The organism is Rhizobium sp. GW821-FHT14E12 (assembly GCF_058803745.1).
This window is the reverse complement of the sequence record NZ_JBXAPH010000007.1, coordinates 1-230022: the sequence shown is the minus strand read 5'-3', so window position 1 is coordinate 230022 and position 230022 is coordinate 1. Positions and strand designations below refer to the sequence as shown.

213 protein-coding genes and 3 pseudogenes (1 of these 216 only partly in view) are annotated in these 230022 nt (G+C 57.5%); 108 read left to right on the top strand and 108 right to left on the bottom strand.

Features of this window, described 5'->3' with window-relative positions:
* The 5 genes in view from AC1RO0_RS23700 to AC1RO0_RS23680 are tightly spaced (at most 40 nt apart) and all read right to left on the bottom strand, a layout consistent with a single transcriptional unit that may run on beyond the window.
* On the bottom strand, positions 1 to 111 hold the beginning of the coding sequence (locus tag AC1RO0_RS23700) for an amino acid ABC transporter permease (protein WP_498595065.1). It extends 570 nt beyond the left edge of the window; only the first 111 of its 681 coding nucleotides appear in the window; it begins with the start codon at positions 109 to 111; its stop codon lies off the left edge, out of view.
* Between the two features lie 15 nt (positions 112 to 126).
* Positions 127 to 804, bottom strand: a complete 678-nt coding sequence (locus AC1RO0_RS23695) for an amino acid ABC transporter permease (protein WP_498595064.1) — start codon at positions 802 to 804, stop codon at positions 127 to 129.
* Complete coding sequence (locus AC1RO0_RS23690) at positions 801 to 1727, bottom strand: NAD(P)-dependent oxidoreductase (protein ID WP_498595063.1); 927 nt, start codon at positions 1725 to 1727, stop codon at positions 801 to 803. Before AC1RO0_RS23690 ends, AC1RO0_RS23695 begins: the two co-directional genes overlap by 4 nt.
* A 40-nt stretch (positions 1728 to 1767) precedes the next feature.
* A complete protein-coding gene (gene rpiB / locus AC1RO0_RS23685; RefSeq protein WP_047639416.1) occupies positions 1768 to 2214 on the bottom strand; it encodes a ribose 5-phosphate isomerase B in 447 nt (148 codons plus the stop codon).
* On the bottom strand, positions 2211 to 3008 hold the full coding sequence (locus tag AC1RO0_RS23680; protein WP_498595062.1) for a FadR/GntR family transcriptional regulator: 798 nt from the start codon (positions 3006 to 3008) through the stop codon (positions 2211 to 2213). Before AC1RO0_RS23680 ends, rpiB begins: the two co-directional genes overlap by 4 nt.
* A 1262-nt stretch (positions 3009 to 4270) precedes the next feature.
* Here AC1RO0_RS23680 and AC1RO0_RS23675 point away from each other — a divergent pair.
* The 5 genes from AC1RO0_RS23675 to AC1RO0_RS23655 all read left to right on the top strand — a co-directional run bounded on the left by AC1RO0_RS23675 (position 4271) and on the right by AC1RO0_RS23655 (position 12405).
* Positions 4271 to 4417, top strand: a complete 147-nt coding sequence (locus tag AC1RO0_RS23675; protein WP_072379007.1) for a DUF1127 domain-containing protein — start codon at positions 4271 to 4273, stop codon at positions 4415 to 4417.
* A gap of 769 nt (positions 4418 to 5186) precedes the next feature.
* Positions 5187 to 5369 (top strand): hypothetical protein, encoded by a 183-nt coding sequence (locus AC1RO0_RS23670; RefSeq protein ID WP_034482454.1) that lies wholly within the window; start codon positions 5187 to 5189, stop codon positions 5367 to 5369.
* A 172-nt stretch (positions 5370 to 5541) separates the two neighbouring features.
* Complete coding sequence (locus AC1RO0_RS23665; protein WP_498595061.1) at positions 5542 to 6477, top strand: DUF3991 and toprim domain-containing protein; 936 nt, start codon at positions 5542 to 5544, stop codon at positions 6475 to 6477.
* Positions 6478 to 6608: 131 nt separating this feature from the next.
* Entirely contained in the window at positions 6609 to 7214 is a 606-nt protein-coding gene (locus tag AC1RO0_RS23660; protein WP_498595060.1) for a DUF1419 domain-containing protein, read from the top strand.
* A 100-nt stretch (positions 7215 to 7314) separates the two neighbouring features.
* A complete protein-coding gene (locus AC1RO0_RS23655; protein ID WP_498595059.1) occupies positions 7315 to 12405 on the top strand; it encodes a helicase-like domain-containing protein in 5091 nt (1696 codons plus the stop codon).
* Positions 12406 to 12434: 29 nt separating this feature from the next.
* Here the strand turns inward: AC1RO0_RS23655 and AC1RO0_RS23650 are convergent, their stop codons facing one another.
* The gene (locus AC1RO0_RS23650) at positions 12435 to 12668 is read right to left on the bottom strand and encodes a BrnA antitoxin family protein (protein ID WP_034482458.1); all 234 of its coding nucleotides are present in this window, start codon (positions 12666 to 12668) and stop codon (positions 12435 to 12437) included.
* 567 nt (positions 12669 to 13235) lie between these two features.
* Between AC1RO0_RS23650 and AC1RO0_RS23645 the strand changes: the two genes are divergently transcribed.
* From AC1RO0_RS23645 to AC1RO0_RS23620, 6 genes are all read left to right on the top strand, one after another.
* Positions 13236 to 14942, top strand: coding sequence for a ParB N-terminal domain-containing protein (locus AC1RO0_RS23645; protein ID WP_498595058.1), 1707 nt, complete (start codon positions 13236 to 13238; stop codon positions 14940 to 14942).
* 263 nt (positions 14943 to 15205) lie between these two features.
* The gene (locus tag AC1RO0_RS23640; protein WP_498595057.1) at positions 15206 to 15466 is read left to right on the top strand and encodes a type II toxin-antitoxin system prevent-host-death family antitoxin; all 261 of its coding nucleotides are present in this window, start codon (positions 15206 to 15208) and stop codon (positions 15464 to 15466) included.
* The gene (locus AC1RO0_RS23635) at positions 15463 to 15885 is read left to right on the top strand and encodes a hypothetical protein (protein ID WP_047639421.1); all 423 of its coding nucleotides are present in this window, start codon (positions 15463 to 15465) and stop codon (positions 15883 to 15885) included. Before AC1RO0_RS23640 ends, AC1RO0_RS23635 begins: the two co-directional genes overlap by 4 nt.
* A gap of 568 nt (positions 15886 to 16453) precedes the next feature.
* Positions 16454 to 17038 carry a hypothetical protein gene (locus AC1RO0_RS23630; RefSeq protein WP_034482462.1) on the top strand — a complete coding sequence of 195 codons (585 nt, stop codon included), beginning with the start codon at positions 16454 to 16456 and terminating at the stop codon, positions 17036 to 17038.
* A gap of 298 nt (positions 17039 to 17336) precedes the next feature.
* Positions 17337 to 18272 carry an ArdC family protein gene (locus AC1RO0_RS23625; protein ID WP_498595056.1) on the top strand — a complete coding sequence of 312 codons (936 nt, stop codon included), beginning with the start codon at positions 17337 to 17339 and terminating at the stop codon, positions 18270 to 18272.
* Positions 18273 to 18875: 603 nt separating this feature from the next.
* Positions 18876 to 19184 (top strand): DUF736 domain-containing protein, encoded by a 309-nt coding sequence (locus AC1RO0_RS23620; protein ID WP_034482464.1) that lies wholly within the window; start codon positions 18876 to 18878, stop codon positions 19182 to 19184.
* Positions 19185 to 19230: 46 nt separating this feature from the next.
* Here the strand turns inward: AC1RO0_RS23620 and AC1RO0_RS23615 are convergent, their stop codons facing one another.
* From AC1RO0_RS23615 to traC, 5 genes are all read right to left on the bottom strand, one after another.
* Complete coding sequence (locus AC1RO0_RS23615) at positions 19231 to 19509, bottom strand: HU family DNA-binding protein (RefSeq protein WP_047639255.1); 279 nt, start codon at positions 19507 to 19509, stop codon at positions 19231 to 19233.
* 38 nt (positions 19510 to 19547) lie between these two features.
* Positions 19548 to 19859 (bottom strand): WGR domain-containing protein, encoded by a 312-nt coding sequence (locus AC1RO0_RS23610; RefSeq protein ID WP_052224207.1) that lies wholly within the window; start codon positions 19857 to 19859, stop codon positions 19548 to 19550.
* A 166-nt stretch (positions 19860 to 20025) separates the two neighbouring features.
* Entirely contained in the window at positions 20026 to 21948 is a 1923-nt protein-coding gene (traG, locus tag AC1RO0_RS23605) for a Ti-type conjugative transfer system protein TraG (RefSeq protein ID WP_047639424.1), read from the bottom strand.
* A complete protein-coding gene (traD, locus tag AC1RO0_RS23600; protein WP_047639425.1) occupies positions 21935 to 22150 on the bottom strand; it encodes a type IV conjugative transfer system coupling protein TraD in 216 nt (71 codons plus the stop codon). The genes traG and traD overlap by 14 nt, the downstream gene beginning before the upstream one ends.
* Positions 22151 to 22154: 4 nt before the next feature.
* The gene (traC, locus tag AC1RO0_RS23595) at positions 22155 to 22418 is read right to left on the bottom strand and encodes a conjugal transfer protein TraC (RefSeq protein WP_081999553.1); all 264 of its coding nucleotides are present in this window, start codon (positions 22416 to 22418) and stop codon (positions 22155 to 22157) included.
* 253 nt (positions 22419 to 22671) lie between these two features.
* Here traC and traA point away from each other — a divergent pair, with 253 nt between their 5' ends.
* The 8 genes from traA (at position 22672) to AC1RO0_RS23555 (ending at position 32518) form a co-directional block, all read left to right on the top strand.
* On the top strand, positions 22672 to 25974 hold the full coding sequence (traA, locus tag AC1RO0_RS23590; RefSeq protein WP_047639256.1) for a Ti-type conjugative transfer relaxase TraA: 3303 nt from the start codon (positions 22672 to 22674) through the stop codon (positions 25972 to 25974).
* Complete coding sequence (gene traF / locus AC1RO0_RS23585) at positions 25971 to 26501, top strand: conjugative transfer signal peptidase TraF (protein WP_047639257.1); 531 nt, start codon at positions 25971 to 25973, stop codon at positions 26499 to 26501. Before traA ends, traF begins: the two co-directional genes overlap by 4 nt.
* On the top strand, positions 26422 to 27669 hold the full coding sequence (locus tag AC1RO0_RS23580; RefSeq protein WP_081999554.1) for a conjugal transfer protein TraB: 1248 nt from the start codon (positions 26422 to 26424) through the stop codon (positions 27667 to 27669). The genes traF and AC1RO0_RS23580 overlap by 80 nt, the downstream gene beginning before the upstream one ends.
* A 5-nt stretch (positions 27670 to 27674) precedes the next feature.
* A complete protein-coding gene (locus AC1RO0_RS23575; protein ID WP_047639258.1) occupies positions 27675 to 28292 on the top strand; it encodes a TraH family protein in 618 nt (205 codons plus the stop codon).
* 68 nt (positions 28293 to 28360) lie between these two features.
* Positions 28361 to 29161: a LuxR family transcriptional regulator gene (locus tag AC1RO0_RS23570; protein ID WP_498595055.1), complete on the top strand. Its 801-nt coding sequence runs from the start codon at positions 28361 to 28363 to the stop codon at positions 29159 to 29161.
* Between the two features lie 236 nt (positions 29162 to 29397).
* On the top strand, positions 29398 to 30447 hold the full coding sequence (locus AC1RO0_RS23565; RefSeq protein WP_498595054.1) for a class I SAM-dependent methyltransferase: 1050 nt from the start codon (positions 29398 to 29400) through the stop codon (positions 30445 to 30447).
* Between the two features lie 31 nt (positions 30448 to 30478).
* A complete protein-coding gene (locus AC1RO0_RS23560; RefSeq protein ID WP_498595053.1) occupies positions 30479 to 31882 on the top strand; it encodes a hypothetical protein in 1404 nt (467 codons plus the stop codon).
* Positions 31883 to 32011: 129 nt separating this feature from the next.
* A complete protein-coding gene (locus AC1RO0_RS23555; protein ID WP_498595052.1) occupies positions 32012 to 32518 on the top strand; it encodes a GNAT family N-acetyltransferase in 507 nt (168 codons plus the stop codon).
* 141 nt (positions 32519 to 32659) lie between these two features.
* On the opposite strand, the gene AC1RO0_RS23550 is transcribed toward AC1RO0_RS23555, so the two are convergent.
* The 5 genes from AC1RO0_RS23550 to AC1RO0_RS23530 all read right to left on the bottom strand — a co-directional run bounded on the left by AC1RO0_RS23550 (position 32660) and on the right by AC1RO0_RS23530 (position 35616).
* Positions 32660 to 32968 (bottom strand): helix-turn-helix transcriptional regulator, encoded by a 309-nt coding sequence (locus AC1RO0_RS23550; RefSeq protein ID WP_037197787.1) that lies wholly within the window; start codon positions 32966 to 32968, stop codon positions 32660 to 32662.
* A 21-nt stretch (positions 32969 to 32989) separates the two neighbouring features.
* Positions 32990 to 33844: a type II toxin-antitoxin system HipA family toxin gene (locus AC1RO0_RS23545; RefSeq protein ID WP_498595051.1), complete on the bottom strand. Its 855-nt coding sequence runs from the start codon at positions 33842 to 33844 to the stop codon at positions 32990 to 32992.
* A 710-nt stretch (positions 33845 to 34554) separates the two neighbouring features.
* Positions 34555 to 34959: a type II toxin-antitoxin system VapC family toxin gene (locus tag AC1RO0_RS23540; protein ID WP_498595050.1), complete on the bottom strand. Its 405-nt coding sequence runs from the start codon at positions 34957 to 34959 to the stop codon at positions 34555 to 34557.
* A complete protein-coding gene (locus AC1RO0_RS23535) occupies positions 34956 to 35225 on the bottom strand; it encodes an antitoxin (RefSeq protein WP_498595049.1) in 270 nt (89 codons plus the stop codon). The genes AC1RO0_RS23540 and AC1RO0_RS23535 overlap by 4 nt, the downstream gene beginning before the upstream one ends.
* Before the next feature lie 145 nt (positions 35226 to 35370).
* A complete protein-coding gene (locus tag AC1RO0_RS23530; protein WP_246964946.1) occupies positions 35371 to 35616 on the bottom strand; it encodes a helix-turn-helix domain-containing protein in 246 nt (81 codons plus the stop codon).
* Positions 35617 to 35739: 123 nt separating this feature from the next.
* Between AC1RO0_RS23530 and AC1RO0_RS23525 the strand changes: the two genes are divergently transcribed.
* The 7 genes from AC1RO0_RS23525 to pepT all read left to right on the top strand — a co-directional run bounded on the left by AC1RO0_RS23525 (position 35740) and on the right by pepT (position 44242).
* Positions 35740 to 36279 carry a hypothetical protein gene (locus tag AC1RO0_RS23525; RefSeq protein WP_498595048.1) on the top strand — a complete coding sequence of 180 codons (540 nt, stop codon included), beginning with the start codon at positions 35740 to 35742 and terminating at the stop codon, positions 36277 to 36279.
* Positions 36280 to 36438: 159 nt separating this feature from the next.
* Positions 36439 to 38031 carry an ABC transporter substrate-binding protein gene (locus tag AC1RO0_RS23520; RefSeq protein WP_498595047.1) on the top strand — a complete coding sequence of 531 codons (1593 nt, stop codon included), beginning with the start codon at positions 36439 to 36441 and terminating at the stop codon, positions 38029 to 38031.
* 6 nt (positions 38032 to 38037) lie between these two features.
* Entirely contained in the window at positions 38038 to 39015 is a 978-nt protein-coding gene (locus AC1RO0_RS23515; RefSeq protein ID WP_498595046.1) for an ABC transporter permease, read from the top strand.
* A gap of 11 nt (positions 39016 to 39026) precedes the next feature.
* The gene (locus tag AC1RO0_RS23510) at positions 39027 to 39902 is read left to right on the top strand and encodes an ABC transporter permease (RefSeq protein ID WP_498595045.1); all 876 of its coding nucleotides are present in this window, start codon (positions 39027 to 39029) and stop codon (positions 39900 to 39902) included.
* Entirely contained in the window at positions 39899 to 41575 is a 1677-nt protein-coding gene (locus AC1RO0_RS23505) for a dipeptide ABC transporter ATP-binding protein (RefSeq protein WP_498595044.1), read from the top strand. The genes AC1RO0_RS23510 and AC1RO0_RS23505 overlap by 4 nt, the downstream gene beginning before the upstream one ends.
* 92 nt (positions 41576 to 41667) lie before the next feature.
* On the top strand, positions 41668 to 42903 hold the full coding sequence (locus AC1RO0_RS23500) for a CapA family protein (RefSeq protein ID WP_498595043.1): 1236 nt from the start codon (positions 41668 to 41670) through the stop codon (positions 42901 to 42903).
* A gap of 91 nt (positions 42904 to 42994) precedes the next feature.
* Positions 42995 to 44242: a peptidase T gene (gene pepT / locus AC1RO0_RS23495; protein WP_498595109.1), complete on the top strand. Its 1248-nt coding sequence runs from the start codon at positions 42995 to 42997 to the stop codon at positions 44240 to 44242.
* Between the two features lie 79 nt (positions 44243 to 44321).
* On the opposite strand, the gene AC1RO0_RS23490 is transcribed toward pepT, so the two are convergent.
* Positions 44322 to 44588: a helix-turn-helix domain-containing protein gene (locus tag AC1RO0_RS23490; RefSeq protein ID WP_498595042.1), complete on the bottom strand. Its 267-nt coding sequence runs from the start codon at positions 44586 to 44588 to the stop codon at positions 44322 to 44324.
* 266 nt (positions 44589 to 44854) lie between these two features.
* Between AC1RO0_RS23490 and AC1RO0_RS23485 the strand changes: the two genes are divergently transcribed.
* Positions 44855 to 45175 (top strand): transcriptional repressor TraM, encoded by a 321-nt coding sequence (locus tag AC1RO0_RS23485; RefSeq protein WP_047639433.1) that lies wholly within the window; start codon positions 44855 to 44857, stop codon positions 45173 to 45175.
* Positions 45176 to 45188: 13 nt separating this feature from the next.
* Here the strand turns inward: AC1RO0_RS23485 and traR are convergent, their stop codons facing one another.
* The gene (gene traR / locus AC1RO0_RS23480) at positions 45189 to 45893 is read right to left on the bottom strand and encodes an autoinducer-binding transcriptional regulator TraR (protein WP_047639269.1); all 705 of its coding nucleotides are present in this window, start codon (positions 45891 to 45893) and stop codon (positions 45189 to 45191) included.
* Between the two features lie 529 nt (positions 45894 to 46422).
* Between traR and AC1RO0_RS23475 the strand changes: the two genes are divergently transcribed.
* The 5 genes from AC1RO0_RS23475 to AC1RO0_RS23455 all read left to right on the top strand — a co-directional run bounded on the left by AC1RO0_RS23475 (position 46423) and on the right by AC1RO0_RS23455 (position 50456).
* On the top strand, positions 46423 to 46611 hold the full coding sequence (locus tag AC1RO0_RS23475) for a hypothetical protein (RefSeq protein ID WP_047639270.1): 189 nt from the start codon (positions 46423 to 46425) through the stop codon (positions 46609 to 46611).
* Between the two features lie 64 nt (positions 46612 to 46675).
* Complete coding sequence (locus AC1RO0_RS23470) at positions 46676 to 47662, top strand: aldo/keto reductase (protein WP_047639271.1); 987 nt, start codon at positions 46676 to 46678, stop codon at positions 47660 to 47662.
* Between the two features lie 49 nt (positions 47663 to 47711).
* The gene (locus tag AC1RO0_RS23465; RefSeq protein ID WP_052224210.1) at positions 47712 to 48950 is read left to right on the top strand and encodes a multidrug effflux MFS transporter; all 1239 of its coding nucleotides are present in this window, start codon (positions 47712 to 47714) and stop codon (positions 48948 to 48950) included.
* A 63-nt stretch (positions 48951 to 49013) separates the two neighbouring features.
* Positions 49014 to 49928 (top strand): LysR family transcriptional regulator, encoded by a 915-nt coding sequence (locus tag AC1RO0_RS23460; protein ID WP_047639273.1) that lies wholly within the window; start codon positions 49014 to 49016, stop codon positions 49926 to 49928.
* A 9-nt stretch (positions 49929 to 49937) separates the two neighbouring features.
* A complete protein-coding gene (locus AC1RO0_RS23455) occupies positions 49938 to 50456 on the top strand; it encodes a GNAT family N-acetyltransferase (protein ID WP_047639275.1) in 519 nt (172 codons plus the stop codon).
* Positions 50457 to 50787: 331 nt separating this feature from the next.
* Here the strand turns inward: AC1RO0_RS23455 and AC1RO0_RS23450 are convergent, their stop codons facing one another.
* From AC1RO0_RS23450 to AC1RO0_RS23405, 10 genes are all read right to left on the bottom strand, one after another.
* Entirely contained in the window at positions 50788 to 52152 is a 1365-nt protein-coding gene (locus AC1RO0_RS23450; RefSeq protein ID WP_498595041.1) for an LLM class flavin-dependent oxidoreductase, read from the bottom strand.
* 517 nt (positions 52153 to 52669) lie between these two features.
* Positions 52670 to 53272: an ANTAR domain-containing protein gene (locus AC1RO0_RS23445; RefSeq protein ID WP_197070332.1), complete on the bottom strand. Its 603-nt coding sequence runs from the start codon at positions 53270 to 53272 to the stop codon at positions 52670 to 52672.
* A gap of 4 nt (positions 53273 to 53276) precedes the next feature.
* A complete protein-coding gene (locus AC1RO0_RS23440; RefSeq protein WP_047639277.1) occupies positions 53277 to 54401 on the bottom strand; it encodes a transporter substrate-binding domain-containing protein in 1125 nt (374 codons plus the stop codon).
* Between the two features lie 3 nt (positions 54402 to 54404).
* Positions 54405 to 55763, bottom strand: coding sequence for an amidase (locus AC1RO0_RS23435; protein WP_047639278.1), 1359 nt, complete (start codon positions 55761 to 55763; stop codon positions 54405 to 54407).
* Complete coding sequence (locus AC1RO0_RS23430) at positions 55753 to 55878, bottom strand: hypothetical protein (protein WP_498595040.1); 126 nt, start codon at positions 55876 to 55878, stop codon at positions 55753 to 55755. The genes AC1RO0_RS23435 and AC1RO0_RS23430 overlap by 11 nt, the downstream gene beginning before the upstream one ends.
* Before the next feature lie 27 nt (positions 55879 to 55905).
* Positions 55906 to 56604 carry an ABC transporter ATP-binding protein gene (locus tag AC1RO0_RS23425; protein WP_047639279.1) on the bottom strand — a complete coding sequence of 233 codons (699 nt, stop codon included), beginning with the start codon at positions 56602 to 56604 and terminating at the stop codon, positions 55906 to 55908.
* Positions 56597 to 58444, bottom strand: a complete 1848-nt coding sequence (locus AC1RO0_RS23420; RefSeq protein ID WP_197070333.1) for an ABC transporter permease subunit — start codon at positions 58442 to 58444, stop codon at positions 56597 to 56599. The genes AC1RO0_RS23425 and AC1RO0_RS23420 overlap by 8 nt, the downstream gene beginning before the upstream one ends.
* A complete protein-coding gene (locus tag AC1RO0_RS23415; RefSeq protein WP_047639280.1) occupies positions 58426 to 59292 on the bottom strand; it encodes an ABC transporter permease subunit in 867 nt (288 codons plus the stop codon). The genes AC1RO0_RS23420 and AC1RO0_RS23415 overlap by 19 nt, the downstream gene beginning before the upstream one ends.
* A gap of 54 nt (positions 59293 to 59346) precedes the next feature.
* On the bottom strand, positions 59347 to 60561 hold the full coding sequence (locus AC1RO0_RS23410) for an urea ABC transporter substrate-binding protein (protein ID WP_052224211.1): 1215 nt from the start codon (positions 60559 to 60561) through the stop codon (positions 59347 to 59349).
* Positions 60562 to 61165: 604 nt separating this feature from the next.
* Entirely contained in the window at positions 61166 to 62221 is a 1056-nt protein-coding gene (locus AC1RO0_RS23405; RefSeq protein WP_047639282.1) for an NAD(P)-dependent alcohol dehydrogenase, read from the bottom strand.
* Between the two features lie 201 nt (positions 62222 to 62422).
* Here AC1RO0_RS23405 and AC1RO0_RS23400 point away from each other — a divergent pair, with 201 nt between their 5' ends.
* A complete protein-coding gene (locus AC1RO0_RS23400; RefSeq protein WP_047639283.1) occupies positions 62423 to 63331 on the top strand; it encodes a LysR family transcriptional regulator in 909 nt (302 codons plus the stop codon).
* Positions 63332 to 63484: 153 nt separating this feature from the next.
* Here the strand turns inward: AC1RO0_RS23400 and AC1RO0_RS23395 are convergent, their stop codons facing one another.
* Positions 63485 to 64369, bottom strand: a complete 885-nt coding sequence (locus AC1RO0_RS23395; RefSeq protein WP_047639284.1) for a LysR family transcriptional regulator — start codon at positions 64367 to 64369, stop codon at positions 63485 to 63487.
* A gap of 156 nt (positions 64370 to 64525) precedes the next feature.
* Between AC1RO0_RS23395 and AC1RO0_RS23390 the strand changes: the two genes are divergently transcribed.
* From AC1RO0_RS23390 to AC1RO0_RS23340, 11 genes are all read left to right on the top strand, one after another.
* Entirely contained in the window at positions 64526 to 65353 is an 828-nt protein-coding gene (locus AC1RO0_RS23390; RefSeq protein ID WP_047639285.1) for an SDR family oxidoreductase, read from the top strand.
* 144 nt (positions 65354 to 65497) lie between these two features.
* Positions 65498 to 65881, top strand: a complete 384-nt coding sequence (locus AC1RO0_RS23385; RefSeq protein WP_047639286.1) for a nuclear transport factor 2 family protein — start codon at positions 65498 to 65500, stop codon at positions 65879 to 65881.
* A gap of 82 nt (positions 65882 to 65963) precedes the next feature.
* On the top strand, positions 65964 to 66950 hold the full coding sequence (locus tag AC1RO0_RS23380; RefSeq protein WP_047639436.1) for an aldo/keto reductase: 987 nt from the start codon (positions 65964 to 65966) through the stop codon (positions 66948 to 66950).
* 12 nt (positions 66951 to 66962) lie between these two features.
* Positions 66963 to 67556, top strand: a complete 594-nt coding sequence (locus AC1RO0_RS23375; RefSeq protein WP_047639287.1) for an NAD(P)H-binding protein — start codon at positions 66963 to 66965, stop codon at positions 67554 to 67556.
* A 116-nt stretch (positions 67557 to 67672) separates the two neighbouring features.
* Positions 67673 to 69160, top strand: a complete 1488-nt coding sequence (locus AC1RO0_RS23370; protein ID WP_498595108.1) for a cation:proton antiporter — start codon at positions 67673 to 67675, stop codon at positions 69158 to 69160.
* A 315-nt stretch (positions 69161 to 69475) separates the two neighbouring features.
* Entirely contained in the window at positions 69476 to 70267 is a 792-nt protein-coding gene (locus AC1RO0_RS23365) for an SDR family oxidoreductase (RefSeq protein WP_081999557.1), read from the top strand.
* Positions 70268 to 70290: 23 nt separating this feature from the next.
* Complete coding sequence (locus tag AC1RO0_RS23360; protein ID WP_047639438.1) at positions 70291 to 71118, top strand: SDR family oxidoreductase; 828 nt, start codon at positions 70291 to 70293, stop codon at positions 71116 to 71118.
* Between the two features lie 40 nt (positions 71119 to 71158).
* Entirely contained in the window at positions 71159 to 72175 is a 1017-nt protein-coding gene (locus AC1RO0_RS23355; protein ID WP_047639289.1) for a zinc-dependent alcohol dehydrogenase family protein, read from the top strand.
* Positions 72176 to 72240: 65 nt separating this feature from the next.
* The gene (locus AC1RO0_RS23350; RefSeq protein WP_498595039.1) at positions 72241 to 73437 is read left to right on the top strand and encodes a (R)-mandelonitrile lyase; all 1197 of its coding nucleotides are present in this window, start codon (positions 72241 to 72243) and stop codon (positions 73435 to 73437) included.
* 306 nt (positions 73438 to 73743) lie between these two features.
* Positions 73744 to 74730, top strand: a complete 987-nt coding sequence (locus tag AC1RO0_RS23345) for an aldo/keto reductase (protein ID WP_047639291.1) — start codon at positions 73744 to 73746, stop codon at positions 74728 to 74730.
* A gap of 289 nt (positions 74731 to 75019) precedes the next feature.
* Entirely contained in the window at positions 75020 to 75448 is a 429-nt protein-coding gene (locus AC1RO0_RS23340) for a hypothetical protein (protein ID WP_156151501.1), read from the top strand.
* A 1232-nt stretch (positions 75449 to 76680) separates the two neighbouring features.
* Here AC1RO0_RS23340 and AC1RO0_RS23335 read toward each other — a convergent pair.
* Complete coding sequence (locus tag AC1RO0_RS23335) at positions 76681 to 77865, bottom strand: FAS1-like dehydratase domain-containing protein (protein WP_047639439.1); 1185 nt, start codon at positions 77863 to 77865, stop codon at positions 76681 to 76683.
* 453 nt (positions 77866 to 78318) lie between these two features.
* Here AC1RO0_RS23335 and AC1RO0_RS23330 point away from each other — a divergent pair, with 453 nt between their 5' ends.
* Positions 78319 to 79479, top strand: coding sequence for an iron-containing alcohol dehydrogenase (locus tag AC1RO0_RS23330; RefSeq protein ID WP_047639293.1), 1161 nt, complete (start codon positions 78319 to 78321; stop codon positions 79477 to 79479).
* The gene (locus AC1RO0_RS23325; RefSeq protein WP_047639294.1) at positions 79479 to 79946 is read left to right on the top strand and encodes an acyl-CoA thioesterase; all 468 of its coding nucleotides are present in this window, start codon (positions 79479 to 79481) and stop codon (positions 79944 to 79946) included. The genes AC1RO0_RS23330 and AC1RO0_RS23325 overlap by 1 nt, the downstream gene beginning before the upstream one ends.
* Positions 79947 to 80080: 134 nt before the next feature.
* On the opposite strand, the gene AC1RO0_RS23320 is transcribed toward AC1RO0_RS23325, so the two are convergent.
* From AC1RO0_RS23320 to AC1RO0_RS23290, 7 genes are all read right to left on the bottom strand, one after another.
* Complete coding sequence (locus AC1RO0_RS23320) at positions 80081 to 81211, bottom strand: electron transfer flavoprotein-ubiquinone oxidoreductase (protein ID WP_498595107.1); 1131 nt, start codon at positions 81209 to 81211, stop codon at positions 80081 to 80083.
* Positions 81212 to 81293: 82 nt separating this feature from the next.
* The gene (locus tag AC1RO0_RS23315) at positions 81294 to 81710 is read right to left on the bottom strand and encodes an NAD(P)/FAD-dependent oxidoreductase (protein ID WP_498595038.1); all 417 of its coding nucleotides are present in this window, start codon (positions 81708 to 81710) and stop codon (positions 81294 to 81296) included.
* 62 nt (positions 81711 to 81772) lie between these two features.
* Positions 81773 to 82174 carry a methylmalonyl-CoA epimerase gene (gene mce, locus AC1RO0_RS23310; RefSeq protein ID WP_047639295.1) on the bottom strand — a complete coding sequence of 134 codons (402 nt, stop codon included), beginning with the start codon at positions 82172 to 82174 and terminating at the stop codon, positions 81773 to 81775.
* 204 nt (positions 82175 to 82378) lie between these two features.
* Positions 82379 to 82933: a DUF2889 domain-containing protein gene (locus AC1RO0_RS23305; protein WP_081999576.1), complete on the bottom strand. Its 555-nt coding sequence runs from the start codon at positions 82931 to 82933 to the stop codon at positions 82379 to 82381.
* 99 nt (positions 82934 to 83032) lie between these two features.
* Positions 83033 to 84028 carry an NAD(P)-dependent alcohol dehydrogenase gene (locus AC1RO0_RS23300; RefSeq protein WP_498595037.1) on the bottom strand — a complete coding sequence of 332 codons (996 nt, stop codon included), beginning with the start codon at positions 84026 to 84028 and terminating at the stop codon, positions 83033 to 83035.
* Between the two features lie 160 nt (positions 84029 to 84188).
* Positions 84189 to 85358: an iron-containing alcohol dehydrogenase family protein gene (locus AC1RO0_RS23295; protein WP_047639298.1), complete on the bottom strand. Its 1170-nt coding sequence runs from the start codon at positions 85356 to 85358 to the stop codon at positions 84189 to 84191.
* A gap of 15 nt (positions 85359 to 85373) precedes the next feature.
* Positions 85374 to 86954, bottom strand: coding sequence for a class I adenylate-forming enzyme family protein (locus AC1RO0_RS23290; RefSeq protein WP_047639299.1), 1581 nt, complete (start codon positions 86952 to 86954; stop codon positions 85374 to 85376).
* A 407-nt stretch (positions 86955 to 87361) separates the two neighbouring features.
* Between AC1RO0_RS23290 and AC1RO0_RS23285 the strand changes: the two genes are divergently transcribed.
* Both AC1RO0_RS23285 and AC1RO0_RS23280 read left to right on the top strand, forming a co-directional pair.
* Positions 87362 to 88594, top strand: coding sequence for a 3-hydroxyacyl-CoA dehydrogenase (locus AC1RO0_RS23285; protein WP_052224213.1), 1233 nt, complete (start codon positions 87362 to 87364; stop codon positions 88592 to 88594).
* A 1-nt stretch (position 88595) separates the two neighbouring features.
* Entirely contained in the window at positions 88596 to 89780 is a 1185-nt protein-coding gene (locus tag AC1RO0_RS23280) for an acetyl-CoA C-acyltransferase (protein ID WP_047639300.1), read from the top strand.
* A 96-nt stretch (positions 89781 to 89876) separates the two neighbouring features.
* Here AC1RO0_RS23280 and AC1RO0_RS23275 read toward each other — a convergent pair whose 3' ends face one another.
* Together AC1RO0_RS23275 and AC1RO0_RS23270 are read right to left on the bottom strand one after the other, a co-directional pair.
* Positions 89877 to 90614 (bottom strand): substrate-binding domain-containing protein, encoded by a 738-nt coding sequence (locus AC1RO0_RS23275; RefSeq protein ID WP_498595106.1) that lies wholly within the window; start codon positions 90612 to 90614, stop codon positions 89877 to 89879.
* A 15-nt stretch (positions 90615 to 90629) separates the two neighbouring features.
* Positions 90630 to 90809 (bottom strand): annotated as a pseudogene (locus tag AC1RO0_RS23270) (LysR family transcriptional regulator); the annotation flags it as partial.
* A gap of 247 nt (positions 90810 to 91056) precedes the next feature.
* On the opposite strand from AC1RO0_RS23270, the gene AC1RO0_RS23265 reads away from it, so the two are divergent.
* Both AC1RO0_RS23265 and AC1RO0_RS23260 read left to right on the top strand, forming a co-directional pair.
* Positions 91057 to 91839 (top strand): enoyl-CoA hydratase-related protein, encoded by a 783-nt coding sequence (locus tag AC1RO0_RS23265; protein ID WP_047639302.1) that lies wholly within the window; start codon positions 91057 to 91059, stop codon positions 91837 to 91839.
* Positions 91840 to 92035: 196 nt separating this feature from the next.
* Positions 92036 to 93133, top strand: a complete 1098-nt coding sequence (locus AC1RO0_RS23260) for an amidohydrolase family protein (protein WP_197070334.1) — start codon at positions 92036 to 92038, stop codon at positions 93131 to 93133.
* A 63-nt stretch (positions 93134 to 93196) separates the two neighbouring features.
* Here the strand turns inward: AC1RO0_RS23260 and AC1RO0_RS23255 are convergent, their stop codons facing one another.
* The gene (locus AC1RO0_RS23255; RefSeq protein WP_047639303.1) at positions 93197 to 94951 is read right to left on the bottom strand and encodes an acyl-CoA dehydrogenase; all 1755 of its coding nucleotides are present in this window, start codon (positions 94949 to 94951) and stop codon (positions 93197 to 93199) included.
* 224 nt (positions 94952 to 95175) lie between these two features.
* On the opposite strand from AC1RO0_RS23255, the gene AC1RO0_RS23250 reads away from it, so the two are divergent.
* Positions 95176 to 96678: an aldehyde dehydrogenase family protein gene (locus AC1RO0_RS23250; protein WP_047639442.1), complete on the top strand. Its 1503-nt coding sequence runs from the start codon at positions 95176 to 95178 to the stop codon at positions 96676 to 96678.
* A 104-nt stretch (positions 96679 to 96782) separates the two neighbouring features.
* Here the strand turns inward: AC1RO0_RS23250 and AC1RO0_RS23245 are convergent, their stop codons facing one another.
* The 4 genes from AC1RO0_RS23245 to AC1RO0_RS23230 form a co-directional block, all read right to left on the bottom strand.
* Positions 96783 to 98198, bottom strand: a complete 1416-nt coding sequence (locus tag AC1RO0_RS23245; RefSeq protein WP_047639304.1) for an aldehyde dehydrogenase family protein — start codon at positions 98196 to 98198, stop codon at positions 96783 to 96785.
* Between the two features lie 174 nt (positions 98199 to 98372).
* Positions 98373 to 99203 (bottom strand): IclR family transcriptional regulator domain-containing protein, encoded by an 831-nt coding sequence (locus AC1RO0_RS23240; protein ID WP_081999558.1) that lies wholly within the window; start codon positions 99201 to 99203, stop codon positions 98373 to 98375.
* The gene (locus AC1RO0_RS23235) at positions 99203 to 99421 is read right to left on the bottom strand and encodes a hypothetical protein (protein ID WP_047639305.1); all 219 of its coding nucleotides are present in this window, start codon (positions 99419 to 99421) and stop codon (positions 99203 to 99205) included. The genes AC1RO0_RS23240 and AC1RO0_RS23235 overlap by 1 nt, the downstream gene beginning before the upstream one ends.
* 406 nt (positions 99422 to 99827) lie before the next feature.
* Positions 99828 to 101183: an MmgE/PrpD family protein gene (locus tag AC1RO0_RS23230; RefSeq protein ID WP_498595036.1), complete on the bottom strand. Its 1356-nt coding sequence runs from the start codon at positions 101181 to 101183 to the stop codon at positions 99828 to 99830.
* Positions 101184 to 101553: 370 nt separating this feature from the next.
* Here AC1RO0_RS23230 and AC1RO0_RS23225 point away from each other — a divergent pair, with 370 nt between their 5' ends.
* Positions 101554 to 102426: an ABC transporter ATP-binding protein gene (locus AC1RO0_RS23225; RefSeq protein ID WP_197070335.1), complete on the top strand. Its 873-nt coding sequence runs from the start codon at positions 101554 to 101556 to the stop codon at positions 102424 to 102426.
* On the top strand, positions 102423 to 103268 hold the full coding sequence (locus AC1RO0_RS23220) for an ABC transporter permease (protein ID WP_498595035.1): 846 nt from the start codon (positions 102423 to 102425) through the stop codon (positions 103266 to 103268). The genes AC1RO0_RS23225 and AC1RO0_RS23220 overlap by 4 nt, the downstream gene beginning before the upstream one ends.
* 208 nt (positions 103269 to 103476) lie before the next feature.
* On the opposite strand, the gene AC1RO0_RS23215 is transcribed toward AC1RO0_RS23220, so the two are convergent.
* Positions 103477 to 104220 (bottom strand): FCD domain-containing protein, encoded by a 744-nt coding sequence (locus AC1RO0_RS23215; protein ID WP_047640981.1) that lies wholly within the window; start codon positions 104218 to 104220, stop codon positions 103477 to 103479.
* A 266-nt stretch (positions 104221 to 104486) separates the two neighbouring features.
* On the opposite strand from AC1RO0_RS23215, the gene AC1RO0_RS23210 reads away from it, so the two are divergent.
* The gene (locus AC1RO0_RS23210; RefSeq protein WP_498595034.1) at positions 104487 to 105323 is read left to right on the top strand and encodes an IclR family transcriptional regulator; all 837 of its coding nucleotides are present in this window, start codon (positions 104487 to 104489) and stop codon (positions 105321 to 105323) included.
* Between the two features lie 106 nt (positions 105324 to 105429).
* On the opposite strand, the gene AC1RO0_RS23205 is transcribed toward AC1RO0_RS23210, so the two are convergent.
* The 5 genes from AC1RO0_RS23205 to AC1RO0_RS23185 all read right to left on the bottom strand — a co-directional run bounded on the left by AC1RO0_RS23205 (position 105430) and on the right by AC1RO0_RS23185 (position 109706).
* On the bottom strand, positions 105430 to 106362 hold the full coding sequence (locus AC1RO0_RS23205) for an electron transfer flavoprotein subunit alpha/FixB family protein (protein ID WP_047640970.1): 933 nt from the start codon (positions 106360 to 106362) through the stop codon (positions 105430 to 105432).
* A gap of 24 nt (positions 106363 to 106386) precedes the next feature.
* Complete coding sequence (locus AC1RO0_RS23200; RefSeq protein WP_047640971.1) at positions 106387 to 107136, bottom strand: electron transfer flavoprotein subunit beta/FixA family protein; 750 nt, start codon at positions 107134 to 107136, stop codon at positions 106387 to 106389.
* A gap of 152 nt (positions 107137 to 107288) precedes the next feature.
* A complete protein-coding gene (locus AC1RO0_RS23195) occupies positions 107289 to 107795 on the bottom strand; it encodes a UPF0262 family protein (protein WP_052224425.1) in 507 nt (168 codons plus the stop codon).
* A 41-nt stretch (positions 107796 to 107836) separates the two neighbouring features.
* The gene (locus AC1RO0_RS23190) at positions 107837 to 108016 is read right to left on the bottom strand and encodes a hypothetical protein (protein WP_081999687.1); all 180 of its coding nucleotides are present in this window, start codon (positions 108014 to 108016) and stop codon (positions 107837 to 107839) included.
* A 103-nt stretch (positions 108017 to 108119) separates the two neighbouring features.
* Positions 108120 to 109706, bottom strand: coding sequence for an isocitrate lyase (locus AC1RO0_RS23185; protein ID WP_047640972.1), 1587 nt, complete (start codon positions 109704 to 109706; stop codon positions 108120 to 108122).
* Positions 109707 to 109832: 126 nt separating this feature from the next.
* Here AC1RO0_RS23185 and AC1RO0_RS23180 point away from each other — a divergent pair, with 126 nt between their 5' ends.
* The 3 genes from AC1RO0_RS23180 to AC1RO0_RS23170 all read left to right on the top strand — a co-directional run bounded on the left by AC1RO0_RS23180 (position 109833) and on the right by AC1RO0_RS23170 (position 113762).
* Positions 109833 to 111236: a helix-turn-helix transcriptional regulator gene (locus tag AC1RO0_RS23180; RefSeq protein ID WP_047640973.1), complete on the top strand. Its 1404-nt coding sequence runs from the start codon at positions 109833 to 109835 to the stop codon at positions 111234 to 111236.
* A gap of 179 nt (positions 111237 to 111415) precedes the next feature.
* The gene (locus tag AC1RO0_RS23175; RefSeq protein ID WP_081999688.1) at positions 111416 to 112432 is read left to right on the top strand and encodes an ABC transporter substrate-binding protein; all 1017 of its coding nucleotides are present in this window, start codon (positions 111416 to 111418) and stop codon (positions 112430 to 112432) included.
* Positions 112433 to 112745: 313 nt separating this feature from the next.
* The gene (locus tag AC1RO0_RS23170) at positions 112746 to 113762 is read left to right on the top strand and encodes an ABC transporter substrate-binding protein (protein WP_047640975.1); all 1017 of its coding nucleotides are present in this window, start codon (positions 112746 to 112748) and stop codon (positions 113760 to 113762) included.
* Between the two features lie 84 nt (positions 113763 to 113846).
* On the opposite strand, the gene AC1RO0_RS23165 is transcribed toward AC1RO0_RS23170, so the two are convergent.
* From AC1RO0_RS23165 to AC1RO0_RS23145, 5 genes are all read right to left on the bottom strand, one after another.
* Positions 113847 to 114308, bottom strand: coding sequence for a carboxymuconolactone decarboxylase family protein (locus AC1RO0_RS23165; protein ID WP_498595033.1), 462 nt, complete (start codon positions 114306 to 114308; stop codon positions 113847 to 113849).
* 408 nt (positions 114309 to 114716) lie between these two features.
* Entirely contained in the window at positions 114717 to 115736 is a 1020-nt protein-coding gene (locus tag AC1RO0_RS23160) for an alpha/beta hydrolase (protein WP_047640977.1), read from the bottom strand.
* Complete coding sequence (locus AC1RO0_RS23155) at positions 115733 to 116662, bottom strand: NAD(P)-dependent oxidoreductase (RefSeq protein ID WP_047640984.1); 930 nt, start codon at positions 116660 to 116662, stop codon at positions 115733 to 115735. Before AC1RO0_RS23155 ends, AC1RO0_RS23160 begins: the two co-directional genes overlap by 4 nt.
* Before the next feature lie 21 nt (positions 116663 to 116683).
* Entirely contained in the window at positions 116684 to 117079 is a 396-nt protein-coding gene (locus AC1RO0_RS23150) for a (R)-mandelonitrile lyase (protein WP_047640978.1), read from the bottom strand.
* Between the two features lie 253 nt (positions 117080 to 117332).
* Complete coding sequence (locus AC1RO0_RS23145; protein ID WP_047640985.1) at positions 117333 to 118259, bottom strand: NAD(P)-dependent oxidoreductase; 927 nt, start codon at positions 118257 to 118259, stop codon at positions 117333 to 117335.
* 222 nt (positions 118260 to 118481) lie between these two features.
* Between AC1RO0_RS23145 and AC1RO0_RS23140 the strand changes: the two genes are divergently transcribed.
* The 6 genes from AC1RO0_RS23140 to AC1RO0_RS23115 all read left to right on the top strand — a co-directional run bounded on the left by AC1RO0_RS23140 (position 118482) and on the right by AC1RO0_RS23115 (position 126097).
* On the top strand, positions 118482 to 120098 hold the full coding sequence (locus tag AC1RO0_RS23140) for an MFS transporter (protein WP_047640979.1): 1617 nt from the start codon (positions 118482 to 118484) through the stop codon (positions 120096 to 120098).
* Positions 120099 to 120219: 121 nt separating this feature from the next.
* Complete coding sequence (locus AC1RO0_RS23135) at positions 120220 to 121236, top strand: ABC transporter substrate-binding protein (protein WP_081999686.1); 1017 nt, start codon at positions 120220 to 120222, stop codon at positions 121234 to 121236.
* Positions 121214 to 122035, top strand: a complete 822-nt coding sequence (locus AC1RO0_RS23130; protein ID WP_156151513.1) for an ABC transporter ATP-binding protein — start codon at positions 121214 to 121216, stop codon at positions 122033 to 122035. Before AC1RO0_RS23135 ends, AC1RO0_RS23130 begins: the two co-directional genes overlap by 23 nt.
* On the top strand, positions 122032 to 122874 hold the full coding sequence (locus tag AC1RO0_RS23125; RefSeq protein ID WP_052224216.1) for an ABC transporter permease: 843 nt from the start codon (positions 122032 to 122034) through the stop codon (positions 122872 to 122874). Before AC1RO0_RS23130 ends, AC1RO0_RS23125 begins: the two co-directional genes overlap by 4 nt.
* A gap of 25 nt (positions 122875 to 122899) precedes the next feature.
* On the top strand, positions 122900 to 124441 hold the full coding sequence (locus AC1RO0_RS23120; protein ID WP_052224217.1) for a carboxylesterase family protein: 1542 nt from the start codon (positions 122900 to 122902) through the stop codon (positions 124439 to 124441).
* A 72-nt stretch (positions 124442 to 124513) separates the two neighbouring features.
* Positions 124514 to 126097, top strand: a complete 1584-nt coding sequence (locus AC1RO0_RS23115; protein WP_498595032.1) for a carboxylesterase/lipase family protein — start codon at positions 124514 to 124516, stop codon at positions 126095 to 126097.
* 5 nt (positions 126098 to 126102) lie between these two features.
* Here AC1RO0_RS23115 and AC1RO0_RS23110 read toward each other — a convergent pair whose 3' ends face one another.
* The 6 genes from AC1RO0_RS23110 to AC1RO0_RS23085 all read right to left on the bottom strand — a co-directional run bounded on the left by AC1RO0_RS23110 (position 126103) and on the right by AC1RO0_RS23085 (position 132155).
* Complete coding sequence (locus AC1RO0_RS23110; protein WP_047639449.1) at positions 126103 to 127233, bottom strand: zinc-binding dehydrogenase; 1131 nt, start codon at positions 127231 to 127233, stop codon at positions 126103 to 126105.
* Between the two features lie 57 nt (positions 127234 to 127290).
* Positions 127291 to 127707 carry a PaaI family thioesterase gene (locus tag AC1RO0_RS23105; protein WP_156151504.1) on the bottom strand — a complete coding sequence of 139 codons (417 nt, stop codon included), beginning with the start codon at positions 127705 to 127707 and terminating at the stop codon, positions 127291 to 127293.
* Positions 127708 to 127821: 114 nt separating this feature from the next.
* Positions 127822 to 128625, bottom strand: a complete 804-nt coding sequence (locus tag AC1RO0_RS23100; RefSeq protein WP_047639451.1) for an enoyl-CoA hydratase-related protein — start codon at positions 128623 to 128625, stop codon at positions 127822 to 127824.
* A gap of 132 nt (positions 128626 to 128757) precedes the next feature.
* Entirely contained in the window at positions 128758 to 130101 is a 1344-nt protein-coding gene (locus AC1RO0_RS23095; RefSeq protein WP_052224220.1) for an MmgE/PrpD family protein, read from the bottom strand.
* A 104-nt stretch (positions 130102 to 130205) separates the two neighbouring features.
* On the bottom strand, positions 130206 to 131438 hold the full coding sequence (locus tag AC1RO0_RS23090) for a CoA transferase (RefSeq protein ID WP_052224221.1): 1233 nt from the start codon (positions 131436 to 131438) through the stop codon (positions 130206 to 130208).
* Positions 131439 to 131570: 132 nt separating this feature from the next.
* Positions 131571 to 132155, bottom strand: a complete 585-nt coding sequence (locus AC1RO0_RS23085; protein ID WP_498595031.1) for an SRPBCC domain-containing protein — start codon at positions 132153 to 132155, stop codon at positions 131571 to 131573.
* A 296-nt stretch (positions 132156 to 132451) separates the two neighbouring features.
* On the opposite strand from AC1RO0_RS23085, the gene AC1RO0_RS23080 reads away from it, so the two are divergent.
* Both AC1RO0_RS23080 and AC1RO0_RS23075 read left to right on the top strand, forming a co-directional pair.
* On the top strand, positions 132452 to 133594 hold the full coding sequence (locus tag AC1RO0_RS23080) for an FAS1-like dehydratase domain-containing protein (protein WP_081999578.1): 1143 nt from the start codon (positions 132452 to 132454) through the stop codon (positions 133592 to 133594).
* A 307-nt stretch (positions 133595 to 133901) separates the two neighbouring features.
* Complete coding sequence (locus AC1RO0_RS23075; protein WP_156151505.1) at positions 133902 to 135002, top strand: SMP-30/gluconolactonase/LRE family protein; 1101 nt, start codon at positions 133902 to 133904, stop codon at positions 135000 to 135002.
* On the opposite strand, the pseudogene AC1RO0_RS23070 reads toward AC1RO0_RS23075, so the two are convergent.
* Positions 134953 to 135147, bottom strand: a pseudogene (locus AC1RO0_RS23070) (hypothetical protein); the annotation flags it as partial. The gene AC1RO0_RS23075 and the pseudogene AC1RO0_RS23070 overlap by 50 nt on opposite strands.
* A gap of 473 nt (positions 135148 to 135620) precedes the next feature.
* Here AC1RO0_RS23070 and AC1RO0_RS23065 point away from each other — a divergent pair.
* The 8 genes from AC1RO0_RS23065 to AC1RO0_RS23030 all read left to right on the top strand — a co-directional run bounded on the left by AC1RO0_RS23065 (position 135621) and on the right by AC1RO0_RS23030 (position 142452).
* Positions 135621 to 136643, top strand: a complete 1023-nt coding sequence (locus tag AC1RO0_RS23065; protein ID WP_498595105.1) for an alpha/beta hydrolase — start codon at positions 135621 to 135623, stop codon at positions 136641 to 136643.
* Positions 136644 to 136801: 158 nt separating this feature from the next.
* On the top strand, positions 136802 to 137827 hold the full coding sequence (locus AC1RO0_RS23060) for an alpha/beta hydrolase (protein ID WP_498595030.1): 1026 nt from the start codon (positions 136802 to 136804) through the stop codon (positions 137825 to 137827).
* Between the two features lie 73 nt (positions 137828 to 137900).
* Positions 137901 to 138338 (top strand): carboxymuconolactone decarboxylase family protein, encoded by a 438-nt coding sequence (locus AC1RO0_RS23055; RefSeq protein ID WP_047639311.1) that lies wholly within the window; start codon positions 137901 to 137903, stop codon positions 138336 to 138338.
* Positions 138339 to 138346: 8 nt separating this feature from the next.
* Positions 138347 to 138817, top strand: a complete 471-nt coding sequence (locus tag AC1RO0_RS23050) for a (R)-mandelonitrile lyase (protein ID WP_047639312.1) — start codon at positions 138347 to 138349, stop codon at positions 138815 to 138817.
* An 89-nt stretch (positions 138818 to 138906) separates the two neighbouring features.
* Positions 138907 to 139392 carry a cytochrome P460 family protein gene (locus AC1RO0_RS23045; protein ID WP_052224222.1) on the top strand — a complete coding sequence of 162 codons (486 nt, stop codon included), beginning with the start codon at positions 138907 to 138909 and terminating at the stop codon, positions 139390 to 139392.
* Between the two features lie 17 nt (positions 139393 to 139409).
* Positions 139410 to 140129 carry a DUF4405 domain-containing protein gene (locus AC1RO0_RS23040; RefSeq protein WP_498595029.1) on the top strand — a complete coding sequence of 240 codons (720 nt, stop codon included), beginning with the start codon at positions 139410 to 139412 and terminating at the stop codon, positions 140127 to 140129.
* Between the two features lie 54 nt (positions 140130 to 140183).
* Complete coding sequence (locus AC1RO0_RS23035; RefSeq protein WP_498595028.1) at positions 140184 to 141854, top strand: carboxylesterase/lipase family protein; 1671 nt, start codon at positions 140184 to 140186, stop codon at positions 141852 to 141854.
* 166 nt (positions 141855 to 142020) lie between these two features.
* The gene (locus tag AC1RO0_RS23030; RefSeq protein ID WP_081999562.1) at positions 142021 to 142452 is read left to right on the top strand and encodes an MBL fold metallo-hydrolase; all 432 of its coding nucleotides are present in this window, start codon (positions 142021 to 142023) and stop codon (positions 142450 to 142452) included.
* A 22-nt stretch (positions 142453 to 142474) separates the two neighbouring features.
* On the opposite strand, the gene AC1RO0_RS23025 is transcribed toward AC1RO0_RS23030, so the two are convergent.
* Positions 142475 to 143371 carry a LysR family transcriptional regulator gene (locus tag AC1RO0_RS23025; RefSeq protein ID WP_047639315.1) on the bottom strand — a complete coding sequence of 299 codons (897 nt, stop codon included), beginning with the start codon at positions 143369 to 143371 and terminating at the stop codon, positions 142475 to 142477.
* A gap of 329 nt (positions 143372 to 143700) precedes the next feature.
* Here AC1RO0_RS23025 and AC1RO0_RS23020 point away from each other — a divergent pair, with 329 nt between their 5' ends.
* The 8 genes from AC1RO0_RS23020 to AC1RO0_RS22985 all read left to right on the top strand — a co-directional run bounded on the left by AC1RO0_RS23020 (position 143701) and on the right by AC1RO0_RS22985 (position 151426).
* A complete protein-coding gene (locus tag AC1RO0_RS23020) occupies positions 143701 to 144690 on the top strand; it encodes an aldo/keto reductase (protein WP_498595027.1) in 990 nt (329 codons plus the stop codon).
* Between the two features lie 47 nt (positions 144691 to 144737).
* Positions 144738 to 145574: an oxidoreductase gene (locus tag AC1RO0_RS23015; protein ID WP_047639316.1), complete on the top strand. Its 837-nt coding sequence runs from the start codon at positions 144738 to 144740 to the stop codon at positions 145572 to 145574.
* A gap of 159 nt (positions 145575 to 145733) precedes the next feature.
* Positions 145734 to 147056 (top strand): adenylate/guanylate cyclase domain-containing protein, encoded by a 1323-nt coding sequence (locus AC1RO0_RS23010; protein ID WP_047639317.1) that lies wholly within the window; start codon positions 145734 to 145736, stop codon positions 147054 to 147056.
* Positions 147057 to 147239: 183 nt separating this feature from the next.
* Positions 147240 to 148235 carry an aldo/keto reductase gene (locus tag AC1RO0_RS23005; RefSeq protein WP_047639318.1) on the top strand — a complete coding sequence of 332 codons (996 nt, stop codon included), beginning with the start codon at positions 147240 to 147242 and terminating at the stop codon, positions 148233 to 148235.
* A 44-nt stretch (positions 148236 to 148279) separates the two neighbouring features.
* Positions 148280 to 149167 (top strand): FAD:protein FMN transferase, encoded by an 888-nt coding sequence (locus tag AC1RO0_RS23000; RefSeq protein ID WP_047639457.1) that lies wholly within the window; start codon positions 148280 to 148282, stop codon positions 149165 to 149167.
* A gap of 12 nt (positions 149168 to 149179) precedes the next feature.
* On the top strand, positions 149180 to 149596 hold the full coding sequence (locus AC1RO0_RS22995; RefSeq protein WP_197070337.1) for a hypothetical protein: 417 nt from the start codon (positions 149180 to 149182) through the stop codon (positions 149594 to 149596).
* Between the two features lie 3 nt (positions 149597 to 149599).
* Entirely contained in the window at positions 149600 to 150649 is a 1050-nt protein-coding gene (locus AC1RO0_RS22990; RefSeq protein WP_047639319.1) for a prolyl oligopeptidase family serine peptidase, read from the top strand.
* 15 nt (positions 150650 to 150664) lie between these two features.
* Positions 150665 to 151426 (top strand): SDR family oxidoreductase, encoded by a 762-nt coding sequence (locus AC1RO0_RS22985; protein WP_047639320.1) that lies wholly within the window; start codon positions 150665 to 150667, stop codon positions 151424 to 151426.
* A gap of 200 nt (positions 151427 to 151626) precedes the next feature.
* Here the strand turns inward: AC1RO0_RS22985 and gloA2 are convergent, their stop codons facing one another.
* Positions 151627 to 152274, bottom strand: coding sequence for an SMU1112c/YaeR family gloxylase I-like metalloprotein (gene gloA2 / locus AC1RO0_RS22980; RefSeq protein ID WP_156151506.1), 648 nt, complete (start codon positions 152272 to 152274; stop codon positions 151627 to 151629).
* Positions 152180 to 152776: a DeoR/GlpR family DNA-binding transcription regulator gene (locus AC1RO0_RS22975; RefSeq protein ID WP_498595026.1), complete on the bottom strand. Its 597-nt coding sequence runs from the start codon at positions 152774 to 152776 to the stop codon at positions 152180 to 152182. Before AC1RO0_RS22975 ends, gloA2 begins: the two co-directional genes overlap by 95 nt.
* A gap of 167 nt (positions 152777 to 152943) precedes the next feature.
* Here AC1RO0_RS22975 and AC1RO0_RS22970 point away from each other — a divergent pair, with 167 nt between their 5' ends.
* The 5 genes from AC1RO0_RS22970 to AC1RO0_RS22950 all read left to right on the top strand — a co-directional run bounded on the left by AC1RO0_RS22970 (position 152944) and on the right by AC1RO0_RS22950 (position 158287).
* Positions 152944 to 154194 carry an ABC transporter substrate-binding protein gene (locus tag AC1RO0_RS22970; RefSeq protein ID WP_156151507.1) on the top strand — a complete coding sequence of 417 codons (1251 nt, stop codon included), beginning with the start codon at positions 152944 to 152946 and terminating at the stop codon, positions 154192 to 154194.
* 187 nt (positions 154195 to 154381) lie between these two features.
* The gene (locus AC1RO0_RS22965) at positions 154382 to 155206 is read left to right on the top strand and encodes a carbohydrate ABC transporter permease (protein ID WP_498595104.1); all 825 of its coding nucleotides are present in this window, start codon (positions 154382 to 154384) and stop codon (positions 155204 to 155206) included.
* Positions 155199 to 156089 (top strand): carbohydrate ABC transporter permease, encoded by an 891-nt coding sequence (locus tag AC1RO0_RS22960; RefSeq protein ID WP_047639323.1) that lies wholly within the window; start codon positions 155199 to 155201, stop codon positions 156087 to 156089. Before AC1RO0_RS22965 ends, AC1RO0_RS22960 begins: the two co-directional genes overlap by 8 nt.
* Positions 156090 to 156092: 3 nt before the next feature.
* Positions 156093 to 157211 (top strand): sn-glycerol-3-phosphate ABC transporter ATP-binding protein UgpC, encoded by a 1119-nt coding sequence (locus AC1RO0_RS22955; RefSeq protein ID WP_047639324.1) that lies wholly within the window; start codon positions 156093 to 156095, stop codon positions 157209 to 157211.
* Positions 157212 to 157249: 38 nt separating this feature from the next.
* Positions 157250 to 158287, top strand: coding sequence for an oxidoreductase (locus tag AC1RO0_RS22950; RefSeq protein WP_498595103.1), 1038 nt, complete (start codon positions 157250 to 157252; stop codon positions 158285 to 158287).
* A 260-nt stretch (positions 158288 to 158547) separates the two neighbouring features.
* Here the strand turns inward: AC1RO0_RS22950 and AC1RO0_RS22945 are convergent, their stop codons facing one another.
* Complete coding sequence (locus AC1RO0_RS22945) at positions 158548 to 159870, bottom strand: LLM class flavin-dependent oxidoreductase (protein ID WP_047639325.1); 1323 nt, start codon at positions 159868 to 159870, stop codon at positions 158548 to 158550.
* A 135-nt stretch (positions 159871 to 160005) separates the two neighbouring features.
* On the bottom strand, positions 160006 to 160920 hold the full coding sequence (locus tag AC1RO0_RS22940; protein ID WP_498595025.1) for a LysR family transcriptional regulator: 915 nt from the start codon (positions 160918 to 160920) through the stop codon (positions 160006 to 160008).
* 437 nt (positions 160921 to 161357) lie between these two features.
* Between AC1RO0_RS22940 and AC1RO0_RS22935 the strand changes: the two genes are divergently transcribed.
* Together AC1RO0_RS22935 and AC1RO0_RS22930 are read left to right on the top strand one after the other, a co-directional pair.
* Entirely contained in the window at positions 161358 to 163316 is a 1959-nt protein-coding gene (locus AC1RO0_RS22935) for an acetoacetate--CoA ligase (protein WP_498595024.1), read from the top strand.
* Positions 163317 to 163466: 150 nt separating this feature from the next.
* The gene (locus AC1RO0_RS22930; protein ID WP_047639328.1) at positions 163467 to 164207 is read left to right on the top strand and encodes an alpha/beta fold hydrolase; all 741 of its coding nucleotides are present in this window, start codon (positions 163467 to 163469) and stop codon (positions 164205 to 164207) included.
* A gap of 377 nt (positions 164208 to 164584) precedes the next feature.
* On the opposite strand, the gene AC1RO0_RS22925 is transcribed toward AC1RO0_RS22930, so the two are convergent.
* The 23 genes from AC1RO0_RS22925 to AC1RO0_RS22815 form a co-directional block, all read right to left on the bottom strand.
* On the bottom strand, positions 164585 to 166210 hold the full coding sequence (locus AC1RO0_RS22925) for a carboxylesterase family protein (protein WP_052224224.1): 1626 nt from the start codon (positions 166208 to 166210) through the stop codon (positions 164585 to 164587).
* A gap of 180 nt (positions 166211 to 166390) precedes the next feature.
* Positions 166391 to 167407, bottom strand: coding sequence for a DMT family transporter (locus AC1RO0_RS22920; RefSeq protein ID WP_052224225.1), 1017 nt, complete (start codon positions 167405 to 167407; stop codon positions 166391 to 166393).
* 159 nt (positions 167408 to 167566) lie between these two features.
* The gene (locus AC1RO0_RS22915; protein ID WP_047639329.1) at positions 167567 to 168655 is read right to left on the bottom strand and encodes an ABC transporter ATP-binding protein; all 1089 of its coding nucleotides are present in this window, start codon (positions 168653 to 168655) and stop codon (positions 167567 to 167569) included.
* A gap of 44 nt (positions 168656 to 168699) precedes the next feature.
* Positions 168700 to 169497, bottom strand: coding sequence for an ABC transporter permease (locus AC1RO0_RS22910; protein WP_047639330.1), 798 nt, complete (start codon positions 169495 to 169497; stop codon positions 168700 to 168702).
* Between the two features lie 19 nt (positions 169498 to 169516).
* Positions 169517 to 170488, bottom strand: a complete 972-nt coding sequence (locus tag AC1RO0_RS22905) for an ABC transporter permease (RefSeq protein ID WP_498595023.1) — start codon at positions 170486 to 170488, stop codon at positions 169517 to 169519.
* Positions 170473 to 171525 (bottom strand): ABC transporter substrate-binding protein, encoded by a 1053-nt coding sequence (locus AC1RO0_RS22900; RefSeq protein ID WP_081999564.1) that lies wholly within the window; start codon positions 171523 to 171525, stop codon positions 170473 to 170475. Before AC1RO0_RS22900 ends, AC1RO0_RS22905 begins: the two co-directional genes overlap by 16 nt.
* A 74-nt stretch (positions 171526 to 171599) precedes the next feature.
* Positions 171600 to 172907: an LLM class flavin-dependent oxidoreductase gene (locus tag AC1RO0_RS22895; protein ID WP_047639332.1), complete on the bottom strand. Its 1308-nt coding sequence runs from the start codon at positions 172905 to 172907 to the stop codon at positions 171600 to 171602.
* Positions 172908 to 173182: 275 nt separating this feature from the next.
* Positions 173183 to 175549 (bottom strand): xanthine dehydrogenase family protein molybdopterin-binding subunit, encoded by a 2367-nt coding sequence (locus tag AC1RO0_RS22890; protein ID WP_047639333.1) that lies wholly within the window; start codon positions 175547 to 175549, stop codon positions 173183 to 173185.
* 120 nt (positions 175550 to 175669) lie between these two features.
* Positions 175670 to 176437, bottom strand: a complete 768-nt coding sequence (locus AC1RO0_RS22885; RefSeq protein WP_047639334.1) for a GntR family transcriptional regulator — start codon at positions 176435 to 176437, stop codon at positions 175670 to 175672.
* 112 nt (positions 176438 to 176549) lie between these two features.
* Positions 176550 to 177431, bottom strand: coding sequence for a transporter substrate-binding domain-containing protein (locus AC1RO0_RS22880; RefSeq protein WP_047639335.1), 882 nt, complete (start codon positions 177429 to 177431; stop codon positions 176550 to 176552).
* Positions 177432 to 177642: 211 nt separating this feature from the next.
* Entirely contained in the window at positions 177643 to 178392 is a 750-nt protein-coding gene (locus AC1RO0_RS22875) for a GntR family transcriptional regulator (protein ID WP_047639336.1), read from the bottom strand.
* A gap of 149 nt (positions 178393 to 178541) precedes the next feature.
* On the bottom strand, positions 178542 to 179258 hold the full coding sequence (locus AC1RO0_RS22870; protein WP_047639337.1) for a branched-chain amino acid ABC transporter ATP-binding protein: 717 nt from the start codon (positions 179256 to 179258) through the stop codon (positions 178542 to 178544).
* Positions 179255 to 180007 (bottom strand): ABC transporter ATP-binding protein, encoded by a 753-nt coding sequence (locus AC1RO0_RS22865; protein WP_047639338.1) that lies wholly within the window; start codon positions 180005 to 180007, stop codon positions 179255 to 179257. Before AC1RO0_RS22865 ends, AC1RO0_RS22870 begins: the two co-directional genes overlap by 4 nt.
* A gap of 1 nt (position 180008) precedes the next feature.
* On the bottom strand, positions 180009 to 181919 hold the full coding sequence (locus AC1RO0_RS22860) for an ABC transporter permease (RefSeq protein ID WP_052224227.1): 1911 nt from the start codon (positions 181917 to 181919) through the stop codon (positions 180009 to 180011).
* 27 nt (positions 181920 to 181946) lie between these two features.
* A complete protein-coding gene (locus AC1RO0_RS22855; RefSeq protein ID WP_047639339.1) occupies positions 181947 to 183158 on the bottom strand; it encodes an ABC transporter substrate-binding protein in 1212 nt (403 codons plus the stop codon).
* 90 nt (positions 183159 to 183248) lie between these two features.
* On the bottom strand, positions 183249 to 183737 hold the full coding sequence (locus AC1RO0_RS22850; protein ID WP_081999566.1) for a (2Fe-2S)-binding protein: 489 nt from the start codon (positions 183735 to 183737) through the stop codon (positions 183249 to 183251).
* Positions 183734 to 184609, bottom strand: a complete 876-nt coding sequence (locus AC1RO0_RS22845) for an FAD binding domain-containing protein (protein ID WP_498595022.1) — start codon at positions 184607 to 184609, stop codon at positions 183734 to 183736. The genes AC1RO0_RS22850 and AC1RO0_RS22845 overlap by 4 nt, the downstream gene beginning before the upstream one ends.
* Complete coding sequence (locus AC1RO0_RS22840) at positions 184590 to 185630, bottom strand: alpha/beta fold hydrolase (protein WP_052224229.1); 1041 nt, start codon at positions 185628 to 185630, stop codon at positions 184590 to 184592. The genes AC1RO0_RS22845 and AC1RO0_RS22840 overlap by 20 nt, the downstream gene beginning before the upstream one ends.
* 16 nt (positions 185631 to 185646) lie before the next feature.
* Positions 185647 to 186849, bottom strand: a complete 1203-nt coding sequence (locus tag AC1RO0_RS22835; RefSeq protein WP_047639467.1) for an FAD-dependent monooxygenase — start codon at positions 186847 to 186849, stop codon at positions 185647 to 185649.
* A gap of 30 nt (positions 186850 to 186879) precedes the next feature.
* Positions 186880 to 187536 (bottom strand): isochorismatase family protein, encoded by a 657-nt coding sequence (locus AC1RO0_RS22830; RefSeq protein WP_047639342.1) that lies wholly within the window; start codon positions 187534 to 187536, stop codon positions 186880 to 186882.
* Between the two features lie 21 nt (positions 187537 to 187557).
* Positions 187558 to 188628 (bottom strand): 2,5-dihydroxypyridine 5,6-dioxygenase NicX family protein, encoded by a 1071-nt coding sequence (locus tag AC1RO0_RS22825; protein ID WP_047639343.1) that lies wholly within the window; start codon positions 188626 to 188628, stop codon positions 187558 to 187560.
* 296 nt (positions 188629 to 188924) lie between these two features.
* Entirely contained in the window at positions 188925 to 189860 is a 936-nt protein-coding gene (locus tag AC1RO0_RS22820; protein ID WP_047639344.1) for an XdhC family protein, read from the bottom strand.
* Between the two features lie 86 nt (positions 189861 to 189946).
* Positions 189947 to 190399 carry an SRPBCC family protein gene (locus AC1RO0_RS22815; RefSeq protein ID WP_047639345.1) on the bottom strand — a complete coding sequence of 151 codons (453 nt, stop codon included), beginning with the start codon at positions 190397 to 190399 and terminating at the stop codon, positions 189947 to 189949.
* A 423-nt stretch (positions 190400 to 190822) separates the two neighbouring features.
* Between AC1RO0_RS22815 and AC1RO0_RS22810 the strand changes: the two genes are divergently transcribed.
* The 10 genes from AC1RO0_RS22810 to AC1RO0_RS22765 all read left to right on the top strand — a co-directional run bounded on the left by AC1RO0_RS22810 (position 190823) and on the right by AC1RO0_RS22765 (position 201290).
* Positions 190823 to 191713 carry an amino acid ABC transporter permease gene (locus AC1RO0_RS22810; RefSeq protein ID WP_498595021.1) on the top strand — a complete coding sequence of 297 codons (891 nt, stop codon included), beginning with the start codon at positions 190823 to 190825 and terminating at the stop codon, positions 191711 to 191713.
* Between the two features lies 1 nt (position 191714).
* Positions 191715 to 192539, top strand: a complete 825-nt coding sequence (locus tag AC1RO0_RS22805) for an amino acid ABC transporter ATP-binding protein (RefSeq protein ID WP_052224230.1) — start codon at positions 191715 to 191717, stop codon at positions 192537 to 192539.
* A 99-nt stretch (positions 192540 to 192638) separates the two neighbouring features.
* Positions 192639 to 193961 (top strand): LLM class flavin-dependent oxidoreductase, encoded by a 1323-nt coding sequence (locus AC1RO0_RS22800; RefSeq protein ID WP_047639347.1) that lies wholly within the window; start codon positions 192639 to 192641, stop codon positions 193959 to 193961.
* 319 nt (positions 193962 to 194280) lie between these two features.
* The gene (locus AC1RO0_RS22795) at positions 194281 to 194820 is read left to right on the top strand and encodes a flavin reductase family protein (protein ID WP_498595020.1); all 540 of its coding nucleotides are present in this window, start codon (positions 194281 to 194283) and stop codon (positions 194818 to 194820) included.
* Positions 194821 to 194968: 148 nt separating this feature from the next.
* Positions 194969 to 195829 (top strand): isocitrate lyase/PEP mutase family protein, encoded by an 861-nt coding sequence (locus AC1RO0_RS22790; RefSeq protein WP_498595019.1) that lies wholly within the window; start codon positions 194969 to 194971, stop codon positions 195827 to 195829.
* Positions 195826 to 197262, top strand: a complete 1437-nt coding sequence (gene leuC, locus AC1RO0_RS22785; protein ID WP_498595018.1) for a 3-isopropylmalate dehydratase large subunit — start codon at positions 195826 to 195828, stop codon at positions 197260 to 197262. Before AC1RO0_RS22790 ends, leuC begins: the two co-directional genes overlap by 4 nt.
* On the top strand, positions 197255 to 197872 hold the full coding sequence (gene leuD, locus AC1RO0_RS22780; protein ID WP_052224232.1) for a 3-isopropylmalate dehydratase small subunit: 618 nt from the start codon (positions 197255 to 197257) through the stop codon (positions 197870 to 197872). Before leuC ends, leuD begins: the two co-directional genes overlap by 8 nt.
* A gap of 1157 nt (positions 197873 to 199029) precedes the next feature.
* Positions 199030 to 200046, top strand: coding sequence for an ABC transporter substrate-binding protein (locus tag AC1RO0_RS22775; RefSeq protein WP_197070340.1), 1017 nt, complete (start codon positions 199030 to 199032; stop codon positions 200044 to 200046).
* A 53-nt stretch (positions 200047 to 200099) separates the two neighbouring features.
* Positions 200100 to 200996 carry an N-acyl homoserine lactonase family protein gene (locus AC1RO0_RS22770; RefSeq protein ID WP_052224233.1) on the top strand — a complete coding sequence of 299 codons (897 nt, stop codon included), beginning with the start codon at positions 200100 to 200102 and terminating at the stop codon, positions 200994 to 200996.
* Between the two features lie 99 nt (positions 200997 to 201095).
* Positions 201096 to 201290 (top strand): DDE-type integrase/transposase/recombinase, encoded by a 195-nt coding sequence (locus AC1RO0_RS22765; RefSeq protein WP_047639351.1) that lies wholly within the window; start codon positions 201096 to 201098, stop codon positions 201288 to 201290.
* Between the two features lie 104 nt (positions 201291 to 201394).
* Here the strand turns inward: AC1RO0_RS22765 and AC1RO0_RS22760 are convergent, their stop codons facing one another.
* From AC1RO0_RS22760 to AC1RO0_RS22745, 4 genes are all read right to left on the bottom strand, one after another.
* Complete coding sequence (locus tag AC1RO0_RS22760; RefSeq protein WP_047639352.1) at positions 201395 to 201844, bottom strand: RbsD/FucU domain-containing protein; 450 nt, start codon at positions 201842 to 201844, stop codon at positions 201395 to 201397.
* A 50-nt stretch (positions 201845 to 201894) separates the two neighbouring features.
* Positions 201895 to 202899 carry an ABC transporter permease gene (locus tag AC1RO0_RS22755; RefSeq protein ID WP_498595017.1) on the bottom strand — a complete coding sequence of 335 codons (1005 nt, stop codon included), beginning with the start codon at positions 202897 to 202899 and terminating at the stop codon, positions 201895 to 201897.
* Positions 202890 to 205445, bottom strand: a complete 2556-nt coding sequence (locus AC1RO0_RS22750; protein ID WP_498595016.1) for an ATP-binding cassette domain-containing protein — start codon at positions 205443 to 205445, stop codon at positions 202890 to 202892. Before AC1RO0_RS22750 ends, AC1RO0_RS22755 begins: the two co-directional genes overlap by 10 nt.
* Positions 205446 to 205525: 80 nt before the next feature.
* A complete protein-coding gene (locus AC1RO0_RS22745) occupies positions 205526 to 206524 on the bottom strand; it encodes an ABC transporter substrate-binding protein (protein ID WP_498595015.1) in 999 nt (332 codons plus the stop codon).
* 817 nt (positions 206525 to 207341) lie between these two features.
* Between AC1RO0_RS22745 and AC1RO0_RS22740 the strand changes: the two genes are divergently transcribed.
* Positions 207342 to 208115 carry a DeoR/GlpR family DNA-binding transcription regulator gene (locus AC1RO0_RS22740; RefSeq protein WP_052224235.1) on the top strand — a complete coding sequence of 258 codons (774 nt, stop codon included), beginning with the start codon at positions 207342 to 207344 and terminating at the stop codon, positions 208113 to 208115.
* A 359-nt stretch (positions 208116 to 208474) separates the two neighbouring features.
* Here AC1RO0_RS22740 and AC1RO0_RS22735 read toward each other — a convergent pair whose 3' ends face one another.
* The 9 genes from AC1RO0_RS22735 to AC1RO0_RS22695 all read right to left on the bottom strand — a co-directional run bounded on the left by AC1RO0_RS22735 (position 208475) and on the right by AC1RO0_RS22695 (position 214602).
* Positions 208475 to 209059, bottom strand: a complete 585-nt coding sequence (locus AC1RO0_RS22735; RefSeq protein WP_498595014.1) for a hypothetical protein — start codon at positions 209057 to 209059, stop codon at positions 208475 to 208477.
* Positions 209060 to 209091: 32 nt separating this feature from the next.
* A complete protein-coding gene (locus AC1RO0_RS22730) occupies positions 209092 to 209661 on the bottom strand; it encodes a hypothetical protein (protein ID WP_498595013.1) in 570 nt (189 codons plus the stop codon).
* 143 nt (positions 209662 to 209804) lie between these two features.
* Positions 209805 to 210245: a SyrB-like regulator gene (locus tag AC1RO0_RS22725; protein ID WP_047639358.1), complete on the bottom strand. Its 441-nt coding sequence runs from the start codon at positions 210243 to 210245 to the stop codon at positions 209805 to 209807.
* A gap of 270 nt (positions 210246 to 210515) precedes the next feature.
* Positions 210516 to 210779: a type II toxin-antitoxin system RelE/ParE family toxin gene (locus AC1RO0_RS22720; RefSeq protein WP_047639359.1), complete on the bottom strand. Its 264-nt coding sequence runs from the start codon at positions 210777 to 210779 to the stop codon at positions 210516 to 210518.
* On the bottom strand, positions 210776 to 211027 hold the full coding sequence (locus AC1RO0_RS22715; RefSeq protein ID WP_047639360.1) for a CopG family ribbon-helix-helix protein: 252 nt from the start codon (positions 211025 to 211027) through the stop codon (positions 210776 to 210778). Before AC1RO0_RS22715 ends, AC1RO0_RS22720 begins: the two co-directional genes overlap by 4 nt.
* A gap of 305 nt (positions 211028 to 211332) precedes the next feature.
* Complete coding sequence (locus AC1RO0_RS22710; protein WP_047639361.1) at positions 211333 to 212229, bottom strand: formylglycine-generating enzyme family protein; 897 nt, start codon at positions 212227 to 212229, stop codon at positions 211333 to 211335.
* A 46-nt stretch (positions 212230 to 212275) separates the two neighbouring features.
* Positions 212276 to 213325: an NAD(P)-dependent alcohol dehydrogenase gene (locus tag AC1RO0_RS22705; RefSeq protein ID WP_047639362.1), complete on the bottom strand. Its 1050-nt coding sequence runs from the start codon at positions 213323 to 213325 to the stop codon at positions 212276 to 212278.
* Between the two features lie 165 nt (positions 213326 to 213490).
* The gene (locus tag AC1RO0_RS22700) at positions 213491 to 213778 is read right to left on the bottom strand and encodes a PQQ-dependent sugar dehydrogenase (protein ID WP_047639363.1); all 288 of its coding nucleotides are present in this window, start codon (positions 213776 to 213778) and stop codon (positions 213491 to 213493) included.
* Positions 213779 to 214137: 359 nt separating this feature from the next.
* Positions 214138 to 214602 carry a nuclear transport factor 2 family protein gene (locus tag AC1RO0_RS22695; protein WP_047639364.1) on the bottom strand — a complete coding sequence of 155 codons (465 nt, stop codon included), beginning with the start codon at positions 214600 to 214602 and terminating at the stop codon, positions 214138 to 214140.
* 958 nt (positions 214603 to 215560) lie between these two features.
* Between AC1RO0_RS22695 and AC1RO0_RS22690 the strand changes: the two genes are divergently transcribed.
* Positions 215561 to 216430, top strand: a complete 870-nt coding sequence (locus tag AC1RO0_RS22690; RefSeq protein ID WP_047639474.1) for an aldo/keto reductase — start codon at positions 215561 to 215563, stop codon at positions 216428 to 216430.
* A gap of 10 nt (positions 216431 to 216440) precedes the next feature.
* Here AC1RO0_RS22690 and AC1RO0_RS22685 read toward each other — a convergent pair whose 3' ends face one another.
* Complete coding sequence (locus AC1RO0_RS22685) at positions 216441 to 217334, bottom strand: LysR family transcriptional regulator (RefSeq protein WP_047639365.1); 894 nt, start codon at positions 217332 to 217334, stop codon at positions 216441 to 216443.
* Positions 217335 to 217480: 146 nt separating this feature from the next.
* Here AC1RO0_RS22685 and AC1RO0_RS22680 point away from each other — a divergent pair, with 146 nt between their 5' ends.
* From AC1RO0_RS22680 to AC1RO0_RS22670, 3 genes are all read left to right on the top strand, one after another.
* Complete coding sequence (locus AC1RO0_RS22680) at positions 217481 to 218536, top strand: NAD(P)-dependent alcohol dehydrogenase (protein ID WP_047639366.1); 1056 nt, start codon at positions 217481 to 217483, stop codon at positions 218534 to 218536.
* 439 nt (positions 218537 to 218975) lie between these two features.
* On the top strand, positions 218976 to 220184 hold the full coding sequence (locus AC1RO0_RS22675) for an MFS transporter (RefSeq protein WP_498595012.1): 1209 nt from the start codon (positions 218976 to 218978) through the stop codon (positions 220182 to 220184).
* Between the two features lie 61 nt (positions 220185 to 220245).
* Positions 220246 to 221766 (top strand): alpha/beta hydrolase domain-containing protein, encoded by a 1521-nt coding sequence (locus tag AC1RO0_RS22670; RefSeq protein ID WP_156151509.1) that lies wholly within the window; start codon positions 220246 to 220248, stop codon positions 221764 to 221766.
* Positions 221767 to 221908: 142 nt separating this feature from the next.
* Here AC1RO0_RS22670 and AC1RO0_RS22665 read toward each other — a convergent pair whose 3' ends face one another.
* The 4 genes from AC1RO0_RS22665 to AC1RO0_RS22650 form a co-directional block, all read right to left on the bottom strand.
* Complete coding sequence (locus AC1RO0_RS22665; RefSeq protein WP_498595011.1) at positions 221909 to 223750, bottom strand: type II toxin-antitoxin system HipA family toxin; 1842 nt, start codon at positions 223748 to 223750, stop codon at positions 221909 to 221911.
* A 296-nt stretch (positions 223751 to 224046) separates the two neighbouring features.
* Positions 224047 to 224517 (bottom strand): (R)-mandelonitrile lyase, encoded by a 471-nt coding sequence (locus AC1RO0_RS22660; protein ID WP_498595102.1) that lies wholly within the window; start codon positions 224515 to 224517, stop codon positions 224047 to 224049.
* A 53-nt stretch (positions 224518 to 224570) separates the two neighbouring features.
* Positions 224571 to 225290: a RibD family protein gene (locus AC1RO0_RS22655; RefSeq protein WP_081999571.1), complete on the bottom strand. Its 720-nt coding sequence runs from the start codon at positions 225288 to 225290 to the stop codon at positions 224571 to 224573.
* Positions 225291 to 225715: 425 nt separating this feature from the next.
* Positions 225716 to 226846, bottom strand: a complete 1131-nt coding sequence (locus AC1RO0_RS22650; protein ID WP_052224237.1) for a PQQ-dependent sugar dehydrogenase — start codon at positions 226844 to 226846, stop codon at positions 225716 to 225718.
* A 215-nt stretch (positions 226847 to 227061) separates the two neighbouring features.
* On the opposite strand from AC1RO0_RS22650, the gene AC1RO0_RS22645 reads away from it, so the two are divergent.
* The 5 genes and pseudogenes from AC1RO0_RS22645 to AC1RO0_RS22625 form a co-directional block, all read left to right on the top strand.
* Positions 227062 to 227955, top strand: a complete 894-nt coding sequence (locus AC1RO0_RS22645; RefSeq protein ID WP_047639371.1) for a LysR family transcriptional regulator — start codon at positions 227062 to 227064, stop codon at positions 227953 to 227955.
* 238 nt (positions 227956 to 228193) lie between these two features.
* Positions 228194 to 228307: pseudogene (locus tag AC1RO0_RS22640) on the top strand (transposase); the annotation flags it as partial.
* Positions 228270 to 228695: an adenylate/guanylate cyclase domain-containing protein gene (locus AC1RO0_RS22635; protein ID WP_498595010.1), complete on the top strand. Its 426-nt coding sequence runs from the start codon at positions 228270 to 228272 to the stop codon at positions 228693 to 228695. The pseudogene AC1RO0_RS22640 and the gene AC1RO0_RS22635, both read left to right, overlap by 38 nt.
* A gap of 327 nt (positions 228696 to 229022) precedes the next feature.
* Positions 229023 to 229658, top strand: a complete 636-nt coding sequence (paoA, locus tag AC1RO0_RS22630; protein ID WP_047639373.1) for an aldehyde dehydrogenase iron-sulfur subunit PaoA — start codon at positions 229023 to 229025, stop codon at positions 229656 to 229658.
* Positions 229655 to 230022 (top strand): FAD binding domain-containing protein (locus tag AC1RO0_RS22625; RefSeq protein ID WP_498595009.1); only part of this gene is annotated, 368 nt, incomplete at its 3' end. The genes paoA and AC1RO0_RS22625, both read left to right, overlap by 4 nt.

Here is a 230022-nt window from a genome sequence, read left to right as displayed (position 1 = left end):
AAGCAGCCCGAACAAGCCGCCACCGATGAATGCAATGATGGACAGGGCGACCGTCCAGACAACACCGTTCAGCAGGAAAATGAGATGGTTTGAATTAATGGCGGTTGTCATGTTCAAAACCTCCTCTCAAAGAGGTGTTCCAAGACGCCGGCGTCTCGGAAAGAGGACGAGGCCAAGGCACCAGAATCCTGCACGCATGAATAGGGACAGGACGAGATAGATCAGCGCGATGACGATGTAGGTCTCAAAGGGCCGGTAGGTTTCTGACTGTATGAAATTGGCTGCCGCGGTCAGTTCCTCGGCTGAAATTTGCGAGGTCACAGACGATGCCAACATCAGAAGAATGAATTGGCTCGTCAAAGAGGGATAAACCCGTTCCATCGCTGGCCTGAGGCCGACGTGCCAGTAGAGCTTAACGGGGGACAGACCCAGGCATTCTCCGGCCTCCCATTGCCCCTTCGGTATGGAGTCGAAGCCCGCGCGCATGATCTCGGCAGTGTAGGCACCCACGTTAATCGTTAGCGCGATGATTGCCACGGTGATGGCCGAAAACGAAAATCCGAGGCTCGACAAACCAAAGTAGACAAGGAAAATCTGAACGAGAAAGGGTGTGTTACGGACAGCCTCGACATAGATTGCCGCGATCTTTTCCAGCAACGGGCCGCCCGACCGGCGGCAAATCGCGACCGCCGTCCCGATGATGAAGCCGGTCGCCGTCGTCGCCAATGCCAGCTCGACGGTCAGCCACATGCCGTCCGCCAGCATTTGCCAACGTTCGAAGACGGAACTAAAATCCAAAGTCATGGCCGTATGTCTGTCGAGGCGGTGCGATTGGAGTCCTGGCCGGTCATGCGGTCATAAACCCTGAAGAGCGCCTGGTTGCCATTTGATCCTTCGCCGTGGGCACGAGCCTCTACATATTGTGTTGTGACAAGCGCGGTGGCCGGCAACGGGATATCCCTCTGTCCCGCCATCTCCAGGACAAGACGCAGGTCTTTCAACATCAGGTCGATGCGGAAGCCCGCGCTGCTGTCACCCGAGATCATTGCCGGGCCGAGCTTCTCAAGCATCCACGAAGAGGCTGAGCCTCCCAAAAGGACATCGCGCATCTGCTCGAGATCGACACCGCTTGCGCGACCCAAAGCCAGCGCCTCGCACACGGCCTGGATATTGACCGCGCAGACGAGTTGATTGCACAGCTTTACGGTCTGGCCAGCACCAATATCGCCCACGCGCGATATCGTGGTGCCCATGGCCTTCAGATAGGGCAGGGCGCGTTCGAAGGCTTCAGTCTCCCCCCCCACCATGATGGAGAGCGTTGCATTCTTCGCTCCAATCGGCCCACCGGAAACCGGCCCATCGAGCATCGAAACACCAACAGATGACAGATCGGCTGCCATCTTGCGCGTCGCTTCCGGCGAGATCGTGCTCATATCGACATAGAGCCTTCCCTTCGGCGGATTTGCCAGGATACCGTCGGTTCCGTAAACGACGCTTTCCACATGTGGCGTATTGGGAAGCATGGAGATGACGATGTCGGCGTCGCGAACTGCGTCCGCCACGTTGTCGCGCGCTCTCGCACCCAATTTTACCAAGGCATCACAGGCTTCCGATACGACATCATAAATTTTGACCACATATCCGGCGTTCAGAAGATGGCTGGCCATCTCCCTGCCCATGACGCCAAGGCCGATAAAGGCAACTGTTCTATCTGTTTCGTTGTTCACTACTGAGTTCCTCCCGGTAATAGCCGGTACGCAATCGATGTCAGTTGGACTGTTCGATCAGCGATAGCTTTTCGACGCGGCGAACGAAGTCCTCGTTCGCATCGAATTGCGCGCTTAGATATGAGGCCACCAAATCACGAGCCAGCCAGGGGCCGACGATCTGCGCGCCGATACACATGACGTTGACGTCGTCGTGTTCGACGCTTTGATGCGCCGAATGGACATCGTGGCAGACGGCCGCCCGAATGCCATGAACCTTGTTGGCAGCGATTGCGGCTCCGACGCCTGTCCCACAGACCAGAATGCCTCGCTCGGCCTCACCTGTGCGTACCTTCGAGCACAAAAGAGCCGCGATATCTGGGAAATCCACGGGCTCGGGATTGAAGCTTCCGATATCTTCGACCGCGTGGCCAAGTTCCTTCAGGAGAGCAAGCACTTCAGACTTCAGGGGGAACCCAGCGTGGTCGCTGCCGATAACTAATTTCATTGGTTTTTACTCGCTGACTGTTTGGAAAAATCGACACTCGAAAGATCAAGGCCGGCCGCAATCGCCGTCGCCTGCATGGTCGCTTTGCGACGGAACTCTGCGCCGATTTCGAAATGACGCGTCAGAAGCTCATCCGCCAAAGGCAAATTGCGCTCGATCAATGCTGACAAAATCATCCGGTGGTGGTCGACCAGGAAACCCTCGAAACCGTCGAGGCGCATAATCTGCTCGCGACGCTCGAGGTGCGAGCGCATCATCAGGCCGCGGATTGAGCTGTAGATGCTGGCCAGTGTCGGGGAGTGCGCCGCCTGTACGATCGCCTCGTGGAACTCGTAGTCGGCTACGCCGCCAGCCTCGGGATCACTGATCGTATCCATTATGCGACGCAATGCTGCAGATATACGAGCGAAGTCTTGCTCGGTCGCCTTCTGACATGCCAGCCGTACGGCGTGATGCTCAATCGCGATGCGCGCTTCCATGATGTCTTCAAGGGCATCGGATTGGTGCGCCAGCATGAAGCTGAAGAATGCACCGAGCGTACTAACGTCTGGCCGGGTAACGACCGTGCCGACGCCGTGACGGATTTCGACGGCGCCGATCATCGCAAGAGCCCGCAACGCCTCCCTGAGAACCGGCCTGCTCACCTCCAGCATCGCTGCAAGCTCCCGCTCCGGAAGCAGGCAATTGCCAGCTTTCAGTTGGCCGGAAAGCAATTGGTCGCGCAGGAACGCGGCAACCCTGCTGTGTGCGCTGTCGCCAGCCGATGCCTCGCGATGAATTTTCTTTTCGCTCATTATTTCATTGTCCATACCGTGGTATGACCACTGGTAAGACAGTCAGAGCTCGATGTCAATTTGGCTGACGAAATTATCTCCGAGGCGAAGTGTTGATTTAAGCTGCTTGCTGCCTGTCGTTTGGCGCTTAAGCGGGGTCTTCCTCACTTTTGTGACAGTAGAATTTGTGGTGGGCGAAACGCTAGACGCCGCACGGGTGGAGGGGAATTTCCGTGAAGTAGCGGCTAGGCAGAGATCAGATCAACCGATTGAAAGACGATCAAGTGGACGCCTTATGGCAGAATTGGCCGGTAGTATGCTCGGAGAACGCATGCTATCGGCCAATTGACGGGGTAGCGTATCCAACCCACAACGGAGAACGACTTTATGCCGAGCTTATTCTCCAGCGGAAGTGGTATCGTTACAGAATCCAAACAATTTCCGGTGGGCGCTCAGGCTCATGGAGGCGCGAAGATGCCTGCGCGGAGGGCCAAAGCCTTCGACAGCGCTTGAACGTAAGCCTCCGATGCACAACTCGTGGCAGAAATGGTTTCAACTGAAGAGTCTGGCGCCTACCAGGCCGTCCGAGCGGTGCTGAGTGCATATGAAATGCACGACGAAACGTGCGCGGCGAGGGGGTTGACCTTGATAACGCAATTTCCAGGATAGAACAGCTTATGCGCGTTAAGATGCTTCAGCAGTTCATCGACATTACGTTTGTCTGTAAGTGGAAATGAAATCGTCATTGCGCGTTTCCTACAACTGACAAAATAGCGAAAGGGAGTTAGAGGCGATTTTCTTCGCACTGCAACAATAATTTTTTAATGATCAAATTAAAATCGATTAGCTTCACATCTTGATTTTTTAAGATCGATTTAAACGTATGCGGTCGGATTTCGGCCGTGGGCGAACCTCGCATTCCTAGGCCCAGTTTCATGTGTTCGGGAGCGCCCGTTACGCCAGAGGCTTGACGCCAAGCAGCTTCGACAGAGCCATCGCTTTCTGCGCCGATCGGCGTTTAGAGTGATGCCGCTCCCAAACAGAGATTTATCGCCATGCGGACATCGCCTCGCCGAAGAAATATTTGGCAGCTTCGATTATTTCAGAGCCCAAAAAGTCATCAATTCCGATGTGATGAAAAAAACCAATGCATCGGCTGCATAGGTGGAGTGCAGGATTATCGCTGTTTAAATCGATTGAATCGCCTATATCTCAACCATCGAAACGACGCCGGAGCCAATCAAGGTTGCTGACGTTATAAAGCCTCAGGGAAGGGGATTACCATGAACGTAGCACGCTCTTTCAACAATTGGCGCAAGTTCCGTCAGACCGTTGCCGAACTTGGCCGTATGTCCAGCCGGGAACTGCAGGATCTCGGCATCGACCGCGCCGATATCCGTAGCGTTGCCCGCGCATCGATCGCGCGCTAACTGCGCAGCATCTGCTCTTTAAAACTGCTCGACGCCCGCTGATGACGCGGGCGTTTTTGCGTCAATCTCCCAAGTTTAAAGGCGGTTTTCTCCGTCTCTTGCTGCGAGGTTTCCGACGCGTATTTCTTGCATAGCTGCAGTGCAGCATAGGCTATATGAAGTCTCGTTGATTGCAGTATGTTGAACCCATCGAAGCGATGCACCTCCTCCCGCAGAGCTTCGAATTTCAGACGGCCCGCTCCTCCTCCCAGGGACGTCTGTAGGAACGGCGGCACTCCTCCTCCCAGTCGCTGTTCGGTTCTTTTCGAAAAGCCTGCCGCACCTCCTCCCGCGGCAGGCTTTTTCGTTTCTGGGCGTGTCCCGCGCTCAATGGGTTGAAATCGAGCTGCAGCTCTTTCCATCCGGCACCTGTGCTCATGCGTGTCACGCTTGGGGCAGGGAAGGTGATTCCAAAGCGACAGCAGCCACACGGCTGAAAGACAGTTCGCGCTCCATCCACTTGTCGTCTGCGGTGCAGTCAGGTCGCTTAATCCGCAAAGCGGTGATGCGATCCGGGCCGAACGCGTGGCTGCTCCACCCATTGGCGTTTCCGACCTCCGCTCTTTTGTCTGGCATCCCTAATCCAGTCCCATCCTTGGACGGTCAACCCGCAAGGGGTTCGCAGCTGCTGCGACCTCTGCGCCTTCGCCTTCGAGGTGACCGCGGCCGGGGCTTGGACACACGGGCGCCATCGAGCGGGGATCGGCCCCGCCAACGGATGGAGCCGCACATGTCACACGATCTCAGCCTCGCTCAAAACCACGCACTCGATCTTGCCCGGACCCTGATGGTTCCGGTCACCCTCTTTGAGGTGGATGGAGAGATCGGCGTCATGCCTTCCGCCGAATATGATGGCGACGAAGACGCCATCATCCACGAATACGACCCCTTCGCATACGGACCGGCTCATTGAGCCGGTTTCCCCCTGTCGGGTGCTGCTTGCGCCCATACGCGCAAAAGGGAGGCTTCGCCGCGAGCTTTACTCACACTTTTGCCAGTTGAGAACCGCGCCCTTGCGCGCTCGGGTCTTCGCGCCGGTGAGGCGTTCGATCAAGAAACAGAGTGGGAAGAGAGGAGTAGTCAACATGGAGAAGGCTGATATCGAAGCCCTGCGAGCGCGTGTCGGCTGTACTGCTATGCTGGAACACGAAGGCTTCGCCATCGATCTGAAAGAAAGCACGCGCCGCGCCGTGAAATTCCGGCGAGAGGACGACATCATCATCGTCATTCACGATGACAAAGGCTGGTTCGACCCACGCTCCGACGCCAAAGGCGACGTCTTTGCGCTTGCAAACTACCTGCTTGGCGGCGGCTTTTCCGAAGCGCTTGTGGCGGTCTGCGAACTCGTCGCCTATCAGCCGACCCTGCCGGCTTGGGAGCGGCCAGCGCGCCTCTTCAATGTTGGTGCGACGATCCCTGAACGATGGGACCATCGCAAGCGCCCAGGGCGCTCGTCTGCGACCTGGACCTATCTCACGCAGCATCGGGCTATTCCCGGGCATGTCGTCCGCAAGGCAATTGACGCCGAACTGCTTCGCGAAGGCCCCTACGGCAGCGCGTGGGCCAAGCACGTTGATGGCTCGGGTGAGATCATCGGATGGGAGGAGCGGGGACCCGATTGGCGGGGTTTTTCAACCGGGGGCGCCAAGCAGCTTTTCCGGTTCGGTGTGACAACGGCGCGGCGCATCTGCGTGACTGAAGCGGCGATCGACGCGATGAGCCTTGCAGCAATCGAGGAGACGAGAGGCGACACGCTCTATGTGAGCACCGGCGGTGGCTGGTCGCCGCTGACCGCTCAGGCGCTGGAGACCCTGGCATCCCAGCGACACACGCAGCTTGTCGCAGCGACGGACAACAACGTTCAAGGCGAGGTCTTTGCAGACCGGATCCGGCAGATGGCGGATGGCGCCGGCTGCGACTTCTCGCGGCTCAAGCCGCGCGTAGAGGACTGGAATGAGGAATTGAAGCAAAGGAGGGAGAGAGGGGAGTTGCCGCATACGCGCGCAACGCATCAAGGGTGACGCTTCGCCCGCCCGATGAGCGGCCCTTGACCCGCCGCCCGCGAGGCGCCGGCTGAGAAGGGGTGATCAAAGGACTGGAGAAGAGATCGACATGACCTAGGCTTCAGCCCAAACCCTTAAAGGAGCCGCAGATGTCAAATCCTCCGACAATCCGTAAAGTGTTCGAAGGCGTCGCCAGCCGCCAGCAGATGTATGCGTTGTTCAATCGTCACAGCCAGTCGCCGTTTGACGATGACCGCCTCTCAGGCCGTCGCTATGCCGGCGAGTGGTTCGAAATCACCGAGGCCAACCACGATCATATGCTTGAGATCCTGCCGCCGCTGTTCATCCGTGGCGACATGTTCGCCATGGGCGAGTTCCAGGCGGCAAGCGTTACCAGCGTGTTCTTCGCGCTGAAGATCGACGACCGCTTCCGCTGGTTTCACGGCCATTGCGACTTGGGAGACCATGGCTCGCCCGACCGCATGCGGGCCGAGATCATTGAGCGGGAATGCCGCCCGGTGCGCGCCATGAGCGCCCAAGAGAAGCTCGATCATATCTGGAGCACGACCGGCGCTGAGTTCCGTGCCTATGCTGATGCCCGCTTCCCTGCCGATCTGCGCAATCGCCAGATCGTGCTCGTCTTTCCCGCTGGGCAAGGCAAGATCTGGAAACTGCTCGACGATCTGACCGACGAGGAAATCGCTGCCAAGCTGCCGGTTCAGTTCCGGCTTCTGCCGGAAGCCGTCGCTGCCTGACGGGCAGCCGGCATCTCATCCAATCCCCTTCATCCCGCCTCTGACAACTTGCCTTCCCGGGCGAGTGAGCGGAGGCGCGCCTTCTCCAGAGGAGCTTTTCATGGCGCATAACGATCCCTTCACGCTCGACCTATTCGGCAACACAGCACTTTCATCCGGCTTCGACCTCGGCGCTACGGCCCTTTCCCCCGTTTTCGACAGAGGTACCGATGACGATCCGCCGCCTTCAACGCCCGCGCCTGCGATGCCGGTGCCGGCGACACCTAAACCAAAAACCCCGATGCGGGCGCGGATCGACTTTCGCCTGGAGGGTTCTCGCAATCTCGCGCATTCCTGGCGCGAGCGAGCGCATGACAATATCGCGGCGATCCTGATGACGGCCGAGATCGAACGACAGGATCGACCGGCGCGTCCGGATGAGCAGGCCAAGCTCATCCGCTTCACCGGCTTCGGTGCGTCGGATCTCGCCAACGGCATGTTCCGTCGGCCGGGCGCTCAAGAGTTTCGCGAAGACTGGAGCGAGATTGCCGGCAACCTCGAGTCGTCGGTCAATGCAGCGGACTATGCGTCGCTCGCCCGCTGCACGCAGTATGCCCATTTCACGCCCGAGTTCATTGTCCGCGCCATCTGGTCGGCGCTCATCCGGATGGGATTTGCTGGCGGCCGGGTTCTCGAGCCGGGGATCGGCACAGGCATGTTCCCAGCGCTGATGCCGGACACACTCTCCCGCACCAGTCATCTGACCGGCATCGAGCTCGATCCGGTCACGGTTCGCATCATCCGCCTGCTGCAGCCGCGGGCCAAGATCATCACGGGAGATTTTGTGCGGGTCGCGTTGCCTGCGCATTTCGATCTGGCCATTGGCAATCCGCCGTTTTCGGATCGTATCGTCCGCAGCGATTCCGCCTTTCGATCGCACGGCTTCCGTCTGCATGACTATTTCATCGCAAAGGCGATCGATCGGCTGAAGCCCGGCGGGCTCGCAGCCTTCGTGACGTCCACTGGCACCATGGACAAGGCCGACGCCCGGGCGCGTCAGCACATCGCCGGCATGGCCGATCTGGTCGGTGCCATCCGGTTGCCGGAGAGAAGTTTCCGGGCGCAGGCCGGCACCGATGTCGTCGTCGATATCCTCTTCTTCCGAAAGCGCCGGGAGGATGAGCCCGTCTGTGATGACGCCTGGCTCGATCTGGCCGAGGTGGAGGGTTCAGCTGAAGACGGGCAAGCGATCCGCGTCAATCGTTGGTTTGCCGACCATCCGGGCATGGCGCTTGGGAAGCACGCGATCGTCACAGGCCAATACGGCGAAACCTACACATGCCTGCCGCTCGGCAACGACACTGAAGCCGCACTGTTGGAGGCGGTTCAGCGGCTTCCGACGCGAATCTACGACGGTGAGGCCGGATTGGTCGACTTCGAACTCGAGGATGAAGTCGCCGATGCCATGGCTGAACGGCCCGACGATCCGAAGGTTCGCGAAGGCAGCTACTTCGTCGGCAAGGCGACCCAACTCATGCAACTCATCGATGGGCAGCCGGCTCCCGTCGAGGTGAAGAAGGGCAGGGCGGCCGACGGTGTCTTTGCCAAACATGCCCGGATCATCCGCAAGCTGATCCCGATCCGCGACGCCGTTCGAAGTGTCCTGAAGCTCCAGGAGCGCGATCAGCCATGGAAACAGGCACAGGTCTCACTGCGAATTGCCTGGTCGAGCTTCGTACGCGAGTTCGGTCCGATCAATTTTACCACCGTGTCGACATCGGAAGATCCGGAAACTGGAGAAATCCGCGAAACCCATCGGCGCCCGAACCTGCAACCCTTTCTCGATGATCCCGATTGCTGGCTGGTCGCCTCGATCGAGGACTATGACCTCGAGACCAATACCGCCAAGCCTGGCCCGATCTTTTCTCAGCGAGTGATTTCGCCACCGCCCGCGCCGGTGATCACCTCCGCCCTCGACGCGCTGGCCGTCGTTCTTAACGAGCGCGGGCATGTCGATCCCGATCACATTGCCGAACTTCTGCATCGAGACGTTGCTGAGGTCATCGAGGAACTGGGGGACGCGATCTTTCAGGATCCGGCGACGGGCGCTTGGGCTATGGCTGACGCCTATCTGTCAGGTGCCGTCCGGTCGACGCTGGCAATCGCTCAGGCGACCGCGGCGCTCGATTCCACATTCCAGCGAAACGTCACTGCGCTGGAGCGCGTGCAGCCGGCCGATCTGCGGCCATCGGACATTACCGCTCGGCTCGGCGCCCCCTGGATTCCCGCCGACGACGTCGTTGCCTTCGTCAGAGCGACGATGGAGGCCGATATCACCATTCATCATCTGCCGGAACTGGCGACCTGGACGGTCAATGCCCGACAGTTGGAATGGTCAGCCGCCGGCACCACCGAATGGGGCACCCACCGCCGACACGCCGGCCAGCTCTTGTCCGATGCTTTGAATTCATCGGTTCCGCAGATCTTCGACACGATCCGCGATGGTGACACCGAGCGCCGGATCCTCAACACGGTGGAGACGGAAGCGGCCAAGGAAAAGCTCGCCAAGATCAAGGCTGCCTTCCAGTCGTGGATCTGGTCGGACCCCGACCGCACCGACCGGCTGGCGCGAGTCTATAACGACACCTTCAACAATATCGCGCCGCGGCATTTCAACGGCGATCATCTCCAGCTACCGGGCGCCTCAGGCGCCTTTTGTTTGTACGGTCATCAGAAGCGGGGCATCTGGCGGATCATATCGTCTGGCTCCACCTATCTTGCCCATGCCGTCGGCGCCGGCAAGACGCTGACCATGGCAGCCGCCGTGATGGAACAGCGCCGGCTCGGGCTTATCAACAAGGCGATGCTCGTCGTTCCTGGCCATTGCCTGGCGCAAGCGGCCCGGGAGTTTCTGGCGCTCTATCCAAACGCACGCATTCTCGTGGCCGACGAGACCAACTTCGTCAAGGAAAAGCGCCACCGCTTCCTGTCGCGGGCGGCGACCGCCAATTGGGATGCTGTCATCATCACCCATTCAGCCTTCCGGTTTATCTCCGTGCCGTCCGCCTTCGAGGCACAGATGATCCAGGACGAGCTGGAGCTCTACGAGGATCTTCTTACCAAGGTCGACAGTCAGGATCGCCTCTCGCGCAAGCGCATCGAACGGATGAAGGAAGGCCATAAGGAACGGCTGGAGGCGCTCGCCACCCGCAAGGACGGTCTGCTGACGATCTCCGAACTTGGCATCGACCAGATCATCGTCGATGAGGCGCAGGAGTTCCGCAAGCTCTCCTTCGCGACCAACATGTCGACGCTGCGCGGCGTCGATCCGAACGGATCGCAGCGCGCCTGGGATCTGTTCGTCAAATCCCGCTTTGTCGAGACCAAGAATCCGGGCCGGGCATTGGTGCTGGCGTCGGGAACGCCGATCACCAATACGCTCGGCGAAATGTTCTCCGTCCAACGCCTAATGGACCCGACAGCCTTGTCCGAGCGTGGGTTGCATGAGTTCGATGCTTGGGCATCGACCTTCGGCGATACATCGACCGAACTCGAACTGCAGCCATCTGGGAAATACAAACCGGTCACGCGCTTTAGCCAGTTCGTCAATGTACCGGAACTGATCGCGATGTTCCGGTCCTTCGCCGACGTCGTGCTGCCGGCCGATCTTCGCACTTACGTCAAGGTTCCGGACATCTCGGGCGGCAAGCGCCAGATCGTCACCGCCGAACCGACTCCGGCCTTCAAGGCGTACCAGAAACAGCTCGATGCGCGGATCAAGGTAATCGAGATGCGCGAGGGGCCGGCAAAGCCCGGTGATGACATCCTGTTGTCCGTTATCACCGATGGCCGCCATGCGGCGATCGATCTCAGATTGGTGGATCCCGCCAACGACAATGAGGAGGAAAACAAGCTCAACGCGCTTGTCCGCAATGCCTTCCGCATCTGGCAGGAGACAAGCGAGGCCGAATATCGGCGCAAGGATGGCAAGCCCTTCGATCGATCCGGCGCCGGCCAGCTGATCTTTTCCGATCTCGGCACGATCTCCGTCGAAGCCTCGCGCGGATTTTCCGCCTATCGCTGGATCCGAGACCAGCTCGTTCATTTGGGCGTGCCGGCATCCGAGATCGCCTATATGCAGGATTTCAAGAAATCCGAGGCCAAACAGCGGCTGTTCACCGACTTCAATGCCGGCAAGATCCGCTTTATCATCGGCTCGTCCGAGACCATGGGCACCGGGGTCAACGTGCAGGCACGTCTGAAGGCACTGCACCACCTCGATGTGCCTTGGCTGCCGTCGCAGATCGAGCAACGCGAAGGCCGCATCATCCGCCAGGGCAATCAGCACGATGAGGTCGACGTTTTCGCTTACGCGACCCTCGGTTCGCTCGATGCCACGATGTGGCAGAACAACGAGCGCAAGGCTCGCTTCATTGCCGCCGCCCTTTCCGGCGATACCAGCGTCCGGCGGCTGGAGGATATGGGTGAGGGGCAGGCGAACCAGTTCGCCATGGCCAAGGCCATCGCATCCGGCGATCCGCGTCTGATGCAGAAGGCAGGGCTGGAAGCGGAAATCGCCCGGCTCGATCGCCTGCGCGCAGCTCACGTCGACGATCAGCACGCCATTCGCCGGCAGATCCGCGATGCCGAGCGCGATTTCGAGGTTTCGAATCGCCGCATCGGTGAGATCGGCAAAGACATCGAACGCTTGGTTCCAACGTCAGGTGATGCCTTCGCGATGGACGTCGGCGGCGCTCAATTCGACGAGCGCAAGCTGGCGGGCCGGGCGCTCATGAAGGAGATTCTGACCCTGGTTCAGCGACAGCAGGAGGGCAATGTCGTCGTCGCATCAATCGGCGGCTTTGAGCTGGAATACTCGGGCGAGCGGTTCGGCAAGGACGGATATCGTTATGTCACCATGCTTCAGCGAAGCGGTGCCGACTACGAAATCGAGTTGACGGTCACGGTCACGCCCGTCGGTGCGGTTTCGCGGCTGGAGCATGCTCTGTCAAATTTCGAAGCCGAGCGGCACAGTTATCGGCATCGGTTGGCGGACGCTCAGCGTCGTCTTGCCTCCTATAAACCGCGCGTCGGCGAAGGTTTCGCACTCGCCGTCGAACTCGAGCTGAAACTGCAGCAACTTGCCGAGATCGAGAAGGACCTCGCCGCCACGGGAGAGCTCGAGGAAGCCATCGATCGGGCCGCGGCCTGACGGTCGCTTGCGCTGGAGGTCAACTCCCCTCAGGTCTTATCTCTCATCGCGGCCCGCAAAGTGTCGTTGATACGGTCCTGCCAACCAGGGCCGTCTTCCTGGAAAAAGGCGAGCACGTCGCTGTCGATCTTGAGTGAAACGAGTTCTTTGGTGTTTGGCAGCGCTGGTCGTTCAACCACCGGCACTGCTGCCTTCTTCGCCGGTTTGAACAATGCTTCGGCCGCATCCATGGGGTTGACGTGTCTGCGAGGCGGGTTTGCCATAGGGACTGCTTTCTAGTTTGAGTAAATCGCATGATTGCTGTTCGTCATGCTCAAAGTCACCAGCTCTTGCGGAGCGCTCCCTGTGGAGGGTAGGCGCCCTTTTGTTTTCAAACGGCCAAGGCCGCTGCCATACTCGTCATAAGGAGCGATGGCTCGGGGTGGATTCAAGCGTGGCGCAGGCATTGCAGATCGGCATTCAATAGCTCCTTTTATCCCCCTTTTGTCGGACAGGTAGGTGCGCAACGGGCGAGATCAAAAGAAAAGTAAATTGAAACAATGGATTAGAAATTGGAATGAGAAGAAGTTTATATCAAGGCTATTTGAGAGTTCTGAAAAACTAGTCGCAGGACGGCCCATCGGCTGACGGTTTCCTCAATCGCGCCGGTCGCGCCATACCGGGCGCGCGCCCTTCGCAAGGCTGAAGAGCCTTGCTTGTCCGCGTGCCAGGCATGCTCCGCCGCAATTGCAGCCGCCGGGTTCGTCCCGCGGGTATCGGGTGAGGTCTTCGAGAAGAAGACGTGAAGGGATGGTCAGCCTGTCCGCCCCGAAACCCGAGAGGTCACAGCCATGCAGTTGATTACAGCCGATCCGCGCAGCCTGAAGGAAAATCCCGACAAGCTCCGCCAGTCGAAATCCACGCCACAGTCTGATGCGCTTCTTTGCGCATCGATCAGGGCGGTTGGCGTCGTGCAGCCCCCGGTCGTCAAGCTCGATCCGGATGGTGGCAACAGCTACATCATCGTCTTTGGTCACCGCCGTACTGCGCAAGCAATCGCCGCCGATCTTGCGGAAATCTCCGTGCTGTTGATCGAACCCTCCGACGATCTTGCCGCCATGCAGTCCTTTGCCGAGAATATTGCTCGCGAGCCTCTGAGCCCGATCGACCAGTGGCGCGCCATCGAACGCCTGGTCGCGCTCGGATGGACCGAGGAATCGATAGCGCTTGCCCTGGCACTGCCGGTTCGCCAGATCCGCAAACTTCGTCTGCTGGCAAATATCTTGCCGGGCATGCTGGACCAGATGGCACGAGGCGACATGCCGAACGAGCAGCAACTGCGCACGATCGCGGCCGCGAGCCAGGAGGAGCAGGCGGAGGTCTGGAAGAAATACAAGCCGAAGAAGCAGGATCCTCAAGTCTCTTGGTGGGAAGTAGCCCGGGCGCTGACCAAGACCCGCATGCTGGCAAAACATGCCAGCTTCGGCGAGGATCTGGCACAGGCCTACGGGATCACATGGGCGGAGGATCTGTTTGCGCCGGCCGATGAGGACAGCCGCTATACGACTGATGTCGAAGCCTTCTTCGGCGCGCAGCAGGAATGGCTGGCGAACAACCTGCCTAAGCGCGGCTCGATCATAGAAGCCAGCGAATACGGGCAGGTCAAGCTCCCAGCCAGGGCCCAACAGGTCTATGGTAAGCCGGGTAAGGGCGATCTGACCGGCTGGTATGTCAATCAGCGTGACGGTTCCGTCCAATCGGTCGTCTATCGCATGCCGGAAACGAAGAAGGTGAAGACGGGTGATGGCGTCGCGGCTTCTGCCGAGGAGGCAACGGAAGCAAAGCAGCGGCCTGACGTCACGCAGAAGGGCCTCGACATGATCGGTGACCTGCGCACTGATGCCCTCCACGAAGCGTTGTCACGTGCCCCAATCGAGGACGACACGCTGATGGCGCTGCTCATCCTCGCCTTCGCCGGCACGAACGTCACGATCGCCAGCGGCTCTTCGGACAATCCCTATGGCCGCGCCAAATGCGGGCGGCAAGCTGCCCGGCTAATTGGTAAGGACGGCAAGCTCACCTTCGAGCGCGACACGCTGGTCAGGGCCGCGCGTTCGATCCTGATCGAGGTGGTGTCCCTGCGGCGCAATCGCTCGGATAGTGGTCTCGTTGCCCGCATCGCCGGCGATGCAATCGGTGCCGACGGCTTCCTGCCGAACATGGCGACGGAAGGCTTCCTTTCATGCCTTTCGCGCAATGCCTTGGAGACAGCTGCGGATGCAGCCAGCGTTCCCTGCCGCATCAAGGTGAAGGATACCAGGGCGGCTCTTGTCGAACATTTCGTAGAGGCGAAGCTGGTCCATCCGGCTGCGCTCTTGGCGCCATCGCCAGAAGAGGTCAAGGCGTGGACGGCACAGCATCCCTCTGCCGAGGGCCAGGGGGATACGAGCGAAACGGCGGCAGAGTCGGTGAGAACCCCCGTGTCCAGTGGGCTCCAGGAAGACAGCTCTTCGATTGGAGAGGACGTCGACCACGGTTTTCGCGAGGCGGCCGAGTAGCCCGAAACGCTTAAGACGCGAACTGACGCCGCCGGCTCTTGCCGGCGGTGTTTTTGTCCACCATGGGACAGCTGTGCCAACGTGCGCAGCCGAACAGAACATCTCAAACAGCGCTTTTGCCTCATCACAAATCGCTATAGGCTGCCAACCGATGATCGAACGGGGCTGCAACAACTTATGGGTCGAGCCTTGTCAAATCTCAAAATTCTTGCAGATTTCTGTGTTTTCTGTATTATTCAAATAATACAGAAAAGGACGCTGCAATGAGCAATAAATCCATTTCGACGGCTGAATTTATGCGCCATTTCGGACGCTATCATGATGAAGCGCAAAAGCGGCCCATCACTCTGACAAAACATGGCCGTCCGTCTGTCGTCGTCGTGCCCATCGAGCTTTTCGAGCGCATGGTGGGAATCGAAGATCCGCGCCGCGTCTACAAGACCGGCGAGACGCCCCCAGAGCTGGCCGGCATGATTTTGGCGGAGCTTGACCGCCAAGCAGCAGATGACGAGCCGCAGCAATGAACGCAAGGCACAAGCAGGGGCAGATAGTGGACTACCCTTACCTTTGGCTTTGGCAGGCCGAGCAGGGGCGGGATCATGGCGAAAAGGATCGGCCGGTTTGCCTGTCCATCGTCATCGAGGACAAGAAGCAAGGCATCCATCATTTAATTCTATTGCCGATTTCGTCCACTCCGCCGCGCAAGGATCAGGAGACGCTTGAAATTCCTGCCCTGGAACTCAGGCGCGCAGGACTTTCCGACGCCAAGCAGGGCTGGATCACCGTCAGCGAATACAATTACGACATTCTCGAAAAGTCGTTCTATTTCGACGCGAGGAAGGCGCCACGAGGATCGTTCAGCAAGCCTTTCCTCGATCAGATCAATGCAAAGTTCCGACAGACACTACAGGCCAGGGGCGGCAAAGTGGATCGGATGAAGTAGCAGGCACCAGCGGCGGGGCTCACGATCACGGATGCGGCAATCGGTCTCCCTCTCTCAAGCACAAAATCGGATTTCCCTATCCTTCCGCGTGCCGATCTGCTGCGGCCCGATGCGCAAATGAACTCCGCTCCGGTGATCGGAGTGCCGGACAGGCTTGACGAGATCGGTTGCGAGCCTCTGGAAAGCATACGCGCATTCGGTCGGCCGACTGCCAAGCCATGAAGGATCCTTCTGCGTGATCGCTTGAGTTCCTCCTGAAGCCACTCATCCGGCCGGCTCAACTCCTCGGTTTTGCTGCGGTCTGACATGGGCGCGTCCCTGTCAAAGGCCGCTGTCGCGCCGCGTTGCGGCAGGACGCCCGCGTCTTCGCAAGGCGGGGCCGCGTCTGGCGCAGACCGCTCATGCAGTCCGCGTCATCCACAACCCTTCCTCGCTCAGCCCGCAGCGCCCTGACCTTGGGCCGGGCCGCTGATGCCCATGTCCTTTCGACCGCACCCGAGGAACAGAGCCGGACAAACGACCGGCAACCCGCGGGCTTTGCTGAAAAATCGCTCGAAAGGATACCATCATGACCACGAACTCTCGCTCCACCCAAAAGGCTCGCCCCGCAAAGTCCCAGCGCGCCACTACCCTCGAAATGGTCAGGCACGCCTGCCCCGACACCGCCCAGGCGCTGCGCATCTCAGAAAGCTTCGGCCTTGCCGTCATCGACAGTGGTGGCATCCGTGATCTCCATCGGTCCCAACTGATCGAGAGCGCCGAGGCGCTGAAAGACGGCCTTGCCGAAAAGGCCATGCAGATCCACATGCAGCGCATCGTCGGATCCTTTGTCGGCTCCGCCTACGGCGCCGGGCAGTTCTACAGCCGCTCGGTCACCGAAGCCCGCGACCTCACCACCAAGCTCTCCAACGACGATCGCGACGAAGACCTGGAAGGCCCTGTAGGGTTCGACAGCCGCGCCCAGCGCAAACGCGAATTCGCCGCCGACATGGGGCTACAAGCCCACGTTCTCAGAATGGCAGCCGAAGGCGCCGTCTCCGCCTACGAAGACATCACCGGCGAGACCTGGAAGCCCTACGAGCGCACCCTCGAGCAGCCCGGCTTATCCGTCGACCAGAAAGCAGCCAGCGCCCAGATGGCAGCATTCGAATAGGACGATCGCGGGGCTTCGGCCCCGCATTTTCCTTTCCAGATTGAGGCGGTCGGCGCCTCAAGGCGACAGCATTTTGAGTGTGAGCATATCGCGCCCACGCGGTCCGTTCCGGATCGCGGTCTAGCTTCGCCCGGCTGCGTGCCGGCACAACGGCAAGCCGTCCTCCACTTCGTTCCGGCCCAGATCCCACTATCCCCACTCCCCGTGGGATCACCTCGGGTGCGCCGTCGCCGGCCTCCGCTCTTCGACCGCCGTGACGGACCGCGATGGGCGCGGTCTTCGAATCGAGGAGAACAAAATGAGACAGGAAAGCAGGAAGAGCGGTCAGGAAACGCGGGTCGACATCTATTCAAAAATCACAGACCGCATCATCGCCTCGCTAGAGGAGTGCGTCCGCCCTTGGGTGCAGCCCTGGAGCACAGGCCATCTGGAAGGTCGCATTACCCGTCCATTGCGGCACAATGGCGAGCCCTATTCCGGCATCAATGTTCTGCTGCTCTGGTCCGAAGCGGTATCGCGCGGTTTCCGCTCGCCGACATGGATGACATTTCGCCAGGCAGCCGAGCTTGGCGCTCATGTCCGCAAGGGTGAGACCGGTTCGACTGTCGTGTATGCGAACCGTGTCAGGAGGACGGAAACGGCTGACAATGGCGACGAGGTTGAACGCGAGATTCCTTTTTTGAAGGCCTACACGGTTTTCAATCTCGAACAGATCGATGATCTGCCCGATGAATACCTGCCATCTCTCGCCGCAAATCCCAGGCTGGACGTCAATCGCAGTGCCGCAGCGGACGCATTTTTCGCGGCAACGGGAGCCGTGATCCGCCACGGTGGCAACAAGGCATTCTTTGCTCCAGGCCCGGATATCATCCAGATGCCGCCGATCGAAACCTTCCGGGATGTGGAATCCTACTACGCGACCCTGGGCCATGAACAAATTCACTGGGCTGGAGCGAAGCATCGCCTCGATCGTGATCTCTCGCACTACGGGAAAGACAAGACCGAGCGCGCGCGTGAAGAGCTGATCGCCGAACTCGGCGCCGTTTTCCTGTGCGCCGATCTCGGCATCGTGCCGGAGATGGAGCCGCGACCGGATCACGCGAGCTATATCGCATCCTGGCTCTCGGTTCTCAGACATGAGAAACGGTTCGTCTTTTCCGCAGCCGCGCATGCGCAAAGGGCGGTGGCGTATCTCCACGATCTTCAACCGAAGGCGCAACAACGAGCAGCTTGAGTCACATCAAGTTGCGCGGACGCACCAGGAAAGGATCCTTTCTGCGGACTGCGGACTGCGGACTGCGGACTGCGGACTGCGGACGAGCTGAACGACTGACGTGCACTGCGGCGTGTGCATGGTGAGATGGGGCGGCTGTGTAAACGAAGCCATCAAAGCAGCGCGGCAATCCCACAACTGGGGGAGAAACAGGTCGAGATCCATCCCGCGGGTGCGTCGAGGCGAGCGATCAAGCTTGGTGTTTGTGAGCTGAGCGCGCTGAAGCGTGGGGCAGGGCGTTTACAACCGATCCCCGCCAGATGACGCCATTGCCGTATCCTTGCGACCTGTCAGCTGGCTCACCCACTGCGGTCTCGATGGGGCATGTCTGACCGAAGACCACCGAGCTGAAACTCGGTTCGATCGGCATCCGCAACGGCCGGCTCGTTTTCTTCCCCTGTGCGCTGGAGCGCCCATTCCTCGCGAAGGCCAAGAAAGCCTCACCTTTGGCCGTCCTCCACTGACGTTTCGGCCTTTCAGGTGCAGGCCGATCGTCCCCGGTCTGATCGACAGCCATCGAGGCCGCGGTGGGCGCGGCCCGAGCAACAGAAAAGGAATACGACAATGGCAACCATCGGCTCTTTCACCGCTTCCGGCAACGGCTTCAACGGCACCATCAAGACCCTCAACCTCAACGTCAAGGCGACGATCCGCGCAGTCGAGCGCGCCAGCGAAAAGGGTCCTGACTTCCGCATCCTCGCAGGTAATGTCGAGTTCGGCGCAGCGTGGAAGAAGACCTCGAACGAAGGCCGCGACTACCTCTCGGTCAAGCTCGACGACCCGAGCTTCCCGGCTCCGATCTACGCAACCCTGATCGAGGTCGAAGGCGAGGAAGGCCTCTCCCTCATCTGGTCCCGGCCGAACCGGGACTGACAGCAACGAAGGCCCCGCCGAAAGGCGGGGCTCTCCCTTTTTTGGATCACTTGTTCAGTGCATCCTTGAGCGCCTTTGCCGGCGCAAAGGTGAGCTTCTTCGAAGCCGCGATTTTCACGGTCGCGCCGGTGGACGGGTTGCGGCCCTCGCGTTCCGGCGACGCCTTGACTTTGAACTTTCCGAAGCCCGGGATGGAGGTTTCAGCGTCGGAGCCGGCAGCTTCTGCGATCGCCTTGAACACGGCTTCGACGATACCTTTGGCCTGAGCCCTCGTCAGGCTGTTGTCGGCGGCGATCTTGTCGGCGATTTCATTGGTGGTGGTCATGGAATTTCCTCACATCATATTAGAAGAGAGAATCCCTGTCAGCTTGCGATGAGTTTGTCATTGACGCGCTGCGATGTCGAACGCCGGATTTCCGGGGTTTCCACAGTTGATTTCGGTCTATAGCCGCGTTTTCGCTTTTCGCGGAGAAGTTCAAGGAACAGACCGATGGCCTGCTTCTCCTCATTGAAGAGCTGCACCTTCTGCTGGCCGCGTGTCCCGATCCGCCCCCAGCTTCGCACCAACGACACGTCTCCAAGGAGTGTCGGCTCTACGGAGAGCGCATAAAACCGTGCCATCTTCTTCTCAGGCTCGATGCGCTCGACATAAAGGTGATAGGGTTGAACGATCATCGGCGAAGAATCTCGCCTTCTGATCCGTTCGTCCAATGAGAGTTATGAATCGGACAATGGCCATGGATTCATTCTGGTGATCGGACGTCGCCGCCGCCAACTTGCCGCTGTTGGTGACGAAGACTGTATCTTGCCGGGGCTCTGGTAATCGTCACTCTCGTCGTTTCTAGCGTTCGACGTTCCTGTAAAATCGGTTCTCGCCCACACATGCTTTCATGTCGTCGCGCCGAAACCAAATCGCACGACCGCATCTCAGTGGCGCATTGCCGGCGGTGAACACGATCTGCTCGTCGCCGCGCATGCGCAGGACCTCGTGCGGCAGGATCAGTGCACGGCGCGTGAGCTGTTTGGAGCGCGTGCGAGATGATCCCGACATCTGCGACGACCGGCTGGTCTGGTCGACCTCGACCGTCGTGTCGCCGCAGCGCTTCGAAATATAGTCGGCCGTTTCCGGATCGTTGATCGCGGCAAATGAGACCCAGGACGCAGACTCGAACCATTTCGACGTTGCGTCACGCCCGCCATAGGCTTCGCGCATCTGCCCGATCGACTGAAAGATCAGCGTCAGAGTGATGCCATACTTGCGCCCGGCGTCGCGGGCGGTTTCGAGAATGCGCAGATAGCCGAGACGTGCCACCTCATCCAGGAGAAATAGCGTCCTGTCATTCACCTCGCCGTTGCGATTGTAGATCGCGTTCATCAGCGCACCGAGGATCACGCGTACGAGCCCCGGATGGGTCTCCAGCACCTTGAGATCGAGCGCGATGAAGATGTCCGTATTGCCGGCGGCGAGATCGTCTGTCGTGAAGCTCGACCCGGACACCAGCGCCGCATAGTTCGGGTAGGAAAGCCAGTGCGTCTCTTTCACCGCATTGGCGTAGACGCCGCTGAAGGTCTCAGGCGTCATTGAGATGAATGGCGCTACGTTCTCCTTCACGAAGGCCGAATCCGACTGGTCGTAGATGTTGGTCAGACGCTCACGCAGCTTCGGCTCGGGCTCGGAAAGGTTGGCGCGGACCTGCCGCAATGTCTGATCCTTTTCTTGCCGGTGACCGGACAGGCAGACGTCAGCAATAAGCGCGGTGAGCAGTTGCAGTGCGGAGGCGCGGAAGAAGTCGTCGCGCGCCGATGCTTGCCGTGGATTGTCGGTCATCACCCATGTGGCGACCGCGACGATATCCTCCTCCTTGGTGCTGCCGAACCGGCCGATCCAGTCGAGCGCATTGAAACCGATCGCGGGATTGCCCGAACCAAGCACGACGACATTCCGGCCGGCCCGCTTTCGATGCTCGATCACCATCGGCGCGACCTCGCTCGACGGGTCGAGCACCACGAGGCCGCCGCCCCATTTAAGCGCGGTCGGGATGGTCACCGACGTCGTCTTGAAGCCGCCCGAGCCGGCGAAAACGACCCCATGCGATGAGCCGAAGGATCCGTCGAACGTCAGAAGCGGAGTCTTGCCGCCAGCCCCCCATGTGTTTCTGGCATCGGCGCGAAACGACAACATCGACACGCTGTCGCGGTCGACACGGTATCGCTCGCCGATGACGATGCCGCCGGTGCCGGGAAACAGCCGCTCCGCCTCGGGCATACCCATCCAGTCGCTCTCGCCATGGATGGCGCGTTTGCCCCGGATGCGACGCGGCGCAGCGACGGAGAACGCAGCGTTGCCCTTGATCGCAACGCGCAATCCGAACACTCCGGCGACCAGGGCAACGGCCGCACCGGCCATCGTCGCCGGATCGGCGTAGGCAATCGGCGAGCGTCCCGCCGGCACCTCAGCTGCAAAAGCCGAAATCCGTGTCGCCTCGCGCAGCATTGCAATCATCATCGTCGCCAAGAATCCGGCGACAACGCTGCACCCCGCCACCTTGATGTTCGACGAACCGCTCGTCGCAAAAAGGAAGATGATGCCGATTGCTCCGGCAGCAACGTAGGGCAGAGCGATTCCGACCCGGCCGAGGATCAGGCGAACACCATCTGTCTTGCCCAAGGTGGCAAGCCATTGCTCGATGCCGGTCATACCAATGACAGCGACGATCATCAGCAGCGCTGGAACGATGGCGAGCAGGATCCTATTCGGTGTCACGGCCAAAGGCCTCCGCGCCGATCGCCGTCAGGCGTGATTGCTCCGCCGCGTCATCACGCAATCGCCCGGCGGCGTCGATCAGCAGGCCGAGCAGCAGCGCCCGTTTCTCGTAGCGCAGGCCCGCCTTGACGATCAGGCCTCCAAGTTCGATTTTCTCGCGCGTGTCTTTCTTCCGCGCCTCTGACGATGCCGACCGACCCATCCGCTCAAGCCTCGCCAGCATTGCCCGCAGCCGCGCCAGCCGTGAACGGTGGGGTCTCAGGCTTCCGAGGTTTTGCGTCTTGTTTGCGAAACCGCGCCGCAAGCTCCTCAAACGCCTTTTGCAATTCCGTTTCGTCGATCTCGATTTCGCCCAATCCGGCCTTCAGCGCGACGCGGCCAATCCGCTCGGCCTCCCGTGTCTCGGCCTGTCGAAGCTGATCCTGCAGCCGGGCGATTTCTTCTCTGATCTTTGACGACGGCTTCTTCATTCCGGTTGAACCCCTCATGTCCGATGCGTTTGCGCTCGGATATGAGTTTTCCCCGGATAGGTCGCGTATGCGACTAATAAAAAAGCTAGTCGGCGAGCCCGACGCTTTGGACGATCATCCCGGCCGTTCCGAAGGAGCGGTTTCCAAGGGCGCAGTAATACGTCGCTGAAGCGACGTGGCTGCGGCGGCCCGGCGAGGCTGATCGGCTCCCCACGAACACGATGTTCGTTCAACCGTCGGGATCCGTATCGCCTTGGCCATCACGCATTTCACGCCCCAGCTTATCGGACGCGGCAATGGCCGCAGCGCCGTGCTGTCGGCGGCGTATCGTCATTGCGCCAGGATGTCCTACGAGATCGAGGCGCGCACGGTAGACTATTCCAACAAGCGCAATCTCGTCCATGAGGAATTGCTGCTTCCACCCGATGCTCCGAAATGGGCGTTGGCGCTAATCGCCGATCGGTCGGTTGCCGGGGCGACTGAGGCCTTCTGGAACCGCGTCGAGGCATTCGAGAAGCGGGAGGATGCGCAGTTCGCCAAGGAGTTCATCATCGCGCTGCCGATCGAATTGTCGACGGAGCAGAACGTCGCGCTGATGCGCCAGTTCGTGTTCGAGCAGGTGTTGGCGCGCGGACAGGTCGCCGACTGGGTCTATCATGACGAACCCGGCAATCCGCATGTTCACCTGATGACGACATTGCGTCCGCTCACGCAGAAGGGCTTCGGTGCCAAGAAGATCGCCGTCGTTGGTGACGACGGCCAACCGGTTCGCACGAAAAGCGGCAAGATCCAGTATCGGCTGTGGGCCGGCGAGAAGGCGGAGTTCCTGCAGCAGCGCAATGGCTGGCTCGACCTCCAGAACCAGCATCTCGCACTCGGCGGGCATGAAATTCGTGTTGATGGCCGTTCCTACGCCGAGCGCGGCATCGACATCGTTCCTACCATCCATATCGGTGTTGGCGCCAAGGCCATCCACCGCAAGTCGGAGCAGGATGGAAGCGCCATCGAGCTCGAACGGTTGAAGTTGTTCGAGGAGCAGCGGCAGTTCAACGCCCGACGCATCGAGAAGCGGCCGGAGATCGTGCTCGATATGATCTCCTCGGAAAAGAGTGTCTTCGACCAACGTGACGTCGCCAAGGTCCTGCATCGATACATCGATGATGCGGGCACCTTCTCGCAACTGATGGCGCGGATCCTCCAGAGTCCGGAAATACTGCGCATCGAGCGCGACAGCGTTGACTTCGCCACCGGCGAAAGGATCGGCGCCCGCTATACCACGCGCGAACTGATCCAGATGGAAGCGACGATGGCGAGGCGGGCCGTGGCGCTGTCGCAAGCCAGAGGCTTCGGCATGAATGGCCGCGTTCTCGAGGCAACCTTCGAACGTCATCCACGCTTGTCGCTGGAACAGAAGACCGCGATCGAGCATATCGCCGGTCCCGCCCGGATCGCGGCTGTCGTTGGCCGCGCCGGCGCCGGAAAAACGACGATGATGAAGGCGGCGCGCGAGGCCTGGGAACTCGCCGGTTATCGTGTGGTCGGCGGCGCCCTGGCCGGCAAGGCGGCCGAGGGACTCTCGAGCGAAGCCGGGATCGACAGCCGCACGCTGGCATCCTGGGAGCTCCGTTGGAAACAGGGCAAGGACACCCTCGACAACAAGACCGTGTTCGTGCTGGACGAGGCCGGCATGGTCGCCTCGAAGCAGATGGCGCTGTTCGTGGAAGTGGCATCGCGAGCAGGCGCCAAGCTGGTGCTGGTCGGCGATCCGGAGCAGCTTCAGCCGATCGAGGCTGGGGCCTCCTTCCGAGCGATCGTCGAACGCATCGGATATGCCGAACTCGAAACGATCTACCGCCAGCGCGAGCAATGGATGCGCGACGCCTCGCTGGATCTGGCGCGTGGTCGCGTAGAAGATGCCGTCACCGCTTACCGTCAGCGGGGCCGCATCCTTGGTTCGACGCTGAAGCGCCAAGCGATCGACAACCTCATCGCCGACTGGAACATCGAATACGACCCCACAAAGACAACACTGATCCTCGCGCATCTGCGCCGTGACGTTCGCAGCCTGAACCACCTTGCCCGCGAAAAGCTGGTCGAGCGCGGCATCGTCGGCGAGGGCCATGCCTTCCGGACTGAAGATGGTATGCGCAGCTTCGACACCGGCGACCAGATCGTGTTCCTGAAGAACGACAGCGCTCTTGGCGTGAAAAACGGAATGATCGGCCGTGTCGTCGAGTCAGCTCAAAACCGCATCGTCGCCGAGATTGGGGAGGGCGATCAGCGCCAGCGCGTCACCGTCGAACAGAGGCTCTATCGCAACATCGACCATGGCTACGCCACAACGATCCACAAGAGCCAGGGCGCGACCGTCGATCGCATGAAGGTGCTCGCCTCGCTCTCGCTCGACCGGCATCTCACCTATGTAGCGATGACGCGCCATCGCGAAGATCTGGCGCTCTACTATGGTCGCCGTTCGTTCGATCTCAATGGCGGCCTGGTCAAGATCCTGTCGAAGCGCAATGCCAAGGAGACGACGCTCGATTACGAGCGCGGCACGCTGTACCGGCAGGCGCTTCGCTTCGCCGAGAACCGCGGGCTGCGTATTGCCAGTGTCGCCCGAGCGCTGGTTCAAGATCGCCTCGAATGGACGGTCCGCCAGAAACAGAAGCTCTTTGGTCTTGTGCGGCGCCTGCGCGGCGTTGGCGAACAGCTCGGCCTTGTCGAAACCCGCAAAAACCAAATCCGAAAGGAGGCCGAACCGATGGTCGCAGGCATCACTTTGTTCCCGAAATCGCTGCAAGATGCGGTGGAAGAAAAGCTCCTTGCCGATCCCGCCGTCAAGAAGCAGTGGGAGGAGGTCTCGTTCCGCTTCCGCTATGTGTTCGCCGATCCGGAAACGGCCTTCCGCGCGATGAACTTCGGCGCGGTTCTGGCTGATGCCCAGGCCGCGAAACAGACGCTCGACAAGCTCGTCGCTGATCCGACCTCGATCGGTCCGCTGAAAGGCAAGACTGGGATGCTGGCCGGCAAGGCGGAGAAGCAGGCACGGCATGTCGCCGAGGTGAACGTGCCGGCGCTGAAGCGGGACATCGAAAGTTATCTCAGCTTCCGCGAGGCGGCCGTGCGGAAGATCGAGGCAGAGGAGAAAGCGCTGCGCCAGCGGGTCTCGATCGACATCCCGGCGCTGTCACCGCAAGCATATGGCGTGCTGGAAAAGGTCCGCGACGCCATCGATCGCAACGATCTGTCGGCGGCGCTGGGCTACGCTATCGCCAATCGCGAAATCAAGGCCGAGATGGATGGTTTCAACCGCGCGGTCGCGGAACGGTTCGGCGAGCGCAACTTGCTAACGAACGCGGCGCGCGAACCTGCCGGCAAGCTGTTCGATACGCTGTCCGAGGGGATGCGTCCCGCCGAGAAGGAGAAGCTTGCAAAGGCATGGCCGATCATGCGCACCGGGCAACAGCTCTCCGCCCAGGAACGCAGCGCCGAGACACTGAAGCAGACCGAGAAACTTCGTCTGTCTCAGCGTCAGAACCAGGTCCTCAAGCAATGAGCCGCGGCCGCGCCATCTCGGTCGTCGTTGTGACATGTGTTTCCCTGACGGCGGCGGCCACCGGCGGCTGGCTTGGCGGCTATCGGCTGAACCTTACACCGAGCGAGCCGCTCGGCCTGTGGCGGATCGAGCCGCTGAGGCGGGCCGCCGCCGTTGGCGATGTCGTGTTCGATTGTCCGCCGGCGTCCGAGGAATTCGCCGCAGCTTTGGAGCGCGGTTACCTCCGTCGCGGTCTCTGCTCCGGCGGCGTTGCGCCGCTGATCAAGACCGTCGTGGCGGTCGCCGGCCAGCGTGTGAACGTCGGCTCGAACGTCGTCATCGATCGGCTTCCCCTGCCGTATTCCACAGTCGAACCAAGCGACGGTGCAGGGCGACCGCTTCAGCCTTTCACCGGCGGCATCGTGCCCTCAGGATATCTATTCCTTCACTCCGACTTTGCGAGTTCCTATGACTCCCGATATTTTGGGCCAGTGCCGGAGACGGGTCTTCTCGGCCTGGCACGGCCGGTCCTTACCTTCGATCCCTGATCGTCTTCATCAGCTCGTTCTGATCGGCGGCGCGATCATCGTCGGCGTCCTCGGTTGGAGCGGAGATGTCCTGGCACTGCCGCTCGCGATGACGTTCCCGATGCTCTGGGCATTCTCGCGATCACGGGTGACGGCGGCCTTCGTGTCGGCGGGATATTTTCTGGCGGCGTCGCGTGGGCTACCTCACGGCGTCGCCAATTTCTATGCGGCCGATCTGTGGCCCGGGATCTTGCTGTGGATCGTCGCCTCGCTTGCCTTCGTGATCCTCCATGCGGCGCTCTGGACGGATCGTCCGGGACAGGCAAGGGCGCTGCGCTATGGGGCGGCGGCTGTGCTGATGGCGATCCCTCCGTTCGGGATAGTCGGTTGGGCGCATCCGATCACGGCGGCGGGCGTATTGTTTCCGGGCTGGGGATGGGCAGGTTTCGGCGCCGCTGCAGCCGGCCTCATTGTCATGACGACAAGATGGTGGCCGGCCGCCGCCGTCATCCTAGTTGGATTCTGGCTCTGGTCCGCCGCAACGTGGACAGGTCCGGGCTTACCCGAAGGATGGACGGGCGTCGACCTAGAGCAGGGTAAAAATCTTGGCCGCGACACTTCGCTCGAGCAACAGCGTGATCTGATTGCGACAGTGAAACGTGCCGCAGGTGGCGACGCCCGCGTTGTCGTTCTTCCCGAAAGCAGCCTCGGCTTCTGGACACCGAGCGTCGAACGGCTCTGGAAAGGAGAGCTCGCGGGTAGCAGCGTCATCGTGATCGCCGGCGCGGCTGTCGTTGAGCGCGCCGGTTACGACAATGTCCTCGTCGCGATGTCCAGCGACGGCACACGCATCCTCTATCGTCAGCGCATGCCGGTTCCCGTGTCGATGTGGCAACCGTGGCTTGCCTGGGGTGGACAAGGCGGGGGCGCACGAGCTGGCTTCTTCACCAATCCCGTCGTCGAATTCGGTGGCCGGAGGATCGCGCCACTGATCTGCTACGAGCAGTTGATCGTGTGGCCTGTACTGCAGGCGTCGCTACACGGACCGGACATGATTGTCGCCGCCGGCAATGGCTGGTGGACATCCGGCACTTCGATCATCGCGGTACAGCAAGCCAGCGCCGCGGCCTGGGCCCGGCTGTTCACCTTGCCCCTCGTCACGGCATTCAACATCCAGGCAGAGGAATAGCAGCCATGGTCGATGCCGCCCTTATCCAGCAATGCGCCGATCCAAGTCTAAAGCCTGCTATCGTCGAAAAGTTTATCGCGCAGGCCGGATCGTCTGATCCGCTCACCGTCACGGTTCGCTCCGGTAACAGCGTTATTCTGGTGCCGCAGGCGAAAACACCCGACGAGGCAATGGCGCTGATCGGCGAGTATGTCGGACAGGCTGTCGTACGTGTGGGCATTACGCAATATCCGGCCGGGCTCGGGATCAAGGACGTCTCGGAGTTGAAACCGGACCTCGTCGACGCTTGCAAGAATATCCGCATGGGGACTGCGTTGTTCGGCAAGGTCTATCGCATCGTCACGAAATGGTACGGCTATGCCGTCGATGAGGCGTTCGAGGACGCCATCATCTCCTGGAAGAGCGGATATTTCGAGGGGACGGCAGTTTTCCGGGCTCCCGATCCGGGCGATGTCAAGGCGGCCAAGCCGAAGCAAGGCAAAGCGGGCATTGAGCCGGACGCGCGCCCAGGTGTGGAGCCGCAAGACCAGGAAGGTCAGGACGCTCCGACATCCGAGGGTGCAAGCGATCCTAACAAAGCAGGGATACGGGTCGATCTCTCTGGAATCGGCGGCACCAGATAGACCGCATTTCCAAATGCGTCACTGGTGAAGCGGCGATCATTCACCATAAGGCACCAAGACACCAGGCGATGGGGCAGATCCCAGAGTTTGCGAAGAACAGCAAACCGGACATGCTGCTCGAAAGGAAACCGATGGAAGATCGACAGCACTCACCATTGTCGTGGTCGTTGACGATGTTGCGAAGGGTACGCAGCAGAACGGATTTGAATGTTGCCGTTGCTGACATTCGAGATCGCTACCAATTTGCTCATCTGGCGTTTTTGGTGGTCCGCCTCGCAAATCGGGCAGACCCCGAGCCTTTCTATTGCACGACATATCCGGAAGAATGGACGTCCCTTTATCTTGATCAGAACTATTTCGAGATCGATCCCGTCATCGACCTCAGCCGCACCGGCTTCTTGCCCGTCGATTGGTCAAATCTTGATCGACGATCTCCAAGAACCCGCAGCTTTTTCAAGGAGGCGGAGTTATTCGACATTGGCCGGCACGGTTTGACGATCCCAATCAGAGGTCCGAGCGGCGAACGCAGCCTCTTTTCGGTGACGTCGAACCTGCCGACGCCTGAGTGGCGAAAGTTACGCACGTTGAGCAACCACGACCTTCAAATAGTCTCCCACTATCTGCACGAGAAAGCGCTCTCCGTATGGGGGCTAAGGACAAGCGGCGGCTACCGGAAACTATCCAGACGGGAACAGGAATGTCTTCAACTCCTGGCGCGCGGCCTCGTTACGAAGCGCATCGCCGCGAGACTGCAGATTTCGGAGAATGCGGTGCGCCTTTATCTCAAGTTAGCCAAACGCAAACTTGATGCCAGGACGATGTATCAGGCTATCGCAAGGGCGAGCTTCCTTGAAATAATCCAGTCCTGACGCTGCGCAAAAGTGTGTTTTGCGGCGCTTTGATCATGTCCTTTGTGCAAGTCAGAGCTGCGGGTCAATCTCCCAATACCGGTAGATTGCGTCGAGGCTTCCCGGCAATCAACTCTACGCAATCACAGGTAATCAAAAATTGCTCCTGGCAGGGGCGATTGGCGGAGCGGTGATGGCTGTTCCGAAAGGCGGACTACCGCGGCACCTGTCGTTTGGCTCGAAACGAGGATCGCACCATGGTGGACAGCAAGACAATAGATGCCTGGCGGAAGGCTCCGCGCCTCAATTCGTTTGCAACCTTCTTTGAACAAACAGCCAGTGGACTGGGTGGGTCGCCGGATCTGGGCAGGCCGGAGCCGGAGATGGAGCTCCTGTCGTTCGATCTCGCTTGCATGACATTCTGGGATACACACAGGCGTTTGTGGGGACATTTTGATAGCCACTATTTTGCCAGCATTCCTTATCGGCTCGAGGAGGAATGTCGTCTGGGTGCAGCAATCCTCTCGTTTGCGGAGAAGGCCTGGGCGCGCCAAGGTCGTCCCGCGACGATCTATACTCTGGGAGCTGGCGCCGGCACTCTTGCGAGGACACTGGCAAAGCTCGGTGACGGGCGTTTGAAAACCCTCAATTGCAGTCCCACAGACGGCAATCGCGTCAGCTTTTTCGCCGGGAGAGTTAGCGAGGATGCTCACTTTTACCACGGGCCGTTCTTCGAACTGGACGATGAGCGGTACGCGACAGATCAATCGCTTCAGCCTTTTCGGGACGGATATGATGTGCTGCTGGAAGACACGACTTTTCAGATGTACGGGCGTGACAGGGACAATCAAAACGGCTTCATCGCGCCCCGTGTCCGTTCCAACGGCGTGTTGGTTCAGGTGCAAAAGCTCGTCCACGGAAACACGGAAGCCTATCTTGAGCGAGAGCGCCATAAGGACGAGGTGTTCAAGTCGAGGTTTTTTACCAAGAGGCAGATTGTCGAGAAGAAACGTGGTGTTCTGGATACGATGTTCGATTTCCAGGTCGATCTGGAGACATCGCGATCGGCTCTGCGATTGTACTTCCGGTATGCCGTCGTCACGTGGAATAGCGGGAATTTCTATACGATCATCTCATCCAATTCCTTGAATTCGCTGCGAGACTTTGTCACTTCCATGGTGAAGCCGGCGATACCGCCAGAATTTTGCCACGAGCAGCTGCCGCAGATCCTCGTGAATGACGAGAAAAATCCAATCCCGTCAGACTGGGGGTGGCGACCGCCGCAGTCGATCGGCAGCGAAACCTGAACGGTCGGTTGTTCATGCGAGAATTGCAAAAATGAGCAAAGAGCTGTCGAGCGCCACGGGCGGTCAAAGTGCTGCGGAGGATGTAAGACGGACTTTGTCTTTTCTGATGCCCGACCTTGCCAGGTTCTGGGCGCTTCCGCTCAAGGACTATGCATCTGCAGTTTACGAAAACGGCGCCCGCGGCCGATGTTCGGTTCGCGACGATGCGATGATGCGGTTTCGGGCGTTTGTCACGCGTATCGCGTTGAGGGCGGGGGCTAATCAGCACGATGCAGAGCATGCAAGCCGGCAAATTGCAGCGTCGCCAGTTATCCAAACCGGCCCCCATTGTCATCTGCTCATCGAGCCTGATGCTTTCTACACACATCTGTTCAGCGCACTCGGCCTTACCGCCCATGCCCAGCGGTGGCACATCTGCTACAGCTCTTCGACGGTGAAGTTCATCGAGAAGTCGAAAAAGGGTCCAGGGTGGCTGTCGCTTGGCGGCGAGGCGGTGAACGTGTTCGGCCTGTCGCGAAGCCGGATGGATCCTTACAGTATTTGTGGCCTTAATGGGCCTTATCGCTTCACGCTGACGGGGCAAAATGGCGGCGGATCCGCCAATGCCGCCGCTGCCCGGCTCAAGGCTATTTTGCCAGACAGTGACTTTCCGTCGGCAGCCGAGGCGATCAGGGCCGCCAATCAGGTCCTGTGGCGAAGATCGTTTCCGCCATCTCTCCGGCTGCTGCAATTTGACGATATCGATGTTGCCGATCTTGTCGCGGAACATTTCGAGGACCCGACGTCATGGCTGTCGGCTCGTCTTGTCGGAGACCACTTCGCGGAAAGGATATTGCACACCACGGAGCGGCTCAACGCCGGGCCCTGGACAGGATGGATACGTCAAACAACCGATTTTTTCTGGGGTTTGGAGGATGGCAGGATATCTCCTCTGCGTTTGCGCGACGGCGTTCTTTCAGGCGGATCCCCTTCGTTCCGTGAGGTGAGGTTCGATCGTGAAAACCTCGCGGCTTCGCTGCGCCAGCGCAAACTGGTGCCGAATCTGCTGATGACGTTTCTGGTGATGTCGATCCTGCCGGGCGTTCGTGTTCTCGGCGGATGCCGGCAGACCGTATATTATCCCCTCATGCGGTACCTTGTTGCCACCACACTCGATGTCTCCAGCGATCGCGATCTCCTCGATGCGCTGAGTGCAGACGGTCGACCCGGGATGTGGGGACACCGCGTCTTGCGCCCAAAGGACGGCTCTCCGTTCAAGGAGATCGAACAGAATGGATCTGCGCTTGAGATGGCCGCCAGATACGGCGCCCATTCGCTTAAGGACGCCGCCGGCGACCTTGGCAGTTTCACCAGCGATCCGATTTGGGCGGAGCTGTCGGGGCATCTCAGCGCTCAAGCAATTCATCCTGCGTCCGCAGAGTGGCAGTGGGCATAATTCTTGCGGCTTTCTGGGGAGCTGCCGGCTGGGAGATTTGGGAAGAAAAAGCCCCTCCATGCGGCAAGTGGTTGATTGGGCTCGAAACTCTCCACGGTCGGAACTCGGTTCACGTTTCTGGAGTCCGTCATGGGAGTAGAGCGAGTATTGATCAGGCGAATTGCTCCTGACGAGATCGATGTTTTCCGGCGTATTCGGCTGGAAGCTCTTCGTTGCGAACCGGCTTCGTTCGCAAGCCGACTAGAGGACTGGGTAACGCTTCCTGATGAGGCCTGGCGCCGAAGGCTGAATGATCCGGTCTTTGTCGCCTTTAGCGGTGAAGTACCGGTTGGCATAATGGGCTTAATGCCTCAACGCCCGAGAAAAATGGCCCATCGGGCCACACTTGTGATGGTTTATCTGCGCGAATGTTTTCGCAGCACAGGTCTTGCCAAAGATCTTCTGGATGCTGTGATCGACTTTGCAAGAGGCGAGGGAGTTTTGCAGCTGGAACTCGCCGTCAACGCCGAAAATCCCGCGGGGTTGCGCTTCTACCGGCGCCATGGATTTATCGAGGTTGGCCGGATCCCCTGTGGACTGCTGGACGGTGACAGAGAAATCGAGGACGTCATCATGGTGCGGCGACTGAGCGGATGAGCATTTACCGCGCTTCTATCGGGTTTGGAATTTGGTAGCGGCTGTCATCCGCAACCGCGTTGGTCGATATTGTCTAAGGACTCGGCGATTGGGTGCTCGGCCCTGCGTTTGCCGCCGTGGGCGACGAAACGGTGCATGTTGTCAGTTGAACGGCGATTTCGCGGCGTCCTCACGCGGCGTTCTTGGCACAAAACCGACAGCAAATCCGAACAGGCGGCCGATCTTGTCCAGTGTTTCAAGTGTCGGGTTTGCGGTACCAGCTTCGATTTCGGCGACTTGCCGCCGCGTAAGACCGAGGGTTTTGGAGAACTCCTCTTGTGTCATCCCAAAGCTCTTACGGATTTCCACCACAGCGCCCGGCAGGCGCAGCGCACCCTGACGCGCCTGCTCGGCTAGATTCCGGCGGTGCTCCAGAATTTCTTCTTTCGTGGGCTTTTTCCAGCGGGCCATTTGATCAGCTCCTTTCTGATGTCATGCGCAGGCCACTGAAACGCTGTCCGCGATCTCAATGCAGCGGCTCATCGCTCGATCGAGAATTTCGGGCTGTGCGCCGATGTCTTTGGCAATTTGCGGCGCATGCCTCAAGCGTTCGCCAAATTGGCCGAGCGCGGTTATGAGGCGCGCCTGTTCATCCGGATCGGGCATAAGCTCGGCGCAGATCAGTTTCCAATCCGGAAGGTGATCGCGGCCTGCATCGCGCATGGAAGCCCAGCGCGTGGAACGAATAATTCCCTCCTTGGCTAGTCGCATGGGTGCGAAATCGAATAGCGGCGACAGCCGGATCCTCCCGTCAGGAAGCTTGCTCAATGCCGAGTTCCGGCCATGATTGTCGGGATTGCCGAGCGCCAGATTGGCAATGTCGCGCTTCAGGTATTCGACTATGTCAGCGAACGGATCGGACGAATATCGCTTCAGAACGTCGATATAGATTTCGTGCGAGCCGATATGGCCGAAATCGGCAACGCCAATGGCAGACACCAGACTTTCCTGCCCAAGGCGTACCGTCTGGCCATTCTTCCCCTTTTTCCGATCGAAACGAGGGATGATCAGGACGCCATCCGCATAGGTTGAGACCTCGCTGACATTCAGGCCGATTGCCTCAGCAATTCGGGAATAGAGTGCTTCACCTTCGAGAATCAGACGATCAACTGGTTCAGTGCTACGAACCAGTTTGACGATGACATGACGCATTGCCTCGTCGTCGGCGACGAAGCTGTCAGGGTAGTATAGCCCGTCGCTCGCTTGGGTCATCGACACTTTCGGCCACTCGCCCTGAAGACCGCTTGAGCCGGAGGCGAGCATTCCGAAACGATCGGCGACTTCCATGAAGCGGTCCGAACGCTCCAGAATATCCGCCTCGGTAACACCCATGCGCTGTACATCGTGCAAACGCTCTGCTTCCGCGTCCGCCGCTTGCCTGATTCGAACATTGCCGATTCCGCCCGTCGCCGATCGAAGAAGCAGAGGAAGATCGGACGCGCGAGACGCTTCGACGAGCCCAAGATGTTCAGCAAGCTTCCGCCTTGCATGTCCTTGCGGCATCAGATCCAGGAGGAAGGGAGGCCAATGACGGCCATATCGGTTTTCGAGGTCCACCGGATAGCGGACCGACAGCGCGCGAAGGTCGCAGACCGCTTTGCCTAGCGCGAACTCATGAGAAGCTGACGCAACGAAATAGTCGAGGTCATAATCAACGATCGATGCACCCTGATAGCCGGCGTCCTCGTCGTTTATGTCGAGCGTAGCAGCTTGATGCCACTCACCGTCAAAATGGATTTGAAGCGCTAACCGCATTATTGCTCCTTTTAATGGAACAATTAATGCCTTATTGCAAAAAAATCAACCCAACAAAATGGGTCAATAAAATTCTCGGCTGTCACCTTCGAGATCTCGCTTCTGAGGTTAAAGCTTCCTGCTTGGCAGAATTTCCTAATATTCACTTCCGTGCTATCAAAGCATGTGGCGAGGTTCTTACCAAACCTCCGTGTCCAAAGCTTGCGCCGCCTTTGGGAAACTGCCTTTATTGGGCTAGATGTTCATTCAAGCCAGTTTTCGACCCGAAGGGAGCGGATACGCTTAAACTCTCCAGTATTGGCCGTTACCAGCACTGCCTCTAGCGCGTAGGCATGGGCAGCTATGAACAGGTCGTTTGGGCCGATGGGTTTGCCAGCGGCCCCCAGCTCGGCCCGGATGCCGCCGTATTCGGTATCTGCAGGAACATCGAGTGCGAGTATTGGTATGCTTCCAAGGATGGCCTCGATCTGCGCCGATAACTTTGCCGATCCTTTTTTGGCGCTGCCATAACGCAACTCTGCGGCCGTAATGATGCTGACGCAAACTGCATCTGGTCCAACTTCGGCGATCCGTCTGGCAACAGCGCCCTGCGGGTTTCTGGCAAGGTCGGACACGATGTTGGTATCCAGCATGTAGAGCTTGCTCAAAGGTCAATTTCCTTCACCGGCAGCAAGGCATCATCGATATCGGGAAACTGATCATCCGGTCCGAGCGGTTCCAGACTGGCCAAAACATCAAGCAGATTCTTCCGGCGCACCGGCTCGATGATAAGCCGATCTCCCTCGCGATGTATCATCACCCGGTCACCAGAAAACTCAAAGTCAGCTGGGATACGGACTGCCTGGCTCTTATTGTTGCGGAAGAGCTTGGCTTCTCGTGCCGGTGTGGATTCTTGGTTGCGGAGATGGGGCATGCTGGCCTCCTTTGCATATCCATATGTATATGCACGTGCGCGAGCCAGATTTCAAGCTGTAGCTGAGTCAGGGCGCGCTATATGCCGACTGCGTACTCCGGCGGTGTCGGACGGCATTGCTCCAATGTAGGTAGGCTGTTGATCGTCACTCCGGCTTCTTAAATCGAACGCCGACGCCACCGCCATTGCGCGCGATGAATTCAATGCCGGCATCCTCCAGCGTTATCCTGAGCAGTTTTAGGTTTGCTGCTGTAATCGACGGCTGCCCGTCTTCAGCTTCCGCGCGACGTACCGTCATGACACCAATACCAGTGGACTTTGCGAGATCTTCCGCAGTCCATCGCAGCAGCGCTCTCGCCGCTCGAATTTGAGCTCCGGTTATTCCATTCATTTTTTCGTATTTCTCATTGTAAATTATATGACCATATGGTACTAAAAGCATCAATCGGCTGAACCCGGCGCTTGCAACACCGGATACAGCCTAACCACAACCAAGCTTACGGGAGCTCGGATCATGGCTGATTCCGACAATAGCAGAACTTTGTCTCCGGTCACCCGGGGAGACTTCCATTCCTTCGTGGCGGCGTCTTTACCCACATATCCAGAGCTTGCCGCCTCGCTCACCGCGCCGTTGGACGTTTGCAATGACGATCTCGCGTTCACGATCTGGCGCGAATGGTGTGCGGCCCGGCAACGTTTGATCGAATCATGCCTGCGACAGCAGGGGCTCGAAACCAAGCTCGTTTCGATGGCCGGCTCACCGCTGCACGTACCCGAAGCCTTGCGGGCCAGCGATAAAGATGTCGGATACAGCGAGGCCCTTGAAGAAGAACGCCATGCATCTGCAGTAGAGCACGAGGCTGCGGAAACCCTGTGGGATACGCCGGCGGAATCGATCATCGGCGCGACCGCGAAGCTCCATGCCGTTGTCACCAAGTGGCAACCCTCGCTCATCAGCGATGAGTATCCTTGGCCGCAAATCCGTTCCGTCATCGCCGATCTGCTGAAGATCGATGTGGAAATGTCCTTCTCGCCTTCCGGCGCAGCGAAGTAGGAGCGATCAACACCAGCCTTCAGTCCGCGTTGCGCTTGGGTCAGCTGGCGTCTGCGATACCGGATCTCTGAGGACTTCGGTCCAGTGATGACTGCGTGGTGGAACGCCTTCCACCGCGACGGCCGGCTGCGCCAAAAATTAAAAAATGGGAACTTCACAATGAAACAGAGAAATCCGTTGCGTTCGTTTTTGCCGTCCGCGTTGCTGATCGTGCTTGCGGTCTGGAGTGTTCCTTTGGGGCCGGCACAGGCCCAGGAGCTTCGGATCGCGACGTCGTACAAGTTGATGACGCTCGATCCGCATTACGCCAATCTCAACGAAAACACCTCGCTGCTCTCACATATCTACGAACGGCTTGTCTATCAGGATGAGCGTCTCGACCTGAAGCCCGGCCTTGCCGTTTCCTGGCGCGCGACGTCCGACACGCAATGGGAATTCAAGCTGCGGGAACATGTCCGCTTTCATGATGGTTCGCCGTTTACCGCAGACGACGTCGTCTACACGATCGAGCGCATCCGGGATTTCCTCAAACCACCAAGCGGCGGCTTTCAGTCCTATGTCGCCGGGATAAAGTCGGTTTCGGCGCCCGACCCTCTCACCGTCATCATCGATACGAACGGCAATGTGCCCAACCTGCCACTGTCGTTTTCCTCGATCTTCGTGATGCATCGGCCGGGGCAGGGGTTCCAGACCACCGAGGAACTCAACGCCGGTAGCCCGCCCGACGGCACGGGACCTTATAAGTTCCAGAGCTGGAGTTCCGGTGAGATGCTGAAACTCACTCGGAATGACGACTATTGGGGGCGCAGGCCGGCTTGGTTGGCGGTGACGTTCCGGATCATCGAGAACCCTGCGGCGCGCGTGGCGGCATTGACCACCGGAGATGTCGATCTTGCGGATGCCATTCCGGCACGGGACGTGGCCTCGCTCAAACAGCGAGGTGCAAAGATCGAGAGCGTCAGCGCGGCGCGTTTCAATTTCCTGCAGTTCGACGTGGAAAGAGAGACAGTTCCCGGCGTGACGAGCAAATCCGGTGAGCAGATCGCCAATCCCTTCAAGAACCCCTTGGCGCGGCGTGCGCTTGCGATGGCGACGGATCGCGGCATTCTCGTCGACAAGATCCTTGCCGGTTACGGCACAGCCGCGGCGCAGGTTTTCCCGGGCGGTCTGCCTGGCACTTCGGCAAATCTGAAGCCGGAAGCCCCCAACTACGATGAAGCGAAAGCGCTTCTCGCAAAGGCTGGCTTTCCGAACGGCTTCAACGTCGTGCTGGCCGGACCTGCAGGCCGCTATCCTGGCGATGCTGAGAGCCTCCAGGCGATCGCGCAAAGCTGGGCCCGTATCGGGGTCAGCGTCCAGCCTGCCGCCTTTCCGTTTTCGGTCTTCAACACCAAACGTGCTAGCGGCGACTATGCGGTCTGGTACGGCGGCACCTCCGGCGAGGCAGTCGACATCATACTACATGCTCTCCTGGCGTCGCCAGATCCCGAACGTGGGACCGGAGCCTTGAACTTCGGGCACTATCGCAACGAGGCTTTTGACGAAAAGCTGGCAAAGGCGGAAAGCATCCAGGAGGGCCCGGAGCGGAATAAGGCGCTTGCCGACGCGACGGAATTCGTGATGGCCGACCAGCCGATCATTCCGCTCTACCACTTCCATCATATCGTCGGTTACGGCCCGCGGGTTGGCTCCTATGTGATGCACCCCCGTGGCTGGACGACCGCGATGCAGACGCTTCCAGCGACGGAGTAGTCGATCATGGCCTTGATTTCAGCTGCATTGGGAAGACTATCGCAGGCCTTCCTTCTCCTACTTGCCATGTCGGTGATCGGTTTCATCGGCATTCACAGCATCGGCAATCCGGTCTTCAACATCGTCAACATCGAAACCGCCACGCCTGAGGATATCCGGCGCGCGACCGTCGCGCTGGGACTGGATCAGCCGATCTGGCGCCAGTACTTCCTCTTCATCGGCAACCTTGTCCATGGAAACTTCGGAACGTCGTACATCTACCATCTGCCGGCCCTCCAGCTGGTCATGAGCAAGCTTCCCGCGACGCTCGAGCTCGCATGTGTCGCGATGCTCATCGCGGCTCCGGCCGGAACAGGAGTGGGGCTCCTGGCCGGCCGGAGGAAGGGCACGCTGCTCGACCGATCGATCCTGAGATCGAGCGTGTTCGCGCTGAGCGTTCCATCATTCTGGCTGAGCATGATGCTGATCCTCACCGGCGCCATCCTGACAGGCTGGTTTCCATCCGGGGGCAGGGGCGCGACGGCAAGTTTCCTCGGACAAGAGTGGAGCGTCCTGACGTGGGACGGGTTGTGGCACATGGTTCTTCCGGTACTTGCCCTCGCGATACCGAACATCGCGCTCATCGCGCGGCTTTCGCGATCGGGCACGATCGAAGTCGAGAGCCTGGATTTCACGCGGTTTTGCCGTGCGAAGGGGCTTTCCTCACGAAGGATCCTATTCCGCCACACCCTGCCGAACATCAGCATCCCGATCGTAACGATCATCGGCCTGCAATTCGGCGGCATGCTCGCCTTTGCGGTGGTCGTGGAATCGATTTTCTCGTGGCCGGGGGTCGGCAAGCTCCTGATCGACTCCATCCAACTCCTCGACCGGCCTGTGGTGATGGCGACACTGACCTTCATCTCGGTCGCGTTCGTCGCCCTCAACGCCTTTGTCGACCTCTTCCATGCCGTGCTCGACCCGCGCGTGCGCTTGTCATCATGAAGGGAACCGCCATGAAAGCTCATATTCTCCGGGCGTTGAACCGGCGCCCTCAATGGCCGATGCCAGATGTGTCCAAGATCCTACTTGTAGCCTATGTCTTGCTTGCTATTGCCGCACCGGCGATTGCGCCGCAAAACCCCTACGACCCCTTGCAAATCTACGGATGGGAGGCGTCTTCTCCTCCAGGCACGTGGGGGAGCGGCGGCTATCTCTACCTGCTCGGAACGGACGGGCTCGGCAGGGATATTGTCAGCTGTATCCTCTACGGCTTGCGGATCAGCCTGGTGGTGTCGGTCACAAGCGCCGCGATCGCTGCCCTGATCGGGCTGACGGCCGGCGTCAGCGCCGCTTATTTCGGCAAGTGGGCCGACATCGCGATCATGCGGCTCGTTGACCTTCAGCTCAGCCTGCCGACGATCCTCGTCGCCCTGATCGCCATCGTCACGCTTGGCCCCGGAATAGACCGGATCATTCTGGCGCTGATCATCGCCCAGTGGGCGAGCTATGCCCGGTTGGCGCGCAGCGTCGCGCTCAGCGAGACGAACAAGTCCTACATGGATGCGGCCCGACTGATGCGGTTGCCGACATCCAGGATCATCTTTCGTCACCTGCTTCCGAACAGCATCGCGCCGGCGGTGACCTTGATCCCGATCGAAGTCGGCCATGCGATCGCGCTGGAAGCGACCCTGTCCTTTCTTGGCCTCGGTGTTCCAATCGACAAGCCTTCCCTGGGCTCCACAGTCGCAAATGGCTTCCAATACCTTCTGACCGGCCAGTACTGGATCAGCCTTTTTCCCGGGCTGGCCCTCTTCGGTCTGATCGCAAGCATCAACCTCGTCGGTGAAGACGTTCGTCGTCGACTCGACCCAAGGAGCCGTCCGGCATGACTGACGAAACTAGAGAAATGCCCCTGCTTCGGGTGAAGAACCTCGGTCTTCAACATCTCTCCGAATCCGGACCGGTAACGATCCTGCAAGATGTGGGTTTCGAGCTTGGACGCGGAGAGATCCTTGGCATCATCGGTGAATCGGGGGCTGGAAAGTCGACAGTGGGCAATGCCGTCCTCGGCTTGCTTGCGCCTGAGTTTGAGCTGACGTCGGGGGCGATCGAATTCGACGGAAAACCGATCGACGCCATGGGAGAGGGGGAGGGGGAGGGCGCCATCCGAGGACGGCGGATATCCGCCATCTTCCAGGATCATACCGCCTCACTCGATCCTCTGATGAGCGTCGGCGCGCAGCTGGAGGAAACGATCCTGGCGATCGACGGCTCTGTCTCGAGACGTGAGGCTCGCATACGGGCTGTCGAGCTCCTGGCCCGTGTCGGCATCCCGGAGCCGCAGCGTCGGTACGGCAATTATCCGCATCAGTTTTCCGGGGGACAAAGACAACGGGCGGTCATCGCAATCGCGCTTGCGGGATCTCCCGACATCATCATCGCCGACGAGCCGACCTCGGCACTCGATGCCACGGTCCAGAAGCAGATTCTCAAACTCCTTCGAACCCTCGTCGATGAGACGGGCGTCTCCATCATCCTGGTCACCCACGACATGGGCGTGGTCTCCGAGGTAACCGACCGGGTTCTCGTCATGCGAAAGGGCCAGGTGGTGGAACAGGATCGTACCGCGGCCATTCTCGACGCGCCTGGAAACGACTACACGCGCAGTCTGCTTGCCGCGGTCCCGCGGCTGCGGATCTCGACAGCGGTAGTGGACGCGAAAGCTAACGGCAGCCGGACCATGTCCTCCGATGGCGGGGAGGGCGACAACGTGCTTCTCGTTGCAGAGGGCGTTTCAAAATCCTTTTCCTCACAAGGGTTCTCATGGAGCCTCGGCCGAAAGAGCGCAAAGTTTGCGTTGCGTGACGCAAGCATACGGCTGCCGCGCGGCGAGATCACCGGCATTGTCGGGGAGAGTGGAAGCGGCAAGACAACGCTCGGCCGGATCATCGCCGGACTGGACACGGCCTCAGTGGGGCGCGTGACGATCGGCCGAAACGAGTTCGATGTTTCAAAGAGCGGCCGCCGCAATGGCCTCCTTGGCCGTGTGCAGATGGTATTTCAGGATCCCGCTGTGTCGCTCAATCCCAGGATGACCATCGACGAGACGTTGCGCGAAAGCATCCGCTTTGGCGCAGATATGCGTCCCGGTGAAGAGCCCGCGGACGTGGGCATGATGATGGATCGGCTTGGTCTCTCCCGGATCTTGCTCACCCGATATCCGCATCAGCTGTCGGGCGGCCAGAAGCAGCGCGTTTGCATTGCGCGGGCGCTGTTGGCGAGGCCTGAGATCATCATTGCAGATGAGCCGACATCAGCGCTCGACGTGTCCGTACAGGCAGACATCGTCAAGCTTCTCAAAGACAGCATCGCCGAGCGGGACATGACGATGATCTTCATCTCGCACGACCTTGCCGTCGTGCAGCAGCTCTGCAGTTCCGTCTACATCTTCAAGGATGGCCGGGTGGAGGACTTCGGGGCCTCCGACTTTATCTTCTCACAATCCCAAAATCCCTACACGCGCACTCTCATCGACGCCCGGCCCCTCCGGTTCACCTGTTGAGTGCTGCTGGGCCGCGGCGGCACGCCGTTGGCCCAGTGATCAACATCCGTTTTCCGAATTTTAGCGGCTCTTGCCGCTCCAAAAGGTGACACATGAAAGACAGGTTCACATTGGCCGTTACGGGCCAGTCGCTCATAAAGCACGACATCCGCGCTATCCGCGCTCCGGCGTTTCAGGAGGTGCAGGCCCTGCTTCAACAGGCGGACCTTTCGTTCACCAATTTCGAGGGAACGATCCTTGGAAGCCACGGTGGATGGCCGCTCAAGGGATCGTTCTTCGGCTGCAGTGATCCCGTTGTCCTCGATGCGCTTCAGGCAACCGGGTTTCGGGCACTTTCGCTTTCGAACAATCATGCCTTCGATCTTGGCCCCTCCGGCGTGCTGTCGACCTTGGAGGAAGTGGAGAAACGAGGCTTCCTCCATGCGGGTCTCGGCCGCAACCAATTTGAGGCTGCGCAGGCTGGCACTGGAACGGTCAGTGGGCGGCGTGTCGCCATCGTCGCGATGGACGGTGGTCCGGGTCCCGATTTCATGTATGCAGCGAATGCAGACATCGGCCGGCCTGAACGCCCCGGCGTGAACCGATTACGTCTGTCGCAGGTCATCAAGGTCGATGACGCAGCCTTCGGGCAGCTTTGCTCCATTAGCGACAATGTCGGCTACACGCCGATCGACCTCGCCAATGATAGCCAGCCGGACGATCGGCCGCTTGTCGATCCGCACGACGAGATCGCGATCGCGCGGGCAGTCTTCAAACGATCAAACAGCTTCGGCAGGAGCGTCAAAGTCGATGATCACGACGTTGCCAGGAACCTAGCGGCGATTGCTTCTGCCGCCGGGGATGGCTGCCTCGTCATAGCCTATCTGCACCACCACCACTGGGCTTCCGACTGGTATCAGGTGCCGGACTGGGTCGGCGCCGTTGCAAGACGGTGTATCGATGCGGGTGCGGCGATGTTCGTCAGCCACGGCGCTCCGGTGCTTCAACCCATGGAGATCTATCGCCGCCGCCCGATTTTCTACAGTCTCGGCAATTTCATCTTCCATGTCAGGTCGGAAAAATCGACGTGGCTGGCACCGGAGGTATGGGAGAGTGTTGTCGGTGTGTGCTCTTACGGGCAGGATAACGATCTGATCGACATCAGATTCTATCCCGTCGTGATCGGCGGAGAGGACGGATTGAAGGATCGCCTGCTCGAAAGCCGGCTGGTTCCACATCTCGCAACTGGAGGAGGTGCGACGAGAATCCTGCGGCGATTTAGAGAGCAGTCCGCAAATCTGGGCGTGCAGATCGAACTGGAAGGCGGGATCGGTATTTTTCGCATCTAAGCCGCCGGATGCTCACAGGACACCGCCGCCCAAGAGCATCATCGTTCATCGCCAATGAGGGAATTGAATGTATTCGACTGCACAAGAAACGATGGGCATTCGCGACGAACTTGTCGCTCGGTTTTTCCGCTATGTTGCCATAGAAAGCCAGAGTAACGCGGCTTCAACGCATCTGCCCTCTTCACCGGGACAGCTTGAGCTTGCCAAGATGCTGGCACAGGAACTGCGCGATCTCGGCGTCGACGATGAGCAGGCGATCGTGACCGGTGTAAAGCGCGGCAATAGTCCGGGCGCTCCGCGCATCGGTTTCATCGCGCATCTCGACACGGTCGATGTGGGCCTCTCCCCGGTCATTCGGCCGCAGATCAAACGTTTTGAGGGGCTGGATCTGTGCCTCAACCCGGAGAAAGACATCTGGTTGCTGATCGCGGAACATCCGGAAATTCTTCCCTGGCAGGACCAGGATATTATTCTCAGTGACGGCACGAGCGTCCTTGGTGCGGACAACAAGGCAGCCATTGCGGTTATCATGACCCTCCTCGCCAAGCTTGAGCTTTCGCAGCCTCACGGCGACATTTCTGTCGCCTTCGTTCCGGATGAGGAAATCGGGCTACGGGGCGCCAAGGCGCTCGATCTCAGCCGCTTCCCGTGCGATTTCGCCTACACCATTGATTGCTGCGAGCTTGGCGAGGTCGTCGTCGAGAACTTCAACGCCGCATCCGGTGAGATCGTCTTTACCGGCGTCAGTGCTCATCCGATGTCGGCAAAGGGGGTATTGGTCAACCCGCTGCTGATGGCGCTCGACTTCATCTCCCATTTCGACCGCAACGAAACACCTGAATGCACGGAGAAACGTGAAGGCTATTTCTGGTTCAAGGACCTTGTTGCCAACGACAGCGAGGCTCGGCTCAAGGTTATGATCCGTGATTTCGACAAGGCCAAATTCGAGCAGCGGAAACTGCGGATCGGCGATGTCGCCGAACGGATCGGGCCGCAATACCCTTCAGGATCGGTGCAATATAGCGTGGCCGATACCTATCATAACATCGGGGACTACCTCCAGGGCGACAATCGCTCGGCCGAATTGCTGTTCAGCGCCTTGGACAGGCTCGGGATCGAGAGAAAGCTCACTCCGATGCGTGGAGGAACTGACGGGGCAGCCCTGTCGGCCCGGGGATTACCCACCCCGAATTTCTTCACCGGCGCCTATAATTTCCATTCGCGCTTCGAGTTCCTGCCCGTTCCCGCTTTCGAAAAATCCTACGAGACCGCTCTCATGCTTTGCACCCTTGCAGCGGAAGGGGCAGCGGGGGACCAGACGCCCAAGAATGAACCATGAACTCGCAAAGCTCTATGCTTCTACGCGGCAGAATGATCGGAATTTGTCTGGAGCAGCGCGAGCTTCACTCACGTCAGAATTACGCGTCGGAGGAAGAGTCGGAACCGGATTTGCCCGTCTTCTTGGCGCCGGGCCGGCGTTTTGAGACCAGAAGTTCGAAGGCTTCTACACCGAGTATTCGGGCGAGGCCGTCGACCATATCGATAGTCGGGCTATAGACACACCGCTCCAGAGAGCTGACATAGGTGCGATGGACGTTTGCTCGGTGTGCCAGCTCCTCCTGCGAAAGCCCCTCGGCGTTTCGCAGTGTCCTGAGATTCAGCGCGAAGATCTCTCGAATATTCATAATCCGGAGTCATGCGCGTTGCAGCGCATTCATCTACAGAGTATACGATACAATCGCGCGCTATAGGCGCTCGTGTGCAGGCACATCTGCCGAAATGGCGTAATTTGTCCATGCAAACTACAAATATGTCTTTCATCGCGGATGAAATCGGTGAAATACAGCACCAGCGGTCGCAGGCCTGTTTAGGCAGAGTTTCCAACCCCGGCTTGGGATCAGGGATTAACGTTTGCGGAGCGTACGGTGCACGCCACTCCTGGAAGACCATTATGGTAGCTGGTAAAAATAAGAACGTGCAGTCGGAGCAAAAAATTATCCTTCGCCCCATTGTCGGGCTGACAGAAAATCTTCCGAAGGGCGATCTGGAACGGATCACGATCGATGCGATCAAGTCTCACCGCCGGCTTCGTGATGTGGCGGAGGAACGCTGGGAGCAATGCAGTATGGCACCTCTCGATCCTCTCGCTGAGACTGTCGGTGCTGCTCGCATCGCCTATATTGCTGCCATGATCGATATGCATGCACAGCAGACTGTGCTTTCGACTCTGTTGGACGTACTGGGACACATTCCCCCTGTGCCGTCGGACTGAGCGTCCTGAGAGATCAGATCAGCTTAATCTTTGTGGCGAGTGCGCTTGCCTGTATGAGGCTTCCGGCATCAAGAGCCTTGCGCGCATTGTTCAGGTGAAAGTTTACCGTGCCGAAGGACAGGTTTTCGAGAGAGGCGATGTCGCGCATCGACTTTCCTTCCGCTGACCACCTGAGACAGGTCGCCTGTTTCACCGTGAGTTCGACCGGTGCGCTTGCGGTGGGCGCGGCATCCTGCTGCTCAAGCTTGGCATGAAGCATCGATACTGCGGTGACGGCGGCGAGCTGATCGATATCCTTTGCGAGGGATAGGGATGGTTTGTTTGATGCAAGGGTCAGCATCGACATATGGCCGAAGGCAGTTCGGATAGGGATGGAGATGCCCGACCTTAATCCGAAGTCTGCTGCTTCCAAATAAAAGCGCCGAAGCCGCTTTGACGAAACTCGCCTCGGGCTTTCAGCAGCCCAGGTAAAGGCTCGCATCACCGACCTCGCGGTCGCGACCACCGGATCAATCTTGGTATATCGCTGGGCTAGATATCGCATCTGCCATTCAGGCGGGTAGTTGGAGACGGCGAAGGATCCAATCGGCTGCACTTTGAGGTATGCATAGCAGTCGAAGCCGAGTTCGGGCGTGAGCTCGGCGAGCGCCTGCTTCAGCATGCCTTCCGTATGCGCGATGGAGGAAACATCCGTCAGTTTCTGAAACCACGTCCTCAACTTGCAGGCCTCCTGTGCATTCGTCCCGCTTTCCGCGACCGGGACTCTGCTTCAGATTGCCGCCTGAATGGTGATAGGCGGACTTATTCCGACAACACTTTTACGACTAACGCGCCGGCACTTCGTGCAAAAGAGAAAAATCTCCTGTAGCGTGCATTAAGATATTCACATCTTCGTGAATATGCATAAAAAACAGTCAATTGCTGCCTACGAAGAAGGCATTTGAGCAAATAGTATTTAGGGGCCTACATGCCAACGGTTGTATGTATGGTGTTTAACCGTCGATCTTGTGAAAGCAGAAAGCTCGGATTTGGCGCGACGCGGCCTCTGCGTGCAGGTTGGCGAGACCTGCAAACTGCGATATTGAATGCAGGGCCCACGACAGCGACGAGCTTCGAGATTTTCGGTAGGGTCGCCTACGATCTGCCACCAGATTCTCCATTGCCGCCAGTTCAGATGCGAAGTCGCGTTAAGTCGCCTGCAACTCCGGCTCGCGGGAGGTCAAAGCCAACTCCGATGCCGTGGACGCATGCCGCTTGAGGTCAATGTTCTGGTCAATGCCGTCAAAGTGACGCTCGATCCCAAAGGTCGCACGGTCGTCATCGACAAGTCCTCCGGCGCGGCGCGCATCGCGAAGTCTATGGCTGAGCTACGGAGGAGTGCGATCTTTACGCATCGGCCATTTATGAACTGGTGTCATGACCTCATGCCGATCTAACGGACTAATCGGCAGTGGGACGTGCGCCTATGTTCTCCCGATCGAAATAAACGAGGTATCCATCATGAAAAAGAGAACTCTCGGCCAGGGCCTGGAAGTCAGCGCCCTAGGCTTCGGTTGCATGGGCCTTAATTTCTCCTACGGACATGCCCTTAGCAACGAGGACAGCATCAAGCTGGTGCGCGCAGCTGTCGAGCGCGGCGTCACCTTCTTCGACACGGCTGAAGTCTACGGCCCGCACACGAACGAGGAGGTCGTTGGCGAGGCCCTGCGCCCGGTCCGCGATCAGGTCGTGATCGCGACGAAGTTCGGCTTCAATATCCAGGACGGTAAGACGGTCGGCCTCGACAGCCGGCCGGAGCAGATCAAGAGAGTTGCGGACGCATCGTTGAAGCGCCTGGGCGTCGACGTCATCGATCTCTTCTATCAGCACCGCGTCGACCCCAACGTTCCGATCGAAGACGTAGCGGGCGCGGTAAAGGATCTGATCGCCGAGGGTAAGGTGAAGCACTTCGGTCTTTCGGAACCCGGCGCGCAGACTGTTCGGAAGGCCCATGCCGTGCAGCCAGTCACGGCACTTCAGAATGAATATTCGCTTTGGACCCGCGGGCCTGAGACGAACGGCATCCTGCAGGCATGCGAGGAACTTGGCATCGGCCTCGTTGCCTACAGCCCCCTTGGCAAGGGATTTCTCACCGGAGCGATAAGCAAGGATAGCAAGCTTGCGGAGAACGACTTCCGCAAGATCCTGCCCCGCTTTACGCCAGAGGCCATGGAGAAGAACCAGGCGCTCATCGACCTGATCCGTCGGGTCGCCGACGAGACGAAGGCGTCGCCCGCGCAGATCGCTCTAGCGTGGCTGCTGGCGCAGAAGCCTTGGATCGTGCCCATTCCGGGAACGACGAAGCTTCACCGTCTCGAGGAGAACCTCGCCGCGGCTGACGTTCATCTGACCTCCAAAGATCTTGCGGAGCTCGATCAGCTAGCGGCCCAGATTCAAGTCGAGGGCGAGCGCTATCCTGAACATCTGATGAAGACCACAGGTCTCTGACTTCCCCGAAGGCGCCGCGAGGCGCCTTCCTTCTTTGAAAGATATCGTCATGTCACAAGAGCTGGTCGAAGCGACCCCGCCATTCGTTACGAACGCAAGCATAGCTACGCCTCAGCCGCCACGGCTCCGCGTTCTCGCTATCCTGAGCGCCCTGATGGGATTCGCATCGATTTCGACCGACCTCTATCTTCCAGCCATGCCGACAATGGCTGGCGACCTCAACGCGGACGCTGGCTCGATAGAACTCACAGTGTCGGGGTTCCTGATTGGCTTCAGCCTAGGGCAACTCCTGTGGGGGCCGCTCGGCGACCGCTACGGTCGGCGTCTGCCTGTCGCAGCAGGCCTGTTGCTCTTCATTCTCGGGTCCGTCGGTTGCGCGACGTCCGGCACCTCAACGGAGATGATTTGTTGGCGCATCGTCCAGGCAGTCGGTGCATGTTCGGGTGTCGTTCTGTCGCGCGCGATGGTGAGAGATTTGTACGAGGGAAGCCGGGCCGCGCAGATGCTGTCGACGCTCATCACTGTGATGGCCGTCGCGCCGCTTTTAGGACCGATCGTTGGCGGCCAAGTGCTCGCCGTCGCGGGCTGGCGCGCGATCTTCTGGCTCTTGGCCGTCGTTGGGCTTGCAACCCTCGCCGCGCTTTTCACGATCCCTGAAACTCTCCCCATCGAACGACGTCGGAAAGATTCGATGCTGGCTGCACTCGGCGGCTACGGTAGATTACTCGCGGATCGACGCCTGATTGGCTTTGCCGCGGTCGGCGGCTTCTTCTATGCGGGGGTCTACGCCTACATTGCCGGAACGCCCTTCGCTTTCATTGAATACTACCACATCACGCCGCAGCTCTACGGCGTCCTGTTCGCCCTTGGGATCGTGGGCATTATGGCGGCGAACGTCGTCAATGCGAAGTTCGTGATCCGCTTCGGCAGCCGTCGGCTCCTGCAGCTCGGAGCGGCGGGTGCTGCCGCCTGCGGCGTCGTTCTGATCATAACAGGCGTCACCGGTTGGGGCGGGCTGGCCGGACTGGCTGTCCCGCTCTTTGTTTTCGTCTCGTGGTCCGGGCTGATCGTCGCCAACTCGATTGGCGGAGCACTGCAGGACTTTCCGGAACGGGCAGGCGCCGTCTCTGCACTTGTTGGCGCGCTGCACTACGGATGCGGCATCGTGGGGTCGGCTGCCATCAGCGCCTTTGCCGACGGCACGCCGCGACCGCTCGCCGCCATCGCCGCCATCGCCGGGATCACAAGCTTCGCAAGTCTCGCGCTGCTACCGCGATCCAAAGGTTGACGATCGTTGGATTGCCTGCTTCAACTTTAGTAAATTGCCGGCATCGATATCGGGAGTTCATGAATGAGGCGTGAGGAACTGGTTGATCTAAACGCGTTCATGACGGTCGCAGCGGAACAGAACTTCACGCGCGCGGCCGCCCGGCTCGGCACGTCGCAGTCTGCTCTCAGCCATACGATACGTCGACTCGAAGCGCGGCTGGGCGTCCGTCTTCTGACGCGCACGACGCGCAACGTCGCACCTACCGAGGCCGGAGAGCGGCTGCTCGCCACGCTCCGACCAGCTTTGGACAGCATCGGGAACGAACTAACTTCGTTGAGCGAACTGCGGATGCGCCCGGCGGGAAACATCCGCATCACCACGTCCGAACACGCCGCCACGACCGTGCTTTGGCCGGCGCTTCGAAAGCTCCTCCAGGAATATCCCGAGATCAATGTCGAGCTCGTGATCGATTCCAGCCTGACCGATATCGTCTCGGAACGGTTCGACGCCGGAGTGCGTCTGGGGGAGGCGCTCGCAAAGGACATGGTCGCAGTCCGTATCGGGCCGGAACTCCGCATGGCGATCGTAGCATCGCCTGCCTACTTTGCGGAGAGACCTGCGCCGACGTTGCCGCAGGATCTAGCGAACCATCGATGCATCAATCTCCGAATGCTCAGCGGCGGCGGGCTCTACGCCTGGGAGCTGGAGAAGAATGGGCGAGAACTTCGGGTGCGGGTGGACGGGCAGCTAGCGTTCAACAATACCAACATGATCATCAGGGCGGCCGAAGAGGGATTCGGCCTTGGGTTTGTCATGGAGGATCATGTTGAGCAGCAACTTGCCGACGGACGACTGGTCCGAGTGCTCGATGACTGGTGTCCGCCGTTCGCTGGTTACCATCTTTATTACCCGAGTAGACGGCAACCCTCGGCCGCTTTCTCCGTTCTCGTAGATGTGCTTCGGTATCGCGACAAGGGGTCGGAGAGAGCCCGGTAGGAAGAATAGATGAGCGCGAATAAATCGGCCGAGAATGACATCAGAGTAAGGCCTGCGACCGAAGCCGACGTCGATGTCCTCGGCGGCTACGGTGCACAACTCATCGCGATCCATCATGAATGGGATCGCTTGCGGTTTATTTCTGCAAGTCCGCGAACGCCTTCGATGTACTCGAACTATCTCAGGAACCAACTCGGCAAGCCGGGCGTAATCGTCCTTGCTGCTGAAGTCGAGGGCGAGGTCGTCGGCTACGTCTATGCGGGCGTCGAGGGCCCGGACTACATGGCGCTTCGAGGCCCGGCGGGAGTGGTCCACGATATCTTCGTAGCGGAGAGCCAACGGCGCCGGGGCGCAGGTCGGGCGTTGCTGGCGGCTGCTGTCGAAGGCCTCACCCAGCTCGGGGCATCCCAAATCGTCTTGTCGACAGCGCACCGAAACGTAGCCGGTCAGCGCCTGTTCGTTGGGATGGGTTTCCAACCGACGATGGTGGAATTGACGCTGCAAACGAAAGATATGGCAATTCCTTAGAGGGCGAGAGCCTGAGCCCGACATCCCAGAATCGATGCTGAGACCCCCATTGTTGTTCCTTTTGGCGAAGGGCGAACTCGAAGGTTCGCGGTTGGAAATAGAATGTACCTTTAGCCGGCTAAAAAACAGATAACATGTATTATGGAACTACTGTATCGTCCTTAAATGCGAGATTCAGGTGGGTGTCGTGAATAGTCGCAGCGGAGCGCGAATGCCGCTCGATAATGCGCATCCCGCCGCATCGCGCTATCCGTCACTCTGAAAAGCCGGCCCGGATCGCAAGGATCGGCATCGGCTTTCCGCTTTAGATTTCAGGCGGCCTAAAATATGCCTATCGATGTCTGTCGGCGAAACGCGCAAGACGCGGAGGAACAGCAAGGCCGAGGTTTTCTCGCAATGTAGTACCCTCGTACTCCTGCCGGAAAACCCCTCGTCGCTGCAGTTCAGGCACGACCAGCTGTACGAAGTCCTCGATGCCGCGCGGGAAATATGGAAACAGCACGCAGAAGCCGTCGCAGGCCTCGCTGGAAAACCAATCCTCCATGAGGTCGGCGACACGCTCTGGCGTACCCCAGACCAGGTGATGGCCGTCCGTCTCGGCAAAGCGTCGCGCAACTTGCCGCAAAGTCAGGCCCTCTTTGCGCGCCCAGTCGATGACAATCTGCTGGCGTGTCGTCGCACCGTTGGTCGGCGGCAGCTCCGGCATCGGTCCGTCGAGAGGAAATTTGGTCAGATCGATGCCGACCGAAATTCGTCTCAGTGCGATAAGACCCTGGGCATCGGTGATGCCCTCCTGAAGTCGAAGATAATGTTTGCTTGCCTCCTCTTCCGTCCGACCGATGATCGGCATGATGCCGGGCATGACCTTGATGCTGTCGGGCGAGCGCCCCCGCTCCGAAGCCCGGTTGCGGAGGTCGTCACGGAAGACTTTGGTCTCGTCCCGGGCCGAGCTTGCAAGAAACACCACGTCTGCGATGCGTGATGCCAATTCGCGACCAGGGGCCGAAGCGCCTGCCTGGGCAATGACGGGCCGCCCTTGTGGGCTACGCGGAAGATTGAGCGGTCCCTTGACCTTGAAATGCTTGCCGTCGTGATTGAGCACGTTGATTTTCGAAACGTCCGAAAAACGTGCATTCTTCTTGTCGAAAACAAGAGCATCGTCATCCCAGCAATCCCAGAGACCGGCACAGACGTCGAAATATTCCTCTGCGCGTTCGTAACGGGCGCCGTGCTCCATATGCACATCGCGGCCATAGTTCGGCGCCTCGCCCTCGGATTGGGTGGTCACTAGGTTCCAGCCTGCCCGTCCACCGCTGACATGATCGATTGTCGCTATGGCGCGAGCCATGCTGTAAGGCTCGCTATAGGTCGTCGTAGCGGTGGCAATGATGCCGATCCGCGACGTGGATGCGGCAAGCGCCGCAATCATCGTGATCGCATCCATGCGGATGATCTTTGAATATCCTTCGGCCGCCGGATCAGTTGCCTCGATCAACGGAACGGTGGGTAGATGATTGGTGTCCGCCAGAAAGAGCGCATCCATCTTGCCTTCTTCGGCCAATCTGGCGACGCGCACCATATTGGTAAAGGAATACATCTCGGTTGTTGGCGATTCTGATTCTCGCCAACCGGCAGCGTGAGCGCCTGGAGGGCTCCAGACACCGATGAGTTTCATCTGTTTCTGCTGCGCCGACATTGTCGTGTTTCTCCTGCTCGATCAGTTCTCTAATGGATCGCCACCCTGCGTGGCGATCTGGTGATATCAGCGAGCTGCTGTGCTCGCAGGGCTTAAGGCGCGTTGAGACCAGGAGGTTCAAATACTTGATAGCCGCCATCGACGGGACTCGTAGATGATCTAGTCGGCGAGAGGAGTCGGCCGCTGTTGAACTTGGGCTCGCTTGTCACGGCGGCAGCTGCCCTATGCCAGGTCAGCCGAGCTGCCATTCCTGGAAGCGACGCAACACTTCGGGCATATGCTGGGCATAGTATTCCGCATTGTTGAACAGGGCTGACTGCCAGGTTGGCGCAGACCCACATCATACTCGGCTCAGTTCGTCACCTTGAACTTCATCTTGCCAATGTGATGACGGCGAGCAGCGTTATGTTTGTCTGGCATGGATGATCAATCAAGCTGTTTTCGATCGAAGCCTCATAGGCGGAAAACTGTTTAAATTCGATCCGTGCACCAGCGCCGTACAAAGCACCTTCAGCGATCAAATGTCGCTCGAGGCGATAATCGCATCGGCAACGGACGCGATCGTCACCTTCGACGTCATCGCTTTTTCGCGAAGACGTCGATAGGCTTCCTCCTCCGAAATATTGCGGCTGGCCGACAAAATTCCGACGGCCTTCTCGATCCTCCGACGGGCCTTCAATGTGTCGTCCAGCGACTTGATCCGCTGCTTCAGCCGCGCCTCGTGCGTGGCGAGGCTGACCGCCGTCGTCAAGGCCGCCAGTATCCCGAAGATCCTCACCGGCTTCGAGAGAACCCCATGAACATTCATACGCTGCAGCTCGGTCAAAATCTCCGGCGTCTCAAAAGCGATAATCGCGATCCTGGCTGCCGTATCACATGTCGTCACCCATGCTGGCGTCCGATTGTTCCGATCCGGATTGAGCAGAAACAGGACGACATCGATGTAGGTCGGCAGGGATTCAGGGGCCGGCCAGATCGCCTCCACCTGACAACCGACACGCTTTATATGGGCCAGAAACATCGATCGCTCGGTGTCATCGGGATGAATGACAAGCACGCGCATCCGGCGCAGACGCCGTAGCATGTCCTCGTCTTTCAGCGGGATGCGATCGTTCATCATCTACCTATCTGCTCAGCGAGCGATCATAAGCGACAAGATAGGGGTCTGCTCGGATGGGCGCATTGCTGCGCCAGACGATGTCGAAATCACCGGATATGTTCGCTCTTCCGATCAGCGGCCGCTGCATGAAATGGTTCGTGTCGAGATCGATTGACTTGTCTCCGCTCGGCCCTTTGAAAACCGCACTGGTCAAGATCGGCAGAATGGAATCACTATCCGTCTCACCACACTGGCGAACGGCATCGGCATAAATGTGGACCAGCGTGTAGCACACTTCCGTGTAAACCCCAGGCGTCTTTTGCTCACCATAGCGTTTCTGAAACGCGGCAACGAATGCTTTGTTCTGCGGATTGTCGAGCGTCCCGAAGTAGGGCAAAGCCGAGAGATGGCCGGCGCGCGCGCCGGGCGACATCTTGCTGAGTTCGGATTCCGTGGTGGTCAGCGACGCAATCGGAATATCCTGGCCACCGCGCTCGACACCATGGAAGACTTCATACAGCATCACGCCGTCTTCCCCCACGACCGTTGACATGATCGCATCGACACCAGAGGCCACCACCCGCTTCAGCGCAGGCTCGAACCGGGCGCGTGACGTACCAAAGGGAAAGTAGATTTCCTCGACCACCGACCCGCCGCTGTCAGACAGGAACTCGTTGACAATGCGGTTTATCTCGCGTGCGTAAAGCGTATCGGAGCCGAACAGCGCAATTCTTTTCCCATAGTAGGCGAACAGATATTCAAGAAGTGGCACGATGACCTGATTGGGCACTGCCCCGCCATAAATCACATTCGGCGAATATTCGAATCCCTCATAGACGGAGGGATAGAAGAGAATGCCATTGTAGCGCTCGACGATCGGCAGAACCGCTTTGCGACTGGTCGATAGGCAACAGCCGAAGATCGCATTGATCCCCTGCTTCAAGAGCAGATCGGTCGCCATACTGTCGTAGCGTTGATCGCTTCCGTCGGGGTTCACGATAACCGGTTCAATCAGCCGGCCACCCACACCGCCCTGTGCGTTCAACTCTTCGCAGGCGAGTAGCACACCCTGGATATGCGCCGTCTCGGTTACCGCCATGGGACCGGATTGCGAAAAAAGGACGCCAATCTTGATCGTGCTATCCACCATGGTTCAATTGCCCGCCCTGAGGTTCTCGTCGATCCATCCGGCGACCGCAAGAAGATGCTCGTCCTCATTCGGACGTCCCATCAGCATCATACCGATCGGAAGACCGTCTGGCGACATGCCAATCGGGATCGAGATGCAGGGGAAGCCCGCGAGGTTGCCGATCCAGCAAAACCACGTCATGGAATCCTGCGTGGTCACCCGGCGCCCGCCAAACTCCTGCCATTCCTCGCCGGCGCGCGGCGCGACGACCGGCAGTGTCGGCAGTACCAGAGCATCCCAATTGCCGAGATCGGCGAGTTGCCGGCCCAAGACTGCCCGAATTTGCTGCGCTTTCAGCAGGTCCACGCCCGCAAGCAATTTCCCCGCCTCCAGATGAGCCCGGGTAACGGCATCGTAGCCGGCTGCATTCCGTGCCAGCAAAGGCCCATGATAGGCGGACGCCTCGCAATGAAGTATCGTCTCCCAGGCAGCAAAATAGCTGGCGACATTGGTAAGACCCGCCACTGCGATGTCGGCATCGCACCGGGATAAGGCAGACCGAATGGCGGCATCAACCTCGGTGGATCGCTCAAGCCCCTCCCCCATCAGATGGATCAGTTTCGGATGGCTCGTTGAAACAGTATCGTCGAACGGCATGGCATGGCGTGTTGCCGGATCTTTCGGGTCGACACCGCAAAAGAACGGTAACAGATGCCGGAGATCCTCCAGCGCTGCCGCCATCGGTCCCGGCGCATCCAGTGACCAGCTGAGCGGCAGGATGCCGTGGCGCGATGCACGGCCATAGCTCGGTTTGAAGCCATAGATCCCGCAGGCGCTGGCAGGAATACGGACGGATCCTCCGGTATCGCTGCCGAGCGCCGCCGCAACGATGCCGGCCGCCACCGCCGCGCCGGATCCTCCGCTGCTGCCGCCGGTAATGCGGTCCGGATTGTGAGGGTTCTTGGTCGGGCCGAAACGCGAGGTCGAATTGGTCGCGCCATAGGCCCATTCGTGCATGTTGGTCTTGCCGAAAATCACCGCGCCGGCAGCGCGCAGATTGGCGATAACGGTAGCATCTGTGCCGGCAGGCTCAAGCGGCAGCGCCCCGGAGCAGGCCGTCGTCGGATAATCTTGCGTCAGATAGTTGTCTTTGACGGCGATCGGTATGCCATCAAGGACGCTCAGCGCCCTACCCTCCGCACGCCTGATGTCGGCAGCCTTGGCCTGCGACATAACGTGCGCTGGCTCCAGCGCGACGAATGCATTCAATGTCTTAAATTTTATCGCGCGGTCGAGCGCTCGCTCGGCGAGAAAGGTGGAAGAAATAACGCCCGAGCGCAGGGCCGCGATCTGCTGCGTCAGCGTTTCCGTCTCAGTTTGCATCGCGCACCTCGGGACTGAAGAGATGTGCCGGCTCCGGGGCGGGCTCGACGCCGAATTTACTCAGGCCGCCGCGGATGCGCTTGAGCGTCGCCGCCATGCGAGCGAGCTGATCCATAGTCAATTCCAGGTACGCTTCCATGATCTATACTCCCAGCAGCTCTTGCTGAAGTTGTTTGTCTGCGCTCAAGCGGTCTCGATCGGTTTCAAGGCGGATTGCGCCCTTCTCCATGACGTAAGCGCGGGTTGCTATCGACAGGCAGAAATCGAGATCCTGCTCTGCGACAAGTATGGCGATGCCACGATCACGGTTGATCCGCTTCAGCACGCCGGCGATTTCGTCGATGATCGACGGCTGAACGCCTTCCGTGGGCTCGTCCAGAAGAAGAATACGCGGTTGGACCGCCAGCGCCCGGGCAAGGGCCAGGACCTGCTGCTGGCCGCCGGAAAGGCCGCCCGCAAGATCGCCTGCTTTCGGCTTGAGCATCGGGAAATCCGCCATTGCGGATTCGACGGCCTTCCTGCCGTTGTGACCGTTCGCCTCGGCGGCAACGGCGATATTCTCGATTACCGTCATGCGCGGAAAGACAAACCGCCCCTGCGGGACATAGCCCAGCCCGAGCTTCGCACGCTTGGCCGGAGAGGCTGGTGCTGTCACGCCATCGATTTCGACATGGCCGCCACTGGCTGGTATCAGGCCCGTGGCAAACCGCATCAGCGTCGACTTCCCGACGCCGTTGCGCCCAAGAAGAGCGACCACCTCACCAGCATCCACATGGAGAGTGACGTCACGGATGATGACGGTCTTGCCATATCCGCCGGTGGCGTTGACGATCCTAAACATGGGCACGCCTCCCGAGATAAATGTCCAGAACCCGATCATTCGCGCGCAGCGTATCGATATCGCCTTCCGCAAAAACCTCCCCCTGGTGAAGAACAGTGACATGGCCCTCGAGGGTTCTGACGAACTCCATGTCGTGCTCCACAACGATGACGGTCGTGTATCTAGCAAGGATGCGGACCAACGAGGAAAGCTCCCGCGTTTCCTCGTTGGTCATGCCGGCAGCAGGTTCATCGAGAAGGATGACGCGGGGCGCGAGACACAGCACCATGCCGATATCCAGCCACTGCTGTTGCCCATGCGACAGGACGGAGGCGTGAACGGCAGCCTGATTGGTGAAACCGAGCATTCCCATGATCTTCTCGCTGATCTCCGTCGCAGCGATCTTGTTGCGGGTCCGCGCATAGGCGGCCATCCAGAGATTGTCGAAGACAGTCAGCGAGCCAAAGACCTGTGGCTTCTGGTTTTTCACACCCATACCCCTGCGAACGCGCTCGAAGATCGGCGCACGGGTAATGTCGTCGTCTGAACCGAGGTAGATGCTTCCAGCCTCCGGCGTATAAATGCCGACGCATGTCTTGAGGAAAGAGCTCTTGCCGGCGCCGTTCGGGCCGATCAGGGAAGACGGGCGACCGGGCTCGAAAAGGCGAGACACGCGATTGACGGGAACGACACCGCCGAACCGCTTGAACGCGTCGCGAGTTGCAAGGCTTTTCGCGGGGCCGGCCTGAACCGCGGCATCCTTGAGAAGACCTTCCAGAACATCGGGATCGATCGACACCGCCCCTGTATCGCGCGCAGCGGCATTGGTATCCGGAAGGTGTCGGCGCCAGAGATCACCGAGTGCGCCCAGCATTCCATTTTTCAGAAACAGGACCAGAAAAATGAGAACGACACCCAGGATCAGCGTCGTCTGGCCGCCGACGGCGCCGCCGCCCAACCAATAGGAAAGACCACCGACGGCAATTGCGCCGACGAAAGCCCCCGACAGAGTTCCAAGCCCGCCGACCAGAACATAGATCGGCACCAGCAGCGCTTCCTGAACCGAGAAGATCGATGGGCTGAGATAATTTGCCCACGCGCCGAACAAAGCGCCCGCAACACCTGCGACGACACCCGCATAGGCAAAATTCACCACCTGATACATGCGCACGTCGTAGCCCAGAAGTTCGGTTTTCTGGGCGTCGATCCGGACGCAATCGACGACACGCCCGAAGGTGCCTTTCATCAGCCAGCGCGTCAGAAAGTAGACCAGTGCCGAGATCAGGATCGTCGTGACGAAGACCGCGACGGGACCAAGCGCTTCGGCATTGTCCCCGAAACCAAGGACCATGCCGGGAATGTTCGACAGTCCGTTGTCGCCACCGATCGAGGCCTGGCCGACATCGAGCTGAAAAGACTGGGTCAAGGACCACAGCAATAGCGTGAGGGTATAGGACAGGATCGTACTTTGAAGCGGTCCCATCCGGGCAAAGAAAATGATCCACCCGAGCGCCGCCGCACACAGTCCACCGAAGGCAGCACCCGCGGGCAGGCTCCAGATCAGGGTGTTGCCGGTTGCAGGACCGAGGTTGAGCGCGATCACGCTACCGAAGTAACCGCCGAGACCATAGAATGCGGTCTGTCCGAGACTCAACAGCCCTCCTCTGCCCCAGACGATATCGAGGCTGAGACCAAGCAGGCCGAAGATAACCCAGGACGTGGCCACATAGGCGAGATAGGGGTCCATCATACTGGCAGCGACAAGGGCGACACCGATCGCGATGATCGGAAAGGTGAGCCCGGCGGATTTGTAAAGCTTTTCTGAAAAGGTCATCGTGCGGCTCACATCTTGCGGCGCCATTTGGCCGATATCCCCATGGGATAGAGCCAAAGCAGCAATGCCGTAACGAGGAAAAAGAAGGCGTCGCCCGCCACAGAGGTGAGAAAGCTCGCCGTGATCGATGCTCCACCACCCAGGCCAATCGCCGCCAGCACACTCCCCGTCAGAGTGACCGGGCCGGCGACAACGACAGTAAGGAACGCCTTGATGACGAAGGCAAAACCCATCGATGGCGTGGCCGGCACGATCGGCAGGAGAACAGCGCCCGCAAAGCCGGCAAGACCGCATCCGATGGAAAAGGTCATCGTGTTGACGCGTGACGACTCGATACCGATAGCCTGCGCCATCTCCGGAACCTGGATCGCGGCGCGGGCCTTCATGCCATAGACCGTGCGGGTCATCAGACCGTAGACGAACAGGCCCATAAGGGTGGCAACGCCGATCATCAGCAGCGGATAGCCGGCCAGGCTGTAGGCGCCGATCTTGAGGCTGTAGTGTGGCATGCCGATGCCCGGGGAGACCGTGCCGAAGATCAGCACGGCCAGTTGATAGAAGGCGATGCTCAATCCCCACGTCGCGAGCATGGTGTCGAACAGTCGGCCGTAAAGGCGGCGAATGATCAGGATTTCGACTGTCGCGCCGATCGCCATTGTCACGGCGACCGCGATCGGGATGGAGAGAACATAGGGAATGCCCCGTTGCGTCGCCGTCAGCGCGGTGTAGGCGCCGATCATCAGGAATTCGCCATGGGCGAGATTGATGACGCCCATCAGCCCGAAGACGACCGCCAGCCCGATCGTTGCGATCAGAAGGATGGATGCGCTTGAGAGCGACGACAGAAGCACTGTCGCCAGATAGTCGAGTTGCATGGAAACCTCCTCAATCGAGCGCTCTCCGCCTGGAAAGCGCTCGATGACCTAACTTTACTGGCCTTCAGGGGTGAACTGCTGGGCGAGCGACGGATGGGCGACAAGGTCGCATTTCTCGTTCTCGTAGGTAGGAGCGGCATCGGGGAAGGTTTCAACGATCTTGAAGCTGTGCTTGTCGTCGCCTTCAGCAATGTAAATGTTCTGGCGCAGATGATGCGAACCGGGCTCCAGCTTCACACTGCCGTTCGGCGCATCAAAGGTCAGACCGCTTTCGAGCGCGGCCACGACCGGCTTGGTGTCTGCGCTACCCGCCTTGTTGACGGCCGCAGCCCACAGATGCACCGCATTCCAGACATCGACCGCCTCAGAAACGATCGGCGTTTCGCTGCCGTATTTCGCCTGCCACAGTTTGACGAATGCGGCATTGGCGGGATTTTCGACGGGCTGGAAATATCCCTGGCTCGCGATCAGGCCTTTGCCGGCTTCCGGAGAAACGACAACCTGCTGATTGCCCGAGCCGTAGTTCGTCGACACCATGCCGATGGTATCCTTCAGGCCAGCCGCCGCAAACTGCTCAAGAAATCCAGTCTGGTTTGCACCGACAGGCAGGGCGACGACAAAGTCGGGCTTGGCGGCCTGTATCTTTTGGATCGTCGGCGCATAGTCCGTGACAGTCAGCGCCAGGAAGTCCACGCCAACGACTTCAGCGCCGGCCTTTTTAGCGTATTCCTTGATCCAATGCGCGGAAATGGTCCCAAAATTATAGTCGGGCGCCATGACATAGATCTTCTTGCCGTATTTCTTGACAGCCCAGTCGATCAGCACTGAAAGCTGCTGCGACGCAGACGAACCCGTGACAAAGGTCTGCTTGTCACAAGCCCCGCCCTCGTAGAGCGCGCTATAAAAATAGGGAATATTCGCCTTGCGAGCGATCGGCCGGATCGCCTCTCGCGACGAGCTTGTCAGTCCCGCGAACAGGGCCTTCACCTGGTCTTTCAGGATCGCCGTGTTCGAATATTGGATATACTTGCTCTGTTCCGACTGTGCATCATAGGAGACAACATCGATCGGCGCGCCGAGTACACCACCTTTGGTGTTGATGTCGTCCACAGCCAGTTTCAGGGCGTTGTTCTGCTGGATGCCGTAGATATTCAGGCCGCCGGTCTGATCAAAGATCGCTGCAATTTTGGTGTCGGCGAAGGCAACGGCCGGTAAGAGTGCCAGTGCCGTCGATAGGGCAATAGTTTTGGCTGAAAGAGCTGTTCCCACGATTATTCATCTCCATTTGTAAGAGCTGAACACCGGTTATCCGCATAATTGCGCATTTTTAAACGCAAAACGACGCTCGAAGAACAGATGTCCAACAGCGTCGAGTGGATTTATGTGCATCTTTGCACATAGCTTCTCTAACAGAGGTGAGCGCAGCATGTCAACGTTGTCTCCACGACAACGCGCTTGGATACACTTCTATGACGCTGCAGGACTTTCCGTTCATCTTGCTCAAACAAAAAATCTAAAAGCACTCACGAGCTGACATCTTTGTCAAAGTACACGCTTGGCGATGACACTTGTTTGGCGGGCATCATCGTGTTGCCACATCTCAATTTTCTTCAATGTTCCGTTAACGCGACGATGCCCAGTGCCCGCCTCAGACAAGATAAATGCGCTCGGAATACCGCTGAGTCAGAATTTTCAGACCTAACACTCCGCTCTGCATCAAACCGATGGGCTTTGGCGGGATTAGGAGTACTGAGACATCTCGCTACAATTCGGAGGATACTGTCACCGCTTGGAGAGGATCACCGAACTCCTGGGTGCTATCACTAACGGCGCCCGCCATCGCTGGAGGAATTGGCGGGCATCGTTAGATCGATCAGTCATTCAGGGACGTGAGGTCGATTACGAAGCGATATTTAACGTCGCTATTGAGAACGCGCTCGTAGGCAGCATTGATGTCCTGAATTTTGATGAGTTCGATATCCGAAACGACATCGTGCTTGCCACAAAAGTCGAGCATCTCCTGCGTCTCGGTCAGACCACCTATCAGCGAGCCGGCGAGCGTCTTGCCACGAAAAACCATCGGCGCAGTGTTGAGAGCGTCGTCCAGCGGACCGAGATAGCCGACTAATACGAGCGCTCCCTGGACCGACAGCGTAGCAATGTAGGGGTTGAGATCGTGGGCGTAAGGGACGGTATCGATGACGACGTCGAACGAACCTGTGATCGCCTTCATCTGGCTTTCATCGCTCGATATCACCACGTGGTGGGCGCCAAGCCGGAACGCGTCGGCTTCCTTACCGGCCGAACGGCTTAACAGCGTCACTTCCGCCCCCATGGCATGCGCCAGCTTAAGTGCCATGTGGCCCAGACCGCCGAGGCCTACCACAGCAACCTTCTTGCCCGGCCCCACACCAAAGCGCTTGAGTGGCGAATAAGTGGTAATACCGGCGCACAGCAGCGGTGCCGCCCCGGCGAGATCTAAGCCTTCGGGGATGGACAGCACGAACCGGTCCGAAGCAACCATCTTCTTGGAGTAGCCGCCATAAGTCGGCGTCCCATCGTGACGGTCCTTGCCGGCATAGGTCAGCGTGCTCCCGTGTTCGCAGTACTGTTCGAGGTCGCGTTCGCACGAACTGCAATGGCGGCAGGAATCGACCAGGCAGCCGACGCCGACGACTTCGCCCGCCTTGAAACGGCTTACGTCGGATCCAACGCGAATCACCCGGCCGATGATCTCGTGCCCGGGAACGATCGGATAGGTCTCGCCGCCCCAGTCGTTGCGGACGTGATGGATGTCTGAATGGCAGACGCCGCAGAACAGGACGTCGAATTCGACGTCGTCCGAACGCAGGTCGCGACGCTCGAAGGAGAAAGGCACAAGATCTTGGTCGGCGGCATGGGCGGCGTAGCCCTGAACGAGAGTTGGCATAGGAGATATCCTTTTGGCTTAGATTAGAGTCGTTGCTCGGAGATTTTGCCGGAAGTCGGGTCTAACCTGTAGGTCGTGGCAGGACCGTGGAGCAGATGGCCGGAAGATACCCACTTGGCCTTTGTGCGACTATGCTTGATTATTTGCATGCAGTTATCGAGATAGCCTATAAATACCGTCTGACTCATCAAGGTACAGTTCATGCAGACTGACAATCCGGGCGACTCGATCCGGGACCTCCGAGCCTTCGTGATCGTGGCGCGCGAGCTGAGCTTTACTCGGGCGGCGGGCAAGCTTGGTGTCTCGCAGTCCACCCTGAGCTACACGATCAAGATGCTTGAGCAGCGGCTCGGTGTTCGCCTTCTCACTCGCACGACCCGTAGCGTGGGGTTGACCGAGGCCGGCGAACGTCTGCTCGAAACGGCAGGCGTCCATCTCGATGGGATCAAGCAGGCATTGGCCGGATTAGGTGCCTTTCGCGCCCGTCCTGCAGGGGTGGTGCGCATTGCGGCATCCGATCACGCCGCGGCCACAGTGCTGCATCCGGCTATGGCCAAACTGCTTCCAGACTATCCCGATGTGACGGTGGAACTCGTGATCGACAATGCGATGACGGACATCGTCACTGAACGTTGCGATGCCGGGATCCGTCTAGGTGAACATCTCGCCCATGACATGATCGCCGTGCGCGTCGGTCAAGATCAGCGCATGGCGGTCGTGGCATCGCCGCAGTACTTCTCGACACACGGGCGTCCAAAGGCGCCGGACGAACTCATGAGCCACAACTGCCTCGGATATCGATTGGAAACCCGCGGCAATATATACGCCTGGGAGTTCGAGAAGGATGGCAAGGAGATCAACGTCCGGCCTCAGGGGCAATTTGTGAGCAACGATCCGGACCAGATCACCCGGTTCTGTCTGAGTGGAATCGGGATTGCCTGTATGCAGGAAAGCTACTTCGAGGACGCGATCGCGGATGGCCGGCTGGAACGGGTTCTGGAGGACTGGTGCCAGAGCTTCAGTGGTTACTATCTGTATTATCCTAGCCGTCGGCATCCCACGGCGGCCTTTACGCTCGTGCTGGAGGCTCTTCGCCAGCATGCAGCGTGACCAACGATGAGGCCAATGGAAAATTTCGAGAACGCACGACTACTATGCGATGGTCGAGCTTCCTGCAACAAGCGGCGAACTCTTGGAAACACGCCGCGATCGCAAATTTGCCCGGGTTGTGGTCAATCTCCATCTTACGGCTGCACCTGGTGCTTACCCGCGATAACGCAAAGCATTTACCAGGAGCGAAAATGCTGGTGGCAACTGCCGTCGATCGGGATAGTAGAGATGATATCCCGAAAAAGGCGCACACCAATCCTCCAAGACGCGAACGAGCTTTCCTGCACCGACAAGCTCGGCCGCCTGATCTTCGGTGACGCAAGCAAGCCCCAATCCCTCCGCGGCGGCCGTAAGCACCATTGATATGTCGTTGAAGATCAGTGGTCCTTCGACGCGGACATTGAGATCCCGCCCACCCTTCTCGAACTCCCAAGTGTAGATCCCGCCCTTGGTTGGCAGGCGAATATTGATGCAGGGGTGGCGTGTCAGATCCTGCGGCACTTTCGGGCGCTCGTGCTGCTGAAAATAAGAGGGGGACCCGACGACTGTCATGCGCAGGTCGGGGCCAATGCGGACTGCGATCATGTCCTTGGCGATCTGCTCGCCCAGTCGGACGCCGGCGTCGAAACGGTCAGCGATGATGTCAGTCAGGTGGGCATCGATGGAGAGCTCGACCTTCACATCCGGGTAGTCTTTTATCAATTGTCCGATCACCGGCCAGAGGATTTGCTCCGCCGCATGTTTGCTGCCGGTGATGCGAACGGTGCCCGACGGTTTGTCTCTGAACGCACTGAGTGCCGAAAGTCTGGCGTCAATTTCTTCGAATGCCGGTCGCAATGTGTCGAACAGTTGCTCGCCGGCATCGGTTAGCGCGACATTGCGGGTCAGGAGCTTCACGCCCATCCTCGCCTCCAGTCGGCGCACAATCTGGCTGATCGCCGATTGTGACGTACCCAGCCTCGCCGCGGCACGCGTAAAGCTGCGCTCCTCCGCGACGCTCAGGAACACCGTGAGGTCGCTCATCTCCTCCCGCCTCATTGATAAGCCCTCGATATAACTTCATGCGTAACTTAGCATCTAATCGCTGAAATCGCGATCTGCTAAAACGAAGTCATGGGAAGCATCTACTGCCGCGGAAACTATGAACAGGCAGCATGGTGTTGTTCAGCAAGTCAAAGAGTGAAAGACAGTCAGATGGCAAATGATGTGGTAGTGGTAATCGGCGCTGGCGGCATTGGGCTTGCCATTGCGCGCCGGCAGGGCTTCGGGAAGACGATATTGCTCGCCGATTTCAACGAGCAGACACTTGAAGCCGCCGCCGAGAGCCTAAAAGGAGCGAGCTATTCTGTCGCAACCCACACGGTCGACGTCTCGTCTCGAGACTCCGTCCGCTCGCTAGCGGATGCCGCGGCCGCGCTCGGCAACGTGGTGCAACTCGTCAATACCGCCGGACTGTCGCCCAACATGGCACCGCCCGAGCGCGTTCTGGCCGTTGATCTTTATGGGTCAGCCGTGGTGTTCGAGGAATTCGAGCGCGTCATCGCGCCCGGTGGCGCCGGGCTTATCATCTCCAGCATGGCCGGCCACATGCTGCCAGCCCTGACCCCGGACGAGGACCATGCGCTTGCCTTCACGCCAGCCGATCAGTTACTCGACCTTCCGGTCATAAAGTCAATTCCTAACTCCATGGTGGCCTATATGATGGCCAAGCGCGCCAACAATCTGCGTGTCCAGGCAGCTGCCATCAGCTGGGGCGCAAAGGGCGCCCGCGTCAACTCGATCAGCCCCGGCATTATCGCCACGCCGCTGGCACAACATGAGCTGAACTCGCCGATCGGTGACGGATATCGTGCAATGATTGCTGCATCGCCGGCGGGCCGCATGGCGCCTCCGGAGGAGATAGCTATTGCTGCGGGTTACCTGCTTGGTCCAGACGCAGGCTTCGTGACCGGAAGTGACCTGTTGATCGACGGTGGCGTCATCGCCGCCATGCGCGCCGGCAAACTGCCGACCCCGGCATGACCCGGAGACCTTTGACAAGGCACAGCAAACATCGCGTTGATTGCTGATCTTGGCCAAATCGACAGGGCACCGGCAACATCGATGTAAAGCGTGCACGGTGGCCTGAAGCCATGCTCAAACTATTGTGTTGGTAAGGAAACGGTCATGCACGACAGCCATCAGCCGGAAATTGAAAAAGAGATCGTCGAGCTGTCACTGGACAAGTTTAACTGGAAGACAACTGGCGATGTCGACCGCGTCGAGGATATCTTCGACGACGATCTCGTCTTCGTCCATCTGAACGGCAACGTCACGTCTAAGCGTGAGTGGATTGGGCAAATGCGATCGCGTAGCTTTGTCTACAACCGTATCGAGCCGCATGAAATGTCGGCGAAGATCTACGGCGAGGCAGCAGTCCTGTTCGGCAAGGCGACCTTTGCTGTGACGATGGGCGACTTCAAGGGCAACTACGACCTCGTTTTCACCGAGGTCTATGCGCGCAAGAACGGTGTGTGGAAGCTCGTCAACTTGCATACTTGTGCATATTGACCGACGCGGAACGCGACCAACGTCGAAACCGGGCGCGTTCGGGGTTGTGAATGCCAAAGAATACGATGAAGAGGCAAAAACCATGAAAATACGCGAACTGGGCCGCAGCGGCCTCACTGTCTCCGCAGTCGGTCTCGGGTGCATGGGTATGAGCATGAATTATGGGGCGCCCGAGGAAAAGGGCACTATGATCAAGCTGATGCGCGATGCCGTCGATCGCGGCGTGACTTTCTTCGACACTGCTGAAGTCTATGGCCCGTTCACCAACGAAGAGTTGGTCGGCGAGGGTCTCGCACCTGTGCGCGAGAAGGTGGTGATCGCCACCAAATTCGGCTTCGATATCAACCCCGAGACGGGCGAACGCAGCGGCCGCTTCAATAGCGGTCCCGAGCATATCCGCAAGGTTGTCGAAGCATCGCTCAAGCGGCTGCGCACGGATGTGATCGACCTGCTATACCAGCACCGCGTCGATACTAATACGCCAATCGAGGATGTCGCCGGAACCGTCAAGGATCTGATTGCCGAGGGCAAGGTCAAGTATTTTGGCCTGTCTGAAGCCGGCGCCGAGACGGTCCGCCGTGCTCATGCGGTGCAGCCTGTGGCAGCGCTGCAGAGCGAATACTCTCTGTGGGCACGTGACCCGGAGGCCGAGGTTTTGCCGGTCTGCCGGGAACTCGGCATCGGATTCGTGCCGTGGAGCCCTCTGGGGCAAGGATTTCTGACCGGCAAGGTCGATTCCAGCCAGACATTCGAAAAGTCCGATGTGCGCTCCTGGTTTCCGCGCTTCACGCCCGAGGCGATGCAGGCGAACCAGGCACTGGTCGACATCGTCAGGCGCACCGCCGATGCCAAAGGCGCCACACCGGCGCAGATCGCGCTCGCCTGGTTATTGGCGCAGGACTCGTCCATCGTGCCGATCCCGGGCACGCGCAGGCTTCATCGCCTTGAGGAGAACCTCGCATCCGCAGACGTCGACTTGACGCCTGCCGACCTCGACGAACTGACCAAGGCGGCTGGTTCGATCGAGATTCAGGGCGGCCGCGGCACCGGGCATGAACAATATCTCTAAGCGGAGGCTGACATGACGAAAATCCTCATCCTCGGCGCGTACGGACAAATTGCCCGTGTCGCCACCCGTCTCTTGCTCGATCGCACCGATGCGGAACTGACACTCTACCTTCGCAAGGCGAAGCGACTCTCGTCGCTGGAGAGCAACGATCGAGTCCGACTGGTGGAGGGCGATGTCCTCGACGCTGCGACGCTTGATGCGGCAATGGAGGGACAGGATGTTGTTTATGCCAACCTGGCTGGCGACATGGAGAAGCAGGCCCGCGCCATCGTCACCTCGATGGGCAAGGCCGGTGTGCACCGCCTGATCTTCATCAGCTCGATGGGCATCTACGACGAGGTGCCTGGCGAGCGCCATGGCGCCATTCTCGATCCCTATCGCCACTCGGCGGCCGTGATCGAGGCGTCCGACCTCGACTACACGATCATCCGGCCGGCATGGCTGAGCAACGACGACGAAATCGCTTATGGCACCACGGTCAAGGGCGAACCTTTTGTCCATGCCGGTGACTATGTCTCGCGCAAGAGCGTCGCTGACCTTATAGTCAAGCTGGTGGAGACATCCGGATTCGGTGTTCGGGAAAGCTTCGGCGTTCACGCGGCCTGAAGGGCAATCGACAGAACGTGTCGCGTACAGATTGTTTGGGTCAGAACCGGGCGGCGTGACCGTCCACAAAAGCGAGGGGTCGTATATTGGTGACTTTCGAGATGATCCTAGCGCTGATGCTGGGCGCAGCCCTGTTGTCGATGATTGCAGGTGCATTGGCAGTGCCGTATCCGACGCTGCTGGCGTTGGGCGGTGTCGCGCTCGCTTTCGTGCCGGGATTGCCTGACCTTGGATTGCCGCCCGATCTGATCCTCGCGCTGTTCGTGGCTCCGGTGCTGCTCGACGCCGCCCATGACATGTCGCTACGCGATCTGAAGCGCAGCTGGAAACCCGTGCTGTCGCTGGTCTTGGTGGCGGTCGGGCTGACGACGCTTGCCGTGGCGATCGCAGCGCGTTTCTTCCTGCCCGAGATGCCCTGGGCCGCGGCGATCGCGCTTGGCGCCCTGCTGGCCCCGCCAGACGCGGTTGCGGCGCTGGCGGTGATGCGACAGGTCGAGCCGCCCCACCGCATCCGCACGGTACTTGAAGGCGAAAGCCTGTTCAACGACGCTTCATCGCTGCTTATCTATCGTCTGGCCGTTGGCGCCGTTGCGGCCGGTGGGTTCAGTGCTGGCGAGGCCGCACCTGCCTTCCTGCTCGTTGCCTTCGGCAGTGTGATTGTCGGCTGGTTGCTGGCGAAGCTGACCACGCGCCTGATCCGCAGGGTCACCGACGCGCCTACCGCGACGATTTTCCAGTTCGTCACCACTTTCGGTGTCTGGCTGATCGCCGAGCGCCTGCATCTGTCCGAAGTCGTTACCGTCGTGACGTTCGGCATCACGGCATCACGGAGCTCGACATTTTTGATGCCGGCAGATGTCCGCGTCAGCTCCTTTGCAACATGGAGTACCGTCACATTCGTTCTCAATGTCCTTGCCTTCACACTGGTCGGGCTGCAACTCCGTCCCATCCTGCCGGCGCTTGAAGACGGGCAGCATCTCGACTGGCTTGGCTTCGCATTTGCGATCCTCGGTCTCGTGATTGTGGTCCGTCTCGCCTGGGTGCTGCTCTACGGCGTGCTGCACCGCGACGATCCCACCATGCCAGGGGCCATGACGCGACCGGAGGCGATGAAGGCGGCATCGGTCGTCGGCTGGTCGGGCATGCGCGGTATTGTTACGCTCGCCGCGGCGCTCGCTCTGCCAGAGGACTTTCCGTATCGCTCCTTCATCCTGCTGACCGCGTTCGTTGTCGTCCTTGGCACGCTGGTGCTCCAGGGTTTGACCTTGAAGCCACTGCTTGGCTGGCTTGGATTGAAGCACGATACGACCGTGGAAGACGAGTTGGCGCTGGCGCGCGCCTCTGCTCTGGCCGCCGTCATCACCGCTCTTGCCGATGAAGATAGCCCTGCCGCCGAGCGCTTACGACTGGAATACCAAGCCAAACTGGAGGAGGCAGCAGCCGGGCGCGATCCGCACGGTTCGACCGACACGATGCTCCGGCGCCAAGTGGTGCCGCATGCGCGCCGTGCGATCGACGCTTTGCGCGATAGCGGCCGCATCGGGGACGATGCCTATCGCCAAGTCGAGGAGGAACTTGATTGGCTGGAGCTCAGCACACGCTAATAGTGGACGCTTTCGTTCGAGTAATATTGCAACATTCTCCATGCTCGAGGCCACGCGTCATCTTCTCCGTGGCGTAGAGTAATGTCATGGCCCGGATTGTCTAACCCCAGACTTAGAACGCAAGGCTCCAGACACCGATGACTAGGCGCTATTTTTTGCATGCAGTTATCGATGCTGTTCACGAGTGAAGGCTCCATACCGGAAACCCACTGTGGGCAATTATGAATCCAGTGCATAGGAGCATGCCACGGATAGGGCCTAATCAGATCAATACATCCGCGCTATTGTAGGTTACATCTAATAGGGATAGCTCGAATGCAGCGATTGAACGTGCTCGTGATCGGAGCGACGGGAAGCGTCGGACGATTGGTCGTTGCGGAGGCGCTGGCAAAAGGACACAAGGTTCGTGCGCTTGTCCGCAACCTGTCGCGCGCAGATCGACTACCCGGCGTCGATATCGCCGTCGGCGATGTAACCAAGCCCGACACGCTTAGGCAGGCCCTCGATGACATCGATGCAGTCGTATTGTCCGTCAATGCCGACGGACAGGGGAAGGAAGCAGCCGAGGCTGTTTACTATCGCGGCGTCCGCGATCTTCTTAATTTGATTGGCCGCCGTCGTGTTCGGATTGCACTCATGACGACGATCGGCGTGACAGAACGCCGTGGCAGCTACAACCGGTCGAACGAAGGGCACGACTGGAAACGACGGGCGGAACGTTTGCTCCGTCAGAGCGGGTTCGACTATACGATCATCCGACCTGGCTGGTTCGACTATAATGACAGCGATCAGCATGATCTGGTTTTCCTGCAGGGAGACCGCCGTCACGCAGGAACGCCCGGCGACGGCGTGATCGCTCGGAAACAAATCGCCGAGGTCTTAATTGGAAGCCTCACCCTCAAAGCCGCGAACCGAAAGACCTTTGAACTTGTGGCGGAGAAAGGTCCCGCCCCCGCCGACCTCGAGCCTTTGTTTGCCGCTCTCCAAGCAGATCCAGTCGATGCGCTGGACGCCGTTCTCGACCTCGACAATATGCCGCTCTATCAGGAGCCTGAGCGCGTTCGCCGCGACCTGAAGGAAGCCGCTTTAAATCGTTCTGCGGTTTGACCGCTCTCCATGAAGGATTCGATATGACAAATGTAACAGTCGTCATTGGCGCGGGCTCTATCGGCCAGGCGATCGCCCGCCGGGTAAGTTCCGGAAAACACGTTCTGCTGGCCGATCTTAGGCAAGAGAATGCCGATGCAGCCGCGAAAGTTCTCAGCGAGGCGGGCTTTGAAGTCAGCACTGCCATTGTCGATGTCTCTTCGCGTGAGTCGGTTCGCGCGCTGGTGGACACGGCAGCCGCTATCGGAGATGTGACCGGTGTTATCCACGCTGCAGGCGTGTCGCCATCCCAAGCGCCGCCGGCGGTCATCCTGAAGGTCGATCTGTACGGTACGGCGGTCGTCCTCGATGAATTCGGCAAGGTCATCTCGGCGGGCGGCTCCTGCGTGGTCATCGCCTCGATGTCGGGGCATCGCCTTCCTGCGCTGACCGCCGAGCAGGATCGGCTTCTTGCAACGACGCCCGCCGATGAACTGCTCGCTCTGCCCATGCTGCAGCCTGACAAGGTTACCGATCCGCTCAACGCCTATCAGATCTCCAAGCGCGGCAACGCACTGCGGGTGAAGGCGGAATCCGTCCGCTGGGGCAAGCGCGGGGCTCGGGTCAATACAATGAGCCCAGGCATCGTCATCACTCCACTGGCAAAGGATGAACTGACCGGACCTAGGGGCGAAGGCTACCGACGGATGATTGATCTCTCCCCAATCGGCAGAGCCGGAACCCCCGACGAAATCGCGTCGCTTGCCGCCTTGCTCATGGGTCTCGACGGCGCGTTTATTACGGGTAGCGACTTCCTCATCGATGGCGGAGTGACCGCCTCGTTCTTCTACGGAGAGCTCGCATCAAAGTAACGGTGTGCTCCCCTCTTTTCATCCTGAAAGGACCCATCAAATGCTAGGAACAGTTCTCTACGGGCCGGGTGACGTGCGGTGCGAGGAAGTTGCCGAACCGAAGATCCTCAAGCCGACCGACGCGATCATAAAGCTTTCGGCAAGCTGCATTTGTGGCTCTGATCTCTGGCCATTCCGCGGCGCAAACGAAACCAACGAGCCGAAGGCCATGGGCCATGAATATTGTGGCGTCGTTGTCGAGGTCGGCGACGAGGTAAAGACGGTGAAGCCCGGCCAGTTCGTCGTTGGGTCATTCTGCCTATCGGACAACACCTGCCCGCACTGCCGCTTCGGCTTCCAGTCTTCCTGCGAGCAGCGCGAGTTCATGGTCGGCGCGCAAGCGCCTTACGCCCGTGTTCCCCTTGCGGACGGCACGCTCGTCGCCACGGCCGAGATGCCGGCGGACGACCTGATCCCATCGCTCCTGGCTGTTTCCGACGTGCTCGGGACGGGCTGGTACGCTGCCGACGCTGCCGGTGTTCAGGAAGGCTCAATCGCCGTCGTGGTTGGTGATGGAGCAGTGGGCCTGATGGGTGTGCTGGCTGCAAGGCGAATGGGTGCAGCCCGCGTCATCGCCATGAGCCGCCACAAAAGCCGCCAGGATCTTGCACTGGAGTTCGGCGCGACTGACATCGTCTCCGAACGCGGCGACGCTGGCGTCGCCCGCATCAAGGAGATGACCAACGGCGTCGGTGCGGATTCCGTTCTGGAGTGCGTCGGCTTGGAAGAATCCATGTCCCAGGCGATTAACTGCGCTCGTCCGGGCGGCAAGATCGGCTTCGTCGGCGTACCGCATGGCGTGACCTTCGACGGCCAGAACCTGTTCTTCCAGCAGAAGAGCCTGCTCGGTGGCCCCGCCCCTGTCCGCCGCTATCTACCCTATTTGATGGATCTCGTTCTGAACCGCGAGATCAATCCCGGCAAGGTGTTCGATCTCGAAATCCCACTTGCTGACGTCGCCGAAGGGTATCGCGCCATGGATGAGCGGCGCGCCATCAAGACGCTGCTTCGCGTCTGACATGACGAGGCCGCCGCAATGGCGGCCTTTCACGCATTTCTATCCCTGTTCGACGGAGTTGACCCATGAAGAAGATCGCAGCCACCATCGCCATGTCCGCCCTCGCAGCGACTGGCGCAGAGGCCGACGAGCGCCGCCAGCGCGTCGCCCCTCCAGCCGTCTACGAGACCGCGCCAGGCCTCGGACTGTTCACTGACAATGTCCTCTTCGGCGAGGTATGGGAGCGCAAGGAGCTTTCACCGCGCGACCGTAGTTTGGTCACCGTCGCCACACTTGTTTCGACGGGCAAGATCGCGCAGACGGCAAGCCATGTCCGTCGGGCGCTCGACAACGGCGTGAAGCCGGAAGAGATCGGCGAGTTGATCACTCAGCTCGCCTTTTATACCGGCTGGCCGAACGCGATGTCGGCCGTGGTCGAGACGAAAAAAGTCTTCGAGGAGCGTGGAATAAGCCCAGTTTCCAACAGTGAGGCAACGCGCATCGAGCTTGAAGCGGCGGCTGAGACAGCGCGCGCTGCGACCGTCGATACGAATGTCGCCCCGACGGCGCCAGCCTTGGCGGAGCTCACGAACCGCGTACTGTTCGGCGAACTCTGGCAACGTCCTGACCTGTCGGCCCGCGACCGAAGCTTGGTCACCATGACGGCACTTATCGCCATTGGCCAGCCCGAGCAGCTTCCGTTCCACGCCAACCGGGCCATGGACAATGGTCTCACCCGTACTGAAGCATCGGAGGTCGTGACCCACGTCGCGTTCTACGCCGGCTGGCCGAGAGCAATGTCCGCTGTCCCCATCCTGAAGCAGGTTCTGGAGGCTCGATCGTCCTCCGGTGCGAAGACCGCGCCACTGGCCGAGCTGAAGATCGCGCGCTCAGGTGAAGGCAGGGCTGCTGCTCCCGAACAGTATTTCACGGGCAGCGTCGAAACCTCTGGCTTCTATCACGGCGACGCGCCAGCAAGGATCGGCGGTGCGACGGTGTCCTTCCCGGCAGGCGCGCGTACTGCCTGGCACACGCATCCGCTTGGACAGACGCTGTTCATTGTCTCCGGAAAGGGATGGGTGCAGAAGGAGGGTGGCCCCGTCGAGACCGTTGGCCCTGGTGACGTGGTCTGGATCCCCCCTCTTGTGAAGCACTGGCACGGAGCGTCGAAGGACGAGGCAATGTCTCACTTTGCGGTTGCCGAGGCTCTTAACGGCAGCGTCGTCACCTGGATGGAGAAAGTGTCCGACGATGAATATTCAAAGGCCATCCAACTCGACTGATCAAGATAAACCGATCATCGCGCGAGCTTGGAATGTTACGATGCAGATTGCTTGAAGCCATTTCAATCGCGGTAACGGACCTGGTGATCGGGGCGGGTAACGCCGCACCATAGGGATCGACAGGATCGGGCTCCACACTCTTCGTCTCCCGGAAAGGCAACATGCGGCCGCTTGCGTTGGATGTCGACCGGCAAGAGCCCTTTTCTATAAAGGCCGACCAGGAACAGCGACCTCAGCAGCAGGTCACCGGCTCGCCTGCTCGCTGACAAACGTCGGGAAATCGAGAACACCTCAAAGGAGGAGAAAATGCAAAAGCGTAAACTTGGCCAAAGAGGTCCCGAAGTCTCACCAATCGGCTTCGGCTGCATGGGCCTCGACTACCATCGCGGTCCGGCCATGCAGAAGGACGATGCGATCGCGCTTCTTCGTGCGGCCTTCGATCAAGGTGTGACCTTCTTCGACACCGCCGAGGCGTATGGCCCGTTCACGAACGAGGAGCTGGTCGGTGAGGCCCTGGCGCCGATCCGGGATCAGGTTGTCATCGCCACAAAGTTCGGCTTCAAGGATGGCCGACCGGACGCTGGGCTCGACAGCCGGCCGGAGCGGATCCGGCTTGTTGTCGATCAGGCGCTCGCGCGGCTGAAGACGGATCGAATCGACATCGTCTACCAGCACCGCGTTGATCCCAGCGTGCCGATGGCTGACGTCGCCGGCACCATCAAGGACTTGATCGCAATGGGCAAGGTTGGGCATTTCGGCCTGTCGGAGGCGGACGCCGAATCCATCCGTCAAGCCCACGCCGTTCAACCGGTCTCTGTGTTGCAGAGCGAGTATTCGCTCTGGTGGCGTCGTCCGGAGGAGACCGTTCTGCCAACTGTCGAGGAACTCGGCATCGGTTTCGTCCCCTACAGTCCCCTGGGCCGCGGTTTTCTGGCTGGAACGATGGACCAGAACACAAGCTTCGAAGGCGACAATGACCATCGCAAGACCAATCCTCGCCTCTCCGCGGAGAACCGCGCCGCCAATCAGCCGGTAATCGGGGCGATCCAGAAGATCGCCGAGGAGAAGAACGCGACTGCGGCGCAGGTCGCGATCGGATGGCTTCTGGCGCGTAAGCCCTGGATCGTCCCGATCCCCGGCACCACCAAACGTCATAGGTTAGAGGAAAATATTCTAGCCGCTTCGCTCGAGTTCACCGAGGCCGACCTCCAGAAGATCGACGCTCTGTTCTCGGGACTTACGATCCACGGCGATCGCTACACCGGCGCATCGGCAGCGCGCGTCGTCAAATGATCTTGCCCGTAAAAGGGGTGCCGAGCGAGCGCATGTTCCTTTATCTTACTGCTATCGTCAACGGTCACAAGCAGAGCTGGATTGAGGAACTTTTACCGCGGAATTACGAGGTGACGTGACGCGTACCCAAAACGACAGTCGGCCCCAAGGTTCGCCCGGAGTCGGCCCAATGCGGCGATTCAAGAAAATGCCCGAACAATCCAATTGATCGATCAACTCTCTCTTAGGCTGCTTGCAATATGCTTGAACGATGAACCCCAGATCGTTTCCCGTGGAAGATAATCGAAACTTGAAAAAGGTAGTCTTTATGGCTGCCCTTGGCCTGCTGCTAGCCGAGTATGCGGGCATTGTCGTATTTCGCATTATTTGGGAAATCATCAGCGTGGCCTACGGCATAAAAGAGATTTCGATTATTGGCGCATTCCATCAAGCCGTCGTGTTAGTTGTATTTTCCGTCGCATTGATACCGTTTACGCTAGCCGTCACTTGGAAGGGTGCGCTTATTACCATTACGCTCGCCGAACTGTTGCGCAGGAACGGATGGTTTTATCCTTTGGCTGGCGCAGCCGTTGGCTACTGGTCCCATCTTTCCCAAGCCCATTTTCTGTTCGACTCGAATTTCGGCTATATCGTTCCACTGGTCGTCGGCGGTAGTGCCGGAGGATATGTTTTTTGGTATATAGCCGTCCGGAATCTCGATTTTGATATGTCAACGTAGATCACAGATGACCGCATTGGTGCATAGTCGCAGCATCCATGATGGCTGCAATCATCGGCATCAACCATAGGATTTCAGTCAAGGTGCGAACGGGACATCGCTTACTGCGCTACAATGCTTGTCGAGCTATGCAACATGCGTAAGCGGGTGTTTGATCTTGATCGCGACTATACTATCGCAACACAAAATCGGCTTTGGGGTGCAGTTGCGCAACGTCGAATGTACATAGCCGCCTGTGTGTTTTCGTGATCGTGAGGGCATGCAGGACTCTGATATGAACGCAGTGTCCCCGTCACTCACTCAGCAGCAAAATCGAAATGGCAGTTTGTGGACTTAAATCTCCCGAACTGTGGCTTGGAGATTCAAAGCTAGGTTGCGTCCCGTCCGTGACTACAGCCATGCGCTTCGCGCATAGGAGGGGCCTCCTGAATACTCTGGTACCTGGGAAATATTCGGATATAGTTTGTTGCAATGCAGCATAGAACCGAAAGACATCAGGATGTTTAACAACTTACGTCAATTCGCGCGCAGCTTCCGCCCCACGCGGCTCCAAGTACTCGCGACCGCCTCCCACAACGGCTCAATCGATTGGACTAGCTCCGACTTTGCGGCAATAAAGGCCGAGCGCGACCTGCTACGCACCTCTTTCCGCTGGAACAAAATGTGATCGCATAATGCTCTGTCGCGGTGGGCGGATTTTCGTTCGTCTCGGCGCAGTTGGGATAAGCAGCGGCCCAACCTCGCTGCGAAAGCGCCGCTAAACTGTTGGATCTCAGTCCCAGAGACTTGAAATATCCTGTCTTACGGCAAGGTCGCGGGCGTCCTCTCCACCGATCTGTGGCTTGCGAAACGCGACCACTGCCCAGACATAATTTTCGTCGCCATTGGCAGACATCGCACCCGCAAGCCGTTCGAACGTCTTCGAAGCAGAGCGTCATCCGGTTTCGCTCGTTTCGGGTCTCGGTCTGATGTTGAGCGATTGCATTCAGTTCGAAGCACCAGTCGACAGCGTTGCCCGTGTCGCGTCGCGGAATGCTGGCCCCTTTGGCAGTCTCTCTTAGGTGTTCGTCCGAAAGCTTCTTTGCCCGCGCTTTCAAGCACATGTTTGGAAGCTCGCCGCGACAGTATTGGAAGATCACTCCGAACTTGAAGCGGCAACGCAGCTGACGAGCGTTTCTATCGGTCAGACGATCGGCATCCCTACGCGACAGCTGGTGGCGCTCGGGTCACGGTTACGGCACATTTCCCGATTGCTGGCCGCGAACCGGAAGAGCAATCACGGCAGTACCTGGCATCACGTTTTGATCTCGTTGGTTTGTCGCCCAGGTCGTGATGTAGACCAAATGTTCTCCATCGGTGGTTACTTCCTTCCTGTCGATCCTTCCGCCCAATCGAACGGCATCCGCGAGGTAGACGTGGGCCCGGTATTGACCGGTAATCGCCTTGAGTACCCCGCCGTCCCCCATCCAATTGGTCAAAGAATGGACTTGCCAACTCGTTCGCTGGATTCCAACGTCATAGGCGATCTGCGCACCCTGAAGCTTGGCCGCATAGTCGTTGTAATGGACGGAATATACGGGTTCCAACGAATGGGTCTTAGGGTCGCGAAAGGCCCATTTGGGATGCTTGTGGTACCGCTTGAGTGATACGGAATGCGCCGCAACACGAGGTATTGGTGCAGATCCTCCAGCGATAAATGCAATGAAGTCCGTAAGGCCTAACGGACCCTTGACGACAGTGCCAATCTCGTCGCCGTTGCGCACATCTTCCCAGTAGCGGGGCGTTGCGCCTCGCGGCGCCTCGGCAAGTATCTCCTGCTCGAGTTCGACCAGTTGCTCATCTGTCCAGGAATGTGGCACCTCGATCGCGCGCGCGGGAGCTCGTTTCTGCATCTCGCTCCTCTCGAAGCGCATCCGCGAGCAAATAAAGTCGGCGACAACATCCCCATTTTGGTTGATGTATTGCTGAAGAATGTAATCCTTCACACGCCGGCCACCGAAAGTGCTGTCTTCGGGACCGTCAAAGCCCTGGAATACAACGCGGCAGGTGATGTGGTCGCCGAGCCTGATGTTTTTATGAAAGTTTATTTTCGTATCACAGTGGAAGCCCCCAAGGCCCGGCCAGCCGACCTGAACGCCGGCAAGGCAAGCAAAGATGAAGCTTGGCGGCGCGATAATACCCCCATATTCTGTTTTCTCAGCGTAACTGGTTTGCGTCCACAGCGGGTTGTCGTCACCGATGCCTTCGCAGAAACGCAATATCGCAGTGCGCGTGGCAATCTCGTTGTTGATGCTGGATTCAGTTCGCAGTTCTGTTCCTATCAACGCGCGCATGTCCGACAGCATCTTCTCGGTGAATCTGCCAGTAGCGAGCTCTCGAGTGATGGCGTTCTCGTCTTCGTTAATCTGGACATTCATGACGTCAACCGACCTTTGATTGCTGATGCACGACGATAGGTCTGAAATTCCGGTAACGTCTAACCGGATTTCGTGGACGCCGGAATCGAAAGAATAGAACTCGAGGAAAAACACGTCGGCGCATTTGGAAAATAAGGATACGGATATCACAATTGCGCCGTGGACGGGTTTAGCGGAGGTCATTTAAGGTCATGGCGACCGCTGTTTGTGGCAACTTCTTCATCGGCGCTGGCCTCACACGAGGCGGGATAGCCGCTGCCTTCACCAACGCGAGTCTCGAGGTCCATATTGTGGTTGCCAACCCGAATGTCTTGCGCAGGAGATAGAAACGAGTTGGAGACTTTTATGGCGACGGTGTAACGAGTGAGGGGTTCCGGGCCGATCCTACTGGAAGTAGATTGTCGTGCCAGCGCCTGTCATGCCAAACCATTTCTGTTGACCGGAGACAGCTACATGCAAAGTTTTAGATTTGATACGCCAGCTTCGCTCGCTTTCGAATTCGGTGCCGCAGGACGGCTTGACCAGATCATTGGCAAACGGCTTGGGGAGGTCCTGTTGTTCATTACCGATCCTGGCATCCAAAAATTGGGCCTTTGCGATCAAGCCATTGCAGCTCTGCGAAAGGCAGGCTTAAAGGTCATTGTCTACGATCAAATCGAGACCGATCCGTCACACGAATGCCTGCTGGAGGCCGTTGAGGTCGGGCGAGCAGCACATGTCACCGGGGTCGTTGGCTTCGGTGGCGGCTCATCACTTGACGTTGCGAAACTGGCAGCGCTGCTGCTCGGTTCGGGCGAGGACATCGACGCTGTTTGGGGTGTTGGCAATGCAAAGGGACCGCGACTGCCATTGGTCCTAGTACCAACCACGGCGGGGACAGGTTCGGAAGTGACGCCTATCTCGATTATCACCGTCGCTGGTGATGAGAAGCGCGGTGTTTCGTCGCCGGTCATCCTGCCTGATATCGCTGTCCTCGATCCCGACCTCACCACAGGTCTCCCGGCACATATCACCGCATCTACGGGCATCGACGCCATGGTGCATGCGATTGAGGCCTATGCGTCCAAGAATGAGAACAACAATCCGCTTTCGAAAATGTTGGCAAGGCAGGCGTTGCAACTGCTTGGTGCAAACATCGAAAAGGCGGTGAGCGATGGTCAGGATCGTGAGGCCAGAGGCGCGATGCTCCTTGGCTCCATGCTCGCTGGACAGGCGTTCGCAAACTCGCCCGTCGCAGCCGTTCACGCACTGGCTTACCCGATTGGTGGCACCTTCCATATTCCGCATGGTCTTTCCAATGCCCTCGTTCTGCCTCATGTTTTGCGGTTTAACGAACCAATGGCGGCTAGCGTTTACGCAGAAATCGCCATTGACGCGTTCCCGGATCTTAAGCGCGAGAAAGGTAGCCAGAGCCGTTGCGCAGCGTTCATTGAACGGCTTGAGAAGCTTTCGACAAAGCTCGGGCTACAACGTCGCCTGCGGGATGTGGGAATCGGCAAGGAAGACCTGCCCAAGATGGCACGAGACGCGATGAAACAGACCCGGCTGTTGATAAACAATCCGCGCGATGTGAAAGAGGCTGATGCATTGGCGATCTACGAGGCGGCTTGGTGATGGGACATGCAGGCCCGGGCGAGCGATCCGCCTATAGAATTTTTAGGACGATCGGGACACGCTGGTCCGACAATGACATCTACGGACATATGAACAATGTCGTTCACTATGGTTTGTTTGACTCGGCGATCAATGGATATTTGATCGAACAAGGGGCGCTAGAGATCAAAGGAGGTGCCGAGATTTTCCTCGTTGTCGAGACCGGCTGTCGCTATCATTCGGAAATGGCCTTCCCGGACCTTGTGAGTGCCGGCATTCGAGTGGCGAAGCTTGGAAACGCATCCATACGGTACGAAATCGGCCTCTTTCGCAATGAGGAGGAGATCGCATCCGCGGAGGGTTTCTTCATTCACGTCAATGTCGATCGCATCTCCCGGCGCCCCGTTCCTCTCGATAGTGGCGTCCGGCGCCTGCTTGAGCCCTTGCTGGTCACAACATCCGCATCGTTGCCGGTCGACAAGCGATGACGATCCGTAGTGGATGCTTGCTAGATCGTCGGATTTTGGCTTAACCAAATCGGCAGCCGACTGACCACGAGCAGCTCGTCCGGCCTGGCCAGACGGATCGCGTAGGCGCCTTGTCCGATCTCGGTCATTGCATCTCACATATTGGGATAGACCGGCCCCTCGCCGCCCTGCGGCGGCACCCAGTTGATGTTCTGGTTGGGGTCCTTGATGTCGCAGGTCTTGCAGTGGACGCAGTTCTGGGCGTTGATGACATAGGTCTCCCTGCCATCCTTCTCCACCCATTCATAGACGCCGGCCGGACAGTAGCGCGTCGATGGGCCGGCAAAGACATCGTGCTCCGACGATACCTGCAGCGCCATGTCCTTGACGTGCAAATGCACCGGCTGGTCTTCCTCGTGATTGGTGTTCGACAGGAACACCGAGGACAGGCGGTCGAAGGTCAAGACGCCATCCGGCCTCGGATAGTCGATCTTCTTATGCTTGGCCGCCGGCTCCAGCGACTGGGCATCGGTCTTGCCATGCTTCAGCGTGCCGAAGAAGGAGAAGCCGAGGAGCTGGTTGGTCCACATGTCGAGGCCGCCAAGGGCCACGCCGATCGCCGTGCCGAACTTCGACCACAGCGGCTTGACGTTGCGCACGCGCTTCAGGTCCTTGCCGATATCACCGGCACGCCATTCGTTCTCGATCTCGATCACTTCGTCATTGGCGCGGCCGGCGGCGATCGCCTCGGCGATCTTGTCGGCCGCCAGCATGCCCGACAACACTGCATTGTGGCTGCCCTTGATGCGGGGAACGTTGACCAGACCGGCCGAACAACCGATCAGCGCCCCGCCGGGGAAGGTCAGTTTCGGCACCGACTGGTATCCGCCCTCGGTGATGGCGCGCGCGCCATAGGAGAGGCGCTTGCCGCCCTCGAAGGTGCCGCGGATCGCCGGATGCGTTTTGAAGCGCTGGAACTCCTCGAAGGGATAGAGATAGGGGTTCTTGTAGTTCAGGTGCAGGACGAAACCGACGGCGACCAGATTGTCTTCCAGATGATAAAGGAACGAGCCGCCACCCGTCTTCATGTCCAGCGGCCAGCCGAAGGAATGCTGCACCAGACCCTTCTTGTGGTTCTCGGGCTTGACCTGCCAAAGTTCCTTGATGCCGATGCCGAATTTCGGCACATCGCTGTCTCTCGACAGATCGAACCTGGCAATGAGTTGCTTGGCAAGCGAGCCGCGCACGCCCTCGCCGATCAGCACGTACTTACCGAGCAGTTCCATGCCGCGCGCATAGTTCGGGCCGGGCTCGCCGTTCTTCTCGATGCCCATGTCACCGGTGGCCACCCCGATGACGACGCCCTCGTCATTGTAGAGCACTTCCGTTGCGGCGAAGCCGGGATAGATCTCGACGCCGAGCGCTTCCGCCTTCTCGGCCAGCCAGCGACAGACATTGCCGAGCGAGACGATATAGTTGCCGTGATTGTTCATCAGCGGCGGCATGAGGAAATTTGGCAGGCGGATGGAGCCGGCGGGCCCCAGGGAACAGGAAATGATCCGACGTCACCTCGGTCTTGAAGGGATGGCCCTCTTCTTCGCGCCAGCCGGGCAGCAGCCGGTCGATACCAACAGGATCGACGACGGCACCCGAGAGAATATGCGCGCCGACTTCGGCACCCTTTTCGAGCACGACGACCGTCAGATCCGGATTGACCTGCTTCAGCCGGATCGCCGCAGACAGGCCCGCAGGTCCCGCCCCGACAATCACGACGTCGAATTCCATGCTCTCGCGTTCCGGCAGATCAGTCGCGTCTGAGATTAGTTCGTTTACCAAGACGCCTGACATCACATCTGCTCAAATTCGACGAGTGCACCGTGGAAGTCCTGCGGATCCACAAAAATGACTGGCTTGCCATGCGTGCCTGCTTTCGGGCTGCTGTTTCCGAGAATTCGACAGTTTGCGCTCCGCAGCACTTGCGACGCCGCATCGATGTCTTCGACCTCGAAACAGAGATGATGGATCCCACCGCGTGGGTGTTCTGCGAGATAATCGGACAGCGGAGACGCCGCTCCCAGCGGATGCAGCAATTCGATCTTTGAATTGGGAAATGTAACGACAACGACCGTGACACCCTCGTCAAGCAGTGCCTGCGGCTCAGAGACACTCGCGCCGAGCAGTTCATACCGGGCAGCGGCCTCGGTAAGGTCCGGAACGGCGATTGCGATGTGATTAAGCCAGGTGATCATGATTCCTCATAGATGCGCATCCGTTATTCGATCTCTTGTTCCAGCCCTTAGCAAAACCAGACGAGCGAGAAGACCGCTGGTTATCTCTCCCGCTTCAAATGAGCCTCAGTGCCTCGATCAGGTATTTTCCCAAGGCTGATCGCCGCCGTCGATTGAGCGCGAAACAACAGTCAAACCTCCTGTTTTTGAGCTTGAGGCATGTTCTCAGCCAAATGTGCCTTCATAGTATTCCGACCACTTTTCTCGAACGAGGCTTTGCTCCGCGCTATAGGCAAAGCAGCTGTTAATTTTCAACGGTCGGCCATTCGCATCCCTCTCGACCTCGGTGTGCTGACGCCGGACGCTCAATGTCTGAAAGGCGACCGTTGCCATCGGCCCCAGCAGCTGAACCAGGTGTACGCAACTTTGATGCGCCGCAAGGCGCTCTCTTATCCTGGCGCTCCAGCCAGACGTCATTCGCAATCCTGTCAGAGACTGCAGCGCATCGCCCCCGGCTCCGCAGATCGAGTAAGGTGCCGCATCCGTGAACGTCTCGACGGCGTGAACCTTCAGATCCGCATCGAAGACAAGCCGCACGCCCATATCATGAAGTGGAGTTCCGGCAGGAACAGCCGTTTCGCCGAGCAGTGCCTGGAACTCATAAGATTTGCGATCGGTTACCCGCCCCTCAACCTCAAAAAGCCCGTCACTGCGCAAAAAGCCGCGCATCTGAATGTTCCGGTCATGCAACGCTTCACGAGTAATCTTGTCCGTGGTCATAGTCTCATCCATGAAATCTAAGTTGGTTGGAAAGTTGTGCACGGGACCTCTGATGCACAGCCTCGTTAAGCGACAGATCGCAACACAGGACGAGGGTTCTCAAGGTGTCGCCGGCGCGATCGTTGTAGCATCGATGACGAAGCGATAACGGACGTCGCCGGTGGCGAGTCGTTCAAACGCGTCATCAATCTGGTCAGCACCGATGATTTCGACCTCGGCACTGATATTGTTGGCAGCACAGAAATCGATCATTTCCTGCGTTTCGGGAAGCCCCCCGCTGAGCGTGCCTGACAGGGACCGTCGATTGGCCAATAGAACCGAGGCGGCAACCGAAAGGGGCTTTTGCGGAATACTCAAATTGACAAAAGTGCCACCGACGTCCAGCAAACCAAGATAGATATCGAGGTCTATGTTGGCCGGAACGGTCGAGATGATCAGGTCGAATGACGAAGCAAGCTTGATTAAGGCTACCGGGTCCCGGGTGACGTGAAAGCTTCGCGCGCCGAGCCGCATCGCATCCTGTCGCTTTGCTTCGGACAGTTCTAGCACCGTCGTATCGGCCCCCAGAGCTTTCGATATCTGAACACCGAGATGCCCGAGGCCGCCAAGCCCAATGATTGCGACACGCTTTCCAGGGCCTGCACCCCAATGGCGAAGAGGAGAGTAGAGCGTGATGCCGGCACAAAAGAGCGGGGCGGCGTTGGCAAGTGGGATTGCATTCGGGATGCGAACGACAAAGCGCTCGTCGACGACAATCTTTTCGCTATATCCGCCCTCAGTTAGGCGTCCGTCACGACCGACCTGATTGTAGGTAAGCACCCGGTTTGTGCAATATTGCTCCTGTCCGGACAGGCATCGGTTACATTCCCTGCACGAGTCGACGAGGTTCCCGACACCAACCCGATCACCGACCGAAAAACGCCCGACCTTGCTGCCGACAGCCGCGATCACGCCGGCGATCTCATGACCGGGTACCATTGGATAGACGGACTTGCCTCGCGTAGCGCGGGCATGATCGATGTCGGAATGGCAGATCCCGGCGTAAGCAATGTCAATCAGGACATCGGCATCGCCGAGATCGCGTCGTTCGATCATCGTTGCCTCAAACCGTGAGTGCGGCCCGCAGACACAACGCGCATGGCTCAGGATCATAATGGACTAACCTCCCTTTCAAGCTTCCCCAGACGTAGATTCCGCGCCCTATCTGCGTCAGATGCAAGACTGCCGTTTCGGGGTAGCAACCGTTGTCGCCTCATCACCAGGCCTCTTCGAGTATCTTGCTGATCTGCGCGGCGTCGGTCACTTTCCTGGGATTTCCGCCCAAAAACCAATCCCCCATGCTTGCAACCGCGATTTCCTGTAGATGGTCGATCGGCACCTTCAGGTCTCGCAGCCGCGTCGGGGCACCCGCCTCGGCAAGGATGCGGCGTGTTTCACCGAGGACTGCGTCTAGCACCTCAGGACCACTCTGCGGCACTGACAGGGCCGCAGCGACCTTGGAAAGTCCGGAAGGAGCAGCGTCCGCGTTGAAACGTAACACGTGGGGAAGAACCACCGCGTTCACCAGCCCATTATCGACCTCATGACGGGCGCCGATCGCATGGCCGAGAACAGTCGTGATGCCGGCGCCCGTATGATCGGTCCCCTGTCCACACAGCACGGCAGCAAGTGCCAGATCACATCTGCGGGCCTCGCTATCGTCTCTCGGCAATTCTCGAATGTTGGGACCTACAAGACGGATCGAATGCATTAGAAGCGCATCGGCAATCGGATTGCCGTTTTTCGAGACGAGACCTTCCACTGCCGTCGCAAACGTGTTGATCGAAGCGTTGATGACCAGTGATCGGGGTGCAGAGATCAGCATTTTTGGATCGTAGAAAACCGCCTGCGCGCGCGTCTTGGGATCGAAGAGCGCGAGGCGGTCGCCTGTTTCGGGATCAAACAACGCGCTCCCAGCCTTGACCGATGCGGTCGCCGGTGTCGTCGGAACGACGAACTGCGGGAGCTTGGGCGCCATCAATTTGGGACTTTTCAATCCACCGCTGCCATCGCGAACGGTGCACAGACTGCGCACATCCGTTCCTTCGGCCAGCAATATAGCTGCAGCTCGGCTCGTGACGATCACCGAGCCGCCGCCAACGGCGACGACAGCGTCGGCTTCCAGGCGTCGAAGCTCGTTTGCCGCCTCTATGACGGAAGGTATAGGGCTATGTGCAAGCGTGCCAGTATATATGCCTGCCAGGCGGTTTCCTACCGCTTCACGAATCCGGTCGAGCAGGGCGCCTTCCAGGAACGGGCCGGAGAAAATCACTGCCCGCTTGCAGCCGAGCCGGTCGAGCTCTGACCCCAGGCGCCGTAGGCTTTCCTCTCCGTGAAAGAGACGAAGCGGCGAATTGATAAATTGAAAATTTTCCGTGTTGGTCATGTGCGTGCGCCTCCCCTAGGCTCCCAGTTCCTGTCGAAAGCGCGCGCTGATCGCCATCTTATCGACTTTTCCCGTATGATTTGTTGCAAGCGGCTCGCGCTGCAGCTTCCAACGACTTGGAACCGCAAAGGACGAAACCTTGCTGCGAATGTCCTGCTGTAGCCGCTCGATGGTCACCGAATCGTCTTCAGTCACCACGACAGCCATAACCTCCTCACCGAAATCGGGATGGGGAATTCCGAACACAACTGCTTCATTGACGCCGGGGACAGTCATCAGCGCTCGCTCCACAGCGACCGGCGCGATGTTCTCGCCTCCCCGAATGATCATATCCTTGCTACGCCCAGTGATCCAAAGGTTTCCCTTCTCATCGAGCCGGCCGAGATCTCCGGTGTGCAGCCAGCCCTCGGCATCGATCGGCGACTGATCAAGGCCGTAATACCCGCTCATCTGTGTTGGCGAGCGCAGCAATATTTCTCCGTCCGGCAACCCTTCATGGGCAAGAAAATCAATTTCGACACAGGGCAGCGGCTTTCCGGTGGATCCGAGCTGATCCAAAGCCTCGGAGCCAGCCGCCGCGGTCGCCTGACCTCCGTTTTCCGTCAGACCGTAACCGGTCGGGATACGGGGGCTGACGCTCGGCAATCCAATCCTCATGCGCTGCATCAGCTCTGCGTGAACCGGCGCGCCGCCGATGCTGATCGACTTCAGACTGCTGAGATCGTATGAGGCAAGATCTGGTTGGTCGAGTACGCGCGATACCATCGTCGGGACGGCGTTCCATCGCTTTATCTTATGGCGCGCGATCAGGCTGATGACGTCGAGCGGGTCGTACCGTCCCTTCGATAGGACCAGTGTATCTCCAACGATGATGGCGCGCAGGAGCGTCTGCATGCTGCCGACATGGAACAGCGGTCCTGTGATCAGCGTAATGTCGTGGGCTTCGGGCTTGATTTGATGCGGAAGCTTGCGAGTGATCTGCAACGTCATATGCAGCCGCGCCAGGATTGCCCGATGGGAGAGAACCACGGCTTTGGGCGAACCGGACGTGCCCGATGTGAAGATGATGATCGCCGTCTCTTCTTCGTTTCGATTGCCAAGACACGAGGCGAGCTTGACCGACTGCAGATCGGCGCCTTTTGGATAATCCCAGGTCCCGCTTTTCCATTCGGAAGGCATTTTCGCAACCGCTGTGCTGTCGCCAAGTGTCAAAACAGGATCGAGCGCCTGCAGACCGACACCCAGCTCGTCCCTGCTCCACCAGGTATTTGCAAGGACGGGAACCGCACCTACGCACAAGCACGCCCAGAAATTCACCACCCATTGTGGACTGTTCCATCCGAGAACGAAGACGCGATCGCCATAGGTGACACCGTCCTGCTGCAACTGCGCAGCTTTCGCAGCGACTGCGAGCCGAAAGTCCGCGAAAGTAAGCGTCACATCGTCTTGGACGATATAGGGACGCTCTCCCCAGCGATCGCAAAACTCCAAAACTTCGGCAACGCCTCTCGGACGCTCGGAATACATGCGATATGGCACCCCGTTCACATGTTCGACGCCGATCGCCTCACCCCACTGGCCTGTTGCAGGTGCCATGATCTGTTTCTCCTCCCGCTTGGTTCGTCATTTGCTCGACAGATCTGGATATGCCTTGTCGAACCGCCGCCACCGCTCGCACAACAATCGCTTGTAACCCCCACGGGCACGCAAGCATGGTGGCCGTCGGCCTTGACTGAGCAACGACGATAGGCCCGCCCGTCTGGTTGCGTCCAACCGGATTTTGTGGACGCGGTCATCGGCAGAATGAAACTCGTCGATACCGTCGCCGCATTCGTGAAATGAGGACACGGGGTTCGCAATTGCGCCATGGACGCGCGCAATCGGAGCCAAATAAAGTCGCGCCACCATTCGCGTGCTGGGAAATTCCGGTCAGCTGAAGGTGCCGCAATGCGTCAGCTTCACGTCGCAAAGGGCAGCGAGGGTCGTTTGACCGAGGAGATATTATGCCAAAGAAAGTGCACAACGTCGGCATCATCGGCGCCGGAACGATGGGGGGCGGAATTGCGATCGCCTTCGCAAACGCTGGTATTGAGGTCCACCTGGTGGATGTCAATCCAGATGCCTTGGAGCGTGGCGTCGGGCGCATTCGCGGCTTTTACGAGGACGCGGTGAAGCGTGAGAAAATGACCGCCGCACTTGGCGAGCAAAGATTTGCCAACATACGGCCATCCTCATCACTGAGCGCCGTATCGGTGTGTGGGCTCGTCATCGAGGCGGTCTACGAGGACCTTGCGCTCAAATCGCGGATTGCGGCCGAACTCGCCGATATCTGCCCTGCAGAGACAATATTGGCGAGCAATACGTCGTCGCTCGACATCAATCAAATTGCACAGGCGTCTCGCCGACCGGATCGTTTCGTCGGCATACATTTTTTCAGTCCGGCGCATATCATGAAGTTGGTGGAGGTCGTGCGCGGGCGGCAATCCAGCGAAGCCAGCGTCGCGTTTGCCGTCGATGTGATGAGGGCACTGGACAAGACACCGGTTGTCTGCGGCGTGGGCTTCGGGTTCATCGGCAACCGAATGGCCGAGCCCTATCTTCGGGAGGCCGATGCTCTGATCATAGAGGGTGCCACGCCGCGTCAGATCGATGCGGTCGCTCAGTCGTCCGAGCTTCTGGGAATGGCGATGGGGCCGTGCCGCATGATGGATCTCGCCGGCAATGACATCGGTGCGAGCATTATCGCCGGGCGCGCGTCCGTGACCAATCTACTCGATGATGCAAGCTATCGCTGCATGGTCCGCGGCTTGGCCGAGAAGGGTTACCTGGGACAGAAGACCGGCCGCGGCTTTTATAGATATGAAGGGCGCCAGCCACTCGACGAGCCGCAGACCGAGGTGCTTGCGCAGGAGCTTGCAGCCAAGCACGGCATCACTCGACGAGACGACATCTCCGACGCAGAGATCCTGCAGAGATTGCTACTTCCGCTCATCAACGAGGGTTTTGAGGTGCTGCGCGAGGGAGTGGCAGAAAATGAAGACGACATCGATGTGGTCTTCACCGCCGGCTTCGGCTTTCCCCAGTCGCGCGGAGGGCCGATGACGATGGCGCACGCAATCGGGCTCGACACGATCCGCGAAGGTTTCGAGACCCTCGCACGAGAGCGCGGAAATTCCTTCGGCTATTGGACCCCGTCGCCGTTATTGACACAAGAAACTCAGATAAAGGAGAGATGACGTGAGGGAAGCCGTTATCGTATCATATGCTCGCACGCCGATCGGCCGTGCATTTCGAGGGTCGCTGAACCGGACCCCGTCGCCGTCGCTTGCCGCTCACGCGATCTCGAACGCGGTGTTGCGCGCAGGTATCGCGCCAGAAGAGGTCGATGACGTGGTCATTGGATCGGTGCTCACCGCCGGGACCGCGGGTATGAACATTGCGCGACTGGCGTCGCTCGCCGCTGGTCTGCCGGTGACGGTTGCCGGTCAAACCGTCGACCGCCAGTGTGCTTCCGGTCTGATGGCAATCTCAATTGCTGCGCGCCAGATCATTTACGAAGACATGGAAGTCGTCGTCGCGGCTGGACAGGACAATATTTCCGCCGTCCAGCGGGAGTATTTTGCAGCAGTGGCGCGCGACAAGGACCCGGCCGTAACCGCGATCGTCCCGCACGCCTACATGCCGATGCTGGAAACCGCCGAGTTCGTTGCGAGAAAATACAAGATTTCCCGCGAGGCGCAGGACGCCTATGCCTTGCAGTCGCAAAAACGCACGGCCGAGGCTCAAGACGCCGGTCGCTTCAATGATGAAATCGTCCCGATCACCACCTCTATGGCGGTGATCGACAAGGAAGGTCGTGAAACGGAGCGGCGCCAAGTCACCCTGTCGAAAGACGAGGGCAATCGACCGGAAACCTCGGCGCAATCGCTTGCCGGATTGAAACCGGTCGTCGATGACGGCTGCATTACGGCAGGAAATGCCAGCCAGCTCTCTGACGGTGCGGCGGCCTGTCTGGTCGTCGAGCGCAGTCTTGCGGAGCGGCGCGGTCTTCCGGTTCTCGGCATATACCGCGGCATGAGCGTTGCAGGCTGCGCCCCTGAAGAGATGGGCATTGGTCCGGTTCTGGCTGTTCCAAAGCTGCTTGAGCGACACGGCCTGTCGATCGACGACATAGGCCTTTGGGAACTCAACGAGGCCTTCGCCTGCCAGACGCTGTACTGTCGCAACGTGCTTGGTATCGATCCCGATCGCTTCAACGTCAATGGCGGCGCAATCTCGATCGGTCATCCTTACGGCATGACCGGCGTGCGCACTGCCGGGCATGCGTTGCTCGAAGGTCGACGCCGCGGCGCAAAATATGTCGTCTCGACGATGTGCGTCGGCGGCGGTATGGGGGCTGCGGCGCTTTTCGAGGTCGCTTGAGCAGCGTCGCATTCGTGTTCGCCAACGGGCACGCGCAGTTGAAGAACGGCGCAGCTATCCGATCACGGCGGCAGTCATTTGCCGCCGTGATTTCGTTCACGAGTCGCTCGACAGCTCGCCTGCGATAGCATCGGCGTCCTCGACTGGCACAATAGGCCATACAGTCGCTGCGGCTTCGACGAATGCCTTGATGAGAGGATCGTTCTTGCGGGCCGTCTGATAGGCAATGCAGAGGTCAGCTTGAGCTCTGGCGAGCGGAGAAATTGCTAGATAGCCGTCTTGCTCGCCCTGGAACGCCTCATCCTCGCGCACGATCATCAACCCCGCTCCGGCTTTCAAGGCCGAAAATCCGACTGAGGAATTGTCGAAGCACATGACGCTATTGAGGGTCAGGCCCTTGTCGGCAAACATTTGTGCAATCATCGCGGAATAGGCCGAGCTCGAAGTGGGCGTGAGCCACGGAAATGCTGCAAGTTCGGTCCAGCCCGCCGCAACCACCTCATCGCGCCAAGCTGCGGGCGCCGCGACCCGATACTGAACAGTCGTCAGCTTATGATAGGTGAATGCACGGTCGGTTGGAACGCAAAGCATCACGCCGACATCGATTTCACCGCTTGCCAAGCCCTGACGCGCGCTTGAAGAGGGCCGTGCCATGATGTCTACGTTAACGAGGGGGTGCCTTGTGCGAAAGCTTGTCAGCATTTCCCCGACACGCGTGCCCGGCGCACTGCTGGTACCAAGAACGAGCCGCCCTTCGATCTGGCCGCGCAGTTCGCGGACGAATGATTTGAACAGCGCTTCCTGATTGAGCAACTCACGCGCCTTCTTGGCCACAAGCTGTCCGGCATGCGTCAATTCCAGACTTCGGTTCGTTCGCACGAACAACTGCGTTCCCAATCGATCTTCTACGGCCCGAACGTGAGCGCTTGCGGCTGACTGGCTCATGAAAAGCCGTTCGGCAGCGCGCGTCAGATGCTCTTCCTCCGCCACGACGACAAAGGTTCTAAGCTGTGTAAGATCGATGAGCACGGTATTTCGCCTCCCAAGGCATGATCGTTCGCAAAACTGGCAGACGACGTCCGAGAAATACGGTTGGACGGATCAGACGGTTTTTCGCATTCCTAACATAGACCGCAAGACGGGAGAGAACGTCAATTAAATTGAGGCATTTTCGGCGCTTGGCATCGCCGGGTCTGTCATTTTGTGTTCCGACCAGGACAGGCGTTGGGCGTATCCTGTCAGCATGCCGATTGCGCCCGCGACTTAGGAGGTTGCGATGACTGATGAATTTGTGTCTGTCTCCATCGACCAGACGATCGCGACGATGACCGTCTGTCGTCCAGACGCGTTGAACGCCCTCAATGCGGGCGTTCTTCAACAATTGGAACGAGCCGTGCTGCGCTTGTCGGCCGACGACGCAGTCCGGGTGCTGCTATTGACCGGCGACGGCGAAAAGGCGTTCATCGCCGGGGCCGACATTCCCGAATTTCTGGAGGCTGAGCCGACCGATGCGCTTGTCATTGCCGAGCGAATCAAGCGTGTGGTTGATGCGATCGTGCGCTGCCCCAAACCCGTTATTGCCGTCGTCAACGGCTATTGCTTCGGTGGCGGCTTCGAGCTTGGGCTCGCCTGCGACCTGCGTATCGCCTCCAAGCATGCTCAGTTCGGTTTGCCGGAAATCAAGCTCGGGATCATGCCGGGCGGCGGTGGAACGGTGCGGCTGACGAAACTGGCCGGCAGCTCGGTTGCCCGCATGATGGCGATGACCGGGGACGCGATCGCCGCGCAGCGTGCTTATGAATTCGGCTTGATCACATCGCTCCACGAGCCGGCCGAACTGATGGAGGCCGCCTCTCTCCTGGCGCGCCGACTCGCCGTTCAACCGCCGATCGCCTTTGCCCAACTGAAGTCCGCGCTTCATATCGCGGTTGATGCCGATACCGAAACAGCGTGTCAGGTCGAGCTGAAGGCGTTTGCGATCTGCTTTTCGACCGCGGACAAGACCGAGGGAATAAAGGCCTTCCTTGAAAAACGAAAGCCGATCTTCAGGGGAGCGTGATGGGCCGGTTTCTTTGGGGTCGGGGTTGATCGAGCGGCGGGGTTTTGGAGGTATCGACTGACGGATCTTGGCGCCGTCCAGGCCGATTGCCGTCGATACCGTGAGCGGGAGCCGCGGATTGAAAGGCTTGGATATTTCAGGAGGACGTGTTCGGCAAATGGCCGGGACATGCGTGGACTTTGAATGGGAGAGGATCATGGTTGCAGGCGACCGACAGCACTATCAGTACCGGGGAAATCAACCGAAGAGCACGCGGGAGCTGATCGATTGGCACGCTGGTGCGCCGGCTTCGCAGATTCTCGAACCGGAACTGCCCATCGTTGATTGCCACCATCACTTGTTTGGCGCCCCCGCAGATCGCCTCTACTACCGCATGGACGACTTGCAGCAAGATCTCGGTAGCGGCCACAACATTATCGGCACGGTCTACGTGGAGGCATACGAGTCCGGCTGGCGTACGGAAGGGCCAGTGGCTTTGCAGCCGGTCGGCGAGATAGAAATGATCGTTAATGCTACAGCCGACACCTGCCGGGGCACCTGCAAGATCGCAGCGGGGATCGTCGGTCATGCCGATCTGACATTGGGCCCGGCAGTGGCCGACGTGCTTGAGGCGGAAAAGATCGCTGCGCAAGGTCGCTTGAGCGGCATTCGCTATCGTGTTGCCTGGGACGGAGGAACGATCGCTCGTGTCCTCAAGAGCCAGCCACCGCCGCATCTGCTGATGGAACCCGCCTTTCGGCAGGGGGTCGCGGCTGTGGCCGCCGCGGGCCTGTGCTTTGATACATGGATCTACCATACGCAGATCGACGAACTTCTCGATCTGGCCGACGCTTATCCTGGGGCCACGATCGTCATCTGCCACGTCGCCACTCCGGTCGGTATCGGCGAATATGGGCAGCGCGCCGACGAGACGTTTAGAGACTGGAAAGCCGGAATTTTCGAACTTTCCAAACGTGAAAATCTTCGGCTGAAGCTGGGCGGGCTCGGCATGCCGGTCTCTGGTTTTGCCTTCGACGACCAGCCGCTGCCCGCAAGCGCACATCAATTGGCGCGGGCGTGGACGCCTTATCTGGACACATGTATCTCAGCCTTCGGCACGAAGCGCTGCATGCTCGAAAGCAACTTCCCCGTCGATAAGCAGTCATGCTCCTATGCAGAATTGTGGAACGCCTACAAGCTTTATTCCCAAGGCTTATCGGCCGACGAGCGGGCTGATCTCTTTTATCGAGCGGCGTGCACCACCTACGGCCTGGCCGACCTACAAACCGTCGGTGATGCTGCGATGAGGGTTTGACCTTCTCCCTTATCTCCACAATCCATGCGTGGCGTGTAGGAGCCACGCATGGCTCTGTCGACGTCAGGCAGCCGCTTCCAGCGCGCTGTCTGCAATCGCGGAATTGAGGATGTCGGCCAGAACGGCTGCTTTCGGCAGCATTCGGTCCATGAAGAAACGCGCGGTTTCCAACTTGCCGTCCCAGGCGGTATCAACAGCCGAAACTGCCTGCGCAGCGATCTTGACCCACATCCATCCAAGTGACACGTGAGCAAAAAGGCGGAGAATGTCGGTCTCATAGCCACTGACCGCCCCGAGGTTGCCGGGCCGGCGATTGACCTTCTCCGTCAACACTTCAAGCTTCTCCAAAGCGACCGTCAATTTGCCGGCCAAGGCCGCCGCAGTGTCAATCGACGCGGCCGTTGTCAGATCAGCACGGACGAGCGCATAGAAATCGCGGGCGGTGGCGCCCCCATTTGCGACCAGCTTTCGTGTGACGAGATCTAGGGCTTGAACGCCGTTGGTGCCTTCGTAGATCTGCGTAATGCGGGCATCGCGAACATGCTGCTCCATGCCCCATTCCACGATATAACCGTGACCGCCGAATACCTGTTGCGACGTTACGGACGATTCAAATCCCATATCGGTATAGGCTGCCTTGACGACGGGCGTCAGCAGTTCGACGTAGCTATTGGCACGTTCGCGTGCCTCTTTCTGCGGATGACTTTGAGCGATATCCATCTGCAGAGCCACCCACATTGCAAGAGCGCGACCGGCGATGACGAAGGATCGACCTTCAAGCAGCATCCGGCGAACGTCTGGATGTTCCACGATCGCGACCGGCGCTCGCGTCCCGTCCGATGACCGTCCCTGAAGACGATCCTCCGCATAGGTCCTCGCCTTCTGGCCTGCAATTTCCGCGATCCCGAGACCTTGAATGCCAACGAACAGCCGCTCGGCATTCATCATGGTGAACATCGCATTCAAGCCGCACCCGGGTTCACCAAGCAACCATCCCGTCGCCCCCTCATACGTCATCATACAGGTCGGCTGGGCATGAATGCCCATCTTGTGTTCGAGAGAGGCGACTGCGAAGCTGTTGCGGTCGCCGCAGGCGCCTTCGCCGTTCAAAAAGAATTTGGGGACAAGGAAAAGGCTGATCCCTTTGACACCCATCGGCGCATCCGGCAGCCTGGCAAGAACAAGATGGACGACATTGCCGCCAAAATCGTGATCGCCCGAGGAAATGAAGATCTTCGTTCCGGTGATTGCAAATGTCCCATCACCTCGTGGAATTGCCTTCGTCGTCAACAGGCCCAGATCCGTCCCCGCGCCTGACTCTGTCAATGCCATCGCTCCGGTCCATTCGCCAGAGATCATCTTGGGCAGGTAGGCGGCCTTGAGCGGCTCGGTCCCGTGATGGCCGATCGCCTCAGCCGCGCCCCGCGTGAGACCCGCAAACAGCCCAAACGACAGGTTTGCCGAAGAGAGCATTTCGTCCAGGAGGATCTGGATCACACGCGACAGCCCCTGACCGCCATAGTCGACATCCGCGGAAACGGTCGTCCAACCTGCGGCGGCAAACGCTCGATACGCATCCGCCATGCCGGGTGGGGTCGCCACGCAGCCATCCTTCAAGCTGCAACCATGCTTGTCGCCGATTGCGTTCAATGGTTCCAGCACTTCCGAGCAGAACCTCCCCCCTTCAGTCAATATATCGACGGCGAGGTCGGAATTGATGTCGCTGAACCCTGGTAGGACGGCCATCTGTCCGTCGAAATCGAGAACGCGACGCAAAAGAAAATCAATCTCGTCGATCGGCGGGGCATAAGGTAGCATGGAAGTTCCTTTTCTCGAATGAAGCATGCCTTGTCCGACTGCCGGCCGACCTCGCGCGACCCGGCAGCGTTCTGCTCGAGACACGGAAAATCGCGCGCGAGCAGAAATACAAAATCATCTAAATCATATATCGCATTTACATCGACGCTTCCATCTTTTATTCAATGAAGGCACACGCCGGCACGGCATTCAGGCGGAACCGGCCAGACCAAGCGGAGGCGGAGTTGACACTCGACAACATTCATTCGGTACGTGACAGGCTAAATATTCGTCCAGGCAAGCTGTTTATTGATGGGAAGTGGTTGGAGTGGGACGGGCCGCGCTTCGACCAAATCAATCCAACCATCAACGCGGTGATAGGTAGCTTTCCAGAGGCCGGTAAACGCGGCGTGGACCTGGCAGTGGCTGCAGCGCGAAGGGCCTTCGACGACGGTCCGTGGTCGAAAATGCCTGCGCATGATCGCAAGCGGATACTCCAGCGCATCATTGAACGCGTGTACGCCGCCGAGGAAGAGCTGGCGCAATTGCAAACGCTCGACAACGGCATTCCCTATACTTTCAGCCGCAATTCCCGGGCATCGGGAAAGGCGGCGGCTGAGACGCTTGACCATTTCGCAGGCTGGGCCGACAAGCTGACAGGCGAGACTTACCCGCAATTCTCGTCGGCCTCAAACATGCATTACATGTCGTTCCGCGAGCCTGTCGGCGTCGTCGCCGCGATCCTTCCCTGGAACGTGCCGCTCAGCATGTTTGCAAAGAAGGTCGGTCCGGCGCTTGCCTGTGGCTGCACGGTCGTGGTCAAACCTTCGGAAAACACCAACCTGGCGCTCACCCGCCTGGCCGAGATTTTTGCCGAGAGCGATCTGCCACCCGGGGTTTTCAACTTCGTCACCGGTGCAGGCGAAACCGGCGAGGCGCTTGCCACGCATCCAGGCATTGATAAGGTAAGCTTCACCGGCAGTACCGCCGTCGGCGAGCGCATCGTGGCGGCAAGCGGCTTCAACATGAAAAGGCTATCGCTCGAACTCGGTGGGAAAAGCGCCGGGATCATCTTCCCGGATGCGCGCGACGTCTCAGTCGCTGCAAAGAGCCTGATGGCCTTATGCTCGACCTTTCTTTCCGGTCAGGTCTGCACCACGCCCAGCCGTGCGATCGTGCACCAGTCCATTTTCGACGAATTTGTGCACCATGCAGCCGAGCAGGTGAAGACCGTGCGCTTCGGCGATCCTTTCGATCCCGCAACCACCTCCGCGCCGCTGATCAACAAGCGCCAGATGCAGCGGGTCCTCGGCTATGTTGCAAGCGGTGTGCAGGAGGGCGGAAATCTCGTCTTTGGCGGTGACGCGGCCACCGACGTTCCTGGCAACGGCAACTGGGTCAACCCGGCCTTGTTCACCAAGGTCAATAGCGCCATGACGATCGTTCGGGAGGAAATCTTCGGCCCGGTTCTAGCAGCCATGCCGTTCGATACCGAAGAAGAGGCGATCCGCATCGCCAACGAGAGCGAGTATGGCCTGTCCGGTACCGTGTTTACCACGGACGTCACGCGTGCATTCAGGGTCTCTCAAAGGATCCGTTCAGGAACGATCGGCATCAACGGCTTTGCCAGCGTGGCGAACGCGCCGATGGGCGGCGTTAAGCGCTCGGGGATCGGACGCGAAGGCGGGTGGCCCGGGATCGAGGCTTTCACCGAACTTAAGACTGTCAATTTTAATCTCGATGCTTGAATAAAACAGAAGGGCTTGTCGTCCATCGGCAAGCCCCGTCTCCATGCAAAAGCCCGCGGCGTCCTCGCCGCGGGCTTTATTATGAGGCAAATCGGTTGTCGGTATCAGCTGTAGATTGCTCTGTACTCGAGGAATTCCTCAACGCCAACCCGACCCCATTCCCGCCCGACGCCTGAGAGTTTGAATCCACCATGAACGCCGCGCTTGTCGAGGGCGCCGCCGTTGACACGCACACGGCCGGTGCGAAGCCGATCGGCAACGCGGTAAGCACGCTCCTTGTCGTTCGACCAGACCGCGCCGGCCAAGCCATAGATGCAGTCGTTGGCGATCCGGATTGCGTCCTCCTCATCATTGAATGGAATGATGACGATCACGGGCCCAAAGATCTCTTCCTGCGCAAGTCGACTGCTATTGTCGCCAGAGAAAATCGTCGGTCGGACATAATAACCACGATTGCGCCCTTCCGGCATGTCGGCGCCGCCCGTCAGTAGGTGCAGCCCCTCCTCGATGCCGAGGTTGATGTAGTTGCGGACACGATCGTGCGCTGCGCGTGTTGACAAGGGTCCCAAGGTCGTCTTCGGATCGAAGGGATCGCCGATGACAAGCGCCTCTGCCGTGGTTTTTGCCAAGGCCTCGGCGTCGGCCAATCGGTTTCGCGGCACGAGCATACGTGTCAAGGCACCGCAAGCCTGGCCGGCATTGCGGGTGGCGTCTTCTATGCCGTCGCGAACAGCGTTTTCGAAATCCACGTCTTCGAAGATGATGTTGGCTGACTTCCCACCCAATTCCAGGTGGACACGTTTGACGCCGACTGAGGCCAATTCCATGACCCGCCGACCAGCTCGAACCGAGCCCGTAAGCGACACCATATCGACCAGCGGATGTGAGACAATTGCTTCGCCCACTTCCGGACCGGTGCCGGAAACCATGTTGAAGACACCGGGAGGCAGCCCGGCCTCATCGCACATTTCAGCAAAGATGTAAGCGGTCAAAGGGGCAACCTCCGACGGCTTCAGCACCGTTGTGCACCCCGCGGCAATTGCTGCCCCAGCCTTTGAGATGATTGAGCGCAGTGGTCCGTTCCAAGCAGTGATTGCGCCGAGCACACCTGAAGGCACGCGCTTGACCGTCGTCTTGCCGATCTGCTCAGTCCACTGAATTTCACCGAGCACCTCGGCGATCAAATCCAACTCCTCGACAGCGCCGTCGACCTGGGACTTGCGGCAGAGTGTGATCGGGTAACCAAGCTCGGTTACCATCGCATGGGTGATTTCGTCCGCGCGCTTTTCAGTCAGGCGAGCGAGCTTGCGAAACAGGGCCGCTCTTTCCTCGACCGACGTCTGAGACCATGCCGGAAACGCCCTAGCGGCAGCCTCAGCTGCCTTGTTCACGTCCTCCGCGACCCCTTTCGGAACGGTGGCAATCGGTTCCTCCGTCACGGGATTCGTCACAGTCAGCACTTCGGTTGACAAGGACGGAATCCACTGCCCGTCTACGTAATTGTTCTTGTATTCAATCATAGGAAATCCCCGCTTTGAACCTTTCACAAAAGACCGTTCGGTCTGCCGCCGGTGGTGCTTGCTTCAAGACTTCGAGGTTCAGCGCGGCAGCAGCTGAGCATCGTGCTCTTCGGCTAGACGGCGATATATATCCAAATCATTTAGATGAATGTCAATGGCAATGATGCCGATGGGTCAGTTCGCCCTGTCCCTGCATCCATCGTTGCGCCGTTCGAACTCACTGACCCGCTCAAGAAGCAGTTGACCCAGCGCCTGCTTGCGTGGCTGGAGCTCCTCCGTTGGTCCCACAAGCGTGATCGACGCAACGGCCGTGCTGGATCCGGCACGAAATGCGCTCGCAATCGCGAACCGCGACCCATTCCGGCGAATGTTAGTTGCCAGGCGCGTCCGTCTGATTCCATCGAATTCGTCCAGAAAATTGGAAACCAGCTGAGGCTCGGACGCCTTGTGCCGTCGTAGATAGATGTCTCTCTCGGCTTCTGGTTGCATTGCAAGCAGCGCTTTGCCGCCCGATGTTGCCAAGAGGTTGCGGCGGATGTTCGTCTTCGCGTCGAAGCCCGAGACCGGATCACTGCCATGCTCTGCGACATATATAAGGTGGTCGCCTGCCTGCACGCCGACAAACACCGCCACGCCCGCTTCTCGATGAAGGGCGACAAGGTCGGCATGGGTGACGACGCCTGCCCGGATATAGCCGCTGGCGAGCGTCAGCCCGTAGACCGCCGCGCCAAGATAGTAGCGACCGCTATCCTCATGCAGCCAGCCTGTCATGAGCAAGCCGCGGACGAAGCCGTGGACCGAACTTTTGGCCGCCCTGACAGTCCTGACGAGTTCACCAAAGGTCATACCAGGATTATACACGACCGCTTCGAGGATCTGTGTTACGCGATCAATTGTCCGATGGCTTTGCAACTCTTCGATCGCCGCCACAGAGGCAATCTCTTTGCGTTCGTCAATGATCTGTTTCGCACCAGCTTGCTCCCCCGGCGCCTCGACCACTCGCATCAGGAATAACGGTTGCGAACGTGGCCGGACAGCGCTTGCTCGCCGTGGTCACGAGCCGGACTTCTTTCGTCTTGATTGGCGCCGCTAGCCTGCTTGCGGCCGGTGCTGGCCTGAAGGTTCCAGCTATTCAGCAGATTGAGTGCAGACCAGCCGCAATTGAAATCAGGCGCAGGTTGAGTTGCGTGGCGCTGCTTGGACGAAGTCTTGAGATACTGCATGTGTTCCTCCCATTCAAAAGCGTCATTCGTTGAGATCGCCCGCGTATGCCCTGCCTTCGGTGTGAACCGCAGACAAAGACGCATTTGGCGTTCGATCCTGCAATGCGATGCCAAGCTTAGGGGTTCTCCAAAGTCGGCAGGCAATCACGAGCAACTTTCTCCTCAGGAAGTGTTCGTATATACGAACAATAAGTCGTGATTACGAACACAGTTTCTTCCTCTGCGCGCAGGAAGTCAAGGTGGCGATCCAAAAAGTCACGTCGCGGCAGGTGTCGGCGCCCCCTGACGAGAGGCTCCGGCGCAGGTCCTCGCAAGCCGGGGAGCGGGCAAAACTGCGAAGCGCCGAACCAAAGGCCCGGCGCCCAATCTCCCATGTTGAGGAAAATATCGTCACAAGTGATGGAGGCTACGCCATCAACCCGGCGAAGGCTCGCGACAGTAGCGTCACATCTTCGAGATCGTCCAGACTTTGAGCAACACTCATCGCCGCTTCGACGTCGCACCCGGGCAGCGCATCGCCCCATTTTTCCGCCAGGTCATCCCAGTTGACATCGCCACGTTGACTGTGCCCGCGCGGATGGTCAACGCGCATAGAAACAGTCTGACCGCTCCTCAGGCCGATGGTGACCTTAGCGCCGCGCCCGTTTGGCTGATCACGTTGCAGATCTGGATCCGGTTCGACCGAAATGAGTGCTCGAATGCGCTGGAAGGTCGGATCGCTCAGAACGGCAGGAAACGGCAGATCGGTAAGTTTTATGCCGCCGCGAGCGACCGCGGCAGAGACCATATCCTGAACACAGATATTATGCATATGGCGGTTGTCGACGACCCGCATGGCGTTTTCCGGCATTCCGACAAGTAGAACATCGATCATCTCTGGGTCGATCTCGTGCTGTTTCATCAGCGTAAGTGCCGCTTCCACGGGGGTGTGGATCGGATAGCCCGCGTTGAAGAATTTAAAGTTGGCGCCGTTGACCGAAAATTCCTGGCCTAATCCCCGTGTCAGGATCTGCCGTCCGTTCTGAATGCCCCACGCATCAAGTACGCCTTGTTTTCCGCCAAGTATGTCTTCGTTTCCCTCAAGACCTGCCGCCGACATGAGAGCCGCGCTAATACCCGCAAAAGCGAACTGGCCGTTGCAGAACGACTTGCTGATATGCCGCTTTTCGGAAAACAGCGCATATGGACCATTGGTTTGAAACGAAACGAGTGCAAGTGCATGGGCATGACGAACGGCATCAAGTCGAAGCAGGCGTGCGGCTGCGGCCGTTGCTCCATAAGCATAGAGAAAGCAACTGGTAAGCCCATGCCTGTCACGTACCACGAATGTGCCGCCGCACGCTTCGACCGCCCTCGTGCCGATATCATATCCAAGCGTAACGGCGTTGACGAGTTCCGCACCGGGCACCCTCTGCCGCTCCGCAAGCGCCATGGCAGCATGTACAATCGATGCGCCCGGGTGGCCGCCCACCACATGCGCGCCATCTACTTCTTCACCATGTCCAGCGGTGCCGTTTGCGAGCGCCGCGTAAGCGGCCGGAAGACGAATGTTGCTACCGTAAACAAGTGCCTCCGGTTGGCCGCCTAAGCTGATCGCATATTGCGCCGATAGACTGCCGGCAGCGCTACGACGTCCAAAATACGCGCAGGCGAGTTCGTCGAATATGATCTTTTTCGTGCGCTCCCGTATGGCTTTAGGCAGGGCCTCCATCGTGGTTGCCGACGCGTACTGCGCAATCTGAGATGTTGCCGTGATAGTCAAAGATTTCCCTCCCGATGCAGAATCCAAGGACCGCAGATCAGGCGGCCAGCCCTCAGGATGTAACATTCGCTGCCGCCAATTCATATAAATCATTTATATTAAGTTTTCTTCGGCGCAAAGGAGTTTTGTCAGAAAGCGCCATGTGAGAACCAAATCCCGCAGTCTCAACCAGTCATTGCCGAGCCGATTTTTGCTCGACCGCGGGAGTTCGTTGAAAACTCCATTCTGAGATAATTCATATAAATCATTTGACATGCAATCCAACCTCCCCGATCATTGCGCAGCTAAGATTTCGGCCTGCGGCGTCCGACATGGCGCCGGATATGGATCTGGGGGAGCAATTTGAAGAATGGATCTGGAGGAAGATCGCATGGCAACACTGACGACAGCTACCGCAACATCGATTATTCGCAGGTCGTCTATGCAGCAGCCCAAGGGAAATGATCCCGGCGTCGGCCGGTTGGCAGGGACGGATGCGCCGCTGCTGCAGATCGATGAGGTTGCGGTTCGCTTTTCCGGCGACCGTGACGTCCTTGCCCAGACGTCTCTGACGGTTCGTCCGGGCGAGTTTATCGTCCTGCTCGGCCCCTCGGGCTGTGGCAAGTCGACACTTTTGAACCTTACGGCGGGCACACTGCGTCCGCGACAGGGCAGCATTAGCTTTTCCGGAAAGTTGGTGACTTCCATCAACCGCAACGTCGGCTATGTCACCCAGGAAGACACCATGCTGCCTTGGTTGACGCTGGCCGCCAATGTCGGCCTGCCGCTGCGCATGCGGCGCGTGCCGCGCGCTCAGGTGCGCGACAAGGTCATGACGCTCTTGAAGAACTTCAGCCTCGATCATGCGGCCAACCTGCATCCGGCCCAACTATCGGGCGGCATGAAAAAGCGCGGCCTTCTGGCCCGCGCGCTGATCTACGAACCGAAACTGCTTCTGATGGACGAACCCTTTGCGGCGCTCGACGCCCAGATGCGCTCGCAGTTGCAAGCCGAACTGCGCCGTGTCGTGCGCACCACCGGCGTCGCCGTCCTGTTCGTCACCCACGATATAGAAGAGGCAGCACTTTTGGCCGACAGGGTTGTCGTCATCGGCGGATCACCGGGCCACATCATCGACGACATCGCCATTCCGCTCGGGCCCGAGCGCGATCCGGAGGTCCTGCGCTTCGATGATACCTTCCGTGACGTCGGCAAGGTCCTTCAGGCATCGCTGGCTCGCGCCAAAGGAGAGCAACGAGCATGAGCGCTTCTCACCACTCCATCACCGGCGACGACCTTCCGGTCGTTTCTGCTTCTGCTGGACCCAGCAGCTTCGCGTCCCGCAAGCTGCGCCTGATTGGCGGACGCGTCGCCTTCATCATCGCGATTTTGTTGTTGTGGCACTTTGCCTCGGGCAATCTGGTGAAGACCTTCTATCTGCCGAAGCCGGCAGCCGTCCTTGGCGAACTCGCCGGCTGGATCAGCGACGGAAGCCTCTGGTCGAACATCGCAGCGACACTGATCCCAGCCCTTCAGGGCTTCATCATCGCCAGCATCCTGGCGATCGTTCTCGGCTATACGCTGGCCATGGCAAAGTTTGCCGCAGACGTGCTCGAACCGTTCATCGCCGCAATTTACGGCATTCCGATCATCGCACTCGTCCCGTTGCTCATCCTGTGGCTTGGCATCGGCGATGAGCTCTCGGTCGGCATCGCTGCGCTCGCTGCCTTCTTCCTGATGTTCTATAACGTCTACTTCGGCCTGCGCGAGGTCAGCCAAACACTGATCGACCAGGTGCTGATTGCCGGCGGATCAAAGTGGGACATTGCCTTCCGCGTCCGACTGCCGTCGGCTTTGATCTGGGTGGTCGCCGGAACCAAGCTCGCCCTGCCCCACTCCGTCGTCGGCGTCGTCGTCGCCGAATTCCTCACCGGCAACAAGGGCGTCGGCTTCATGCTCTCGTCAAACGCAAACCACTTCAATGCCGCGGGAACCTTCGCTGCCGTCGCCGTCCTGGCAGCCATCAGCTTCATCCTCGATCGCGTCATCTTCTATCTCACTAAACGCGCCCTCATGTGGAAAGAAGCCGGAAAACATCACGAATAACCGAGGGTGGGGCCCATCGGTGGGTACGGGCGGTGATCGGCAATGCCGATCGCCGCCCGTGCTTTTTCCGAGCAGCAAGTCGCAAAAGTCTAGGTTACGGCGAAAGAGACATCTCCAGCGCGAAATCTAACTGCGCAGGCGAGCGCTCCGGGACGGAATGGGCCGCCAGGTGGCCTATCAGCAATGCAGCTTGATGCGAGCCCGGGCGCTAACCGACCCTGCGACCATCGCGTGCTACGATCGTCGTTGCCTGGTTTAGGAGATATTTGTAGCTCTTCTTGATCATTTGCTCAAATTCTTGCACATGCTCCCGCATACATGCGGCGGCGACTGCGCTATCACGGCTTTTGCAAGCGTCGAGAATGCGTTGATGGGCCTCGGCCACGCGCTTCTGGTTGCCCGTCGTATACTGGATGCCGTGGCTCTCTCCGGCGGCGACCATACTGATCGTCGACCAGAAAATCGTCATCACATGGTTGCGGCTCGCATGAGCGACCAATGAATGGAAGACGCGATTTTCTTCCAGAAAGTCGTCCTGATGATCAACATGAAGCATTCGGTCGATCGAAGCCTGCATTGCGGCGAAGTCGTCATCAGTCCCGCTCTCGGCCGCTTCTGCTGCGAGCGCCGGTTCAATGACTTCGCGCGCCTTCAGGACCGCGACAAAAGGGACGTCATGCATTCTGAGATAGACGGATAAACCGTGTGCAAGAATGTCGGTACCAGGCATAGTGACGATTATACCGCCCTTGGGCCCAGGTTTGAGTTCCAGGACGCCCTGAGCTTCAAGGATTCGGAGACTTTCGCGCAGTGTCGGTCTGCTGACGTCGTACTGTTGAAGAAGGTCTGCTTCGGTCCCGAGGCTGCTTCCAGGAGACAGGTTGCCGCTCACGATTCGGTCAAGCAATCGCTGGGCGACGAAGTCAGCCTTACTCTTTGGTACGCCAGCCACACCCAATTCCTTTCACTCAATCTGATCCGACCAAATAGCCCGAATCACAACTCTCGGAGACCGTCTCGTCCTCAATATGCCATTGCAGCATGTGGAACGACACCTTGTCTAATACCATTTGAACCATTTGGACGAATTTGTCCATGCCGGTAAATTTCCAGTGGTGCGAACGTGTCTGCATCTTGCACGTTACCTTTAGCCATTGGAGGCATTTGACGTCGAAACGTCCCTCGATTTTCGGTTGTCATCGGCGCGCGAGACGAATTATGGTGCGCGACCGTCACCCGTTTAAAAGAATAGGGACAGATCCGGAGTTGATGATGGCGCCTCCTACGAATCCTGATGAAGAGCGTAACCACAATCACCATCGCACAATCGATCGGGTGGCAAGACTGATCGAGGAGATAGTCTACCGTCCGGGCATGACCTTCGGCGAGCTCATGAAGGTCACCGATTTGCCGAAGAGTACGCTCCACGGGTTTATCGAAGGACTATTGGCGAATGGCTGGCTTTATGAACAGCGTGACGGGTCTCAGTACCGGCTCCATCTCGGACCTGCTGTCTACGGGTTGATATTGTCGAGCGGCAAAGTCAGGGCTGGCACCGTCAGCAATGGAGACCTTTATGAGCTCCATTCCAATGTAGGTGCCGAGGTCTATCTGGGCGTGCTATTGGGAGAGCAACTGGTTTACGTCGCCGAAGCCGGAGCGGATCCCGTTGCCGGCTTTCACCCTAGAAACGTTATCCGACGCGACCTTTTGAGGTCGGCGGGAGGGAAGGCTCTGCTTGCGTCGCAGCCTCAGACTTGGACTGAGAATTTTTTGCGGACCCGACCGTCGGAAAATGACGATCTTATCCGCGATTTCCTCGCCGAGGTGCGCGATATCAGGGCGACGGGAATAGCTCAGAACTTTACGCAGAACGGTACTCGTTTCGCACTTGCTTCAGTCTTGCGGAACAATGGGGGCAAGCCTGCCGCTTCCGTCACGGTCGTTGGATCGGCGGATGATTTGGTGCCCAGGCGCGCGCAAATAACCGAGGAACTTTTGCGGCACGTAACACGCTGGGAACGCAGAGAGAGCCAAGCGCGTGAGGCGATTTGAGGGGCCATTTTATACTGTGTCTTAACACAGATGCCTTTGGGTCGCTTTGCACACAAGCTGGTCTCAGGTAGGGCCATCGGTGGCGATGGCATTTTCTATCGGCGTCTTACAATGAGGATCCAAGTTCCGGCAGTGCTTCGAAGAGGTCGGCGACGAGGCCGTAGTCAGCGATCTGGAAGATCGGCGCCTCTTCGTCCTTGTTGATGGCGACGATGACCTTCGAGTCCTTCATGCCGGCCAGATGCTGGATAGCGCCGGAGATGCCGCAGGCGATGTAAAGCTGCGGCGCCACCACCTTTCCGGTCTGGCCAACCTGCCAGTCGTTCGGCGCATAGCCGGCATCGACGGCCGCACGGCTGGCACCGACGGCAGCCCCGAGCTTGTCGGCGACGGGAAGGATGACTTCGCGGAACTTCTCGGCCGAGCCGAGTGCGCGGCCGCCCGAGATGATGATCTTCGCAGAGGTCAGTTCCGGACGATCCGAGGACGACAGCGCGTCGTCCACGAAGCTGGAAAGACCGGGATCGGCCACCATCGAGCCGCTGTTAACGATGGTGGCCGATCCCCCTTCGCCGCTTGCGGCGAAAGCTGAGGGACGAACGGTGATGACTTGTCGAGCCTCGGTCGACTGCACCGTCTGAATGGCATTGCCGGCATAGATCGGCCGCTTGAAGGTATCGGCGGAGACCACTTCGATGATTTCCGAGACCTGGGCGATGTCGAGCAGGGCGGCAACGCGCGGCAGCACATTCTTGCCGACCGAAGTGGCCGCACCGATGATGGTGTCGTATGAGCCAGCCAGTGACACGATGAGCGCCGCCAGCGGTTCTGCCAGATTGTTGGCGAGGCTCGCATCCTCGGCAACCAGCACTTTGGAGACGCCTGAAAGCTTGGCCGCCTGTTCGCCGGCAGCTTTTGCACCCGAGCCTGCGACGAGTACATGCACATCGCCGCCGATCTTCGCGGCAGCCGTCAGCGTCTTGGCGGTCTGGTTGGAGAGGTGGGCATTGTCGTGATCAGCCAGAAGAAGAATGGCCATGATGAAGTCTCCTTTTCCTGGACCTTAGAGGACGCCAGCTTCGTTTTTCAGCTTGTCGACCAGCTCGGCGACCGACTTGACCTTGACGCCTGCCTTGCGGCCGGATGGCTCCTCGGTCTTCAGCACCTTCAGGCGCGGCTCGGTCGACACGCCGAAATCGGCCGGTGTCTTCTTGTCGAGCGGCTTCTTCTTGGCTTTCATGATGTTCGGCAGCGAGGCATAGCGCGGCTCGTTGAGGCGCAGGTCCGTGGTGACCACAGCCGGAAGCTTGATCTCGATGGTCTGCAGACCGCCATCGACTTCGCGGGTGACCTTGGCGCTTCCCTCACCGATCTCGATCTTCGAGGCGAAGGTTGCCTGCGCCGTGCCCAAGAGGGCTGCCAACATCTGGCCGGTCTGGTTCGAGTCGTCATCGATCGCCTGCTTGCCGACGATGATCAGGCCGGGCTGTTCGGCATCGGCGACACCCTTGAGGATCTTGGCAACCGCCAGCGGCTCGACGGCATCGTCGGTCTCGACCAGGATGGCGCGATCGGCCCCCATGGCAAGCGCGGTTCTCAGCGTCTCTTCAGCCTTGGCAGGCCCGATCGACACGACCACCACTTCCTCGGCCTTGCCCTGCTCCTTCAGCCGCAGCGCTTCCTCAACCGATATCTCGTCGAACGGGTTCATCGACATCTTGACGTTCGAAAGCTCAACGCCTGAACCATCCGCTTTCACACGGATCTTCACGTTGTAATCAACCACCCGCTTTACTGGCACGAGTATCTTCATGAGGCTTCCATTCTCGGACAATTTGAGCGCCGCCGCGCAATGGTCGGCTATTGATCTCGACGAGCCCGCTCAAAGCATGTTGATTGGGGAACTCGACGGACGAAAGTTGATTTTTATCTCGCTGAATTCGGATGCGTCCCGGCCAGACGGATCTACCATCCCGCAGGGCCGAAAGCCGGGCTGTAGGCGGCACTGATCCGACGCGCTGCAATGATGGTAAACAGCCGGCGTGCCGTGTCCAGATCGGTTTGCACTTTGGCCGACAGCCGTTCTCTCAAAAGTTCCGAAGCTTCATTGTGGGCGGCTCGGCGACCCATATCAATCGCTTCGATCCGTTGAGCGTCCCCTTTTTCGGCTGCTTCGTGGTGAGCTTCGCAGATCAAAACATATGTTTGGAGAACCCTGCGAAGAGGACCCGCGGACATGATGTGCGACACCACAGGAACCCCATGGGCGTCCGCGACGTGAAATGTCAGCCGCGAATCTCGTGTCGAGATCACCAAACGATATGGTCCGGTCTGGCGTCCAACGAGCTCGAAGTAACTATCATCGAGAAGGTCCGCAATCGCAGTTCTCTGCTCGATTTCGGCCCCTTGGTTTGCACGACCATCATCGTGGTCGATCTCGACTGCGCAGAGTCGGTTGAGAGCTCTATCCATCCATCGCCCCAGCGTTTGGTTTGCGAGCGGTCTGTGCTGTCTTAACTAATCCGACCAAGCCGATGATACAGATTGGAGTATTTGACGGCCTCTGGCTTGTCCTTGATCTCCTGGAGATAATGCGCGACCGCCGCTTGCAGGAGCGTGAAATCCTCCTGTGAGAAGACCGCCCGCGAGCGCTGGGGTTCTGCCGGATGAGTGTTGGTCGTTTGGTTAGACATCGTATTCACTCCCTTGGTTTATCCGCTGCGCCTTTCGAGCGCGTCTTGGTCCGGCAGGCGCGCGAGACTCCTCCAGCACGCCTGTCCGGGTTGTCGTTGCCGTTCAGGCGGCGAACTGGTTCATGGTGTTGTGTGCGCCACCCGCCTTAAGGGCCGCGTCACCAGCGAAGTATTCCTTGTGGTCGTCGCCAAGATCGGAGCCTGACATGTTTTGGTGTTTGACGCAGGCGATTCCCTCTCGGATTTCCCTGCGCTGGACATTAGCAACATAACCGAGCATGCCGGCGTCGCCGAAATATTCCCGGGCCAGATTATCAGTGGATAGCGCAGCCGTATGATATGTCGGCAATGTGATCAGGTGATGGAAGATGCCGGCCCGTCTGGAGGCATCGCGCTGGAAGGTGCGGATCCTTTCGTCGGCTTCCAAGCCGAGTACCGTCTGATCGTAGTCCACGCTCATCAGCTTTGCGCGATCGTAGGCGGAGACATCCTGGCCTTCGTTCCGCCAGGCATCGAAGACCTGCTGACGGAAGTTAAGCGTCCAGTTGAAGGATGGCGAGTTGTTGTAGACAAGCTTGGCATTCGGGACGACTTCGCGGACACGATCGACCATTGAGGCGATCTGCTCGATATGGGGCTTTTCGGTCTCGATCCACAGAAGGTCGGCACCGTTCTTCAGGGCATTGACGCAATCGAGAACACAACGGTCGGCCCCTGTCCCCTCGCGGAACTGATAAAGGTTCGAGGCTAGGCGCTTCGGCCGCACCAGCTTCCCATCGCGGTTGATGATAACGTCGCCATTGAGGCTCGCCAAGTCGTCGACGTCTTCACAATCCAGGAAGGAGTTGTAGAGGTCGCCGATATCGCCTGGCTCGCGGCTGAAGGCGATCTGTTTGGTCAGCCCGGCGCCCAGCGAGTCGGTGCGTGCGACAATGATCCCGTCGTCGATACCCAGTTCCAGGAACGCATAGCGGCAGGCGCGGATTTTGGCGACGAAATCCTCGTGTGGAACGGTGACCTTTCCGTCCTGATGACCGCACTGCTTTTCGTCAGACACCTGGTTTTCGATCTGCAGTGCACAGGCGCCAGCCTCAATCATCTTCTTGGCGAGAAGGTAGGTAGCCTCCGCGTTGCCAAAGCCGGCGTCGATGTCGGCAATAACCGGAACAACATGCGTCTGGTAGTTGTCCACGGCATGGAGCAGCTGCTTTTCCGTGACCCGGTCGCCGGATCGGCGCGCCGCATCGATTTCGCGAAATATCATGCCCAGCTCGCGAGCGTCGGCCTGGCGCAGGAACGTGTAAAGCTCCTCGATCAAAGCCGGGACGCTTGTCTTTTCATGCATGGACTGGTCCGGCAGCGGGCCAAATTCCGAGCGCATCGCGGCGACCATCCAGCCCGACAGGTAGAGGTAGCGACGATCGGTCGTTGCGAAATGCTTCTTGATCGAAATGAGCTTCTGCTGGCCTATGAACCCATGCCAGCAGCCCAGCGACTGCGTGTATTTCGACGGATCGATGTCGTAGGCCTCTATGTCTTTTCGCATGATCGCCGCTGTGTAACGCGCGATATCCAAGCCGGTTTGAAAGCGGTTTTGCACGCGCATGCGCGCGACGGCTTCGGCTGTGACACCGGTCCAGTCCGACTGGATGATCTTGGCGGCGTTCTCAATGAGGTTCTGGTACGACATGTTTTTCCTCCACACATCTCTTGTGCAACTGCGAAGACGAGTAGCACGTGCATTTGGGAACGCGAGAGATGCCGGTGTAATGTTGTCAAACTTTACAAGAAACTTTTGTAATGCTGTAATGTCTGTATGGAAAAGCATGGCGTCTATATCGGGCCGCGTCTGCGGCGACTTCGGCGAGATCTCGGACTGACGCAAGCCAATATGGCAGCGGACCTGGAGATATCACCGTCCTACATCGCTTTGATGGAGCGAAATCAACGGCCCGTTACGGCCGAGCTACTTTTGCGTCTGGCCAAAACCTACAAGATAGACCTTTCGGCATTTTCCGATGAGTCGGGGCGCGACACGATTGTTCGGCTGCAATCAATCGTAAAAGATCCGATTCTCAGTGACATCGATTTCGATCCATTGGAGATAAATGATGTGGCAAGTAGCTTTCCAGGGTTCGCGGAAGCCCTTCTCAGACTTCATCTCGCCTACAAGGAAGGTCAGTTCGCGCTCGCAGATTTGAATCAACGAACGCCCTCGGAAAACACTGAAAGTGCCAACGATCCGGCCGCCGCTGTTCGAAACTTCTTATCCGCACGGCGAAACTGCTTTCCGACGCTCGATGCGGCGGCAGAAAAGCTTGCGATCAAGATCGCTGAGGCTGGAGGGCTCACCAGCTATTTGAAGCAGCATCATAATCTGCGGGTGAGGCGCATGCCGCCCGACGTCATGACGGGATCTCTGCGCAGGCTGGATTGGCATCGAAAAGAAGTGCTGTTGAGTGAAACCCTCGACACTGCCAGTCAGAACTTTCAACTCGCTCAACAACTCGCCTATCTTGAATTCGACCAGGATATCCAACTGGCTCTCGCCGAGGGAACGCTGAACAGCGAGAATGCGCTACGTTTGGGGCATCGTGCGCTTTCGGCCTATTGTGCGGCTGCTTTGCTCATGCCATATGCCGCCTTTGTGCGTGCCGTCGACGCCAGTGGCTACGACCTCGAAGCGATCGCTCGACAATTTGGAACGAGTTTCGAGCAGACTGCCCATCGAATGACGACTCTACAAAAGCCGGGGCAAGAGCGTGTACCGTTCTTCTTCATCCGTGTCGATCCAGCAGGCAATGTCTCGAAAAGGCTCAACAGTGGCACATTTCCATTTGCACGCCACGGAGGCGGCTGTCCTCTCTGGTCCGTCCACCAGGTATTCCAAACACCGCGTCGAGTGGTGACGCAATGGCTTGAGCTGCCTGATGGTCAACGTTTTTTTTCTATTGCCAGAACCGTGACTTCAGGCGGCGGCGGCTACGGAAAGTCCCGTGTCGAACGCGCGATCGCCCTGGTTTGCGAAGCCCATCACGCCGAGCGACTTGTTTATGCGCGTAACCGCGCGTTGAACGATGCTGCGACACCCATCGGCATCAGCTGCCGCTTATGTCATCGAAGCGAGTGCTCGGCGCGATCAGAACCACCGATCGGGCGCCAGATCCTGGCTGACAATTTTCGGCGCACCGAAACGCCATTCGGCTTTTCGGACGCCTAGCTGCCAAGCAGCCTGGCGAAACTTTCCTATCCGGATTTAACCATCAGAGCAGCATGCGTTTCATCCTCTACGTTAAATGATATAGATCATTGACATTAATTTTTCGCATGTAATCATGCGCCGGCTCTTTACAGGCCGAGGGAGTGGTCTGCAGAGAGCCCCAGGAGGAGGAGGAACTCATGAGTCTAATAAGGATTGCAGGTTGGGCGCTCACCGCTGTGATGCTGACGTCTGGAATGGGGCATGCGCAAAACGCCGAGCTCAAGCCGCTGAAGGTCATCTCATCATTGCCGAGCGCCGGCGCCGCTGTCACCTTTGCCATGCCATTGCGAGGCTATGACAAAGCGCATGGCCTAGCCGTCGATATTACACAGTCCGGTGGGTCGAGCACACTTCAGATCGACGCGGTACTAGCGGGCAGCGTAATGTTCGGCCACCCAGGGACGGCAACAGCGCTGCAAGCGATACGCGAAGGTGCCGATCTGAAAATTCTTGGCTCCATAGCCAAGAACCAGATGGTTGCGGTCATCAGTAACAGTGCGCTTAAAAAGTCGGGTGTTTCCCTGACGGCTCCGATCGCCGATCGTATCAGGGCGCTCAAGGGCATGACGATCGGCACAAATCCGGTTGGCTCTACATATACCCAGATGCTGATCCATTATCTCAAGAAGTATGGCCTAGATCCCGACAAGGATGTCCGCTTGGTCGGCTTGAACGATTCCACCGCCCTTGTCGCCGGTATCGAACAGGGCCGCTTCGACGCGATCATCAGCGCCAGCGGCGTCGTCGAGCAAGCGTTAGCGCTCGATGCGGGCCAGATCCTGTTTTCTGGCGCTCGCGGTGACATTCCAGGCGGGGAATCGTCGGTGATCGTTGTGATTGTCGCACGTTCCGATACCGTCGAGAAGCATCCGGATCTGGTAAAGGCCTACCGTGCCGCTATGAGCGATTCTCTCAAGGCCGTTAACGAAGATCATGCGGAAACGGGACGCCTGCTTCGAGAGAAGTATTTCGCGAACATGGATGCCAAAGTATGGGAGGCGGTTTGGAGTAATGCGATCCAAGCCTTCCCGTCTGAGCTGACGTTTGGCAAATCAGCATTTGATTTCTGGATCGATATCGATCCAAAGGGACCAGGCAGTTTTGCTAACGTCGATTATTCGAAAATTACCATACCTGAAGCGCAGGCAAATTAACCCTGGTCTCGAAGCCGACCTAGCAGCGATCCGCTAAGGCCAATACCTTGCGGACCGCTGCTTTCGGCGGGACCTGAGCGACAACGACGGCCTTTTTCCTGATCCACAGTCTTGCGTGCAAGGGGAAGAGGAGGATGCCGATCCACCTTCCCGTCGGGACGCCGCCGCGAGTGGCATCGTGACTTCGCCATGCAGGTCGCGGCTCACTGGTAAATGATATAGATGATTGACATTAATTCGCCACATGTAATCATAGGAGCCAGCCCACTGTGGCGTCTAGGGCGCCGCGCCGAAGGCTTTTGGAGGAACCCACATGATTTCAGCAAAGCTTGCAGGTTTGGCGGTCACCGCCATGCTGATGACGGCAACGATCACGTCTGCCCAATCGGCTGAACCAACGCCACTCAAGACCATCTCTTCATTGCCGTCCGGTTTGTCCGCCGTGACCTATACCGTCCCCCTGCGGGGCTATGACAAAGCGCATGGCCTGGCCCTCGATATCGCTCAGTCCGGCGGGTCAAGCTCCCTGCAGATCGATGCCGTGCTTGGTGGGAGCGCGATTTTCGGACATCCTGGCACCGCGACCGCGCTTCAGGCTATCCGCGAGGGCGCCGACCTGAAGATCCTGGGCGCCATCGCGAAAAACCAAATTGTCGGCGTCATCAGCAACGATGCGCTCAAGAAAGCCGGCATCTCGCTGACGGCACCAATCGGCGATCGCTTCAAGGCGCTCAAAGGTATGACAATCGGTACAAATCCGACCGGCTCGACCTATACACAGATGCTGCGTTACTATCTGAAGGAGAACGGCGTCGATCCGGATAATGATGTGCGTCTCGTTGGCATGGCCGATTCGAGCGCCCTCATCAGCGGCATGGAACAAGGGCGTTTTGATGCTATCGTCAGCGCCAGCGGCGTGGTTGAAGAAGCCGTTGCATTAAATGCCGGCCAAATTCTGTTTTCAGGCGCGAGGGGCGATATTCCGGGCGACGAATCCTCAGTGATTGCCGTCATCGTGGCCCGCTCCGATACAGTTCAAAACCATCCAGACTGGGTCAAGGCCTATCGAGCCGCCATGAGCGATGGCCTGAAGGCTATACGAGAAGATCACGCCGAAACCGGACGTCTGCTCAAGGAAGAGTACTTCTCCAAGATGGATCCGAAAGTGTGGGGCGAATTGTGGGATAACTCAGGAGACGCTTTTCCCAAAGAGCTTACATTCAGCAAATCAGCTTTTGATTTCTGGATTGGGATAGATCCCAAAGGACCGGGAAGCTATAGCACTGTCGACTACGCCACCGTCACTGTTCCCGAAGCGCAAGCCAAGTAAGTTATCTCTTCTTACATGGCTTATCACGAAGGCGCCGCATCGTGTGCGGCGCCTCTTTCCTATCGGTCGTTCTCACGGCTCGCCCTAGATGAGACCCTTGGCTTTGAGGACCTCGTCTGCAACCTTGAAACCTTCAACCGCCGACGGCAGGCCGGCATAAACTGCGCAGTGAAGCAGAATTTCGCGCAGTTCGTCGACCGTGCAGCCGTTGTTGATCGCCCCCTCGATGTGCGTGCGCAATTGATTGACCCGGTTTAGGGCAACGAGCATTGCGACATTCAAGATACTGCGGGTCTTACGGTCGATGCCTGGTCGCGACCATACGGTGCCGAAGCAAACGTCGTCGGAGTAATCCTGAATAAGCGAGTTGAATGAATTGCGGTTCTTGTCCCGCTTTTCCAGAAAATCGTCGCCCATAAGCTCTTTGATGATCTGCCGTCCTGTTTCGATCCTATCCATCCTTGTCCCTTTCATCTGGAAGTTGGCCGCTTTGCCGCAGCCGGGAAGAAACTGATGTCGGCGATTTCTCGTGATTGGCCGGTGCAAGCCCAGATCTCTGAGAGACGCCGCGCGACTGTAAAAGTATGGCACAGTGCGCGACCTGTCAAATCATATAGATCAATTATATCATTACAGCGATGAGCCTGTATGGCCCTCACAGGCGAAAGTGTTTCCGCAAGGCCAAAGGCTGCCTGGTGATTGTCGACGGGGAAGACGGTCCCCCGTCAGCAGAAACGGGCCTACGGCCAAGGTCAACCGCAACGTTCTCGCTCTGTCGCTGTCATTGAAAGCAGAGCTCTTTTGCCGGGCGCGCAATGCTTCTCAAGTTTTCGCTGGACGCTGAAATGATCGATTAGCGTCAAGCCAACAGTCTATCCACGTCGAAGCGGCGCCGCCGCTTCGACTAACCATCTCCTAAGAAAGCCAGTACTGGAGCGAAACTTCGTTCCGCAATCAGTCCAAGCCCTTCTCCTTCAGGAAGTCGAGAACGAGGTCGGCGATCTCGACATTGTTGAGATCTGAAAACGGAAAATGAGTGTTTCCGAGGATCCCGATCTTCGGAAGCTGAACGATGCGGGCGTCGCCTCCATGCCGATTGACGGTTTCCGCCCATCGGCAAGCCATCGCCAAACGCACCCGCCAGCTGTCGCGGCCTTGCACAGGCGTTGGCTCGTCTGGAATATTGTCCCCATAATAGATGACGATGGGGATGCGGGTTAGAGCTAGAAACTCCTCGGTCGATACACTCAAGGCGGCGAGAGGCCCGGCCGAGCTTGGCATCGGCAATGGAGCCTCACCTTCGGGAAACACGAAGTTGCTGCCGGGCTCGAATGATATGATCGATCGGACATTGGTGTTTCGGATCACTGTCAACCAACCGGGGCCACCGCTTTGCGAGTGGGTAATGAGGATGCCGTGGCCGACCCGATCGAAGAGAGCGGAAACTGCCGACGAGACGACCTCGAGATCGAACGGTCCGGTATTGGGTGTCATCGACCGGAAGTATTGGTTCAACGTTTCTGGGGATCGATCGAATTGGACGCCATCGTAATAGTCGGGCCACAATCCGACGCGGAACTGGTTGAACCATTTTTGCTCGTCGGCAATCGGTGGATCCGTGCCCTCGATTAAGCTTCGCCCTGCATTGCCGCGTCGGGGTTGATCCAAGACGAAAGTGGCAAAACCTCTCCGCAAGCACAACGTTTGAAAGCCTTCCCGGCCATCGGGTGTTGTCTCCCATGATTTGGAGAACTGAACGCCGCCATGCCACATGACCAGCGGCAGGCGGCGAGAGCCCACGGGAACCTGATAGTATACATAGGCGTGGTCGCCGCTGAATGTCTGGCCCGCCGCCACCTCTGGATTTTTTGCATCGAAAGCACCTGGTTCGCAGCGCACCGTACCCCCAACCGCGAAGCTTCCCTGCCTTTCAACCACCAGCGGAGCGATGCTCCCCTTCCTCGACAGTGTCATGTCCGGGTCATCATTTCTTCGATCTGTTCCAGCGGGACCGAGAACTTCTCCACGCCGGCGCGCTCCTGCTGCAATTGCAGCACGGTTTGAGAATCACGTCGCGACCAGCCTCGATTCATCGCTTCCGTTAAATCGTTGAGCGCAAGATTGCATAGTCGCGTTGGCACCCCAAGAGATCGAGCGAGCTCCATGCCGAGCGTTACATCCTTGTGCTGAAGCTGAAGCTCGAAACTCGGCGGATCCAGGCGGTCGGCAAGCCACCGACGCGCGATCAGATCGAACGACCTCATCCGGCCCAGCGCCCCGCCGCGGATCGCCTGAAATAGTTCCAGCGGATCGAGGCCCGCCTTGACGCCAACGGTCATCGTCTCTGCCAACACCTGGGTAATGGCCGCGCTGGCAAGGTTGTGAACGAGTTTCGCAATCGAACCGGCACCGATGCCACCGATATAGCTGGTCTGGTCTGCCATAGAAATCAGAGGCGCATGGAATCGGTCATACACATCGCGACTGCCACCAACCCAGATCGCCAGCTTCCCACTGGCGGCGCCAGCAGGGCCGCCGCTCACAGGAGCGTCTAGAAAGTCGATGCCGCGCTCGGCAAGGCGCGAATTCAAACTCCGGACGAGCTCGACCGAATTTGTCGAAAGGTCGAACCACGCCGCGCCGGCTTTAAACCCCATATCGAGACCGTCGTCGCCATAGCAGATCGCTTCGACATCTGAGGGCTTGGGTAGCGATGTGAACACAACATCACAATTGGCGGCGACCTGCTTTGCCGTTTCGGCCCAGCGCACGCGGTCATCGAGGAAAGGGTCAGCAGCTTCTCGCCGCAGGTCGTGCAGGATCATCTCGTATCCTGCTTTGCGAAGGTTCCAGGCCATGCCCCTGCCCATCGTGCCGAGGCCGATAAAACCAATCTTCATACCCATCCCCTTATTGCTAGCCTAACGGCTATATTGTTCATCGGTGACCGGCTCGAGCCAGTCCGCGGATTTCCCGTCCAGGCTTTCGCCGATGGTCAAATGTGTCATCGCCATGTCGAGCCCGCCGCCATGCCAATGCTTTTCATCCGGTTCGAAAAAGACCACGTCTCCGACATTGACGACCACAACCGCCCCGCCCCAGCTCTGAACCCGGCCGGATCCATGAGCGATAATCAAGGTCTGCCCCAGCGGATGCGTGTGCCAGTTCGTGCGAGCGCCAGGCTCGAACGTCACGTAGGCGCCTTTTGAGCGTGCCGGCTCTTCCGTGGAAAACACCGCTTCCATCCGAACGCGACCGGTAAAATGATCAGCGGGCGCCCAGACGGTTTTGCTGGTTCCGGCTTTTGTGATTTTCATTCCTTAAGTCCTCTTGCTGTTGTGGCGGCGCCATTTTACGAAGGGGCCGACTTCGGCCGGAAGCGCGGCGCCGCGTTCGGGATAGCTCGCCCCATGGCTTTTCGAGCGAAGGCGAGTGTCGGCTGGAGCAGGCGACGCCGTAACCGGCTCGGCATGGTCATGTGCGTCGAGGCTTGGGCGCCAAGGCGCAATCACTATGGTGCTTGTGCGCCACCTGTCATCAGGCTTAGAGCGCGCCTATCAACCCGTTCATTCAACCTTCGGCCAGGACGCGCTTGATATCCGCATCGGGAATTGCAAATGGCGCGACGCCGGCGCGCTCCTGCTGCAGCACGAGAACCGACTGTGAATCGTGCATTCCCAATCCGCGGCTCATTGCCTCATGCACGTCTTGTGCGACAGCTGCACAGACCCGCATCGGGACATCCAATTCCCTTCCGAGTTGGAGGGCCAAATTGATATCCTTCTGCATCAAGCGCAACGCAAAGCTCGACTGTTCCGTATTTCCTGCGAGGAAACGCTGAATATTGTCAAAACCCCTCATGCGTCCAGCGGCCCCGCTGCGCATTGCTTCCCAAAGAGAAAGCGGGTTCATCCCGGCCTTGACCCCCATTGTCAGGACCTCCGCCATCACCGACTTGATCGCAGTGCTCGCCATGTTGTGCGCGAGTTTGGTGATGGTTCCCGCACCGATATCGCCAATGTAGCGAACCTGATCGGCTACCTGGTCGAGAACTGGCTGGCACGCATCAAATGCTGCTTTCGAACCACCGATCCAGATTGCCAATTTACCGGATGCGGCGCCGCCTGGTCCGCCACTGATGGGCGCATCGAGGAATTCAACCCCTTTTGCCGCAAGTTCCTTGTGCAATTGCCTTACGACATCGACCGAGTTGGTGCTCAGATCAAGCCAGATCGCACCGTTGCGGAAGCCAGCCGCAAGGCCGTTCTCGCCGGCGTTGACCACCAGAACGTCGCGTGGGGTCGGCAATGAGGTGAAAACGAGATCGGTGGCCTCAGCCAGTGCCTTCGGAGTCGCAACGGCAACGGCGCCACGCTCCACAAACGACGCAACAGTGGCTTCTGACAGGTCGTGAACGAACAGCTCGTGTCCCGCGCGCATCAGATTGGCAGCAATTCCCCGTCCCATCATACCAAGTCCAATAAAGCCGATTTTCATTGCAATCATTCCTCCGCGTAGCAATAAAAGATTGGTCAATTCCGATTATATCATCTAAATGATTTTAACAAGATGCGGTTTGCGGATAGGAACGCGGTGATTTGTCACCCTCTTTCGACCTTGTTTCGTGGGATCAAGATTTATTGAGCTGCGGCGCACCCGAAAGGGAAACGCTCATGCGTAGGCGCGCGCAGGGCGATTATTTGCCGCGGGGGAAGACTATTGGGATCAACTCAACCGAAAACACTTCAGGCGTTTCAAAATCGTACTTTCCGAACGCTGTGGTGCGCGTCTGTTGTGTCAAACACCGGCGGGATGATCCAACTTGTCGGTGCGGCATGGTTGATGACATTGTTGTCCTCATCAGAGCGAATGGTGGCGCTTGTCCAGGCCTCCGTGACGCTGCCACTGATGGCCATCTCGCTCGTTGCCGGCGTTCTGGCTGACAATTACGAGCGCCGATCGGTGATGCTCGCGGCGCAAGTCATGATGCTCGTCTTTTCAAGCGTTCTTGCCACGATCGTCTTACTCGACCTGGTTACGCCCTGGTTGTTGCTGCTACTGACATTTGCTATCAGCATCGGCACGGCGCTGCATAATCCTTCCTGGCAGGCGTCCTTCACGGATCTCGTGCCGCGCGAAGACCTGCCCTCGGCTGCTACGATGAATGCGATGGGGATGAACGTCACGCGCAGTCTTGGGCCTGCCGTTGGCGGCCTCATCGTCGCAACCTTCGGTATCGGGGCGGCATTCTTGATCAATGCGGCTAGCTATATCGCAATCATTGCAGGCCTTTTGGCATGGCGGCCCGTGAGGCCCGCGCGTCCGCTGCCGAGGGAGACGTTCTACCGCGCTCTTGAGTCAGGACTGCGTTACTTCTTGGTTTCGCCCAATATAATCAACATCAGCATCCGTGGTTTTATATTTGGTTTTGCCGCCATCTCGATGCAGGCTCTCTTGCCGCTCGTGGCGCGAGATGTGCTAAAGGCGGACGCAATGGTCTACGGCATGCTGCTCGGGGCCTTTGGATCTGGCGCCGTCGTCGGTGCCTTCGCCGCTGCCCGCATCAGATCCGACCTCAGCATTGAGCAGATCTGCAAGCTGTCGTTTGGCATTTTCGCGCTGGCGACGATCAGTGTCGCCTACGTCGAGAATGTCTGGCTTTCGTGTCTCTCGATTTTCGTCGCAGGAGCAAGCTGGATCAACATCAACTCGCTCTTGAACGTTTCGGTGCAGATGTCAGTCCCCAGATGGGTTCTTGGACGGATGATAGCCTCCTTCATGACGTTCATCTTCGGCGGCATGACCTTGGGTAGTTGGACCTGGGGAGCCGTGTCTGAGGCCTTCGGTCTGCAATTGGCTTTTGTCGCCGCTGCTTTGGTGCTTTGCTGCGGTCTTTTCTGGGGGTACGTGTTTCCGATCCAATCGTATCCGGTCACAGATCTTGACCCTCTGGACCATTTCGTAGCGCCGGCGATCAGGCTCGATCTGAACGCTCGAAGCGGTCCGATCTCCATCATGGTCGAGCATGACATCGCCGAAGACGATGTCCCGGCCTTTCTCGATGCGATGGCAACATGGCGTCGAATCAGGTTGCGGGACGGGGCACGGCGATGGTCCCTTCTGCGCGATATAGAGGCGCCTAGCCGCTGGATTGAGACCTACCACCTTTCGACCTGGACCGACTACGTCCGCTACGTCGGACGGCGTACTGTCGCGGACCGCCACGTGCTCGAGCGGCTGAAAGCCTTGCAACGTGACCAGAGGCCGATGCAGGTCCACCGTATGGTCAAACAGCAGGCGATCCGTCAGCACCGCGACGGCATGTTCGAAGGATGAGCAGTATGTTATAATCATTTAAATGATTGACATCGTCTCGGCAATTATCAATCATGTTGATGCTCTTGAGCGGCATTGGGTGCATTGCTCGAAACCGCCTGGAGTTTAGGAGGAGGAGAATATGCATCGAATTGTAGGAAGGGCGGCCTTCTGTCTGACTGCGTCGCTATTGGTTGTGGCGAGCGGAGCGCTTGCGCAAAATGCCGAACCAATCAAAATCATCTCGTCGCTACCGACCTTGACCTCGTCAGCCACTTACTTGATGGAGGCGCGTGGCTATGACAAAGCACATGGACTAACCACCGATATCACTCAGTCGGGTGGCTCGAGTTCTCTGCAGATCGACGCGGTTCTTGCCGGGAGCGCCACGTTCGGAGCGCCAGGTACCTCGACCGCATTGCAGGCAATTCGCGAAGGCGCGGACATTAAAATTATCGGATCGATCGCCAAGAATCAGATTGCAGCTGTCATCGGCAACGAGGCGTTGAAAAAGGCGGGTATACCTGCAACGGCGCCTATTGCGGATCGCGTCAGGGCGCTCAAGGGCATGACAATCGGCACCAACCCGGTCGGATCGACATACTACCAGCTGATGCGGTATTACCTTCAGCAATACGGCATCGATCCTGACAAAGATGTGCGCCTTGTCGGCATGGGCGATTCCAGCGGCTTAATCAGCGGCGTTGAGCAGGGTCGTTTCGATGCAATTGTCAGTGCCAGCGGTGTTGTGGAGCAAGCAATTTCATTGGATGCCGGTGAGTTATGGTTTTCCGGTGCGCGTGGCGATCTTCCAGGTGGAGAGGATTCGGTGGTCTGCGTCGTCATCGCGCGCTCAGATACGATCGAGAAAAATCCACAGTTAATCGAAGCGTTCCGGGCATCGATGAAGGACGCCTTGAAGGCCATGCGTGAGGATCGTGCAGAAACTGGGCGGGTTCTGAAGGAGCAGTTCTTCACGAAGCTGGATCCCAAGGTCTGGGAGACTGTCTGGGCCAACGCGGTCGATGCTTACCCGTCCGACTTTACGTTTACGCGCGACGCCTATGATTTCTGGGTCAAGATCGACCCGAAAGGCGCCGACAGCTACCGCAACATCGATTATTCGCAGGTCGTCTATGCAGCAGCCCAAGGGAAATGATCCCGGCGTCGGCCGGTTGGCAGGGACGGATGCGCCGCTGCTGCAGATCGATGAGGTTGCGGTTCGCTTTTCCGGCGACCGTGACGTCCTTGCCCAGACGTCTCTGACGGTTCGTCCGGGCGAGTTTATCGTCCTGCTCGGCCCCTCGGGCTGTGGCAAGTCGACACTTTTGAACCTTACGGCGGGCACACTGCGTCCGCGACAGGGCAGCATTAGCTTTTCCGGAAAGTTGGTGACTTCCATCAACCGCAACGTCGGCTATGTCACCCAGGAAGACACCATGCTGCCTTGGTTGACGCTGGCCGCCAATGTCGGCCTGCCGCTGCGCATGCGGCGCGTGCCGCGCGCTCAGGTGCGCGACAAGGTCATGACGCTCTTGAAGAACTTCAGCCTCGATCATGCGGCCAACCTGCATCCGGCCCAACTATCGGGCGGCATGAAAAAGCGCGGCCTTCTGGCCCGCGCGCTGATCTACGAACCGAAACTGCTTCTGATGGACGAACCCTTTGCGGCGCTCGACGCCCAGATGCGCTCGCAGTTGCAAGCCGAACTGCGCCGTGTCGTGCGCACCACCGGCGTCGCCGTCCTGTTCGTCACCCACGATATAGAAGAGGCAGCACTTTTGGCCGACAGGGTTGTCGTCATCGGCGGATCACCGGGCCACATCATCGACGACATCGCCATTCCGCTCGGGCCCGAGCGCGATCCGGAGGTCCTGCGCTTCGATGATACCTTCCGTGACGTCGGCAAGGTCCTTCAGGCATCGCTGGCTCGCGCCAAAGGAGAGCAACGAGCATGAGCGCTTCTCACCACTCCATCACCGGCGACGACCTTCCGGTCGTTTCTGCTTCTGCTGGACCCAGCAGCTTCGCGTCCCGCAAGCTGCGCCTGATTGGCGGACGCGTCGCCTTCATCATCGCGATTTTGTTGTTGTGGCACTTTGCCTCGGGCAATCTGGTGAAGACCTTCTATCTGCCGAAGCCGGCAGCCGTCCTTGGCGAACTCGCCGGCTGGATCAGCGACGGAAGCCTCTGGTCGAACATCGCAGCGACACTGATCCCAGCCCTTCAGGGCTTCATCATCGCCAGCATCCTGGCGATCGTTCTCGGCTATACGCTGGCCATGGCAAAGTTTGCCGCAGACGTGCTCGAACCGTTCATCGCCGCAATTTACGGCATTCCGATCATCGCACTCGTCCCGTTGCTCATCCTGTGGCTTGGCATCGGCGATGAGCTCTCGGTCGGCATCGCTGCGCTCGCTGCCTTCTTCCTGATGTTCTATAACGTCTACTTCGGCCTGCGCGAGGTCAGCCAAACACTGATCGACCAGGTGCTGATTGCCGGCGGATCAAAGTGGGACATTGCCTTCCGCGTCCGACTGCCGTCGGCTTTGATCTGGGTGGTCGCCGGAACCAAGCTCGCCCTGCCCCACTCCGTCGTCGGCGTCGTCGTCGCCGAATTCCTCACCGGCAACAAGGGCGTCGGCTTCATGCTCTCGTCAAACGCAAACCACTTCAATGCCGCGGGAACCTTCGCTGCCGTCGCCGTCCTGGCAGCCATCAGCTTCATCCTCGATCGCGTCATCTTCTATCTCACTAAACGCGCCCTCATGTGGAAAGAAGCCGGAAAAAATAACTGAGAAAAATCGAAGACTGAGACCCTCAATGGCAGTAATAGCGACGACCACCAACGGCGATGTCCGGGGAGCAGTGACGGAAAACGCGCTGGTCTTCCGCGGAATTCGCTATGGAGCGCCCACGGGTGGCGCCAACCGGTTTTTACCGCCCCAGCCCGTAGAAAAATGGGCGGGCGTTGTCGATGCACTCTCCCCTGGCCCGTCGGCGCCGCAATTGCCGAAGCCGGAAAGCACCGATCCGTTCTTCGCCTGGTATTCGTTCATTCAGCCGATCAGCGAGGACTGTCTTTTTCTGAACGTCTTCACGCCAGCGCTTAACGGCAAGCGCCCGATGATGGTCTGGCTCCACGGTGGCGGTTGGCGGGATTTCTCCGGCACCGCGCCGGGCTTTGACGGGTCGCGCCTCGCTGGCACCCAGGATGTTGTGATCGTAACCCTCAATCATCGATTAAACGCCTTCGGTTTCCTCGCCCTGGACGGTGGTCACGAACGCTTCGCCGACTCCGGCAATGCAGGGATATCGGATATTCTCGCCGCGCTGCAGTGGGTGCAGGACAATGCGGAGGCCTTCGGAGGTGATCCGGGGAACGTGACCATTTTTGGTGAATCGGGCGGAGCGTCGAAAGTTGCGGCGCTGATGTCGACTGCGCGCGCCAAAGGCCTGTTTCACAAAGCGATAGTGCAAAGCAGCGCCGGTGTGCGGCTCGCCCATCAGGAAGAGACCATTGCCGCGTCGCGCTCGCTGGCAGATGAGATTGGACGAGTTCGGCTCGATCCTATCGAGATGCAAGCGCTGTCGATGGGGCTAGTCTTGAACGCCTCGCAGCGAGCGACCGGCATCTATCGCGGTATCGTCGACGGCCGCACGTTTGTAGAGGATCCATTCGTGACGTCGGCGCCAGACGCAGCCTTGGGTATCCCGCTCTTGATCGGCTGCACCACGACCGAATTCACTTACTACATGCGCAACGACGCGAGAAATTTTCATCTGGAACTGCCGGATGTACGCCGGCGGCTGACGCGATTCTTCAATGTCGATGAACAGTCGGCAGACCGCCTGATCGAGGCCTATCGGGACTCGCAGCCCGAGGCAAGTCCGAGCGGATTGCTGGTCGCGATCGCCTCAGATCAAATCTTCAAGCGAAGTACCTATGGAATTGCCGAGCGTCAGGCGGCCGCGTCTCGCGCACCCGTTTATGCCTATCTCTTCGAATGGGAGACACCGATCGAGGACGGTCGCATGCGCTCGCCGCACACCTGCGAGGTGCCGTTTATTTTCGGGACGACGGAGAGTTCGGCGGGCTGCGTGGGGACCGGCACGGACCTTACCGGCCTGAGCAATACGATGATGTCCGTATGGGCAAGCTTTGCCCGGTCCGGCAATCCAAACATCTCGACCGTGCCCAGGTGGGAGCCCTTCGACAGAGACGGTCGGAAGATGATGGTGTTGAACCTCGAATCGAGATTGGAAAGGGATCCGGGCATCACGACACGCGCCGCGTTGAACGACCTGCCTGCCTTCAGCAATCACAACCCCATCTTCGCGCTCAACAGCGAGCCAGTGCGATAGCCGTTTCGCATCGGCAGGGCACATCTGCGCGAGTCTACTGACACTTTTCAACAGCCAAACAAGGTCACCAGCATGTCGTCGTCACTCCGTACGGGAAGAGGAAATCCAGCCGTCGTCGAGACGAGAAGGGGGAGATTGAGGGGCGTAGAAGCCAATGGGACCCTGTGTTTCAGGGGCATCCGGTACGGTCAATCGACGGCGGGCGAGAACCGCTTTCGTCCTCCCGTACCAGCAGTGGAATGGGCCGGCATCCGCGATGCCGCATCATGGAGTGCCTCGGCACCCCAACCCATTCTCCCCGCCTATTCGGAGCCATTTTATGCGTGGTACTCGACGATACAGCAGATCAGCGAGGATTGCCTCTTCCTGAACATTTTCACGCCGGCCGCCGACGAAAAGCCTCGCCCGGTCATGGTGTGGCTTCACGGCGGCGGATGGCGCAGTTTTGCGGCGACGGCTCCCGGCACCGACGGGACCCTGCTGGCCAGGGGCGAAGATGTGGTGGTCGTGACCCTCAATCATCGCCTTGGAGCACTCGGCTTTCTTGCTCTCGGCGAGGACGGTGAGCGCTTTGCCGACGCCGGAAATGCGGGTTTGCTCGATATCGTGCTGGCACTCGAATGGGTGCGTGACAATATCTCCGCCTTCGGCGGCGACCCAACGAACGTCACCATCTTCGGACAATCCGGTGGTGGTGCGAAGGTCGCGGCCCTGATGGCCTTGCCGGCCGCTGCCGGCCTCTTTCATAGGGCCATAGTTCAAAGTTCGTCGGGTGGACTGCGCATCGCACCCCGTGAAGAGGCAGAAGGTCTGACGCGCAACCTGGTCGGCAATCTCGGTCTGGATCGTGCCGACGGCGCAGCCTTGCAAGAAGTCCCACTCCCAGATCTGCTGGTCGCTTTTCAAAAGACGCCTGGATATTTCCGCCCTGTGATCGATGATAGGAGTTTCCACGCCGATCCATTTTTCCCCTCTGCACCCGAGGTATCAAGCCATGTGCCCTTGATGGTCGGCTGCACCAATACCGAAACGACATATTATATGCGTCAAAATCCGGGGAGCTTTCATTTGGAGCTTCCGGATGTGGAGGCACGGCTTGCCGATTTTCTTCAGCTTGATGTGGTTGCGACAGGCCGCATCGTCGAGGCCTATCGCGATCTCAATCCGTCAGCGCAGGCGAGCGACATTCTCGTCGCCGTGACGACGGATTATCTCTTCAAGCGGAACACGTACCGGATGGCGTCACTACGCGACGGCACGTCCGCACGCAGCTTTGCCTTCGTCTTCGCATGGGAAACACCGGTTGAAGGCGGCCAATTGCGGTCACCGCACACCTGCGAGGTGCCGTTCATCTTCGGATCGGCGAAGGCGGCCCGCGCGATGGTCGGGGACGAACGCGACATCGAACCGATGACGAAACTCATGATGGCCACCTGGGCACAGTTCGCCCGATCAGGCGATCCGAACAATCCATTGCTTCCCGAATGGCGTGCCCTTGCCGAGGCCGACAGGCCAGTCATGTGCTTGCGGCCGGAAAGTGCACTCCTGCCAGACCCGGGCGGCGAAGCCCGCACGACGCTCGATGGCCTTGCCTTCTACGAATACAACCGCTCGCGAGACGACTTCTGGTCTGCCTCTGCGGGCTTGAAACGCTGACCTGTCTAGCCGTTCGGCAAGAGTATCTGGCGCAGCACCGAACCGGTGTCGAGTGCATCAAGATTGGCGTTCAGATCGTTGAACACCATCGCGCCGCTCATGAGACGATCGACAGGAAGCCTGCCCTCAAGAAAATACTTGAGATAGCGAGGGATATCCCGCTCCGCGATGCCGGACCCCATAACCGAGCCGCGTATGACCTTTTCGTGTGCGACCAGCGTCGAGTGCGGGTATTGATGCAGATCTTCATACGATCCGAGACCGATTCCTATGATCTCGCCGCCCTTGCGCGTCACATCAAACGCCGTCTTGAAAGCACTTTTAGCTGCGGTTACCTCGAATGCGAAATCGACGCCGCCGCCGGTCAGATCCTTCACGGTCTCGATAAGGTCCGGGTCGTTGGCGTGCAGTGTATGCGTGCAGCCGAGTTCCGCAGCGAGCGGAAATTTTGCCTCCAGGAGATCAATGCCGATAATCGGCCATGCGCCCGATAGTTTCGCCGCCATGACGGAGTTTAGGCCGACGCCGCCCAGACCGATTATGGCCACGCTGTCGCCTGGCCGAACCTTGGCACCGTTGAACACGGCCCCGGCGCCCGTCACTACCGCGCACCCGAACATCGCCGCGATATCCAGGGGCACCTGTGGATCCGCCTTGACAAGCGCTTCGGTGGAGCAGACTGCGTACTGAGCAAAGGATGATATGCCGCTATAGTGATAGAGTGGCTTGCCATTCAGCGACAGTCGCCTTGTTCCGCTCGGCAGAACGCCGGCGACCCGCGAGGTGCCGACGCTATCGCAGAGGTTCGGTCGTAGGCGAACGCACTGGCCGCAATGGCCGCATCCCGCTCCCGACGTCATGACGACGTGATCGCCGACCTTGTGATGGGAAACACCGGCCCCGACTTCGACGACCACACCTGCGCCCTCGTGTCCTCCGACGACCGGCAAGGTGCGCTTGCGCAGACCCGCGACCTGGCTCAGATCGGAATGGCACAGTCCCGCGGCAGAAACCTGAACCAGGACTTCCCCCTCGCCGGGTCCGTCCAGATCCACCTGCTCGATTTGGAATGGCATGCTTTCGGCATAGGGGGCCGGCAGTCCTTGCTCATACATCACCGCAGCTGTCATTCGCATGATATCGCCTTCTCCAACTTCATAATTTTGATTGATGAGCATCGAGCGCTGGCGCAGTTATACCGAGGCTGCTTCAGACCAAACTCTCCAGACGCCACGAGCAGTCAACACGGTGTTACCGCCCGCAGTCATCGTCCCATCCACGAAAACCAAAGTGCGCGTTTCACTGACAATGCGCCCTTCAAAATCGACCACTTGCCCAACGGCGACGGATTTCACAAAGTGCACATCGAGCTGGACAGTCGCCTGCCGTCGCTGCAAATCGCCACGTCGGGCAGTAAACCCGAGAGATCGGTCAGCGAACGTCATCAACATGCCGCCGTGAACGATGCCCATCCTATTCCTGTGCTTGCTCTCGGGAAAAAACCGGAACCTCGAGGTCTCGCCTCCGTCGAATGGCCAATGGTATATCGGACCGACGAGCCCGATAAATCCGTCATCGTCCATCGCGATCCAACCATTACGATCGTTCACCAGGTCCTCCTTCGAGCGCCACTCGAGTAATGTAAAGGGCAAAAAAACTATTGGAAATGACTGAATGCCCCGACGACCGCCTCAGGCACGCCACACATCAAACCAAAGAGGTGCTCACGCCCCAACAAAGCTCGCAGGCCGCTTTTCAAGAAGGGCGTGCACCGCTTCTTTCTGATCTCGGGTATTTTGCACAATCGCCTGAAATGCCGCTGAAAGCTCCAGAGAGCCCTCGAGGGTCATATCCTGGGATTTGATGATCAGGCGTTTGTTGAGGCGAATGCTGCGTGCGGGAAAAGCCGCGACCGATTGCGCCATTTCCATTGCGCGCCCGATCAGTTCGTCTGCGGATACGATATGTGTGACAAGACCCCAGGACAACGCCTCGTCCGCCTCGACAATCCGACAAGTCAAGGCCATCTCCAGCGCTCTTGGCAGTCCAACAACACGCGGAAGGAGCCACGCGCCTCCGTCACCCGAAACAATCCCGACCCGCATAAAGCTCTCGGCAAATTTAGTCGTCGGCGTACCGATACGGATATCGCACATGCATGCGAGATCGCAGCCGGCGCCGACGGCGTGGCCATTGACCGCGGCGATCACCGGCACGTCGAGTTGGTGAAAGAGCTTCGGAATCATTTGCACGCCATTGCGATAGCCTTCCTGCATATCGTTTGGGCTCCCGGCAAACATTGGGTCTGTTCCGTCGCGCATATCCTTCACATTGCCGCCCGAACAGAAGCTTGAACCAGCCCCCGTCAAGACAATGCAGCTCAGGCTCGCATCCTTGTTGGCCGACCCGATAAAGTCGCAAATTTGGCCAACCATTCCCGGCGTCAAGGGGTTGCGCGCGCCCGGATCGTTCAACGTGACTAACGCAACCGCGCCATGCCGCTCGATAAGAAGTCTGTCCGCGACCATCATCTCTTCCCTTTGCTAATGTGCATCGCCTTTAACTTTCCTTGCAGTTTGTCTCTGCAGTCTCGGCGAACTGAGTTGTCTTCCAACGACGCGACTGTTCGAACTGATGTCGAGGTGGCCCCAGCGTCAGTTTCAGTGAAGCGCCGCTGACACGGCGGCTCCGGAATCTGCTTGTTCTTCAAGCCCTCGCAGGATGTCGAGCAGACGGCGTGACTTGTGAGGATCGAAAACCATCTCGGCCTGGGCGATAAATTTTTCGTCCAGTTCTTTGTTGGACAAAGGCCGGGACATGCTGCCGCGTGCGTGTTCGACAAAGGAAGTGATGCGGCGTCCACTCGAAAGCACGACCGCTATACGCGCTTGATCACGGTCGAGAGCGGGGTCGGAAACCGCCGTTACAAGATTCCTGAATTTAATCATATCTCGATCGTCAATCGTTGCCTGGCGCAACTCTAAGACGCCTGTCGTTCTTCGAACGAATACGGCCGCGGCCCAGTGGTGCAGACTTACCATTGCCTCAAGAGCATCCTTGGGATGTCTTCGATTTGCCAAGGTGATCGTAAGCGGGGGTACAAAAAGTTCGACCTTCTCGACTTGATCGTCGACGTCGGCGATTTGCGCGGCAGCTTGCCGGCACACATCAATCACAGGATGGACCACGATGCCGCAAGGGTAAGGCTTGTAAGCGATCGCCGATAGTTCGAAATGCTCTCCGAGCCGGTCAACAGCATAGTCGACGCTGGCGCCTACCGAATGTACCTCGAAAAATCCCCTAGGTGCCTCAAGCGCATTGTCGACGCACTCGACGCCTGCCGCGGCAAGCTGCACGGCGAAAATCCCGGATCGCGTAGCAAATGCCGGGACAACAAGACCGCTCATTGCCCCGTGCGTCGCCCGGAAACCGGCAGCTTGAGTGGCGGCGTGTCCAATCGCCCAGCGCATTCGCCGCTCGTCAAGGCCGAAGACACGCCCGACGGCTGCCGCAACGCCGATTGGACCGGTCACGCCGGTCATATAGAGGGACAGATTTTCTTTCGCGGGCGGTAACAGGATCACATTGCTCATCCGGCATTGAAGCTCGATTCCCAGAACCAACGCATGCAGCAATTCCGAACCGCTGAGGGAGGTGGTCTCTGCAATGGCAAACAAGGCTGCAGCGACCGGTCCTGTCGGGTGCGTTACCGTCGCCAAATGGGTGTCATCGTAGGCCAGAGCGCTTGAGCTCAGGCAGTTCAGAAATGCTGCGTTCGCCATGTCGGTGCGGGCTTGACGCCCGATAATGGACGCATTGGGGTCCCTGGTAGCCGTGCCAACGGCAGCAATCGCCTTGTCCACCAACTCTTCGCCGCTTCCACCGATGGAACAACCAAACCAATTCAAGAAAGCGCGACCCGCTTCATTGCGGATCGCGTGAGGAAGGGCCTCCCATGTGGAATGCACAGCGTAAGCCGCTATTTCCTGTGTAATCGGCCGCATGTCCTACTTCCCAATCACTCTTTGGAAACAAATCCCCGACCCAGTCGCCAAAGATCAACGCGTCGCCGGCCGTCGTTGGACCGAGAACGTGTGATAAAGGTGATCTAAATCACGCCTTCCTTGCTCATCTCCTCGAGCTCTTCCTTCGAGTGTCCGAGCCAGTTTCCGTAGATCTCGTCATTCATGGCGCCAAGGTGCATACTTGGCTGTAACGGGATCCTGGGCAGGCCGATCATGTTCAGCGGAGTGTGAGGAACATGGACACGCCCGAGGTCGGGGTGATCCATAACTTGAAGGCTACCGCGGGCCAGCATGTTCACATCGTTCATGACTTCTTTCAACTGACGTACCGGCGCGCACGGAACAGCCTTCGCGAGCATGGCTTCGGCGACATCATTTCTGGCTTTATCGGCCGTCCAACTCTCAATGAGTTCATCGACGAGCTCAAAATGCATCACGCGTGCGGTGCGGGTCTTGAGGCGTTCATCCTCCTTCAGGTCTTCTCGACCAATGACTTCTAGAATCGACTGCCAGTGATGGTCGCCCGGAGCGTTGACGACGACATACCCATCCTTTGTCTTATAAGAGTTGTAAGGCGCGACCCCGAGCCCGCCGTGACGATTGCCCGTTCGTTCGGGCGCGGCCTCTCCTCGCGCATGAAGCATGCCGTAATTCGAACCGAGCGAACAAAATGTGGCGTCCTGCATCGAAACCTCGACCTGGCGGCCTCGTCCGGTTCGCTCTCGATCGTAGAGGGCCATCATCACTGCGGAGAAGAGATGGATACCGGCGAAGAAATCGCACAATGCCGCGCCTGATTTGACGGGTGGTTGGTCCGGAAAGCCGGTGGAGTTGATAACCCCGCACATTGCCTGCATCACCAGATCCATGGCCGGATAGTTCTTGTATGGGCCATCGCTGCCATACCCCGAACTCGATGCATAAATTAGTTTTGGGTTGATTTTCTGCAGTTCATCGGCACCTACACCCAATCGCTCCATAACCCCAGGAGCAAAATTCTCAATCACAATATCGGCCTTTTTGACCATCTCCTTCAGCAATTCCTTGCCCCTGGCCGTCTTGAGGTTCAGCGTTATCGGCTTCTTGTTCGAGTTCAGCATCGAAAATGGGTATGCGACACCGCCGAGGTCGCCGCGGCTTCGCAGGTTCTCACCAGTCTTCGGCTCGATCTTGATCACATTTGCGCCGGCAAGCGCCATGAGAAAGGTGGCATAGGGGCCATTGTAGATTTGCGTCAGGTCAATGACGGTTATGTCCCCAAGCGGATAGGCGTCGAATGTCTTTGCCTGAGACGTTGCGGCATTTACCCCATCCATTTTCGATACCTTTCAGGTGTGCGCGCCAAGCGCAAGGCGCTGTCATCGTGTCAATGATAAATCATTTAAATGATTTTGCTAGCGCGCGCAAGCGCGTTCGGAGGTCGAAGTCGTATCCCCCGCCAAGCCGCTCTATCGCGGTATGCCATTGATATGTTGGTCAGAGCCGGAGCATCGAGGATGCTTTCTGTCCGTTTCCAACACCGTCCGGCTGTCCTGGCTCTCGTCGCGCCTATAGTGCGACCCAAGCGCTTCGACATCCTCGGCTCGCAAGCTCTGCGACAGGTGCGCCAAGCGAGCGAAGAAATCCTCCGCCATTTTCTTGATCGTGTCCGCGACCGAAGAAGCGCCAATGTCGGTCGGCTCGCCACTGACTTCAAGCTCTGCCCGATACTGCAGGAGCATGCCGCGCTTCGTGTCCAAGAGGTCTACGCGCGCACGCCCTTGAGCCAATCGGATTTGACCAACTTTACCCTCGCCGGTCAGGCAGATGCCGTCAAAATTTCCATCACCCTCGCCCGTGATGCTTCCGAAGATCGTCACCGCGATCAAGCCGAACCGCATGATGAAATTTAAAGCGAAGGTCGTCTCCGAGATGATCTCCAAACCGTCGCAACCCGAAATGCAGGTCTCGAGAACATCGGGTTCGTGCAGCAACATCCATGCGAGCGGCCTGGGCGACAGAATCAAGATTTCGCCCACTATCTCGATGGCCATGGATGAAACCTCGCAGAGCTGTCGCCAGTAAACTATAATCATTTAACTTGATTTATAGTCACCCGTCAAACAAACCCCATGTCGCCGCAGAATCAGGCGTGATTCATACCGTGAGGTACAAGAAAACGGCCATTCTTTCGGCGATCGGATTGTGAGGAGTGAGCCTTAAAATCAAATACATCTAAATCATTGACATTTTAATTGGAGCCCATATCGTAGATGCAATCGACATCAACGCGAGCTGAGAGTTCCAAATATATTGGATTCGAAGCGACAGACGGCGGCGAATGAGGAACATGAAACAGGAAATCACCAGCGAACTCGCTCAAGGCAAATTCACAGATGAAATGCTGAACCACATGCGCTCCATGATAGGGACGGAACTGCGCACCGATGGATGTGTCAATAACGAATTTGCCACAAAAATCGCCATCATGCGTTTTTGCGAGGGGATCGGCGACGACAATCCACTTTGGACGGATCCGTCCTATGCGGCGCAGACCAAGTGGGGCGCCCTCCTCGCGCCACCGAGCTTTATCTTCGCATGCCTTGCCTCGGTTCAGTTCGGTTGGGCGGGGTTGGGTGGCTTCCACGCCGAGACGGTGCTCGACTTCTATAAACCGATCCGCATGGACGACCGCATCAACTGCCGAATTTGGTTCGACGGCTTCGATGGGCCGGACGAAAGCAATTTTGGCGGACGGCGCATCAAGGATTACATTCGCCAGGAATATCGCAACCAAAACGACGAACTGGTTGCGAAATTTATCTGCTCCCGCATGCGCTTCGAACGAGGGGAAATGCAGAAACGCCGTGAAAGCCGCAAGATCGAGCTTCCCCACCCCTGGACAGACGAAGAATTGTTGCAAATCGACAGCGATATCCTTTCGGAGGTTCCGCGCGGTTCCGACCCGCGCTACTGGGAGGACGTGAAAGTCGGCGATGAACTGGACGTGCTCACCAAGGGGCCGATCGGCTTAACTGACGAGATCGCCTTTATTGCAGCAGGTGCTGCGCCCATCCCCCGGATTGCCGCCCATCGAGTTTCGCTCAAGAGATATAGGAAGCATCCGAAATGGGCGTTCCGTGACCCCAATACCCATGCGTATGAGCCGGTTTACTCTGTACACTATAACGATTACGCAGCACGCCTGCAGGGTGCCCAGGCGGCCTATGACGTTGGAATTCAGCGGACATGCTGGCAAATCCATCTGCTGACGCACTGGATGGGCGATGACGCGACGCTGAAGTCGGCGAATTCGCAGTATCGGAGCCATGTCTATCTCTCTGACGTCGTTCGCCTGGGTGGCCGGATTGACGCTAAGGAGATTGATGCGGACGGAGATCATGTCGTTCGTATCACGACGTGGGCCAACAATCAGCGTGATCAAAACGCCATGCCGGGAACCGCCGTTGTCAAGCTTCCCACAAGACGCTAGCGACGAAGGCTCATCAGCGGTCGATCTACGCGATAGCATTCGGAAAATACTTATGTTTCTCGACCTCGTCCTAGTTTCCATCCTTTAATTTTAATTGCGGATGAGTGTCGGCCTGTTTTCGTTTTGCCTTCGGCAAGATCGCGGGGCGATGTCTCACAATGGCGCCGGGGGCTTACCGTAGACAATAGTGTTCAATATGTCGTCGGTTGGCTTCGATTTCCCACGTGAGCAATCTGCAAAGGTTCTGATGTCCGGAAATCCGTGTCGTGCGTTTGAGGATACGCAACTGCAATGGGGAGGTAAGAAGATGAAGTCGCAAAGATCACGCAGGTGGGGCAAACGTTTTTGCAAAGTCTTTCTGCTGGCCACCGCATGCGTTTTTCTAACGACAGGCGGCAAGGCCTTAGCGGCAGCGGATTGCTCACCTGTGAATGGTGCCGAGTTTATTTGCGGAATCGTCAATATTGAGCAACTTGTCCGCGTCGATGGTACCCCGTGGGCAATTGGAGGCTCGGCGTCCGGGGGAAGCGCCAAAAAAGAGCCGCTCTATTTCGTCAATCTTGGTACCAGGAGAGCTATTCCGCTCGACCCTGCGACAATAACTCTGGCTGAGGACAAAGCAGCCTATCCAGGATGTCCCGGCCCTCCAAATTTTAGCGACCTACAAGCGCTGGGTATCGAGTATGAGAAAATCCGGGGGCGCGATACTCTGATCGTTATCGCACATGGAGGCGGCTACACCATCCAGGTATTTGACATGAAATTAGGCGGCGATATCCCGGCGCTGACCTGGATTGGCTGTGTCCTCCCTCCGGATATGCATTTCTGGCCCGATGCGGTGGCCGCACTGCCCGATGGCGGCATGTTGGTCACGAGTCTGTTCGATCCCACCGATGCCAACTTTGTTTCAGCTCTTAGGTCCGGCAAGCCTTATGGCTCGTTGGGGGAGTGGCATGCCGACAAAGGCTGGAAGGAAGTGTACCCGAACACCTTTGCTGGCGCGAATGGCGTGATTCTTTCTAAAGATTACAACACGCTGTTTGTGGCCAACTGGTCTGGCAAGAGCGTCACACGCATTGATCGGAAAACGGGCATTATGGCCAGCGTAGACTTGGGAATGCTGGTGGACAATCTAAGCTGGAACGAGGATGGGACGAAGGTCCTGGCCGGCGGCCAGACGGATACGATCGATCAAGGGTTCGCGTGCTCGGATTCGCAAGCTATCAACTGCGATATCCATTTCGCGATCTACGAACTCGATCCCCATTCTATGAAAAAGAAACTTATTGTCGGTCCAACCCTATTGGGCGTTATGGGTGCAGGTACAGGTGCCCTGCAGGATGGTGATACGCTGTGGATCACGTCCTATCGCTCCGACCGCATCGCGCAGATAAAGTATCCGCACTAGCCTTCCAAGGAACCGCGCGGTCAACATTTGGCTGGCGTGTCGAATGGCGACGCCTCGCATTGCGTGTTCTATAGACTTTCCGCGCGGTCCTTTCTGATTTGAGTGATAGGAAGAAGCTCTCCATCGCGGCATTGGTCCAGACCGAGGCGCGGTGACGGGAAACAAGAGCCTTTAAGGTCTGGCAGGCATGCCAGTTAAAGCGCCGCCTCGTTCATTCCGATTGCACGGACAGAGTCAGTGTCGCCGTCATTGCTCTCAACCACGTATCCACGCTCGCCTTAGACGGCCGGACCGGCAATCACCGCACCGCAACTTCGCATCCCTGCACATAGAAGACGAGCGCCTTACCAAACAAATTTCTCCAGAAAAACAGGGAGCGATTGTCACAGAAGCAAAAATGGTGAGAATGGCGTTGGAATTATTCCATAACAACTTATCAAAAATTTGTGATTGATAAGCTCTGCTAATAGGGCTTATCGCCCTCGTCCCTCTAATCCTCTCGCTGAATCCGCACTAGCTTCTTGCGGAATCAATTGCGCGAGAAGAAGATCTATGAAAAGCGGGACGTTAAAATTCCTTGCCGCCATCCTGGCTGCTTCGGCATATGTCAGCACGAGCATGACTGGCTTGGCGGCCGACACAGATAAGAAAGCACCCCTGGCAATCGAGGAGCAAGGGAGCTTTGCAGTCGGTGGGACGGTGCTTAGTAAGCCGGGTACTTATAACAATAACGCGCCCACTGCCGAGGGGCAGACTCTCCACGGAGACCATCTCTACGCCTTCTATCAGGTGCCGCAGGATCCGAAGGCCCTGCCAATCGTCATGTTGCATGGGGCCTATCAATCCGCTCGCAGTTGGGAGACCACGCCGGACGGCCGCGAGGGCTTCCAGAACATCTTCCTACGCCGGCATTTCCCGGTCTATCTGGTCGATCAGCCACGTCGCGGACGCGCCGGCAACAGCACCGTCGCTACGACCATTGAGCCGACACCCTACGACCAGCTCTTCTTCGACCAGTTCCGCCTCGGCAAGTGGCCAAACTTCTTCGACAACGTCCAGTTCGATCGAAAGCCGGAGGCCCTGGATCAGTTCTTCCGGTCGGTCACACCCAATACCGGTCCCTATGATGCCGGCGTCATCTCGGACGACATGTCGGCACTATTCAGCAAGATCGGTCCGGCTATCCTCTTCACCCATTCGCAGGGTGGCGGGCCGGGCTGGCTGACTGCGATCAAGAACACCAACGTCAAGGCTATCGTCGCCTTTGAGCCTGGCAGTGGCTTCATTTTCCCGGAAGGCGAACTGCCGCCGGCGATGCCGAGTGCTGCGGGCACCCTGTCCCCGGAAGCAGTTTCGCGTACGGATTTCGAGAAGCTCACGCGCATACCGATCGTCATCTATTATGGCGACAACTTCCCCGTCGAGCCGACTAAGGAGCGCGGACAGGACAACTGGCGGGTACGGCTCGCCATGGCCCGGCTCTGGGTCGATGCCATCAATAAGCATGGCGGTGACGCGCGGCTGGTGCATCTTCCAGAGATCGGCATTCGCGGCAATACGCACTTTCTGATGTCCGACCTCAACAATGTCCAGATCGCCGATCTGGTCTCACAGTTCCTCGCTGAAAAGAAACTGGATTGATCGCCCTGCGCAGATATTCGGCGCAACCCAGATAGCGCTCTCCTGCGCAACAGAGTTTGGAGTTAGAAATGACAGACGACGTCATCAACAAAAACCGGCGCGAGTTCCTCGGAGCCTCCGCACTCGTTTTCTCAAGTGCAATCATAGGAGTTCCCTTCATGACCGAAGCATCTGCCGAACCGATGGCCACGCCGCTGGATTACAAGAAGAACCCGTTTACGCTGGTTTATGACGGCGCCATCACCAAGAACGAGCCGGGCAAGGTCAATATCCACCCGGTCAGGTATAAGCTCAATGGTCTCGACATCGTTGCAAATGTCTATACGCCGGCAAACTACGACCCGAGCAAGAAATATCCGGCGATCGTGCTCGCCCATCCGAACGGCGGCGTGAAGGAGCAGACGACGGGACTATATGCCCAGTCTCTGGCTGAACGGGGATATATCACGATCACAGCCGATGCCGCCTATCAGGGCGGCAGCGGCGGCGAGCCGCGCAGCACCGACAAACCCCAATATCGTATCGAGGACATTCATGGCGCTGCGGATTTCATTACGCAGTATCCTGGTGTCGATGCCAACCGTCTCGGTCTGCTCGGCATTTGTGGCGGCGGCGGTTATGCGCTGGCGGCTGCGAAAGCCGACAAGCGCTTCAAGTCGATCGCGACACTGAGCATGTTCAACTCGGGACGCGTCCGGCGTAACGGCTTCCAGGATTCGCAACTCGATACGATCGAGCAGCGCCTGAAACAGGCGTCTGAGGCTCGTGCCAAGGAAAAAGCCGGTGGAGAAATTCCCTACTCCGGTGATGCTGGTCTGACGGATGCGCAGATCGCGGCGCTGCCGTTCGCTCTGTATCGTCAGGGGTACATCTACTATTGGAAGACTAACGCACACCCAGGGTCCACCTTCAAGTACACCACCAGCAGCCTGATGGACCTAATGCGTTGGGATGCGACGGATCAGATCGACCTCATCAACGTTCCGCTATTGATGATCGCCGGCAGTGTGGCCGACACCCTCTACATGACCGAGGATGCCTTTCCCAAGGCGGCCGGAACGAAGGACAAGGAACTGTTCAAGATCGAGGGCGCGCAGCACATCGAAACCTACTGGGTGCCCAAATATGTCGAAGCCGCGCTCGGCAAACTCGCCCCGTTCTTCGGGCGAACTCTCGTTTCCTGATCGCTTGCAATATGGCGCTCAGGGGAATGGCCTGGGCGCCGTGTTTCCACCGCTAATAAGAGGAATCGCAATCTTGAAGAAGATCACCCGAAATCTGCTTGTCGTCGCGAGCTTCATGGTTACCGGAGGAATCTCCACGATGGCCAATGCCCAGAGCCAGCCTCCCGCAACGTCCGACGCGGCGCCCGCCCCGCAGCAGTCGCGTGCTCAGCAATTGATGGGAGCCACCGCGCCGAAGCTCGCAGAGCTCACCGACAAGGTACTTTATGGTGATATCTGGGAGCGCCCAGGGCTTTCAAAGCGAGATAGGAGCCTTGTCACCATTTCCGCTTTGATCGCCCTCAATCGTCCGGATCAACTCCGCTCGCACATCAAGCTTGGCCTTCAGAACGGCCTGACCAAGGACGAGATCGTCGAGACGATCACACATATGGCCTTCTACTCGGGCTGGCCCAGCGCGGTTTCCGCTGTCGCGGTCGCCAACGACGTCTTTCAAGAGAATTCAAAGTGAGCCGTCAAATGAGGTCCCTTGCCGCGACAATCGTCTCTGTCGCCGTGCTGGTGTCGTCCGCGTCGGCTCAGTCCAACCAAATGATCACCATTACGCATCCAGAGTCCCAGCCCTCCACCGTCGGCCCGGCCGATAACTTCACTGGCTCGGTGCGCGTCGACTCTCGCTTCCAGGGCACCGCGCCCGCTCGCATAGGCGGCGGGATCGTGACTTTCGAGCCCGGCGCTCGCACCGCCTGGCATACGCACCCACTGGGCCAGACGCTGATTGTCACCGCCGGCGTCGGCCTTGTCCAGGAATGGGGCAAACCGGTGCAGGTGATCAGACCAGGCGACGTCGTCTGGATCCCGCCAGGCGTCAAACATTGGCATGGCGCGACGCCGACCAATGGCATGTCGCATATCGCCATCACCGAGGCGCTCGACGGTAAGACTGTCGAATGGTTGGAGAAGGTCACGGACGAACAGTATCGACAGTAGCTGCGCCCCTATAACAGTCGCCACGATCCCCGGACGCCTGCCACTCGATGGTACCGGCGCCATCCCCGAATTCCAAAGCGAGGTTCTTCATGTGGAAATTTGCAAAGCTGTCGGCGTTCACAACTCTCGTCGCCGGGGCGGTCGTTGTCGTCGGCTGGCAGGTGCACGCCGAGACCAACCGGGTAAAGTTTCCCGAAAACCTCGACCAACTCGTCCATTACACGACCGTCAGGCGCGGCAATGTGACCGAACATATCATGACGACGCAAGAGGCAATCGATGCCGTCAAGAACAGGCGACCAATCCCGGCAGGCAGTCATTTCGTGCTTGTAGATTACCGCGATGACAAGCTCTATCGCTATTTCGTCATGGAAAAGGGAGAAGGGTTCGGCGCCGACTACGATGATCGTCGCCGCACCGCTGACTGGCAGTTCCAGTGGTTCTGGCCGGATAAGTCCGTCAAGATGGACGAGAATACCGCTCGCTGTCAGTCGTGCCATCGCAGTCAGGCGGACAGCGATTTCCTTTACACGGCCTATCGCATCCCGCGCTTCAACGGCGCGCCCGTTGAATAGATCGGGAGGCGTTGATCTTGAACTCAGTCCTTCTGCTACGTCTTTTCTTCGATTTCATTGCAGCCGGTCTTCTTGTTTTCGGCTTTTCCTACTGGTGGCTTGGAAACACGGCGCACGAGTTGGCTGGCACCGCGATGTTCCTGCTGATTATCGCCCACAACATTTTCAATCGTCGCTTTTACGGTACGCTCAAGCGGACCCGCCGGGATGTCCGTAGCCTGTTCAATGTCGCCGTCACCCTGGCGTTGACCGTGGTCATGCTGGCACTGCTTGTTACGAGCATCCTGATCTCCAACACTTTGTCACCTATCATGTCGGCGTTTGGCGGCTTCACGGTTCGGCAGATCCACACGCTGGCCGCCTATTGGGCGCTCGTCATTGTCGCCGTGCATCTCGGGTTACGCTGGCCGATGATCATGGGCGTTGCACAAAACCTCACTGGCATCACCAGACCGAACGCGATCTGCGCCTGGACGTTGCGGCTCGTGGCCGCCGGGATCGCCATTCACGGCGTCGGGAGTTCCTTTGCGCTCGGCCTTGGTAGCAAGCTTTCGATGCAGGTCTCGCTCGACTGGTGGAATTTCGAAGAATCTGTCGCCGGTTTCTTCGTCCACTGTGTCGCGATCGCCGGACTCTATATTTTCGTCACCTATTATAGCGTCAAATGGCTGCAGCACCGCAAGCGCACAGCCGTGACAGCGCAAGACCGCGACCCGCCGATAACAAACCGTGACTGAGCGCGATGATGGCGACTCGTCTCTGCCATCACGCCGAGATACTTGGAGAATGATATGCCTGAACTTAAATTCCAACAGCGCGCTTTGAGAACCATCCTTGCGCTCGGGGCACTGTGCGCCAGCTGGCAAAGCGCGTCGGCCGCGCCGAACCTAGTCACAACAACGACCAAGGGCGTGGTGCAAGGCGTCGCGCGAGGCGAAGTCGTCGAATATCTCGGCATCCCCTACGCCGCACCTCCCATCGGTGACCTGCGTTGGAAGCCGCCCGAGGAACATGCGCCATGGACCGCGACGCGCGAGGCGACATCGTTCGGCGCGGCCTGTGCCCAGGTCACCCTACTTGGCGTGTTTGCCGGACCGGCCACCAGCAAGGAAGACTGCCTCTACCTCAATGTGGTCGCGCCGAAGGATGTCTCGACCAATGACGAAAAGCTACCCGTGCTGTTCTGGATCCACGGAGGCGGCTTTGTCGACGGCGCCGGAAGCGACTATGACGCCAGCAAGCTTGCGGCTCGAGGCAAGGTCATCGTCGTCACGATCAACTACCGCCTCAGCCTGCTGGGCTTCTTCGCGCATCCCGCCCTCAACAAGGAGGGGCATCTGTTCGCCAATTACGGTCTGCTCGACCAGCAGTTCGCTCTACGCTGGGTGAAGGACAATATCGCCAGCTTCGGTGGCGATCCCGACAACATCACGGTGGGCGGTCAGTCGGCCGGCGGCGCAAGCGCGGCGTTCAATGTCATCTCCCCGCTGACAAAGGGCTTGTTTCAAAAGGCGATCATCCAAAGCAGCGCATCCTGGCTGACCGCGATCCCGATGGAGGTGGCCGAGAAAAAAGCCACGGCGTTTGCCGAGGCCGCCGGTTGCGGTTCGGCCGCAGACGAGGCGACGGCTGCGTGCCTGCGTAAACTCCCCGCCGATGAACTCATGAAGCTGTCAGGGCCGCCGGAAAGCTTCGGTCCTTATGTCGTGACCCCGGTTGCCGACGGACAGATCGTACCGAGTGGCGGAGCCTCGGTGATCGAATCTGGCAATTTCACTCACATGCCGATCATGAACGGCTCGACCCGGGACGAGGGCAACTTTTTTGCGGCAATCCCCGTCTACTATTCCGGCAAGGCTGTGACTGAAGTGGATGTCGAAAGCTACGTGAAGGCGATCTTTGGCGGCAATGCAGGTGCCGGCGGCACGCCGCCCGCCTATCCGACCGGAACCGTCGACAAGATTTTCGCCAGCTATCCGTCCGCAGACTATAAGAGCCCGCAATTGCGCATGAATGCGATCCAGACCGACGTCATGGTCTGCCGTATCCAGCAGGCCACCCACCTCCTTGCAGGGAAGGTGCCTCTGTACGCCTATGAGTTCCGCGACCGTGCGGCGCCATTCATGTTCCCCGAGTTGCCGGATTTCGCGCCGCTCGCCTATCACACGGCGGACCTTCAATATCTATTCCCGGGCTTTCATGGCGGCGACAAGGGCGTCCGCCACGACCTCAATACGCAGCAACAGAAGCTCTCTGACGAACTTGTGGACGCCTGGACGAATTTCGTCCGCACAGGCAATCCCAATCGCCCGGGCGAAAGCGTCTGGCCGCAATTTACAAGCGACCCGAACGCCCAGAGCTATCTGGCGCAGGACATTCCTCGACTTTCGACGATCAGCGACAACGACTTTACCGCCGATCACAAATGCGACTTCTGGAAGGACCTGCTTGTCTACAATTGAGTGAAGCCATGATGCGGTGGGGAGCGAAGCTCGGGAATTCAACGGAGAACAGCTCCCCAACTCATTGGTCTATCCTATTACTTTAATTGGATTATCGCGCCGAATGGCTAATCGTCTCAGCTGATAAAATGGAACCGCCAGTTTAATCGCTCAGCAATGAGCAAGAATATCAGATGGCGCAGCTGTTCCGTCAAACAGCGCCGATAATTTCAAAGCCAAGGTCAATCGGTCCCTATGTCTCTTCCAGCCGTTTGATCGAGACGAAGAGGTTGTCGCTTGCGTCAGGGCGGTGGCAACATGTGGTCACACGCCCGACAGCGTTGTCTATGTCCTTGAAAGCGGTGGCGAGAGGCTCCTGCTGATTGGTGATTTGGTCCATGCAGGGACCATACAATTCGCATACCCGCAGGTAACCTTCGCGTTTGACAGCGGTCCAGCCAGAGCCGTCAAGGCACGTAGAACTGTGTTCGACAAAGCTGCCTCGGAGCGCGACTTGATCGGAGCTGCCCATCTTCCCTTTCCGGGACTGGGACATATTCGATCCGAATGCATTGCCTACCGCCGGTTACCCATAAACTGCTCGGCGACATTGAAGTAACCGGCCCCGAAGAGCCGAAGGATCAAGCCGAGCGATAGCGGAGAACGTCTACCAACAACGACAGCGCGGGTGACGAATGCCGGCGACTTGGATAGTATAGATGGTAGCCTGGAAAATATGGACACCAGTCTTCCAAAACGCGTATCAGCCGACCCTTCGCGACGAAGGGCAGCACCTGGTCTTCGGGCATGTAGGCCACCCCGAGGCCGTCTAAGGCCGAGCTTAGCCGTAGACCAAGATTGTTGAATACGAGTTGCCCTTCGCCGCGGACGTTGACCTCACGGCCGTCTTTTTCGAGACCCCACGGGAAGAGCCCACCATAGGTGGGAAGACGCATATTGATACACTTATGCACCATCAGATCCTGTGGCGTTTCAGGCTGTGAATGGCGTTCAAAATAGGCCGGCGATGCAACAATGGCCATCCGCATCTCCGGGCCGATACGCACGGCGATCATATCTTTGGCAACCTGCTCGCCCATTCGGACGCCGGCATCGTACCCTTCGGCAACGATATCGGTCAGCCCATAGTCAATGATGATCTCGACATTGACGTCCGGATGATCTGGCAAAAAACGCTTTAAGGCCGGTTGCAGGATGGAGATGGCTGGATGTTCGCCAGCCGTAATCCGAACGGTTCCAGCTGGCTTTTCGCGGAGCTCGCTCAACGCTGCGAGCTGGGCTTCGATCTCTTCGAATCTCGGAGCAACAGTCTGCAGCAGGCGCTCGCCGGCTTCGGTTGGCGCGACGCTGCGTGTCGTGCGAGTAAGAAGGCGAAGTCCGATCCTCTTCTCAAGGGCACTTATCGTCTGGCTGAGAGCCGACTGTGAAATCCCAAGCTTAGCTGCGGCCCTGGTGAAACTGCGTTCTTTGGCGACGGCGGCAAACGCAGCAAGATCGTTGAAGTTTTCGTGTGCCATTCATTAGTCCAGCTAATAGCGATATGCTGATTATAGCACCTAATCGCCGGCCATTGCGAACACTATATTCTTTTGATCCACATCGACAGATCATTGAAAGAATAGACCGTCGCATCGGGAGAGCTTGGAAATAGCCACTGCATACTGGTTGTAGTTGCCCGCCATTATTTGTTTTTGCTCGCACCGTCGTTCTTGTTGCAATCGTATTTCCAGGCAGTGGCGGCTCCAAACATGGGTTAGACGATACGCCGGTGGCTATGGCCAAAGCTGGTATTTCAAAAGAGGCATCTGCATGCGCCGTGGAAGCGGCCCGATCCAAGGAGGATGACATGCAAAAACGCAAACTCGGAAACAGTGGTCTTGAAGTCTCAGCTCTTGGTTTAGGGTGCATGGGCCTCAGCCATGGCTATGGACCGCCTGTCGACAAGAAGGACGGCATTGCGCTGATTCGTGCGGCTGTCGAACACGGGGTCACCTTCTTCGACACGGCTGAGGTCTATGGACCGTTCATCAATGAGGAGTTGGTCGGCGAGGCCCTCGAGCCGATCAGAAGACAGGTCGTCATCGCCACGAAATTCGGCTTCACCTTTGGTGGAGACGGCAAGCAGCAGATCCTGAACAGCCGGCCCGAGCACATCAAAGAAGTTGCCGACGCCTCACTCAAGCGCCTGCGCACGGATGTAATCGACCTGTTTTACCAGCACCGTGTCGATCCGGACGTACCAATCGAGGACGTCGCCGGCACTGTCGGCGAGCTGATTGCGGCAGGCAAGGTCAAGCATTTCGGGCTATCGGAGGCCGGCACACAGACGATCCGCCGTGCGCATGCCGTTCTGCCAATCACCGCCTTGCAAAGCGAATATTCCATGTGGTGGCGCGAACCGGAAAAGGACGTGTTGCCAACGCTCGAGGAACTCGGGATCGGTTTTGTTCCCTTCGCTCCCCTCGGCAAGGGGTTTCTTACCGGCACCATCAAAGAGACAACAACATTTGCCACCGACGACTTTCGGAGGAAAGTCCCGCGCTTTTCCGAAGAAAACCGTAAGGCAAATCAGGCGCTGATCGACCTGCTTGGCCACCTTGCCGCTGACAAGAAGGCTACACCCGCGCGGATCGCTCTCTCGTGGCTACTGGCACAGAAGCCCTGGATCGTGCCCATCCCCGGAACCACTAAACTGCACCGCCTTGAGGAAAACATCGGCGCCGCATCGATCGAGTTGACGTCGGAAGATCTTGTAAGAATCGAGACTGCCCTATCGCATATCACCGTGCAGGGTGACCGTTATCCAGTGAGTCTCCAGGCACGGGTGGGACGATAGGGGCTGTCTGTCGACAGGCATACCACAATATTTTAGAAGGAATTCATATGACGACCTGGATGATAACAGGATGCTCGACGGGCTTGGGAAAAAGCTTGGCACAGGCGGTCCTTGATGCTGGCTTCAATGCTGTAGTTACGGCACGCGACATCCGCACTGTGGAGGAACTCGTGTCCGCCTACCCCGACACTGCGGTCGGCGTAGCACTCGATGTGACGTACAAGTCCCAGAGAGAAAACGCGATCAAACTGGCGCATGAACGCTTCGGTTCGGTCGATGTGCTGGTCAACAATGCGGGTTACGGCTATCGCGCAGCAGTTGAAGAAGGTAGTGACAAGGAGGTCGGAGACCTCTTTGCCACCAACTTCTTTGGTACTGTGGAGATGATCAAAGCGGTCCTTCCTGACATGCGCGCCCGTCGCAGTGGCACGATCCTCAACGTTTCCTCAATCGCCGGCCGGATGTCAGCCCCTGGCTCGGGCTATTATTCGGCCACGAAGTTCGCAGTCGAGGGCATGTCGGATGCACTTCGCAAGGAGGTCGCTCCTCTTGGGATTCGCGTGACGGTCGTTGAGCCCGGATTCTTCAGAACGGATTTCTCTGGCCGCTCCCTTCATCATGCGAGTGCCCACATTGTTGACTATGCCTCGACGGTAGGACCGAGGCGGAAAGAGAACGACAAAACGCACGGAACGCAGCTCGGCGACCCAGACAAAGCCGCGCATGCGCTCATCGAATTTGTGCGGGGCTCAGCGCTTCCCGCAAGGCTTTTGCTGGGAAGCGATGCGGTCAAGTTTGTTACCGATGAACTCGAAGCCCAGCGGCGCGAAATCGATGAGTGGAAGAACGTGAGCGCCAGCACTGACTTTCCAGTGAATGTCTGAGCCGAGGCAGCGGCTAAACCTGGCCTCCTTATCCAAGGCGGAATAGGGCGGGATGATGTGGTGTTGGCCTTCCGCCGGAGGTCGACACATCCTCCCTTTGGCTTGCCAGCTCAAATATCAGCATCGAAAATTTACCACGGACAAAGAATAGAGGGGAAATTGCGCAAGGAAGAACGCCCACAGTCAAGCTCACCATTGGCGATAGATATCGCATTGGATCATGCCGAACGCCAAGGCTTCGCTTACGCGATGCTAGGGCGCACCGTAGCGATTGGCACCCTCGCAGTATTCTCTTTTTGGGGTTACCATTTCCCAATCAACGTCGCTGTGTTTACTGCCACGCTTGCCGTCGCATTGGTCGGCCTCATGGCGCTTCTCGCTGCAAGGTCGCGCTTCGAAAGGGCTGCGCGGCTGGCCGTTTTCACCTTCGATCCGATCCTTATCTCGGCACTTCTTGCTCTTGCCCCTTTGAGTAGCGGCGATGACATCCCTCAAAACCTCGTCTTCCTGACGAGCCGCGTGCAAAATTACTACGTTATCATCGCTGCATCTGTCCTGACGCTTTCGCCTAAGGTTGTCATCTGGACGGGGCTATGGGCCGTCGTCGGCCTTTTGTCTTCAACGTTCTACATTATTTCTGGGATGCAGGGCTACCTGAGCTTCAACGATCTGCCGCGCGCGCCATCCCGCGAGGCGTTTCTGGCTGTCGTTCTCAATGCCAACTTCATTGGGGTGTCTTCTCGTGTCCAGGAAATAGTCATGATTGGGGCCGTGACAGGCATTACCGCTTTCGCGGTCCATCGGGCACGGCTGGTTGTAAGAGCGCATGCGAGCGCTAAGGCCGATCGCGTGCGTGTCCAGACCCTGTTCGGCCGCTACGTCCCCGCCTCTATCGTTCAGGAGCTTGTTGACGAGGGAAGCCTTGCTCCACAGACGAAACAGGCAACTGTGCTCTTTGCCGACATTGAGGGGTTCACGACAATTGCTGAGAGCATGCCTCCCTCAAAGCTGATACCTCTTCTCAACGAGCTGTTTACGGCGATGACCGGCATTATCGACGAGCAGGGTGGCATTGTCATTGATTATATCGGAGATGCGGTTATTGCGGCCTTTAATGCTCCGGTTTCATTGGAAAATCACGCCGGTTGCGCAATCGACAGTTCTCGGATCATGCTTGAGAAGATCAACGGCAAACAATTCCAGGGGGTGACGATCCATCTTCGAATTGGAGTGGCGTCGGGGTTGGTGACCGGCGGTACGGTTGGAAGCACCGGCCGCCAGACCTATACTCTGTATGGAGACACCGTGAACCTGTCACAGAGGCTGGAAACGCTAAACAAAAACTTCGGCACACGATGCCTCATCAGCGAAACGACAGTCGAGCAAGCGCCTCATCGCCGCAATGGACTCAAGTCGTTAGGAGTGGTTGCGATCCGCAATCGCATCGAGCCGATCGAAATCTTCAGACATGTCGACCATTAACTCTTGCAGGGCACTCGTCCAAACCGCATAGGCGAAAGCCCTCGAACATTGATTACCCGTTCTTATAAGTTCATGCGGATTAAACCGGGTAATCATTCGCGGTAACATCCATTAGAGTACCCGTATACCTGAATGGCGCAGCCATTGTCGGCAATCTGCCATGTTAGAAAAGTGGAGAAAACCATGAAAACGCGAAAGCTTGGAAGCAATGGTCTCGAAGTGTCCGCCCTTGGGCTCGGATGCATGGGCATGACAGGCGTCTATGGTCCAGGCGTCGAAAAGGCCGACATGATCAAGCTCATCCATGATGCGAACGCCCGCGGCGTGACGTTTTTCGACACCGCCGAAGCTTATGGTCCATTTGCCAACGAGGCGCTGGTCGGCGAAGCGCTTAAGCCCATCCGCGACAAGGTTGTCATCGCCACGAAATTCGGTTTTGACATCGATCTTGAGACCGGCGCCCGCACCGGGGGCACCAATAGCCGCCCGGAGCACGTCAAAGCGGTGGCAGAGGCGGCACTCAAGCGCTTGAAGACGGATCGCATCGACCTATTCTACCAGCACCGTGTCGACCTTAATGTACCGATCGAAGACGTCGCAGGCGCCGTCAAGGATCTTGTTGCAGAAGGTAAGGTGAAACACTTCGGCTTGTCGGAAGCCGGCGTTAATACCATCCGCAGAGCGCATGCCGTTCAGCCGGTCGCCGCGGTTCAGAGCGAGTATTCGCTGTTCTGGCGTGGGCCGGAAGCGGAACTTTTGCCCGTGCTGGAGGAGCTCGGTATCGGCTTCGTTCCGTTCAGCCCGCTCGGTGCGGGCTTTCTGACCGGCAAGATCGATGAGAACACAAAGTTCGAACAAGGCGATTTCCGCAATCTCGTGCCTCGCTTTTCTCCAGAAGCGCGCAAAGCCAACATGGCGCTGGTTGGTGTGATCAAGGGTGTCGCGGATCGTAAGGGCTCAACGCCGGCGCAGGTGGCGCTTGCGTGGTTGCTGGCGCAGAAGCCGTGGATCGTACCGATTCCCGGTACGACGAAGCTGCACCGGCTTGAGGAAAACCTCGGCGCGGTCGATCTCGAACTAACGATTAGCGATCTGGCCGAGATTAACGCTGAAGCTTCCAAGGTCGAAGTCCAGGGTGAGCGCTTGCCCGAGGCCGTGTTGAAAATGACCGGCCACTGAGAGCAACGGAGACGATCGTCCTGCGACTTATGCAGGACGATCGGATGACTGGCATGTTCAAGTTTGAATTTGATGCTATCGGCACATCATGGAAGATCGACACGCTCAAGCCTCTCGCTGTCCCCTTGCAGCAGTGCATTCTTGACTGCGTCGGACGTTTCGACGCCTGCTATTCGCGGTTTCGAACCGACTCGCTAGTTACCAGGATCGCCACGGCCGACACCGGCGGGACCTTCGAATTTCCCGACGATTCAATCCGGTTATTCGACCTTTATGATCGTCTCCATATGATGACAGGCGGTGCGGTCGATCCCCTCGTCGGGCGCGACCTGGAGTTGCTTGGCTATGACGCTGGGTATTCGCTTCAACATGATCCGCTGGCCATCGCCCGTTATTCTCATGAGCGCCGCAGTTGGAGGGCGGATGTGACGCGCTATAAATCCACCATCACCACCCAACGTCCCGTCGTCATCGACGTCGGTGCCGCCGGCAAAGGATATCTCGTCGACATTGTTGCGGACATGCTACGCACCGCAGGAAACCGGGAATTTGTCGTGGATGGCGGTGGCGATCTTATCCATGCGGGACTGAAGCCGCTCGACGTCGGACTGGAGCACCCGTCCGATCCGGCACTGATCATCGGCATCGCGCGCCTGCATGAGCGCGCGTTGTGCGCTTCGGCAGTAAACAAGCGAGCCTGGGGGCCGTTTCACCACGTGGTCGATGGCCGCACCGGCGTTCCCGTCCGGGACGTGATCGCGAGTTGGGCCGTCGCTGACGACGCAATGACGGCTGATGGCCTGGCCACGGCGTTGTTTTTCGCCGCGCCCGGTCAGTTGACCGAGGCGTTCCAGTTTTCATTTGCTCGCATGTTCGCAGACGGACGAGCAGAGAGCTCGCCAAACTTCGACGGCGAACTCTTTACCCGATGAAAGGATTACCGCATGAGGACATTCAGGACCATGACCTGGCTTGCGTTCATTCCAGCTGCACTGATGGTGGTGGGATGCCGGGGTTCGGTTGCCGCGGCCGACAACCTTGCACCTCGGCAAGAGCAGTCCGAGCGCGGCCGCTACGCCGATGGAGTCTATACGGCGACAGGTCAGTATGGCGGCCAGCCATCGTTCATCACAGTGACCGTAACGCTAAGGGGTGGCTTGATCATTGCGGTTCAGGTTACGCCTCAGGCAACGGTTCCCAGGTCGCTCGAACTACAACGTAGCTTCGCAGCAGCTGTGCCCAGAGTTGTCGTCGGTCGGCCGATCGCGCAGGTGCACGTCGGAAAGCTTGCGGGATCAAGCGGCACACCAAACGGCTTCAATGACGCGATTCGAAAGATCAAGCAGCAGGCTGCGACGTGACGAATGAGAGACATTCCTCTTCAATCGTTCTGCGTTGCGCTGTCGTTGATCTTGTCACATCCGTTGGCAGAGGCAAGGGAGGTCGACTTGCATTCACGCCCTGACAGCGCGTCTACGGAGCTTCCGCCAGATCGAAATAGCGGCGCCCGGGATGCGCCCCTTAGCCCCGACAGCACGATCGGGGATATTCTCGCTCATCCCGCTTTTGCAGGGTTCGCTCGACGGGTGCTGCCGTGGGACGTCCGCGCCTACGATGCGAACATGCGGCTCAAGGATATCAGCTCAATCCTGCCATATCATAGCCACGTTGAGCCCGCCACGATCGCTAGTGGGCTCAACCGCATGATCGTGGATGTGAATGACGGAAGAACCGTATTCTATGATATCTACACCAAGGCCCAGAAGCGGGCGCAGCTGGAAAAAGGTAATTGCGGCCTATTCTTCTTCCGGGGTCAACCGGGCGCGCCCTTTGCTGTGATCGCGCCCGGCGGCGGTTTTGCCTATGTGGGTTCCGTTCATGAGGGCTTTCCCTACGCCGCCGAGATCAACCAAAAGGGTTATAACGCCTTCGTCCTGAAATACCGGGCCGGGCAAGGTGGTAGGATCGCCAATGAGGACCTGGCTACCGCCATATCCTTCATCTTCCGAAATGCGCAGACACTCGGCGTCAGCACCGCGGATTATTCCCTGTGGGGCAGTTCAGCCGGCGCCAGGATGGCGGCTTTCGTTGGATCACACGGTGTTGCCGCCTTTGGAGGCGACGACCTTCCAAAGCCATCAACGGTGGTGATGGCCTATACCGCGCACACTGATACCTCGTCGAATGAACCGCCTACCTTTGTTGTCGTTGGCAAGCAGGATGGGATTGCTCCTGCCATGATCATGGAGAGACGCGCAGCCGTCCTGCGCCGCGCCGGCACGCCGGTCGAATTCCATTCCTATGAAGGCCTCGGCCATGGCTTCGGGACCGGTACAGGCACCAGCGCCGAAGGCTGGGTAACCGACGCCGTTCGGTTCTGGGAGAGATTCATGAAGGAAAGCATTGTGCAGTAATGAGGAGGAACATTTATCACCAAACCCCAACTGACGATCCTTGCCGTCGGAGCGACGGGGAGCATTGGCACACATGTCATCGCTGAAGCAATTGGCCAGGGCCACAAGGTTCGTGCCTTGGTTCGCACTCCAGGTAAGCTAAAGCCGCTCCCCGGTTTTGAAATTGCAGTTGCCGATCTGACCCGCGAGCAGTCTCTTCTAGCCGTAGTCGAGGGCGTGGATGCCATCGTGTTTACCCACGGAACATATGGTAGCCCGCGGGAAGCGGAGAAAGTCGATTATGGCGGCGTACGCAACCTGCTCGCCGCGTTGGGAGACCGGCACGTTCGTATCGCGCTGATGACGGCCATCGCCGTCACCGACCGCAAGGGTGCCCACGACTGGAAACGGCGCGCTGAGCGGCTGGTCCGTGCCAGCGGCCATTCCTATACAATCGTCAGACCAGGATGGTTCGATTACAACAATCCGGACCAACTCCGTCCGATCTTTTTACAAGGCGACAAGAGGCAATCCGGCACGCCCCGCGATGGTGTGATTGCTCGGCGCCAGGTTGCCAAGGTGCTCGTCGACAGCCTGACTTCAGACGCGGCCTTGCGAAAAACGCTTGAGTTGGTCGCAGAACGCGGCCCAGAGCCTAATGATCTCGATCCGTTGTTTGCCATGCTGGACGCAGACGCAATCGGCGCCCTCGACGCTGCGCACGACGCCACAAACATGCCGCTTGATCTGGAACCCCTGGAGGTTCTCAAGGAGTTGAACGATCTAAGGCGTGACTGATTTGGCAGGAGATAGCTATGGCTGCTGCGCACATGTTTTGAATTCACTCCGAGGGACCTGGTGGAAACTTGAGTAAGTTACGGCCAGCGACCGCCATCTACGTGGTTGAAGCACCCTCAGCGCGCCAATGGGGTCGATTGTCGGCTGACCGATCTTTCGAAGTGATCGAAGGCCAGAGTGTCGTTCCTTGGATCGAAATTTCAAGCCCGCTCCTCTCCTGTCACCGACGGAACTTGTCCGACCTCATAGATTTCGATCGGTAAGCCATCGGGATCGGAGAAGAACGTGTAGGCCGCGCCTGTGTAGGGGTCAATCCGGACAGGCTCTGTTACGATGTTCTGGCGTTCCAGATGGGCAATGACATTGGCAATATCGGATACAGCGAACGCCAAATGCCGTAGGCCCTGCGCTTCAGGGTTCGACGGCCTCGCAGGAGCACCAGGGATAAAGAAGAGTTCGATGCGCGCGTCACCTGAACGCAGATCGCATTTCCATGACTTCCGTAACGACTGCCAGTTTTCCGCCGTGATTTTGAAACCGAGGATCCCATTGTAGAAGGCCTTGGATCGTTCGTAGTCGCTGGAGATGATCGCAACATGGTGGAATTGAGAAAACATTGGTGTCCTTTTGTGCACGATACGATGTGCTTCATGAGGCAACGGCTTGAACCAAGGGGCACGTCTGCGGAAACTGTTTCCGGTTTGTCTGCCCATTATTCTCGCTGCTATTGAAAACTGATCAGTCACGAAGAAATCAAAGTCTTCTAACGATGAAACGAAATAGGGTTCCCTGCCCCCCATTTTCGTATCGTCTGCTACCAGCATCTTCTGATCGCTGACCGACAGCATGGCTCGTTCGGCCGCCGCATCCCATTCTTCGGAAGCGGTTACGCCAAAAAACCGGATCAAAAGCGCAAGCACAAATGTTTGCTGCGTTGGCACGGTAGCTTTTTATTGCCTCTTCGGTCGCGGCACCCTTGAACAAGCGCTGAAGCTCGTCCCATTTATGGCCAAGCATGATGCCGGTCCTGGCTTTAAGAAAGTTTGCAATAGCCAACGAGTGCGTGATCGCGGAAAACGAACCGGGTGGCAAACGCCGCGCGACTTCAAGAACCGCCTGTCCGGCATCAAGGAAAATAGTCGCTCCAGGGTGCAAATGCGGGATAGCCGACGGCCCCATCCGTTCCTTGGCATCCGGTGCGATGCCGCTACGCAGTTCGCCGTCTTCCGAGAGGCTGTGAAGGTCCCTCTTCATGATGTCGTCCGAAACATGCAGCTGAGCCGGCGGACCAGCCACCCCGGCCTTCATCAAAATCGGAAGCAACATGTTGCGGTGCTTCGGTGTCGTCATGCGACTTGTCTACCAGAATACCGCAAAGTGCGCAAGATTGTCGAGATCATATGCGGTAATGCGGTATTTAGAGTTTGACTTATGCTGTATTGCGGCGTTTATTGCGCGAACAAGCGGGGATTTCCGCAACGTTAGGAGGAGAACGTTAGATGAGTGGGAGCATATCAATGCGCTGCATCGCACTGGTCGCGCTGACTGCAGCTTGGACAGCCACAGCCATCCCGGCTTCCGCCGCCGATCCGACGGTGGAAGTTCTGCACTACTGGACATCCGGCAGTGAATCGAAAGCCATCAACGTCTTCAAGAAGAGCTTTGAGAAGGCTGGAGGTAAATGGATCGATTCGCCTGTCGCCGGCGGCGGCGGCGACGCAATGAACCAGGTTTTGCGATCGAGAGTCCTCGCAGGGAATCCGCCAGGCATGACCGTTCTGAAGGGCCCCAATGTCACGGAATGGGCGGAGCTCGGCAAATTGGCCACGCTTGACGACATTGCTGCTAAGGACAATTGGAAGACCATCCTGCCGCCGCTACTCAATCAGATTGCCCAATATAACGGGCACTATGTCGCCATTCCGGTCGACATCCACCGGGTCAACTGGATGTGGATCAATCCTGCGCTGTTCGCCAAAATCGGCGCGCAGCCACCAAAGACCTGGGATGAATTCAACGCCGTCGCTGAGAAATTCAAGGCGGCCGGCATCACGCCGTTGGCACATGGCGGCCAGCCCTGGCAGGATGCGACCATATTCGAGACAGTCGTGCTCGGGATCGGCGGCGTCGACTTTTACCGCAAGACCATGGTCGAGCAGGACATCGACGCATTGGGCAGCGACACGATGGTCAAAGTATTTGACGAAATGCGAAAGATCCGCGGCTACGTGGACGACAGCTTTTCCGGGCGTGATTGGAATCTCGCAACGACCATGGTCATGAACGGCAACGCTGCCATGCAAATCATGGGCGACTGGGCAAAGGGTGAATTTCTCGCAGCCGGTAAGATCCCGGGCAAGGACTTCCTATGCGTGGCCACTCCTGGTGCTAACGGTTATATCCTCAATTCAAACAGTTTCGCATTTTTTACCTCGAAGGATGCCGATGCCGACGAGGGGCGCAAGCTGCTGGCGCACACCATGCTCACCGAGCCTGTTGAGATTGAATATACCCGGTACAAGGGATCTATCCCAGCTCGCCTCAATGTTTCTCGTGAAGGCTATGACTCATGTGCGCTCGCTTCCATGGACGATCTGGCAGCGTCAATCAAGGCTGACACCCTGGTGCCCAGCATGGCGCATGAGATGGCCACCAGCGGTGCAATGCGCGGCGCCATTGTTGACGTCGTCACCGAGCACTTCAACTCGGCCATGACCTCTCAGGAAGCCGTGAAACGGCTGGTGTCTGCGGTCGAGCAGGCAAAGTGACCCGACCTTGACATGAACCGCCGGCGAGGAGGCCCAGTTGCCCCTCGCCGCATCTCCTCTTTTTGGGTCAGGTATCATGGCAATAGTTTCAGCTAACCATCGCAAAATTGCGGACGAAGGTGACTGGGGGCATCGGCTTCGTACAGCGCTCCAGGCACGCATATCGCAAATCGTGCTGGCGCCGACGATGGTGTCGACACTTGTGGTCGTCTACGGCTTTATTTTGTGGACGTTTTACATTTCGCTTTCAAAATCACGGATGACGCCGGACTATACGTTCGCGGGCTTTGAGCAATATGTCAGACTTTGGTCGATCCCGCGCTGGTATACAGCCGTCGGCAACATGCTAATTTATACCAGCCTCTACGTGATTTTCTGTATCGCCGTGGGTTTGCTTCTTGCCATATTGCTCGATCAAAAAATCCGCGCCGAAGGGTTCCTCCGCACAATCTATCTCTATCCGATGGCCATCTCGTTCATCGTTGCGGGAACAGCATGGAAATGGATCCTCAATCCAGGCATCGGCCTTGAGAAGCTGATGCATGATCTCGGCTGGAGCAGCTTCACCTTCGACTGGATAGTCGATCGTGACATGGCCATCTACACTTTGGTCATTGCCGCAGTATGGCAAGCATCGGGCTTTATCATGGCGCTCTTTCTTGCCGGCCTACGCGGGATCGACGATGAAATCATCAAGGCAGCCCATCTCGATGGCGCCAGCACACCGCGCATCTATCTCAGCATCATCATTCCGTCTATGGCGCCCACATTCCTAAGTGCGGTCGTGATCCTCATCCACTTATCGGTGAAAAGTTTCGACCTGGTTGTTGCAATGACTGCCGGGGGGCCGGGTACCGCCACAGACCTACCCGCGACCTTCATGTTCTCGATGATCTTCCAGAAGAACCAGCTGGCAACCGGTGCCGCAAGCGCGATGATGATGCTCTGCGTCATCGCCGCCGTCATCGTGCCTTACCTGTATTCCGAATTGAGGCAGCGAAAAGATGGCTAATATTAAGATCTCATCGGCCAACGCATCATTAAGTCAGGCCGCGGCCCGTCTGCTTATCTATTTCGTCCTTGGACTCTTTGCATTCTATAGTCTGCTACCCCTCCTCGTCATGCTGTCGAATTCCTTTCGCACCATAGATGAGATTAAAGCCGGCTCCGTACTGGCCCTCCCTTCTGCGCCGACGCTCGATGCGTGGAGAGTCGCGTGGAGCGAAGCGTGTATCGGTACGACCTGCAAGGGATTGCGGTCGCACTTTTGGGTTTCGGTTACCATCGTCGTGCCGGCGGTCATCATCTCGACGCTGATCGGATCGATCAACGGCTACGCATTGACCAAATGGCGCTTCAAGGGTGCCAACGTGGTCTTCGGATTGCTACTTTTCGGTTGCTTCATTCCCTATCAGGTCGTGATTCTGCCGATGGCAACGACGCTGGGATATCTCGGTCTCGCCGGCAGCGCCGCTGGGTTGGTGCTGGTCAATACGCTCTATGGCCTGCCCTTTACCACGCTGTTTTTCCGCAACTACTATGTGACGGTTCCAGATGAGATTGTGCGAGCGGCGACAATCGATGGAGCGGGTTTCTTCAAGACATTCTGGTACATCGTGCTGCCGATCTCCGGACCGATCTTCGTCGTCACCGTCATCTGGCAATTCACCGGTATCTGGAACGATTTTCTCTTCGGTGCATCGTTCAGCCCGACGGGCGATTCTCAACCCGTCATCGTTGCGCTCAATAATCTCGTGAACACCACGACCGGTGTCAAATATTACAATGTAGATTTTGCAGCATCCATCCTGGCAGCGTTGCCGGTCATTCTCATCTATGTGCTTGCTGGCAAATATTTCGTCCGCGGGCTCATGTCAGGCTCTGTGAAGGGATAGTCCGTGACGACACTCGAAATCCGCAATATCCGCAAACGCTACGGCGCGCTCGAGATCCTCAAGGGCATAGATCTCACGCTGACTGACGGTGAATTTTTGGTGCTTCTTGGGCCGTCCGGTTGCGGAAAATCCACCCTTCTCAACATGATTGCCGGGCTTGATTCAATCTCGGAAGGCGAAATCGTGATCGGGGGCCAGGTGATCAATCATGTTCATCCAAAGGACCGGAACATTGCGATGGTATTCCAAAGCTATGCGCTCTATCCGAATATGACGGTCGCGCAGAACATGGCGTTCTCACTGAAGATGCGTGGTGTCGCGCCGGATGAACAGAAGAAGGCGATCGAAAAGGTCGCAGACCTCCTCCAAATCGGACATCTTCTCGAGCGCAAGCCGGCAAGGCTTTCGGGCGGGCAACGCCAGCGCGTCGCCATGGGCCGCGCTCTTGTCCGCAATCCAAGCATCTTCCTATTCGACGAACCGCTATCGAACCTCGATGCGAAGCTGCGCATTGAAATGCGTACCGAGATCAAGAAATTGCACGATAGGCTGGGGACAACCATCGTCTATGTGACGCATGACCAGATTGAGGCAATGACACTTGCCACTCGAATTGCCGTAATGAAGGAAGGCGTTGTACAGCAATTTGCCGATCCTCAAACGGTTTATGAGCGCCCGGCAAACAAATTCGTCGCGGACTTTATCGGCTCTCCCCCGATGAACTTTATTCCGGCGATGATTACGAAAGATCACAACGGTTTTGCACTAGAATTGCCTGATGACAAAGACGCCATAAGGCTGCCACTGCCCGGCCATGTTTCCTTTCCCAGCGAGTTGGTGGGCAAGAAGGTAATACTCGGAATTCGCCCGGAAAGTATAACGAAGATTGGATCAAACGTCGCCCTTCGGCCAGACGAAGCGATCATCGACGGACGGGTTGATGTGATCGAGCCAACAGGAGCGGAAACGCTTGTCGTTTTCAAATTTGGTGGAGTCGATGTGACGGCCAGAGCGCATCCGAAGGACGATGTGAGGAAGGGCGCGGTTACAAAATTTATGGTCGACATGTCGGCCATCAGTCTTTTTGACAGTCTAACTGGAGTACGCCTCCAGGCAATTTAACCAGATATCGACGGATATTCTCCGTGGCGAAACGCAGGATGGAAATAATAATGTCCCATATAAACGTCGGCCTTATAGGTTTTGGTCTCGCAGGCTCGGTCTTCCATGCGCCGTTGATCTCCTCAGAGCCACGCATGAAACTGTCCGCCATCGCGACCAGCCGATCCTTGCCGCCTGAATTTGCGGCCGCCAGGACAGTTAAGGATCCCTATGAGCTGTTGGTCTCCGACGATGTGGACCTAGTCGTGATCGCCACGCCGAATGAGGTGCATGCGCCTCTCGCAGCAGCGGCTCTCAATGCTGGCAAACATGTAGTTGTCGATAAACCATTTACCATCGAACTGTCAGACGCCGAGTCTTTGGCGGCACTCGCAGCCAAGCAAAGCCGGGTGCTGTCGGTGTTTCAAAACCGCCGTTGGGACGGTAATTTTCTGACCGTTCAAAAGTTGCTTGCGGAGAATGTGATCGGAAATGTGAATTTCTGCGAGATCCATTTCGATCGTTTCCGCCCCATAGCCAAAAAGGGCTGGCGGGAAGCTGCTGATGCCGGATCTGGCGTCCTATATGATCTCGGCCCACACGTGATCGACCAGGCGCTTTGCCTCTTCGGGATGCCCGATGCGGTCATCGCCGATGTGACTGCGCAGCGTGAACACGTGGTAGCGGATGACTATTTCCACATTCAGTTGCTCTATGGCCAGAAGCTTCGTGTGATTCTGCACGCTTCCTGTCTCGCGCGTCACGATGGTCCGCGAATCCTCGTTCACGGTGATACGGGCAGCATTGTTCAAACTGGCCTTGACGGTCAGGAGGCCGCTCTGATCGCAGGGCTACGACCGGGTCAAGAAGGCTGGGGCGTAACAAGGGAGATCGCGGTTCTTACTGAGAGCGATAAGGGACCGAAGAACGTGGATGTCGAGCGTGGGGCGTATGAGGCCTACTATCGCTCGGTTGCCTCCGCTGTTCTCGACGGCAAAGAGCCGGAAGTTACGCCCCGACAGGCAGTCAACCTAATGACTATCTTGAATGCGGCGATCAGAAGCTCGCGAGAGGGCCGCAAGATCGAAATTTCTTGACGCCTGGCTACAAAGACGCTGCGATGGCAGATGGTTGGCTGCTTCTCCCATCTGCCATCCCGTGAGCGCCTTGAATTGCAGTTGGTGCAGATCAAGGCGATCAAGGTGGAGCGTTCATCAACTGCGAACACCCACACCATCGCGCGCGGTCCGGTTTCATTCTAACCTCCGGTATCTCACCGGTTCTGTCCGTCGAAGTGCCGATGCGGACCTCCAGAAATCGACGCAGCGCAAGTCGGCTGGGGAAGATGCGATTTGCCTTAGTTGTAGCTTGTAACCCCCAGATGGTCGCGCAGATGCTGACCTGAGTATTCCTTTCGGAAAACGCCACGGCGTTGCAACTCTGGCACGACGAGGTGGACGAAATCTTCCACGCCTGAAGGATAGTGAGTTGGCGACACTGCGAAGCCGTCACAGGCCCCGCCTTCCAGCCATTCCTGCATCCTGTCGGCTATCGTCGTGGGGGATCCAATCAGCCGTTGAGCGGGCGATTCACCAAAATGGCGTGCCGTTTGAAGGATCGACAGATTGTCACGGCGGGCAACGTTTAGAATATTGTCTCGCATTGTCTTTCCAGCATTGGTTTCCGGTAGGTCGGGCATTGGACCATTCAGGTCGAAGTCCCTGAAGTCCACTCCTCCGGCATTCTGCATCAGCCAAGCAATGGCAAGATCATCAGGAACAAGCTCTCTCATTCGCGCGTGGAGATCCTGTGCCTCCTGGTCGGTCTTCCCGACGATGGGCATAAAATTGGGGAGAACCTTAATCTTGTCGGGATCGCGACCGAAGCGAGCGGCACGCTTACGGACGTCCTCACGAAATGAGCGAGCTGCAGCCAAGCTCGGCTGCTCGGTGAAGATCACATCGGCCGTTCGCGCCGCCAGTTCGCGCCCTGGTTCGGAAGAACCTGCCTGGAAGATCACCGGGCGGACCTGAGGGCTGCGATCCATGGTAAGCGGCCCACGAACGTTGAAGTATTTACCCTTGTGCTGGAGGAAATGCATTTTTTCCACATCGAAATAGGTGCCACTTTCCTTGTCACGTGTTAGAGCGCCTTTCTCCCATCCCTCCCAAAGGCCCGCCACGACGTCAAAGAATTCATTCGCACGTTCATAGCGTGCTGCGTGATCGAGAAGGGCGTCAAAACCGAAATTCTGCGCCTCGTTCTCGTTGAACGTTGTAACCAAGTTCCAACCGGCACGTCCGTTGCTGATGAAGTCGATCGAGGAAAACCTGCGCGCCAGATTGTATGGGTCGTTAAAGGTTGTGCTTGCAGTCGCAACGACGCCCAGATGCTTGGTTTCCCTGGCCAAGGCAGGAAGAAGCATTATCGGATCGAAATGGATACCGCGAGGAGAAGCCCCGCCGAAGGTATCCCCCTTTAGAATGTTGTTGCTTCGCGGCACAGCTGCCTGGTCCTCGAAGAATATAGCATCAAATTTGCCCTCTTCCGCCAACTTTGCTGCCCGTACGTAGTGCTCGATGCCAAGATCGATCTCAGGGATAGCATCAGGCAAGCGCCAAGCCCCAAAATGGTAACCAGGGAATAGAAACATGGCTAGACGCATCATCTTATCGGTCATTGGCACTCTCTTGTGTGGCTTGTGTGGTGAGGAACGCGATTGTTGTTCGCGGACTGTCGTTGTCTGACGGTCGGATGCTTTCACGGATGAGATGTTTACTCCAATGAAAGCTTTCAACCAATTTATAGAAGCGGTCTATGAAGACATTCGGATCGCAATATCGAAATCGTAATCGAAATTTTCCTGCTTCAGGGATGCAACCAGAGCACTCGCCATTGGAGACTGTGGTGACCTGGGGGAAAGCACCAACCCTATAGCCTGTGTATGATCAGGGTTAGCCAGATTAATCCATGCGATATCCGCGCTGCGGCCGAAGACATGACAGAATGTGTGTGGCACGATGCTGCAAAGACGGCCGTCCCTCAGATGTGCGAGTACTGCTAGAGGGGAATTGCTGACGACCGGTGCCCGAACTGTCAGGCCAACAGACGACGCAATGCCATTCAAGATTCGTCTGCTCTGCATATCGTCGCTCAAAAGGCACAAAGGCTGAGACACGGCTTCTGCCCAATCCACGGCATCGCGGTTCGCAAAGGAGTGATCTGAACGACAGGCGAAAACGTAACGCTCGTGATAAAGTCCGAACTTTCGAACATTTTCGAGCGGCTCGTTGTCAAGATATGTCAGGCCGCCGTCGATCTCGAATGTGTCGAGCCCTTGCTGGATGGCCTTCGAGGTCATCGACATGATCTCAATAGCGACGTTTGTATGAATCGTTGAGAATCGCGAAGTCAGAAACGATGCCGACGGCATCGCGGCGGGAACCGCTCCCAGTCGCAGTGTGCCGTTCAACCCTGTTCGCGTGACGGTGAGATCGCTTTTCAGGCTGTCGTAATCCGCGAGAATCTGCCGCCCCCATTCCAGCGCTTTCTCGCCATCCGGCGTCAGCCCGACGAATCTATGGCCACGCGATATCAGAACGACACCCAAATCTTCTTCGAGCTTGCGGATCGTTGCCGACAAGGTGGGCTGCGAAACATTGCAGATCTCCGCCGCCCGCCCGAAGTGCCCTTCCTCGGATAGCGCCACGAAATACGAAAGATGCCTCATCAACATGTCGTGCCCTCGCTATGGATACCCACCCGGGCAGGTCTCTCGACCATCAGCCGTGTTGGCACTCGTTCCGTTTGAATGCCCGATTATCGGGCCTAAAGTTGTCCATACAAATAATCAGGAATTACAATGCCAAGCAATAGCTAGGTTCGATAATACCGTCATTTCAGAGGTTTTCGACTGAGACAATCCAATCTACAGTCGTTGTGTCGGTGACAGATTAGTGATCTAGATCGTTGGAAGGTGAGAATATCGTCAATATTTTCAGTTTGATAACCAGTAGAGGTGGAATTTACGCATGACCGGCGCTCATTGATCTCAAAATCTCGGATGGCGTGTTTAAGGCTATTGAAAAAGTCCGGACAATATGAAATGGATCTGTTTTGATAGAAGCGGATGAGTTGCTAATGGAATGTCGCTTCAGGGGAGCAATAATGGCTGAAACAGATCTGCTGTGGGCACCTTCGCGCGAGGCGATTGCAGCAAGCCCAATGTTCGCTTTCATCGAACGTTGCAACCGAGATTTTGGGATTTCGCTGGATGATTACGGGATGCTGCATGCGTGGTCAGTGGCAGAGCGTGAAAAATTTTGGTCTACCATATGGGATTTCTGCGGGGTCAAAGGGGAGCGAGGCGACACGATTCTTGCCAATGGCGATATTATGTTGGAGGCACGCTTTTTTCCAGACGCCACGCTTAATTTCGCAGAAAACCTCATGCTCTTGGAAGGTAATGAAGATGCCCTCATTTTCCGTGGCGAAGACAAGGTAGAGGAGCGCTGGTCCCACAACCGTTTGCGAGACTTGGTCTCCCGATTGCAGCAGGCCTTTTGTGATCTCGGCATTGGTAAGGGTGATCGGATCGCGGCCATGATGCCGAACATGCCAGAAACCGTGGCATGCATGCTTGCCGCCGCGTCGATTGGCGCGATCTGGTCGTCTTGTTCTCCCGATTTCGGAGAGCAGGGCATGCTCGACCGTTTCGGACAGATTGCCCCGAAGCTGTTCATTGCCTGTGATGCCTATTGGTATAATGGCAAGCTTCAAGATGTGTCGGCGAAGGTCTCGGCCACGGCTGTAAAGCTTGGCGTCCCAACGGTGATTGTGCACTACGCGGGAGACCCACAGGCTCTGGTTCGACGCACGACAAATGCGCGCACACTGGATGAGCTCGTTGCCAACTATCACCCGAAAGCGTTGGAGTTCGTACAACTACCGTTCTCCCATCCGCTTTATATTCTCTTTTCTTCCGGCACGACCGGTGTGCCGAAATGCATCGTGCATTCGGCCGGCGGCACACTCCTACAACACCTGAAGGAGCACAGGTTGCATTGTGGGCTGCAGCCTGGTGAGCGGCTTTTCTATTTCACCACGTGCGGCTGGATGATGTGGAATTGGCTTGTTAGCGGCCTCGCTTCCGGCGCCACCCTGTGTCTTTACGACGGCTCACCTTTCGCCCCTTCCAGCGATATCCTCTTCGACTATGCCGAGGCGGAGAAATTTGCCATCTTTGGCACTTCAGCCAAATACATTGATACCGCACGCAAGGGCGACCTAACACCTTGCTCGAGTCACGACCTTTCGAGCCTGAGGTTAATTGTATCGACTGGTTCGCCGCTATCGCCGGAGGGCTTCACCTTTGTATATGAGAACATCAAGGCGGATATTCAGCTTGCTTCGATTTCCGGTGGCACGGATATCGTTTCCTGTTTTGTCCTCGGTAATCCCCTGCAACCGGTCTGGCGTGGCGAAATTCAGGGTGCTGGTCTCGGGCTTGCAGTCGATGTCTGGAATGAACAGGGTCTGAGCATACGTCGTGAAAAGGGCGAGCTTGTCTGCACCAAGGCCTTCCCCTCGATGCCTATCGGCTTTTGGAATGACCCCGATCGTGCCAAGTACAAGACGGCCTATTTCGAACGCTTCGACAACGCCTGGTGCCACGGGGATTTTGCTGAATGGACGGAACACGGCGGCCTAATCATCCATGGCCGTTCTGATGCCACCTTGAACCCCGGAGGGATCCGTATCGGCACGGCCGAAATCTACAGTCAGATCGAACCGATGAATGAAGTTGCCGAGGCGCTCTGCATCGGGCAAGATTGGGACAATGACGTGCGCGTGGTGCTTTTTGTTCGGCTCGCAGCGGGCGTCGATCTCACCGAGGATCTCATCGACGCTATAAAGACCCGCATCCGCACTGGAGCCTCTCCTCGTCACGTGCCGGCGAAGGTGATTGCTGTTCCCGATATTCCGCGCACCAAGTCCGGCAAGATCGTCGAACTGGCCGTGCGCGAGGTGATGCACGACCGCCCAGTCAAAAACAAAGATGCTCTGGCCAATCCGGAAGCACTCGATTTTTTTGATACGGTTTGCCGCGCCCAACTGCGGATTTAGAATGAATGCAAGTGTCGTCTGCGAGGAGCTTGATGCAGCATCGGATGGTACTGCGCACCGGCAGGCTCAACTACCCAGGCATTTCCGGTTCTCACTGCCCGTGAAAGTAAAGTAATTTGTTGTTTTCTCACGCAAATCAAAGGAATTCTGATGTCAGGGAGCTTCGTGCAATACACCTTCATCTTGATCCATGGCTCTTGGCACGACGGCCGAGCGTGGAGAGACGTGTGCGAACGCCTTGTTCAAAATGGCCACATCGCCCACGCACCAACCTTGGTCGGACACGGACCTGTTGCCGACAAGAGCGTAGGGCATGAAGACTGCGTCCAATCAGTTTTGGACTATATTCAGGCGCATGATCTCACCGACTTCGTTTTAGTCGGCCACAGTTTCGGGGGGACAATCATTCAGCGTGTTGCCGAGAGGCAGCCAGATCGGGTTCGGCGCTTGGTCTTCTGCAACGCGTTTGTCCTTAAGGATCAGGAGAGCCTTGCCGACAATCTGCCGCCTCAAGCCAGCCAAATGTTCGAGCAGCTGGCGCAACCGGATGGCGGTGTAATGCTTCCTTTTACGCTTTTTCGCGAGGCATTGTTCAACGACGGAGATCTAGCGCAGGCGCAAGAAGCATATCAATTCCTGTCTCCAACCCCGAGACGTAGTCAGACAGACAAAGTCTCTTTGCCGAACTTCTTCTCTCTTCCAATTCCAAAAAGCTACGTCAATTGCACGGAGGATATTGCTCTTCCTCCCGGCCCGGACCAAGGGTGGCACCCACATCACTCAAGTCGTTTGGGCCTCTACCGTTTGGTTCAGATCCCGGGTAGCCATGAAGTGATGTTTATCAACCCTGCTCTTTTCGCTGACGCAATTATCAAAGCTGGAAGGGACTAGTCGACAGCACGGCCCCGACCTCTCGCTACTGGGGGTCTGTTAGCGCTAGCCAGCGGCACACAAGACGTCGCTCGCGCAAGAAAAAAGCTTGCGATCGGTGCATTGGGACCCTTAGATCGACTAGGCTACTATCTCGGACACGGAGACTTCAAAGCGACGAGCGAATCCTCGAGCTTCTCACCTGTGGTGAGAGCATCTCGCAACATATCGGCGGGGAGCCGCGCGGTAGTTACACTTTTTACTCGATCTCCTGGTTTGTGAAACACGTCCTTGGCGACAATCTGGCCGCTTGATGGAGAAGTAAGCGATAAGTTGTGCCTGCCTCGAATAACACGGATCAGCTCAAATTCAGAGACAGGCACGGAAGGGTTACTTGATCAGTTGAGAGGTTGCCATTGCCGGACGGCGTCCCAAAATGCGCACTTATGTGTCTCTGCAAAATTGCGGATCGACTTGATGCCGGATGGCTCCATCGAGATAACGGGATCGTCTTGTCTGGTGGTCGGCGAGAAACCTGCCGGCAGGGCACCGGTCGAGGCAAAAGTTGCCCAAAGTTTCCGCATGGCGCTGGCGAGCCTGGCTTGTTCCGGGGTGAAAGGTGCGACATTGCCTTTGTGGACGCCGCGCCATCCTGGGAAGATGTACTGGATTTCGTGGGTGTGCGATGCGCGAAGTGGAAATGAGACAGCAGGTAAGATACCTGGTGAGTTGGGATCGTTGAACTCGCCTGCATATACGGTCACAAATTTGGATGCATCGATATTGAAGCTTCGCGGTTGGCAGATTGCCCCGTGGTCGCTGCTGGCGGTCGCCAATGCTTCCGCGGTCGAGCCAAAATCCTTGAGGGGGTAGGCCTTTTCTACAGCTTTCGCGTTTGCTCCATAGATGGTCTCGATCTGGGTGGAGTAATCTGCCGCCTTTAGTATTGGCTGGCCGCTAATCTCTCCAAAAAATGCTTGGAACCAACGATCCTCGTCATGGTCAGTCACCGCAAAAATTGGTACCCGGTTGAAATGGCCCGACCTGATCGCGTCCTTGATATTACTCGTAAGAACGTGGCCGTCGTTGACCGGCAACGCGGCGCAGCACGCAGTTCCAAAGGAACCCTGTGCAGCCAGGATGGCTTCGACCGGGAGCTTGCGCAGGCACTCCGCGGTTTGCGATGCACAGCCCGCGGCCGCGGCGAATGACATACCAGTCTTCTCGGCATCAGCTAAGGAAGTCAGGGGACTAAAATATCGAGCAGGGCTTTGCAGGATGGCTTTTTGGAATAGCCCGCCTGCAAGCGGCGATATCAGATGGAAAAGGACGTCCGTTGCCCCGGTCGACTCGCCAAAGATCGTGACATTCCCTGGATCTCCCCCGAATCCTTTGATGTTGTCCTTTACCCATTGCATCGCGAACTGTTCATCACGCAGTCCGTAGAAGGTGGTTTCACCCTGGCCGTCGAGCGCTGGATGCACAAGCGCACCAAGAGCCCCCAGCCTGTAGTTGATGGTAACGACGACAACGCCTTGCTCCTTTGCCAGGACGCTCCCATCATAAGAATTACTCATCCCGGTGGTTGCACCACCATGGATCCAGAACATGACCGGACGATCTCGCGCGTTGTCCGGCGCAAAAACGTTGAGGTAGAGGCAATCTTCATTGGGACTGGCATCGGCAAAATCGCCAAGTTCTTTAACCTGAGCGCATACCTTGCCGAACTCCGTCGCCTCCCTTACACCCTTCCAGCTTTCAGGTACAGTGGGATTGGCCCACCGGAGGTCGCCGACCGGAGGCTTGGCATAAGGAATACCTAAAAACTTTGAAATGCCCTCGGCATGGGCTCCTCGCACCATCCCAGATGCGGTCTGAACGACTGGGGCATCCTGAGAATTCGCTGCCGACACACCTGCGACGGTCAGCCAAAGACCGATAGTAAGTGCAAGCAGGAACATCGCAGCTAGCCACCTCCCCTTCGCATATTCGTAAACGTTCGTTGTTGCTGGTATTGAGAACATGAAGGCATCCTTTTGGGTTCGATGTTGTCAAAGCGGATGAGCGAGGAATGAAAGCTGTCTAAACTCGGAAAGATCCATATTTCCAACGCTTGCTTCGTCGGTGGCACGTGACTGCGTGCAGGTGACAGCATGGCCGGCCTGCCGAGTAGCCTTTGCAGTCGGGATTGGGATCATGCCCACTCATTCCACCGGCCCTGGAGTGCCGGATCCTGAGGCGCCGGCTGCAGGAGTGACAGACAGGTCTGCGACGCGTTTGCGCGACACCCCGTTGCGTGATGCACGCAGCTCGGCGATCCCTGTCATCATTCCCGAAAGCAGAACGATTGTGCCGCCAACCAAGACGTAACCGGTGGGTACGTCGCCAAATATCAGAAAGCCGAGCAGAAGCGAGAAGATGACCGACAGATACTCGAATGGCGCGATGATCGAGGCACTGGCATAGCGATAGCTTTCTGTCATCAGTATCTGCGCAACTCCTCCAAGAATACCGGCCGCTAGCAACGAGGCCACGCTTTGCAGGTCCATCGGCCTCCACCAAAATGCGCTCATTGCCGCGAAACCCGTCGATGTACACGAGAACCAGATAACGATCGTGGTTGATCGTTCAGACCTTACAAGCTGCTTTACGAGCATCATTGCCCAAGCCGAAATCACCGCGCCGACAAGGCCTGCAAAGATCCCCTTTGTCCGCGTTAGCGATGGAACGGGCTCAACCGAAGCAAGCAACACGTCAGGCAAGCAGATAATTAAAACGCCGCAGAGACCGATCGAGACGCTGCTCCACTCGAGCTTTCGCACGGGTTCGCCAAAAACCGTCGCGCCAAAAACGACCACGAAAAACGGCATTGCGTAGCCCAGGACAATAGCCTGCGCGAGTGGCAAGACGGCTAGGGAGTAGAACATCAACGTCATACCGACGGCTCCCACCAAGCCCCTCCCGATATGGCCGGATACGTTTTGTGTCTTAAAGCATTGAGATAATTGTCCGCGCCATGTGAGAAACGTGATTATTGGAAGCAGTCCAAATAGAAATCTAAAGAACAGCAATTGCCCGGCAGGCAGGTCGCCCGCCGCCTTTACAAAGATTGACATAATCACGAAAAGTACAACCGACGTGGTCTTCAACGAGATGGCCAACAGAGGCCTATCAAGAGCCTTAGACGATAGCGCTGCTCGTTGCCTGCCTGTGTTTGTCATCACTGATCAGTTGTCCGTTCGCCCAAATTTAGGTCATGCTCGCAAGTCCCGCGATTGAAGAAGCGCGAGGGTGTTGCCAGGCTTGTGTGCCGCGTTGCGCGCCCGCTAAACGACGGGTCTCCGCAGTAGGGGAGCGCGTTCGAATGGGAAGGAGAGTTTTCAGTGTCGCGGCAGGACCAAGCTCTCGCTATTGCTCCAAAACGCCATGACCTCGGAGCCCTCCACAAAGTTTGGTCGCTTCTGGCCCTCGATACACTGTTCCAACGCCACCAATTCTTGCCCTGCACTGTTCACAACAACGTATTTCCGCGACCTACCGAGATAAATCATGCTTTTGACATGGCCGCTTAGAGCATTTGCGCCCGAGGGACCGCCGCCGGGCGTCGTGACTTGTATCCTCTCCGGTCGAACCACCAGGACTGCACGATCGCCATCGTTAAGTGCGGAAGGCGCCCGGCCTCGCATGCGAGAGGTTCCATCGACAATACAGTCGCTCCCGTCAGTACCTACGACAGAAACGGGTATGCAGTTGGATTCGCCGATAAAGTCCGCAATGAAAAGCGAACCGGGGTTCTCATAAATATCCTGTGGCGTGCTCAGTTGCTCGATTCTTCCCTTGTTGAAGACCGCAACCCTGTCACTCATGACCAACGCCTCCTCCTGATCGTGAGTCACATAAACGATCGAGATGCCACGCTCACGATGCAAACGCATGAGTTCTATCTGGATCTGTTCGCGTAGTTTTTTGTCGAGCGCACCAAGCGGCTCGTCCATAAGCAAGAGCCGCGGTCGAAACACCATGGCCCGGGCCAATGCGACGCGTTGTTGCTGTCCTCCTGACAGCTGCGCTGGGTAACGATTGTCGACGTCGTGCAGCCCAACGACCTCCAGCACCTCCTTCACGCGCTGCTTGATCTCGGCGGATTTCACGCCGCGGGCCTCAAGCGGGAAAGCGACGTTCTTATACACCGTCATATGGGGAAAGAGCGCATAGTTCTGGAATACAACACCGATGTTGCGCTTATGCGGTGGCAATGGATCCAGGGGCTCACCGTCGAGTAAGATTGAACCAGATGTCGGCGACGCCAAGCCGGAGATCATCTGGAGTGTTGTGGTTTTTCCTGAACCCGATGGACCAAGAAGCGTGAGGAACTCCCCCTCCCTCATCGCGAAAGACACTTTGTCAACCGCGTTGAATCCGTCATAACGCTTGCATAGCATCGACGCTTCTAGGATGTGTTGAGCCATTTGTGAGGTTCCCTTTTCTTATTTAACGTGCCCTTGGGCAGTGGTCAGTATTTCTCCATCCCCGTGCCGCGACGAGACAGCAGCGTGTCGATCAACAGCAGGATCAGAGTGAAAATGAATAGACCGGTTGCTATCGCAGAGATCGTAGGGTCGACTTCCCCACGAACATCAGCCCACATCTGCACAGTGATTGGCCGCACGGAGGGTGAACTGAGAAACATCGAGACGACCAACTCATCAAAGGACATGACGGCGGCAAACAACAATCCGGAAAAGATCGCCGGTCCAATCATCGGTACCGTAATCAGAAACAACACGCGAATGGGAGACGCTCCCAGCGTTAATGCGGCTCCCTCCACGTTTGTCCTGACCGTTCGGAGCGATGCAAGCGTTACCGAAAAAACGTAAGGAATCGTAAGTAGGACATGCGCCAGGATCATGCCGGTATAAGTGCCGGCCAGTCCCCATGACCTGAAGACACCATAGATTCCCGCGCCAATGATAATCGTTGGTATCACCAATGGTGACATGATAACGCCGGAGAGCACGCCAGCATAACGCCCCTCACTTCGCGCGATCCCAATTGCCGCCCCGGTGCCCAAAATCGTTGCGATTAATGTCGAAGGCAATGTGATGAGCGCGGTAGTTTTCAGAGATGACACCCATTTCGGGCTTGCAAGAACAGTCTCATACCATTGCAAAGACAGCCCCGGCGGCGGGAAAGTGAGAAATTTCGCCGAGCTGAACGAAAGAATAGCAATGATGACCAGTGGAGCGAGCGTGTAGATAATAATCAGCACGACGATGATTGACCGCAAAAGGGTCCAGCCGCTTTGTTTCATGGTTTTACCTCCAGAGTCACTATCTACCGATCCATTTTCGCCTGGATCGCGCCAACAGCGATAAAGGTGCGAATACGATCAAAACACCAATGAGGAGTGAGGTACAAAGTGCCCCGGCAATGCCCCAGTTTCCCAGTTGCCCAACCTGCAGGGCAATGAGCTGACCGACCATCAGATCGCCGCGACCACCAACGAGCGACGGGGTCACGTAGTATCCAAGACATAACACGAAGACGAGAGTGCACCCGGAGATGATGCCAGGCATCGATATCGGCAAGTAGACTTTGAAAAACGCCGATATCGGTCCAGCGCCCAGTGTCGATGCGGCTTTCACGATGTTACTGTCGATTTGAGACATCACGGAGTAGAGCGGCAAAACCATCAGCGGTAGCATGACATGGGTCATGGCTATAAGGACGCCGGCGCGATTGTAAATCAGAGATAATGGACCTGAGGTCAATCCGATATACTCTAGCGTCTGATTGATAATGCCGTTGTCCTGCAGCAGAACCATCCACGCAAAACTGCGCACCAACAGGCTTGTCCACAACGGTACCAATATCACGAGCATCAGCATTTTTCTGATGCCGGCGCGCGCGTGGGAAATCGTGTAGGCAAGGGGATACCCAAGGAAGAGCGACAGCAACGTGACGCTACCGCTGATGACAACGGTATTCAGCGCAACCTTCAGATACAATGATTGCGTTAGGATTTTCTGGAAGTTCTGCAGTCCCCAACTAGGTTCGCTAAAACCACGACCGAGCAGCATGGCTACCGGGACGGCCATGACGACAACGATGAACAGGACCGTTGGGAATATAAGCCAAACCCGTAAATCTAGCTTGGGCAACGAAAGCCGCGCGCTTTTTTCGCGCCGCGTGCCGATTGTGCTGTCGACCAATGATGATACCTCTTGATTTGTTCCGCCCTCAATCCGACGATCGATAGGTGCCGCCTCGCGGTTCGGGTTGGCGATCAGAGAAGCAGCCATTCTTGCCAGCGTTCCGTCACTTCCTTTAGACGTGAACCCCAATAAGCGGCATTGATACCCACCCCTTTCGGGTAGTTCTCTTTGGCAGTTGGCAGCCATGGCAAATAAGAGGGATCGACAAAGTCGAATGCCGCCGGATTTGCGGGACTGCTCACAAATCCGGTGATCATCTTGGCTTGGTTCTCAGGTTCGAGCATGCTGTTGACAAACGTCCAGGCCAATTCCGGGTTTTTAACGTTCTTTGGAACGATCACCGGCGTGTTTGTACGCAAATGACCGTCCCAACTAATGGCAACCTTGGCGCCGTTTTTCACCGCGCCGAAAGCTCGAGCCGAGAACATGTAACCGCATGTGACCGCGCCGTCGATGATGAGTTGCTGCGACTGGGCGTGGGTACTGTAAAAGATCGTCTGGTTCTTGATCGTATCCAGTTTCTTGAAGGCACGATCGAGGTCTAGGGGATATAGATCCCTCATATTGACGCCGTCGGCCATAAGCGCGCCTTCCAATGTGGCGCTAGGCGAGCTATTCATCATCCGCTTGCCCGGGAATTCATCTAGATCGTAAATGTCAGCCCATGTCTTGGGGACCCTGCGGCCTTCGAAGGCTGGCTCGGAGTAGGCAATTGTAAAGGCGCCGCTCTCGATTCCAATCCCGTACTCGTACTGAAACTCCTTCGAGATACGAGACATGTCGACAATTGAGGGATCCGGCTTTGCAAGATAGCCGTCTCCGGCGAAACCGAGCATCATCTGTTCATTGACGCAGACCACATCCCAGTCGTTGTTGCCGGCTTCCAGCATGAGACGCAAACGCGCGTCGTCCACAGGACCATCGACTACGATATCTGCGCCGGTCTTTGACATGAAGGGTTTTATGTAAGCCACCTTCTGCGCTTCTTCGTATTGTCCTCCCCAGGTAGCGTAGACGAGCTTTTGGCCCTTAAAATTCGTTGCTGCAGCACTTTTACGAGGCATAAGCATACTGGCGCCCGCCCCGGCGCCCATTAACAGTACCGATCTTCGATTGAAGGTCATTGTTCGTTCCCATTTTTTGTTGGTTCGAAGGGGCTGTTGGTTGGCCAACAGAAGGACGGCCTTCCAGTTGGGTTTTAGCCCAATAGATTTCCCCGAAGTGTTGATGCGGCGTATTCGGTACGAAAGAGCCCCCGGCGCTGGAGTTCCGGCACGACAGAACGGCAGAACGCCTCGTGCGATGACGGAAAGATGGATGGCATCAAAACAAACCCGTCGCAAACGCCGCTTTCGAAAATCTCCTGGAGACGATCGGCAACTGTGGTCGGGGAGCCCACGATACTATTTCCTCGACGACCTTCGGAAGCAGCCTCCTTGAGGCCGACATTCTTCTCCTTCGCCCTCTCCTTGAGTGCCGCCTCAATGCCATAGGCACCCTGGTTGCCGCGCGAACTCGCGATCTCCGCCTCATTCTTGATCTTGGATAAGTCCGTACCAACCGACAGAGATGCGTAGGCGAGATCGTATTCCGGCGCAGACAGGCTATCCAGATATTCTAGTCTTTCTTGCGCAATGGCGTCGGTCTCCGCCACGAAAATGGTGGCTCCCGGCAATATCTTGCAACTGCCAGGTTCGCGTCCCGCGGCGACGATGCGCTGATTCATATCGTCGTAAAAGCTGCGCATTGTCTCTATTCCAGACTGAGGCGTGAAGATAACTTCTGCCCATTTGGCTGCGAATTCGCGACCCTTTGGCGAGCTACCTGCCTGCATGATGACAGGATGTCCTTGCGGACTGGGCGGCGTCGCTATCGGCCCCTTTGTCCGAACCCAACGTCCTTCGTAATTGACGTAGTTGATCTTTGAGGGATCGACGAAAAGACCTTTTTCCTTATCCATGATGAAAGAGTCAGGAGCCCAGCTCTTCCAAAGTGCCATGCAGGCTTGGAGCACTTCGTCCGCGCGATCATAGCGCTCGTCATGCGGCGGAATACCATCCATCCCAGCATTCTGCGCCTCCAGGTCTGACGTAGAGGTCACGACATTCCAGGCAACCCGGCCGCCGCTCAGCACATCGATTGACGCAAGGCTACGCGCCAGGTGATAGGCATTGAAAAAGGATGTTGATACGGTCGCGCCGAGACCGAGGTTCTTGGTAACCCGCGCCATGATCGGCAGCACGGTCATTGGATCCAGGTAGCTGTGCTGGCCGCCAACGCGAAGAAACAGGTCGGGACTTCCACCGTAGGTGTCCGGCACCCCGAAGAAATCGGCAAAAAACATCCCGTCGAGCTTGGCTGCTTCGAATGTGCGAGCTGCATCTTCGTAGCGACTGGGTGACAAAATATCATGCAAAGTGGCGTCGGGATGGCGCCAACCACCAGAATGCAGAGCCGTCGGACCGGTCTTCATGTAGGCGATCAGGTGCATCAACTTTTTTGCCATGTGCGACTCCCGTCAGGCTGAATTTTGTGAAGTCCCCTTCGTTCCGGCATAGCGCGAACGCTCGCGCAGTGAGACTGGGCGACGCTCGGCAGTTCGCAGAACTGTTCTTATGAAAGAAACGTAGCAAACATGCGGACAAATATCAAACGAAAAATATAAATGTCCGGTCATTTGATTTGGCGAGCACGGGACGGGCCTGTTGGTGCTTCGGATCGCTGGAAATATTCGGCCGGCAGGGTGACGGAAGAAGTCCCTCACCCATAATTGCGTATCAGCTAAGCGCTTTGGTGAGCCGTCATGCTTCGGATGACGTCATCGGGGAAGATCGGAACGCGACTAAAGCTTGCATGAAAGGGAGATAAAGCGTCAGTTATCGCAAGTGCTATCGCAGGTACACAGCCCACGATCCCGCCTTCGCCGGCGCCCTTGACGCCTCCGGGATTGGAGGTGGACGGCGTCTCAACATGATCCAGTATGACCAATGGAGAATCGAGGAACGTTGGGATTTGATAGTCGAGAAGCGTTGTAGCGAGCGGTTGTCCCTCTTCGCTAAACGGCGCACATTCCGTAAGGACCGAACCGACGCCTTGTATGATTGCGCCGACCACTTGCCCAGTGACAATCATCGGATTGAGCATCTTGCCGCAATCGTGCACCACGAAGTATTTCTCTATTTCGACACGCCCAGTATCGACGTCTACCGCCACACAGACGGCGTGGGAGGCATTGGAATAGACCGAGGTCGACGGATCAAAGACCTCCTGCACCTCGATCCCGACGCTCTCGCCTTCTGGAAGAGTGCCAAGCCCGATCATGTACGCGGTCGCGGCGAGTTCAGATATATCGATAAACTGATTTGTATCGCGAACAGCTGCCTTTCCATCCGCCAGATCAACATCCTCCGGCGAACAATCCATCAAGTGCGCCGCAATCCGGCGCAACTTCGCGCCGACTTTTTCCCCTGCCTTGATGACCGCACCACCGCAGACCACAGCCGCTCGGCTCGCACCGGCTCCGGTGCCAAATGGCATCGTATTGGTGTCGCCTTGATCAACGGTTACGTCATCGATCGACATGCCGAGATGGTCGGCCACGATCTGGGCAAATACCGTCTCGTGTCCCTGTCCCTGACTTGCGACGCTGACATATACGGTGACTTTACCGTCAGGCTCCATCTTGACGATCGCGCGGTCGTATCCCGGCCACCTGGAAGCCTGGCCACGGGCGCGTGCGATCGACGTTCCCTGGCCAGTATGGTCTGTGATTGTCGATATGCCGATACCGCGATATTTGCCATCGGTTCCCAGGCGACCCGAGAGGTTCTCTTTGAACTCCCGATAACCGGAAAGCTTCAGGACCCGTTCGAGGCACTCCACGTGGCTTGCAGTGTCATGCACCACACCAACGGCATTCGCGTAAGGAAGATCCGACACCGAAATAAGATTCTTGCGGCGGATTTCAATTGGATCGATCCCCAACTTCGCAGCCATGCGCTCCATCAACGTTTCCATTGCCAGGACGTTAATGGGCGCCGCTACTCCTCTATAGGAGGTTGTCGGCGGTTTGTGTGTGATGACTGTGGCAACATCGAACCCGTAATTCGCCACCCGATATGGACCCATCATATGATGGGCGACGGCAGCCGCCTCCAGCGCGGACGTACTGATCCAGAGCGGATAGGCACCAATGTCAACGCGGGACCTGATACGCACTCCGAGCAGGATACCGTCATCATCGCAGGCGATCTCGACGCCGAACTGGAAATCCCTCCCCTGAAGCAGGATGAGATCCTCCTGACGATCCGCCATCCATTTGATCGGTCTCTTCAGCTTACGAGCGATCACCGCTCCAATGACGTCCTCGGAATAGGTGACGCCCTTCATGCCGAAGCTTCCGCCAATCTGAGGTGCAACGACCCGAACATTTTTTTCAGGCATGCCAAGTGCTTGGGCCAACTCCCATCGCATCTTATGTGGAAACTGAGCACAGGAGATATGATCCAGCATTTTCAGACCGGGGTCATACCGGGTCAAGAACCCACGCGGCTCCAATGGAACAGCAGAAACACGGCCGCTACAAAAAACATCGCCTATCACGTGCGAGGCGCTGGCAAAAACGTCGTTTGTATCCGGGGTGCCCCCAATTTGTCGGAAGATGACATTGCTGGACAGGTAGTCATGCACCAGCGGCGCGTCGGGCGCGCTTGCCTGCTCTATCGTCAGCGCCGCCGGCAGGGCATCGAAGTTCACCTCTATGAGTTCACGCGCGTCCTCGGCCAAGTAAGCGTCGTCCGCCACAACCACGGCAACAACTTCGCCAACGTGGCGCACGATATTAGTCGCCATGCAGAGCCGTTCAAGCTTTGGTTGTCCAGGCGGCGTTGGCGACAACATTGGTCTTGTCAGCGCAATGAGGTCTGCGCCCGTATAGACTGCGACGACGCCAGGTGCGGCGCTGGCCGCCGAAACGTCAATCGACAGAATTCGGGCATGCGCATGCGGACTGCGAAACATAGCGAGATGCAAAGTGCCGTGAGGCTCGTCGATATCGTCGATGTATCGTCCAAGCCCGCGTAGAAGTCGCTCATCCTCGCGCCTCACGACGGGGCTTCCGGTGTACAATTTCGGATTGCTGATACTCATTTTGTACCCTTCGAAATCAGTTTGTTGCCACGGATGACACGGCCGTTGCGCAATCCCAGGGCTGTCCTTAACGACGCCAGCTTCAAGCTGGCAAACTTTGAAACCCTCGCTTAGACCAGGTCAGTGCTCTTTCCCGATATCGCGTGCACGATGGATCTGCATGACATAAGCCATCTGGTCTGCAGGGTGCCAATTGAACGATGCGATAAGGACATTCTTCTCAGTAATGTAGCGCCGAAGGAGCTGAAGCGACCACGATCCTGGGCGCAATCCGAGATGCCGCGCGAAGTCCGCGGGCATTTGCACAGCCCGAATTTCCTGGACGACTTCCTCAATAGATGTTCCTGCGTGCCTTTCGAGAAAGGCAAAGAACGGACCCTGATATTCTGTAAGTTCCGTTATCTGGGGCAGAAACTGCTTGGGAATGTAACTCTGGACATAGCAAATCGGGCGGCCGCCCTCTTCCGTCCACCTCACGCCACTAACCAATATCCACTCGTCATGTCCGGCTGACTCGTCTATCTGACTTGCAATCTCAGGCGAAAGACTAACGACCTCTGTCGACAACACCGCAAAGTAGGTCTGTTTGGAGACCTGGAACAATTCCTCCAAAGACGTAAATGCCTGCTGGTAGCTACTGCGAGTGCTGCTCGACACCACGCGCGTCCCTACGCCCTGTTTTCGATCGACGTATCCACGCGTGCTAAGCTGTCGCAGGGCTTCACGCACTGTGGATCGGCTGGCGGTGAACTCCTGTGTAAGTTCGAGTTCCGTCGGAATGAGAGTTCCCACAGGATAGGTTCCAGCGGTGATCCGATCCTCTAGTGCCTTTTGTATCTGCATATAGCGCGGACGCTCGTCCACATGGTCGATAATTGCGTTTTCCATATATTCCCATCAGCGCTTCAGCGCCCACCGTTGCTGTATAGCCCTTGCTCAATCGTTGGCGTAGCAGCACCACTCTCTCGAGCAATTGAGGCCCATCGACTGCGGGCACGATCTACTTGTTCAGAGCGAGATATTGCTCAGGCGCGCGTCGGAGCTCCTCGCGATTGATTGTCGCTTCCTGGAGATCAAGGTTTTTTAGGGTGGCTTGATAGGACCCGTCAGTAATTGCCGACTCCATAGCCAGCATCAGCGCTTCTTTTAATTCCGGACGCTTCTTTGAAACGAGCATAGCCAGCATTGAAAAGCGGTTGTCCAGCAGGTTGGGCGCGACCTCAAGAGCGGTGTTCTGGGTCTGAATATATTTGCCGACGGCGCTTCCCACCATCACGCCCTCGCTTCGGCCGTTGGCAACTGCTAGCTGACTCGCGTTCCCGTTCGGGTAGATGTCGCTGCGGATAGCGGGCTTGCCAGTGGCGACACAATCTTGGGACAGACTGTCAACTACGCCAACCTGAGCGCTTCCCTGAGTCACGGCGAGAAGATGTCCGCACAAATTATTGATGTCGACCGCAACGGCTCCCTTCTTCACCAGAAGCGAGAAGGTTGATTTATAATAGGGGACAAAATCGACAACCTTCGTGCGTTCCGCGGTGATGCCGAGTGAAGGGGAGACGTCAAACCGACCGGATTCAATGCCATTGATCATCACCGGAATCTGATTGAGATCAACCCATTGAGGCTTGAGACCAAGCTTCGCGCTCAGAAGATTTACAACTTCGACATCAATTCCTGCCGGGTTATTGGCGGCGTCATAGTATGAAAATGGGGCCCATTGCATCATGATCGCCACCTTTAATAGCCCGCTGTCGCGTATCTCTTTCGGCAGGGCTTCCCGGGCAGCCGGGTCGATGCCTGCGGCATGAGCGGCACCCGCAGCAACCAAAGTTGCTGCAAATAGCGTTACGAGCATGCGTTTTAGGAAAGCGGGTTTCATCTGAATAATCCTTAGCGAACCAATCGGTGATCATAAGAAAGCGGAAAGATGGACATTCAACCACCTCGCTCGATCCAGCTAAAGTTATACGGACAGATTTAATATTCAAGCGTTAAATGTACGAACTTATTCGGGCGAAACGCAATCATTTGCGTCTTTCTTGTGATTCGCTAGCACGGAGCAAAGGAGGTCGTTGAAAGCACTGGGAATTTTAGAAACGCCTTTGCATTTCGTCCTGTCGGTAAAAATTTACGATCTGTGGATGGGTATCGGGTCTCACGCACATGATGACATGGTGAAGAACTTCGCCGCCGGCGGAGTAGAAACCGCGATTTAGCAATAGCACGGGCTGGCCCGGTGTCAGCTCCAGCTTGGCGGCGGCGTCGAATGGAGGAATGATGGCTGAGGTTACTTGCCGTGCCCGGATCGAGCGCACGCCTGCGAATTCTTCGGCCTGGTTCACAAAGAATCCCTTGCCGATAATATCGCTGGGAACGCGAGCCGCGTACTCTTCTCGACTGAGCAACGTCGAGTGAATGATTGGCTGGCCGTCGTTGCGCATAATCGTGATAAGACGAAAGAGCCTCTTGTCCATTGCAACACTCATGGACTTAGCGATCTCTGGGTAGTCGCTTGCGGGCACATATGATGCCGAAATCATTTCGGTTTCATATGATTTGGAGATCATCATATCCAGCGACCCAGCCGACCAGGTTGCCTCCGCCGGAGTTCGCTGGACGATTGTCGTTCCGGATCCTCGCCTGCGCTCAATAAACCCCTCGGTGACGAGTTTTTGCAGGGCCGCCCTCACGGTGTACCTGCTCACCTCGAATTCCTCCATCAATGTGAGCTCGGGTGGCAAGCTCCCGCTATCATCGTACTCATGCGACAATATTCGTTCCCGAAGGATCTTGAAGATGCGATGATTTTTTGGGTCTGCGTCGTTTTTGTCAGCCAGCATTTTATCTCCGGGCGCTTCGCTTGGATCGCATCGTACGGGTAACTTAGCGCGGCGTATAGGCAATGCGCCTAAACAAACGCCATGAAAATGCAAGATTTTTATCACGAAAGGCACCATCGTTTGCAAGAGGTCAGGTGCGATCCGGCCGGTCAAACGCTCAAGTATTCCGCAAGCACGCCAGTTTGCTGTTTCAACTCCGACATCTTGCCCACGTAACGGATCACACCCTTCTCGATGATGGTCGCGTCGGTCGCGATCAACGCGGCGAAATGCAGGTTTTGTTCGGAGACGATGATTGTCAAACCCTCCTCCGCCACACGCTTGATAGAGTAGGCCATCTCCTCGACAATCTTGGGGGCAATTCCTTCGGACGGTTCGTCAAGCAACAGCAACGACGGATTGCCCATCAACGTCCGTGCAATAGCAAGCATTTGCTGTTCGCCACCGCTCATCTTACCACCTGGCCGATCGCCCATATTGCCAAGATTTGGAAACAGCTCGAATAACTTCTCAGGCGTCCAATGCGGCACCCCCGTTCGCGACGGCTGGGTTCCGACGAGAAGGTTTTCCATGACCGTAAGATTTTTGAATATACGACGTTCTTCCGGAACGTAGCCTATCCCCGCGTTGGCAATGCGATAACTTTGCTGGCCTGCGATTTTCTTTCCGTTAAATTCGATCGAACCGCCTGCAGGCTTCACCAGACCTATAATGGTTTTCATCAGCGTCGATTTGCCAGCACCATTACGGCCTAAAAGCGCGCGAACTTCGCCGGTTGCCATGCGCAGATCGATATCATGCAGAATATGGGCTCGCCCGTAGAACGCGTTAAGCTTCGTCACTGATAGCAGGGTATTAGCGGTCATTTGTACATGTTCCCGCTTCCGAGATAAATTTCGCGAACATCGGCGTTGTTTCGAACATCGGATGGTGAGCCCCTCGCGATGACGCGCCCGCGGTCGAGCACCACAATCTCGTCTGCGCGGCTAAAGACGATATCCATGTCGTGTTCCGTGAAGAGAACAGCAACCAGCTGTCGCCTGGCAATATCCGCAGTCAGAGCCATCAAGTCGATCCGCTCTTTCGGTGCCATGCCGGCCGTTGGCTCGTCCATCAGCAAAAGCTTCGGCCTGTTTGCCAGCGCCACCGCCAATTCCACCCGTTTCAAGTCGCCATAGGCCAATACACCGCAGCCCCTGCTTGCCTGCAGCTCCATTCCAACGAGTCCCAGAAGCTCCATGGCCTCCTTTTCATACAAACGGCCCGCCCGAGCGTACATATTTTGCAGCCTTTTGTTCTGCGACATCAGGGCGACCTGCACATTCTCGAGCACGGTCATGGAGGCAAAGGTTTGTGTGCTCTGGAATGTACGGCCAACTCCCATTCGCCAGATCTCGCGCGGATGCAGGCCGATGATCGAACGTCCTTCCAGTTCGACAGAACCTGCGTCCGCTTTGATCTGCCCGTTTAGCAGGTTGAAGCAGGTCGTCTTTCCCGCGCCGTTGGGGCCGATCAAGGCGACAAGTTTGCCTTGCTCCACATGCAGATCGATGCCTTGCACGGCATGATGTCCATCGAAGCTCTTGCAGAGCCCCTTTACGTCCAGAACGCTCATGTCATTGCCCCCGCTTTCGCGCTTCGGCAGGACCGAAACCGGTATCGGACTGGGTAGCGAGAGCCTTGCGCAGCCACTTATTCCGAACATCCGTGACTAACCCGCTAATGCCGTGCGGCATGAACAATGCCAGGCCAATAAGCAGAATGCCGAGGAACATATGCCAATGCAGAAACTGCGTCTGAAGAACAGACTTTAGCAGCTGGTAAATCACTGCGCCGATGATCGGACCGTTCATTGATTGCAACCCTCCCAGCAGTGCCATGATGAAGACGTCCAACGAGGTGGTCAGGTCGAGATATGACGGAAATGCGCCGCCCTTGAGATATAACAACAATGCGCCAGCCATTCCTGCCATTGTGCCGCTGATGGAATAGGCAATCCAACGCTGAACGTAGATGTTCAGGCCGATTGCGTCCGAGCGCTGCACGGAATCCCGGGTCGCGCGAAGTGCGTATCCAAAGGGCGAGAAGACGAGATGCCGCATGCCGACCACCCCCGCAGCACATAGGACAAGGGTCAATAGGAAAAAGACCTTGGGGTCAGTTGCCCAATCGTCTGGCCAAATTCCAATGATCCCAATCTCGCCGTTCGTGACATCGATCCATTGGTAGGCAATCGCCCAAAGAATTTGCCCAAATGCAAGCGTCAGCATACCGAAATAGATGCCTGTCAGCCTGACGGCAGCGGACCCGATAAGGATCGCGAGAAGGCCCGCTCCCAACGGCGCTATAAAGAGCGAAGGCAGCATCGCGACACCGAATAAGTTATTAAGGATCGCTGGCACGTACATGCCGATTCCCAGGAAGGCGGCATGACCAAGCGATACCATACCTCCAATCCCGGCCAGCAGGTAGAAAGTCCACGCAAGGAAGACATAAATGGTAATCTCGTTCAGCGTCGTCAGCCAGTATGGCGGAAGCACGAATGGTGCCACAACGAGCATCCCGAGTGCGATGAGCCAGAAATGGCGCTCGCCTTGCGTGGCGGGCGTCAATACGATTTCATCAGGCGCTGCCTCCACATTTTCTCGGACCTCCTTGCCGAACAGTCCTTGAGGTTTCACAAGAAGAATAATGGCCATCGTGATGAACACCAATGCCATCGACAGTTCATTGAAATAAGCAGTGCCCACCGCCGAGAGGAACCCGACGATCAATGCGGCTACTAGCGTACCAAGGATGCTGCCCATTCCACCGATGACGACCACCGCAAAGGCGTCGATCAGCAGGTTAATGTCCATGTCCAAGCTCGCTGAAACCCGCAACATGTCTAGTCCCCCAGCCAATCCCGCAAGTGCCGCGCTGAGAGCAAAAACCGAAGTGAATAGGAGGCTCTGATTTACTCCAAGCGCCGAGACCATATCGCGGTCCTGGATGGCCGCGCGCAGAAGCACGCCCCATCGAGTTTTGCGCAGCACAAAAGTCAGCGAAGCAACAATAACTAAGCTCGCCGCCAGCATCACGAGGTAATAAGCGGGGAAGGTTTGCCCCAGAATGGTAACCGGAGACGAAAATTCGGGAACAGGATCCGTCAGCAACTGGGTCGAACCCCAGATACTCGAGGTGATATCACGTATCAGCAGGAAGACCCCGAAGGTTGCGATAATCTGAAGATGGTGCGGCGCGCTATAAATGCGCCGCATGATGAGAACCTCGATAACAACGCCAACCAACGCCACGGTCAACGCTGCAATCACGACTCCCACTAAAAACCATCCCGGCCCAATCGGAAGTCGCGCAACGACCGAATAGGTGAGGTAGGCGCCTAGCATATAAAGGGATCCGTGAGAAAGGTTGTAGACGCGCGATACACCAAAGATGATCGACAGCCCCGACGAGATAATAAAAAGGACGGCAGCAATTCCGAGGCCGCTCATGGCCAGGCTCGGAATATCGGCAATGAAGTTCATAACTGATCCTCGAACTGTTGCTTGGGCTCAGTCATTCGCACCAGCGGGCCGCATGGAGAGCCCTTCCTGTTCACTGGGAAGCCCCTTTTCCCCGCTGATATATTGCCAATCCACCAGCTTAGCCTTGCCATCGGTCTCGGCTATTGATCCGACCCAGGCGCCAAGCGAAAGCTGGTGGTCCAGCCGCCAACGGCATTTGCCGATCAGACAGTCGAAATCAGCGCCGCGGAAGCCCTTGATTAAGTCCTCGACCTGGGTGGATCCAGCACGCTGTATTCCCGCTGCGATGCCTTCCACACTCAGATAGGCTAGAAAGGCGCCATAGAGCGGTTCTTCATTGTATTTCGAGCGATAGAGCTGAACGAATTCTTTCATCGGCGCCGCATCGATCTCGTTCAGCGGCAGACCATTCGTTATCCAGCCCACCGGGGCTTCGCTCCCGAAGCTGTTCAGCCATTCGGGCAAGCCAGCCTGCACGCTCACCACTTTGACCTTATCATAATAGCCACGGGCTTTGGCTTCGCGAAGGAATGCAATCATGTCCGGACCGACATGAGCTGAAAAGACGCAGTCGATACCCGATCGTTGGAACTGATCAATGGTTGCACCCGCGTTGAAGCGGCCTACCGGGGCAAGGACGTCGCTGCCCCATTTAAGATCGGGGTGCTTTCGACGCAATCCTGCCTGGAAGTCTCTGATCATGTCGGTTACTGCCTCAGACATCGGTCCGGTTCCCGCCCACTCCTTGCAATCGAGATCCTTTGCCCGTTCCGCAAGCGCCGTCGCCACAAATAGGCTTGGCGTCTGTACGCGAAAAACATACCGGCTCCCTCGCGACCATGTCATTGCGTTCGACAGTGGCTCGGTAGCGACGAAAAAAACCTTTCTGTGGTCTGCATAATTTGCGATCGCAAGGCCACTAGGAGAAAGGTAGGTACCGGCCAGGAGATCAACTCCCTGGTTCGTCACCAATTCGTTCGCGACCCGCACGGCATCTGCCGGCGAAAAGTTGTCGTCTCGATACAAGACTTCCAGTGGGCGCCCTAAAACGCCACCGCCGGCGTTGACCTTCTCTATGGCTAGGTCAAACCCCTTGCGATATCCCGCAGTGAATGCCGCCAATGCACCGCTGTAGCTATTTACTTCGCCGATGCGAATAGGTTTCTTATCCTGCGCACTAGCCGGAATCGTTGTCGCGGCTACAACTGCCGCGGCGATCAGAGCTTTCCATTTTGTCATTTTAGTTCCCCTTTATTGTTTTTGAATGCGTCGACCCGTGTTCGGCTCGAAGGCTGAAGAACCCCCGCCGCAAGGATATGAGATCGCGCTTTAGCGCTCACGGCCATGTATCTGTGCAGCAGCTTTTATAGCCGCGACGATTCCTGCATACCCTGTGCAACGGCAGAGATTTCCGGCCATATACTCTCGTATTTCCTCTTCTGTCGGATCCGGATTTTCCTTCAGAAGAGCAGTTGCGGAAATGAGCATTCCCGGAGTGCAGAAGCCGCATTGAAGCGCGTGGTTGCGGCGAAACTCCTCCTGCAGCGGAGTGAGTGCGTCTTCTTCTTCTGCCAGTCCTTCGACGGTACATATTCTCGCCTCTTTGGCTTGGACGGCCAGCATGAGACAACTGCGCATCGGACGTCCGTCAACCAGCACGGTGCAGGCACCGCATGCGCCATGTGCGCACCCGACATGCGTACCGGTGAGCCTGAGTTTGTGACGAATGAAATCTGCCAGGAGGTAGCGTCCGGAGACCTCACACGTGTGTTTCGTGCCGTTCACCGTTACGCAGATGACATGCGTTGAATCGTTCAAGCGTCCGTTCCTTTTTTGACTTTGGCACCGTCCAGTGCGCGTCTAACGAGGGCACTTGCTACTCGCCGCCGATAGTCTGCCGAGGTGAAGGCATCGTCCTGGGGATCAATGACAGACGAGGCTCTTAGGCTGGCCTCCTCCGACAAATCCGATGAGAGATCGTTGCCAATGATCATCGACTCGATGTCCCGGAGCCGGACAGGGGTTGGCTCGACGCCTGTCAACGCCAAGCAGGCGCTGCGCACCCTGCCTGCTTCATCGACGTCGATCATCGCCGCCAGCCCGACAAGCGCGACACCTTCGAGACGGATGCCGATCTCGTGGAAAGCCGTGTATGCACCCTTTGGTGTCGACGAAAAATGCGCCGATATCAGGAGTTCCTCAGGCTCAATTGCAGTCGTCATGTCACCAAGGAAGAATTCGCTCGCAGGAACTTCGCGTAGACCATCACGGCTGCCGATGACGAATGTTGCCTCCAGAGCCATTGCAACACCGGGCAGCTCGGCTGAGCGATCGGCATGGGCGAGTGTTCCGCCGATCGTTGCCCGATTGCGCACGGCTATTGGCCCTGCCCTCTCCAGCGCCCTTGCAATAAGGGGACATCGTTGTTCGGTAAGCGGCGACAGCATTGCGTCGCGTTGTCGAACCATCGCGCCGAAGGATATGCCCCGTTCGGATTCCTCGATCTTTTGTAGCTCAACGCAGCAGTTCAAATCGATGATCAGATCGTATTGGGCCATCCGTAGGTTCAAGAGTGGAATGAGGCTCTGCCCGCCGGCCAGCACACGCGCATCAGATCCGAATTCAGATAGAAGCGCTAGGACATCATCGAGACGCTCAGGCGCCCGATATTCAAAACGTGGCGGCTTCATCTTCTGTTTCCATCTTGTCCTCGAGCAAGTCGGTGATCGCCTTCTCAAACAGCTGTATATCGCGTGGATCACTTCCGGGCGAAGCTGCGCGGTGACCCCATATCGAAGGGATGACGCGAAGTTGGGCATTTCTCATCATGCCAACTTCGATCATGCTGTCGTCGGGGGGGAAGTACATGTCCGTGCGCGACGGCATGACAATTGCTTTAGCCTCAATCGCACGCAGAGCTGCCGCGAAATCCTTGTTGAACTTCACATTATCGCTGATATCTGCAACTTCCCATGTTGCGAATTGAGCAAGCAAATCATTCGCGTCCACCATTTTTTCGGGAAGGGGGCGATCCAGATATTCCTGCGTATCGACGTGTCTATCGGTGATATGCAGGCCCTGCCTATAGTAGGCTTGCGAAAAGCCCCACGCATCCGCATTCAACCAAAATTGCCGAAGCGACCCAACGGCATTGTCGCTGTATTCGCCACCCAACCAATCCGGCGAGCTTTTTACCGCCATCTTCATTGTTGCCAAGAAGATGTAGTTGTGGGGGCTCGTTCGAGCGGACCCGCACATTGGCAGGATCCGCTCTACCTCATCTGCGAAATACGAGCCCCACTGAAAAGCAATCTGCGCTCCCATCGACCGTCCGACCACGAGCTTCAATCGCTCGATGCCGAAAAGATCTTGCAGCAGACGCCGCTGTTGAATGACATTGTCAAGAATACTCACCCGCGGAAAACGTCCGCGGTCGAATGGGGGCGGTGTATTGCTCGGGGAAGACGACATCCCATTTCCGAACATGTCGACCACCACGATGAAATACTTTGCGGGATCGAGCCCCCGCCCGGGACCAATTATCCACTCCACGTCGCGATGCGTTCCGGCACACCACGTGGGGAACAAAACGACATTGTCTTTCGCAGCATTCACCGTTCCGAATGTCTTGTACGACAAATACGCTTCGGGAAGATGCCCGCCGTACTGCAGGCTTATCGGTCCTGTATGGTAAAGCTCGCTCGTCGCCATTGTTCGGGCCCCCTACCTAGACCGCACTCGCAAGTTCAGCGTAAGTTTTTGCGGCGAACGGTTCCCCATTCGCAGTGTGAAGGGAAACGGTCGTTGCATCATAGCCAAAGCACCAGGTTGGGTCGGTGGGATAACGCAGCCATATATTGATATTCGATATCTGCTGCACTCGGGTCGCACGATCGATCCGATTGGCTTTGTAAAGTTCGAATGCAGCGGCATAGTCGCCGTCTGAAGCGGCAATGCAGCGGACTAGGATGACTGCGTCTTCGATGGCCATCCCGGCTCCTTGGCCCATATGTGGCTTCATGGGATGACAGGCGTCACCAAGAAGAACTATTCGTCCACGGTTCCAAAGTGGTAACGGATCACGTGTCAGAAGCGGCCATTTGGTTGCCTTCGGGCAGGCATCAATAATGCGCTGAACGTCCTCGTGAAAGCCCTTATAGCATTCTTTAATTTCACTCATTTCGACATCGACCGGGTTTGCACCACCGTTCCAGTTTGGTTCGGGCGATCCGGTGACGAAGTATATTTCGTCTTTGGCGTGAGTGAGATAATAGAAGATAAAGTGGCGATCTTCCTGAGCCGGATGCCGATCGTCGGACCAATACTTTCCGGCATCTGACCGCAGCTTATAGTCGCCGAGCAAACTGGAGGGGAACACGCCGCGATAAGCAACATTTCCAGTATATTTGGGAGGTTCCGGCCCCAGCAATGTTTCGCGCACGACCGAATTGATTCCGTCTGCACCGATCACAATATCTGCTTTCTGCGTGGTGCCGTCGCGAAACTGCATCACAATTCCGTCTGACGCTTCTTCCACGGACTTCAGGCTTTTAGAATAGTGAATAGTGCCGTCACGCAAGGCGTTGATCATATAGCCCTGAAGGTCACCACGATGAAGGATCATGTGAGGAGCGCCATAACGCTCCAGCCAGTCCTGCGCAGGCTGCCGAAAATAGACACGGCCAGTATCCCACTCACAATTGAGCCAGTTTTCGGGTGTCGTGCCGATCTTCTGAAGTTCGCTTTCGAACCCAAGCTCCTGAAGAATTCGGGTAGAATTTGGCCACAAGTTGATGCCGGCCCCGATCCGGGCAATCTGCGCCGATTGCTCATAGACTACCGGATCGTATCCAGCGCGCTGTAGCAAGATGGCAGCGGTAAGGCCGCCCAGACCTGCGCCGATAATGGCGATTCTAGGTTTTGATGACATTTTCATAACTTTCTGAAGCCGAATATTAGGTCAGGCTTTTTCGCCGAGGTTCGCCATGTAGTTCATGGCGTCGGCCTCGCTGACAACATCGCCGTACTTTGCGTTAATGTCGAAGAGGTTGGCATCGTGAGGTCCTTGATGACGGTCTCCGCAAGCCTCGCTGACCACGATCGGACGAAATCCCCACTGGCAGGTATCAAGCGCAGAGGCCCGCACACAGCCGCTTGTCGAGACCCCACCAATGACGACCGTGTCTACGCCCATCGAGGTCAACATTGGCCCGAGCGGGGTGGCAAAAAATGAGCTTGGGTAACGTTTAGTCACGACAATGTCGTTTTTGCCGACCTTGACCAGCGGATTGAAATCACCGAGCGGGTTTCCTTCCTCAAAGCAGAGCATCGGAATTGTGATTTTCTTGAAGAAGATGCCGCAATCAACACCGCCTTTGCTAACTTCGACACGCGTGAGAATAACAGGGATGCCGCTGGCATGGGCTTGTTCCTGCAGGCGCACGCAAGATTCAAGCGCTGGCCGGAAACGTGGATGATAAAGCGGCGTCCCCTCACGGAAGTAGGCTTCCGCGAGGTCGATCAGCAACAGGGCGGGCTTAACGCCATAACCCAATTTGGTGGCGAAACCGGTCGAACTGTAGTTCAGGTCGAGCAGATCGGTGCGCTGTGAATCCATGGCTATATGCTCCCTCATTGCTCATTCGGCCGCGCGCAACAGCGGATGCGCAATCTGGTCTTCGGCAACGATATCGCCGTCCTTTACGATTGCCTCCCCATCGAGCAGTACGCTGCAGCCCCGAAGTGGGATATCCATATGGCAAGCAGTGTTGCGCGTTCCGCCAGCCTCTGTATTTGGACCAGTAGAAAATAGGAAATTGCCATAGAACGACCGTCCATCCATGCCTACGGATTCGGATCTGTCGTAAAGAAGTTGAGCGCTCCATTTTGCGCGTGGTTGTAGACCCCAACCCATATGGGAAATGGCAAAGACCTCCGGATCGTTGAATGAGGTCATGTAGCTTTCCAGGTGTTCGGCGTCCACGGTCCCCGAGAACTTGACGATCCGCCCATCTTTCACATCCAAGGTGATCGGCGACTGGGCATATGTTTTGAATGGGTAAAGAATATCGCCGGTATCGATGACGATTTTTCCGTTGGTGCTGCCCTCGTTAGGCCATGTGAACAAAAATCCGCTACCCCAGTGATCCCAGCGGCCGGGATCTTCTGAAAAGCCATACTCGGGGATAACTGGATACTCACCGAGCAACGCGGACATTTCGGTTCCGGCCTTTGAAAAGACCTCGATCTTCTTCGCCGCTTCCAGCCGCTTGCAGCCGGCGAGCACACGACGCTTGTCGTCCTCGGTTGGCAACAGACGCGCCAGGATTTCTGGCGGCTCAATCACGAGCAGCATCCGTTTGCCTTCAGACAGGAGTTGGTTCTGTTCGGGCGAGTGCAGCAACAACACGGTGTCAATGATCAGATCGACGGCCTCAAGAGCCTTTTTTGCTGCCCAGTGGCCCGTAAGCGAAGTCTCGCCGACATATCCAGTTGGATCAAAACCGATCTGACGGAGATTGTTTGTGGCTGGAAGATCCAGGCCGAATACCTTCGCCCCGAGCCGTTCAGAAGCTGTCATCGCGGCCCAGACAAGACGCGGATTTGAGTCGATGCTTTTCAAAACCGCGACGCCCTGTGTCTCATCGACGCGTGACAGCTTCAGCACATGTTCAAACATATCCAAAAGTTCAGAATCACCTACCGGCATGTGATTACTCCTTTTTTAGAGAGCTAGGGCTTCGACAAAAATCCGAGCCTGGGGGATTGGTGGAAAGAGGCTAACAAAATGTCCGGACATTGTAAACACAAAAGCAAAAGTTGTTTGGTCAACATTTGAATTGCCGCCCATCGAAGTCGAGTTGCGCTGGCGGCTGTTACGGGCCGTGCCAACCAGATGTAGAATTGGCTAGCCCACACGCCGATGGTCGGCGTAGCTTGGGCATGGTGCCCAGCCAGCATGATAACGACCTCCGGATCTTCGTCTTTGGATCTCAGCTGCGATTGTCACCACGGCCCGGACGAATGTGCAGCTGCGACGTCTGAAATTACCGAAAGAGCAAGTGTGTTTGCGTTGCGAGCAGGTCCAAACATCCCGATCGGAGCTTTAATGCGATCGGTCTCCGCCTTCGTATATCCGAAGGCCCATAGTGCTTCACAACGCTTGACATGTGTCCGCCTGCTGCCAAGCGCACCAATGTAAAAAGGCGATCCCTCGAGTGATCGCCGCAACAGCGGAAGCTCTTGATCCAGATCATGAAACAACAGCCCAACGGCGGTATCCTGATCGATGTCGCCTGCGTCAAACCCGACGGACCCGCCGTCGAATGTGAGCACCTCGAATTCCGAAGCCTGAGACAGGCGCGTTGCCGCGACTATCTCGATACCCCGCCCACACAGAATTAGCCTTATTCGTGGCTTGTACGAACGAATGAATGACCGGCCGTTCCAAGTCGCACCACAAGGTGGCAGCTCTGTTGTGGCAGCAATGGATTGTTTGCCGGGGTCATAGCAAAGGGACACTCTCTGGCGGGCGGCAAGGCACGAGAGTATGCGGCGCAGTGGTTCAGTTTTTTTGATAACGTGAATCGCCACAGTAATACCGCCGCCGCATGGCAGGACGATATCGAAGAACCGCGACCCTTCTCCAAGTTGCAGATATCGGTCTGTACCTCGTTGAATCGCCCCTACGGCCTCGGCTGCTACCGCAGCCTCGGTACAGCCCCCTGAGACATAGCCGCAATAGCCACCGTCACCACGGACCGCCATTTGGGTGCCGAGTGCTCGAGCGGCGCCGCCGCGTATTTCCACGAGCGTGACGAGCGCGGCACCCCGGTCAAGTTCAGCGCCGTCTACGGCATATCTGACAATCGCCTCGGCGTCATCTGTCGTTATGGCGCGGTATGGGACCACAGAGGTTGCTTCTAAAGGGGATCTACGCATGGATGCCTCCCTGAAACTCGCCGGCTGTCTGTTGCGGCGAAGTCCGCAACAGACGTCTTTCACCGCAACTGGTCAGGTTTACGGACCTAGGCGGCACTCACCGTTTCGTTGAGCCTTGTGAAGAATTGCCCTGCCAACTTCTGCGCAGTGGACATCAACATCCGGCTACCCAATTGCGCAAGCTTGCCACCGACGTCGGCGCGAACATTATATGTAAGCACCGTTATCCCATCGCTTTCGGCCATCAACGCGACATCGGCGCCGCCCTTGGCAAAACCGGCCATGCCACTCTTGCCTTCCCCAACGATCGTGTAAGATGTTGGTGCGACGATATTTTCAAACTTGATCGCTCCACCAAATCGCGCTTTGATCGGCCCGATACTTATGGCGACTTTGGCGGTCATTTCAGTTGGAGAAACTATCTCGACGCTCTCGCAGCCTGGTATGCAGGCCTTCAGAACGTCCGGATCGTTCAATGCCGCCCACACCTTGTCGTTCGATGCGAGGATCCGCTCGGTTCCATTCATCTCCATAGCCATTGGCAAGCCGTCCCCTGTATTAATTTGAAAGACAAACTATTTTCTCAGGAATAAGTTGTCCATACAAAAACATCTAAATTGCGCATTTTTTTGAAAAGCAAGCGTAATTGGGCTGCTCTCTCAACCGGCTCGTTTCTTGCTCCGGCCTCAGAGAGACAGCTTCGAATAAGGTTATTTACGAGTAATATCAGTTAATTAAATGAAGTTCCCGGACTTTTCGTCGTCGTGCTAGTTGTTGTCGAGCACCGTCAAAAGCCGCTTGGCCAGCTCCATTGCAAAAGTCCGGACATTATGAGATATGTCTTGGAAATAATCGTTTCCTGCCTCAAATTATGGTTGGCTGCAAACGGGTCATCAAGTTGTGACGTCGTGCGGAAACACGCAACGCGAGCCGCGCTCAAATCAAGTGGATGAAAGATGACAATGGCATTATCTCAGGAAATTAACACCCACTCCACGCCAGTCAGTACCGATGGTGCGATTATCGTTGCCCCGCCGCGTCTGTGGCGGTGGTTCGGCTCGGCAATCGTCGCCCTCATCGCCGCATGGATTGTATACCAGGTCTTTACCAATGCCGGCTTCGAGTGGAGTGTCGTGGGAGAATACCTGTTTCACCCTTCGGTCTTGGGGGGCGTCCTGATGACCTTGGAACTGACTGTTCTGGTCATGGCAATCGGGTCGGCGATCGGAATTGCTATCGCTGTTATGCGAATGTCTGGCGATCCGCTTCTCGCCTTTGTAGCCCACTCGTTTGTTTGGTTCTTCCGTGGAACACCGGTGCTGATCCAACTGGTCTTCTGGTATAACCTCGCCACATTGTTTCCTGACATATCATTAGGTGTTCCGTTCGGCGGCCCAAAATTCTACGAGATATCGTCAACGATCGCGATCTCCTCATTTACCGCAGCGATGCTAGGACTTGGGCTGAATGAGGCAGCCTATATGGCTGAAATCATTCGAGCTGGATTGCTTTCGGTCGATCCGGGCCAAGCTGAGGCAGCTAAAGCTCTTGGCTATCGGCCAGTACAAACGTTTTTTAAGATTGTCCTACCGCAAGCAATGAAGGCAATCATTCCGCCCACCGGCAACCAGCTGATCGGCACACTGAAGTTCACCTCACTGGCAAGTACCGTTGCCCTGTACGAACTCATGCACTCGGTAGAGGTGATCTACGCCCGTACATTCCAGACAGTGCCGATGCTGATCGTTGCGGCGCTGTGGTACCTTTTCCTGGTCAGCATTCTATCGGTGCTTCAGTATTTTGTTGAACGTCACTTTTCGCGGGGCTTGCGCCAGCCGGTAGGAGGGCACTGACATGAACAATGGCGTATCAGCTCACAAACGCGAAAGATTGTCGCCGCAGAAGCCTTTTGTCTGTCTGGAGAAGATATGGAAGACGCGAGGGCAAAACGTCGTGCTTAAGGGCGTTGACCTCGAAGTAACCAACGGCGAAATCATCTGTTTGCTCGGTCCATCGGGAGCCGGCAAAAGCACCTTGTTGCGTTGCATCAACGCCATTGAGCCGGCTGACCGTGGTCTGATCTACGTCGATGACGTTCCGATCGGCTGCAAGGCCCACAATGGTAGGTTTGTTCGCATGAAGGAACACGAGGTGGCTCGGCAAAGAGCGGACATTGGAATGGTGTTTCAAAACTTCAATCTCTTCCCCCACATGTCGGTATTGGAGAATATTATCGACGCACCGATGCGCATACGCGGCGAGGCGCGCGCGGCCGCACAAACTCGCGCCTTTACCCTTCTGGAGCAAGTAGGCCTGCTTGAAAAAGCCATGGCTTTCCCGCGCCACTTGTCGGGCGGACAACAGCAGCGTGTTGCGATTGCACGCGCTTTGGCGATGAAACCGAAGCTGATGCTCTTTGATGAGCCCACTTCAGCGCTCGACCCGCATTTGACGCATGAAGTTCTCGATGTGATGAAGGATTTGGCTTCGACGGGGATGACAATGATCATTGTCACCCATGAGATCCAGTTTGCACGTGATATCGCGGACAGCATCGCCGTCATGGCGGACGGAGCAATCATCGAGCATGGGCCGGCATCCGAGGTGCTTTCGAGCCCAACACATCCCACCACGCGGTCGTTCCTGGCCCGGTCGCTAACGACCGACATCGCGCGTTGAACAAAAGACGGTGGTAGCAGGCCGCGGTGTCTCCAACGGTGAAGAACAAAATCGCGGCGGCATGGCTGGTCTGCCGCAGCGTATAAAGGAGTGAAAATCATGACGAAGAAAATGATGCACCTCGGCGCTCTCGTCAGCGGCGCAGGAAGCCATGTAGGTGGTTGGCGAATGCCAGAAGCGGAATTCGGCGCAATGAATTTTGAACATATCCAGAAAACGGTCCAGACCGCAGAGCGTGGAAGGTTCGACTTCGCTTTTTTTGCCGACGCGGTCGCAACGAACCGATCACTCGCTCCGACCTTTATTGTCCGGTTAGAACCGGTGACCATGCTGTCGGCGCTTTCGATGACGACCTCGCATATTGGTCTTGTTGCAACCATCTCCACGACCTACTCTCAGCCGTATAACGTCGCGCGCCTGTTGGGTTCTGTGGACCATCTGAGCAAAGGTCGGGCAGGTTGGAACGTGGTAACCAGTACGGATAACGGCTCAGCTGAAAACTTTGGCCACGAGCCTCATCCCGATCATTCCCTGCGCTATGACAGGGCTGAAGAGTATGTCGCCCTCGTTCAAAAGCTGTGGGACAGCGTCGAGGATGACGCGGTGGTTGGCGACAAAGAATCCGGCGTCTATGTCGATACCGACAAGATGCATGACATCAACTTCCAGGGCAAATTCTACTCTGTTAAGGGTCCTTTGAACATGGTGCGCCCGCCACAGGGGTATCCGGTGACCTTCCAGGCGGGTGCATCCGACCGCGGCATTGCATTCGCCGGAGCAACTGCCGAGGTCATTTTCACAGCACAACAGACCCAGGAAGAAGCCCTGGATTTCGGGCGCAAGGTTCGGGATGCTGCGGAGGCCGCCGGGAGGCCGCGGGATGCCGTGCGGATCATGTGCGGGGTCTGCCCGATCGTGGGCTCAACGCGCGAAGAGGCACTTTCCATCGTCGGCCGCCTCGGGGAACTCGCTGATCCCGAAGCCGCGATGAGAACATTGATTGATCGTATTGGCTACGATCTGAACCAGTACCCGCTGGATGAGCCTCTACCTGACTTGGAGCTTGTTTCTACCGGTTCAGTCGGGCATGCGCGCCAGCTAATTTCTCTGGTCAAACGTGAAAAGCTAACGCTGCGCCAATTACGCGATGTTGGGGCAATGAGTTCGGGTCATCGTCTCTTACTAGGAACCGCGGAGGAAATCGCCAACGATTTGGAATCTTGGTTCAACAGCGGAGCTGCGGACGGCTTTGCGATTCTCAACCCCTATCTTCCGCAGCCGCTGGAGCGGTTCGTTGACGAAGTTGTGCCAATCCTCACGGAGCGCGGTCTATTTCGGGGCGAATATGAGAGCGCCACATTGCGCGGACACCTTGGGCTGACACGTCCCAGCTCGTCGTTGCATACCGCAATGCTCGGGTAAGCGACCGCCGCCCTCAAGGTCGCAACACATCAGTGTTTCAACTTGGATAAACAGCGTTTCCCACGCCTTTGGGCAGTGGCTGTCGTGTTGTGCTGACAAAAACACCCGATCTCATATTCAACAACGACTGCAATCGATTTTTTTGAAAAAAGCTTCTTGTAATGTACGGACATTTAGTAAATAAGTACAGAAAATGAGCTAACATTTGACGCTCGCCGCCAAGGGTCGGCAATCGTCGTTGCTAAGCACTCGGGCGCCACATCGATAGGTGGTAGCCCGGTTCATCCGGCCGGGCCGGGATAAACCTTGTGGGGGAATGATGTCCGACATGACGAATGGAGTTGGGGCCGAGGTTGTTGCAGCCGATGCGGCCGTATTTCGCAATCTGTGGAGGAGCTTCGGCGCGGCTGTTGCCTTGGTCGCGACGGAATACGAGGGTAGTCGCCATTCGATGCTGGCGACCGCCACAACCTCCGTTTCGATGGATCCGCCTTCGTTACTGGTTTGCGTTAACCGATCCGCATCGGCTTATGAGGCACTCAAGGCGAAAGGCGCTTTCTCGCTCGGGATCATGCCATCGGCAAGCCACGGAATAGGCGTTGCCATCGCAAGTGCAGCCAGTGCAGAGCGCTTTACTCACGGCAATTGGCAACAGCTTTCTGGAACCGGCGACATCACCGATGGATTGCCATGGCTGGAAGAAACACAGGCGACACTCTTTTGTGCCGTCGGTACGGCGGTCGAGTATGGAACGCATACGATCTTCGTGGCCAATGTTTTGCACGCTACCGGCAGCCGCAGCGGCGATCCGCTACTTTACTGCGACGGCCGCTACGGCCGCTTCAACGAGATCGCGTAAAATGGGCTCGTTGCCTCTTACGACGCACAAGGAATTCCCCGCTCCGATGTATGTCGGGACATTGATATCCGGGCGCGCAGAGTGCGCATTCACCCTTTAAACGAGAAGCCGCTAGAGATTTCTCAGACCTTGCAAGAATGGAATATAGATGGCCACTCCCGAACTAAAGCAAGCGCTGGCAAACAAGGAGTTTGTTGTCGCACCGGGCGTCTTTGACATGATCTCAGCTTTGATGGCTGATAGTATGGGATTTCGCGCGCTGTATGTAACAGGCTACGGCACTGTCGCATCCTATCTCGGCATCCCGGATGCCGGCGTCGCGACCTACCGCGATATGGTGGAGCGTATTGGTCAGATCTGCAAACGTACAAACACACCGGTCATCGCTGACGCAGACACCGGCTATGGTGGCCTTCTGAATGTGCGCGAAACGGTGATTGGATACGAAAACGCAGGGGTCTGCGCGATCCAACTGGAAGATCAGGAATTCCCAAAAAAATGCGGGCACACTCCTTTTCGGCGGGTAATTCCCACATCGGATATGCAGCGTAAAATTGAGGTGGCAACAAAGTCGCGCAAATCCGACGATCTACTAATCATTGCCCGTACAGACAGTCGATCATCGCTCGGAATTGATGAGGCCGTCAAACGTGGCCAAGCCTACGCCAACGCCGGAGCAGATGTCGTTTTTGTTGAGTCGCCCGAAACAGAAGAAGAGATGAAGTTCGCGGCGAATGAGATCAAGGCGCCGCTTTTGGCAAATATCGTGAATGGTGGGCTTACCCCGCTGTTGCCAGCCGACCGTTTGGCAGAGCTTGGCTATTCGATCGCCATCCATCCGGCACTCGGATTCCTCGCGGTCGCTCGCTCACTGGAAGTTGCCTATCGCGACCTTTTGAAAAACGGTCACACGTCATCGGACGTCGACCTCTATTCCTTTGCGAAGATGAATACGCTGATGGGTTTCGAAGATATTTGGGCGTTCGAAAAACAATGGGCAGAGCAATGACCGCAGTGTCCAGCGCGACGTTGCCGCAAACGTTGTACGAGAAGCTCTGGAACAGCCATGTCGTACGTGAGCGCGAAGACGGCAAGACGCTCCTGTATATTGACCGGCATCTTTTGCACGAGGTTTCGACGCCCCAATCCTTTATCGCTTTGGAAGAGCGGCAGATACATCCTCGCCGGCCGTTAGCAAATCTTGCCACCCCCGACCACGCGGTTCCCACGCAGCATCGCGACCAGGTCATGGCGGATCCCCAGGCGCGAGCTCAGACCGACCGGCTCACCGAGAATGTAACACGGCATAACATTCCTTACATTCCGTTGGATGATATCCGACAAGGCATTGTCCATGTCGTAGGCCCGGAACAGGGCTTCACCCTGCCAGGTATAACCCTTGTATGCGGTGACAGCCATACCTCGACCCACGGAGCATTTGGCGCACTGGCGTTTGGAATTGGTGCGTCTGAATGCGGGATTGTCCTGGCGACCCAGGTTCTCATTCAACAAAAAGCGTGGACCATGGAAGTGCGCCTGATCGGCGAGCTGGGAACTGGCGTATCAGCAAAGGATATCGCGCTTGCGCTCATTGGAATGCTGGGTGCCAATGGTGCAGCCGGTTACGCAATCGAATACACCGGAGATACAATCAGGCGTCTATCGATGGAGGCGCGGATGACGCTGTGCAATATGGCGATCGAGGCTGGCGCCCGCATCGCGCTGGTTTCTCCGGATCAAACAACCTTCGGTTGGATCGAAAGCCGTCCGATGGCGCCCGCAGGCAAGATGTGGATGCAAGCAGTGGAGTATTGGCGCACGCTGGCCAGTGACGAGGGAGCTAGGTACGATCGCGTCGTTGAGTTGGATGTGAGCGAGATCGCACCACACATAACGTGGGGAACATCACCGGAAGAGACAATCGCGATCAATGGAAATGTCCCGGACCCCAATGCGGTATGCGAGCCCGCAAGGTCACGAATGACGCGGGCATTAGACTACATGGGGCTCTCCGCCGGCCAGAAGCTGGAGGGAACGCCGATTGACGTCGTGTTCATTGGATCCTGTACCAATGGTCGGTTGGAAGATCTGGCGACAGCAGCTCAGATCCTTGAAGGTCGTCACGTCCATGAGGGCGTCCGCGCGATCGTGGTTCCGGGATCAGGGACGGTTAAGCGTGCGGCCGAACAGGCGGGATTGGACAAGATCTTCATCAATGCAGGTTTTGAATGGCGCGAGGCTGGCTGTTCGATGTGTGTCGCCATGAATGGCGACAGTATTGGACCGGGCCAGCGCTGTGCCTCAACCTCCAATCGAAATTTTGAGGGTCGGCAGGGGCGCGGCGGGCGAACGCACTTGGTTTCGCCGGCTTTAGCCGCCGCCGCTGCTATCACCGGCCGCCTGACCGATCCGCGCAAGCTAAAGGAATTTAAGGATGAATGAACCGCTCGTCCACGTTCATTCGCGCGCGATTTCGCTGCCAGATGCCAACATTGATACCGACATAATCTTTCCCGCGCGATACCTACTAAAAATCGATCGCGTCGACATGGATAAATGTCTGTTTCACGACCGTCGGTTTCACCCTGATGGCACAGTTATTCCGGATTTCCCTCTTAACCGGGAGGGCTTTCGGGATGCCAAGGTTATAATCGCAGGCCCCGGATTCGGCTGCGGATCATCGCGGGAACAGGCCGTCTGGGCTCTCGTTGACTATGGCATCCGTGTCATTATCGGCACCGACTTTGGCGACATTTTTGCTGGAAATGCACCCAAGAACGGGATGCTGTTAATTCGGACCGACAGAGCCACCTTGGCGACGTTGACGGAATATGCGCAAGCCGGCGGGCTCTTTGACATCGACTTGCAGCGGCGGCGTCTTGAGGTCGACGGCGGTGATGTGTTGCGGTTTGAATTGTCTGATTCTGCCCTGCAAGCATACGCTAACGGCTGGGACGAGATGGACGTCATTCTCAATACTGAGATCGAACATATCTCGAAATTCGAACTCGCCCATCAGCGCTGCCAACCCTGGCTTTTTGTTGGACGCTGATTGCCGCTATTCTGCGCACCTAATCGAAAGCACACAAGCGGAGCCGCTGCGATCGCTCGGTTTTATCCAGATTGATAAACCATGTCTGGGAGCGCGCTTTAGCAGGCGTAACTTATGATTGAATCGTGCCACTCCCCATCGGCGACGATGCGCGCCTTTTTTCCACGTCGGCTGAAGATAGTCTCAAATCGTGACCACACGTTACCCCCGGAGGAATTTCTTGGGCCGTAGTTTTGGGCAGCACCGCGGGGTGAGTAACAGGCATACTAGCGAGGCATGCAAAAACACTTGAAATTCGCATGGCAAATCCCTCCGCTCTGGAAAATCCCCCACGCCAAAAGACACGTGAAGTGATAGATTACTTTGGTCACAGCACTATATAATCGTATAGCCGCGGATCAAAACCCTCGTATATCCGACATTTCTGTAGGGAAACGCAATAATATACTTCATCTTTGGTAAGGGATGATGAAACCCCTCGGCGTAGAAACTCATTTGCGGCCATCACGATTTTCCTCATCTCAAGACAGCCTTATAGTCTATTTCGCCCATTGAAGCCTGATACATGTACGGAATATTGTCAATCGTGTTTACAATATGTCCGAACATATTTCGCGGTTGGCGGCATCGAAACCTGTCTCTGGTCAAAGATCACCGCAATTGTTCTGAAAGCGCCACGGTGACGAACCGCGTGACCAAGCCCGCGGTCGCGCCAACCTGACTCATCAGATGACTTCATTTCAACGACGTCGACAATCATGGCCTGCAGGCAATCCGCGCTCACGGAAAGCATCAGTTCGGCTCCCGCTGAACACAACGGAGGATTTCATCACCTCTGCCACGTTCTCTTAGCCCATTTTCCCTCCGAGACCTTACAGCCGCCGACATGAAGCTCCACAGCTTGCGGCTCGTCTGTCCCGCTGCTCGATTCGGCCAAAATCCAATATAAACTAAATGATATAATTCATTTGACTCGAGCGGCTGTGAAGAGCAATTATTTGGTGAGCGAGATGCAACGCTACGTAGCCGTTGGAGGGCGACTGCGGTCGGGCTGTGAGCTTTGAAACGATCAAAATCGTTGTCGTATCTGATCGGATAAGCCACGTGAGGGCGGGGTCGCGAAAAGCTGACTCCTACGGAGAAGTGGGGGGGATATGATGTATCATTTCAAGATGGTCGCATTTATTTTTGTGGCCGGTCTAATTTCGACAAGCGGTGTCGACGCCCAAACAGCGACGCCACCCAAACCGATTAAAGTCATGACTGCCGCCCCTTCTTTGACCACGGCGGTGCCACTGACGGTGATTGCACGTCAGTATGACAAGGCCCATGGCCTGATCATCGAAAACCCACAGGCGGGCACCAACAGTTCGTTGATCATCGATGCAGTACTTTCCGGAAATGCCGATTTTGCCGTAGCTGGAACGCTTACCGTTCTCCAAGCCATTCGTGCTGGCGCCAATCTCACCATCGTCGGCGCCGTCGCCAACAATCAGTTGGTCACGGTCGTTGGAAAAGACGCCCTGAAGAAGATCGATTTCGCGCGCAATAAACCGATCGGTGAACGGATAAAAGCGCTGAAGGGCCTCACCATCGGTACCAATCCAACCGGAGCGACCTACACGCAGATGCTGCGCGCCTACCTCAAGGAATACGGCCTCGATCCGGACAATGATGTAAAGCTCGTGGGGATCGCAGATGCCAGCGCTCTGATTACCGGGCTTGAGCAGGGTCGCTTCGACGCAATCGCCACGGCCAGCGGCGTGGCCGAGCAGGCCTTATCCCTCGATGCCGGGAGCGTCTGGTTTTCGGGCGCCCGTGGCGACATACCAGGCTCGGATAGGTCAATCGTTGCGCTCGCTGTGACGCGGCCGGATGTGATTGAAAAGGATCCCGCAACGGTTGAGGCCTTTCGTGCATCTCTGGCAGACGCGTTGAAGGCGATCAATGAAGACCACGTCGAAACTGGACGTGCGTTGAAGGAGCAGTTTTTCCAGAAGTTCGATCCCTCTTTGTGGAAGATCGTCTGGGACGGCGCAACGGCTGCCTTCCCGACTTCGCTGACTTTCTCCCGGGAAGCTTTTATCTTCTGGATCAACAATGATCCAAAGGGTGCCGAAAGCTACCAGGGTATCGACTATAAAAAGATCACCTACGGGCCGTCCCAAGGCTGAGCCGCAACAATCGACTGGCGAGGCGAAACCATGTTCGGTATCGGAAGATAAGCATGAAGAGGTTGCAAGGATTGCTTGATACGGCGGCGCTCGCGGAAGACGAATATTTCGTCTACTCCTTGTGCTATGCCCATAATGGTAGCCGGCGCGTGCACGACGCTTTCCTGATGCCCCAGGATCTTCACAACGGACCGATGCCGATCGACTACAGCATCTGGATTGTCGAGAATGGGCATCGGCGCTTCATTGTCGACCTGGGCTTCGATCCCGCTTCGGCGGCAAGGCGAAATCGCAAGCTCACGCATGACCCGGTCGACGCGCTGGAACAGATCGGAGTGCGGTGCGACGCGGTGACCGATGTGGTTATTACTCACCTCCATTGCGATCACGCAGGCAACATAGAAAGATTTCCGAACGCCACTGTTCATGTCCAGGATTCGGAAGTTGCCTTCGTTGCCAGCCGATGCATGTGCGAAGATCACCTGCGTTTCCCCTACGAGCTCGATCATGTGCTCAACGTGATGCGCAAGAATTTCGCCAAACAACTCGCGTTCCATGATGGCGACGACAGTTTGTTTCCAGGGGTCACGCTCCATAAGCTGCCAGGCCATACCGCCGGACTACAAGGGGTGCGGGTCAAAACGCCGCGCGGGCCTGTGCTCCTCGCATCGGACGCAACTCACTATTTCCCGAACGCATATAATGTGAAACCTCACCCGATCACGCTCGACGTCGCCTCGATGATCGCTTCGTATAGGAAAATCATGTCGCTTGTATCGGGGCCTGACTTCGTAATTCCCGGTCACGATCCCAAAGTGCGTGCCATCTATCCAAAACTGATGGTGAACGGCATCGTTCTGCATGCTCTGCACGACGCGCCCAGTGAAACGGACACTGGATACTTCCAGAGTGTGACGAACTACCTGCCTGAGTATCCCCTTGAGCAATGAAGGGTTTTGTACCGTATGTCGGCGAAGACCAGCGGGATGCGAATTTGATAGGCCTGAAAAACATGAACGTCGCGGCTGCCAGTGCAGGCATGGTTCTGATTGATCGAGATCCTGCGGGTCAAATACCTCGACGACATCATTGAACAAGACCACCGATTTATCAAGAAGCTGACCCGCCCGACGACTGCGTTGAAATCCTTCCAGTCCGTGTCAGCAATATTGGATGAAATTGAAGTGGTGGACATTAGCCGTAAACACCAGCTTCCAGCCAGTGGCCAATCGGCATTTCAGTAGCTCGCTGGATGATCGTGTCCGGCGATAGCTGTTTTCGCGGCCCCCATAAGTTTGCGAGAGAGCCCTTATGAGTGGATGCACTACCAAATCCGAGTCGGAGCTCATCAAGGCCCATTCGCGGCGGGCGAGCGTTTTGCTCGGATAACGCCCTTCGTCAGCAGAATGTTGGCGTACAGCGACGGCTCGACCGTCGAAACAATCGCAAAGGCGCTCTCAACAAGACCGACGAATGCAAAGCGGTCAACACAGGTGATCTCGATTTGTTGGTCGAGTACTTTATCGACTGCCGACCGAACGTCCGGAAGCAACGGTGGCGCCGTACCGTCATCAAAAGCCGTCAATTGCACAGGGCTCGGCCCGAAATCGTCAAGTGGAAAGACGTCAAGGATCGCCTTGAAAAGAGGCAGGACAGGGCCGTCGTGGCGAACCAGCCTCTTGGCAAAGCGACTGGCGGGAAAATTGCCGTCTGCGAGCAATATTCGATCCCCGTGGCCCATGTCCGAAAGAACCTGCAGCAATTCCCCATTTAATATTGGATTAATCCCCAGGAGCATGTCAATCCACCCTTCTTTACAATAATCTGATACACACTATGAAGTCCTAGTCACAGTTTCTCGGGATTGAGGTGACTGTAGATTGAAACAGCCACAAGTATAACCGCGCCGTTCACTGCATTTTGGATGTAGGGCGAAATCAGCATGATATTCATGAAGTTGCTGAGCGATGCCAACATCAGCACGCCTGATACAGCGTGCTTCACGCCTCCGAGCCCACCGGCGAGACTAACTCCCCCGACCACGACGGCAGCGATCGTTGTCATTAGCAAGTCGCTGCCCGAAGCATAGGAAACGTATCCCGTCCGACTGAGAAACAAAAAGCCGGCAATACCACCTGCAAGTCCACAAATGGTGTGGGCGATCAGCTTGACATTGGCGACGGAGAGACCCGAATAGAAGGCCGCTCGCTCGCTGCCGCCGATCGCATACAGTTTGGCTCCGAAACTCGTCCGGTTGAGGATCCACCAGGTAGTGGCTGCAACGCCGATGAACACAAAGACCGGCGCCGGAATTCCCATAGGGCGGCTTGCTCCGAAGCTGGCGAAAAATGGATCTGGATAGTAGATCGGAGATCCGCCCGTCACAATCAGGATGATGCCACCGAGCAGCAAGGAGGTTGCCAGGGTCGTGACAAATGCCGGTATATGCAGTCGCGTCACCATCAGCCCGTTGATTAGGCCGGCGCCGATCGATACGCCAAATCCGGCCACGATGGCAGGATAGAAGCCGATGAACGGCAACGATCCCAAGCTCATCATCGCCTGTTGTTCAGAACCGGCTCCTCCCATGATCACCGCGGAGATAATCAGGACAGCGACGATAGACAGATCGACGCCCCCGGCGATGACAACAATGGACTGGCCAAGAACGAGCACCCCGACAATAGACGCTTGGTACAATATGGTCGCAAGATTGGAGGGACGAAGAAACATGCCTCCAGACAGGATCGCGGCCAGTACGACAAACAGTACCAGCACAGCAATGGTACCGTTATCCTGCCAGAATTGCCGGGATCTCATCCCGGTCATGACACCACGCGCGCTTACTGCCATGACAGGCCTCCTTGCGACTGCCGGCTACGCGAGACGCTGACACCAACCACAAGGACGATGACCGCCGCTTTCACGATGTCCTGATAGAACGGGTTAAGACTCACTAGGTTCATGCCATTCGCAATCATTTGGTAAATGAGCACGCCCACCATGGCTTTGGGGAGGCTGCCTTCACCGCCGAACAGCCGCGTTCCGCCAATTACAATCGCCGCAATTGCATCCAGCTCCCAACCGTTACCGATTTGCGGCACACCAGATGATGTGCGAAGCACGAGGGCGAGCCCACCTATGGCCGAGAGGATACCGGACAGAGCGTAGACGGCAATTTTTCGCGTTTGAACCGGAATGCCAGCGAGGCGAGCTGAGCGCTCGTTGCCGCCGATAGCATAAAGATTGCGACCGAACCGCGTTCGCGACAAGATCCAGGTAAGGATGGCCGATACGGCAATCCAGACGAGAACTGGAAAACTAAAGATCCAGATGCTGCCTTTTACCGGCTCTAAAAGCGCCGCCGGCACCGCCACGCTCTTTTCCGCCACGACGAACGCAAGCCCACGCGCGATGCCCATCACGCCCAGCGTCGCAATCAGCGGAACGACCCGGCCGAATGTCACCGCCAAGCCGCTCAACATTCCGAGCGCCAACCCTGAGATTATTGGCGCGGCGACAGCCAGAGGCAGTGAAATTGGCGCAAGTTGCGCAAAGATGACCGACGAAAGCGCGAGGATGGCCGCGATCGAGAGGTCGAAACCGCCAATGAGGACGACAAGGAATTCTCCGCAGGCAAGAAGGCCCAGTAGAGAAGCTTGGTTTAATACGTTCTGTATGTTCGTTTGCGTGAGAAATACCGGCGTCATCAAAGACCCAGCTGCTGCCAGCGCGATTAGCACGACCAGAATCTCGGCCCCCCCAAGAAGGCGCCGCAAGGACTGAAAGCGTGTGGCGTACCCCTGTTTCCAGGGTGGGTCGTCAACAGCGACCGGGGCCGAAGCGCCAGCCATCGCGTCGGAGCGCTGGTTGGACACAATATTCGATGATACCGCGTAGTCCATGATCTCGATCTGGTTCGTATTCGAGGTCTCCAGGATTGCCGTCTGCTGCCCTTTGGCCAGAACCAATACGCGATCGGAAATTCCGAGAACTTCGGGGAGCTCGGAGGAAACGACGACAACAGCAACTCCGGATCTCGCAAGCTCGTCGATCAAGCGATAGATTTCGGCTTTTGCGTTAATGTCCACCCCGCGCGTGGGCTCATCGAGAAGCAGAACCTTCACGTCGGCGGCAAGCCACTTGCCAATGACGATTTTCTGCTGGTTACCTCCAGAAAGGCCACCGGCGCGCGCGCTCCAAGAAGGGGTTTTGATCGAAAGCTCGTCGATCTGTCGGGTCGCGACATCTCGCGCCCTGACCCAGTCGAAGCCGAAGCGCCCGCGTAGCTTGTCAACAATCGGATAGATCAGGTTCTCGGTTACCGAGCGGCCGAGAACAAGTCCGCTGGCCCGGCGTTCCTCCGGCACCAGCCCGATCCCCAATCGCGTAGCGGCTCGTGGCGACGCTACTCGAACTGTGCGACCGGCCAGTCTGACATGGCCGGAGTCGGGCCGCCGTATCCCAAATATGGTTTCGAGGAGTTCCGTGCGCCCGGCGCCTATGATGCCAGCGATAGCAAAGACCTCGCCCCGTGACACGGAAAACGAAATATCCGTAAATTCACCGGTTCTTGAAAGATGTTCGACGGCGATAGCTTCGCCCGATTGGCTATGTGTTGATCGCGCGTATTGCTCAGTTAAAGGCCGCCCTACCATCGCCTGGATGATGAACTGGCGCGTTGTCTCTCTTACAAGGGCCGATGTGACACGGCTCCCATCCCTGAAGATCGTCACGCGATCCCCAAGCGACAGAACTTCTTCGAGCCTATGCGAAATGTAAACGAGCCCTAGGCCGTCTTCCCGAAGGCGCCTTAGTAAAATGAACAGCCGATCCACCTCATCATTGGTCAGTGATGCGGTTGGCTCGTCGAGGATCAGAATTCGGCTCTGATAGCTGAGCGCTTTGGCAATCTGTACAAGTTGTTGTTGGGCGGGCGGCAGCGTGCCTACCGCAATCGATGGATCGACATCAAGTTCCAGCGTCGAGAGAAGCAACAAGGTGCGGCGGCGCAGTTCGACACGATCCACGATGCCGAGGCGGTTAACCGGCTCGTGGCCAAGAAAAATGTTCTCTGCAACTGTCATCGCGGGGATCAGGTCGAGTTCCTGATAAACGATCCCGATGCCTTGCGCGATCGCAGACGCCGGATCAAGCGTCACGACGATGCCATCAATCTCGATTGTTCCCGCGTCGGGCTGGATCGCACCCGCCAGTACGCGCATGAGAGTGGATTTTCCCGCGCCGTTCTCACCAACAAGGCAATGTACCTCGCCCGCATGGATATCGAAGTCCACACTCTTGAGTGCTTGCACTCCCGGATAGGCTTTGCTTACCCTGTTCAGCCGGGCGACCAACGGCCCGCTTTGAGCCTCCTGATCCAGTTCCATCACATACATTATCGATCTCCACCAAGTTGACCGGAGCCGCCCGTCTTTTGAGCGGCCCCGGCTTATGCGCGTCTAGTCGGGAGAGCGAACTAGCAGCAGCCTACGCCCATCGCCTTCAACTCTTGAATGCGAGCCTTGAGGCGGTTGACGTGGTCAGGAGTGTCGTTGTCGAATGTTTCTTTTGGTACGTATTGGACCTTCTGCTCAATCGGCTTGCCGGCCTTGTAGTCTTCGAAAACCTTCAGGGTATTGGCACCGAAGAATGGTGGCGTCTGAACAGTGAACTTTGCATCACCGTCGATCATTGCTCGCAGCGCATCGACCGTGCCGTCCTTGCCCCATAAGTGACCAAGGAGCTCGGTGCGCCCCGCAGCCTTGATGGCCTGGATACCGCCGATCATCTCGTCATCGTTGTCGAAAACGATCCCATCAATAGTTCCCGCCGAAAACGCTTGAAGAAGGTCCTCCGTGCACTTGCGTCCGGGTTCTCGAGAGTAGAGACCGTCGCAGGTCGCAGCCCACTGGATATCTGGGTTGGCCTTGAAGACATTGTCGAGGCCAGCCTGTTCGTCGATTACCGGCGAGGCACCTTTGTTGCCGGTGACATGCAGAAGCTTTCCTTTCGGCGCACCGTTCTTCTTGATCATGTCCTCAACGGCATCTTTGCCCACGCGTTCTCCGGTATCGACAAAGCTCGTGGTTAGCAGCGCAAGCCAGTTGTCCTTACCCGGAGTACCCGGCAAAGCGCGATCAACGACGATAAGCGGAACGTTGGCTTTCTTTGCCATGTCCGGGACCGGCGCGAGTGGTTCATACTCGATCGGCGCAACCACCAAAAGGACTGGCTTGCGGGCCAGCAGGTCCTCAATGTCTGACAACTGCTTGGCTGGGTCAGAATTCGCATTGGTCCAGACGAAGTCGTAGCCGGCGTCCTTGAATGCTTTCTCCATGTCCTTCGTGTCCATGACGCGCCACTCGTTTTCCATGCCGGCTTGGGAAAACACGACGAGCCCCTTGTCTTGTGCGAAGACAGGTGATGCTCCAAACACCAAAGCGGTCGCCATTGCGATAGTAAACATTCTTTTCATGGGGTTTCTCCTCCCGTTGCATTGGCCGGCTGGCCGGCAATATCCATATTCGGGCCCAGTCGCACCTAGCGCGAAAACGAGCACGCTACCCGTTCGGGCAACGAGCGTTCTTTCGCCCATGCGCACATACCAAGCATTATGAAAGTGGTGGCTCCCCTCCCGAGAGGCCCTGCAAACACCGCATCATCGTGCGTATAGTGTTTACATAACCGCATCTAAACGCGGATTCTATGTCTTGTCAATCGCAATATGCCGCATTTAACCGCACAACGGTGCGTGATATGCGGAGTTTCCGTCGGTTCGGAATGCTTTGTCTTTGTTAGTGACTTACGTTGGCGCCAACAAATGAAGAGTTGAACCGAGTCACACGAATGGTCGACATGTTGGTTGGGCGATTGCCACGAGGTATAGATATAGGACCCGCAGAGCACCTGGGCTGCGGGTGCGTGGATCTCAATTGACGCCTGGAGATCACCCGGGGAACGAATGGTGCAACTGTCGCTTCCATTGGGTGACACCCGCAAACGCGCGCAAAAGTAGCACCTGATTCACCGCATAGTCGCCGCAAGCTGCAACCGGCGCATCGATCCACTTCCCGTACGCGGCTGCTAAAACCTTCCTGAATACACCGATCGCCTTGGATCCGCCGACCGCTGCAGGATTTACTGCAAATGCCCAGGCAGTTCGCTGCCAGGCCAAGCTCGAATAACCGCATAAATACCGCATAGTGTCAGCATTTTGGAGCTGAAAGTACCGTATATGCCCGTTTCCGGCGTCTCGCTTGCGTTTTTTGCCTATCGGAAGTAAGGATAACCGCATGATCATAGAAAAACGTCGTCAAACCATACTTTCAATTTTGATCGAGGACGGGCATGTTCGTGTCAGCGATCTTGCCGAACGTTTTCGTGTCTCCGACGACACGATCCGAAGGGATCTGACAATGCTGTCGGATGAGGGCTATCTCCAAAAGACCCACGGCGGCGCGGTCAATCTCGATATTCCGAGCATGAGGCGAGACATGCGCCGTGGCATTGCCCAGGAAGCAAAGGAACAAATCGGCGAGCAGGCGGTTGCTCATATCGCCGTCGGGAGCACGATTTTTCTCGATGCTGGCCAAACTGTTCTAGAGGTCGCCAAACGCCTGCCGGCAGGAAGTTTTACTGTCATCACGCCGTCCCTTGATGTTGCAATTGTCTTGAGCGTAAGAACGGATATCCGTCTGATCATCCTTGGTGGCGAGTGGGATAACGCTCAGCGGCTTTTCAGGGGGCCGACAACCATTGAGGCAATCAAGAATTTCCGGGTGAACATCATGGTGACGGGAGCGTGCGCAGTCGACCGTACGTTCGGCGTCACTGCCTCTGAAGAATGGGACGCTGCGGCCAAGCGCGCTATGCTTGCAGTCAGCGAGCAGAAAATGCTGGTGGCCGATCACACTAAAATGGGCCGTCGCGAACCTTTTTTTGTCTCTCCGCTCGAAGACTATGACTTCTTTATCTCCGATCGGCCTGTTAGCGGCAATCTCGGCGTCCAGCAGAATTCCAGTGATGCTGTGGTACGTTTTTCTGCTCCTGGCGTGCAGGCAGGCTGAGTCGTTTGAGAAACTAAATGGCTGGTGTTGATTCCACGCGGAACTGCGCTGGCTCAGTTCCGCGTGGAATCAACAGGCCAAGACTTATAGTTGAGGACGATATCGAAGATCACACTGCCGTTTGCGGCGCGAGGAGATTAGGACGCGTGGTCTTGTTCTTCGGTCGTCTCTGTGGGCAATCGCAAGTTTATCGCGTGTCCAATTTCGACAGACAATTCGATCGGTCGCTCGGAGTGGATTCGAGCTTCCAATTCCGTCATGCGGGTGAATTGACAGAATACCCAACGAATGCCGCCAACGGCGGTCTTGAGGAACCAAACTGTCGATATGCACGCTGGACGATCGATTTACGAAAGAGCTCAAATACCGCCCAATCGCTCAAGCATCTCTCGCAGCTGCATGTTCTGTTGTCGCAGATGACTTGCCAGCAAAGCCTTCAGCCGTCGGTTCTCTCCCTCAAGCGTGATCAAGTCATCGGAGGGCACTTCGACTTGAGCGGCGGTTGATCGTACAATGGCTGGATCTTTCGCACTCTGGGTGTGAGCAACGGCGCCCGCGTCACGCCGACGTCGTAACACTCTAGGAGATCCCCGCCCCGGACGGCCCCCTTCCAGTTCTGACATCTGACTCTGTGCCGGAACATCAACTTGCTGAAGCAGACAACTTTGCTCCGCCTCGGCCAATGAACCCGAAAACTTTCTGTCGTCGATGGTCTCGGTCTTGTCCTCGAGATGAACTGCTGGCCCTGAATTCGGCAATAGCACACTATCTCGGCTCTGAGCCGTTGAATCCGGGTTTGGATCGAACAGATGCGGCACTTCAGCTTCCGCCTCACGCACAAGAGCCTTGAGATCTGTGCTGCCCCAAATTGCATTTTTCTTCACATTGGGCCGCCGGCGCGCCGATTTTATTTCGACTACGAAGGCTCTTTGCTGTGTTTTCATATGTGTCCGATCTTTGCGATTGTCAGGCAAGCTCACGATACGTCGAAGCGCTGAAGCAGTTTCTTAAGCTGGGCGTTCTGCAAATCCAGCTTTTGAGCCAATTGGCGTCTCAGTTGCCTGATTTCCTCATCAAGGCTGACCGCATCATCGAGCAAGGTTTCCCGCGGCGACGGGGATTGCGCACTTTGGACCTTACTTGTCGGTTTAGGGCTCTCCGCGGCCACATCGGCGCGGGCGCTCTTGGCGCGTGCAGGCTGCTTCGTCCGTGGTGTTCGCGGAGACTGCTTGCTTTTCTCGTTTTGCGGCGGCAACGCAGGCACCTCAGCACTCGACTGGCTGACCTCAGCGTGCATCGGTGCCCGGACCTGCTCAACGTCGCCTGGCGGCGAGATTGCCGGCGTCGCATCGGGATCGGCAGATGGACTTTGATCGTGGTCAGGCCTGTCAGATGCTTCCGTCGAGTTTAACGGAGGCGGCGAGGCTTTCTGTGCTTCGCTTTCGATTGCCGGGGTTTCGGCATCATTTTCAATCGAAGTCGCTGGCGTTTCTGTGGCTCGTCCCCGCGACATCAATTGAGCAAGAAATTTCCATGGTGATTTCATCGTGCTTCAACCTTGAGCAAACCGCACCACGACGTTGCCGCAGCTATGAATCCGGGCTCGCGACGCGAGCCCGGAAATGTCTTTCCTACCAAGAATGGAGTGGCTGAGGGCGATCACGCAACCGCTCCATTGTTGCTCGGCGATCAAGCAAGCCCAAGTCGCTTGCGTAGATCGGCATTTTCAGTGCGCAGCTTATCTGCCAGGGTTTTGCGAAGCCGCTTATTCTCTTCTTCAAGCTGAGCAAGATCCGCGAACTCATCGAGTGCCGGAACGGACGCCTTGGCCGCCTGCCCGGTCTGATTTGTCGCCCTGGTTTTTTTGGCCCCCTTGTTGGGGCCCCTCGTCTTGCGCTGGTTGACGACTGGCGTTTCGACCGGTGCCGGTGTCGTCTCAGCGGCTTGTTCGCCATGCTTCCTGCGACCCCTCGGCGCCTTCACGGCCTCGGCAGTCGAGGCGGCGACCGTCGCTTCGGCAACAGCCTTTTGACGCCGCGGCGCGCGCTGCTTCTTTGCGGCCGGCGTCTTTGCCGATGCATCCGTCTCTACCGTCTGGGTAATGGAATCCGTATTGTTCTCGTCAGCCATGAGTTATCTCCCTGTGCAGCCAACAGTTCTTTTCGGCTGAGTGAAAGTCGGAGTCAATAAGAGCGCCGTGGACCGCTCGCCATTTTGGAGCGCACCATTCACACCCATGTTGGAAAATTAGCGGTGGTAAGGTTCACTCGCTCGCCTTGATACAATTACAGCCGGCGTCCCCTGCTCGAAATGCGTCTTAATTTTTTCCTGTTGGATGGGCACTCTCGGCGACATTATCTCTATCGCCTGCTTTAGCTTGTAGCCCATAGGGCACGAAACCTAAAGCACTGAAGGCCACCGCTGGTGAGCATGTATGACCGTGAGAATCTCTATGTCCTGCCCAACATGGTAGGGAACGATATATGGTATATCTGCCAACACCACCTCGCGCGCGGCATTGATGCGACGAACATGACCCATTGCGGGGAAATCGGCAAGTATATCTACCGCCGACACGATCCGAGCGATTACCTGCGCTGCAGCGTCTGGATTACCCTTCTGGATGTGTGCCCCGATCTCATCAAGCCGCCGGAGCGCCCTCATCGTCCAGCGCACGCATTTGCCGCTCGTGAATGACGAGCAGGCTTGATGTATTTTCCGATGACTTTCGCCACGTCGCCATCGCTGGCGAAGTCGCCCCGATTGGCTTCAGCCAACCCGGCCTCAATCTCGGCAATTTGCCATTCTTCACGAGTGACGTAATCCTCGATTGCCTGGGCGGCCATATAAGAGCGAGAACGATCGGGCTTACTGGTCGTTTCGTCCGAAACGCGCACGGTGAATGCAGCCATAACACCCAACCTTTTTGGTTCACTATAATTATCTGTGAACCGACATGGCCCATCAAGGTTCAGTTTATGCAAGCGAGCTTTCCCCAAAAGCCGCTCTTGAGATCCCATCAGGTGCCAGCGCTTTCTCAACGACTCCGCATTCGATGTTTTCGGTCCAGTCAACGACCAGAAAGGTCAAAATGGGACTGCTCATGAAATCTGCAAAATCAGGCGTTTGTCTAAAGCGGCTCTCGATCCAGCAAGCGTGATGTGCATTCAAAATCCAACCTGCATCAGCCAAAAACTGCACTGAGACAAGCGAAGGGTTACGCGACCGTCCTCACAAGTCGGAACCCAATGCTGATGCCGCGGTAGTCTGGCTCGTAGTCACGCCGAAAGGCGGTGCGCCAACTGGTCGACGTCGCGTGCCAACTTCCGCCCCTCACGACGCGTCGCGCACCTGTTTCCGGTCCCTGCGGATCATCCGCCGGGCTGCGCGCGTAGTAGTTCGGGTCGAACCAGTCCCGCACCCACTCCCAAGCGTTGCCATGTATATCACAAAGGCCCCATGGATTCGGCTCTTTCCGCCCGACGGGATGTGAACCACCGGTGTTGAAGTCTTCGCCGAACCAGGCATATCGGTCGAGATCGGCCTTGTCGTTACCGAAGGAATAGCGGGTGCCAGTGCCAGCTCGCGCTGCGTATTCCCATTCCGCTTCGGTCGGCAGACGGTAACGCTCGTCACCTTCCATCTGGTTCAATCGGGCGATGAATTCCTGTGCATCGTTCCACGATACGGTCGCCGGATGATCAGGACGGGTAATCCGCTCTCGCATGCCCGGCAGATTGTAGTAGGGATTGGAGCGATCACGAGTATAAGGGTTGCTGCCCAGTACAGCTTCCCAATCTGCCTGCGTCACCTCGTATCGACCGAAATGAAAAGGCTTGCTGATTATGACTGGGTGCTGCGGCTTTTCAAAAGCGCGTGCCTCGTTGTCATCTTCGGGTGAGCCCATCAGAAATGTGCCGGCTGCGATGGGAACGAATTGCATCCCGATGCTATTGGTGAAGGGCTCAGCTGCGGAAGACGTACCAGTTTGCGCCTGCGCAATACCCGGACGGCTCAGCCCATAACCCACACCCGCCAACGCGAGCGTGCCTGTCACTTCGAGCATATTGCGGCGGCTCAGAACCAGGTTTGGGTTTAGGACCTTCGTATCCATTATATATATCCCATCTTTGCCGGGTCTGCCCCGGTCGATATGGTGGTCAGGCGACGGCGAGCGAGGCCATATCGATCACGAAGCGGTAGCGCACGTCGGCCTTCTCCATCCGCTCGAAGGCCTGGTTGATTTCGTCCATGCGGATCATCTCGCAATCCGGAAGGATGTTCTTTTCCGCGCAGAAATCGAGCATCTCCTGGGTTTCCCGTATGCCGCCAATCGGCGAACCCGCGATCCGGCGACGGCCGAGAATGAGCGGCACCGTGCTTGGCTCGGCAAGAGGACCGACCTGGCCAACGATTACCAGCGTGCCATCAACATCAAGTAGCGGCATATAGGGATTGAGGTCATGCTTGACGGGCACCGTGTCGATGATGAGGTCGAAGCCGTTGACGGCTTTCGCCATGGCACCTTCATCCGTCGACACGAGCAAGGCCTTGGCACCGAGGGTACGGGCATCCTCTGCCTTGTCGGATGTCCGGCTGAGGACCGTGACATCGGCGCCCATGCCGGCGGCAAGTTTCACTGCCATATGGCCAAGTCCGCCGAGACCGATGACACCCACACGGCTGCCCGGACCGACATTCCAGGTCTTGAGCGGTGAATAAGTGGTGATCCCAGCACACAGCAGAGGTGCTGCGCGCGCAAGGTCCAAACCATCCGGCATGCGAAGCGCGAACTCTTCACGAACAACCAGATGCTTGGCATAACCGCCGAGAGTGTGCTCCTTGGTGAACCGGTCAAAACCACCATAAGTTCCCGTGTTTCCCTCCCGACAAAGCTGTTCTTCACCCTTCCTGCACTGGTCGCAATGCTGGCAGCTATCGACCATGCAGCCAACCGCCACGTGGTCACCGACCTTGTAACGAGTGACGTCGTCGCCGATCTGGATTACACGACCAACGATTTCATGTCCGGGAATGGCGGGAAAGACCGTCCAGCTCCAATCGTTGCGTGCCCAGTGGAGATCCGAGTGACAGACACCGCAATAAAGGATTTCCATCACAACATCGTTCGGCCGAAGGGAGCGACGTTCAAATGAAAAGGGTGCAAGAGGAACATCAGCAGATGTGCATGCAAAACCAAGCGTCTTCATAGTTCAGGCTATCCTTCTTCCGTCTCGGATGGCAGGCGCCGACAACTAGGTCGGCTCAACAAACTGGAACATCAGTCTAACACTCAAATATTATGCTGATTAGATTGCGCTTTTGGTATGAGCTTATGCGCTCTACTCATGAATGTCGCTTTGAAAACTGGCTCTTCACGCGAGGGTTCCTGTCCAAACACCCAGTAAAACGAAATCCGCGTGAGGCGCGCGGAGCATTTTGCGGCCGCTCTGGGCGACAAGGAAAACACTGCCCGGCTTCTCCGTGATCAGCATTCCTCCATCTGGAAGAAATGCAATGGCCCAAGGCATATTAAAGTTTGCGACCGACTGGATGGTAAAGGGTTTGGTAGAAAACGCCTGACGATCGCCGGCGTTGATGCGTTGCCCCAGCGCCGATGTGATGAGGCCGGCCCACAAGATCATTGCGCTTAGCAGTTTCATTCAATCGCTTTCTGCCAACGAGTAGCCAGATCAAATCGTTCTCCTCGCACCCGCGAAAAGCGCGCCGGAGGCGCCATCCTTGATCGAACATCCCTGTTCATGTGCCAAAGCTCTTTCCGAGAAAATCCGGTAATCGGCGGCTAGTGTCATCGGAAAATAGGAGAGCTCTGTCGCAAAGCTTCCCCCGAATTGTAGTATTTTGTAACCACACAGAGGAGTTCCTCGAGCGGAGGTGGCAAGGAAGCGGCATCAGTGCAGCAAAGCTTATGCCGTGGCCCGATCATTTTATGATGTGCGAATATGGATGCAGATCGCACCCATATTCGTTTAGCGAGACTGGATCAGTTGGGTGGTTTAGCCTAAGACTGACCGATCACCTGGTGGTCGCGCCACATAAAATATGAAGTCCGTTTCGAGATCAGCCACTGACCGTCCTGACGAACGTACTCGTCGTTATAAAACACACCATTGGTATTCCTGGATTTTTTACCGTCCACAGCATTGATGAGGACAACCAGGCAATAATGAATCGCCGTCGCACGATCTCCGTCCAGTTCAGCAGTATGTTGACCATTTATGTGATAGGAGGTCTCGAAGTTGGCCATGAATTTGGTGAAAGTTTCCTGAATCTCCTTGCGCCCCTTGAGCGACGCGAAAAGCTGCCCTTCGAAATATGTGTCGACGACCGCGTCTTCGGTGAACAGCAGTGCCTGAGTGGCTAGATCTTTCTGGTCTGCAAGGTTCGAGAATGCATCGACGAGAGCTTTGAGGGCAACCTTGTCTTCGAGTGTCTGGATTCGTTGTTCTAAACTGTCGCGTTGCATGATTTTCTCCTGGTGTTGTTCGATGAAAATAAAAGGGATCGAATATGCTAGGCAGTCCGTGCAGCCAGCTCGAAAGTCACGACGGTTCCGCAAACGCCGTGACGGACCTAGATAAAGGATCGACGCGGACGTTCCCGTTGAACCAATCCGAAGGACCTTTGCCGTAAGCTCGATTTTCCGCGCATTTGGTGTCGTGGTGCTATGCACCCTGGCATATCGTAGTATCGGGAGTGCCTGTGAGCGGTTCTACCAGACGCGCATTTCAAAGATTAGGCGCTAAGTTGCACATGAAGTTATAAGTGCATCTTATCAATGTGGCACGAAGAGTTGAGCGGTCTGACCTCTTGATTGATCCACTTTTTGTCACTGATCTTTTCCGTCCAGTTCATCGCCTCTGCAATCGAGAGATTCGGAAATGCATTGAGCATCATGCCGATCGCCATAGCTGCGCCGCGACGATGCTCAGCGCCGGGTGGGGTCTACGCGATATCGCCAGGCTCATGAGATGATCGAGCCATCAAAATCCAGGATCAAGCACCTAGCCGTCTGAGGGGCACATCAACCACTGCCCTGATATGATCCGGACAGCTGTTGACGCCAGTGAGACGTTCGCCCGCGCGCTGATCGACAATTTGGTAGCGAAAACGACCGCTGTGCAAGCGCGCCGCCGAATGGACTGAATTCATCAGCGAGGGAGACATCCGATGAGTATCCGCTTCAATCACGCGCAAGTAAAATCGTTTACGATTGATCGGCCCCTCGTTTGTTTCGCAGAGGAAAAGCCGAGCGAATGGCAAGACGAGGGGTCCGCCGTATGGAATGAGCTTATATCGCAAAGATATAAGCTCATTCGGAATTCAGCAGCTAATCGTAACTTTCGTTACGCCCTAATCTCACAAACCGGCCCTAACCATGCTGGCCAGATGCCATGTACGGCGGTGATTTGAAGGAGAATCCCATGAAAGGACCTATTCTCACGCTGAACAACGGCGTGACGATGCCGATGCTCGGGCTCGGCGTGTTCCAGTCCGCCAAAGAGGAGACCGCGAGTGCGGTAAAGACAGCGATTGCCGAGGGCTATGGTCTGATCGATACCGCGTCAGGATATCAGAACGAAGCCGAGGTCGGTCAAGGCATCCGCGAAAGCGCCGTCGACCGGTTCAAGATCTTCGTCACCACCAAGCTGCGTCCCGTGGACTATGGCCATGATGCAGCGCTACGGGCCTTCGACACCTCAATGTCGAAGCTTGGCTTCGACGTGCTCGACCTCTATCTGCTGCACTGGCCCGTGGCACGTGACTTCGACAATACCATCACTAGCTGGAACATTTGCCAACGCCTGCTGCGCGAAGGGAGGGTGCGCGCGATCGGCGTGTGCAATTTCAAGCCGGCGCATCTCGACATGCTTATCTCGCGCAGCGAAGTGGTTCCAGCCGTCAACCAGATCGAACTGCATCCCTACTTCGCCCAACCGGACCACGACGAGGCCCACAAGCGGCTCGGTATCGTCACCCAGGCCTGGTCGCCGATTGGCGGGATTCAGCGCTACTGGCCGGGCGAGCAGAAAAAGGACCCGTTGAGCGATCCTGTGGTGACCGGTCTTGCGTCCAAATACGCCAAGACCTCGGCGCAGATCATCCTGCGCTGGCAGATCGAGCTCGGTCATTCTATCATCCCGAAATCGGTCCAGGCGGATCGCATCCGTGAGAACGCCGACATCTTCAACTTCGCACTTTCCCAGGACGAAGTGGCGGCGATCTCAGCGCTCGATACTGGCCGGCGCGGCGGCCCCGACCCGGAAATCCAGGGGACGCCGGAGGGAAAATGAGCGGTAAGCCTCAGCCGCGAAATCGGAGGCTGTCGACAAACAGGCGAAAGGCCGGCGAAACCTGGCGGTGGCTGGGGTAGTAAAGGTGATAGCCTGGGAATGCTGGGCACCAATCCGCCAACACCTGAACGAGCCGTCCTTCCCGAACATGCGCCTCGAGATGATCGCTAGGTAAACATACGAGTCCGCGGCCGCGTAGCGCCGCATCGATGGCGATGTCCGCGTCATTGCAGATGAATTGCCCGTCGACCCGGACATTGACCGTGCGACCGTCCCTCTCGAACTCCCACGCATAAAGGCCGCCGAGCGTCGGCAACCGCAAATTGATGCATGCGTGCTGGGTGAGATCCTGCACGCTCCTAGGGATCTCCCTGTCTTGGAAGTAGCCCGGCGCAGCAGCGACGATCATCGGCATGTCGGGGCTGATCCGCACGGCGATCATGTCCTTGTCGATCTGCTCGCCCAGGCGGACGCCGGCGTCATAGCCTTCCTTGACGATATCGACGAGCCGCACGTCGACGCTAATCTCGACATGTACATGAGGGTGCTCGGCCATCAATCGGTCGGCTGCGGGCATCAGCACATTCTGGGCAATGGTTTTGCTGGCTGTGATGCGGATGTTTCCGGCGGGGCGGCAGCGCATCTCGTCCAGACTTGCGAGCCTTGCCTCGATATCGTCGAAGGCGATTCGCAGAGTATCGGCAAGCTGCTGTCCGGCCTCGGTCGGAGTGACCGACCGCGTGGTCCGCGTCAGCAGCCGCAAATCCAGCCGTTCTTCCAATCGGCGCACAACAGCACTCAGCGAACTTTGCGATGTCGCGAGGCGGGCGGAGGCACGCGTAAAGCTTCGTTCCTCGGTCACCGCCAGAAACACCATCAAATCTCCGAGTTCGTCTCGCCTCATTTATATCTCCTAGCGATAGACCCCTTCGATATTTAGCCCATAGACTGAGGAATAGAAAGGGCTACTTTTTATGTTGAGATGCTGTGCCGACCGCCCTCGACCTTCGTCGACGTTGCGCTTACGGGCGGCCAACTTCTGGAGAAAACATGAAGACGCTTGGATATGCGGCGCAAAGCGCCGAAACGCCACTGCAGCCTTACGCCTTCGAGCGTCGCGATCTGCGACCCAACGATGTGGCGCTGGAAATTCTCTATTGCGGCGTCTGCCACAGCGATCTGCACATGGCGCGCAATGATTTCGGCATGATGTCATACCCGGCCGTTCCTGGGCACGAGATCATCGGTCGTGTCGTCGCTGTCGGCCCCGAGGTGACGAAGTTTAAGACAGGCGACCCTGTTGCTGTCGGCACCATGGTCGACAGTTGCCGGCACTGCGATAATTGCCACAAAGGTCTTGAAATGTTTTGCCGTAAAGGCATGACGATGACCTACGGTTCGCCCGACCGGATCGACAACACCATGAACTACGGGGGCTTCTCCAAGCACCTAGTCGTGCGCGAGGAGTTCGCCTTTACCGTGCCGGAGAACCTCGACCTATCGAAAGCGGCGCCGCTGCTTTGCGCGGGCATCACCACCTATGTACCGTTGCGCGAATGGAATGTCGGGCCGGGATCGCGCGTCGGTGTGGTTGGTATGGGCGGCCTCGGCCACATGGCTATCAAGCTCGCGGTTGGCCTTGGCGCGCACGTGACGATGATTTCACGCAGTCTGGCGAAGGAGGCGGACGCTCAAGCCCTCGGCGCCAACGCCTTCCTGGTCTCGACCGACGAGAAGGCGATGCAGGCCAAGGCCGAGGCCTTCGATCTCATTATCGATACGATTCCGGTGAAGCACGATCTCAACCCATATATTCCGCTGCTCGACACGGACGGCACCTTCGTGGTCGTTGGCCATATTGGCCCATTCGACCAGGTAATGTCGCCGCCGATGATCTTCGGCCGCAAGCGTATCGCCGGATCGCTCGTGGGCGGCTTGCCGCTGACGCAGGAGTTGCTCGACTTCTGCGGCCGCAAAAACATCCTGCCGGAAGTCGAGATGATCCGCATGGATGAGGTGAATGAGGCCTTTGTGCGCATGGAGCGGGCGGACGTCCGCTACCGCTTCGTGATCGACATGGCCTCGCTCGAAGTAGCTCAAGCCTGAGGCAAGCGGGTGAGAAGCGGGAGTCGGGGAAGAGTGCTCTATGTCCCCACACTCGGGCGCGGTTGCCTGAGTGACCGGATGCGGTCGTACGAGACCTCCAACTCCCCTCTACTGCCTCCGTGGCGCGCGACTTAGGCTACTCCGATATAAGGGCATGCGGATTCCAATATGAAACGTTCGGGCAGACGACACGTTTTAGTGGAATGTGCCGATTAGCGTAAGGCCTCGTTACTCCCGACAAAATCCTGGCCATCTCAGCATCGGACACCGGAAGGCGTGGAGGACCGGATACGGAAACCCACGGGCACCCCGCAAAATAAATAGCATCATCAGCCACCGGGAGCCTATTCCCAGCCGTCCGTCTCCAGGGCTCCGCAGCGACCCTTCCGAACCGCTCTCACCGTTCGGGTACATCGCCGATCTCCCAAAGGAACATAATGTGACCAAATCTCAAACGAACGATCGGCGTCATCAGCGTCTCTCGCTTTTCGCCCTGGCTTTGGGAAGTTTCGTGATCTCGACCTCCGAGTTCGCAAGCATGGGTTTGATGCCCCTTTTCGCCGACGATCTCAAGCTCACTGTACCGCAGGCAACCAACGGTATCACCGCCTACGCGCTTGGCGTCGTGATCGGCGCCCCTCTCCTGACCGTCGTAGCGGCAAAACTAAACAAGCGCAGCTTGTTGCTCGCCCTGATGGCCCTGGCTCTCCTTGCAAATCTGTTCTCCGCTCTCGCGGCCAATCTGGGCATGCTGATCGCCGGGCGCTTCCTCAGTGGACTTCCTCAAGGTGCCTACTTCGGAGCGGCAGCGGTCGTTGCTACCCAGATCGTCGGCGCCAAACAAGGCGGACGCGCGGTGGCCCTGATTATGTCTGGCATCACGATTTCAACGATTATAGGCGCGCCCATCGGCACGCTGATCGGGCAGCTGTTCGGCTGGCGGATAGCCTATGGCACCATCAGCGCGCTAAGTGTCCTGTCCGTTCTCGCGCTTTTGTCTTGGCTGCCCGATAGTGATGATTTCAACGGCGGCTCGATCCGGCAGGAACTATCGGCACTGCGGCGCGGGAATGTCTGGGGCATGATGCTGGTATCGGCTCTGACCGTGGCAAGCGTTTTTTCCGTGTATACCTTCGTGGGACCGCTCGTTACCGAAGTGGCCGGCATGTCGCCAACCGTGACCCCTTTTGCGCTCAGCCTTATCGGGATTGGTATGGCGCTCGGAAACGTTCTAGGCGGCCGGCTCGCAGATCTCTACGCTTTCCGGGGGATGGTGCTCGGTTTCATCGCAACGCTTGTCTTCCTGGCACTGATGGGAACTTTCGCCCACGTGCCACTCGTTCTCCTCGCCACGTTGACGGGAATGGGCTTTACGATGATGGTTGCGGCTCCGTCAATTCCGCTTCAGATGATGAAAATGGCCCCAGAGGCGCCAACCCTCATGGGCGCTTTGAATATGGCATCGTTCAATGTAGCGAACGCCATCGGCGCCGCAGTAGGCGGTACAACAATCCATGCGGGATACGGCTTCGTATCGCCGATCTGGGCGGGGTTCATTCTGACGTCCTCCGGACTCGTCGTTTTCGCCCTGCTCTACCGTCATATGACACCGGGAAAAGCCTCCGTAGTCGAGGCAACAAGTCATTGACAGCGTGCCACCAACAGCGTTCGCGCATCCAGGCCAAGCATCAGAACTATTAGGATTCGCTATGAAACTTATGACGATAGACCGAACTTCGGAGCTGCCGCACGGCTTATTCGCCCGGCTTCTGCGCAGGACAATGACTGTACTGGTCAGCGCAACCATCGCTGCCAGCACCGGCGCAGCCAATGCTGCTACAAATGGGGACACCGGCAGCGAGGCTATTCGCGCCACCGTCGTGGAAGTACCTGCTGTAGGAACACCGATGAGTGCGACGGTGATGCCACTCCAGGCGAGCGGCTACGTGGAGAACGAATACTTCATCAAGGGCGAAGCAAGTCGCTATCGGATTTCGGATCCGATGCGTAATGCACAACAGATCGATTCCGGCAACCCTTATGTGACACGTGTGCTTGTCCGGCGACCGACCGATCCGGCCCGTTTCAACGGCACTGTCGTCGTAGAGTGGCTGAACGTTACGCTCGACCAGGACGTCGACTTCGTGTTCGGCGCGACCCGCGAGTTGCTTGTCAGGGAAGGGTACGCCTGGATCGGCGTAAGCGCGCAGCGCAACGGCATTGCGGCGATGAAGAAGTGGAACCCGGAGCGCTACAATGCACTCAGCGTTGCGGCTTCCAACATCGACCCAGCTGACGGCAGCGCAGTCGATCCTGCCAACCCCTTGATCATGGCAGTCGGCGGCGATGTTCTGGCCTGGGACATATTTTCTCAGGTGGGCCGGTTAGCCGCGGCAAGCAATCGGGAATTGATGGGCGGACTGCAGGTCAAAAGGCTCGTCGCTGCATCTGAATCGCAGTCAACGCTGAAGGTATCAACCTATTACAACAGCATACAACCGCTGCACCATGTATATGACGGTTTTTTGTTTTACGATCGCACTGGGCTGCTGCGCACTGATATAGATGCGAAATCGATCGCTATCGGGACCGAAATATTTACAGCTCTTATGGGCCACGCTCCACAGGACGATACGGATCATCAACGCTGGTGGGAGATCAACGGCGCTTCGCATTTTTCTCTGGATGAGGTCCAGCATTACGTAGACCCGTTCATCAAGCGCGACGCGGCTTTTCGTGCGGTGGACGGAAGCGCACTCAGCCTATCTGAAATCACCAACAACAATGGGCCTTGCACACCGTCTCCGATCTACAGCCGCGTGCCGAATGGCGACATCTTGAAAGCGGCGCTCAAGTCCCTGAATGCATGGATTTCCGGCGGTGCCGCACCGGCAACGGCCCCGCGGTTCGTCGTCGATGACCAGAACCCACCACAATATGTGCGCGACGCTCATGGCCAGATACTGGGCGGTATTCGTACCGCGGCACAGGATGCTCCGATCGCCACGAATGCCGGAATCGGTCACGGCAAATGGTTCTGCGGCCCGTCCGGAAACCATGTTGACTTCACGCAGGCTCAGCTTTGCGAGCGTTATGGCAGCCACGCTGCATATGTCGGAAGGGTGCGGGCAATCGCAAACGCGAATGTACGCGATCGGATCCTTCTACCGGAGGAAGCAAAGAAGACTGTAGATGAGGCGGAGGCTGTGAATTTCACCTGCACCAAATAATTCCAGCTTCATGATGCGGGCCCGGCCGAATGAGGGCTGGGTGGGTCGGAATCAACTGCTGTAGAATGTACGTTGTATTTTCAAATGCGACATGTCGATAGAAACAAAGAATCGTAGATTCTTCAGTCGCAATAGCTCGACGCTATTCAAAAGTATCCAGGCGTTCACGGACAATCACCCGCATCTGCGCCGCCCGTTCCGAGCCAACCGAACCATCGGTCAGCGGCGCGGGCAGTACCAAATGATCCAGCCCGTGCGCCAACGCTGCTAACAGTTCATCCATGGCCATATCCGCCGCCATCGCCGGAATACCAGCCGTCGCCGCGAAACGCCTGAAATCCGCTCTCTTCAGCCGTTCGTCCTTGCCGCTGATTTTGAGCGCCATGCGATCATGCAGCAGGCTCGGAAACACCCGCGTCGTCACCGCGTCGTAGAGCGGTGCCATGCGGACCGAACTGAAATCCCCCCTTCCTGGCTCCGCGATTTTCAACACGGCCATGTTCTTGAGGTGCATGTCGCCATCCGCGATCAACCACGCGAACAGTGCCCGTCGCAAGAGCAGCAACAGGTCTTCGTCCGCATGAGTAGAGAGCGGGCGCAGGGCGCCGGCGATCCGCTCCATGGTGCCTGTGTATTTGTCTTCCGCCCGCACGCCAAGGACTGAAGTCATGTCCTCAAGCGCGAGACGTCGCATGTCATCAAGTCTGACGCGAATGTCGAACCGCTCGACCGCAAGGGCCGCCGGCATACCATCCGGCATAGCAACGAGTGCAATTGCCGGCACGGTGAATCCGGCCGCGCGGCCAAGTTCCATGGATTGCCATTCGATCGCGGGTAGCGCCTCGAATCCCGACGTACCGGCGGGCTTCAGAATATGCGTGAACGGCTTGCTCGTGCTCGGCATCAGCGTGCCGTCGGCACCGAGGAACATCGGCGCCTTGATCTGCACGCCCGAGAGGCGTGGTGTCGCGCCAGTCGCGAATATCCGCGCCAGATTCTGTTCGAACGTATCCTGGATATCACCGCGACCGGGGCCAGCATAGATCCCCGTGAACATGTAATCCGTCGTGAAGTCGTTCAGCCGTGTCAGCAGGATATCGGCCGGTAGGTCCGCCAGCTCGCTTGCCCGCTCCACGATCGAGATGTTTGACATGTACCGCTTGCCCGTGCGCAGCGCTGCCCGTTCGTCCGGGTTGTTCAGCACCCGACCCAGCCAGCCTTCCGGCAGCAGCGATTCAATGAAAGGCGGCAGTCTGCCGGGCGTGGTCTGGCGCACAAGCGGCGGACCGTCCGGATCGGTTCCATGCCATCGCCATTCGAAGCCATCATGCATCAGGTTGCCGACCTGCACTCCGTGCCAGGCCACGATTAGGTCGAGTGCGGCCTGGTTGGTGACGATCATGGCTGCCGCTGGGTTCCGTTTGAGGAAGCGCTCTGCGGCGCGCCCTTCATCCAGCCAGTCATTGTCACGGGCGAGCTTGAACACCGCATCGGCGGCGCTGTCCGGATTGCCGTATTCTTGGATCAGGCGCGCAGCAATTCCCTCTTTCATCCTTTCGTCAAACGAGGCGGCATGTTCGCTACGGATACGGAAAGCTTCCAGAAAACGCTGCCGCATCGAGGACACGTCCACCCGTAACTCGCCCATGTCATCGCCGACCACCGCCTGCGCGATGGAAGGGTAGTCAGGCGCTTTGTTCTGAATGATTTCGAGCGTCCTGATGCGCTGCCGTTGCACACGGCGACCGGTCAGGAACAAGCGGCCATCGCGCATCGGGCCGAGCAACACGGCGCTGGCGGCCGACAGGTAGGCGTTTGGATAGAGATATTTAGCGATGCGCACCGCATGGGTACGCACCGTGTGGTCTATATTGTCGTCGGCATCGACATAGATACCGCGCATCAGCTGGACGAGCTTGCCTGCCGCCGCTTGTCGGTGACCGCGGGTTTTATCGATGTTTTCGCCGACGAGATGGAGGGGCATACCTGTAACTTTCGCGCATGTCAGATACGTGAAAGTTACAACGTCTTTTCCAAGATTTCAACCTAAGTGTCACTATCGCGTATCTAAGAAACGCGATAGTTATAACCCAGCTCCGAATACTGCCCCTCGCTATTCACTTCAACAATTTGAAATTGATCGGAAAATCAGAACATCAACCGGGTCATGGGTAATGCCGGTTGCGACCACCCCTTATGCCGACAAATCTTCTTCTATTTCAATGGCGTAAATGCCAAATCAGCCGGTCATCCTTTGGATGCTTTTTCACAAGGTAGGCATTATCTCTTATATTGTTCGGCCGTGACGTGCTCCATCCATGTGACAGCACTCGCATCAAGAGTTTCCGCGATGGCGATATGCGTCATGCCGGTGGTCGCGGCCGCGCCGTGCCAGTGCTTGACACCTGCTGGAATCCAAACGACATCGCCTGGCTTGATCTCCTGGATCGGACCATCCCAGTTCTGAACCAGGCCGGATCCGGCGGTAACGATCAATGTCTGGCCAAGGGGATGGGTATGCCAAGCAGTACGAGCACTTGGCTCGAACGTGACAATACCTCCACCGACGCGTCCCGGCTCGCTGGCTTGGAAACGCGAGTCGACGCGCACGGCTCCCGTAAAATTCTCGGCTGGTCCAGTCGCAGACGGCCGCGAGCCGATCGGCGTGACGGTTATGACTTGCTCTTGTTGGGCGGAGGCCACTGAGACGAAAAGCGAAAAAGTGATAGCGGTTGCTGCGAGTATCCTCATGTTCACACAGTTCCTTCGATCGGTTTGTTGGTTATCAATGCGCGACAGCGCCGTCATGCTTCTGGGCTTACCTCGATTTGGTATCGGAGCCAGACCACGCCCCCTTCGAGAGTTTCGGTGGCTATATGGCGAAGCGATCGGCCGAATGCTGGCCGCTCATCCGGCTCTCCGACATATCCGAAAATGCTTGGACTGCCGGCAAGGCCATCAATACCGGGAAAGACAAGCAAGCTTATCTCGTCGATCAATCCGGCTTTGAGAAAAGCGCCGTTGATTCGACCCCCGCCTTCCAGCAGAAGGGTCTTGACGCTGAAGCTATCCCCCAACACATCCATGGCACGGACAAGATCATGTCCTTCAGGCCCCGCGAACAGGTAGGAAATACCTACCTCGCGTAGTTCGGCGAGGTAGTCATCAGGCACCCTTTCGCTGAGAACAGCAACGATGTGATCCCCGCCAGCATTGTCCTGCTCGTAATGCAATTTGCCATGGGGATCGAAAACGACGGCGACATTCCGTCCCTTCCGATCGGCTATGAATGTCCTCCTCAAGTCGCCCTCAACCGGGCGGGAGGCTCTTGCATGTCCCTTTGCGTAACCCTCCATGGTCTTGCGACCGACCATCCACCCATCGGAGGCAAAACGCGCAGCGACGTCTTCATAGTATTGCCAAAGCTGATCCGCATCGATTCCGCGAGCAGGCCTGGTCCATCGACTAGAGACCAGGCGCCCGTCGATGGAGCTCACCATATGGCAGATAATTTTTGGACGCATGTTAACTCCGTCATTTCGAAGGGACCCTATCGTTCATGCGATGGTGGGTCTTACCAGTCAGTTCGGCCGACGCTCTATGATGCGCGTAGGCGCGTATGATCGAGATCATGCCAACAGAAGAAATTCGCACGCTGAGCCCGCAATGTTCAACGTCGTTGCGGACGACCAGCACGCTACCCGCTTGAAGTGTAGTATACTTATCCGCCTTTTATTAGTTGCGTGCTGGCGATAAGCCCTATGAAGCTAGTTCATCAAAGACGCCCAAATTTAGTAACGAGGCGATTGTAAGTAGCAACGATAGGGGCTCACTTTGGGAGTGTATCCACAATTGCCACACCGACGACCGGAGGCGGGAACGCTGTGCCAGCAGGACAGGATAATCTGTCTAACGCTGGCGCGCGGTTGCCAGAAAAGCGATCGCCGCGTCAGCTGTTGCCAGGCGTCAGACGGAGCAACCTGCCGGGATTGTCGTCCTCGATCAGCCAGAGCGTTCCATCGGGAGCTACCGCAACGTCGCGTATTCTTGCGCCCATGTCCCAACGTTCTGCTTCATCCGCGCCGCCCTTGCCATCGAAGGCGACCCGAACCAGCGCCGTCGATGCGAGGCCGCCGATAAATGCCGATCCGCGCCAATTCGAGAACATCTCGCTATTGTAGAAGGCCAAACCGGCAGGCGCTATGACCGGGGTCCAGTAGAGAACGGGCGCTTCAAGGTCCGGCCTTGTCGAATGGCGGGGAATAGGTGTGCCGTTGTAGTTATCGCCGTTCGAGACGAGAGGCCATCCGTAATTGCGGCCGGTCTTGATGAGATTGAGTTCATCGCCGCCTCGCGGGCCCATTTCGTCCAGCCATAATTGGCCGTCCGGCGCGAAGGCCAGACCATAGGGATTGCGATGCCCGGTCGTCCAAGTCTGGGCACGGACGCCCCCTTCACCCGCCATCGGATTATCGCTCGGCGTGGAACCGTCGAGATTGAGACGGAGAACCTTTCCGCGCGCCTGATCTGGGTCCTGGGCGCTATCCGGACGCATCCGGTCCCCCACCGTCAGAAACAGATGTGAACCCGAGGGATCGAAGGCGATAATGCCGCCAGGCTGTCCACCTCCTCCCTTCGGAGTTTGGCGCCAGATAATCTCAAGGTTTTCCAGCGATGCCGTCGCGCCCGATATGCCAAGCGTTGCGCGCGCGAGCGCCAAACTGCCGCCGCCCTCGCCCGGCTCCACATAGGTAAAATAGACTTGGCGGTTTGTCCCGAAGGCGGGCGCAATTGCAATATCGAGGAGACCGTTCTGCCCGGATGCAGCAACGGCCGGCACGTTTCTGACCGCAGTCTTCCGACCGCCTTGCGTCACGAGGAAGACCCTTCCGGGCTTTTCCGTGATCAGCATACGGCCATCCGGCAGGAACGCGATTGCCCACGGCGTATCAAAACTTGCAATCGCGCGCGCCACAAAAGGCTTGGTTGGGGATGCTTCACGGCCACCCGCGTTGATGCTTGCGCCATGGGCGGCGGTAAGAGCACAGACCCAGACGGCCATTGCTGCAAAGAGTCTCATGTCAGTCCTTCCGGTCGGTCGTCGGTGAGGCTGTCAATGCCATTCTATCAGCAAACGAAGGAAAGTCGGTCTCCGGGAAGACGAATGGATACCCGCATCGCGTGCGCAAATCTCGACAAAGTTACCAATCCGAGCCTCTATTTGAACAGATACCAGATGCGCTTTCATTCAATAAGATGCTAAAACGTGAATGACCTTATGAGGAAAGTTCATGAATGCTGCGCGAAAATCTCAATGACCTTTTTGCTTTCGCCGCCGTTGCTCGAGAGCGGAGCTTTACGCGGGCAGCCGCCGGGCTGGGCGTCTCGCAATCTGCTCTCAGTCACACGATCCGAGCACTTGAAGAGCGGCTTGGACTCCGGCTGCTGACGAGAACGACGCGAAGCGTCTCGCCGACCGAAGCTGGCGACCGACTGCTGCGCTCGATTGGTCCGCACTTCGAACAGATGGAAACGGCGCTGCACAGCCTCAGCGAGCTCAGGGACAAGCCGTCGGGCAGCCTTCGTATCGTCACATCCGAGCACGCCGCCGATACGCTGCTTCGGCCTGTTCTTCAGAAGCTCATGCCTGAGTATCCGGATATTCGCGTCGAGACGGTCATCGACCATGGACTGACGAACATCGTTGCGGAGCGCTGTGACGCGGGAATACGGCTTGGGGAATCGATCGAAAAGGATATGATCGCGGTTCGTATCGCGCCCGACATGCGAATGTCGGTCGTCGCCACCCCCATCTACTTCGAAAATCGCGCAAAGCCGCAAACTCCGAGGGATCTGACCGGGCATAATTGCATCAATATGCGACTGCCGAGTTCCGGTGGCCTCTACGCCTGGGAGTTCGAAAAGGATGGACAGGAGATAAGAGTCCGAGTGGAAGGCCAGTTGATTTTCAACGCGATCGGACAGGTTTTGAACGCCGCCTTATGTGACCTTGGCCTGGCATTCGTTCCGGAGGATTTGGCCGCGCATCACATCATGATGGGTCGGCTTATCCACGTTCTTGAAGATTGGTGCCCGATCTTCCCAGGCTACCACCTCTACTACCCAAGTCGGCGACAGTCTTCGGCGGCCTTCGCCCTGCTGATCGACGCTTTACGCTATCGAGAGTGAATCGAAGCAGCCAAAACGTCGCCTGATCCGTCAACCGGGGCGCTGCTCAAAAGGAGCCAAAGTGGACAGTGCTCAAGCACCCCAGTTGGTATGTCAGATATTAGACTACGCCGGACATCTATGATCTTTGGCTGACGACCTTTCTGTAATGGCCCCATAAATTTCCGGACAGGATCTCCCACTTAATAAGTGAGCGAGTTGATGTGCCTATTATGACTAGTCACATCACCCTCCTAAGATTGAAGTGCTGTCCGGCCCAGGGCGGCGGCGTCGCTGGTCGACAGCCGAGAAGCTTGCCATCTTTCAGGAGACCTATGAGGCGGATGCGACGGTCAGCATTGTTGCTCGGCGAGGGACACCTTTCGCCGCAAGTGCGCCGAGCCACTCTACTCTTCGCTGATACGGAAGGTTTCACGGGATTGGCTGAGAAGATACCGGCGTCGAAACTCGTCTACATGTTGAACGAGTTTCTTACGGTGGTAACAACCATAGTCGATCATCATGGCGGTGTTGTCGTCAACTACATTGGCGATGCCGTAGTAGCGTCTTTCAACGCGCCATTGCCGGCGAAAGATCACGCCACGCGGGCAGTGCACGCCTCTCGTGCTATCCTGGAGATAATCGATGAAAGTCAGTTTCAGGACGTCTCTATCCGTAGCTGCAAGCATCTGATCGACGTCTTCAGGCTGATCGATGACAATGGCGCGCCATTACTGATACCGCAAGTATCTTCCGTTTGAGTTCCCACGGGGCGACACCGCAACAGTCACTTATAATTGAAGTCCCCGCGAAAATAGATCGTCACGCAATGCCATCTTCTTAACTCGCTGAAAAAGCGCCATTTTTTTGGTCGCCTGGCTATTCATGAGCGCTCCTCATAAGCCCTATCGGGAATTAGACACTAATCGCACACAAGGATGCTCCCAAGTTTCTGCAGGTCGGTAGCCCCCAATTGACCACGCGAGACGGTTTTCAATCGGAAACCGCGAGGGCCTGAGGCCGCATTGTTGCAGGCCTCAGGTTAGTTTGACTGAGCAGATATCACTGCAAAGAACCGGGAGCATGACATGCAAAACCGTGGCACACTTGAAATACGCCGGCGAGACCTCCTCGTGGCAACAGCGGCTTCCGTCGCTGTGACGGCTACCCCGTCAATCGCGGGCGCTCAATCGACAAGTTCCGAACCTTCCTTCACGTCAACAGTCGCATTTAATGTCAACGGACAAACCCAGAAACTCACGCTCGACGCGCGGACGACATTGCTCGACGCACTACGCGAGCATCTGCACCTCAACGGCACGAAGAAAGGCTGCGATCACGGCCAGTGCGGCGCCTGCACCGTCATCGTCGACGGCCGCCGCATCAATTCCTGCCTGACGCTTGCCGTCATGCATGAAGGCGACACCATCATCACCATCGAGGGGCTGGGCAAACCCGGCAACCTCCATCCGATGCAGGCCGCCTTCGTCAAGCATGACGGCTTTCAGTGCGGTTACTGCACACCCGGCCAGATCTGTTCGGCCGTCGCGGTACTCGAGGAGATCAAGGAAAACGTGCCGAGCCATGTCAGCGGCGACCTGACGGTGGAAGCCAAGGTGAGCCCCGACGAGATCCGCGAGCGCATGAGCGGCAATATCTGCCGGTGCGGCGCCTATTCCAACATCGTTGATGCAATGACTGAAGTTGCAGGGAGGCAGGCATGAAGTCCTTTAGCTACGAGCGCGCTACCTCCATCGAACAGGCCGCGAAAGCGGCAGCTTCAAACAGGCGCGCAAAGTTCATCGCTGGCGGTACCAACCTGCTCGACCTGATGAAACTGCAGATCGAGACGCCAGCGCATCTGATCGATGTCAACGGCCTGGCACTGGACAAGATAGAGCCAACGCCCGAAGGCGGGCTTCGCGTCGGCGCGCTCGTGCGCAACACCGATCTCGCCGCCGACGAACGGGTACGCCGCGACTACGGCCTTTTGTCGCGTGCCCTGCTTGCCGGTGCCTCCGGCCAATTGCGCAACAAGGCGACGACCGCGGGCAACCTGCTTCAGCGCACGCGCTGTCCCTATTTCTA

What these genes read in the sequence shown, in the direction of transcription:
- AC1RO0_RS23695 (WP_498595064.1), bottom strand. Translation starts at nt 804, where the DNA reads ATGACTTTGGATTTTAGTTCCGTCTTCGAACGTTGGCAAATGCTGGCG.
- rpiB (WP_047639416.1), bottom strand. Translation starts at nt 2,214, where the DNA reads ATGAAATTAGTTATCGGCAGCGACCACGCTGGGTTCCCCCTGAAGTCT.
- AC1RO0_RS23680 (WP_498595062.1), bottom strand. Translation starts at nt 3,008, where the DNA reads ATGAGCGAAAAGAAAATTCATCGCGAGGCATCGGCTGGCGACAGCGCA.
- AC1RO0_RS23675 (WP_072379007.1), top strand. Translation starts at nt 4,271, where the DNA reads ATGAACGTAGCACGCTCTTTCAACAATTGGCGCAAGTTCCGTCAGACC.
- AC1RO0_RS23670 (WP_034482454.1), top strand. Translation starts at nt 5,187, where the DNA reads ATGTCACACGATCTCAGCCTCGCTCAAAACCACGCACTCGATCTTGCC.
- AC1RO0_RS23665 (WP_498595061.1), top strand. Translation starts at nt 5,542, where the DNA reads ATGGAGAAGGCTGATATCGAAGCCCTGCGAGCGCGTGTCGGCTGTACT.
- AC1RO0_RS23660 (WP_498595060.1), top strand. Translation starts at nt 6,609, where the DNA reads ATGTCAAATCCTCCGACAATCCGTAAAGTGTTCGAAGGCGTCGCCAGC.
- AC1RO0_RS23655 (WP_498595059.1), top strand. Translation starts at nt 7,315, where the DNA reads ATGGCGCATAACGATCCCTTCACGCTCGACCTATTCGGCAACACAGCA.
- AC1RO0_RS23650 (WP_034482458.1), bottom strand. Translation starts at nt 12,668, where the DNA reads ATGGCAAACCCGCCTCGCAGACACGTCAACCCCATGGATGCGGCCGAA.
- AC1RO0_RS23645 (WP_498595058.1), top strand. Translation starts at nt 13,236, where the DNA reads ATGCAGTTGATTACAGCCGATCCGCGCAGCCTGAAGGAAAATCCCGAC.
- AC1RO0_RS23640 (WP_498595057.1), top strand. Translation starts at nt 15,206, where the DNA reads ATGAGCAATAAATCCATTTCGACGGCTGAATTTATGCGCCATTTCGGA.
- AC1RO0_RS23635 (WP_047639421.1), top strand. Translation starts at nt 15,463, where the DNA reads ATGAACGCAAGGCACAAGCAGGGGCAGATAGTGGACTACCCTTACCTT.
- AC1RO0_RS23630 (WP_034482462.1), top strand. Translation starts at nt 16,454, where the DNA reads ATGACCACGAACTCTCGCTCCACCCAAAAGGCTCGCCCCGCAAAGTCC.
- AC1RO0_RS23625 (WP_498595056.1), top strand. Translation starts at nt 17,337, where the DNA reads ATGAGACAGGAAAGCAGGAAGAGCGGTCAGGAAACGCGGGTCGACATC.
- AC1RO0_RS23620 (WP_034482464.1), top strand. Translation starts at nt 18,876, where the DNA reads ATGGCAACCATCGGCTCTTTCACCGCTTCCGGCAACGGCTTCAACGGC.
- AC1RO0_RS23615 (WP_047639255.1), bottom strand. Translation starts at nt 19,509, where the DNA reads ATGACCACCACCAATGAAATCGCCGACAAGATCGCCGCCGACAACAGC.
- AC1RO0_RS23610 (WP_052224207.1), bottom strand. Translation starts at nt 19,859, where the DNA reads ATGATCGTTCAACCCTATCACCTTTATGTCGAGCGCATCGAGCCTGAG.
- traD (WP_047639425.1), bottom strand. Translation starts at nt 22,150, where the DNA reads ATGGGTCGGTCGGCATCGTCAGAGGCGCGGAAGAAAGACACGCGCGAG.
- traC (WP_081999553.1), bottom strand. Translation starts at nt 22,418, where the DNA reads ATGAAGAAGCCGTCGTCAAAGATCAGAGAAGAAATCGCCCGGCTGCAG.
- traF (WP_047639257.1), top strand. Translation starts at nt 25,971, where the DNA reads ATGAGCCGCGGCCGCGCCATCTCGGTCGTCGTTGTGACATGTGTTTCC.
- AC1RO0_RS23580 (WP_081999554.1), top strand. Translation starts at nt 26,422, where the DNA reads ATGACTCCCGATATTTTGGGCCAGTGCCGGAGACGGGTCTTCTCGGCC.
- AC1RO0_RS23575 (WP_047639258.1), top strand. Translation starts at nt 27,675, where the DNA reads ATGGTCGATGCCGCCCTTATCCAGCAATGCGCCGATCCAAGTCTAAAG.
- AC1RO0_RS23570 (WP_498595055.1), top strand. Translation starts at nt 28,361, where the DNA reads ATGGGGCAGATCCCAGAGTTTGCGAAGAACAGCAAACCGGACATGCTG.
- AC1RO0_RS23565 (WP_498595054.1), top strand. Translation starts at nt 29,398, where the DNA reads ATGGTGGACAGCAAGACAATAGATGCCTGGCGGAAGGCTCCGCGCCTC.
- AC1RO0_RS23560 (WP_498595053.1), top strand. Translation starts at nt 30,479, where the DNA reads ATGAGCAAAGAGCTGTCGAGCGCCACGGGCGGTCAAAGTGCTGCGGAG.
- AC1RO0_RS23555 (WP_498595052.1), top strand. Translation starts at nt 32,012, where the DNA reads ATGGGAGTAGAGCGAGTATTGATCAGGCGAATTGCTCCTGACGAGATC.
- AC1RO0_RS23550 (WP_037197787.1), bottom strand. Translation starts at nt 32,968, where the DNA reads ATGGCCCGCTGGAAAAAGCCCACGAAAGAAGAAATTCTGGAGCACCGC.
- AC1RO0_RS23545 (WP_498595051.1), bottom strand. Translation starts at nt 33,844, where the DNA reads ATGGAAGTCGCCGATCGTTTCGGAATGCTCGCCTCCGGCTCAAGCGGT.
- AC1RO0_RS23535 (WP_498595049.1), bottom strand. Translation starts at nt 35,225, where the DNA reads ATGCCCCATCTCCGCAACCAAGAATCCACACCGGCACGAGAAGCCAAG.
- AC1RO0_RS23530 (WP_246964946.1), bottom strand. Translation starts at nt 35,616, where the DNA reads ATGAATGGAATAACCGGAGCTCAAATTCGAGCGGCGAGAGCGCTGCTG.
- AC1RO0_RS23525 (WP_498595048.1), top strand. Translation starts at nt 35,740, where the DNA reads ATGGCTGATTCCGACAATAGCAGAACTTTGTCTCCGGTCACCCGGGGA.
- AC1RO0_RS23520 (WP_498595047.1), top strand. Translation starts at nt 36,439, where the DNA reads ATGAAACAGAGAAATCCGTTGCGTTCGTTTTTGCCGTCCGCGTTGCTG.
- AC1RO0_RS23515 (WP_498595046.1), top strand. Translation starts at nt 38,038, where the DNA reads ATGGCCTTGATTTCAGCTGCATTGGGAAGACTATCGCAGGCCTTCCTT.
- AC1RO0_RS23510 (WP_498595045.1), top strand. Translation starts at nt 39,027, where the DNA reads ATGAAAGCTCATATTCTCCGGGCGTTGAACCGGCGCCCTCAATGGCCG.
- AC1RO0_RS23505 (WP_498595044.1), top strand. Translation starts at nt 39,899, where the DNA reads ATGACTGACGAAACTAGAGAAATGCCCCTGCTTCGGGTGAAGAACCTC.
- AC1RO0_RS23500 (WP_498595043.1), top strand. Translation starts at nt 41,668, where the DNA reads ATGAAAGACAGGTTCACATTGGCCGTTACGGGCCAGTCGCTCATAAAG.
- pepT (WP_498595109.1), top strand. Translation starts at nt 42,995, where the DNA reads ATGGGCATTCGCGACGAACTTGTCGCTCGGTTTTTCCGCTATGTTGCC.
- AC1RO0_RS23490 (WP_498595042.1), bottom strand. Translation starts at nt 44,588, where the DNA reads ATGAATATTCGAGAGATCTTCGCGCTGAATCTCAGGACACTGCGAAAC.
- AC1RO0_RS23485 (WP_047639433.1), top strand. Translation starts at nt 44,855, where the DNA reads ATGGTAGCTGGTAAAAATAAGAACGTGCAGTCGGAGCAAAAAATTATC.
- AC1RO0_RS23475 (WP_047639270.1), top strand. Translation starts at nt 46,423, where the DNA reads ATGCCGCTTGAGGTCAATGTTCTGGTCAATGCCGTCAAAGTGACGCTC.
- AC1RO0_RS23470 (WP_047639271.1), top strand. Translation starts at nt 46,676, where the DNA reads ATGAAAAAGAGAACTCTCGGCCAGGGCCTGGAAGTCAGCGCCCTAGGC.
- AC1RO0_RS23465 (WP_052224210.1), top strand. Translation starts at nt 47,712, where the DNA reads ATGTCACAAGAGCTGGTCGAAGCGACCCCGCCATTCGTTACGAACGCA.
- AC1RO0_RS23460 (WP_047639273.1), top strand. Translation starts at nt 49,014, where the DNA reads ATGAGGCGTGAGGAACTGGTTGATCTAAACGCGTTCATGACGGTCGCA.
- AC1RO0_RS23455 (WP_047639275.1), top strand. Translation starts at nt 49,938, where the DNA reads ATGAGCGCGAATAAATCGGCCGAGAATGACATCAGAGTAAGGCCTGCG.
- AC1RO0_RS23450 (WP_498595041.1), bottom strand. Translation starts at nt 52,152, where the DNA reads ATGTCGGCGCAGCAGAAACAGATGAAACTCATCGGTGTCTGGAGCCCT.
- AC1RO0_RS23445 (WP_197070332.1), bottom strand. Translation starts at nt 53,272, where the DNA reads ATGATGAACGATCGCATCCCGCTGAAAGACGAGGACATGCTACGGCGT.
- AC1RO0_RS23440 (WP_047639277.1), bottom strand. Translation starts at nt 54,401, where the DNA reads ATGGTGGATAGCACGATCAAGATTGGCGTCCTTTTTTCGCAATCCGGT.
- AC1RO0_RS23435 (WP_047639278.1), bottom strand. Translation starts at nt 55,763, where the DNA reads ATGCAAACTGAGACGGAAACGCTGACGCAGCAGATCGCGGCCCTGCGC.
- AC1RO0_RS23430 (WP_498595040.1), bottom strand. Translation starts at nt 55,878, where the DNA reads ATGGATCAGCTCGCTCGCATGGCGGCGACGCTCAAGCGCATCCGCGGC.
- AC1RO0_RS23425 (WP_047639279.1), bottom strand. Translation starts at nt 56,604, where the DNA reads ATGTTTAGGATCGTCAACGCCACCGGCGGATATGGCAAGACCGTCATC.
- AC1RO0_RS23420 (WP_197070333.1), bottom strand. Translation starts at nt 58,444, where the DNA reads ATGGCGCCGCAAGATGTGAGCCGCACGATGACCTTTTCAGAAAAGCTT.
- AC1RO0_RS23415 (WP_047639280.1), bottom strand. Translation starts at nt 59,292, where the DNA reads ATGCAACTCGACTATCTGGCGACAGTGCTTCTGTCGTCGCTCTCAAGC.
- AC1RO0_RS23405 (WP_047639282.1), bottom strand. Translation starts at nt 62,221, where the DNA reads ATGCCAACTCTCGTTCAGGGCTACGCCGCCCATGCCGCCGACCAAGAT.
- AC1RO0_RS23400 (WP_047639283.1), top strand. Translation starts at nt 62,423, where the DNA reads ATGCAGACTGACAATCCGGGCGACTCGATCCGGGACCTCCGAGCCTTC.
- AC1RO0_RS23395 (WP_047639284.1), bottom strand. Translation starts at nt 64,369, where the DNA reads ATGAGGCGGGAGGAGATGAGCGACCTCACGGTGTTCCTGAGCGTCGCG.
- AC1RO0_RS23390 (WP_047639285.1), top strand. Translation starts at nt 64,526, where the DNA reads ATGGCAAATGATGTGGTAGTGGTAATCGGCGCTGGCGGCATTGGGCTT.
- AC1RO0_RS23385 (WP_047639286.1), top strand. Translation starts at nt 65,498, where the DNA reads ATGCACGACAGCCATCAGCCGGAAATTGAAAAAGAGATCGTCGAGCTG.
- AC1RO0_RS23380 (WP_047639436.1), top strand. Translation starts at nt 65,964, where the DNA reads ATGAAAATACGCGAACTGGGCCGCAGCGGCCTCACTGTCTCCGCAGTC.
- AC1RO0_RS23375 (WP_047639287.1), top strand. Translation starts at nt 66,963, where the DNA reads ATGACGAAAATCCTCATCCTCGGCGCGTACGGACAAATTGCCCGTGTC.
- AC1RO0_RS23370 (WP_498595108.1), top strand. Translation starts at nt 67,673, where the DNA reads ATGCTGGGCGCAGCCCTGTTGTCGATGATTGCAGGTGCATTGGCAGTG.
- AC1RO0_RS23365 (WP_081999557.1), top strand. Translation starts at nt 69,476, where the DNA reads ATGCAGCGATTGAACGTGCTCGTGATCGGAGCGACGGGAAGCGTCGGA.
- AC1RO0_RS23360 (WP_047639438.1), top strand. Translation starts at nt 70,291, where the DNA reads ATGACAAATGTAACAGTCGTCATTGGCGCGGGCTCTATCGGCCAGGCG.
- AC1RO0_RS23355 (WP_047639289.1), top strand. Translation starts at nt 71,159, where the DNA reads ATGCTAGGAACAGTTCTCTACGGGCCGGGTGACGTGCGGTGCGAGGAA.
- AC1RO0_RS23350 (WP_498595039.1), top strand. Translation starts at nt 72,241, where the DNA reads ATGAAGAAGATCGCAGCCACCATCGCCATGTCCGCCCTCGCAGCGACT.
- AC1RO0_RS23345 (WP_047639291.1), top strand. Translation starts at nt 73,744, where the DNA reads ATGCAAAAGCGTAAACTTGGCCAAAGAGGTCCCGAAGTCTCACCAATC.
- AC1RO0_RS23335 (WP_047639439.1), bottom strand. Translation starts at nt 77,865, where the DNA reads ATGAATGTCCAGATTAACGAAGACGAGAACGCCATCACTCGAGAGCTC.
- AC1RO0_RS23330 (WP_047639293.1), top strand. Translation starts at nt 78,319, where the DNA reads ATGCAAAGTTTTAGATTTGATACGCCAGCTTCGCTCGCTTTCGAATTC.
- AC1RO0_RS23325 (WP_047639294.1), top strand. Translation starts at nt 79,479, where the DNA reads ATGGGACATGCAGGCCCGGGCGAGCGATCCGCCTATAGAATTTTTAGG.
- AC1RO0_RS23320 (WP_498595107.1), bottom strand. Translation starts at nt 81,211, where the DNA reads ATGGAACTGCTCGGTAAGTACGTGCTGATCGGCGAGGGCGTGCGCGGC.
- AC1RO0_RS23315 (WP_498595038.1), bottom strand. Translation starts at nt 81,710, where the DNA reads ATGGAATTCGACGTCGTGATTGTCGGGGCGGGACCTGCGGGCCTGTCT.
- mce (WP_047639295.1), bottom strand. Translation starts at nt 82,174, where the DNA reads ATGATCACCTGGCTTAATCACATCGCAATCGCCGTTCCGGACCTTACC.
- AC1RO0_RS23305 (WP_081999576.1), bottom strand. Translation starts at nt 82,933, where the DNA reads ATGACCACGGACAAGATTACTCGTGAAGCGTTGCATGACCGGAACATT.
- AC1RO0_RS23300 (WP_498595037.1), bottom strand. Translation starts at nt 84,028, where the DNA reads ATGATCGAACGACGCGATCTCGGCGATGCCGATGTCCTGATTGACATT.
- AC1RO0_RS23295 (WP_047639298.1), bottom strand. Translation starts at nt 85,358, where the DNA reads ATGACCAACACGGAAAATTTTCAATTTATCAATTCGCCGCTTCGTCTC.
- AC1RO0_RS23290 (WP_047639299.1), bottom strand. Translation starts at nt 86,954, where the DNA reads ATGGCACCTGCAACAGGCCAGTGGGGTGAGGCGATCGGCGTCGAACAT.
- AC1RO0_RS23285 (WP_052224213.1), top strand. Translation starts at nt 87,362, where the DNA reads ATGCCAAAGAAAGTGCACAACGTCGGCATCATCGGCGCCGGAACGATG.
- AC1RO0_RS23265 (WP_047639302.1), top strand. Translation starts at nt 91,057, where the DNA reads ATGACTGATGAATTTGTGTCTGTCTCCATCGACCAGACGATCGCGACG.
- AC1RO0_RS23260 (WP_197070334.1), top strand. Translation starts at nt 92,036, where the DNA reads ATGGTTGCAGGCGACCGACAGCACTATCAGTACCGGGGAAATCAACCG.
- AC1RO0_RS23255 (WP_047639303.1), bottom strand. Translation starts at nt 94,951, where the DNA reads ATGCTACCTTATGCCCCGCCGATCGACGAGATTGATTTTCTTTTGCGT.
- AC1RO0_RS23245 (WP_047639304.1), bottom strand. Translation starts at nt 98,198, where the DNA reads ATGATTGAATACAAGAACAATTACGTAGACGGGCAGTGGATTCCGTCC.
- AC1RO0_RS23240 (WP_081999558.1), bottom strand. Translation starts at nt 99,203, where the DNA reads ATGCGAGTGGTCGAGGCGCCGGGGGAGCAAGCTGGTGCGAAACAGATC.
- AC1RO0_RS23235 (WP_047639305.1), bottom strand. Translation starts at nt 99,421, where the DNA reads ATGCAGTATCTCAAGACTTCGTCCAAGCAGCGCCACGCAACTCAACCT.
- AC1RO0_RS23225 (WP_197070335.1), top strand. Translation starts at nt 101,554, where the DNA reads ATGGCAACACTGACGACAGCTACCGCAACATCGATTATTCGCAGGTCG.
- AC1RO0_RS23220 (WP_498595035.1), top strand. Translation starts at nt 102,423, where the DNA reads ATGAGCGCTTCTCACCACTCCATCACCGGCGACGACCTTCCGGTCGTT.
- AC1RO0_RS23210 (WP_498595034.1), top strand. Translation starts at nt 104,487, where the DNA reads ATGGTGCGCGACCGTCACCCGTTTAAAAGAATAGGGACAGATCCGGAG.
- AC1RO0_RS23205 (WP_047640970.1), bottom strand. Translation starts at nt 106,362, where the DNA reads ATGGCCATTCTTCTTCTGGCTGATCACGACAATGCCCACCTCTCCAAC.
- AC1RO0_RS23200 (WP_047640971.1), bottom strand. Translation starts at nt 107,136, where the DNA reads ATGAAGATACTCGTGCCAGTAAAGCGGGTGGTTGATTACAACGTGAAG.
- AC1RO0_RS23195 (WP_052224425.1), bottom strand. Translation starts at nt 107,795, where the DNA reads ATGGATAGAGCTCTCAACCGACTCTGCGCAGTCGAGATCGACCACGAT.
- AC1RO0_RS23190 (WP_081999687.1), bottom strand. Translation starts at nt 108,016, where the DNA reads ATGTCTAACCAAACGACCAACACTCATCCGGCAGAACCCCAGCGCTCG.
- AC1RO0_RS23185 (WP_047640972.1), bottom strand. Translation starts at nt 109,706, where the DNA reads ATGTCGTACCAGAACCTCATTGAGAACGCCGCCAAGATCATCCAGTCG.
- AC1RO0_RS23180 (WP_047640973.1), top strand. Translation starts at nt 109,833, where the DNA reads ATGGAAAAGCATGGCGTCTATATCGGGCCGCGTCTGCGGCGACTTCGG.
- AC1RO0_RS23175 (WP_081999688.1), top strand. Translation starts at nt 111,416, where the DNA reads ATGAGTCTAATAAGGATTGCAGGTTGGGCGCTCACCGCTGTGATGCTG.
- AC1RO0_RS23170 (WP_047640975.1), top strand. Translation starts at nt 112,746, where the DNA reads ATGATTTCAGCAAAGCTTGCAGGTTTGGCGGTCACCGCCATGCTGATG.
- AC1RO0_RS23160 (WP_047640977.1), bottom strand. Translation starts at nt 115,736, where the DNA reads ATGACACTGTCGAGGAAGGGGAGCATCGCTCCGCTGGTGGTTGAAAGG.
- AC1RO0_RS23155 (WP_047640984.1), bottom strand. Translation starts at nt 116,662, where the DNA reads ATGAAGATTGGTTTTATCGGCCTCGGCACGATGGGCAGGGGCATGGCC.
- AC1RO0_RS23150 (WP_047640978.1), bottom strand. Translation starts at nt 117,079, where the DNA reads ATGAAAATCACAAAAGCCGGAACCAGCAAAACCGTCTGGGCGCCCGCT.
- AC1RO0_RS23145 (WP_047640985.1), bottom strand. Translation starts at nt 118,259, where the DNA reads ATGAAAATCGGCTTTATTGGACTTGGTATGATGGGACGGGGAATTGCT.
- AC1RO0_RS23135 (WP_081999686.1), top strand. Translation starts at nt 120,220, where the DNA reads ATGCATCGAATTGTAGGAAGGGCGGCCTTCTGTCTGACTGCGTCGCTA.
- AC1RO0_RS23130 (WP_156151513.1), top strand. Translation starts at nt 121,214, where the DNA reads ATGCAGCAGCCCAAGGGAAATGATCCCGGCGTCGGCCGGTTGGCAGGG.
- AC1RO0_RS23125 (WP_052224216.1), top strand. Translation starts at nt 122,032, where the DNA reads ATGAGCGCTTCTCACCACTCCATCACCGGCGACGACCTTCCGGTCGTT.
- AC1RO0_RS23120 (WP_052224217.1), top strand. Translation starts at nt 122,900, where the DNA reads ATGGCAGTAATAGCGACGACCACCAACGGCGATGTCCGGGGAGCAGTG.
- AC1RO0_RS23115 (WP_498595032.1), top strand. Translation starts at nt 124,514, where the DNA reads ATGTCGTCGTCACTCCGTACGGGAAGAGGAAATCCAGCCGTCGTCGAG.
- AC1RO0_RS23110 (WP_047639449.1), bottom strand. Translation starts at nt 127,233, where the DNA reads ATGCGAATGACAGCTGCGGTGATGTATGAGCAAGGACTGCCGGCCCCC.
- AC1RO0_RS23100 (WP_047639451.1), bottom strand. Translation starts at nt 128,625, where the DNA reads ATGGTCGCGGACAGACTTCTTATCGAGCGGCATGGCGCGGTTGCGTTA.
- AC1RO0_RS23095 (WP_052224220.1), bottom strand. Translation starts at nt 130,101, where the DNA reads ATGCGGCCGATTACACAGGAAATAGCGGCTTACGCTGTGCATTCCACA.
- AC1RO0_RS23090 (WP_052224221.1), bottom strand. Translation starts at nt 131,438, where the DNA reads ATGGATGGGGTAAATGCCGCAACGTCTCAGGCAAAGACATTCGACGCC.
- AC1RO0_RS23085 (WP_498595031.1), bottom strand. Translation starts at nt 132,155, where the DNA reads ATGGCCATCGAGATAGTGGGCGAAATCTTGATTCTGTCGCCCAGGCCG.
- AC1RO0_RS23080 (WP_081999578.1), top strand. Translation starts at nt 132,452, where the DNA reads ATGAAACAGGAAATCACCAGCGAACTCGCTCAAGGCAAATTCACAGAT.
- AC1RO0_RS23075 (WP_156151505.1), top strand. Translation starts at nt 133,902, where the DNA reads ATGAAGTCGCAAAGATCACGCAGGTGGGGCAAACGTTTTTGCAAAGTC.
- AC1RO0_RS23065 (WP_498595105.1), top strand. Translation starts at nt 135,621, where the DNA reads ATGACTGGCTTGGCGGCCGACACAGATAAGAAAGCACCCCTGGCAATC.
- AC1RO0_RS23060 (WP_498595030.1), top strand. Translation starts at nt 136,802, where the DNA reads ATGACCGAAGCATCTGCCGAACCGATGGCCACGCCGCTGGATTACAAG.
- AC1RO0_RS23050 (WP_047639312.1), top strand. Translation starts at nt 138,347, where the DNA reads ATGAGGTCCCTTGCCGCGACAATCGTCTCTGTCGCCGTGCTGGTGTCG.
- AC1RO0_RS23045 (WP_052224222.1), top strand. Translation starts at nt 138,907, where the DNA reads ATGTGGAAATTTGCAAAGCTGTCGGCGTTCACAACTCTCGTCGCCGGG.
- AC1RO0_RS23035 (WP_498595028.1), top strand. Translation starts at nt 140,184, where the DNA reads ATGCCTGAACTTAAATTCCAACAGCGCGCTTTGAGAACCATCCTTGCG.
- AC1RO0_RS23025 (WP_047639315.1), bottom strand. Translation starts at nt 143,371, where the DNA reads ATGGCACACGAAAACTTCAACGATCTTGCTGCGTTTGCCGCCGTCGCC.
- AC1RO0_RS23020 (WP_498595027.1), top strand. Translation starts at nt 143,701, where the DNA reads ATGCAAAAACGCAAACTCGGAAACAGTGGTCTTGAAGTCTCAGCTCTT.
- AC1RO0_RS23015 (WP_047639316.1), top strand. Translation starts at nt 144,738, where the DNA reads ATGACGACCTGGATGATAACAGGATGCTCGACGGGCTTGGGAAAAAGC.
- AC1RO0_RS23005 (WP_047639318.1), top strand. Translation starts at nt 147,240, where the DNA reads ATGAAAACGCGAAAGCTTGGAAGCAATGGTCTCGAAGTGTCCGCCCTT.
- AC1RO0_RS23000 (WP_047639457.1), top strand. Translation starts at nt 148,280, where the DNA reads ATGACTGGCATGTTCAAGTTTGAATTTGATGCTATCGGCACATCATGG.
- AC1RO0_RS22995 (WP_197070337.1), top strand. Translation starts at nt 149,180, where the DNA reads ATGAGGACATTCAGGACCATGACCTGGCTTGCGTTCATTCCAGCTGCA.
- AC1RO0_RS22990 (WP_047639319.1), top strand. Translation starts at nt 149,600, where the DNA reads ATGAGAGACATTCCTCTTCAATCGTTCTGCGTTGCGCTGTCGTTGATC.
- gloA2 (WP_156151506.1), bottom strand. Translation starts at nt 152,274, where the DNA reads ATGCTGTCGGTCAGCGATCAGAAGATGCTGGTAGCAGACGATACGAAA.
- AC1RO0_RS22975 (WP_498595026.1), bottom strand. Translation starts at nt 152,776, where the DNA reads ATGACGACACCGAAGCACCGCAACATGTTGCTTCCGATTTTGATGAAG.
- AC1RO0_RS22970 (WP_156151507.1), top strand. Translation starts at nt 152,944, where the DNA reads ATGCGCTGCATCGCACTGGTCGCGCTGACTGCAGCTTGGACAGCCACA.
- AC1RO0_RS22965 (WP_498595104.1), top strand. Translation starts at nt 154,382, where the DNA reads ATGGTGTCGACACTTGTGGTCGTCTACGGCTTTATTTTGTGGACGTTT.
- AC1RO0_RS22960 (WP_047639323.1), top strand. Translation starts at nt 155,199, where the DNA reads ATGGCTAATATTAAGATCTCATCGGCCAACGCATCATTAAGTCAGGCC.
- AC1RO0_RS22950 (WP_498595103.1), top strand. Translation starts at nt 157,250, where the DNA reads ATGGAAATAATAATGTCCCATATAAACGTCGGCCTTATAGGTTTTGGT.
- AC1RO0_RS22945 (WP_047639325.1), bottom strand. Translation starts at nt 159,870, where the DNA reads ATGACCGATAAGATGATGCGTCTAGCCATGTTTCTATTCCCTGGTTAC.
- AC1RO0_RS22940 (WP_498595025.1), bottom strand. Translation starts at nt 160,920, where the DNA reads ATGAGGCATCTTTCGTATTTCGTGGCGCTATCCGAGGAAGGGCACTTC.
- AC1RO0_RS22935 (WP_498595024.1), top strand. Translation starts at nt 161,358, where the DNA reads ATGGCTGAAACAGATCTGCTGTGGGCACCTTCGCGCGAGGCGATTGCA.
- AC1RO0_RS22930 (WP_047639328.1), top strand. Translation starts at nt 163,467, where the DNA reads ATGTCAGGGAGCTTCGTGCAATACACCTTCATCTTGATCCATGGCTCT.
- AC1RO0_RS22925 (WP_052224224.1), bottom strand. Translation starts at nt 166,210, where the DNA reads ATGTTCTCAATACCAGCAACAACGAACGTTTACGAATATGCGAAGGGG.
- AC1RO0_RS22920 (WP_052224225.1), bottom strand. Translation starts at nt 167,407, where the DNA reads ATGACAAACACAGGCAGGCAACGAGCAGCGCTATCGTCTAAGGCTCTT.
- AC1RO0_RS22915 (WP_047639329.1), bottom strand. Translation starts at nt 168,655, where the DNA reads ATGGCTCAACACATCCTAGAAGCGTCGATGCTATGCAAGCGTTATGAC.
- AC1RO0_RS22910 (WP_047639330.1), bottom strand. Translation starts at nt 169,497, where the DNA reads ATGAAACAAAGCGGCTGGACCCTTTTGCGGTCAATCATCGTCGTGCTG.
- AC1RO0_RS22905 (WP_498595023.1), bottom strand. Translation starts at nt 170,488, where the DNA reads ATGGCTGCTTCTCTGATCGCCAACCCGAACCGCGAGGCGGCACCTATC.
- AC1RO0_RS22900 (WP_081999564.1), bottom strand. Translation starts at nt 171,525, where the DNA reads ATGACCTTCAATCGAAGATCGGTACTGTTAATGGGCGCCGGGGCGGGC.
- AC1RO0_RS22895 (WP_047639332.1), bottom strand. Translation starts at nt 172,907, where the DNA reads ATGGCAAAAAAGTTGATGCACCTGATCGCCTACATGAAGACCGGTCCG.
- AC1RO0_RS22890 (WP_047639333.1), bottom strand. Translation starts at nt 175,549, where the DNA reads ATGAGTATCAGCAATCCGAAATTGTACACCGGAAGCCCCGTCGTGAGG.
- AC1RO0_RS22885 (WP_047639334.1), bottom strand. Translation starts at nt 176,437, where the DNA reads ATGGAAAACGCAATTATCGACCATGTGGACGAGCGTCCGCGCTATATG.
- AC1RO0_RS22880 (WP_047639335.1), bottom strand. Translation starts at nt 177,431, where the DNA reads ATGAAACCCGCTTTCCTAAAACGCATGCTCGTAACGCTATTTGCAGCA.
- AC1RO0_RS22875 (WP_047639336.1), bottom strand. Translation starts at nt 178,392, where the DNA reads ATGCTGGCTGACAAAAACGACGCAGACCCAAAAAATCATCGCATCTTC.
- AC1RO0_RS22870 (WP_047639337.1), bottom strand. Translation starts at nt 179,258, where the DNA reads ATGACCGCTAATACCCTGCTATCAGTGACGAAGCTTAACGCGTTCTAC.
- AC1RO0_RS22865 (WP_047639338.1), bottom strand. Translation starts at nt 180,007, where the DNA reads ATGAGCGTTCTGGACGTAAAGGGGCTCTGCAAGAGCTTCGATGGACAT.
- AC1RO0_RS22860 (WP_052224227.1), bottom strand. Translation starts at nt 181,919, where the DNA reads ATGAACTTCATTGCCGATATTCCGAGCCTGGCCATGAGCGGCCTCGGA.
- AC1RO0_RS22855 (WP_047639339.1), bottom strand. Translation starts at nt 183,158, where the DNA reads ATGACAAAATGGAAAGCTCTGATCGCCGCGGCAGTTGTAGCCGCGACA.
- AC1RO0_RS22845 (WP_498595022.1), bottom strand. Translation starts at nt 184,609, where the DNA reads ATGAAGCCGCCACGTTTTGAATATCGGGCGCCTGAGCGTCTCGATGAT.
- AC1RO0_RS22840 (WP_052224229.1), bottom strand. Translation starts at nt 185,630, where the DNA reads ATGGCGACGAGCGAGCTTTACCATACAGGACCGATAAGCCTGCAGTAC.
- AC1RO0_RS22835 (WP_047639467.1), bottom strand. Translation starts at nt 186,849, where the DNA reads ATGTCATCAAAACCTAGAATCGCCATTATCGGCGCAGGTCTGGGCGGC.
- AC1RO0_RS22830 (WP_047639342.1), bottom strand. Translation starts at nt 187,536, where the DNA reads ATGGATTCACAGCGCACCGATCTGCTCGACCTGAACTACAGTTCGACC.
- AC1RO0_RS22825 (WP_047639343.1), bottom strand. Translation starts at nt 188,628, where the DNA reads ATGCCGGTAGGTGATTCTGAACTTTTGGATATGTTTGAACATGTGCTG.
- AC1RO0_RS22820 (WP_047639344.1), bottom strand. Translation starts at nt 189,860, where the DNA reads ATGCGTAGATCCCCTTTAGAAGCAACCTCTGTGGTCCCATACCGCGCC.
- AC1RO0_RS22815 (WP_047639345.1), bottom strand. Translation starts at nt 190,399, where the DNA reads ATGGCTATGGAGATGAATGGAACCGAGCGGATCCTCGCATCGAACGAC.
- AC1RO0_RS22810 (WP_498595021.1), top strand. Translation starts at nt 190,823, where the DNA reads ATGGCATTATCTCAGGAAATTAACACCCACTCCACGCCAGTCAGTACC.
- AC1RO0_RS22805 (WP_052224230.1), top strand. Translation starts at nt 191,715, where the DNA reads ATGAACAATGGCGTATCAGCTCACAAACGCGAAAGATTGTCGCCGCAG.
- AC1RO0_RS22800 (WP_047639347.1), top strand. Translation starts at nt 192,639, where the DNA reads ATGACGAAGAAAATGATGCACCTCGGCGCTCTCGTCAGCGGCGCAGGA.
- AC1RO0_RS22795 (WP_498595020.1), top strand. Translation starts at nt 194,281, where the DNA reads ATGTCCGACATGACGAATGGAGTTGGGGCCGAGGTTGTTGCAGCCGAT.
- AC1RO0_RS22790 (WP_498595019.1), top strand. Translation starts at nt 194,969, where the DNA reads ATGGCCACTCCCGAACTAAAGCAAGCGCTGGCAAACAAGGAGTTTGTT.
- leuC (WP_498595018.1), top strand. Translation starts at nt 195,826, where the DNA reads ATGACCGCAGTGTCCAGCGCGACGTTGCCGCAAACGTTGTACGAGAAG.
- leuD (WP_052224232.1), top strand. Translation starts at nt 197,255, where the DNA reads ATGAATGAACCGCTCGTCCACGTTCATTCGCGCGCGATTTCGCTGCCA.
- AC1RO0_RS22775 (WP_197070340.1), top strand. Translation starts at nt 199,030, where the DNA reads ATGTATCATTTCAAGATGGTCGCATTTATTTTTGTGGCCGGTCTAATT.
- AC1RO0_RS22770 (WP_052224233.1), top strand. Translation starts at nt 200,100, where the DNA reads ATGAAGAGGTTGCAAGGATTGCTTGATACGGCGGCGCTCGCGGAAGAC.
- AC1RO0_RS22760 (WP_047639352.1), bottom strand. Translation starts at nt 201,844, where the DNA reads ATGCTCCTGGGGATTAATCCAATATTAAATGGGGAATTGCTGCAGGTT.
- AC1RO0_RS22755 (WP_498595017.1), bottom strand. Translation starts at nt 202,899, where the DNA reads ATGGCAGTAAGCGCGCGTGGTGTCATGACCGGGATGAGATCCCGGCAA.
- AC1RO0_RS22750 (WP_498595016.1), bottom strand. Translation starts at nt 205,445, where the DNA reads ATGTATGTGATGGAACTGGATCAGGAGGCTCAAAGCGGGCCGTTGGTC.
- AC1RO0_RS22745 (WP_498595015.1), bottom strand. Translation starts at nt 206,524, where the DNA reads ATGAAAAGAATGTTTACTATCGCAATGGCGACCGCTTTGGTGTTTGGA.
- AC1RO0_RS22740 (WP_052224235.1), top strand. Translation starts at nt 207,342, where the DNA reads ATGATCATAGAAAAACGTCGTCAAACCATACTTTCAATTTTGATCGAG.
- AC1RO0_RS22735 (WP_498595014.1), bottom strand. Translation starts at nt 209,059, where the DNA reads ATGAAAACACAGCAAAGAGCCTTCGTAGTCGAAATAAAATCGGCGCGC.
- AC1RO0_RS22730 (WP_498595013.1), bottom strand. Translation starts at nt 209,661, where the DNA reads ATGAAATCACCATGGAAATTTCTTGCTCAATTGATGTCGCGGGGACGA.
- AC1RO0_RS22725 (WP_047639358.1), bottom strand. Translation starts at nt 210,245, where the DNA reads ATGGCTGACGAGAACAATACGGATTCCATTACCCAGACGGTAGAGACG.
- AC1RO0_RS22720 (WP_047639359.1), bottom strand. Translation starts at nt 210,779, where the DNA reads ATGAGGGCGCTCCGGCGGCTTGATGAGATCGGGGCACACATCCAGAAG.
- AC1RO0_RS22715 (WP_047639360.1), bottom strand. Translation starts at nt 211,027, where the DNA reads ATGGCTGCATTCACCGTGCGCGTTTCGGACGAAACGACCAGTAAGCCC.
- AC1RO0_RS22710 (WP_047639361.1), bottom strand. Translation starts at nt 212,229, where the DNA reads ATGGATACGAAGGTCCTAAACCCAAACCTGGTTCTGAGCCGCCGCAAT.
- AC1RO0_RS22705 (WP_047639362.1), bottom strand. Translation starts at nt 213,325, where the DNA reads ATGAAGACGCTTGGTTTTGCATGCACATCTGCTGATGTTCCTCTTGCA.
- AC1RO0_RS22700 (WP_047639363.1), bottom strand. Translation starts at nt 213,778, where the DNA reads ATGAAACTGCTAAGCGCAATGATCTTGTGGGCCGGCCTCATCACATCG.
- AC1RO0_RS22695 (WP_047639364.1), bottom strand. Translation starts at nt 214,602, where the DNA reads ATGCAACGCGACAGTTTAGAACAACGAATCCAGACACTCGAAGACAAG.
- AC1RO0_RS22690 (WP_047639474.1), top strand. Translation starts at nt 215,561, where the DNA reads ATGAAAGGACCTATTCTCACGCTGAACAACGGCGTGACGATGCCGATG.
- AC1RO0_RS22685 (WP_047639365.1), bottom strand. Translation starts at nt 217,334, where the DNA reads ATGAGGCGAGACGAACTCGGAGATTTGATGGTGTTTCTGGCGGTGACC.
- AC1RO0_RS22680 (WP_047639366.1), top strand. Translation starts at nt 217,481, where the DNA reads ATGAAGACGCTTGGATATGCGGCGCAAAGCGCCGAAACGCCACTGCAG.
- AC1RO0_RS22670 (WP_156151509.1), top strand. Translation starts at nt 220,246, where the DNA reads ATGAAACTTATGACGATAGACCGAACTTCGGAGCTGCCGCACGGCTTA.
- AC1RO0_RS22665 (WP_498595011.1), bottom strand. Translation starts at nt 223,750, where the DNA reads ATGCCCCTCCATCTCGTCGGCGAAAACATCGATAAAACCCGCGGTCAC.
- AC1RO0_RS22660 (WP_498595102.1), bottom strand. Translation starts at nt 224,517, where the DNA reads ATGAGGATACTCGCAGCAACCGCTATCACTTTTTCGCTTTTCGTCTCA.
- AC1RO0_RS22655 (WP_081999571.1), bottom strand. Translation starts at nt 225,290, where the DNA reads ATGCGTCCAAAAATTATCTGCCATATGGTGAGCTCCATCGACGGGCGC.
- AC1RO0_RS22650 (WP_052224237.1), bottom strand. Translation starts at nt 226,846, where the DNA reads ATGAGACTCTTTGCAGCAATGGCCGTCTGGGTCTGTGCTCTTACCGCC.
- AC1RO0_RS22645 (WP_047639371.1), top strand. Translation starts at nt 227,062, where the DNA reads ATGCTGCGCGAAAATCTCAATGACCTTTTTGCTTTCGCCGCCGTTGCT.
- AC1RO0_RS22635 (WP_498595010.1), top strand. Translation starts at nt 228,270, where the DNA reads ATGAGGCGGATGCGACGGTCAGCATTGTTGCTCGGCGAGGGACACCTT.
- paoA (WP_047639373.1), top strand. Translation starts at nt 229,023, where the DNA reads ATGCAAAACCGTGGCACACTTGAAATACGCCGGCGAGACCTCCTCGTG.